The organism is Aequorivita aurantiaca (genome assembly GCF_030410135.1).
In the GTDB taxonomy this organism is placed as follows: domain Bacteria; phylum Bacteroidota; class Bacteroidia; order Flavobacteriales; family Flavobacteriaceae; genus Aequorivita; species Aequorivita aurantiaca.
The window spans coordinates 1-209,752 of sequence record NZ_JAUGQQ010000006.1 but is presented as its reverse complement, the minus strand read 5'-3'; the positions used below and the strand labels follow the sequence as shown (position 1 = coordinate 209,752).

The following is a 209,752-nucleotide window of genomic DNA, read 5'->3' as shown; positions in this document are numbered from 1 at the left end:
TGGAAGCGAAATAAAAAAGACAAGACCTTGTGTAATCATTTCGCCAAATGAAATGAACAAGTATCTGAACACAATAGTTCTTGCTCCAATGACAACTAATTTAAAAAAATATCCAACTAGAGTTTCGGTCAAACACAAGGGAAAAAAAGGAATGATTGCAATTGACCAAATTCGGACAATCGACAAAACTAGAATAATCCGAGTTTTTGAAAACCTAACCGAAACGGAAATTGGAAAATGCAAAGAAGTAATAAAAGAAACCTTTGTTGACTAGAAAAAAGTACTAATGCCAACAATGGCTATAAGTAATTGCTTGTTCTCGCCTACTTCTGAAAATCCTTGCGGATTTTCAGTTTGGTGTGTACTTTCATAGTTAATCGCTAACCCACGCAACTACTCATAGCCTAACCGTTAGCCACAATTTGACCAAACTAAAATAATGAAGACTGACTATAAACGTGAGAGAGTTTTTCCCTTAATGTTTATCATAATCGGAATTACATTAATTATTTTCGGACTGATACTGCTTGGGACTTTCGACTCAAGAATAAAACTCGGACTTACAATTTTATTAATTGGAATTGTAATAGTTTTTACTCGGAAAGGAACAATCGTTGACTTCAATGAACGAAAAATAAAGAATTATGTTGGGATTTTCTTTGTTAAAATAGGAAACTGGCAAACAATAGAAGATTATACTTTCATCTCATTACTGTCTATAAATCGGACAAGTTATGGATATAGTAGAACTGGGGTTCAATTCTCTGAAAGAAAAAAAATTCACAGAATAAGTCTGCTTAATAAAACCCAGCGAAGCCAATTATTAATTACAGATTTTAAAGACAAGAATAACGCAATCTTAGAAGCACAATTATTAGCGGAAAAGTTGAAAGTGGAATTTGTAAATTACAGTCCGATATAAAAACTGTGGCTAACAATGCGTAACCGCAATTACGGCGGATTCAACTGCGTCCTAATCCATGCGTAATTGCTAACTTCCGTGCTTAACCGAAAAACCTTGTATATTTATCCATAACTGCGGATATACCAGCCGTTACAAACAATTAAAAATAAAAACTACCAATGAAAAAAATAACTTTTATTATTGGATTAATATTATTAACAACAAATATCTTCGGACAAAATACTTCCACAGAATATGGTATAAAAGCGGGAATAAATTATTCAAAATACACTCCAAATATCGAGTTTAACGGAATGGAAGTCGTGGATTTTAATGGTAAGTTTGGCTTTTTTGTTGGTGGTTTTGTCAATTTTGGCTTCTCTGACATTTTAAAATTACAACCGGAATTACTTTTTGCTTTACAGGGCACCAACACATCACAAGAAATTGAATTAAGATTTTCTCCCGACCAAGAACCCGTAGTTGGAGAATTAAAATCAAGAGTTACGGAATATACTATTTCGCTTCCAATAATGTTACAAATATATCCAACAGAAAAATTTTATATTGAGATTGGACCACAATTTGGATATATAGTAAGCAGGAAAGAAAAAGTTACGGATGACCCATTTACGGAATATGGAAGCCCTTTCGGAATTAGCGAAGATTGTCCGAATTGTGATAAATTTGACTTGGGTGCATCTTTAGGCATTGGTTACAATTTTACAAGTCTAATTGGAATAAACGCAAGATATTATGCTGGACTAATTGAGAGAAATAATACTATAAAATCATCAGTTTTAAATTTAGGAATTAATTACAAACTGTAGAAGAACTGTTTGTAACAATATATAACTGTCGGCAACCATTCGAGAAAATTAAGCGTATTGCCCATTTAATTTTCAACCCAATTCAAGCAGGAAAAGAAAGTTATGTTCTGACTCTAAAAATAATTGAACTTAAAAAAACGGCATACAACAAATCTCTGAGTTGTAAAACAACAATTTTTAGTTAAACAAATGAACAATGAATTAATCAATCAAAAAACCCAGTGGCAACGAAATTGGAAATGGTTTGTTCCTGTTTGCGCAGTGTTATTGATTTCAATTACTGTGTTCTTCACTTCTGGAATGGGTGGTATCGCAACTGATCTTGCGCAAGCCTATGCCGATACTGAATTTTATGAAAAAGCAATTAAAAAAGCAGAAGCTGACCAAAGAGTTCAGGAACTGCTAGGAAATATTCAGCCGATTGATAAAATGGCAATTTTAGAAGGGGAAACTGAATACACCAATAATAACCGGAGTGTAAATTCAACTATACGAATCATTGGAACAAAGAGCAAAGCACGGATGGACATTACTGCTAACCGAGCCAATAATGTGTGGGTTTATTCTAAAATCAACATACGAATAACAAGTCCGCCCGAAAAAAAGCAAACTATTGTAATAAATACAGAAGAATAGACATGCTGGCAAATGCTTAAAAAGAAAAAGTAAGATTTTTGCTAATATAATCTTTCACAGCGCATTATTAATCGAGAGTTTTTCTCTAAAAATATTATTATTGCCCCGAATATTCCTATTATGGGCCCGTCTTGCCAATTAAAAAAAAATAAGATTAATTACTCGCCCTATTCAACAACTCCATATCCTCTTCATCTAGCCTCAACTGCGGCGCTTTAATTATAGATTCCATCTGTTTTAAAGTAGTGGCGCTTACAATGGGCGCAGTAATTGTTGGTCTCGCCATTAGCCAAGCCAAGGAAATTGTCGCTTGGGTTGTGCCGTGCTTTTCGGAAACTTTATCTAAGGCTTCCAAAACTTTAAAACCTTTTTTGTTTAAATATTTTTCAACCCCGCCACCGCGTTCGCTTTTATCGAGGTCGCTTTTACTGCGGTATTTTCCAGTGAGAAAGCCGGAAGCCAAGGAATAATAACTCAACACGCCCATATTGTTTTCTTCCACAATACCGCGCAGTTCATGTTCATATTTTTCGCGTTCCATCAAATTGTATAATGGCTGCAGGGTTTCATACTTTGGCAAGCCTTCCTTCTCCGCTGCCTTCAAGGATTTACGAATGCGCTCTGGGGACATATTGCTGGTACCGATAACACGCACCTTACCTTCATCTATTAACTGCTGATAGGCGGAAAGCGTTTCTTCCACGGGCGTTTTTTCATCATCAAAATGGGTTTGGTATAAATCGATGTAGTCGGTTTTTAAACGTTTCAGGGATTTTTCCACACTTTCCAAAATAAATTTCTTGCTTACGTTTACGGGGTGCTCATTGTTTTGCGAACCCACTTTGGTGGATAGGATTATGCGGTCGCGGTTTTTCCGCTCTGTGAACCAATGGCCAATTATTGCTTCACTTTCGCCACCTTTGTTGCCGGCAACCCACCACGAATAGGTATCTGCCGTATCAATAAAATTGAAGCCTGCCTCCACAAAGGCGTCCAAAAGTTTAAAAGATTGTTTTTTATCTACCGTCCACCCAAACACGTTGCCTCCAAAAGTTATTGGAGAAACTTTTAATCCTGAATTTCCCAATTCTCTTCTTTCCATTTTTATCTTTTCGCATAAAATTACAGGAATTGCCACAAAAACCCTGTGAAGGTTATAATAATACTTCCTAAAAAATATTTCAATTGGCTGTGTGAAATTTCTGTATTTTCGCCAACAAAAAAATACAATATGAAAAATTTGACACTGATTATCTTATTATTAACGGCAGCCTTCACCTATGGGCAGAATTACAAACTTGGTAATTTTTATGAGGGTTATATTATCAAAATTGATGGCACTAAGGAAATGGGTTATATTCTATATGACGACGAATCCGTAAGTTATGAAAAAGTAACTTTTAAGAAGGAACAAAAAGGCAAAAAGGAGCGGTTTAAGCCGAAGGATATTGCTGGCTATAAAGTGGCGGACAAGGTTTACCACACGGTTCAGTTTCAGGATATTCCCTTTAAAAATACCAAATTTCTGGTGCTGGAAAAAGAGGGTTGCCTAAACCAATACTCATACAGAACGCTGTCTGAAGGTGCGTGGTCCACAAGCATGATTTTAAAAAATGATGAAAAGGCAGTAAATACGCAGAACTTTATAATGGGCTATGCCGATAAAATGGCAGAACTTGTAAAAGATGATAAAGAATTGGCCAATAAAATAAAGAACAAAGAAAAAGGATATTCACTTTTGAATCTCGAGGCGATAGTGGATGAATACAATACCAATTGCACAAAATAAATTACTGATGAAAACAATTACTTATTTCACCCTACTTTTTATTTCCCTGAACGCTTCGGCGCAAACATTTTCTTGGGGCTTTCCCTTCGGAAGGGCTGATGAAACTGAGAAAAACATTACCCACGTAGTTGCCGATGATAAGCTTTACAGAATCTCCTCGAAATATGATTTGGGCACTTTTAACCAAAAGGTAACGGTAGACCAATTTTCATTGAATGATTTGGAAAAAACCGGCAGTCGCGATTTATCGGTGGAGCAGCCAATGATGGGCGTGGCGAGTTTAACCTTCAATAGCATGTTTCAAAAAGAAGGCTCGCAGTTTATATTTTTCTACACAGATTACGATCGAAAAACGAAAAAGAACAAACTGCTTTTTCGGAAAGTAAACATTAATTCCGGAAAGCTTGGCGAGTTGCAAACGGTTTTGGAAACGGACACCAATGACGGTAGATTTTTTGTTTCGCAAAGTGACAACAAGCAGTATTTTGCTGTTCTAAATGAGCTTCCCTTCGCCAAAAAATCAAATGAAAAAGTGGAGTTTTTTCTATTGGATGGCGAAGCGAAGATTTTAAAACAAAAAACGCATCAATTCGAAATTGAGGATAATCGCGACAAACAACATTCGCTATATGTTTCAAACAATGGATTGGTTATTTTGGTAAAGAAAGTTGATGAGAAAAAAGTAAAACCTTACCTCAATCTATACACGTGGAATACCTCCGAAGATACGATAGCTACTACTTCCCTACAGCAACAGGATGATTATCAAATTCCACAGTTTGAAGGAAAGTTTCACGAAGACAATTTTTACTTTTTAGCAGTTATAACCCACGAGAAATCCAGTAACTTCGGCTTAAAAATTGACATGAACGGTAGAAACTCCGGCGTGGGCGCCAACGGAATTCTTGCCGTAAAAGTAGATGCGCAGGGCAATGTTGCGTATACCCAAAGAAATGATTTTGAAAAGATTGTTTCAAACTTAAATTTGAAGGATTTTCTTTTCAGCGGCGACGGGATTTGGGCCGTTTATGACCGTATGTATGTTGAAAAGAAATCAAGCTCCAGCAATCTTACCGCTGGCGATTTCAGTTATGATTACAGTTATTTGAACAATGGTTTTGTAGTGACCAAACTCGATATAAATACAGGAAAAATGGAATGGTCCAGAATTATAGACACTTCAGAGCCCAACACAAAAAATGACAATGGCGATTTTCTTTCTACGCTATTTTATATGGACGGCGGCAATATGGTTTTATTGTATAATGAAACCCGCGATTTGAATACGGCAAAGATTCACGTAGTTTTTAACCGTCGTTTTCCCATTAAGGAAGTAATTTCAGCTACTGGCGAAACGCTTTCAAGGGAAGCATTGCTTGCTGCCGGAATTGGCGTGACGAAGGAAGAGGAATTTGAGCTGAACCCCGCTTATTTAATTCCAGTTTCCGAGAACACTTTTATCATTCGTGCAAGCAATAGAGTGGAATACAAATATGGAAAAATGAAAATTTAATTCTTTATTGCCGTAGACATATTTTTTCCGAAGTAGGTTTGAAATTTTTAATGTTGGATTTTCCCGGCTTTAAAATCAATCAATTCTAAAGCTAAATTTCTTCTGAAGCAAATAGCTATAGACCACTGTGATAATTACGGTTAAAAACCGTGAAGGTGTTGGGAAAAAGTTAAGTAAATCCACCAAGATTTTCATACAAATATAACTCAGCAGTAAGGAGCCCATCCCCACCACAAAATATCTAAATGCCTGTACTTTCCATGGGAGATTTGAGTCTTCAAAGGTTATAAATCTGTTCAGCAAAAAGCCTGTTGTGAAGGTAATTGGGAAAACAAAAAATAACGAGGCAATGTGCGGACTCAATACGAAAAAATACAAATCCACATTTAGCTTATCGAAAATATAATTGTAGCAAATGAAATAAAGGCAAAGGTCGAACACCAAATTGCTGCCGCCACAAACAGCATATCTATAGGTTTGCAAGGGCATAAAAGGCCGGAACAAGAAATAAAAGGTATCAATAAATCGGGTAATGGAATTTTTCATTATTTCGAAGTGCCCACAAAGTTAAGAATTACTTTGCGTGTTTCATTTTGAAAAATATCAACATATAGAATTCTTGAAATAGGATGCCGATTTGGGTTTAAACACCTAATTTTCAGATAAAAAGATGCATTAAAAAATTAAAACGTAAAAAATAATTTTCTAAATTTGGTTGACTAAAAAACCAATCAAATTATGAAAAAACAACTTTTATCGCAGGCCGTGCTCTGTATGCTACTCACGGCCTGCAACTTCGAAAAGAAGGAGGAAGCCACTCCCCAAATTTATGAACCACAAACGGAAGAGACCGCTGAATCTCCAGTAAAACGCGGAGAAATGCTTACGAATGCGGTAGGTTGCCACGACTGCCATTCGCCAAAAAAAATGACAGAAAGAGGGCCTATTTTTGATCCTGACCGTTTGCTTTCGGGCCATCCGGCAAATGAAATCTTACCTTCATACGATTTGGCCACAGCAAAAAATTATGTTCTTTTCAATCAAGGTTCTACGGCAAGTATAGGTCCTTGGGGTACTTCATTTTCCTCAAATCTTACTCCGGATGAAACCGGAATCGGCAGTTGGACTGAGGAACAATTTTTAACCGCCATAACCCATGGAAAATTCAAGGGAATGGAAAACGGCAGAAATTTATTGCCACCAATGCCTTGGCAAACAATTGCGCAATTGCCCGCAAAAGATCTCAAGGCAATTTTCGCGTATTTGAAAAGCATAAAACCTATAGAAAATATAGTTCCAGCGCCCATTCCGCCGAAAGTATAATTTTCAATAAATTTTAATAGCTTAATGGTTTTTGCATACCTTCCCATTTCGGAAGCAATGCATAACCATTATTTTTTTTGAATATCTTTGGAATAATTCAATCCTTAAATTCAATACGTAGCCAATGAATTCCTCCCAGCTGCCCGACCTTCCTTTCGAAAAATGGAACGATACCCGATTTACGGTTCATATTATTCTTCAAATAATTGGAAAAACCCGTCTTGCATCAACAGCAAGGAAAAACCATTGGTGGTCCATTACTTTATACGTTTCCCCACAAGGATTCAGCACCCGCGATATTCCTATTAATGATGGGTTGGAAAGTGTTGAAATTGAATTCAATATTGCTAGAAAAGCTGTTGTAATAACCCAAAGTTCTGCGCAGGAAATTGAAATTTCTTTAAAAGAAAAGCCAAGTATTGCTGCTTTTTATAAAGAATACACTTCGAAATTGAAAGGATCGGGATTAAGCTTTGATTTTGTGGAGAAACCGTTTGATGTTGAAATTGAAAAACCATTCAGCAACATTACCGAATACCATCATTATGATTGGAATGCCATTGAAAAATTCTGGAAAATTATGCAATGGAATAACAGTATTTTACAAGAATTCAGCGGAAGATTTTATGGAAAATCCTGCCCCGTGCATATTTATTGGCATCATTTGGATTTGGTGGTAACACGCTTCTCCGGAAAAAAACTGCCTCCAATGGCTGCATCAGCCAGAGTTTTGGAAAAAGACACTTATAGCCACGAACAGATCAGTTTCGGGTTTTGGGCGGGCGACAAAAATGTGCAGGAGCCTATGTATTATTCCTACACCTACCCCGCTCCAAAAGGAATTGACGAAGAAACCCTGCAGCCCGAAGGCGCAAAATGGCAAGACAGCAACGGCAGCCCGATGGCATTGTTACCTTATGAAAAAGTAAAAAATTCGAGCAATCCACGAAAAGCCGTTTTGGATTTTCTCGAAAGTGCCTACCAAGCCGGAGCAAAACGCGCTAATTGGAATATTGAGGAACTTACAGTACCGGATTTGGATAAACTATAAATTTTCAAATTATCTTCTTCCCCTGCCCCTACTGGATTTGTTAGTATTGCTTTTGGCATGCGTATTCACTTTTGTGCCAGCATTGCGTCCACGGCTGTGGCGTTGTGCCTTTTGTTGCTTCTTTTCCTCTTCGGCGGCTTTAACATCAGCCATCGTTTCGGTGGGTTTAAAATCGGGAAGGGTTTTGGCTTCCAATTTTTCGCCAATCAGTTTTTCGATATCCTTTAAATAGCCAACCTCATCAAGACTCACCAATGAAAGTGCCTCGCCACTGGCCCCTGCCCTTCCTGTACGGCCAATGCGGTGCACATAATCCTCAGAAATATTAGGCAATTCAAAATTAATAACGTGTGGCAACAACGGAATATCGAGTCCGCGGGCGGCAATATCTGTAGCCACCAAAACGCGCACTTTGCCGGCCTTAAACCCAGCCAATGCCTTGGTGCGCGCCCCTTGGCTTTTATTTCCGTGAATGGCTGCAGAAGTGATTTTTGCCTTTTCAAGCTTTTCACTTAAGCGGTTGGCGCCGTGCTTGGTTCTTGTAAAAACCAAAACCTGTTTCCAATTTCCCTCATCAATTAATTTTATGATTAAATCGGTTTTTTGGGCCTTATCAACGCGATAAACTGTTTGGTCAATTTTTTCCACAGTGGTGTTCTGTGGCGTGGCTTCCACCATAACGGGATGGTGCAGAAATTCGTTCGCAAGGGTTTTAATTTCCTTTGAAAAAGTGGCCGAGAAAAGCAAATTCTGCCTTTTAGAAGGAAGCAATGCAAGTATTTTTTTTATATCCCGCAGAAAACCCATATCGAGCATTCTATCGGCTTCGTCCAAAACCAGCACCTCAACTTTAGAAAGGGAAAGCGCACGTTGGTCGTGCAGATCGAGCAAACGCCCGGGCGTTGCCACCAATATGTCCACCCCATTCCGAAGCGCACGAATTTGCGGATTTGCACCAACGCCACCAAAAATAACGGTGGAACGAAGGTCCGTAAATTCGCTGTATTCCTTAAACTCATCCTGCACTTGAGCGGCCAGTTCACGGGTTGGAGTCAATATTAAAGCGCGAACAGGGCGTTGGCGCAATGCAGGCTGACTGTTCAAAATTTGTAAAATGGGCAAGGCGAATCCCGCTGTTTTTCCGCTACCGGTCTGGGCGGATGCAAGAACATCCTTTCTTTCTAAAATTACTGGAATTGCTTTTTGTTGAATTGCCGAAGGCGTTTCATATCCTTTTTTGCTGATAGCTTTCAGCAGGGCATCGGATAGCCCGAGGGATTTAAATGTCATATTTTATTTAGATTGTTCGAGCGCGTTGCTTTTGGATTCCTCGATTTTTAGAAACTCAAAACTTTACGCTTTATGTTTTGTTAGACCGCTGCGCTTGGAGATACTTTATCGCGGCGCTTTTAGAATTCGGTTTTAAAAACCATTAAAACTAAGAAGACGGTTTTAATAAGCGGCGAAGGTACGTTTAATTTTCTGCGTGGAGATTTTTCGCGTGCAGATAAAGAAAAACTCTTGCGAATTTCAGAAATCTGATAGACTTCAAGCCAGCAAAATAAGTAATAGCCGGCATTCCATATATATTTGTGGCCACAAACTTTAATTTTTAAAAACATGCATTTATTTACTCATTCTATCAAAAATTCAATTTTCACAATTATCGTATTTCTGGGATCTTTTCTGATCTCGCAAGCACAAAGTTTTGAATATAAAAATTCGGGAACGGATTTTATTCTTTATGATATTTCCATTCCCGCGGGACAAAATGATCTTGCTTTTGCGGCCGGCTCAAAATTCACTTTTGATACCGAAGGAATAATTATTAAAACCACAGATGGCGGCGAAACCTGGACCACCATTTATCCTACCAGCGGCACTTCTCCCAGTTTTGAAAAAATTGAATTTATAGATGAAAACACAGGCTTCGTGGCGGGTTATGATCTTTTTATGAAAACCGAAGACGGTGGCGCCACATGGACGGAAATGACGGGGGGCACGGATGTATATCTGTATAACAACCTATCGTTTTATGACGAAAATATTGGATTTGTTTCGGCCCAATTGGACGATGCCCCATATTTCGCAGTATATCTCACTACCGATGGCGGCGATACGTGGACTCCGGCTTCCGATGTCTTAAATGCAGGTGGGATTAACATTGATTATGCAGATCAATCCACTCTATTTTCTGTGGGTGCCGATGAGCGCATTGCAAAATCTACCGATGGCGGTGATACTTGGGCCCAAATTTACTCCGGACAGATTCAGAACTATTTTTTATCGGTGAACTTTAAGGATGGTGATAATGGTGTGATTGCAGGCGAGGATGGATTGTTGAAGACAACCCACGACGGAGGGGCCACTTGGAGCGATTTTGCCACGGGATACCATCATTTTTATGCCCTGGCCTATAAAGGAAATCAACTAATGGCGGGCGGTACCGATACTGATATCTATTTTTCTGAAGATAACGGAGCCAACTGGAGTCAGATTTTTGTTGGCAATGGCCAAAATCAATTATATGAAATCGGATTTTTTGACGATGGTTCTGGACTTATTTGTGGTTCAGGCGGGGTGATAATGAGGTTTGAGGATGTGTTTTTGGGTACTGAAGAGAATCAATTGCCGCAAAATGAGATTGTAAGCTTTTACAATTCCAAGACGCAAACCTTCCACGTTCAATCGGAAAATGACAATATTCAGTCGGTGGCTGTATTTAATATTATGGGACAATTGGTGAAGACATTCAAAAACAACTCAAATAGCTTTAGCGTTAATACGTCAAGTTTTTCAAATGGCGTTTATTTGGTGAAGGTTGCTACCAAGAACCAAACCCAAAGCTTAAAATTTTTAAAGCAGTAAATTAAAAAATATGATAATTCTAAAAAAGCCGAAATTATTTTCGGCTTTTTTCTTTTCGTATTTCCACTGAAATAGAATGACGTAAAACCTTTACAGCTGCTGAATTTGGGTCATAACCTCTTCCACCAAAGCGTCGCATTTACGATTGCCAAATTCAAAAAAACAGGCATCGTGCGTAGCTTTGAAAAGTTCTACTTTTAATAATGTTTTAGCGCGATGAAGGCGCACCTTTACATTACTGTCAGTCAAATTGAGGCAAGCGGCAATTTCAGGATTTGACAGGCCTTCAATTTGGTGGAGATTTTTCGGGCAAATGATGAACCCCGAAAAACAAGCAATTAAAACCGAAATCAGAATTCTAGTTGAAAGGGCGGTTGATAATTCTTAGAATTTTGATTTTAAATCTTCCATTGCCCATTTAATTGTGGAATGGAAGATTTTATTTTGAGGAAGCCAAAAAACATTACGCATCAGTTTCTTAAAAAAAATAAATGTAAATTTATAAGCATCTAACAACCAATCATTAATATTATGAAACCACTATTACTCATTGCAGTATTAGCTTGGGTTTCGCGGAGAAGTCTTCCCCAAACTGCTTCCAAAACGCAAGAAGACACTCTATTCAATTTTAAAAAAGGACGAAAACTCTGCGTCCTCCTCTTTCTTTCCTTTTTTATTGTTTTAGCACAAAATAAGGAACAGGACAGCTTAAATCTTTTGATTAAAAATGCTCGCACCGAAGTCCAAAAACTGGAAGTGCTCAATGAAATAACAGATTTCTATTCCCTAAGGGATTTGGAAAAAGCCATAGTTTATGCGAGGCAAGGCGTAATTATTGCCGATAAAACCAAGGATAAAAAATGGCAACCCAAATTTTACGAAATGAAAGGTCGAATTCATGCAAATATGTTGCAACTGGATTCGGCTTCGCTGTATTTTGCCAAAGCTGAAAAGGCTTATAAGATAATTAAAGACAAAAAAGGCCAGGCAACAACTTATTTCAAAATAGCGTGGGTCCATAAAAAAAGAGGTGAATTGCAGGAAGCAATGGAAGCCGATCTAAAGGCGCTGAAATTGATGGAAGCTCTGGGTGACAAAGCAGGCATTGCCAGTGCTAACAATAGGCTTTCGTACGACGTTTTGAGGCAAGGCAGAAAAGAGGAAGCCTTGGCCTATGCCGTAAAAAACATTGCCCTGTGCGAAGAAAACAATTTTGAACACGAATTAATATATTCCTACACCGCAGCGGGCGATGCCGCCATTTCAATGGGCGATAACCAGCAAGCTTTTGAGTATTATGACAAAGCCTTGAAATCTGCCCAAGCGCTGGGTTTTGACCCTATGTCCCTATCCGATTTTTACAACAATCACGGAAATGCGCATAAAAGATTGGGACGCTATCATGAAGCGCTAAAGGATTATAGCGAAGCACGGCGGCTTGCGCAAGTGTCCAATTATCAAAATGCAATTAATGCGACGGGAGCCAATTTGGGCGAAGTCAATCTTTTAATGGGAAACTATGAGGAAGCGTTGCCTTTTCAACTTGAAACCGTTAGGTTATTGGAAGAAACCGGTGACCTGCCCAACCTTCCCGAAAACTACATGCACGTTAGCACGATTTATGAAAAATTGGGCAACTATCCCCTTGCTTTGGAATTTCAAAAAAAATCAAGGATTATGGGCGATAGCATTGCCGCCGCGGAAAGCGACCGAAATATGAGCGAACTGCTCACCCAATACGAAACTGGAAAAAAAGAAGCAACTATAGCTTCCCAAATTCAAAAAATTGACCAACAGCGCCGGAATCAAATTCTGTATATTATTTTGGCGGGACTGCTTGCCATTATTCTTTTCGGAATGTTTTTCACCCTTCGCAATATCAGCAAAAAACGGAAGTCGCTTGCCATTTTAAATTCGGAATTGGACACCAAGAACAAACAAAACGAACTGCTTCTAAAAGAAATACACCACCGCGTGAAGAACAATCTGGAATTGGTGAAAAGCCTTATCGCCCTACAATCTGCGCAACTTTCAGAAGGGGCGAGCAAGGAAGCAATGCTCGCCAGCCAAAACCGGGTGCAGAGTATGGGCATTATCCATCAAAAGTTATATCAGGGTACAAATTTGGGTGCGATTGAGATGAAGGATTATTTTATCAACTTAAGCGAAGGCGTTTTGGATACATTCAACGCTGAGGACAAAGTAAAAATTGATTGCGCGATGGAAGAACTGGAACTGGATGTAGATACCGCTGTCCCAATTGGGTTAATTGTGAATGAATTATTGACGAATGCTTTGAAATATGCCTTCCCGGAAGGCAAAAGTGGAAAAATAAACATCAGCTTAAAAAGAGAAAACGATAGTTTACAGTTAAAAGTTTCCGATGACGGCATCGGCAAGACCCAAGGCGCAAAACCTAAAGGGACAGGCTTCGGCACCCAGTTAGTAAACCTGCTAACGCAACAACTGAACGGCACCGTTTCCGAAGATTATTCAAAGGGAACTACAATCAATTTCAACTTTAAAAATTATAAGGCTGCATAATGGGAAAACCTGCCAAAATACTGATCATTGAGGACGAAATGGTAATTGCGGCAAACATCTCATTACAATTTAGCGAATTAGGTTATGAAGTCACCGGCATACTTCCGCGTGGCGAGGAAGCGCTTTCGCATATAAAAATTGACAGACCGGATATTGTGTTATTGGACATTCGGCTAAAGGGCGAAATGGACGGTATTGAAACTGCGGAACGCATTCACCAACATTTCGATATCCCAATTATCTATTTAACAGCGAATGCAGACGAGGCGCACTTTAACCGCGCCAAGGAAACGCATCCCTATGCCTTCATTTCAAAACCCTTTAAAAAACTGGATTTGCAACGCGCTATTGAATTGACTGTAGAGCGACTTGCAGCGGAAATTACTTCTGAAAGAACTAAAAATTCACAGGAAACTTCTTCCGAAACACATTTCATTTTAAACGATCGCATCTTCGTTCGCCACAATGAAAAAATGCTGAAGATTGACATTAAGGACATCCGCTATATTGAAGCCGATAGAAACTATTGCCGCATTTTTTCAGCCGAGCGGGAATATCTTTTGGTGATGACTTTAAAAGACATGGACGAAAAACTTCCGCAAAACCATTTCCTTAGAATTCACCGTTCCTATATTATCAACCTTTCCCAAATAGATGAAGTGGCGGGAACGCACGTTGTGATTTCCAAAAAGGCAATCCCTATGAGCAAAGATATGCGGGCCGAACTTCTTAAACGGCTACAAACCATTTAGATAATATTAAATTCCGTATTGAAAATCGCTTCGGCAACTAAAATCCTTCCTTCGGACAGAATTTGACCCCATTCGTCCTAACTTCCTTGTTTTCATATTGTTTTGATGGTTTATTTGATATGAATTTCATTTCAACTTTTACTAACCACGTTTGCGACGCAAATGTTTAAAACCAACAATTATGAAAACAACACACAACAAAATTTCGGCTCTTTTAATCCTTTTCCTTTTATCAACTTCCATGATCCATGCGCAGGACGGGCCTTACTACACCGTTACCACTTGGAAAATCGAAATTCCAGAGAATGGCAGCAATGCAGAGTTCAACACTTTGTTGAAGGAATTCAGCCAAAAGGTAGTTGCGCCAAACCAACACATTGTGAGCGAAAGAACGATGCGCCACACATCCGGAAGCGATTCGCGGGACCTGGTTATCATTACCGAATACGCCAACTGGAACGCGATTGACGCTGCCGCAACACGGCAAGGCGAATTGATAAGCACAGCTTGGGGGAGCGATGCTGCGAGAAAGGAATTTTTCGGAAAATTCAACAAATACTTTTTGATGCATACCGATGAAATTTATTCGGGTATGCCGGAATTAAGCAAAAAGTAACAATGCAACCTTTAAATTCTCACAGGTTTTAAAGGCCTGTGAGAATTAATTGGTTTGCTTCCTATATGATTTCCTGATTTTTGAAAGAATCAGAATTCCTCTGCGAAAAATAAAACCAAAAATTATGATAACTACACAAGAATTAAAAACTGTATTTGGCGCGCCTAATGAGAGAGGCTCATATCTAACCACCATAAAACTACCATATCCTATGCGCCTGGCTTGGGATAAAAATGTGAAAGTAGAGAAAATGCGTTGCCATGCGAAGGTGGCGGACCAACTTACTGCCATTTTTAGTGAAATCCTTGATTTCTATGGAATTGAAAGAATTCAAGAGTTGGGCATCGATCTTTTCGGAGGGTGTTTCAATTACAGACAAATGAGGGGTGGGTCAGATTGGTCTCGCCATAGCTGGGGGCTTGCTGTAGATCTTGACCCCGAAAGAAATCAACTAAAATTTAATTCTCAAAAAGCTTTTTTTGCCCGGCCAGAGTATCAGCCTATGATCGATATTTTTTACAAACACGGGTTTGAATCGTTGGGGCGCGAAAAAAATTATGACTGGATGCATTTTCAGGTACGGTCTGGAGTGCTACATGCTTGACTATTTTATAGAAAAGAATAGATCGTTCGATAAACAATATAATTAATTGCGTAAAAAATTAATCCTTCCCGGGCATCGCAAGTGAGGATTCGGTTAAGCCGTTAGGTCTAACTTTTTAAAAAAATAGAAATATGAAAACAGTAGGCATCATAGGCGGTTCGGGCTTTATTGGAAGTTACATTACGAAGAAATTTTTGAAAGAAAATTACAACGTAAAAGTATCTGTTACCGATATTAAAAAAAGCGAAAAGTATCAGCATCTCTTCAGCCTGAAAAATTCTGACAACCTCAACATCAGCGCACTGAAAATGGAGGATTTGGAAATATTGAAGGATTTTATAAGCGATTGCGAAATTGTTGTGCATAGCGGAACGCCATTTCAATTGGATGTAATAGATGCGCAGAAAGAACTTTTTGACCCGACCATAGAGGGAACTGAAAATTTTTTGGAAGCTATTCAGGAAAGTCCTTCCATTGAAAAAGTGGTATTCATTGCTTCCGTCGCGGCGTATAACACCAATTTTCCGCTGCCCGCCAGAGGTAAAAATCCGCAGGACAAATTCAGTGAAAAAGACAAGCCTTTTTTCAACGAAGAAAGCCATCCTTACGCCCAGGCAAAATTCATCGCTAACCAAACTGTGGAAAATTTTATAAAGGAAAATCCGAAACTTTCATCTGAAATAGTATCCGTTTCCCCCGTTGGGGTTATGGGAAAATCATTGTCAAATAGGGAAGATTCCACTTCTACAGGCTTACAATTTTTATTTAAGAATAAAATAGCGCCCAATCCCTTTGTAAAAATGCTTTATGATACCGATGCGGAAATGGCTTCCGTAGCTGTTGCCGATGTTGCGGAGGCAATTTTTAAGGCCGCCACGATTTCCGGATTGCACGGGAAAAACTATTTGTTGAGCAGCGAAAGCTATTCGGTGAGTGATATGGGCTTAATGCTCAACAATGAATTGCCAAAAAACAAAGGCAAAGTAATTTATGAAAATACTTTGGCAACACAGGATTTGGGTATAAAATTTAGTCTGATGCAGAAAACATTGAATTCATATTCGGAATAAAATTTAGAAAGAAAAATCTAAAAGAATTTCAACTTACGCCAAGTTTTTTTAAAAAGACACATTATTAAAAACGAAAATTATGAAACCAACAATTTTTATATTGCTATTGTCATTTTGTATTGGAACAGTTTATTCCCAAACCACCGATCCGCATGGAAACCTAGAATCCGCCATTACCGGCATACCTTTGAAAAGTAATGTTTCTAAAGTTGCCGAGCCTTCAAAAATAAGCGCTACAAAGCATACCCCAGAGTACTTTCTGTTGCGCCCCGAAATTGAAAAAGCCTACGGCTATTCGCACGCCGTAAAAATTGGCAACAGCATCAAAATATCGGGCGCCGTAAGTATGGACGCCCAAGGCAATCCAACGGCAGTTGGCGATATGGCTCAACAGATGAAAAATTGTTATGCTGATTTGGAAAAAATTCTGAAACATTTCGGCTGCACTTTTGACGATGTTGTGGTTGAAAATGTTTTCACCACCAATATGCCAATGTTTTTGGAAATTGCGGGCTACAGAGCTGAAATCTTTAAAAAGCAATTTCCCACGAGCTCGTGGCTTGGGGTGAAGGAATTGGCGCTTCCCCAATTTATGATTGAAATTGAATGGGAGGTCCATGTTCCTTATTAGCGATTTGTGAAGCGTGAAGCGTAATTCGGTTTGTGGTTCATGTAAATTATCTATTAAAAACTGTATGCAATATTTTAGAACAAAAAGCAAAGAAATTATGAAAACACTTAAAATCAATCTTTTTTTATTCGCATTCGCCATATTCGGCAGTGCTTATTCCCAAGAAATAAATACCGATCAAAACATCTCAATCGTGGACGGCCTTTATAAATCCTTTGCCGCAGGTGATATTCCCTCGGTCCTCGGTGCCATGGATGCAAACATTGTTTGGAATGAATCCAGTTGCAGTTCATATGCCGATGGCAATCCATATAAAAATCCCGAAGCGGTGCTCAACGGTGTATTTAAAAGAATAGGGGAAGACAGCGAAAATTTCAAATTGGAGAATATTCAGCTTGTTGAAATGGGCGACAACAAAGTTTTGGCATCCCTGAATTACAATTTTATAGCAAAGAAAACTGGTGAAAAAATACTTACTTCCGTGATTCACGAGTGGACAATCGATAATGGAAAAATAACTGCATTTCAGCAATATTTAGGATTGGGGAAACAATAACCCGAGTTTTTTTCCTAATATTAAGCTAATCAAATAATTAAATATAAAATCAGTATTATGAAAGTCAAAGGATATGCCGCCACTGGGCCAAAAGAAAAATTAACTCCATTTTCCTACGAATTGGGTCCAATCGGCCCAGAGCAAGTAGATATTAAAGTTTCCTATTGTGGCATTTGCCATTCAGATTTAAGTATGATAAATAACGATTGGGGAATGACATCCTACCCAATGATTCCCGGCCATGAAATTATTGGTGAAGTTGTCGCTGCCGGCAGTGCGGTCAAAAAAGTGAAAGTGGGCGATAAAGTAGGATTGGGTTGGCAATCCGGCTCGTGCATGAGCTGTGATCAATGTATGAGCGGCCACCATCATCTTTGTTCCCAAGGGGAAGCAACCATTGTAGGCAGAAATGGAGGATTTGCCGATTACGTTCGTGCACATTGGTCTTGGGCAATCCCACTTCCCGATGCAATTGATATGAGCAAGGCTGGGCCCCTATTGTGTGGCGGAATTACAGTTTTCAATCCAATAATTTTGGCTGGAGTAAAACCCACAGATAAAGTGGGGGTTATAGGCATTGGAGGTTTGGGGCATTTGGCGCTTAAATTCCTAAAACACTGGGGATGCGAAGTGATTGCTTTTAGCTCAAATCCAGATAAAAAGAAAGAGATTTTGAATATGGGCGCTAGCAAGGTAATTGATTCAACTTCGCCGGATGAATTGGAAAGTATTGCCGGAAAATTGAATTTTATTTTGAATACTACTAATGTTTCCTTGGATTGGAATTCCTATTTAACCGCATTGGCGCCGAAAGGAAAATTTCATACCGTAGGGGCGGTTTTGGAGCCGATGGCAATTCCTGCCTTCAGTTTAATTATGGGCGAAAAGTCGGTTGGAGGAAGCCCCATTGGAAGTCCCGCTTTAACGAAAACAATGCTTGATTTTTGCGTGCGCCATGCTATTTATCCGGAAGTTGAGGAATTTCCGATGACGAAAGTAAATGAAGCTATTGATCATTTGGAAAATGGCAAAGCCCGATTTAGAATTGTTTTGAAAAACAATTAAAGGTCCATAAACAAATTGTTTACTAAAAACAAACTAACTGATTTCTTTGGTATTCGGAAGGGTCCTGTTGTTTTATTATTTTCTGCACGTTTTTGTCATCCATCTTTTAGCAATGCAGATAATTTTATGAATGCGGATTTCTCAACTTAAGGATATTCTCTTGGGATTGTTTATTTCATATGGATTGGCGTCGTGCTTCTACTCTACACATTTTGTAAAAAAATATTATAAAGCCAATAATAAAAATAATTGGTGGTTGAGCTATCTATAATTTTTCACTGAAAAAGGAGAAGTATTTTTAAAAGATTCCATCCAATTTCATTGATTCAAAAAACAAATCAACCTAAAATGGTATCTTTAGGAATTGCTAATATATTTTTCAATGAGATTGATTACAATCTTTTTCATATTATCGGTTTTGCTGTCGTGTAAACAGAAAGAACAAACCGTCAATTATCTAGGGGTTGTAAATCTTACCGTCACCGGAAAGAAAAGCGCTCTTCCCCATTTTGAAAAAGGATTGCTGTTGCTACATTCCTTTGAATATGAAGACGCTCGCGAAGCATTTAAAAATGCGCAAAAGGAAGATACATCGATGGCCATGGCCTATTGGGGCGAAGCAATGACCTATAACCACAGCCTATGGCAGGAACAGGATTTTGAGGCCGCAACGGCTGCCCTTTTCCAGCTCAATGAAATTGATCTTCAAAAAAGCACGCAGTTGGAGCAGGATTTAATAGCCTCGGTACAGCTATTGTACCGCCAAAAAACTGCAAAAAATGATCGGGACGTTGCCTATTCCGAATTTATGGAAAAACTGTATAATAAATATCCCGACAATCACGAGGTAGCTGCATTCTATGCCCTATCCTTACTGGGTGCCGTGCCTGAAGGTAGAGATGATTTTATGTATGGTAAAGGAGCAAAAATTGCGCAGGGAATTTTAATGGAAAATGCCAACCATCCGGGAGCGCTTCATTATCTAATCCATTCCTATGACGACCCAAACCATGCAACCCTTGCGCTGGACGCCGCCAATACCTATTCAAAAGTTGCCCCCGATGCGGGACACGCGCTACACATGCCGTCGCATATTTATGTTGCAATGGGAATGTGGGATGAGGTTATTTCCTCCAATATTGCTTCCTATGAAGCCAGCATCAATAGAATGGAACAAAAAAATTTGGACGGCAACGCCCGCGGCTATCACGCTTTCCATTGGTTGCAATATGGTTATCTTCAAAAGGAAAATTATGAAGAAGCCAAAAATATGGTGCTCAAAATGCAAGGATTTGTTTCCGAAAATCCTTCAAAACCGGCAAGGGCGCACTTGGTTTTTTTAAAGGGAACCTACTTAAACGAAACAGATGATGGACCGGAAAAATTTCCGATATTCCCGTGGATATAACCGATTTGAATATTTCCGTGCGCTCGCAATATCATTTTTTGGAAGGAATGAAGGCCCTTAAAACCGGCAATGCAAAAAAACTTGACAGCATTATTGATTTAATGGGCCAAGACCAGAAAAGGGAATCATTTATTGTGGCGGAAGGCAGTTCCAAACTATGCTCCAGTGTGACTCGCGACCAAGCAACCCAAATGGATTTAAAAGAAGCCGAAATAAGGCAGCAGCAATTGTTGGCGCTTCGTGAAAATATGGATAAAAATCACAAACTCGCAGAAGAGCATTTAATAAAATCCATTGAAATTGCAAACAGCATTAGCTACAGCTATGGCCCGCCATCCATACAAAAGCCAACCCGCGAACTGTATGCGGAATGGTTACTCGCGCAAAACCGAAAGGAAGAGGCTGCACAACAGTTTCAGCTTGCATTGAAAAAGGGTCCCGGAAGAGTGCGAGTTTTAAAAGGTATGGAAACCTTAAAACAAATCCTTTGAGTTCTTTTGGACATACCAAATCCCTAAAGTTTTAAAATTACAGATTCCATTTTGTGAGCAAAAATGCTTTTGCCTATCTTTAATTCTGAAAAAAATTCTTCAGAGCAAATATGGATATTGAGCAAATTTTCAAAAACAACGAGGTTTGGGTAAATAAGAAATTAGGGATAGATCCCAATTATTTTAAAAACTTGGCGAACGGACAAAACCCCGACATACTTTATATAGGCTGCAGTGACAGCCGAGTAACGGCAGAGGAGGTAATGGGCGTAAAACCTGGGGATGTTTTCGTTATGCGGAACATTTCAAATATGGTTTCCAATTTGGACCTCAGCGCAATGAGCGTTATTGATTATGCGGTAACCGTTTTGAACGTTAAAAATATTGTTATTTGCGGCCATTATGGCTGTGGCGGAGTAAAAGCAGCAATGCAATCCCAGGATCTGGGCATTCTTAATCCCTGGCTTCGAAACATCCGCGATGTTTATAGGCTTCACCGCGACGAACTGAATACAATTGACAACGAGGAAGAAAAGTATCGGCGGCTTGTGGAACTCAACGTTCAGGAACAATGTGTGAATGTCATTAAAACAGCCATTGTTCAAATTGCAGTGAGACAAAAAAAATTAGCCGTTCACGGCTGGGTAATGGATATGGCTACCGGCAAATTGATTGATCTCAAAATTGATTTTAAAAAAGTTCTTGAAGGAATCATGGAGATTTATCATTTGGACGAAAAGGAAAATTCCTTATAAATATAAGAGGTTGTCCAAAAAGACAGCCTTTATTTGGGGATTACTCCCAACTTTGCGATTTAGGTTATTTTTTAGTATCCATTTATTTCTTCTCAAAAAGATAAATTCGATTTTTATTTGAGAAAAATTTCAACGGCAAAAAATAAATTTGAAATTTGCGAACAACACCTATCTTTATAACGAAAATGAACTACTATCCAAATTATATATGAAACATTTCGTTATTTATTTTTCGCTTCTGTTGTACACAAATTTGGCAATTTCCCAAACCGATAAGGAAAAAACAGAAAGCACCATCACCAAAAACAAAATAGAAGGCCACATCTATTTTTTGGCGGACGATCTTTTAAAAGGACGTCAAACAGGTACGCCGGAAAACAAAATTGCAGCGTCCTATCTTGCCAATACCTTAAGAAGTTACGGTGTAAAACCGGTAACTCAAAGTGTTATGAAAGGTTCAAATACAGATAGCTATTTTCAAATGGTAAAGTTGAACCAAGTTAGCCCAATCCAAAGGCTTCTTTTGTCCGTTGATGGCAAGGAGTTAAAGAAAAAAGTTGCTATCAAACCATCAAAAATGGACTTTACGGGTGAGGCTGTGTATTTAGGATATGGCCTTGAAAATGATTATAAAAATAAAAACGTTACTGAAAAAATTATAGTAATAAAGTCCGGCGGCCCAAATGCAACAGATGCCGGCGCCGCATATAACTTAATTGCGCAAAAAGAGCAATTGGCAAAACAGCATGGAGCAGTTGCAATAATAGAACTTGTGGATATTGACGAAACCACGTGGGGCTATGTGGACCATAGTTTCAACAGTGAACGGCTTGAATTAGCTAATGATCAAAGTATTATAACAGTTAAAAAAGAACTAGCCTACCTCTGGGTTCACGACGAGAATCACATTCAAGCGAAGGCCTTTGAGGCGAAGGATAAATTGATTGCAAAATTAAAAATGGACGGTCAGGAAAAGAAAACGATCCTATCCCAAAATGTAATTGGAATGGTGGAAGGGACCGATCCAACGCTAAAAAATGAATTCATAATTTATTCCGCACATTACGATCACGTAGGAATCGGCAAACCCGATGAAACCGGCGATGTTATATATAACGGAGCGCGGGATAACGCGGTAGGAACCACCACTGTTTTAAGCATGGCAGAAAATCTGGCAAAATTCCCCACAAAGCGTTCGGCGTTATTTATACTTTTTACCGGCGAGGAAAAAGGATTGCTCGGAAGTCAATTTTACGTTGAAAATCCCGTATTGCCGCTTAAGAAAATGGTCTATTGTTTCAATAGTGACAATGCGGGATATAATGATATGTCCGTTATTTCAATAATTGGACTGGGGCGCACTACAGCTGCCGAAAACATAAAGAAAGCAGCGAATTCCTTCGGCTTAAAGGCAATTGATGATTCGGCGCCGGATCAAAATTTATTTGACAGAAGCGATAATGTAGTTTTCGCGCAAAAGGGAATTCCAGCTCCCACATTTTCATTGGGCTTCACTTCCTTTGATGGCGATGTTACCAAATATTACCACCAACCCGGCGATGAAGCCGATACTTTGGATTATGATTATCTGCTAAAATTTTTCCAAAGTTATGTTTTGGCTGGAAGGCTTATAGCGAATGACCCGGCAAATCCGCAATGGACGGCAGGAGATAAATATGAAGAAGCCGGAAAAATGCTTTACGGAAAATAATCACTAAAAACTACATCCGTTCCGGGACATCGATGCCCAAAAGTTTAAAGGCACTTTTAATAATTTCTGCAACTGCTTCAGAAAGCTTTACGCGAAACGCTTTTTCAGTTTCATTATCTGTAGCCAAAATGGGAACGTTTTGATAAAAACTGTTGAATTCCTTCACTAAATCATAGGTATAATTTGCAATGAGCGCGGGGCTGTAATTTTCTGCCGCCAATTGGATGGTGTCGGGATATTGCTGAATTATTTTTATGAGCTCCTTTTCTTTTGGGTGTATTTTGAAAGAAGCAAGGTCAAGCGCAGTCGAGATTTCACCAGCCTTTCGAAGAATAGATTGGATGCGCGCATAGGTATATTGAATAAAAGGCCCAGTATTTCCCTGAAAATCGACACTCTCCTCAGGGTTGAAAAGAATCCTTTTTTTAGGGTCAACTTTCAATATATAATATTTTAAAGCACCCAACCCGATCATTCTGTAAAGTGATTCTTTTTCATCTTGCGAAAAATCGTCAATCTTTCCAAGTTCTTCGGAAATTGTTCGGGCGGTATCGGTCATTTGCGCGATCAAATCATCGGCGTCAACAACGGTTCCTTCACGGCTTTTCATTTTCCCGGAAGGTAAATCCACCATTCCATAACTCAAATGAAAAAGGTTTTCGGCCCAAGTGTAGCCCAGTTTTTTTAGTATCAAAAACAGCACTTTAAAATGGTAATCCTGCTCGTTGCCCACGGTGTAAATCATGCCACCCACATCGGGATGATCCTTTACGCGCTGTACCGCAGTGCCAATATCCTGCGTCATATAAACGGCCGTGCCATCGCTTCGTAAAACAAGTTTTTCATCGAGGCCATCTTCCGTTAAATCGCACCAAACGGAGCCGTCGTCTTTCATAAAGAAAACATCTTTCTTAATCCCTTCTTCAATGATATCCTTCCCCAATAAATAAGTGTCACTTTCGTAATAATAAAAGTCGAAATCAACGCCGATGGATTTATACGTTTCTTCAAAACCTTTGTAAACCCAGCCGTTCATTTTGTTCCAAAGGGAAACGGTTTCTTCATCGCCGGCTTCCCATTTACGCAGCATTTCCTGCGCTTCATTAATCAGTGGCGCTTGCACTTTTGCTTCCTCCTCGGTTTTTCCTTCGGCCTTTAATTCTTCAATCTGCTTTTTGTATTCCTTATCGAATTTTACGTAATAATTGCCCACCAATTTATCACCTTTCAAATCGGCCGCATCCGGCGTTTCGCCATTTCCGAATTTTTCCCAGGCAAGCATACTTTTACAAATATGGATTCCGCGATCGTTGATTATTTGGGTTTTGTACACTTTTTTTCCGGCAGCTTTTTCAATTTCCGACACTGAATAGCCCAGCAAAACATTTCGAACGTGGCCCAAATGCAATGGCTTGTTTGTGTTTGGCGAAGAGTATTCAACCATTAGCGCCTTCGTTCCCTGCGGAACTTTTCCGAAGGAAGAAAAATCCTCGACCGAATTAAAGAAATCCAAATAATAGGAATCACTCAAAACGATATTCAAAAAACCTTGGACCACATTGAATTTTTCAATTTCCAAAACATTCTTCACCAAATAATTTCCAATCGCTTCGCCAATCTGCACCGGATTTCCTTTTACAACGCGAAGCATTGGGAAAACAACAGCGGTAACATCGCCCTCAAAATCCTTACGGGTTGGTTGCAATTCTACCGATTCGAGATTTGCGCCATACAGTTTTTGAACTGCGGTTTTAATTTGGGTCTCAATAGTGTTAGATAATGACATAATAACGGAATAAGGTGTGGTATCGCACAATTTTTGGACGACAAATATACACGTTTTTAAATTTGAAGTATTTGTGAATGGCTTATCTTTAAAGGAAAAAAATGCTACTTCACGTTTCCTATAACGATAAAGAAACAACCCGAAAAATAGACGCTGAACTAGGAAAACCTTTCACAATTAAAGAGCGCTTAAAAATGCGTGGCATAGGTTCTCCAAAATTAATTTTAACTGAAGCAAGCGCTCAAATCAGCAATTTGATGAATTTGGACAACAATCGAAATCTCTGCAATATCGAGATGCGGCCAAAAGGTATTATTTTGGGTTTTCGAAGTAATTTAAATTCATATGCACTAATAATTCCTTATTATAAATTAGTGATTTATAAAGGCCAGGCTGAGGAATATTCTATTTATAAAGACGATTATTTTGTAAAAATTGAAGCGAAGGTAAAAGACAAATCGGTCCACAATTTTATGAAAAAATTGATGGAGGCAAAAAATACCGTTACGCCCCAACGGCCGGAAGATTTTTGAATCAAACCGTGTGTGTATTTTGTAATGTTATGGTAACACTTTAGTAATCTTAAAATCCCAAAACCAAACGTCCTTTGCCACAAAAACAATGGACATTTTTTTATATGTATTTGCGGCACTTTTCTCGGTAATTAATCCGTTGGGAACGGTGCCAGTTTTCGTAGGATTGACGAGCGATGAAAGTATTTCAGAAAGAAATAAAACTTCACTTTTAACCACGATAAACGTGGTGGTTATTTTGATTATTTCCTTTTTCGCCGGTACCTATTTGCTGAAATTTTTCGGAATAAGCCTTAATGCACTTCGAATTGCCGGCGGAATGATTATCGTAACCTCAGGCTTCGCACTTTTAACCGGAACTTTTTCGAAACACAAAGGGATGAAAAACAAACGTGTTCAAAAAGATTTGGACAAACGCGAAAAATTTTCATTGACACCATTGGCAATCCCAATGTTGGCCGGTCCGGGTTCAATTTCATTATTGATAACCTTTAATCAGGAATACCAAAAATGGAACGATATATTTTTTGTTGTGCTCGCAGTTTTGGCGGTGGGTTTGGCAACATTTCTCATTTTGAGAAGCTCGCATTACATTAGTAAATTTTTGGGAGCATCGGGAATAAATGCAATTTCGAGGATTGTGGGATTTATAGTAATCTCAATTGGGGTGGAATATATCAGTACTGCAGTTATTTCAATTTTGAGCCTTTTAAATTAACGGCGGTTTTTAAGAAGGGCACCGGCTATTAACGCCAAAACCCCTATGCCAATCATTCCTAAAGTTTGGTTGCTTAAGCCTTCTTTGGCGTTCACTTCCAAGGGGCCAATATCCAATATTTGTTGTGGAACAAAGGCATTATAAAGTCCGAAGACAATCAAAACAACGCCAACTATCAGCAAAACGATTTTTAGGATTTTCATAAAACTTTGGTCTTTTGGTTGATGTTTTAAAGATACCGTTTTGATAAATAAGAGTGCGCATAACTTAACGACTTTTTAACTTCTGTTTAAATCCTTGTAGATTACCTTTAAACAAAATTTCAATATTGAAAATTCTTCTCACCGGTGCAAATGGATATATCGGGATGCGCTTGCTCCCGCAATTGCTTGAAAATGGGCACGACGTAATATGTGCAGTCCGCGATAAAAACCGACTTCCGCTCGATCCCGAAACCACGAAAAAAGTTAGCGTGGTTGAAGTAGATTTTGCGGAAGAAGTGAACCTTGAAAATTTTCCGACTAACATAGATGCCGCGTATTATTTGATCCATTCCATGAGCGGCTCTTCGAATAATTTCGATGAAATTGAAGCACAATCTGCTGAGAATTTTAATAAATATATGGCCGGAACGTCGGTGAAACAAGTTATTTATTTAAGCGGAATTGTGAATGAGGAACAGCTTTCCAAACACCTTTCTTCCCGAAAGAAAGTGGAGGAAATTTTATACAAAGGCAATTATCACTTAACTGTTTTGCGCGCCGGAATTGTTGTGGGAAGCGGGAGTTCTTCCTTCGAAATTATAAGGGATTTATGCGAAAAACTACCCATAATGATTGCCCCAAAATGGTTGAAAACAAAAATACAGCCTATTGCAATCCGCGATGTTATTGCCTTTCTATCGGGCGTTTTGGGCAATGAAAAATGCTTCAATCAATCCTTTGACATTGGTGGCCCAGATATTTTAACCTACAAAGGAATGCTTGAGAAATATTCCGAAATTAGAGGGCTCAAACTTTGGATTATTCCCGTGCCGGTTATGTCGCCCCGGCTATCTTCCTATTGGCTTTATTTTGTTACTTCAACTTCTTATAAATTGGCGGTAAACCTTGTAGATAGTATGAAAATGGAAGTAGTGGCGCGAGACAATAAACTGCAGGAAATTTTAAATATTCAACCCATTTCTTATGACGAATCGATAGAAAAAGCCTTTCAAAAGATTGAACAAAATCTTGTCATTTCAAGTTGGAAAGATTCCTTGGTGGCGGGCAGGTTGACCAATTTAAAAGAATACATTCAAGTGCCGAAATATGGATGTTTGAAAGATGAAAAAATTCTAAAAACCTCAGACCCGGAAAGAGTTTTGGACAATATTTGGACCATTGGCGGTGCGCGTGGTTGGTATTACGGAAACTCACTTTGGAAAATGCGCGGCTTTATGGATAGGCTAGTGGGAGGTGTTGGCCTTCGCCGTGGACGCACACATGCCAAAGAGATTTATACCGGCGATGTGCTGGATTTTTGGCGGGTACTGTATGCGGATAGGGAGAGCAAACGGTTGCTATTATTCGCGGAAATGAAGTTGCCCGGTGAGGCGTGGCTGGAATTCTGTATCAACGATAAAAATGAATTAGTACAAACGGCGACTTTTCGACCAAAAGGTATATGGGGTAGATTGTATTGGTATTTGATGCTACCCTTTCATTATTTCATTTTCGGCGGAATGATACGCAACATTAATAAGGCAGAAGCAGTTTCCTAATAATTATTCCTTCGGAAGAAAAACTTCCGCCATCATGCAACGTGCACTGCCGCCGCCGCAGGTTTCAATCGTCGCCAAATCGCTGCTTAAAATTTCGCAATACTTTTCAATTGCTTGAACCTGCTCCGCATTTAAACTTTTATGCGCCGCCTGACTCATAACCAAATATTTTTTATCCATACCCTGCACCTGAAGCATGTTTCCGGCAAAATGGTGCATTTGGGCTTCGGTAATCCGAATGATTTCCTTTCCGTCCTTTTTTAAATGCTGTACTACATTTTTCTTTTCGGCGGAATCATCAATAGTATCGAGGCAAATGACACAAAAATCCTCCGCAAGGCACATCATTACGTTGGTGTGGTAAATAGGCATTCGCTTGCCATCAACGGTTTGGTTTGCTGTGAAAATAATCGGGAGGTATTCAAAATCTTCACAAAATTCAATCAACAATTCTTCATCGGCCCTGGGCGAAAGTGCACAGTAAGCTTTTCTATTTACGCGATCAAGCAAAAGGCTGCCGGTGCCTTCCAAAAAAATACCCTCATCTTCAGCAGGCGTATAATCTATAACGTTGTTGATCAGGAAACCCTCCTTTTCTAAACGAATCAAAACCTCTTCACGCCTTTCACGGCGGCGGTTTTCGGCAAACATAGGATAGAGGGCAATGTCGCCATTTTCGTGAAAGCTGATCCAATTGTTCGGAAAAATGGAATCTGGGGTATCCATTCGCAGATCATCATGTTCGACAATTACGTTAACCCCTACGGCACGTAACTTTTCAACAAAAGCATCAAATTCAAATTGGGCCTTGACATTGATTTCTGCATTTTTCAATGCGATATCTTCCTGAAAAAAATTATTTACTGCCGTTTGCTCATTCATTCTGAACGCAACGGGACGAATCATTACAATGGTATCTGTGATTTGCTTTGCCAATGGGAGAAAATTTTTAGACTGCAAATTTACAGGATTTTCCTTGTGAAAAAATTTATTTGAATGGCTAAATCTATTTCGAAGTTATGCGTGTAGATTTTAGGATTTAAAAGCGTTAATGTTTGAGAAAAATTATTTAATAATGGGACAATTTAGGCACTCCAAGCTCCATCGCCGTCATCATCCTTTTCGGAATAATGCGCGTAATCCATAAGAATTTTTTCATAAAAACAATCTTGGAGAGGTCCCTCTTCGATAGCACCAAAAAGTGTTTCTTCCAAATTCGTATAATAAATTCTATCTGAAATCGCATCGTTTATATCAAAAAGTCTGACGGGATTTGTGGTCATGGGTCTCGAATTCCAAATGGAGATCACCTGGGTCTGATAATCAATATTTATATCCATGGCGCCAAAGAAAAACTGAAGATATAGTTTATGGAATTTTCGAAATGCCTTTGATGGTCGTTGCTCAAATTGGCAACTTGCCACGATCAATTTTCGTAGCTGGGCTCTAATATTTTCGTTTCTTCTTTCCATATTGCTCGAATTTCAATATTGAAGATACGACGCCGATATGGCTTAAAGACAGTGAGAATCGAAATTTAGCGAGAGTTTAACGAAGTAGAAATGAATTCGTTAAGAGAATTAAGGAAATCACTCCTTTTCAAACCCATTGGCATCCCAATTGGAAAATCCACCTTCCATATCATATATTTCCTTAAAGCCAATATCTTTTAAAATTATAGCGGCCCTGGCGCTTCTTTTTCCACTTTGGCAATATAGATAAATAGGTTTTTCCAAATCCAACTTTTCCGCCTCTGTGATAAAAGTAGTTTGTGAAATATCAATATTCAATGCATTTTTCAGATGTCCATTGGCAAATTCTTCTGGGGTTCGAACATCTAACAATTGAATATCCCGCTTTGTTTCCATTGCAGTCTGGAATTCTTGTGAATCTAAAAGTTGGATTTCCTGCGCCATGACGTCCAATGGAAAGAACGCAAGGAAAAGTGTGAACATAAATACGTGCTGTGCTGATAGTAATTTCATGTCAAAATTCATTCATTGATTATTTCCCCTTCCCAATCCGTAATGCCGCCATTCAGGTTGTAGGTGTTTTTTACACCCACGGAATTCAGCAGCAAGCAAGCCTGCGCGCTTCTACCGCCAGAGCGACAGTACACATAATAATTTTTTTGTGGATCCAGTTCTTTGGCGCGCTGCAGAAATTCAGCTCCGTTATAAATATCTATTTGTTGGGCACCGGGAATATAGCCTTCCTCAAATTCCTCATCTGTGCGAACATCGATAACTATTGCGTTGCTATCATTTTCCAACTGTTCGCTCCACTGTTTTTGGGTTAAATCTGCCATAATTCAAATTTTTTGTAAAAATAGTAAATGCAATGCGTATAAAAATAAAAAAGCCGAAAACAATAAAAACTGTTTTCGGCTTTTAATAGTTCAAAAAATAAACTATTCTTTTATAAACTTTGAATATGTGCTGCCGTGAGTTGTGTTCAGTTTCACAAAATAACCTCCAGCCTGCAAAGATGAAACATCGATGCTTTCGACCTTTGAAGGGAATGGATCTGGAAAATATATAATTTGGCCTCTGTCGATGAAAAGGAAAATAAGGCAAGAAGAAAAATGTAAAATTGTTTTGTTAAAATGAAAAAGCCCTGCTATAACAACAGGGCTCCCAATCATTTATGCTATAATTTATTACTGCTTCACAGAGCAACCGATTGCCTTAGTTTCTTTCACGGTAACTTCCTTTCCGTCTAAAATTTCATATATGGCATTTGCCAAAAATCGGTCCTTTACTTCCGCCGCGTTGCGAACGTTATCGTCTATGGCTCCAATATATTTCACAATGTTTTTATCGCCTTCCTTCTTTAAAAGATATACGTGAGGGGTTTTAGTCGCTCCGTATTTTGCATAAATTGTTTGGCTTTCGTCAAATAGATACGGAAAAGTAAAACCGGCCTCTTTTGCTTTTTGCTGCATCAATTCATACGTATCATCAGGCTGTACTTTCGGGTTATTTGGATTTATGGCGATAACCGGAAAACCTTTCGCCTTAAATTCCTTATCCAAGTCAACCATTCGCTGCTCGCTTGCAACGGCGAAAGGACAAGTATTGCAGGTAAAAATTACTATAAAACCCTTTGCGTCCGAGTAATCGGAAAGCGAAACCATTTTGCCGTTTACGTCTTTCAATTTAAAATCGGTCGTCTCATCGCCCACAGAATATCCAAACGATTCTGCTTCAATTTCTGTAAATTCCGGCTGGGTAATTTCATTTACGGCCAATTCCGCGCTTTTATCGGTCGTATCGTTTTTGCAGCTATTGAAAGCGATTAATGAAAAGGTCGCAAATGTTAGGGTTGAAAGTCGTTTTCTCATAATTTAATTTTTATAGAAATGTTTTTAGTTCAGTTTCAAGTTCGTTAAAAGTAAAGGATTGCTCGTAAAATTTTCGATTGTGTTTTTTATAAATAATCGTTGCGGGAATCGCCCCGCTCCAATCTGTTGAAACCTTCGGAATCCAAGTATTTGCATCGGGATCATCGAGCAAAACCACTTCAGATTGAATAGCATTCTTTTGGATAAAAGGAATAACCTGTGATTCAATTTTATCGAGAAAATCAAGGCTTACCAAAAGTACTTTCACTTTTTTATTTGTATAATCGGAAGCAATTTTCTCAAATGCCGGAAGCTCTTTCACACAAGGTTTGCACCAAGTTGCCCAAAAATTTATGATGTAAATGGAATCATTCTTATTTTGAAGATATTGTTGATCCAATTCCGCAAAATCAACGGCAACCACCTTTTTTGAATTGGGAATTTCTTCCTGGTTTTGATAAAACGATGTCATCGCAATTTCAGAAGTCACTTCCGGTTTTATATCGGAACAACTTTGAAGAATCAGTAAAGGAAGAATAATAAAAAACAACTTCATATGCATTGAAAATTAATAGGCAAAATTTTAAACTCCATCAACAACGTACGTTGTTAGACGATATTATTCCCAAAAAGTTTCAGTAAATAAAATTTGTGTTCAAAAAAATTCTATATTTGAACCCGATACAATGAACAGATTTACACAAAATACTTGGTGGTGGAAAAACTTACGGCAAACCTCGTGAGCGGAACACCTATGGTATAATAATATACGAAAAGGCTTGTCAATCACGACAAGCCTTTTTTTATTCGCATATTTTGACAAAATGAAATACATTTTAAAAACATACTCAAAAAAATTATTGGCAGACACGCTCACACCGGTTTCGGTATATTTGCGTTTACGCGATAAATTCTCGAATAGCCTGCTTTTGGAAAGTAGCGACTATCACGCCAACGACAATAGTTTCAGCTACATTTGCTTTAACCCAATTGCCTCTATAAAAGTTGAAAATGAAATGATTTTTCAGCAATTTCCGGATGGGAAAAATTCAATTATCAATTTAAAAAGTCCCCCTTCGAAGGGGGATATAGGGGGATGTTCACACAATGTTCCAAAAATTTTAGACGAATTTGCCGCATCTTTTACTTCGGAAGAAAACAATTTCAAATTCATAAACAATGGGCTTTTCGGCTTTATGGCTTTTGATGCCGTGCGTTATTTTGAAGACATTTCGCTTTCAAAAAAAGAAGAAAATCTTGAAATGCCCGATTTGTTTTATGCAGTTTATCAAAATATAATTGCCATAAATCATTTCAATAACGAAGCGTATATTTTTGCGCACTGCTTTGAAGAAGAAAACAATATTCCGCAGATTGAGCAGATTTTAAAGTCAAAAAGCTTTGCCGAATATCCTTTCAAAAGAAATGGCGACCGAACCACAAATTTAAAAGATGAGGATTTTAAAGCTTTGGTTCGAAAGTGCAAAGAGCATTGCCAGCGCGGCGATGTTTTTCAAATTGTGCCAAGCAAGCGGTTTTCACAGCAATTTACCGGCGATGAATTCAACGTTTACAGGGCTTTGCGTAGCATAAATCCTTCACCGTATCTTTTTTATTTTGATTACGGAAATTTTAAAATCTTCGGAAGTTCGCCCGAAGCGCAATTGGTCGTAAAAGGAAATACAGCAGAAATCCATCCAATCGCAGGGACCTTCAAACGCACCGGAAACGATGAGCAGGATGCCGAGCTCGCCAAAATACTTTTCGAAGACAAAAAAGAAAATAGCGAACACGTGATGCTTGTAGACTTGGCGCGAAACGATTTAAGTCGGCATGGCACAAATGTGAAAGTGGAAACGTATCGCGAAGTGCAGTTTTTTTCGCACGTAATTCATTTGGTCAGCAAAGTTACAGCTACAAAAAATCCAAAAATTTCAACAATGCAGATTGTTGCAGATACATTTCCCGCAGGAACTTTGAGCGGCGCACCAAAACATAAAGCCTTGCAACTGCTCGAAAAATATGAAAATAGAAGTCGGGAATTTTACGGAGGCGCAATTGGTTTTATGGATTTCAGTGGAAATTATAATCACGCAATAATCATCCGTTCCTTTTTGAGCAAAAACCATACGCTGCATTATCAAGCGGGCGCTGGCGTGGTTTCGGAAAGCAATGAGGAAAAAGAATTACAGGAAGTTTATAATAAACTTGGCGCACTTACAAAGGCGTTGGAATTAGCTGAAACAATGGCCCCCTAACCCCCGAAGGGGGAATTTAATCTCAATATATAATGAAAAAAGAAAAAATAAATAAAAACCCGAAACATACTCCCTCCCCTTCGGGGAGGGTTGGGGTGGGGCTGAAAATTTTAGTAATAGACAATTATGACAGTTTTGTGTACAATCTGGTTCACTATTTAGAGGAATTGGATTGTGAAGTTACAGTTAGAAGAAACGATAAATTTCACTTGGAAGAAGTAGAAAATTACGATAAAATTCTACTTTCCCCAGGTCCCGGAATTCCCGACGAAGCGGGTTTGCTGAAAGAAGTAATTCAAAAATACGCAACCTCAAAACCAATTCTCGGCGTGTGTTTGGGGCAACAAGCAATCGGGGAAGTTTTCGGGGGGAAATTGGAAAACCTAAGTAAAGTTTTTCACGGAGTTGCAACAAAGGCAACCATAATTTCAGAAAACGAACCGCTTTTTAAAGGAATTGAAAAAGAATTTGAAATAGGCCGCTACCACAGTTGGGTGGTTTCAAAAGAAGATTTTCCGGAGGTTTTGGAAATAACTTCGGTGGATGAAAATGGGCAGATTATGTCAGTCCGCCACAAGTTTCACGATGTTTGCGGAGTACAGTTTCATCCCGAAAGTGTGCTTACTCCAATGGGAAAACAGATTATTAAAAATTGGGTGGAGGCCCCATAACCCCCAAGGGGGAACAATATTCAATGTCCATTAACATTTAGCGTTTCTGCGCTTTTGCGATAAAAAAGTGTTCAGTGGCAGTTTGCAGTGATTTAAACTAAACCCATAAACTCCTAAACTTAGAAATGAAACATATTTTAAACAGATTAATAAACCATGAGCAACTCAGCAAAGATGAGGCAAGAACTGTTTTGGTAAACATTTCCGAAGGAAAATACAACCAAAGCCAGATTGCTGCTTTTTTGACTGTATATATGATGCGAAACGTAAGTTTGGAAGAGTTGGAAGGCTTCCGCGATGCGTTATTAGACCTGTGTTTGGCGGTAGATTTTAGTGAATACAACACTATAGATTTATGCGGCACGGGCGGCGATGGAAAGAATACTTTTAATATTTCAACTTTAGCATCTTTTGTTACTGCTGGTGCAGGAATAAAAGTCACAAAACACGGTAATTACGGAGTTTCTTCGGTGAGCGGAAGTAGCAATGTTATGGAAGCCTTGGGCATAAAATTCAGCAATGAAAAAGATTTTTTAAAACGTAGTTTGGACGAAGCTGGAATTTGTGTTTTGCACGCCCCCCTCTTCCACCCTGTAATGAAAAATGTAGCACCAATTAGAAAGGAATTGGGCGTAAAAACTTTTTTCAATATGCTTGGACCAATGGTTAATCCTGCATTTCCAAAGAATCAATTGGTTGGCGTTTTTAATTTGGAATTGGCGCGTATGCACGGTTATCTCTATCAAAAAAGTGAAAAAAATTACGCCGTTTTGCACGCGATGGATGGCTACGATGAAATTTCGTTGACCGGACCGGTGAAAGTGATTTCTAAAAATTTAGAGAATATTTTGAATGCAAATGATTTCGGGGTGAAGCAAATTGATGAATCAGCGATATTTGGAGGGGACACGGTGAAAGATTCTGCGGAAATATTTCTAAATATTTTAAACGGAAAAGGCACTGAGTCGCAAAACAATGTAGTTTGCGCAAATGCTGGAATGGCAATTTCAGTAGTTGAAAATTGCACCATTAAAGAAGGTTTTGAAAAAGCAAAGGAATCGTTGAAATCCGGAAAAGCATTTAACTCATTAAAGAAATTACAGGTACTATCGAAATGAATTAAGAATAAAGAGCCAAGAGCAACGACTTAATACTCAATACTCATTACTCAAAACTCAAAACTCAATACTCAATACTCAATACTCAATACTCAATACTCAAAACTCAATACTCAATACTCAATACTCAATACTCAATACTCAATACTCAATACTCAATTTTAAAAATGACAATTTTAGATAACATAACCGCTTATAAACTAAAGGAAGTTGCCGCAAAAAAAGAAGCAATTCCCACGCGATTGTTGGAAAAATTTCCACTTTTTGCAAAAGAAACCAAATCGTTGGCAGAAGCGTTGCGAATTTCAACAACCGGAATTATTGCGGAACACAAACGCCGCTCGCCCAGCAAATCGGTTATAAACGACAAAGTTCTGTTACCCGAAGTTGTTTCGGGCTATGAAAAGGCTGGCGCAAAAGGAATTTCAGTTTTAACGGATTCCAACTTTTTTGGAGGCTCATTGGAAGATCTTTTGGTTGCTGAAAACACGATTTCCATCCCAATACTTCGGAAGGAATTCATCATTGATCCCTATCAAATCTATGAGGCAAAAGCCTATGGCGCCGATGCAATTTTATTGATTGCGGCTTGCCTTTCGGCAGAAGAATTGAAACAATTTTCGCATTTGGCCAAAAGCTTGAAATTGGATGTTTTGCTGGAAGTCCACAATTTGGAAGAACTTCAAAAATCGCTTTTACCGAACGTCGATATGATCGGCGTAAACAACCGAAATCTGAAAAATTTCAAGGTAAATATTGAAATCAGCAAAAAACTTTCCAAAGAAATTCCATCTGATTTTGTGAAGATTTCCGAAAGCGGAATCAGCGATGTGGAAACTATAAAAGAGTTGAGAACTTATGGTTTCGAAGGATTTTTAATTGGTGAAAATTTTATGAAAACCGAAAATCCCGGCGAAACGGCAAAGCAATTTATTGAAAAATTGAGATGAAAACCATGCTGAAAATCTGCGGAATGAAACACAACATCGCCGAAGTCGCAAAACTTCAGCCAGATTATTTGGGTTTCATTTTTTATGGAAAAAGTCCGAGATATTTTGATAGCGAGATTCCTGCGCTACCCCTCGGAATAAAGAAAGTTGGCGTTTTCGTGGATGCCACAATAGCCGAAATTCTCGAGACTTTTAAAAAATACAATTTGGATGTTATTCAGCTTCACGGTAATGAAACCAAGGAATTTGTGCTAACCCTAAATATGTATTTACGCTTAAAATTTTGGGATGGCTATGAAGTTTGGAAAGTCTTTTCTGTTGACGACTCTTTCGATTTTTCCAAAACGCGTGATTTTGTAAAAAAAGTTGATGCTTTTCTGTTCGATACCAAAGGTGATCATCACGGCGGAAACGGAAAAACCTTTAATTGGGAGATTTTAAAAAATTACAAATACAAAACTCCCTTCATTTTAAGCGGTGGCATAGGCATAGACGAAATTGATAATTTAAAAGAAATATTAAAAACAAACCTTCCTATTTATGCGATTGATGTAAATAGCAAATTCGAAATTGAACCGGGAATGAAAGATTTTTCGAAATTGAAAAAATTTATAAACGCTTTGAACCACGAATAAAAAGAATCACGAGCCAAGAAATAGGAAACAAGACTCAATACTTATTACTCAATACTCAATACAGAAAAATGAATTATAATGTAAACGAAAAAGGCTATTACGGTGAGTTTGGCGGCGCATACATTCCAGAAATGCTTTACCCAAATGTGGAGGAATTACGACAGAATTATTTAATAATAATGGCTGAGGAATCCTTTCAAAAAGAATTCCGACAATTGCTGAAGGATTATGTGGGACGGCCAACGCCGCTTTATTTTGCAAAACGGCTTTCGGAAAAATACAATACTAAAATTTATTTAAAACGGGAAGATCTTTGCCACACCGGCGCTCACAAAGTGAATAATACAATCGGTCAAATTTTAATGGCGCAACGATTAGGTAAAACCCGAATTATCGCTGAAACAGGCGCCGGCCAACACGGTGTTGCAACCGCCACCGTTTGTGCCTTGATGGGTTTGGAATGTATCGTTTTTATGGGTGAAATTGACATAAAACGCCAAGCGCCGAACGTAGCCCGTATGAAAATGCTGGGTGCGAAAGTGGTTACCGCCACAAGCGGTAGCAAAACTTTGAAAGATGCAACGAATGAAGCCATTCGCGATTGGATAAACAATCCGGTGGATACACATTATATTATAGGTAGCGTGGTTGGTCCGCATCCGTATCCCGATATGGTTGCGCGGTTTCAAAGTGTGATTTCGGAAGAAATAAAAAAGCAATTAACCGAAAAAGAAGGTCGGGAAAATCCAAATTTTGTGGTGGCCTGTGTTGGCGGAGGAAGCAATGCCGCCGGTGCTTTTTATCATTATTTGGACAAACCTGAGGTTGGAATTATTGCCGTTGAAGCCGCCGGAAAAGGAATCAATAGCGGTGAAAGTGCAGCAACTTCAGCTTTGGGAAAAGTCGGGATTATTCATGGTAGCAAAACGCTGTTAATGCAAACTGCGGACGGCCAAATCACGGAACCTTACTCTATTTCCGCAGGTTTGGATTATCCGGGCGTTGGCCCAATGCACGCCAATCTTTTTGCGAGTGGTCGGGGCGAATTTATTTCAATAACCGATGATGAGGCGATGGAAGCTGGAATGCAACTTTGCAAATTGGAAGGTATTATTCCCGCAATTGAAAGCAGCCACGCGTTGGCGGTTTTTGAAAGTCGAAAATTTAAAAAAGACGAAGTGATCGTGGTGAATTTGAGCGGTCGTGGGGATAAGGATTTGGAAACTTACATTAAGCACTTTAATTTATAAGATGAATAAAATCAATAGAAAACTTTCGGAAAACAAAAAATTGCTTTCAATCTATTTTACCGCAGGTTATCCAAAACTTGACGATACTGTTGAAATTCTTCAGCAATTGGAAAAAAATGGGGTTGATATGGTTGAGATTGGTTTGCCTTTCAGCGATCCCTTGGCCGATGGACCAACTATTCAGGCTAGCGGAACCCAAGCTCTGAAAAATGGAATGACTACCGAAATACTTTTTCATCAACTGAAAGATATTCGGAAAACAGTTTCAATTCCTTTGGTTATTATGGGGTATTTTAATCCCGTGCTTCAATTTGGCGTTGAAAATTTCTGTAAAAAATGTGCAGAAGTTGGGATTGACGGCTTAATTCTTCCCGATCTGCCTTTGGCGGAATTTCAGGAACATTATGCCGAAATCTTCAAAAAATACGGTTTGCTGAATATCTTTTTAATCACGCCCCAAACTTCTGAAGCACGCATTCGAGAAATAGATTCGGCTTCCGAAGGTTTTATTTATATGGTTAGCAGCGCCAGTGTTACTGGCAATTCTTCGGATTTTGGCTCGGAGCAAACAAATTATTTTCAAAACATTGCTTCGCTTTCGCTGAAAAATAAATTAATTGTTGGTTTCGGAATAAACAATGCAGAAACTTTTCAGCAAGCAACAAAATATACCAGTGGAGCAATTATTGGTAGTGCTTTTATAAAAATGCTTTCAGAAAATGGCTTGAATGGAATTTCAACCTTTATAAAATCCATACGAAAGGTTTAACCTAGCTTTAATATTCTTTTGGCAGAATTTTTCTTGAAGAATGGGTACTTTCGAGTTTTAAATCTAGAAAATCTGAAACCATGGAAAAGAAATTTGAAAGAAAAACCGAGCAAAAAAATCCAACCAATCCTACCGGAAATGTCAATCAACAAACCAACAAGGTTGATATTGATAAAAAAACCATCAAAAAACAGCAGAATAAAAAGTAAAAAGTCCACCGAGATTTTATAGACACTTAAATCGTAATTTCGTTTTAAGTTAATTTTGAAAGGTATTTGGAACGTTTAATTTCTAAATACCTTTCTTTTTTATGGTATAACGACATAAAAAATTACTAAGCCGTATCTTTGCTACTTCAACGATAGCAAATTTAGATGAAACAACCCGTTTCCGGATTTTCAAAAAAATCTAAACTCGAAAAAATTGAATGGCTGGCAGAAAATTATCTGTCCAACAACCCTAGTTCCGCTCAAAATTTAAAAAAGTATTGGAATGAAGATGACCAATTGCAGCAGCTTCACGACGATTTTATTGAGAATACCTTATCAAACTATTATTTGCCATTTGCGATTGCACCCAATTTTTTAATTAACGGTAAATTTTATGCCTTGCCAATGGTCACCGAGGAAAGCTCAGTGGTAGCAGCCGCCAGCAATGCTGCAAAATTTTGGTTGGAACGCGGTGGGTTTAAAGCGGAAGTGATTTCCACAGAAAAAAATGGTCAGATTCATTTCAATTTCTATGGAAATGAAAAAAGTATTGAGGCGTTCTTTGAAATTGTAAAACCGAAACTAATCGAGAGCATACAATCGATTGAAAAAAACATGAAATCCCGAGGGGGCGGACTTTTGGAACTTTCATTGGTTGACAAATCGCATATTTTGGAGGGTTATTTTTATATCCATGCCACCTTTGAAACTTTGGATGCCATGGGCGCCAATTTCATAAACAGTTGTTTGGAACGAATGGCGCAAACCTTTGAGGAGGAAGCCAGGAGGTTTGAGGCGTTCCAAAAGGACGAAGTGTTTCCAGAAGTGGTGATGAGCATACTTTCAAACTACGTTCCCGAATGTTTGGTTCGAGCGGAAGTGAGCTGCAAGATTGATGAACTTACTTCCAAAAATTACGACGGAAAACAATTTGCCGAAAAATTTGTTCGTGCTATTGAAATTGCCAAAACCGAAACACGACGCGCTGTTACGCACAATAAAGGAATTATGAACGGAGTGGATGCCGTTGTCTTGGCAACGGGCAACGATTTTCGTGCCGTGGAAGCTTGTGTGCACGCTTATGCGGCCAGAAATAGTTATTACGGAAGCTTAACACATGCAAAAATCGAGAATGATATTTTCACATTTTGGATTGAATTGCCTTTGGCGGTGGGCACCGTTGGGGGTTTAACTTCGCTACATCCATTGACGAAACTAGCTTTTGAGATTCTTCAAAAGCCCGATGCAAAAGAATTAATGAAGATTTTAGCGGTTGCAGGGTTGGCACAAAACTTTGCCGCAGTACGCTCATTAATTACAACCGGCATTCAAAAAGGCCATATGAAAATGCACTTGATGAATATTTTGAACCAATTGCAAGCGACAAAACAGGAAAAGGAAAAAGCGTTGGACTACTATAAAGAAAATGCTGTTTCACATAATTCGGTTACTTCCTTCTTGAAAAATCTCAGAAAATAAAATGCGGAAGTTCCACAGCAACGGAAAATTATTGCTCACCGGAGAATATGTGGTGCTCGATGGAGCCAGTGCTTTAGCCTTTCCTACAAAATATGGGCAATCATTGGAGGTAGAGAATTCTGAAAAAGAGAGAATTCATTGGCAAAGTTTTGATGAAAAAGGTGAAGTATGGTTTGAAGAATTTTTCGATTTAAAGAATTTTGAAAACCAAACAGGCCAAGCTGAAATTTCAAATACACTCTCAAAAATACTTCGGGAAGCACGAAATTTGAATCCAGATTTTCTTATAAAAAGTGACGGAATTAATATTAAAACCAAATTGGATTTCCCGCGAATTTGGGGTCTGGGCACTTCTTCCACACTAATAAATAACATTGCGCAATGGGCTGCGGTTAATCCCTTTGATCTTTTAAAAAATAGTTTTGGCGGAAGTGGTTATGATATTGCCGCCGCGCAAAGTGATGCCCCTATTTTGTACGAATTGAAAAATAAAAGGCCCGAATTCAGAAAAGTCCATCTCCCGTGGGACTTTACAGATTCGTTATTTTTCGTGCATTTAAATAAAAAACAGGACAGTAAGGAAGGGATTGAACGTTATAGAAATGCATCCGTAAGGCCAAAGGATATTGAGAACATTTCAGATATATCGAAAAAGTTGTTACAGTGCCGTACCTTGAAGGATTTTGAGAATTTGATGGAAAGTCACGAGAAGGTTATTTCTGAAATCATTAAAATGGAATCGGTTAAACAACGCTTGTTTCCCAACTTTAATGGCATCGTGAAAAGTCTCGGTGCGTGGGGCGGCGATTTTGTTTTGGCTACTGGAGCTGAAAGTGAAATGGATTATTTTCGAAATAAAGGATTCGGCACTATTATTTCCTTTTCTGAAATGGTGAAGCAGAAAACGCCACTTTTATAGAAACAAAAAGCCCGAAACAGAAGTTCCGGGCTTTTGTGGTGCCTCCAAGAATCGAACTAGGGACACACGGATTTTCAGTCCGTTGCTCTACCAACTGAGCTAAGGCACCATTATTGAGTGGGCAAATATAAAGCTATTTTCGTTTTTGCAAAACAATAATTTAAAAAATAAAAAGATATCTTTTTTCAATTTAATAGTGCCTTAACAAATAGTTACTTAGTGGAATTGTATTTTTATGGCCTTATTTAAAAAAAATGAATCTTGCCATTGATGTTGGAAATACCCTCATAAAGCTTGGAGTATTTAACGATGGAAACTTAACGCAAAAAACCACCTGTTCCAAAAATGACTTTTCTTTAGCCATTCAGGAAATTTCTAAAGTTTTTCCTATTAAGAATTGTATTATTTCCGCTGTATCCAATCTTTTAGAGGGGCAGTTTGAGGAGGTACGAAATCAATTCGAGGTTCTTCTATTAAATCATCAGACGCCAGTTTCCTTCGTCAATAAATATGCAACCCCACTAACTTTGGGTATTGATAGGATAGCGTTAGTGAGTGCGGCCGCGGATCAATTTCCGCAGAAAAATGTTTTGATAATTGACGCCGGCACTTGCATTACCTATGATTTTATAAATTCAAAGAACGAATATTTCGGAGGAGCCATTTCCCCCGGAATTTCTTTGCGGTATAAAGCCCTCCATACGTTTACTGAAAAATTACCGTTGCTGAAAACAAAATCTCCAGATTCATATTTGGGCAATGATACGGCTAGCGCTATACATTCTGGCGTGGTAAACGGAATATTGTATGAAATTGAGGGTTATATAAATGAATATAAAAAAGATTACGACAATTTAACAGTTATTTTAACAGGTGGGGACGCACATTTTTTGCGAGATAGTTTAAAAAATGACATCTTTGCCAACTCAAATTTTTTATTGGAGGGATTGAACCATATTTTAGAATATAACAAACATTGATGTTTAAAAAAATAGCAATTGGGTTATTTTTACTTATAACCAGTATCGCCCTTGCACAAGAAGGAACCACTTCACCATATTCATTTTACGGTATTGGCTCATTAAAATTCCGCGGCACTGTGGAAAACAGGGCTATGGGAGGGCTGGGTGTCTTCTCGGACAGTATTCATTTGAATCTTCAAAATCCTGCGAGTTATGCAGGATTGCGCTTGATTAACTTTTCCGTTGGAGGAAGTCACCAAATCCTAAAACAAAAAAACGCAACCGAAAGCCAAAATACCTCTACTTCAACACTGGATTATGTGGCAATGGGTATTCCAATGGGCAAATTCGGAATGGGTTTTGGAGTTATTCCGTACACATCGGTGGGATATGATTTTTATTCCGAAGTACCCGACGGTATAACCCAATATTCTGGAAATGGTGGTCTAAACAAAGCATATATTTCACTTGGATATCAAGTTACGCCGGAATTAAGCCTCGGTGTGGACGCTGGGTATAATTTCGGAAAGATTGAAAACACCGCCGTAACCCAAAAATCAGAACTTCAATACGGCACTCGAGAGGTGAACAGATCCAATCTGTCAGGCTTCACTTTTAATCTTGGTGCAATGTACAAACGGATGATTGACGAAAACCTTGAACTTTCAGGAACCCTCACCTTCACGCCTGGCACAAATATCAATTCCGAAAATTTGCGGAGAGTGGGGAGTGTTTCCATTATTCCGGCGGGAATTTTTGATGTGGATGAAAGAGAAATTTCCGTTCCCGATACCGATTTTTCCTATCCCGCACAGGTTACTATTGGCATTGGCTTAAGTAAACCCAAATATTGGGGAATCGGATTAGAATATGTGAACGAAAAAACAAGTAATTTTACCAATCGTTCATACATCAGTGAAAATGTGACCTATAAAAATGCTTCCAAATTTTATTTGGGAGGTTTTTATATTCCCAATTATAATTCCTTCGGAGAATATTATAAAAGGGTTGTTTACAGGGCAGGTGGAAGATTTGAACAAACTGGCCTAAGCTTTGACGGACACCACGTCAATGAGTTTGGCATATCTTTTGGAGTTGGGTTACCAATCGGACGCTTATTCTCAAACATGAATTTAGGATTTGAAGTAGGAAGTCGAGGAACAACGGACTATGGATTGATCAAGGAAACCTTCTTCAACACATTTATTAGTTTTTCATTAAACGACCGCTGGTTCGAAAAAAGATTATATGATTAATATTACTAATAGCAAAACCATGAAAACAAAGTTCATTTTATTATTTACCATTGCCCTGCTTTCAGTTTCTGCAAAATCCATTGCACAAGCTCCAGACGACTGTACAATTTTAATGTCCTATTTTACTGAGCAGGCGAAGATAAAAAACTACGAAGCAGCTCTTCCCCATTATGAAAATTTAGTAAAGGACTGTCCCAATTATAACCTGGCCATTTATCAATATGGCATTAAAATGTATGAATATTTCGTAGACGAAAAAGGCGATAAAAGTAAAATTAACGATCTTATTCAGGCCTATCAGTTAAGGTTGCAACATTTTCCAGAACAAACCAAGGAAGGCGAGGTCCTTTCCAGTATCGCTCAATTAAAGTATGACAATAATGTTGGCACAAAGGCAGAACAGTTCAAAGCTTTTGACGAGGCATTTAAAAAAGATCCGGAAAACTTTACCAGCGGAAAAAGCCTTTACGCATACTTCTCCTTGGCAGTCGATCTTTTTAACGAAGGCCAAAAGGATATCCAGGAAATATTCGATCTATATGATGTTGTGATCAGCAAAATAGATACTGAAAAGAACAGTCTTGCATCAAAACTTACTCCAATGTTGGATAAGGAAGAAGCCGGCACAGCTCTAACCGATAAGGAACAAAGAGCTAAGGATGTTTATGAAAATAACTTAGGGGTATACGCAACGGTTGAAGGAAGCGTTAATGGAAAACTCGGTCAATTGGCAGACTGTCCAAACCTTATTCCACTTTATGAAAAAGACTACGAACAGAAAAAGAATGACATTGAATGGTTGAAAAATGCCAGCAATAGGTTGGACGCCAAGGACTGCGAAAGCTCACTATCCAATAAACTTGCAGTAAGATTGCATGAGTTGGAGCCAAGTTCTACTTCTGCTTACCTTTTAGGAAAACAAGCTGAAGCTGAAGGAAAGGCCTCTGCAGCGTTGGAATATTTTAACCAAGCTGCTGAATTGGAAAAGGACAACTCTAAAAAAGCCCGTATTTATTATAGCATTGCAGAAAACTACCGTAAAAAAGGAAGTTTCGGAACTGCACGGACCTATTACAACAAGATGCTTGAGGCAAAACCCTCAGCGGGAATCGCTTATTACAAAATAGGCGCAATGTATGCGGATAGCGCTAACAACTGTGGTACTACTGTTTTTGAAAAAAGAGCTATGTATTGGCTAGCTGCAGACATGATGGATAAAGCAGCACGCGTGGATGGCACCATTTCAGGAAATGCAAAAGCCGCCGCAAGCAGTTATCGTCAGCGTGCACCACAGGCCAGCGATATCTTCAGTGAAGGTATGGCAGGAAAAACAGTAACTTTTAGCTGTTGGGTTGGCGGAAGCGTAAGGGTTCCTAATCTATAAGAATGCACACCTCCATAAATATGTATAAAAGCGTGATGGTCTTGCTATTGGCCGCCACGCTTTTTGCATGTGAAGGCAATTACCAAAACGTTAAACGATTAAGCCTCTCCGATGGCGCTCCCATTGCCGAAGGAAACAATATCAATTTTAAATATACCGATTCAGGAAAATTGGTGACCAATCTTTTAGCGGAAAAATTATTGGATTTCTCAAATTTGGAATTTCCATATAAAGAATTTCCCGCCGGCATTGAAGTGCGTTTTTGGGACGAAAATGGAAAAAAAAATACCGTAACCGCAGATTATGCCATACAATTCGACAATACGGGTTTGGTTGACCTTCGCAATAATGTGGTGGTAATAACCGCAGACAGTGTGGTTCTCAAAGCCAATCAATTATTTTGGGACCAAAAAAATAAATGGGTGTTTACCGACCAACCCTATCAAATAAAATTTAAGGACGGCTCCTATAATGACGGCGCCGTGGGATTTGACAGTAGTGAAGATTTCACTACCTTTCTCTCCAGAAAAAACCAAGGAGTCCAACTAGTTGACAAAACCAAAATTGATGATGCTAAATAAAGTTTATCGTTTTTTTGAATATGCATATCTAATAATCGCTGCGTTCTTTGCATACGAAGCTTTTATAAATTGGAGCACCCAGCGCAACCGTGCTTACCTTTTCATATTTTTTGTGGTAGTTGCCATTTTTATGTTTTTCTTTAAAAGGAATTTCCGAAAAAAAATGGAATCGAGGAACAAACAATAGCTCCACAAGATTGTTCTAAATGAAGCGTGCGACCGCATTAATTTATTCTTGAAACTGTGGATTACAGTATCCTAATTATAGTAACAATGCTTATCCTCTCGGCCTTTTTCTCAGGTATGGAGATCGCATACGTATCCTCCAATAAAATCCATATTGAGATTGAAAAGAAGCAAAATAACTTCTTAGCTGGAATACTAAAAAAAATAACAAGGCGGCCCTCAAAATTTATTGCCACCATGCTGGTGGGCAATAACATTGCGCTGGTTATCTACGGATTTTTTATGGGCGATCTTTTGATGGAATATATACCCATTGCCGGGGTCGGCGGATTAGTGGTGCAGACCGTTATTTCAACGATAGTAATTTTGTTGACGGCGGAATTTCTTCCCAAGGTTTTCTTCCAAATCTATGCGAACAACCTTGTTAAAGTTTTTGCCGTCCCTGCCTATTTCTTCTATGTCCTTTTTTCCCTCATCTCTGAGTTTGTAATTTGGATTTCAGATTTGGTTCTAAAGTTCATCTTCAAAACTGAAGGAGACACTGTGCAACTAACATTCAGTAAATTGGAGCTCGGCAATTATATTTCTGAACAAATGGACATTGCAGAAACAAAGGAGGAAATGGATTCCGAGATACAAATTTTCCAAAATGCGCTCGATTTTTCCGAAGTAAAATCACGCGAAGCCATGATACCGCGAACGGAAATTGTGGCCGTGGATATTAACACCACCCCAAAGGAACTGGCCAAAATTTTTACCGATACCGGACTTTCAAAAATCTTGATATATAAAGAAAACATAGACGACATCTTGGGCTATGTGCATTCCTTCGAGCTCTTTAAAAAACCTGCAAATCTCAAAAAAGTTTTGATGCCCGTAGTTTTCGTGCCCGAAACAATGCTCATTAAGGATGTGCTGGGAATTCTTAGTAAAAAAAGAAAAAGCCTTGCGGTGGTTATTGACGAATACGGCGGGACCAGCGGAATAATTACCGTTGAGGATATTATTGAAGAACTTTTCGGAGAAATTCAAGATGAGCACGACAGTGTGGCCCTTATTGAGGAAGCCCTTGGCGAGGACCACTACAAATTTTCCGCACGGTTGGAAGTAGATTATCTGAATGAAAATTACAAACTGGATTTTGAGGAAAGTGAGAATTATGAAACCCTAGGCGGCCTTATTGTAAATTATACCGAAGAAATTCCGGAAAAGGGCGAAACCGTTGAAATTGATAAATTTATCTTCACCATTTTGGAAGTCTCCAATACTAAAATCGAGCTCGTGGAAGTCAAAATATTACCCGAAGATTAGATTTCGAACATTTCCGCAATTTTTTCAATTTACTTTTTTATTAATGCATGGAAAATGGTATTTTCGCCACCTAAATAATCTAAAAAACAAATCCTCTAAAACCTTGATTAACATTAAGGGATAAAAGGAATTCACAACCAAAAGCCCCCTAATCTGACAAATCAGAAATAAAGGGAAATAAATTTGAACATCAAATGGCAATTTTAAACAGTATCAGAAAACGCGGGATATTCCTTATCCTTATTATTGCATTGGCGCTTTTTGCCTTTATTTTAAGTGATGTATTGACCAAAGGCAGCAGCGGCCCAAAAGGCCAGGATACCATTGCTGTTATAAACGGTGAGGATATTTCCAGACAAGGTTTTATGGAGGAAGTGGAGGCTACGCAGCGCAGCATGGGGCCAAACGCAAATACAACCCAGGCTATGAACATGGTGTGGGACCGTGAACTGCGAAGGGTAATAATGAACGAACAAATAGAAAAAGTGGGCCTAAGCGTTGAAAAAGCGCAATTGGACAATGCTTTGAAAACCCAATTGGCCAACAACCCAACTTTCCTTAACGAAGCCGGACAGGTTGATGAAGGAAAAATCCAAGAATACATTGCCAGCATCAAAGCTTCTTCGCCAGAAATGTACAAACAATGGCTAAATTTTGAGGAAGACATTGCCGCGGGCGTTCTTCAAACCACTTATTACAATATGATTAAAGGTGGGCTTCGCGCAACAGTTGCCGAGGGGGAACAGGAATACCATTTTCAAAATGACAACTTGAACTTTCAATATGTCGTGGTGCCGTACACCAAAATTGCCGATGAGGAAGTAAAAGTTTCAAATGAGGAAATCAAAAAATATATCGCGGACCATCCCAATGATTTTCAGGTGGAGCCACAGGCCGATATTCAATACGTACTATTCGCAGAAGAACCTTCTGAGACCGATACTGAAGAAGCCAAAACTACCATTGCAAGTATGTTAAATGACAAAATGGAGTTTAACCAGGACACAAAATCAAACGACACTATCGCTGGTTTCAGAAATACAAAGAATTACGAGGAGTATGTAAACAACAATTCGGACGTGCCCTATTACGATCGTTGGATGTTTAAAAGTGATCTTCCCCCAACAGTTGCCGATACACTCATCAATTTAAATAAAGGCGATATCTATGGACCTTATAAGGTTGACAACGCCCTTTATCTTTCCAAGGTTTTGGATACCAAGAAAATGCCAGACTCCGCAGCGTCAAAACACATTTTAATACGCTACGTTGGTACCATGCGCGCGCCAGAAACAATTACAAGAACTAAAGAAGAAGCTCAAAAACTGGCAGACAGTATTTTGACGGTTGTGAAAAAGGACAAATCAAAATTTGCTGAACTTGCCTCACAATTCTCCGATGACAGTTCCAAGGATAATGGCGGCGACTTAGGAAATTCCACTCCAGGAAGAATGGTTCCTCCATTTGACAATTTTATCTTCAACAACCCAACCGGAACAGTTGGCCTAGTAGAAACCGATTTTGGATTTCACATTGTTGAAGTTGGTAAGCAATCCGGCGCCAAACCAGCCATTCAACTTGCAACAGTTGTAAAAAATATTGAGGCCTCAGACAAAACAACAAATGAAGTTTTTTCCGACGCTTCCAAATTTGAAGTAGCCGTGAATAAAGGTGATTTTACAGAATTGGCCAAAGCTCAAAATCTAGAGGTGAAACCCGTCAATAAATTAGGTAATATGGATTCCAATATTCCCGGCGTTGGCGAAAACCGAACCATTGTAAATTGGGCCTTTAATGAGGACACAGAAGTGGGAGACACGAAACGTTTCAGTGTACCCAATGGATATGTAATTGCCCAACTTACCCGCAAAAATCCAAAGGGTCTAATGACCGTTGAAGATGCCTCAGCAACCGTAACTCCTATCTTGCGAAACCAGAAAAAAGCCAAAAAAATAATGGAGTCAATAAAAGGCACATCTCTTGAAGAAGTCGCCGCAAGCCAGAATGTGGTAGTTCAAACTGCAACGGGCGTGACAATGGCAAACCCAATGGTTGCTGCAACTAACGAACCAAAGGTGGTAGGAACGGCTTTTGGAACTAAACCTGGTCAAACAACCTCATTGATTGAAGGTAAAAACGGAGTTTATAAAGTGAAGGTTACTGCCTTCAACCCTGCTCCAAAGATGGATTCATACGTTAACTATGCAAACCAAATGAACTCGAAAGCCGCTCCGGCTGCGCAGACCCAAGTTTATAATGCTCTTAAAAAGAAAGCTGAAATTGAGGACAATCGTGCTAATTTCTATTAATAAAAGCTAAAATATTTGAATAGAAAAAAGCCTTGCAGCAAAATATTGTCGCAAGGCTTTTTCTTTTAAACTCACCGCCGAATATTTCAAATAACAGAAAATAACCCTTATTTTTAGGTACAATTAAAATTATACAAGAATTCCTCTTTTTAATATAAAAAAGAATGATAAATAGCGAATTAATAAAAGCACTCGAAGAAAAATATACTGCATTGGGCGAAAACCCCGAAACCTATTTAAAGGGATTGCTGCAGGCAAAACCCATCACGTATTGGGATTATATACAAGTGGACACTCTGCTTTCCCTCCAAAAAACAAGGACCGATTTTAAGGACGAAGAAATATTTGTGATGTATCACCAAGTCACCGAACTCACCCTTAAAATGATGATTCACGAAATAAAGCAACTTTCCGAGGGCGAAAATCTTCCGGAGGAAGTATGGTTGACCAAGCTGGACCGTCTTAAAAGGTACACGCGAATGCTCATCACCTCCTTCGATATAATGAAAGACGGAATGAGCTATGATGATTACAGCACTTTCCGCTCCACCCTTACCCCTGCCAGTGGTTTTCAAAGCGCACAGTTCAGAATATTGGAGCTTTACAGTACACGATTGGAAAACCTAATTAATACGGAAGGGAGGGAGCGCTTACCACAAAACCCAACGGTGGATGATTATTTCAAGCACATTTACTGGAAAGATGCCGGGCTGAATCGGAACACCGGCAAGACAACCCTTACCTTACGATTATTCATTGAAAAATACGAAGCCGATTTTAAGGCACTTGCCCAAAATGTTATGGGAAAAACATTGGAAGAACGGGTTGCCCAAATGAAGAACCCTTCCGAGGAATTAAAGGAAAAACTACAACAATTCGACCATTTTTATAACGTGGCTTGGCCACTGGTGCATTTGGATACTGCCCAACATTTCCTGGACAGTAAAGGGGAAAACAAGACCGCCACGGGTGGCTCCGAGTGGAAAAAATACCTTCATCCAAAACACCAACAGCGTAAATTTTTCCCAAATCTCTGGACCGAGGAACAGATTGAAAACTGGGGCATATAGTTTTCTTTCTTAAGATTCATTTTTAAATTTTAGAGTTAATTATAAATATGCTATCCCATTGATATGAAGTATTTAGTAGCACTACTATTTATAGGCTTTACACTTACGGCAAAATCTCAAATTCTAAACGCGGAATCACTTCGAAAAGTGACGGATTCTTCGGGCTTTTCCGGAGCCGCAAGTCTGGATTTTTCTTTAAAGCGCGATTTGAACGATTATTTCGGTTTTAGCAGCACGGTGCACGTTCAATACAAAATGCTTAAGCACTTAGTATTACTTAAAAACGATATCGAGCTACAAAACATTGAAGGGAACAAATTTGAGAATGCGGGCATTACACACCTTCGCTATAATTATCGTTTTCACCCGCGGATTGCTTGGGAAGTTTTTACACAGGCGCAATACAATAAAGTTTCAAAAATTGAATTACGCTACCTTTTGGGAACCGGACCGCGATTTAAATTGACCACGTCAGAAAAATATAAATTTTACTTCGGAAGCCATATCATGTACGAATACGAAGAATTAAGTGACGGCATTACCCCAATTCAAAAAGATTTTAGAAGCTCTTCCTATCTGTCTTTCAGTCTTTACCCAACAAAAACGGTTGCCGTGGTAAGTACAACCTATTTCCAGCCAAGATTCGCAGATTTTGGCGATTACCGATTCACCAGCCAAACATCGTTGGTCATTGATTTATTCACCAATTTCGCCTTCAATACAACCTATACCTTCAGTTATGACGAGACTCCCGCGATAGGAATTCCCAACTCTCAATATAATTTGAAAAGCGGCTTTGTTTATTCTTTCAATTAATTCCTTAAACTTTTAAAGAATTTTTTCTTCTTTTGAAGTCCCGGTTGCCTATATTTACCTTCAACGAAAACCATAATTGTCAAAATTTCGTAGTTATTAATAAAGAAAATATGGCCGCAAACAACTATTACGATCCAGCCGATCTCAAAAAATTTGGAAATATTACCGAATGGAGCAAGGAATTGGGCGAAAAATTTTTTGAATACTACGGAAAAGTCTTCGAAGAAGGTGCACTTTCCGCCCGCGAAAAATCATTGATCGCCTTGGCTGTCGCCCATACAGAAATGTGCCCCTATTGCATTGATGCCTATTCTCAAGACGGTTTGCAACGTGGAATAACCAAGGAAGAAATGATGGAAGCCGTGCACGTTGGAGCAGCCATCAAGGGCGGTGCCACCTTGGTGCATGGGGTAATGATGATGAACAAAGTGAACAAATTGGAAATGTAATTTACTATCCAATATTGTTGTCTTTTCACTCAAAAAAAATGAATTTGGAAAAATTTCTATGCTAAAAGAAAAAAAGAAACAACAACAATCCCTTCATAAACGCCACAGCGAATATGCCTTTGCAAATAAACAGCTTGAAAAACTGTCCAACGGTGTTTTTGCCAATGGTGAACTTCCAACGTTTTCCGAAAAAATAAACGAGACAGGCCATTTTCCTTTACGCCCCACTAAATTGGAAATACTTCAAATTAATGTGGGCTATATGTGCAACCAGGTTTGCGAACACTGCCACGTAGATGCCGGCCCAGACCGAAAGGAAATAATGACGCGGGAAACAATGCTGCAGTGTTTGGAAGTAATCAAAAATACCGGTGCGCACACATTGGACTTAACGGGAGGTGCGCCCGAAATGAACCCAAATTTTCGTTGGTTTGTGGAAGAAGCCAGCAAGGCTGGCATCAAAGATTTTATTGTGCGTAGCAATCTCACGATTATACGCGCTAACAAAAAATATTACGACTTACCTGACTTTTTCAAAAAACATAATGTACATGTTGTGAGTAGTATGCCCCATTGGACACGCGGTAAAACGGACAAACAAAGAGGTGCAGGCGTTTTTGATTTATCCATAAAGGCATTGCAAGAGCTTAACGCTGTGGGTTATGGAATGCTTGGTTCTACTCTACGGCTGGATTTGGTCTATAACCCAAGTGGCGCATTTTTGCCGGGCGATCAAACCAGTATGGAAAAGGATTTTAAAAAAGCTTTATTGGAAGATTTCGGCATTCATTTCCACAATCTTTTCGCTATTACAAACCTTCCCATATCTAGGTTTTTGGATTATTTGATCGCTTCAGAAAATTATGAAGATTATATGTATTCATTGGTGGAAGCCTATAACCCCGCCGCAGTAAAAAGTGTAATGTGCCGCAATACCATCTCGGTTAGCTGGGACGGATATTTATACGATTGTGATTTCAACCAAATGTTGGAATTAAAGGTTGCGAGCAAAATTCAGCACATTTCAGAATACAACGAAGATATTCTGAACGACAGAAATATTATTATCAGCCAACATTGTTACGGCTGTACCGCAGGTGCCGGAAGTAGCTGCCAAGGCGCTGTGGCCAAATAACGACCCTTTGTCTTTAAATCATTCCATGAAAATAAATCGCACACTTTTTATATGCTTGTTTTTTTCGGCTTTTATATGGGCTCAAAAACCGATGGACAAATTATTGAAACAATACAATAATCAAAGCATCCCGTATATTTCTGTGGGTGAATTGCGAATGCTTCAAATGAATAGTGTCGTTATGATTCTCGATCCCCGGGAGCCGGATGAATATAGTGTAAGTCATCTAAAATCTGCCAAAAACGTGGGTTATAATCATTTTTCTACAAATGATAAAAATCTTCAATATTTGGATAAAGGAGCGACTGTGATTGTTTATTGCTCCGTTGGCATCCGTTCGGAAAAAATCGGTGAGGCATTAAAAAAAGCTGGATTTACAACCGTAAAAAATCTTTATGGCGGTATCTTTGAATGGATAAACAAGGGGTATCCGGTAATTGATTCCACAGGAATTGAAACTGAAAACGTGCACGCTTTCTCCCAACATTGGAGCAAATATCTGCAGGCCGGTAATCTCGTTTATTGAAAGATAAACGCTTTTAATTTTTGAGAAATGGGCATACTTTCCTCCAATAACACCAATGACGATGAAAATACCACAGCCAATGATTTTCACTTTCCAACCTCCAAAAAGGCACTAATTATTTTCACCCGAAACCCCGAGCTGGGCAAAGTGAAAACCCGGCTTGCAAAATCTGTTGGCGACGAAAGTGCGTTGGAAATCTATAAGTTTCTTTTAAATCACACGGTGAAAATTACCGAAAATTTAAGCGTTGACAAATTTGTTTATTATTCAGAAAATATTGCTGTGAATGACATTTGGAATCCCCAACATTTCAGAAAAAGGTTGCAAACTGGAAATGAGTTGGGGGAGAAAATGAAAAATGCCTTTTCTGAAATCTTCGCTCTGGGTTATACAAAAGCAATTATTATTGGCAGCGATATGTTCGATTTAAGCCAAAACGATTTGGAAAACGCCTATAATACTTTGCAAACCGAGCAAGTGGTAATCGGCCCCGCGACGGATGGAGGCTATTATTTATTGGGAATGAAAGATTTCATCCCCAATATTTTCGAAAATAAAAAATGGGGTACGAGCACCGTCTTGGAAGAAACGCTCAAGGATTTGGAAACAAAGAAATTTGTGTTATTGGAAGAACGAAATGATGTGGATTATTATGGGGATATTAAAGATAACGATGCGTTTCAACAATTTCTACCCCCATATTTGGACAAAAACTTTTTATAAAATATGAGCTCTATAAAATACATAGAAGAAGCCACGGATTATTTAAAACACCGAGGATTTGACAAACCCGACGTGGGAATTATTTTAGGAACTGGACTCGGAAAATTGATCGATAGCGTGGCTATTGAAGCCGAAGTAAGCTATAACCACATTCCCAATTTTCCCACAGCAACCGTTGAATTTCACAAAGGAAAGTTGATATATGGCACCTTGGCCGGAAAAAAAGTAGTGTTGATGCAAGGCCGCTTCCATATTTATGAAGGCTATTCCCTTCGCGATGTAACTTTTCCGGTTCGGGTTATGCATCAATTGGGAATCAAGCATTTATTGGTCAGCAACGCCGCCGGAGCCATTAATCTCAATTTTAAAAAGGGCGAGATTATGCTCATTGACGATCACATAAATCTACAAGGCGACTCTCCCCTGGCCTTTCGCGGCGTAGAAAAAATGGGCGAACGCTTTGTGGACATGAGCGCCCCCTATAACTTGGAAATGAACCGAAAGATGGAGCAACTTGCTTCCGACAATAACATAAAACTCCATAAAGGCGTATATGCCAGCGTTGTCGGGCCACAATTGGAAACCCGCGCCGAATATCGCTATCTAAAAATAATTGGTGCCGATGCTGTGGGAATGAGCACCGTACCAGAGGTTATTGTTGCGAACCATTTGGGATTGCCTGTGGCGGCTGTTTCCATTCTTACTGATGAATGCGATCCCGACAATCTGCAACCAGTTAATATTCAAGAAATAATTGCCATGGCCGCAAAGGCAGAGCCGTCAATGATAATTCTATTCACAGAGTTGATCAAACAGTTGTAAACATTCCGCCTTATTTACGACCAAAAAAACTTGGAAAAATATCTTGAAATACTTAAAAATTCCTATCACGGCTACTTCAACTATCTGTGGACTGAGATTACACACTTCCATTGGGAAAACTATTTTTACGGCTTAATATTGGTATCATTGATTGTTTGGGCTTTGGAAGTGATATTTCCATGGCGAAAGGATCAAAAGATTTTTCGGAAAGATTTTTGGCTGGACACTTTTTATATGTTCTTCAATTTTTTTCTGCTGAATTTAATCGTCCTCATTTTCCTCTCAAACGCAACAGCGGAAGTATTCAACGATATTCTGGGATTGATAGGATTAAAGCTTTTGGATTTTCAGCTTCTCAATTTAGATGCGTTGCCCTTTGGCTTCGGACTATTGATTTTCTTTCTGGTTACCGATTTTGTACAATGGAACACGCATAGATTGCTGCACTACTCCCCTTTTCTATGGAATTTTCATAAGCTACATCATTCCGTAAAGGAAATGGGTTACGCCGCTCACCTGCGTTACCACTGGATGGAACCAGTGGTTTATAAATCTTTACTGTATATACCTCTTGCGATTATTGGTGGGTTTAATGTGGAAGCTGTGGCAATTGTACATTTTACCGCTCTTGCCATTGGCCATTTAAACCACGCCAATTTGGGCTGGGATTACGGAATTTTGAAGTACATTTTCAACAATCCAAAAATGCATATTTGGCATCACGCCAAAGTTTTGCCGAATCACGCCCATTACGGAGTAAACTTCGGGATTAGTTTAAGCCTTTGGGATTATGTTTTTAAAACAAATCACATTCCGCATGATGGCCGCGATATTGAGCTGGGTTTTGATGGCGATGAACAATTTCCTTCCGGATTTCTCTCGCAGGAATTGTACCCCATCAAAACCAAACGCACCAATAATTCGTAATTATTGTACCTAAAATAACAAAAAATGAAAACCATCTTCAATCTTGCTTTTATCCTGTTTCTGTCAATTTCATTTCAAAGTTGCAACCTACTTTCCGCGGCGGGTATCACCAGCCAAGGGCAACCCACAAAAAAAGTCGAGAATGGATTAACCTCTACCACCGCAAATTCCAAAGTTAATATTGACCACTCGCAATGGGATGGCTTATTGAAAAAATATGTAAAGGATGAAGGGAATGTGAATTACAAAGGTTTTAAAAAAGACGAAGCCAAATTGGACGCCTATTTAAAAATGCTTTCTGAAAAAAATCCGTCGAATGATTGGAGCGTGCAGGAATTGCTGGCATATTATATCAACCTTTACAATGCCGCAACCGTAAAATTAATTGTTGAAAATTATCCCCTAAAAAGCATAAAGGATATTGACGGCGCTTGGACCAAGGGTCGCGTGGCGGTAGGCGATAAAATGCTTTCGCTTGGAGGAATTGAAAATGGAATTCTTCGAAAAATGAATGAGCCGCGCATTCACTTTGCCATAAACTGTGCTTCCATTTCTTGCCCAAAACTGTTGGATGAAGCCTATACCGCAGCAAAAATCAACGAACAATTAGATCACGTTACGAAAGAATTTATCAACAGCGATAAAAACGACATATCCTCCAACAATCCAAAGGTTTCATCCATATTTGATTGGTATGCGAAGGATTATAAAATTAACGGGAAACAGGATGTAATTGGCTTCATCAACAACTATTCAAAAGTGAAAATAAATCCCAACGCCACTTTAAGCTACAAAAATTATGATTGGAATCTTAACGACCAAAAATAACGCCCACAAATAAGAATTTACAAGCGTACAATTTTGGATTTTCATTTAAATTATTATCCCGAAAAACGAAAAAAACTCAATGCTATCAATCATCATCCCGGTTTTGAACGAGGCTGAAAATATTGGCAGGTTAATTCATTACCTTTCGGAAAACCTTTCGGGAACGCATAAAACCGAATTGATTGTTGTGGATGGCGGTAGTACGGATGGCTCCCAAAATAGTGTTGCCAGCTTCAAACCCCGCAATTTTTTAACTTCCATTTCTCTGATTCAAAGTGATAAAGGTCGTGCAAAACAGATGAACGCCGGCGCGCGCAAGGCTTCCGGCGAAATTCTTTACTTTCTGCATGCCGATTCATTTCCACCGAAAAATTTTGACTTTTTTATAATTTCCGAAGTAAACAAAGGAAATCCCGCAGGGTGTTTCAGAATGAAATTTGATAGCAACCATTGGTGGCTTCGGCTTGCGGGCTGGCTCACACAATTTACCTGGCGAGCCTGCCGGGGTGGAGATCAGAGCCAGTTTATAACAAAAAATCTGTTTGAAGAAATTGGCGGTTTTGATGAAGACTATGCGATTTATGAAGACAACATTTTAATCAATGAACTTTACAGTCGCAAAAAATTCGTGGTTATCCAACAATGCCTAATAACCTCAGCGCGACTTTATAGACAAAATGGAATTTGGAATTTACAGTACCATTTTTGGACAATCTATATAAAAAGGTGGTTGGGTGCCGACGCCGAAAGTTTGAAGAAATACTATTCAAAACATATAAAAACATCCCCGCAAAGTTAAACGGGTATTGCAGGCTCACGATTATTAATGGAATGCAGAATATACACTTGTGAGGCGCATTTCAGAATTTAGGGAAATATTATTACCCGTTTTTAACCTGTCACTTTGGTAATGCTTAAATTTATAAACCACTGAAAAAATTCAACTCGGAAAAGTATGGAGCACGTCGTAATTATAGGAAACGGAATTGCCGGAGTTACGGCCGCGCGCCACATTCGAAAACGTTCCGATAAAAAGATAACCATAATTTCAGCCGAAGCAGATCATTTTTTCTCCCGAACAGCATTAATGTACGTTTATATGGGGCATATGAGATGGCGCGATATTGAACCCTACGAAGCCAGTTTTTGGAAAAAGAACCGAATTGAACTCATAAAAGCCTATGTTGAAACCGTGGATACACGCAATAAAACCCTTCATTTTAAAGACGGTGGCAGCATCAATTATAACAAATTGATAATTGCAACTGGTTCTGTAACCAACACTTTTGGTTGGGAAGGACAGGAATTAAATGGCGTGCAAGGCTTGGTAACCAAACAGGATTTGGAAAAGCTGGAAAAAAATGCGCCAAACAACAAAGAATGTCCGCGTGCCGTAATTGTGGGCGGAGGTTTAATAGGTGTAGAAATGGCCGAAATGCTGCGCACCCGCGATATTGAAGTAACTATGCTGGTTCGCGAACCCGCTTTCTGGGCAGCCGTACTTCCAAAACCCGAAGCGGAAATGATTTCCCAACACATAATTTCCCACGGGGTGGATTTACGCCTTACTACAGAACTCGAAAAAATTGTGGGTGATGCCCACGGCAACGTGAAAGCGGTAATAACAAAAGCCGGTGAAGAAATTCCCTGTTGTGTCGTGGGTATTACCACCGGGGTTACACCTCAAATTTCCTTTTTGGAAAAGTCAAAAATTGAAACCGGAAAAGGCATTTTGGTTAATCGACACCTCGAAACAAATGTTGAAAATGTATATGCCATAGGCGACTGCGCGCAGCAACGGGAACCCATTGGCCAACGGCCGCCAGTGGAAGCGGTTTGGTACACCGGTAGAATGATGGGCGAAACGGTAGCGCAAACAATCTGCGGCAATCCTTTCGAATACAATCCGGGAAATTGGTTTAACAGCGCCAAGTTTTTTGATATTGAATACCAAACCTACGGCTGGGTTTTTTCGGATAAAAAAAGAAAAGAATATGAAGCGCAATTCCATTGGGAATGCACAAAAGACCTACGCTGCGTTACAATTTCATATCATAAAGAAAACAATCAATTTCTTGGCATTAACACCTTCGGAATACGGATGAGGCACGAGGTTTTTGACCGATGGTTAAATGAAAAAAGAAGCGCGGATTTCGTAATTCAGAATTTAAAACAAGCCAATTTTGACCCCGAGTTTTATAAAAAATATGAATCGGAAATTCAAAACCAATTTATCCATCAATTCGAAAACGCTTAGGCTATGAGTACAATTCAAAGAAACATGTCGCTTACGGGCGAGCCGCCAAAAACCATAAATACGCAACAAAAGCTCGCATCTGCCATCGGGCTATTTGGTTTGGCCCTGCTTTTATTGGCATTGTTAAATGTAAATTTTCCGAATAAATCCCTTTGGCTTACCGCCTCATTGGTGGCGATTGGCGCAGGAACGGTGTGGTTTTCCATCGCGGCCTACGCGCACAAACACGAAGGCATTAAAAATGATGGGGTTTATTTTAAATCGCTCACATCTAAAGGCTTTTGGGCGTGGATTCTCGGCATTTCGCTTACGTTATTCTATGTGTTGCTATATTGGTTTCCGCAGTATTTGGGCTTGGGGAACAATGGCGATAACACGGACCTTGTTGCACTCTTTGACCCACTGAGTAGATTTTTAAATGGCGGTCCCGCGAGCCAATGGTTTGTTTACGGAACACTTTATACGCTGGCCATTCTAGCCTTCGGCATAAAATTCATATTGAAATACTGCCATAATAAGTATGAAAAACTTCGAACTTATTCAGTAATGTTTTTTCAGCTGGGTTTTGCCTTTTTGATTCCTGAACTTATGTTCCGACTGAATAATGACAGCCTTTCACTACCCTATTACGATTTAAAAAATATTTGGCCACTCAATTATTATAATTTTGAACAGTACCGCGTAGATCAGTTCATTTCGGCAGGAGATATTGGGGTGGCACTATTGATTTTTGGAGTTGTATCCATTTTAATAATAACACCCATATTAACCTACAAATATGGAAAACGTTGGTACTGCTCTTGGGTGTGCGGCTGTGGTGGACTGGCAGAAACTGCTGGCGACCCTTTTCGACATTTATCCGATAAAAGATTGATAGCCTGGAAAGTTGAACGCTGGGTAGTGCACAGTGTCCTGGTGTTTGTGGTTTTAATGACCACCGCAGTAGTACATAGCTATTTGGGGGACGATAGTTCAAAATATTGGTTGACAAAAGATGTGTTTCTAATCTGCGTGGCGGTAATTCTGACCCTAGTTTTTTCCGGTACATTTATTTTTAAAAGAGAGGCATTACAGAAAGATGCCCAATTGGCGGCCATTGGTTATTTTGTAATTATAATGTCATTGATAGGCTTGCACTATTTTGCGGCAACGAAACTATTTCTTTTTAATGCGGAAACTCTTCGACAAAGCTATGGTTTTTTAATTGGCGCAGTTTTTAGTGGAGTAATCGGAGTTGGATTTTACCCAATTTTTGGAAGTCGTGTTTGGTGCCGTTTTGGCTGTCCAATGGCTGCCATACTTGGGTTTCAGCAACGGCTTTTTTCGCGTTTTAGAATTACCACCAATGGCGGCCAGTGCATTAGTTGCGGCAATTGTTCCACTTATTGCGAAATGGGAATTGATGTGCGCGCCTATGCGCAAAAGGGTGAGAATATTGTGCGAGCCAGCTGTGTGGGTTGTGGCATTTGTTCGGCAGTTTGTCCGCGCGGGGTTTTAAAACTTGAAAACGGTCCGCTACAAAAACGAATCGATTCCAACGAAATTCTCTTGGGAAATGATGTGGACTTGATGAATTATGTGAATGAATAACAAAATGCTGATTGCTTATTTTTCCCGGGTGCGGAATTATTGTTTTCTTTTAAAAAAATTCACCCAAACAGAAATAAGCAAAGCCAATAGTGTGAAAACCAAGGTCAATACTTCAACCAATTGTGCTTCCGGCCGCCACCCCGTAAACGTTTCCGATAAATAGGATATGTAGCTATTGGGCAGGTCGGTTTTTCCCAATTGGCGCAAGATTTCGTAATGCCAATCGGTGAGAAAGCAATACCCAAACCCTTTCCAAATCCCCAAAATTACCCACGAAAAAAGAGTAATTGACAGGGTGAAAAGATGTAATTTTTGGGTCTTCCTATAAACCCAGCCGAATAAATTAAAGAATATAAGTCCCGTATGAAAGACGATAAACAGCAAATTCCCCAAATGCAGCCAGAAGTTTTCCACGGTAACTTTTGTTTTTTTGATTCTTAAAGAGTTACAATTTAAAGTTTATTTTGTTGAAATTCGCAGTTCTTAATTCGCCCGATTTTAATGTCTGAAAATATTAAAGTAATCATCCCCGCCTATAATGAAGAAGCGTCCATTGGGAAAGTAATTGCCGATATTCCCGATGTAGTTTCGGAAATAATTGTCGTGAACAATAATTCTACAGACACCACTGCGACTGTCGCCAAACAAGCCGGTGCCACAGTTTTATTTCAGCCGAAGCCGGGCTATGGAAACGCCTGTTTAAAAGGAATGGAATATATTTCACATCTCGACTCGGCACAGCGACCGGCTATTGTAGTGTTTCTTGACGGCGATTATAGCGATTATCCTTCGGAATTGACAAAAATAATTGCGCCCATTCTTAACGAAAACATAGATTTTGTAGTGGGTTCGCGAGTGAAGGAATTGCGGGAAACCGGTGCTATGACCTTTCCCCAACGCTTCGGCAATTCTTTGGCAACCAAATTGATGAAGCTTTTTTTCAATTCAAAATTTACAGATTTGGGACCATTTCGCGCCATAAAATATGAGAAATTGCTCGATTTAAATATGGAAGATAAAACCTATGGATGGACGGTTGAAATGCAACTAAAGGTGTTGAAAAAAAAATATTCATATACAGAAGTGGCAGTAAATTATAGAAACCGCATAGGTATTTCAAAGGTATCGGGTACCGTAAAAGGTGCTATATTTGCGGGCGTAAAAATCCTGACGTGGATCTTTAAATACAGTTTCAAAAAATGATTCTTGAATCAATAATCATTGTAATTTACTCCATTGCCCTGCTCCTCATTTTTATGTACGCTTTGGCACAGTTGAACTTGCTTTTCAACTATCTGCGAGCTCGAAAAAACCATAAATCGGCACCCATTTTTGATTTTTCAAATTCTGAAGAAATTCCCTTCGTAACCATCCAGCTTCCCGTTTATAACGAACTGTATGTTATGAAGCGCCTGTTGGATAATATTGCCGAGATTGATTATCCAAAAGATAAATTGGAAATACAAGTGCTGGACGACAGCACTGACGAATCTTTCAGCGAAACGGCGAATCATATTTTTGAACTGCAAAAAACAGGTTTAGACATTCAGCATATTGCCCGAAAAAACCGTGATGGTTTTAAAGCTGGTGCGTTAAAGGAAGGCCTGAAAACGGCAAAGGGCGAATATATCGCAATTTTTGATGCAGATTTTCTTCCGAAGAAAAATTGGTTGAGAAGTACCATTCCTTATTTTAAGGATATAAATATTGGGGTTGTACAAACCCGCTGGGGGCATTTAAACCGAGACTATTCCATACTTACGCGAGTTCAGGCTTTTGCGCTCGATGCGCATTTTACTCTCGAACAAGTGGGCAGAAACAGTATGGGACATTTCATAAATTTCAATGGCACGGCAGGCGTTTGGCGAAAAGAGTGTATAATCGATGCCGGGAATTGGGAAGGTGATACCCTAACCGAAGATTTGGATCTGAGTTATCGGGCCCAATTAAAAAACTGGAAATTCAAATATTTGGAAGCGGTGGAAACTCCCGCGGAACTTCCTGTCGTTATCAGTGCGGCACGTTCTCAACAATTTCGATGGAATAAAGGCGGTGCGGAGAATTTTCAAAAAATGGCGTTGCGCGTTCTTAAAAGTCGCGATATTTCTTTCAAAACCAAAATACACAGCTTTTTGCATTTGCTGAACAGCACGATGTTTTTGAACATTTTGGTAGTGGCCATATTAAGCATTCCAATGCTTTACATCAAAAATGAATATGAGCATTTGAAGGTTTATTTTTATGTGATGAGCTTTTTCGTTTTAAGTACGCTCATATTTTTTATATGTTATTGGTTTACTTATAAAGCTGTTTATGGTGGCGGTTTTAAACATTTTTTGAAATATTCAGCGATGTTTTTTACCTTCTTTTCGGTAGCGATGGGTTTTTCATTGCACAATTCTATTGCCGTATTGGAAGGTCATTTCGGGAAAAAGAGTGAATTTATTCGTACCCCAAAATTCAATATCGGTAGTTTAAAGGAAGGCTGGAAAGGCAATAAATATCTCACCAAAAACATTTCTCCCAATGTTATTTTTGAAGGAATTTTGATGCTCTATTTTGCCTTCGGTATGTACAGCGCATTTATAGTGGGTGACCAAGGTGGCGATTTCGGACTGTTCCCGTTTCACTTGATGCTTTTTTTGGGATTTGGTTTTGTTTTTATAAAATCACTCACTTCCAAAGCTTAAAACTATTGGCTTCGATACAATCCCGATGAAATATCGGAATCACTCAGCCATCTTTGATATATTCTATAATATATTCGTAGATTAAGCAATCAAGAGTCGTATATCGACAATTTAAAATCAAAATGTATCCACCACCACACCATCAATCGCACGAAATTGTAAAAATGATTTCAGTAATCAAGCATTTTCCGTTGGGAATGCTATTGTCAGCAAAAGATGGAAAACCGTTTGTAACGCATATTCCAATTATTTACAACGAAACAAGCAAAAAATTGGTCGCGCATATTGACCGAAGCAATCCGCAAATGGAAACCCTGATTGATGGTGATGAAGTTACTTTAGTTTTTAAAGGGCCGGACACTTATATTTCCCCAAGTGTTTATACAACTCCCCACTTACCAACATGGAATTATATTATCGTTCACATCACCGGAAAAGTAAAACTCATAAATGATCCGGAAGCAGCAAAACAAACAATGGTTGATATGACCGAGTTTTTGGAAGGTGAAGCACAAAAATTTGAACTGAAAAAAGACGATACGCGAATGGAGCGATTGATAAATTACATTCAAGCTTTTGAGATTGAAATCACTAATTGGGAAGGGAAGTTTAAACTTTCACAGGATAAGATTCCTCAGGATTTTGAGAATGCGAAACAGGAATTAATAAAAAAATCCCGAAAGGATGTTTCGGGATTTATTAATATGATATATGAATAAAATTATTCGGCAATAGTATAGGAAACCAACCTTCTTTCAGCAAAGGGCAAAGAATCTGAGACAAATGAACAAGTTGATTTTATCTGTCCAATATCTTCTGAATATGAATAGAAATCTCTTCCTAGTGATACACTTCCATCTTCAAATTTGGCAAAATGTTCATTAACTGAACACACAAAATTTCCAGCCCCTACTTGCACATTTGTATCAATATTAGCCAATACTCCATATATTTTTGCTTCGGCAGGAGCGTCTCTAATTAAATATTCTTGATTTAAATTTGAATATGAAAAATATTTTAAGCCATTTTCATCAATTAAATATCCCGCAGAATCCCTTAGTTTGGTTACCACAGTTCCATTATCAGGAACAAAAACATTGGTATTATCATTTCCCGTTGTAGTAGTTTCAAAAAGGAAATAAATATTGCCATTTACTTCAGTTGTTCCAATAATAGAAACATCATCAAAAGCGTTCGAACTTTCAAATTGATCAGTTCGATTAATTCTTCGGAAATATTCATAACGCCAAGAATTACCAACTGTTAAAGCATAAAAATTTGGTTCGGAAAGTTCTTGCTCTTCTTGTGGAGCATCGTCATCATTGTTACAGGAAATAAATAAAACAGAGAATAAAAGTAGAATTGATAGGGTAAATTTCATAGTTATTGGTTTAGTGTTGTTTTTATGTAACGCACTAAACCATTAATTTATTTCAAATACCCCTTCACCTCCCCAAAATCCAAACCTCCATAATTTCCGCTGCTCATTAATAGCAAACAAGTATTATCATAATCCTGCGAAAAAAGATAGGTTTTAAAATCCGCGGGATTGGTGAAAACCACTAAATCATGTCGCTCAAACGCCTCTTCAATTTGTTCACCTTTTATTTCTTCAAGTTGTTTTATCATCACCGCATGTGGAGAGTAGAAAACTACTGCACTGTCTGCGGCTTCGAGCGTGCCTTTGTATTCTTTTAAAAATTCTGGATTCAGACTGCTATAAGTGTGCAGCTCCAAACAGGCAATAAGTTTTCTATCGGGATATTGGTTTTTTACGGCTTCAGTGGTTGCCTTTACCTTACTTGGCGAATGTGCATAATCCTTAAACGCTACCGCAGTTCTTGTTTCCGCTATTTTTTCAAGTCGCTTGCTGGCGCCTTTAAAGGTTGCAATAGCTTCGTAAAAATCATCAGCATCTACGCCCATTAATTGGCAAATCCAACGTGCGCCTTCAAGATTATTCAAATTATGTTTTCCGAAAATTTCAACAGGCATTGGCCCCTCGGGGGTTTCCAAAAGCGTAATGCCATTTTCAACAGAATATTCAGGAGTTTGGTAAGGATATTTTTTAATGGGTTTTGTTGCGGCTTCCACAACGCGTTTTACCTCAGTGTCTTCTTCGTTGTAAATAATAGCACCGCCATTGGTTATTTCATTCAGAAATATTTCAAACTGCTGCACATAATTTTCATAGGTTGGGAAAACGTTTATGTGGTCCCAAGCTATTCCACTCAATAAAGCAATATTAGGTTTGTAAAGATGGAATTTCGGTCTTCTATCAATTGGCGAAGAAAGATATTCGTCACCTTCAATAACCATAAAATCACTCGTCTCGGTAATTTTTACCATCGTATCAAATCCTTCCAATTGGGCGCCAACCATATAATCAACATTTTTTCCGTTATAGTTCATAACGTGAAGAATCATGGAGGTTATAGTCGTTTTTCCATGGGAACCGCCAATGACCACACGAGTTTTGGTTTTGGATTGCTCATAAAGAAATTCTGGATAGCTGTAGATTTTTAAGCCGAGTTCCTTCGCTTTTAAAAGTTCGGGATTATCGGCTTTTGCGTGCATTCCAAGGATTACGGCATCAATTTCTGAATTCAATTTTTCAGGAAACCAACCTTCTTTTTCGGGTAATAAACCTTTACTTTTCAACCTGCTTTTTGAGGGTTCAAAAACCTCATCGTCGCTTCCGGTTACGGTATCTCCTTTTTGGTGTAATGCCAATGCTAGATTGTGCATCGCGCTCCCGCCTATGGCTATAAAGTGAATTCTCATTTTTTTTTAAAGTTTATGAGTTTAAAAGTATATGGTTATAGCTAATCGCCTATTGCCTATTGCCTATTGCCTATTGCCTATAAGCAAAGATACTTTTTCTAACTCTGAATTATAATTTCATTGTTTAGAATTACAACGCTAGAATTAGCGATTTTTCTTGTAAGGCTTCATTAAAATTGGGCCGATCCAATAGGGCTTTGTTAATCCATGTGAGCGCGATTTCCTTTTTGCCTAGATTTTTATATATCTGTGCCAAACGGAAATAAGCCCAGTCCTTTGGCACGCCATCTTTTATCGTGTAATTGGCCAAATACACACTGAGACATTCAATGCCATATTGCGGCTCCAAATTATATTGTGCAGAAATTTTCCCTATTTGGTAATTGAGTTGGTTGCGCTTGTGGATTTTCAATGATTTTGAAGTAGTTTCCAAAGCTTCCTTCGGCTGATTGTTCTTTTCATAAAGACTCGAAAGTTTTTCATACGTGTGGGGCGAACCGCCTACCTCAATTGCCTTTATGTAATAACGTTCCGCATCCTTGGGTCTATCGGAATATTCAGCTATATAACCGTTTGCAAGATAACCGTCCACTTTTGAAATTGTTCCCAATTCCTTGGCGTAATCGAGTGCCTTGCTTTCGCTTCCCCCCAAAATGCCCGGCAACTGAATGTAAAATTCAATCAATGCCCAGCGCGCTTCGATGTGTTTGGAATCCAATTTTGCCGCTTGTTCCAGAGCGTCTTTTATATCGCCAATATAAGCAACGGCACGAATTCTACTGATTGACATTGCCTTCATCCCCATTGCGCCGCCGTATTTAAAATGGTAATTGGCATTGGTTTCTTCAAAATTTACAAGCCGCGAGTAATAAGAAATTGCAGTGTCCCAATTTGAGCTATAAGCCGCAATATCACCTAAATATTCAAGTGTTTTTTTATCCTTTGGATATTGCTTTAAATGGTTTTCAAAAATCGGTTTTGCCTTGCTGAATTTTTCTTCCTTAAAAAAAGTCTCGGCCTGTTGATAATTGTTTTGAGCAACCGCAACAAACGGAAGAAGACAAAAAAGAAAGAAAATAAACCGCTTACTGCTACTGCCCACTATTCCTTATTTTTCGGTGGATATTGGGACAGAATTTTTTCAATAACTGAAATATAATAAGCCTCCTTCTGTTGAGGTGTGGCGCGCTCTTTCATTTCACCCTCGGCCACGGCTTGCCATATCAGGGCATCTTTTTTGGCATCAATAAAATCGAAAGTCAATCGTTGGTTTAGGACATTGCCACCCACCGGAATGCCCCCGCTAACGCCTACCCCAACATTTCCGCCGCCGCTACCTACACCAAAACCGAGGGTACTTTGTGATGGAGTGATGTGCTCACGGGCATAAAAATTTATAAAAAGCTGCGGGCTTTCATTTTTAACGAATCCGCGCTGCTGCATTATACTATCGGTAATTTGTATAATTCGTGCGTTGTCCAATTGGTTTAGGCCGGAATCTATAGTTGGAAAAAAATTATAGGAATTATAGATTGTAAAGTCCGCATTCTTGTCATAATCTACAGTAACGGTAGCGCCACAGGATGCCAAAAACAGGGAAATTATAAGAAGGGTTATAATTTTCATCACGCTTTTCTTTTCCTTAAAAATACGTAAAATCACACAACATGGATTTTAGAAAAGGTTAAAGTTGAAGGACGAAACAAGGGAAAATGGATTGATTAAACTGTGGTTTTAAGGATTGTTTCAATTTTCGATAGGTATTTTTATCATCGTTTCTACACCCTTTCCATTGGCTTTATTTCTCACTTCGAAAAAATAATCGTTCCCGTATAGATTTCCCAAACGGTCATTAATATTTGACAATCCCATTCCGCGTTTTAAAAGCAGACCGTGTGAGACGGTAGCAGGAGCGCCGTTATTTTCGACTTTTATAATTAAGGTTTTTCCTTCGGCATAAATTTTAACGTGAATCTCCAAATCAGTATGGTTAAAGTCATAGCCATGTTTTATGGAGTTTTCGAGTATTGGCTGCAGCAGGAGTGCAGGGACCAATTTTGATTGCAGGGAATAATCTATTTCCTTAGCGATTCTAAGATGGTCCGAAAACCTGATTTTTATGATATTGAGATAGAATTCCAAAATGCGCAATTCCTTTTCCAACGGAATTCGGTTACTGTCATTATCGTATAGAATTTCCCGTAAAAAATCACTGAGATCGGCAATGGTGTCTTTTGCTTTTTTGGCATCGATATCTGTTAGTACCGCTATGGAATTTAAAGTGTTGAACAAAAAGTGTGGCTGCAATTGCGAAGACAGCATCTTCATTCGTGTATTTACCAGTTGGGCCTCCAGCTTGCCTTGTTTCTTTTCCGCCTTCTTTACTTCCTTTACATAATAGTAGGTATAAATAATAAATACCATTGCGAAATAAATAAGGAAGTTAAGATCTATAACATACATAAAACCATAGAGGCTCTTTTCAAAGTCATATTCGGTGAAGGTTGCCTTGCCAATCATAATGTCATAAAGGTCCACCACGAGCCGAATTACTATTCCAATCAACAACGAAAATAAAATGTGGATGGAGATGATTTTGGTCCAAGAATAGTTTTTCCGAAGAAACCTTTTGGTGCTAATGGCGATAAGGGTCATAAAACTTACCACGATTATATAATCAAAAAGCAAGTTGTCCACAAGAAATTGCGACCAGGAAAAACTAGACATTCGCTGCCTTCCAAAAGCTAGCATATAGGCTGTTTTTGCCATCAAGACCAAATCAAACAGCGCGTAAAACCCTGCTAAAAGCAATACTAACTTTAAGTCTATGTATTTCCTTTTTATGTTGAATTTATTTTTCATATCCCTATTTTTTCCAAGAAATCCTTTTTGTAGGATTTGCTGATGTGCAACAGTTTATTATCGCCCATGCGCGCATCTATTTCGGAAAATTCCGAATGTATAAGTTCCTTAACGTGCGGTAAATTCACGATGGTAGACCGGTGGATTCTGATAAATTTATTACTGTCCAATGCTTCACAGAGTTTGTTCAACGACTCGCGAAGTACATATTTTTTATCTGCAACAAATATCTCGGAATAACTGCCCGAGGCGGTTATATACATAATATCGGCCGGGTTTAACAGAATGGTTCTGTTTCCTTGCTTTACGGCAAGTTTTTCCAGTGACGCCGCCTTTTGCGATTTGCTTTTATACAAATTAAAAAGCTCGATAATTCGGTTCTCAAAATTTTCATCTGCTTCTTTGGAAGAAATCTTCCGCACTTTCTCCATTGTTTTGAAAAAGCGGTCGTCCTTAAATGGTTTCAAAAGAAAATCGAAAGCATCTACATCAAAAGCCTTAAGAGCATAATTATCATAAGCCGTGACGAAAATAACGATGGGTTTTGGCGATAATGTAATTCTTTGCAACACCTCAAATCCATTCATATCTTTCATATTGATATCCAAAAAAATGAGATCGGGACGTTTTTCGTCAATATCGGAAATGGCGTTTCTACCGTTGGAACATTCCCCCAATATTTCCACGTCGGGCATTTGGGCCAGGAGATAGCACACCCTTTTTCGGGCCAGCTCTTCATCATCTATCACGAGTGCTTTAATCATAATTGAATATTTAATTGGTGTGTGAAAATGAAGATTTTGATTCGTAAAGATATTTAAAAATGATTTCCACTGTCTTGATAAACTTTGAAATAAATGGCCGGCGGAACTATAAAAAAACCATCAGCTGTTTAAGTTTCTGACGGTTTTCTTGTAGTCGCGATATTTTTGGTTATTCATTCAAATGCTACCCCCACGTCAGTACTACGTGCTGCGATTTTCAGATTCTGCCGTTCCTTGTCCTTTTCCAGTTGAATCTTGTAGGTGCCATTTGCAACCGTATTTCCTTTGGTTCGGGCATTGTACTTGGTTTTAACCAGCGTCCAGCCTTGATAGGTGCTGTAAACATCATTGCGGATGTAAGCTGGCAATACTACATTTTTAAATTGTTGCCGGGTCTCCACCAAATCACCATCCCGATCAAAATCGGCTTCCAGGGTACCGTGCTCACTTACAAAGGTTACTAAGTAGCTGTGATACTTCTTATCGGTGGAATTTATAAAGTTTTTGATATCGAAGTTTGCATTCATAAATCCAATGGGATCTTTTGCAAACTGTCTGTTCTCGCTTTCCTTTATTTTATAAACATAACTGTCGCCCTCTTGCGAAACTGTGGAATTTAGGGGTGCGTAATACAATCTGGTTTCATCCAAAACTGTTACTTCTTGGGCACTGAGTACCGCTACCGTCAAACTTAATGTCAAGGAAATTACTACTGTTTTCATAACTCAAAATTTTAAAGATTAATGACTTCATTTTAAATTGGCGAAAATGCTGATCAGGCTTTTTTACAACCACTAAATTAAATGAGGCATCGAGTTATTTTTTTTGAAATGATGTGAACGACAAAATTTATGTATTGGAAAGCCTAAATATTGAGGTGAAGAAAATTTTCAAGCTATAAATAGAAGGGCTGATTTGCTAATTATCACTTAATTAGAAATTCAGGATTTGTTGAAAAAAGAATGCGAAATATTTTTTAAAGGAAATGGGACCACAACATTGCGAACTGCGACATGTTATTTTGTTGTTGCAGAAGAAACCGTTTATTGTTTTACAATTTTCTTCGTAACAGTGCCTTTATCAGTAACCACTTCCACAAAATAGATGCCTGCGGAAAGGGATTCAAGGTTGATTTGCTTTTCTGAAGTTTGAAGAATTAGTCTGCCTAGTGTTGAATAAACGGTTGCTCTTTCAAAGGAAATGGTGTTTGACGTTTCAATGTTTAGGATTGAGGAGACCGGGTTTGGAAATACGGAGAGGTTTTTGGTGAAATCTTCTTCCGTTATGGATAGTTGGCATTGGGATTCCACTTCGGCTTCCGAGTTGCAGCCATTAAGATTATTGTTAATAGTAATAGCTGTATTAGGACTAAAGATTGCATCACAAACGGGGTTTACAGCACAAAATGAAAGAGATGGATTATCCTCGATGATTACACCAATAAGATCTGATACATCTAAATTTGTCAAAGATGAAATTGAACTAAGAGATTCATTTTCGATAATTGATAGATATTCATCACAATATACCAAACTCTCTATACCTTCTAATGTTTCTAACACATCATTATCACGTATCCCTATCCAGCCATAAACGGAATCCAGATTTTGCAAACCATTTAAACTTTCCAAAGAATCGTTCCAATCTATACGAAAACTTCCATGTATCTGGGTAAGATTTTCAAGACCTACTAAAGAAACTAAATTATTATTGCTAGCTATATGCATTCCAAAAGCAGAAACGGTTCCAACCGAATTTAGTGAATCGAAACCTGTAAAATTAATTATTTGACTATTGAAAGCTACTGCAAACTGACCAGCAATAGTTTCTAGGTTTTGAAGACCGTCAAAACTTTCCAAAGCATAATTTGAAGTTATTATAAGGCTGCTACTCAAATTGTGAATATTTTCCAGGCCCTGCAAATTCTCAATATTAGTGAGATCTATTATTAAACCTCCCCCCACATCTTCTATTTGTGATAGACCTTGCAGGTTAACAATATCATTACCGCGTATATTCAAAGAGTATGTCAAATTGGTACAATTGGGGTAGTTTGAAGCAAACGCATCAATTTCACTTTGTGTAGCTATATAAAAATCATCCGTTGGACACTGCCCAGAGCCAACAAAGGAAACAAATAGCAATACTAGGAGTAATCCTTTTTTCATAACATCTTTATTAATAACTGTAAGAATAGAAAAAAAACGACATACAAAAATTAATTGAAAGTTTTTAAATGTATAACATACAACTGCCAAGCGGCAACCAATAACTAATTCAAAATCGCCCAAAGTTTATCCTTCAATTCCGTCAACCCTTGTTGCGCTACAGAAGAAATAAACAAATACGGAATCCCCTTAAATTGCTTGTCGAGAATCTTTTTCATTTCAGCCTTTAACTCGTCGTCTAGCATATCGCTTTTACTGATGGCCACCAAACGTTCCTTGTCCAAAAGCTGTGGATTGTACCGACGCAATTCATCCACCAAAATATCGTACTGTTCTTTAATATCCGGCGCATCGGCGGGTACTAAAAATAATAAAGTAGAGTTTCGTTCAATATGGCGAAGAAAACGGTGCCCAATTCCTTTCCCTTCTGCGGCACCTTCTATAATTCCGGGAATGTCCGCAACTACAAAAGTTTTATAATCGCGGTAATTCACAATGCCCAAGTTTGGTTTCAGAGTGGTGAATTCATAATTGGCAATCTTGGGTTTTGCTGCGGTAATTACGGAAAGCAGTGTAGATTTACCGGCATTCGGAAATCCTACCAAACCTACATCGGCAAGAATTTTCAGTTCGAGAATAATATCGGCCTCAATCCCTTCCTCTCCCGGTTGCGAATAACGAGGAGTTTGGTTTGTCGCAGTTTTGAAATGGGCATTTCCCAATCCGCCGCGGCCGCCTTTGGCTATAATTTGCTCCTCGCCATCTTCGGTAAGTTCAAATAGGATTTCCTCGGTTTCCTTATCGCGGACCACTGTGCCTAACGGCACTTCAATATACACATCGGCACCATCAGCGCCCGTACTTGTTTGCTTGCTGCCGTGCTCACCGTGTTCGGCCTTGAAATGTCTTTTGAATTTTAAATGATAAAGCGTCCAAAGGTTTTTGTTGGCCTTAATAATAACGTGCCCACCTCGGCCACCATCGCCGCCATCGGGACCGCCCTTGGGAATATATTTTTCCCGCCGCATATGTTTGCTGCCCTGCCCGCCTTTGCCGGAAGTGACGTGTACTTTTACGTAATCTACAAAATTGCCTTCAGTCATTATTTGTTTGTTGAATTGTGTAAATGTTGAATTGTTAAATTGGTTGGTTTACTTCTTTAATTGCGCATTTCTTAAGGCATTGATTTTATTTGAAATCATTGAAATATGTTCACGAATTTTTTGATACGCATCCTCATTGATCAAATTTAACCTTCGGGAAAGACTTTCAAGTAGTTCAACAATTAAACGATAAACAATTTACAAAGAATCAATCACTTCACTCAAACGCTCCGTAATCTCCTCAATACTCCCGACGCCGTTGACGCCGTAATATTTATTCTTTTTTTCGTAATAGCCTTTCAGGATTGCGGTTTCGTCATAATACACCTTTATGCGATTTCTGATTATGTTTTCATCGGCGTCGTCTGGTCTTCCACTGGTTTCACCTCTTTTTAAAAGTCGCTTCACCAATATTTCATCATCAACTTCCAGGGCAACCATTGCATCAATTTGCGTATCCTTGTCGTCCATTAAATGCCCGAGCGCTTCTGCCTGTGCCTCGGTACGCGGAAAACCATCAAAAATAAATCCGTTGGCGTTTGGATTTTTGTCCACCTCATTGCTCAGCATATCGATGGTTATTTCATCTGGAACCAATTTTCCCTTTGCCATGAATGATTTGGCGAGATTACCCAAATCTGTTTCATTTTTGATATTGTATCGAAAAACATCGCCGGTGGAAATGTGGACCAAATTATATTTTTCCTTTAAAAAATTAGCTTGCGTACCTTTTCCCGCTCCGGGAGGGCCAAAGAGAATTATATTAGTCATGTTTGAATTTTAATGAAAAAAATGAAGCGGTAAAATTACGAAATTATAATTGGGGAACCGAGGATTTGGGAGTTGTTAATTCAGGTTGGTAAATTGAAACCGGTGCCCTGACCTTGCATAACAAAATTTAGAGGATGTTTTTTTAAACCACTACCCCAACAGCTTTATACAGAAAATTGACCAAGGCATTCCACAGTTTTTCGAGAGTAACCATCATAATGCCTTTTAGGGTATTTACAAAATTCAGAGCCATGGCTTCTAGACCATCGAGAAAAAACTCTCGCAAATCCTCATCAATATCGCCATTGGCTATTCCCTTTTGAATGATGACCGTTTGTTTGGCAATGGCCTCCACCTGCCGTTCGCTAAAGCCACGGACAACGGCAATGTCCTTTTCCAAGATACCCGAAGCAATATCCTTTATGCCTTTCACTATTGATGTTACATCTTCAGCGATAATTCTATCGTTTTAAAAAACTTTCATATGTTATTGCTTGGTCCAGATAAATCTCGACTTGGCCTTTAAAAGCTTCTAGAGCCAGCGGTTTTATTCCTCTTTCCCTATCTGTTTCCTTCATTTTTTTGAAGGTGGCGGCTATTTGGTCAAAGGCGAAAGCGCTGGGATATTCCCCCGTTACGGCACTGTTTCCTTTTGCTTGCAGTAGTGCGTTTATTTTATCGATCGCCACATTATCCGGCACCGGACGGGCCTTTGCCTGTAGTTTTAATGATTCAAACGAGCCGATCAATATATTATAAATAGGTTCGCGATCCGCAAAATTTTCATTGGATGTCCCGCCGTCAACTTCAGCAAAAAACCGCATTGCCAGATCGCTGCTTGCGGTGACTTTTTCGACAATAGCTTGGTCGTAGGCTGGTGCGAGTGTAGCCTGACAACTACTAAAAAGCGTCAGGCTACTTAAAATTAATACTGAAAAATACAGTTGTAAGGATTTCATAATGCTCTGTCCAGTATGCACTAAGGTAGTGATTCGGAGTCAATTATAAAATAAATTCAAGAATTTCAAGGTTTGGATAATTTAAATTCTTTTCCCGACAATCTCTTGTCCCCCTTGAAAGAGGGTCAGACTTTCCACGACTCCGGATTTGTTTTTATTAAAAGTTATTTGTGCGGGCACCACTTTCACATAAAACTCTGTGTCCGATTTGGGAAATATCTCAAATGGAGGTTGGCCGGTAGCTTGCGCGGTTAACTGGTTACCGTTTAGGGAAACAGTAAGTACGAAGCCGGGTTTCAATTCATAATTGCCCGTATAGCTTGCCAAAATAGCTTCCGGAACAATTGCATCCTTTACCATTTCTGCCGGTGCCACGCCCAATTTTTTCAGCATATCGATGCCGTGTTGGTTGGCTGGATTCAATTCAATTGATTTTTTATAATTGGCAATCGCCATTTCCGTTTTTCCCTGTGCCATTAAGGCCTCCCCATAACTATCGTACACATTATACGATTTTGGAAATGCTTCAGTGTTTAGTTTGAAAATTGCTTCCGCCTCTGTTATTTTTCCCGCTTGCAGGAGATTATAACCGCTACGATTCATTTCGTTTTCACTGAGAAAAAATTGATTTGAGTCTTTATTCTTTTCATAAAAAGCTAGGCCCGACTTTAAGTCCTTTTCAATAATTTCGGAATAAACGGTGGTAGCCAATGATTGTTTTGGTTGTTCGTAAGTAGTGCCGCGCAAAATTCCGTTGATGGCGACCGCTATTTTATATAAAGGCCCCCTGCCGGTATTGTTCAGCAAAATAATTGTGGATTTGTCTTCGGGAAAACGGACAATAACGGTATTGAAACCATTTATGCCGCCGCCGTGAATGAAAACCGGAATACTATCTGTGGTGTTTCCCGCAGGAAGTTTGGCAATGTTCCAGCCATAGCCGTAAAATTCATCCCCATCCGGAATGTGTTTGGTAAATATCATTTCCATATATTTCTTGGGAAGCAATTTCTGTGTGTACAGGGCCTGATCCCAAATAAAAAGATCTTCCACAGTGGAATATAGCGAACCGGCGGAATAGGGAGTGGACATATCGAGATAGGGCGAATTTTCCAGCTTGCCTGCTTTCATTTCATAACCTGAAGCGCGTTTTTTAAGGATGCTGCCGTGGTGGTCGAAACCTGTGTTGGTCATGTTCAATGGATTAAAGATTCTCTCCTGCAAAACCTGTTCATAAGTCTTTCCCGAAATTTTTTCAACAATTGCGCCCAATAGCACATACCCGGAATTGCTATACTCAAACCGCTGACCGGGAATAAAGTTTAGGGTTGAATCTGCAAATATTTTCAGCATTTCGGTCGGGGTATAGGGATTGCGGCTCATTTCATCGAAATAGTTGGGAAAGGAAGTATAATTAGGCGTTCCCGAAGTATGTGTCAATAATTGATGGATGTTGATTTTGCCGCCATTAACTTTGGAATAATCCGGCAAATAGTTGGAAATCGGGGCCTGCAAATCCAGTTTTCCTTCAGCCACCAATTGCATAATAAGCATGGCGGTGAATTGTTTTGTTATACTTCCCAAGCGATGTTTGGTATCGGGCGCGTTGGGCATATCCCACTCCATATTTGCCATACCCAAACCGTTTTTATAGATTACCTTTTCCTGCTGGACGATGAGAGCGGAGCCATTAAACTGACCGTATTCGGCATATTTATTCAAAAGCGCGTCAATTTGCTTTGTTTTGTTTTGTGAAATGGCAGCAATTGTGCTCAACAAAAAGATAAAAGAGAATGCAATTACTCTAAGTTGGGTTGAGTGTTTTATTGTTTTCATAATTCGTGATAGCTTATTAATATTCATTTTTGGTGGTTCACCCTTGAAAATTAGGGGTTGGTTTTAAAAAGGTAAAGCGCATCATTTTTCAAGGATACGCTTACCAACATTAAGTAGCGATAGCAACGGATCTACCTAATCATTGTCTAAATTTTTGGTCATATTAAAGCCAACGAATAAGGCTATACCTGACATTAAGAAAATGGTTCCGGGATAAGCTACATCTTCTTCCACGCCCATATTGTAGTGTAATAATGATGCGATAAAAATGCCCACCCCTATTCCAATTAAAATAAGTGCCAAGTTTAAAATGAGTATTTTCCATATTGGGGCGGTGCGCATTTTTCCCTTTACAAAAATACTGGCATCGGCTCCTTTCTCAATAAGGGCCATTCGCTCTTTATTACGGGTGGAATAATGAAGGTAAAAGATTCCGAAGACGGCTGCGATTAATAGCGGCATAACAATAAATTCTGCTCCCATGATTGTTCGTTTTTAAAGTGATTGATTGATTTTTTTTAATGCGTTCATAGGGTATGACGACGGCTTTTCTTTTTAGGTTACACCATGCTCCAAATATTTATTTTTGAGGAAGATGTAACCTACCTGTACTATCCGTCGTCCAATCATCAAATGACCACTGACCAGGAAAAGCACCTCATCCAAGAAATAATTGGGGGAAACCACCAAGCATTTGCCTTGCTGATTGACCGGTATAAGGATTTGGTGTTTACGCTGGCCATACGAATGCTGAAAAACCGCGAAGAGGCAGAGGAAGTTTCGCAGGACACCTTTATAAAGATTTTCAAGGCCTTGCCGAAATTTAAGGGCGAATCCAAACTGTCCACTTGGATCTATAAAGTAGGTTATAACAGCTGTTTGGACAGATTGAAAAAGTGCAAAAACCGCTATGTTGAAGTTTCCATAGAAGATAGTTTTGGAGCAAACCAACTTAAAAGTGTTGAAAATGCTTTGGAAGCTTTGGAAACCGCAGAGCAGCAACAAACCATACAGAGCTGTTTGCACCAATTATCGGGCAAGGATAGTTTTTTGCTAACGCTATTCTATTTTGATGAATTATCTTTGGAAGAGATTTCAAAAATTGTGGATATTGCCCCCAATACTGTAAAGGTGAACATTCACCGAGCCAGAAAAAGACTTGCAACCATTCTAAAACAAAAGTTGGAACCCGAAATAATTCAAAGCTATGAAAGAGCACGAAACTAAGGAATTGGAACAGTTGATTGCAAAAGCGATGCAAAAGTCAACATTGGAAAAGCCTTCCCTCCAGTTTACAGATAATGTAATGGCAGCATTAATCGCATCGCATCGCACCTCAGCGATAGTTTACCGTCCATTAATTCCAAAATATATTTGGGTTGCTATTGGAGTAGGCATTTTTGGCATCACTGCATATCTTTGGTTTTTGCTTCAACCTGCACCCTTAAACTTGCCAGCCCTATCGTTAGATTTTATGGAAAACAACCCTATTTCTAAAGAAGTTTCCGCTTTCACGGTTTCAAAAATTACCGTGTATGCCTTTTTGTTGTTGGCGTTGATGCTTTGCGTGCAGATCCCGATGCTTAAAAGGTATTTTGATAAGCAACAAATGATTTAGATTTTAAAATAGCAGTTATGTTTTACTTGGTAGGTCTCAAACTTGGTTAGCCCTAACTCCCGCTTTTTTAAAAATATCTTGCAACTCTTTTTCTATCGGAAAGGATTTTAAAGGGGGAACATTGGCGCCGCCAGGATTGCCGACAGGAATTTTCCCAACAAAGGATTTAATACCACCAAAAATCAAGCGCGGAATTTGTCCGAGGATTTCCTTTCCACTTTTAATCTTAAACCCAAATTGCAACATTTTCCAATGCACAAAGGTGTGGGCGTATGGATAATTTTGACCGAGTATATGCGCTCTTTCCAAATGATTCCAAGCCTTTTTTAAATTTCCGCTAGAGAATTCCTTTCGGTAATTTTCGAGCTCTATATCGTAAAAAGGTTTTAGTCCTTTCGGAAGTGAAGTGTAAAGTTTCATTTTTTAGCTTTTTACTAAGTTTAAAATACTATTTATTTCTCTTTAACCCCAGGCTTTTCCATAAATGGCTTAATCCCAAACTCAGGATATATTTCACTCGGAAAATAAATAACCCCGCCGCGGGAAACTATTGAAATCTTTTTGATTGCCTTTAAATCTTTCGTTGGATCGCCTGGAACTAAAAAGAAATCGGCAAGCATTCCTACTTCAATAGTACCTCGGTCCTTTTGCCCAAGATATTGCGCCATATCATAGCTGCCCAATTTTAATAATTCCGCTGGGGTGTATCCCAATTGTTGGTAAAGTTCCAATTCCCTGTGTAGCGTAAGTGCGCCGCCCAAATCGGTGCCGGGCACAATTAAAATGCCGCGTTCCGTCATCATTTTTAAGGCTTCCACAATTTTATTATACGCGCCCCGGTAGGCTTTATCTTCGGTTTCATTTGCGATGCTCGCCATGGCCATTTTTGCATCGCGCTGTTCGCTGGGGGGCATATTTTCGATGTAATCCAAAACTCCTGCCTGCGTTTCCCCGTTCCGCGAAAGCAATAACAACTCGTGGATTGCCAAGGTTGGGTCCATTGCTACTTTATTTTTCACCATTAAATCCAAGGTTTTTTGAACTGGTGCGCTGTTTAAATCCAATTCAGGCAAACGCTGTAATGCCGTTAATCGCAATAAAGTTCGGGTGTCTTCCCCTGGCTCCAAAACCCATCCCAACATCGTTTGATTGATGTGGGTCATTTCGTCAAAACCAGCCATAAGCATATCGTCCGCATTGGAAAAAGCAGGAACGTGACCCATAACGGTCATATTCAATCCGTGAGCTTTTTTAACGATTGCGGGAGCCCAGGCCCCGGTCATACTATTGTACAGTTTTACTCCGTGAAATCCCATATCGGCATAAGTTTGAACTGCCGCAAGTGCTTCTTCCTCGCTCGTTACAAGTATTCCATTGTTACTGTTAAACGGACTTTTCCCTTCAATAAAACCCAATCGGGTAATGCGTGGCCCGGCAAGAACGCCCGATTCTATTTTGTGGATAAGACTGTCCAACACATCATTGTTATTGCCCATATCGCGCACCGAAGTAACTCCAGCGGCAACATTCAAAAGCGCAGAATTCGCGCCCATATGTCCGTGCATATCATAAAGTCCCGCCACCAAAGTTCCGCCAGCGCCATCTATTTTCATTTCATTTTCGCCAGCAGTCACGTCAGCCGCATCAATGCTTACTATCTTATCGTCGCTTATCAATACCGAAGCTAAATCGGTCAGCGCCAACGTTTTTGGATCGAATATTTTCACATTGCGAATGCGGATATTCTTGTTGTATTTATGCGCAAATTTCTTTTGCAAATCTTCATATCGCTCTGCCGAATATTTTTCCGCAAGCAGGCGCATTGCCTTTTCCTCGTTCTCAAAACCGGAGCGAATGATGACAACCCGCGGCGTGATTAGCGCAAAAAACTGCTTCTTTTCATCCAAAACAAAATAGGAAGGGTTTAGATCCAATCCAGATAAAGCATAGCTTTTCAAATTCACTGGGCCAGCGTCTGAAGTTGCTGTAAGGGCCTCCAATTCCGCAAGCTGTAACCGCCCCGCTGGCAACGCTTCAACACTCATATCTTTTGAATTCAGCAACACGCGAGCCTGCATAAGCAAGGAATACGGGCTGCCGGATTGATTTACATAAAAGGAAGGCCGCTCCATTTTTGCCGAACCTTCTCCCGTGGCATCCGTCCAAGTTGCTTGCTGCCCATCCAGTTTATAACTTTCTTTTATGTCGTTGCCAAAAGTAGTATTGCCGGCAATATCCCATTGCACGGGGAAACCTTTGTTATTGAGCACAATGGTTTCCTTAATCGTTGGGCCTCTGCCATTGTCTTTATAGTCGTAATCGGTAACAACCGTATCGCCAGAACGGCTAACGTTTAAATGCCCAACCTTTACCCCCGCGATAATTACGGTATATGTTTCTTCCGCAGGTAAATCTGCTTGTGAGGAAGTTTGCTCACTTGGCGATTTACAGCTTTGGGTTGCTAACAGCACTCCAATTAAAAGATAGCAATAGTTTGTTTTTTGAAGTTTTGATTTTCCTTTAGCGAAGAACATAGATTAATAGGTTTTGGTTAGTTTTTAAACCCGCACAGCATTGAAAGCTTTATGGATGAACTTTTTAATTGGCGGCAATATCAAATATAGTTTTTAATTGGGGAATGGCAATTTGGTTTGAGAATCATGAGTGGGACCCTCGAGTTAGCGGGATTTTTGTTTTGTGATTTTAGCTAACGGTCTCGGCTAGGAGTAGTTGCGTGGGTTAACACGAAACTTTGCAAGTACACACCAAACTGAAAATCCGCCAGGATTTTCAGAAATAGACGAGAACAAGCAATTACTTATAGCCATTGTTGGCAGTAGTTTTTTTCCTACATTTCTATTTTCGTTTTGTTCAGGTTTTCAGGTAAAATTTCTTGAACCCAATAAAGTTCGTTAAAGGTTTCGAGAAAGTCTATTGTATTCTTAAAATCTTGTCGGTCAATATAAATTTCAAGGTCAGTTGATTCAAGAAGAAATATTTTTAAATGTTCTTCTTTATTATTCTCATCATAGTCCAAGTAATCAATCAAAAAACAAACATATTTTTCAGAACCAAAATTTTCGTTTGCCGCAACCCAATTTTTTAAGTCAGATTGAGAATCTTTGATTTTATGATATTCGACCATTTGTAGGTCAAAATACTTTTCGTTTCTGTGCAATTCCGAAATTGTATCGAGAGCCTGATATAAATCAATAAATTTTTCTTCGTCGGTCGGTTTTCCAAATGGTGGAAGTCGGACAGTTGAACCATCGTCCATTTTGAAAAGATGTTGGCTATAAACAAAGCCATAGGTTTGTTTATAAAAATCCGAATATTTTAAAAGCCACCATTCAATTATTGAAGTTGAAAAAACATTTTGGGTCTCCAAATAGGAAAATATTTCTTTAAAATTTATATCCATAAATTATCATTCTGTATTCCAATATCCAATATATGCTTCTTCGCCACTTAAACCACCCCAAGTAAAATTTTCGTTTTCAATTTCAGTTCTTCTATTTGTTCTATCTGAAAACTCGCTTTTAAGACTTTTGGTGACGTGAAAAGCTTTTTTAATAATTGAATAATTTTCAAATAATTCGTCTAAATATGGTGTCATTTCAGGTTTATAACCTTTTGGAAGTCTTTTGTCCTTATGTATATCAATCATCTTCTCAAAAGCATCAATAACAACCTCTTTCGAGTTTTCAATCCATTCATCGTTAGACCTTGATTTAATTAGATGGAATTTCTGAAAGAAATAATTTAATTTAAATGTAGTAGTATTATATCCATTTCTGGCATTCTCAATGTCCTTAATTGTAGCTAATCTATTTGCTTCCAATAATAACTTTTTTTCTTCCCTTATTTTATCTGAAGCACTTTTTTTCAATTTATCTACCTGAAATTTTTCTGTAAGTAAATCGATTATTTCTTGAGTAATTTTTGAATTTGCATCGCCTAAATTTTCTCCCGTTGTGTCGTAAATAAATTCTTGGGCTCTTTCTAAACTTACATTCAAATCTTTTAGAACTTGACGAATTCTTTTCATAATTACATAATTTTAATGAGGACGCCTTAAATTACTGCCAACTTGCGGATATATACTATATAGTATTTATTCCAATTATACTAGCATTGTTATTTTTAATATTTTAAATGTAATAAAATTCAAAACCCAAAAAGCAAGGAACTAGATTCCCATACTTTCTATCCCCAGTTTTTATTTTCCAATAGCTTTCAAAACCCTATCCTCTTGTATCAAAACATCGCGCATCAACAAGTTATGTGGGAATTGTTTGTGTTTAGAATTCTTAAATCCTTCTAATATTTTAACCAATGAAGATGCAGTAATCAAAGAGAGATTCAATTCGTACTCCAATCCGCAATCTTTTATAAATTCATCAGAAAAATCTGGAGAAATGAGTAAGGATTTTATCACTTTATAATCTGTATTCTCCACACATTTACTGTAAGCCTTCAGCTGTCGTGAAACGGAACTGAATTTATTATAACCGCTTTCCTTTAAGGTTTTGCATTCAACAATAATCAATTCATTGTTTCCAATATTTAGGATTATATCAGCCTTATCCTTTGTGGTATTTAATTTCTTTCGCAAAGGTTCATCAACATTAAAGCCCAATTGTTCAAATATTGTTTTGGTAAGTTCTTCAAACTTAACTCCTAAATTAGCTTCCTTAATTGTTATTCCATTTTCTTTTAAAAGATTAAAATTTCTGAAACCGATATTTTCATAGTTTTCCAAATATAAATTCTCGGCATCTTTATAATTTTCGAGAATATTTTGAATAATATCGCCTCGTGTTTTGATGCCTTTTATTTTGCAAAATTCCTCAAGCTCTTTTCCCGTAACTATTTCCAAAACATCTCTGGGTTTTATATTGTAATCCAAAAGGTAATTGCTTTTTAGAACCTTCTCATCCTGCAATTCAAATTCAATACGCAGCCTTTCATTTAGTGTTTTTAGCACTTCCCCTAATTCAATTAAAAGTTTTTCATAGCCATCGATGGAAATACCTACTTTTTCATCTCTTTCTATTTCATCAAAGTATTTTATAAGGTTATTTACTTTTTCATCTATCAAGGTTCCCTTTATGGCGGGCGTTATATTTAATCCTTTATCACATAATTCATTAATAAATTTTTTCTTATCGGTGACATTCGTTCCATCTTTATGCACATCTTCCGTAAGGACATTTGAAAATTTAATGCCGTCACGAATAATGGCTTTAATTTTTTCATCTACCGGTAAACGCCAGTCAATTTGATGCTTTCTACAAATAGCATTAATTTGAGGTTCGCGTAATAAACGAAGTACGCGTCTAAAGAATTTATCAGCAACCTCCTTGCCTCTTATCTTTCTTAATATTCGAATTACTTCATCCGCAACATAAATAGTGCTGGTCTTTTTAGAGTAAAAAATAACACCCATTATTTTCAGGTCATTTATTACCATATCTATGTCTTGTTTTTGAATAGGAATAATCAAATAATTGATAAGCTTAATCTCCTCTTGTGACAGTTCCAGCTGTTGGGAAAGAGTTAATATTATTGATAATTCATCAGTTGTTATTTTACGTTCTTGATTATTATCCTTATCGTTGTTATAAGCTGTGGACAAACAAGATCGATAGATTTTATAATCACGAAATCTTTGTTCGGAAACATCTCCTTTTCCACTTTCAATTGTCTTTTTAAAATCTTTGAGTTTTTTATCTAGTTTGCTTAACTCCTTTTCATAAAGGCGTGCAAACCAATCTTGTTTCATTATAGAGTTACCATCCTTTGTAATTATATCAGATAAAATATCCAATTGTGATGTAGTGTTTACAAATTCTTCTACAATGCATTGCGAAAATTCATCTTGAACCAAATTAAAGACCCTGACAACATTGATGTTATCCATATTCTTTAAATCCTTGCTGGAGTCGCTTAAAATCTTTTCAATTTCTTTAATATTTTGTGGATCATTTGCTAGAATTCCATCGATGATTTTAAGGAATGAGTTTTTTTCGAAAGAATTTAAATTAGCAAGAATCTTTTCTAATTTCATGTTTAGGGATTTTATAAATATTTTATACCCATTAAAGAAACCTTTAATGTTATTAATTAGGGGAGAATACCAAATATAACTTTTAATTTTTAATGGGCAATAGGGCTGTAGGCTTTAGGCTGTAGGCTGTAAGCTGTAGGTCGTAGGCTTTAGGCTGAGCTTTTGTGAATAGGTGAGTAGGTGAATTTGTTATTTTTTGGAAAGTCGCTGTGGAGCAAATGATAGGTGCTGAAAATAAAAGTATTAAATAGAAAGGAGCATCAGTAATTCAATCTTTCAATTCCGTATTTTCTTAGCGTATCTGTTGCCTGTTCAAGAGTCATTTCCTCAATAATCTTTCCATCATCAGTTTTTGTTAAATATGTGCGATTCGCTTCATTTGGTTTTGGCGAAGTTTCTCTCAAAGTACAGTACCATTTATTTTTAATTTTTGAAAATTCAATTACTACCTGATAATAGTTTTCTCCAATTTTCTTTAAAATGTATTTATCAGTTTCACTTTCAAGTTCCGCAGTTTCATAAGTTGCGATGACAATTTTTTCGGAATGGGAAGGTAAAGTTAAAATAGGGTTTTCCCATGTTTGAATTTTACATTGCAAAGGACATAAGTTAGTCCAGTTCTCTGGAATTATGGGAAGATTCATTTTAATTCGTTCTGGGTTAAATGATTTAGTGAAATCGGTTCCAGCCCTTTTGAAGCTTAAACCACGAACGTTTGGATTACTCCAATTCAACGTAAAATAACTAAGCAATATAAGTATTGGAATTATTGTTATTATTTTAAAAGCTGGTTTCATTCTTGGCTTTACTATTTTGTTTCCGGTCTATGAGATGTTGAAGATAACATTCTGGTTTTCTACTGTCTAAGATACTGATTTTATATGAAAAAGAAATTTTAGTCGATCTAAAACCAATATGGAGCAGGTTCATAGAAATAAGCCATGGCTGGCAACCAAACTGATTTCTATTCAAGAATAACATTTCCTCAAATATCCTTATTAGGGTCCACCAAGGTGCTCCTTAAGGTCTCCTTAAGGTCTAAGGCAGGGTTGTCCCGAGTTTGGGTTTAATTTTCGTAATCCTCTGAATGTTCCGAGTTTCAGTTTTTTATGGATTCCCTCACAGTCCTCCCACAATCCTTAGGGCATTCTTAGCAAAAAACACGCATTTCCCGAACAACACTCGAACAACACCCAAAAAACTCCCGAAGAACAACGTAACAAATCAAACTGTAACCGGTTAGAAAGATAAGTGAACCTTTCATAGATTCATCTATTCACAACCTATGTGCTTTTAATACCTTTGAAAAACCATACCCATCACCGTGCCCAAAAACCAAAACAAACCCAAAAACGCAAAAACCCCCTGGCCCACCAAGGCTGCCATGGAGCAGGTTTATGAAAAGAAACTTTGGGGCGGCAACCAAACTGATTTCTATTCAGGGGAGGGATCGCACCGTGCAGCAATAGTAAATCCATACCTAACCGAAGTAACAGCATTTTTAACTTCGTTTAAAAATAAGATTACGGTATGCGATTTAGGCTGTGGCGATTTTAATGTTGGCAACGCATTGGTAACTTCTGCTGCAGAATATGTTGCAGTAGATATAGTGCCAAGCCTGATAGCCCATAACAAAGAAAAATTTAAAGCACCCAATTTAGAATTCCAGTGTTTGGACATCGCAATGGACGATTTGCCATCCGCGGATTGCGCCATACTTCGGCAGGTGCTCCAACATCTATCAAATGCAGAAATACAAAGCATCTTAAAAAAGTTGAGCAATTATAAATATATAATCATAACGGAACACATCCCCGAAGGAAGTTTTATTCCCAATAAAGATATTATTTCCGGACAGGGAAATAGAATGAAAAAACAAAGTGGGGTGAATATTTTTGAGCCACCATTTAATTTTAAGGTTGAGGAAGAAAAGCAATTATCTGCAGTGGTCTTGAATGATGGGAAAGGGGTTATTGTTACTTGGGTTTTTAGGATTTAGGCTGTAAGCTGTAAGCTGTTAGCTGTAAGCTGTAAGCTATAAGCTGTAAGCTGTTAGCTGTAAGTTGTAAGCCGTAAGCCGTAAGCTATATATTTCTAATCTTATAAGCCCCTAAACCTTTAAATTTCAAGCTAAAACTTTTCAGTTTTCATAGGTCTTACTGCTTCCAGTAAGTCTTTTTTATCTTATTTACTACTTATTTTTGCGACTGAGACAGCTTTGTTTTGACTTAAATCCTTTCTAAATTCTAAAAATAAATACCAATGAAAAATTTTACTAGTTACTTTTCCTTATTTCTATTTCTATTTTCCTTTTGTCTTACAGCGCAATCCTTTCAATGGGGTGGCACTTTTGGCGGGTTTGGGGAAGATGTAGTGCGCGATATGCATACCGATGCCTCCGGAAATACATATACCACCGGTTACTTTACCGATGTTGCCGATTTTGATATTTCCGCTGCGGAAGCCAATCTTATCTCCAATGGCCTTTATGATCTATTTGTTTTAAAAACCAACAGCGCTGGCAATTATGAATGGGCAATCAACATTGGCAGCGAATCCTTTGAATATGGCGTGGGAATCACTACAGATGCTGATGGAAATGTTTACGTTACTGGTTATTATGATGGCACCGCGGATTTTGACCCAGGTGTTGGGGAAACAATACTCACAAGTCTTGGCGGCGGTGATATCTTTATCTTGAAGCTCAATGCCGATGGCGAATTTTTATGGGCAAAAAGTGTGGGCGGAACGGATTATGAAGAGTCAACCGCAATTGCAGTGAGCCCAACAGGCATTGTAACAGTAATTGGATATTTCTATGAACCGGCCGATTTCAATCCTGGACCGGATGAATTTATTTTAACAAGCGAAGGTGCAAGCGATACTTTTTTGTTGAATCTGGACCAAGATGGTACGTTTATCTCGGCGCAACGTTATGGCGGACCCGATTTGGATTTGGCCTTGGATATGAAAGTAAACAGTGCAGGCCATCTTTACATAACAGGCTATTTTGAAGGAACTTCCGATTTTGACCCTCGAAATTCCGAGGAATTTAATTTAACGAGCAGCACGGAAGGTTTTTCAAGCTATTTATTACACATAAACAATACTGGGGAACTTGTATCTGCGGGCGCCACCCACGATGGACTTGCTGAAGTAAGAGCAATCGCCGTGGACGCAAATGATAATATTTATTTAACCGGGCATTTTGGAGGGACCGTAAATTTTAGCTTTGATGCGGCCAATACAGATTACATATTAACCTCGGAGCTTGCCTACAATGCGTTTGCAATGAAAATAAACCCTATGGGAATACTGGAATGGGCGAAATCCATTGAAAGTAATGAGGCGGTTTTTGGATATGACGTGACCGTTGATGCAGCGGGACACGTATTTACCACCGGGTACTTTGCCGCTACCGCCGATTTCGACCCAGATTCAAGTGCTACCTTCAATTTAAACAAACAAACGGCTAATGCCACTGACGCCTATATATGGGCCTTGGATACGGATGGAAATTTCATTAATGCTTTCACCTTTGGAGGCGCCAACTTCTTGGATGCCCACACAATAGGCATTGATGGGCAGGGCTTTGTTTATCTTTCAGGACATTTTGAAACCACCGTTGATATTAATCCATTGGAAGGTGAGACTTTGGAAGCAACCGCCCTTGATTTTAGGGACAACTACATCATTAAAATGGCCGCCACTACGCTGGGAGTGCCGTCAAACGATTATGAAAAAATTACTGTCTTTCCCAATCCCGTTGGATCTGTGGTATATGTTGGGAATACTCAAAATATGTTGGGAAAATCATATTTAGTTTATGATGCACTTGGAAGAATCGTGCTTTCCGGATCTTTTGACAATGCCGCGCAAGTCAATATGGAAACGCTTAGTTCCGGAATTTACTATTTGAACATCGCTGGACACCAAACAATAAAATTGATCAAAAATTAATTCCTCGTCTCCCGATTCTATTGGAAATCTACAAACATTGTCTTATTTTTCATCCGTGGAAAAATGGGCAATGTTCGTAGATTTTATTTTAATTGCGGGAATGGCATTGTTATTTCTGTTAATGGTTTTTTTGTTTAAGGCACGAACCCATTTTTCAAAGAATCTTCTCTTTGTTTTTTTTGCGAATAGCTTTTTCTTCCTTTTATATTATTACGCTTTTCTCCATCGATTGGGCGACTTGGGGGCATTGGCATTTTTCTTCGGAAATGGTACTGGCTATTTATTGGGCCCAGTAACTTATTTTTATTTGAAAGCTTTAATACTTCCAAAAAGTAAAATTCTACCTGCATTATGGCTTCACTTAATTCCATTTTTCTGTAATTGGCTTTTCGTATCCCTACCGATTGCCATAAGTATTGCCACTCCTGCCCTAACAGATTATGGGAAAAATTATGCAGCCATTGCAGACTATCTCAACTTGGTGGAAAACATTTATTTCCTAGTTTATATTATTATTACCTATAAACTTACACAGCGCATCCGTATCGCTTCACTCGATAATTATTCCTCCTTAAGCCGTACCGGATTGTCGTGGTTTCATAATTTACTGGTAGGTTTATTTATTATTGTAGTATTGGACAGTCTTTTTTCCGTTTATGAACTTAACTACGCAATGATTCCGTGGAATATTGGTACCATAATCGCCTTTTTATTTATAGTGCTTTATTGTTATTTGGGTTATAAGGGAATATTTCAAACAAATTTAATGCTGCCTGGTTTTGTTGTTCACGAACCACTTCAAAAAATTACCGATGATAAAAATGTTGTTACCAAACTCAATCCTTCAGGAATTACGGAAACCGAATCGGCAGAATTAAAAATGCGGCTAAATGAATTGTTGGAGGTTGAAAAACTATATTTGAACGAAAATCTTAGTCTGACAGATTTAGCCGAAGCCATGGACATTAGCAGTAGAAAACTCTCCGAGTTTTTAAACAAGAGCCTCCATATTAATTTTTACAATCTCATAAATGATTACCGGGTGAATGAGGTTCAGCAAAAATTAAAAGAGGATGAGAGTAAAAAATACTCGTTGCTAGGTTTAGCGCAGGATTCGGGATTTCAGTCGAAGGCCAGTTTTAACCGAATTTTTAAGAACAAAACCGGAATGTCTCCATCGCAATATAGGCAGATGTATTGTTCTTGAAATAAGTGGAAGAGAATTGGTTGGGCTGTAGGCTGTAGGCCGTAGGCAATTAGCAAAACTCCAACAATTAAACAGTTCAACAATTAAACAATTAAACTTTCAAACCCCCCCGAAACCCCCTTGCCGCGTAATATGATTGCGCTCCGTTGTGATACACAAAAACATTTCCGAAGCGGTAGTCTCCAAAAATAGCGCCGCCCAGTTTGCGAATGCTCTCGGGTGTTTTTAGCCAGCTGGAGGTTTTGGAGTCGAAGTTTCCGAGTGTTTGAAGTTCTCGGTATTCCTCTTCGGTTAAAAGGTCGATGCCCATTTCTTCCGCCATATCAATTGCGGTATTGTCAGGGCGGTGTTCCTTTCTGGATTCCCAACCTGCGCGGTCGTAGCAAATGCTTCTTCTGCCTTTCGGACTTTCTTCGGCGCAGTCGTAAAAAAGATATTCCCCCGTTTTTTTGTCCTGCCCAACCACATCAGGCTCGCCGCCGGTTTCTTCCATGGCATCCAACGATATAAGCTTATCGGGATTGGCTTTCAATTTTGTTTCCACATCTTCCCATTTAATGCCCTTGTGGCGGGAAGTGTTTTTTTCAAAACGGGTTTGTAATACTTGCAACAGCGAATCACGCTGTTCGGAAGATAAAGTCTTGTTTGCTGTTTTTGCCATTATATTTTTATTTGCGGGACCGTAAAAATATTAAAACAAATAAAAAATTCAAAAGTTAACGGTTTCAATCTTAGGCTGATTGGATATTAAATACTAATAATCATATTTTTCAATATGAAAAATATAGACTTAAACATACCTCAACTAAAAACTAAAAAATTATAACTCACCTGTAATTCTTGGCGGCGGCAATTTCCTTCTGAATACGTTCCCGTATGTCAAATTTCGCATCAATAAAAACATCGATGGATGTTCCAAATTCACGGGCATACTCATTCGTGACCGATGCCGCACGCATTGCTTTTTGGAAATAGGGAGCCGTTTTTTCAAGTTCGGAATCGTCTTCATCCTTTTCCTTTACACGGATTAGATTTTCATATTTTTTCGACAAATCAATCCAATTGACATAATCGGCATTAAAGGAAACGGCCTTTGTATTTTGGGTGGTGTAGAAATTTATGGCTCCTGCCTGCCCATAATTATCACATATTATAATGGTTTGGGTCTTGTTCGGCAGGCTTGCATAAACGCTGTCCACTTTCTGCGCCAATTCCTTCCACCCCAACATATCGGCAAAATCCTGGGGCAGCAAATGTTCCTTCCCATCTTCCCAACGCAGCATTCCCAGTTTTCTATATTTTTCAGGATGCTGCACTATATATTCCGGACTTTTATTGGGAAAGGCAACATTATAAATAGGAATAAAAAGCAGGATTGGAATGGCAATTGCCACGGGCCGCAAATATTTTTTCCAACCCTCGGCTAAAATATTTTCCAGAAATACGGCACCAAAGGCGATGTAAATGGGGTATAGCCCAATGGCATAATAATCCTTTGCCCGAAAATAGAGAAAGGTGATTATTGTAAAACCGAGGGCATAAAAGAAAAACCGATATGACCTATATGGTTTATAAAAAAGCAAGGCGTATAATCCCGCGAAGATTACAAAAAAGCCCCCCAGAAAAAAGAGCAATTGTGCCTTCAGAAAATCCCCTCTGTTTACGTTTACCAATTGGGTTTGTGCCAATTCCTCCATATGATGGATTACGGGAAAGTTGTTTTGGTATTGCCACAATATATTGGGTGCGATAAGAACAAAACCTAGTATTATGGCCCAATACAAATGAGGTTTTAGAAAAAGATTCCGATGCTTTGAAAGCAATAATGCGGGCACCAATCCCATCAAAAGAAAAGCGATGTTGTATTTGTTCAAAAAGCCCAAGGCGAAAACCACCGCGCCAATGAACAGCCATTTTGAATTTTCCGAATTGATATATTTTATCAAAACAAAATATAGGGTTGTCCAGCAAAGCACATCAAACGAATTGGGCTGATACAGCATATTGAGTCGCAAAAGCGCAGAAAACAAAACGCAAGATGCCCCTAAAATTAGGGCGAAGAGATTTCCCTTTAGCTCCGCTATCGCTTTCCAAACCACAAAAATTGTAAGGGCGCCGTATAGGGCGGGAAAAAACTTAATCCAAAAAATCGAATTGCCCAGAAGTTGGATTAAATAAGAAGTCCACGCAGTAAAAGGCGGAACGGAAAGATAGCCCCACGCCAGATGATCGTCCAGCTCGAGGTGCAAATATTCATCGCGTTGCAATTCATATTCGGCACCCAACAACCAAAATTGCAAAAAGAATTTTAAGGCAATGAACCCTAATAGAATGAGTGTCTTTTTTGTCATTTCGCCAAAAGGATAATTGAAATGGGAATTTTAGATGAAAGTCATTCCAATTTCCCAAATGTAGAAATAAACCAGCGGTTTTGGTTTACAACATCTTATAGCAATTTCAGATATATTAGAAAATTTAATGATACAAATTCACCATTATATCAATATGGAATGAGAGTTAGTTTCTGAAAGCTTTGTTCGAACCAAATTCGTACTTTGTTCGAAGGTTGTTCGAATAAACGCCCCATTCTTCGAACAATGTTCGAACAACCTTCGAACAACACTCGAACAAAATGGCAAAAAATGCCGCTAAAAAGGAAAGAAAAATAAGGAAGGAAAACCCGTCCAATTATAATTTCGAAATACCGATATTGAAAAATTTACCATTTATGGTTCCCGTGCCGTCAAGAATGTATTTTATTTCCACAATATCATTTGCCTCGAGCAAAACAGGAGAGTTGCCGCTGGTTCCCCACCAATCGCTGACACTGAGATTTACGTTTCCGCTGGTAAGATAGGACGCTAGTGCTCCATTTACATATAACAGAACTTTGTATTTTTTAGCACCGACGGGCAAATTGGTAGTGGACATTCCCGCTGTAACCAAATAGAGTCCGTCGCGCAAAATGCGTACAGTGCCATTTTGAACCCCTAGCCCAATCTCAACCATTTCAAAATAGCCCGGAGAATTTTGAAGCACATGGGTATTGTTGAGCGGAATGTGCAGCGGCGTGAATGTTTGCTGAAGCGTGCCGTTTTCCTTATTTAAAATTATGGATGGCGTATCATTATACGTGTAGGCCATCCATTCGCCATCAATGCGTATATACCAGTTTTCTTTGGAAGTATTATATACAATTGCTCCGTCCAAGACATCTGTAATAGCTTCCATTTGTTCGCTGGTTACGCGCGGCATCACTAAAGCCCCCCTTTCACTATCAATTTGTAGTGCACTGCCTTCAGCAAGTTGTGTGGTGTTTATTCCCACCCCTTGTTGGGCAATAAGCGGCAAAACAGTGATAAAGAGGAGAAAGGCTAAGATAATTTTTAAATAAGAAAACATACCGACCTAAATTTTAACGATTCCAATCTTGAAGAAACGTGCATCCAATGGAACACCATCATTGTTCATTACGTATTGCAGACTAATAATCTGATTCGCCGCAAATGGTAGCATCATTACGCCACTGGTTCCGAATTCATCATCATTTTGCATCACTACATTTCCGCGTACCAAATAACCAATTAGCGAACTTCCGTTATAAACCCCAATAATATATTTGTGGCCTCCAGTTGGCAACATATTTACAGAGAACCCAGCGGTAATCATATAATTTCCACTCCTTTTAATTTTAATGGTGCCCGGGCCAATAACCTCAAAAAAATTAGGCTCATTGGAACGAACCTCCTCTTGGGTAAGGGGAAATTTGTAATAGATATTGGTGTGGGTCTGGACTAAATTATTGTCATTATTTTCGCCCCAATCCTTGCTCATAACAATGGAAGGAAGATCGGGACGCGTAATGTTATTCCAGGTTCCGGAGGAATATAGAAATAAGGCAGAAAAATTCGTGTTATAAACTATAGAACCCTCCAATGGATTCGGGATTGCGTTCATTTGGGCATTCGTCATTCGTGGGGGAACAAGAGCACCCGTGGTGCTGTCTATCTGCAAGGCGCTTCCGGTAGCGGGACTGGTCGTTCCAATTCCCACCTGAGCCGTTGCGGACGATAGAAAAAACAGCAAAATAAAAAATAGGCCAACAAGGCCTTTTTCAGGCAGATAGTAGGTGATTTTTTTCATTTGGGGTGAAATAAAATTCACGGCAAAATTAAAATTTATTTTCAAAATATGGACGCCAGTCAGAAAAATCATCGCCTTTCATCGAAAATTTTATGATTTATTTGGAAATCGCTAAGAATATTATTACAAATATCGTTCATCGACTTTTTTCATCCATCAAATACCCAAATGGATTTTTCAGCTCTATTTCAAGTTGATTATCGGATTGTTAATTTTGCGCATAAATGTTCAACCCGTTAAGCCCCATTCACGAATTCAACCACCATCATTTTACTATATTTGCAGTTGAAGGAAGTTATGAGTTATGAGTGATGAGTGATGAGTGATGAGTGATGAGCGAAAAGGGATTAGCGAAAAGCGATTAGGGAGCTAACGTACGACAGCGGAAAAGAAAATAAACAACGGAGAATTAATAACTGATAACCAGCAACTGATAACAGAGAACTGATAACCGATAACTGATAACCGATAACCGACAACTGATAACCGATAACTGATAACCCATAACTGATAAAAATGAACTACTTCTCCACCAACTTCACCCTCGGAATTTTAGGCGGCGGGCAATTGGGCAAAATGATGCTGTACGAAACCCGTAAATGGGACATAAAAACCCACGTTCTGGACCCAAGCATTGAAGCGCCTTGCCGCATTGCCGCAGACTATTTTGAGCAGGGGGATTTAATGGATTTTGAGACTGTTTATAGCTTCGGAAAAAAGGTAGATATTCTTACTTTTGAAATTGAAGGCGTAAATATTGAGGCGTTGGAAAAGCTGGAAGAAGAAGGCATAAAAGTATATCCCAGCGCAGCTACACTAAGAAATATTCAAGACAAGGGCATTCAGAAACAGTTTTATAAAAAACACCAAATCCCCACTTCGGCTTTTAATGTTTTTGAAAATAAGGATAGTTTAAACCACGCCATTTTTCAAAAGGAAATAAGCTTTCCCTTCGTTTGGAAAAGTTGTACCGGAGGGTATGACGGCAAGGGCGTGAGCATAATTCGTGCTGCTGAGGATTTAATTCCATTGGCGGATGGAGCGTGTATTGCAGAGGATTTGGTTCCCTTTAAAAACGAATTGGCGGTGATTGTAGCCCGCAATCCTTTGGGAGAAGTGAAAACTTATCCCGTGGTTGAAATGGAATTCCATCCCGAGGCCAATCAAGTGGAATATGTTATCTGTCCCGCGAGAATTGATGAAAATGTAGCCCATAAAGCACGTGAAATTGCATCGAAAGTTTCCGAAGCCTTTAAACATGTAGGCCTTTTGGCGGTAGAAATGTTCCAAACCGATGACGATGAAATATTGGTAAACGAAGTAGCCCCCCGCCCGCACAACAGTGGCCATTACAGCATTGAGGCGAGTTATACGAACCAATTTGAACAGCAAATCCGTGCGATCTTAGATTTACCGTTGGGCAATACGGACAGCAAAGCGGGCGGAATTATGGTAAACTTGGTAGGTGCCCAAGGTCACACCGGACAAGTAGTTTATAAAAACATCGAAAAAATATTGGCGATGGAAGGCGTTACGCCCCACATCTACGGTAAAAAGGAAACTCGCCCCTTTAGAAAAATGGGTCATGTAACTATAGTAAATAAAGATCTCGATAAAGCGCGAAAGATAGCCGAGGAAGTTAAGAAAACTATTGAGGTTATCACTGAATAATCAAATCTCAAATTCAAAATTGGCATTTATGAGCAAAGTAGGAATAATAATGGGAAGCACCAGCGACCTGCCTGTGATGCAGGAAGCTGTGGATATTTTAAAGGAATTCAATATTGAGGTGGAAGTGGACATCGTTTCCGCCCATCGAACGCCCGACAAACTTTTTGATTACGGTAAGAACGCACATACCCGCGGCATTTCCGTAATAATTGCCGGAGCTGGCGGCGCAGCGCACCTGCCTGGGATGATTGCCTCGCTTTCGCCATTGCCTGTTATTGGTGTTCCCATAAAATCCAGCAATTCAATTGACGGGTGGGATAGTGTACTATCCATTCTGCAAATGCCCGGTGGGGTTCCCGTTGCAACGGTTGCGTTGAATGGCGCGAAAAATGCGGGTATTTTGGCTGCACAAATTATCGGTTCTTCTGATAAAAATGTTTTGGATAGAATGATTGCCTACAAAGAAAATCTTAAAACAAAAGTTAAAGAAGGCGCCGAAAAAGTTCGCAGCGGACGGCTCTAAGATTTCAAAATTAGAATAAAAATAACCTCTCGAGCGCAGCCGAGAGGTTCATAATTTCCAGAATTATTTTAGAGAAATAGGTTTCGACTGCGCTCGACCAGACATTGAATTTTAAAATACTATGAATAACAATCCCCTATTACAACCCTACGACACAGCCCCGTTTTCGCAAATAAAAACCGAACATTTTCTTCCTGCCATTACGCAGTTAATTGAAGAAACGAAAGCCCAGATAGATGCTATAAACGTAAATTCTGAAGTGCCTACTTTTGAAAACACGGTTGAAGCCTTGGAATTTTGCGGTTATAAATTGGATCGGGCAACCAGTATTTTCTTTAATTTAAATAGTGCCGAAACCAATAATGAAATCCAGAAATTGGCACAGGAAATCTCTCCGATGCTTACCGAATTTAGCAATGACATTTTGTTGAACCAAGAATTGTTTGAAAAAATTAAAGCGGTTTACAATCTAAAGGAAACCTTACAACTCTCAGAGGAACAGCGAATGCTGCTCGACAAAAAATACAAGGCATTTTCAAGAAATGGCGCCAACCTTACCGAAGAAAAGAAAACAGAATTACGAAAAATTGACGCCGAACTTTCCAAGCTAAGTCTCACTTTTGGCGAAAACGTTTTGGCGGAAACCAACAAGTTTGAACTTCATATTACCGATGAAAAAGACCTTTCCGGTCTGCCCGAAGGTGTGATTGAAGCCGCCGCCCAAACCGCGGAAGAAAAAGGTAAGGATGGTTGGGTTTTTACTTTGGATTATCCAAGCTACGTTCCGTTCTTAACTTACGCCGACAATCGCGAACTTCGCAAAAAAATGGCAATTGCCTTTGGTGCAAAAGGGTTTCACAATGACGAATTGGACAATCAGCAAAACGTGTTGCAGATTGCTACGCTTCGTCATAAACGTGCCAATTTGTTGGGCTATGACAGTCACGCGCATTTTGTGCTTGAGGAACGAATGGCTGAAACACCCGAAAAAGTAAAATCATTTTTAAATGAATTGCTTGAAAAGGCAAAGCCAGCCGCACAAAAGGAATTTGATGAATTGACAGCTTTCGCAAAGGAATTTGATGGCATTGACCGATTGGAAAAATGGGACGGCGCGTATTATTCCGAAAAATTGAAACAGAAACTTTTCAACCTCGATGATGAAAAGCTGAAGCCTTATTTTGAATTGAAAAACGTAATCAATGGTGTTTTTATCGTGGCGGAAAGATTATTTGGACTTCATTTTGAGGAGGTAGAAAACATCGATAAATACCACGTTGACGTAAAAACTTATGAAGTAAAAGATGACGATGGCCAATTGGTTGCAATCTTTTACGCCGATTTCCATCCGCGTGCCGGAAAGAGAAATGGCGCTTGGATGACCTCCTATAAACCGCAGCAAATAAAAGGAGAAACTAATTACAGGCCGCATATTTCCATCGTTTGCAATTTTACAAAGCCAACCGCTAGTAAGCCATCACTTTTAACCTTTAATGAAGTGACCACGCTTTTCCACGAATTCGGGCACGCTTTGCACGGCATGCTTGCCAACACCACCTACCCCAGCCTTTCCGGAACCAGTGTTTACTGGGATTTTGTGGAATTGCCCAGCCAGATATTGGAGAATTGGTGTTACGAAAAAGAAACCTTGGAGCTATTCGCCACCCACTACAAAACGGGCGAGATGATACCGATGGAATACATTGAAAAGATAAAGGATTCCGCTACGTTTTTGGAAGGAATGGCAACCCTGCGCCAGCTAAGTTTCGGGATGCTGGATATGGCTTGGCACGGAGGCGACCCGTCAAAAGTGGGTAATGTAAAAGCTTTTGAAGTTGCCGCTTTTGAGGATACACAACTGTATCCTGACGTAAAGGAAAATTGTATGAGCACTTCGTTTTCGCATATTTTCCAGGGCGGATATTCAGCCGGATATTACAGCTACAAGTGGGCCGAGGTTTTGGATGCGGATGCTTTCGCCTTGTTTAAACAGGAAGGGATTTTCAACAAAAAAGTAGCCGATAGGTTTAAAGGATTTGTGCTTTCACAAGGCGGCACGTTGGACCCAATGGAACTATATATAAAATTCCGGGGACAGGAACCGGACCCGGAAGCACTGTTGAAACGTGCGGGGCTTTTATGAAAAAAAGTCCTTTCGGAATTTGAAGATTCTTCGGGAGGTTTTATAACGCAGTGTTGACATACTTAAAACCGAAATTGGAATGTGAAGCATGAAAATGCGAATGCGGGAAGTGAAAACGGGAATGCGGGTAAAAAAATATGCGCGTGCTAAAAGTAGGCACGCGCATGTGGGAGAGAGTTAAAGAAAATAGATTAATTCAAAATAAATTTCTTCGTAAGCTTGTGGCCATTTTCCAAAGTGAATTGCGCAATGTAAAACCCTTGTGCAAACTGCTGCAATTGGATGGTTCCCGCTTCATTTTTTGCTTTTTCTGAAAGTATTCTTTGTCCGGCAATATTATAAACCGAAACTTCCTTTATATCAGAAACTGTATTGTTCAGTCGGTAATTCAAGGCCATATTTTTCACAAACACACTAATTGCATTTTCGGAAAAATCGTTCACGGAAAGAGTTTGAGGCTTTGCAGCTTCAATTAAAAATTCCAGCCCCAGCTTGGTGAATTTTACGGCATGTTCCGGCGTATTGAAAAAGGAATAAACATCGCCGGCACTGTGGATGTTGGGATTGTCCTGCCCCATTGCTGCCTCGAAAGGAAACGCGGCATTAAACCCATTAGCGGCCCAACTTGCGTGGTCTGAACAACCATAGCCACACTCAGTGTAATTGTAAGTAAAGTTATGATTTCCATTGGAGTTGTAATGGTCCATCAAATCGGTCAGGTAATTATTCAACTGTGAACTGTTGTACCAGTCCGTGGTAATATAGATATCGCTATTGGAGCCATTGAAACCTGTCATATCGAACTGAACATAGGCGGCTACGTTTACGTTATTGTTTGCATAGTTTTCAGCAATCTCCGCAGAACCTACCAATCCGATTTCCTCTGCAGCAAAAGCCATTACTTCAATACTTCTGTTTGGCACAAAATTCTTTGCCAATAGTACCCGCACCATTTCATTGAGTGAGGAAATTCCGGAGGCATTGTCATCTGCACCGGGAGCGTCATTTTTGTCCCCAAACGATGTTGAATCAATATGGCCGCCAATGATCACGAATTCGTCGGGATTATTTGCGCCATCTATTGTTAAAATAACGGAAGGCATAGGCGTGTTTACGTGGTTGTAGATACGGGTGTGCACATCGGTCCTTCCAGAAGCCAAAATCATTGCATCCCATTTGGCTTTTTGGTCCATCACGGCCTGTGCAGCTTGTGATTTAGTGTGGTAGCGGGTTCCATAATCCTCAAGCTCCAAAATGTTGTCCTCAATATTTTGTCCGTTTACCAAATCCAAACATTCGTTCACGAATGCATCTTCGGTTATTGTAAAATCGATAGTGGGATTTCTTCGGGGCACGATGTTCAAGGCGCCCAGCGCCTTTTCTTCGGAAGCTTTGAAAATATAGCCAGGACCGTGGGTACGCACATTATCGTGGATTTCGTGGGCTATCTCCTCCGTTAGAAGAACGGCAGCCTGCCTGTCTGTAGTGGCTAAGATTTGTATATCGTTTGGAAAGCGCGATTTAAAAGTAGCGGCATCAGTTGCATCCATAGTTGCATAAAAGGAAGTGTCGTTTTGCGCAGTGGCAACAATCGAGAATAAAAGGAACGAAAGAATTCCTAAGGTAATTTTTTTCATCGGGAAGTATATAAAATTAATATTGTAAAAGTAAAATTTCTTTAGAACTTCTGATGGCATTAAGAAAGTTTAACTATTTCTTCATAAAATAGGCTAAACTAAATAATTATCAAGTTCGTATATGTTCTTAAAACTTCCCTATTTTTGAGATAGGCTAAATTTTATTCTATTGGAATTACTAAATCCGGACCAATGGGTGGACAAATATGCAGATTATCTTTACAATTATACTATTGTAAAGGTGAACGACCCTATTGTGGCGCAGGACTTGATTTCGGATACATTTTTGGCAGCCTTAAAATCCATGAAAAATTTTAAGGGAGAGGCTTCGGAACGCACTTGGCTTATTTCGATTCTGAAACGGAAAATTATAGATTATTACCGGAAAATTAATTCAAAAAAAGGATCTGCCGAGGTTCACATTTCCTATAAAGATGATGCTTCCGAAGGAGATTGGCTTGAAGAAAACGCGGCCGATCCATTTGATAAAACTGCAGAGGATACGATGGAAAACAGAGAGTTGGGACTTGCAATATTGGATTGTTTGGAAAAACTACCAAAAAAGCAGGCTGAGATTTTCAAAATGAAAACAATTGAAAATTATGACACGGACGCAATATGTAAAGAATACAATATTACAGCGTCTAATCTTTGGGTTATAATCCATCGGGCGCGCAAAACTTTGGCGGAGTGCCTTGAGAAAAATTGGTTTAAGTAATGAATATAAAATTTTTTTTAAAGTGCAATAAAGCGGCTCACTTGTGTGACAAAAGTCAATATAAAGAGACCGGCTTCCTGGAAAAATTATTTCTAAAATTGCATATTCTTGTTTGCTCGCTCTGCCGAGGCCATGCGAAACAAAATGGCAAACTGACGGAAACCATCAAGGCTGCAAATTTAAAAACACTGCGACCGGAGGAAAAGGAAATTTTGAAGAAACGCCTTGAAAACGAAATAAGTCGCGGCCACTAGATTTCCAAAATCTGTTCAAAAAGTAAAAAAAGCAATACCCAAACAATCGGCAATCCCTCCACCCAAAAGGATGCAAAATATTTATTTTGATCGGTTCGGACTATAACCAACATCCATCCCAAAATCACACAAAAGCTAAGGAGGCTTGAAATAAACGCCACATCTGACCATAGCTTGTAAAATTCAAATATCAAACAAAGCAACAATGCCCCCAATCCAAATAGTTTGGTGTTTCGAACTCCAATTTGTTGCGGAATGGTTTTAAGATTAAGGGAATCATAAGGCACGTCACGAATTTCAAATGGAAGAATGAGCGCCACAACAATGAAAACACGTTGAAAAAATGTTAGCAACACATCGCCCGGAATGGGTGATTGTGCGGCAATTACCGGAACAATAACCGACACGCCTGCCCAAACAAAAGCTACCACAAAAATCTTTACTCCCGAAAAATTCCGCAGGTTTTTATGCCGCACCAAAGGCACTGCGTAAAAAAAAGTAGTCAACCCAAACCCAACCATCACCAACAAAACAGTAATGGGTAGTTGGAAGGCCAAATAAACAAAGAGTACAAAACTTACCGCTGAAAAAACCTGAATAGTCTTTAGGGAATCGGTCAAACTTCTATGGTGCAAGCCTGCTACCTTTGCGTATTTTACAAAATTATAGCCCGTTAAGGCACCCAAAAAAACAAAGGCCCAAAGCTCCTTTTGGAGCTTCAAATCATATTCCATAACAGTAATTGCAAATAGGGCCAATACAGCCAGCGCAACGTGTATACTACTGTTAATATAAAAAGCGAAAAAACCCTTTAAAACCTTCATCATGTCAAATTTAGTCAAAGCGCTGTTACGCTTTTCAAATAGTTGAAAATTTATGTTTTTCAACCCTTTAAAAAGAAATTATTTCGGCTTAAATATTGTAATTTTGCCACCTAAATTTCAAACGCGGATAATGAATACAGATTCTTTTGCTTTAAGACATATCGGTCCCCGGGAAAACGATCTTCCCGAAATGCTTAAAACCATCGGTGTTAGCTCTATTGACCAACTTATTTATGAAACCGTGCCAGACGATATTCTTTTGAAAAAAGCGCTCGATCTAGACACTGCGATGAGCGAGCAAGAATATTTAGAGCACATCACTGAACTTTCCACAAAAAACAAACTCTTCAAAACATATATTGGGCTGGGATATCACCAATCCATAACCCCACCCGTAATCCAAAGGAACATACTTGAAAATCCAGGTTGGTACACGGCCTATACGCCCTATCAGGCCGAGATTGCACAAGGTAGGCTTGAAGCGTTGCTGAATTTCCAGACGGTAATTACGGATTTAACCGGAATGGAACTTGCCAATGCATCACTTCTGGATGAATCTACGGCCGCAGCGGAAGCAATGGCGTTGCTATTTAACGTACGGGAAAAAGAAAAAAAACAAACCAATGCTTCCAAATTTTTTGTTTCCGAAGAAGTCTTGCCACAAACAATCTCAGTACTCGAAACCCGATCCATTCCTTTGGGTATAAAACTGGTGGTTGGCAATCACGAGGAATTTGACTTTTCCGATGAATTTTTTGGTGTAATTCTTCAATACCCAAGCCGCACTGGGAAAGTGTACAATTATAAAAGCTTCATTGAAAAGTCGAATAAAAATCAAATAAAAGTAGCCGTTGCTGCAGATATCCTAAGTTTGGTAATGTTGGAAGCTCCTGGACATTTTGGGGTTGATGTGGTTGTGGGCACAACCCAACGCTTTGGAATTCCATTAGGTTATGGAGGGCCGCACGCAGCCTTTTTCGCAACTAAAGATGAATACAAACGAAGTATTCCCGGAAGGATTATTGGAGTAACCAAAGACACCGACGGTAATCGTGCCCTGCGCATGGCACTTCAAACCAGGGAGCAGCACATAAAGCGCGACAAGGCCACTTCAAATATCTGTACTGCCCAGGTTTTATTGGCGGTAATGGCAGGAATGTATGCCGTTTATCACGGCCCCGAAGGATTAAAATATATTGCGCAAAAAGTTCACAACGGAGCCGCTACCTTAGCGAATGCGTTGGAAAAATTAGGCTTCGAACAAATGAATGAGACCTATTTTGACACGATAGCCATAAAAACTGATGCCACAAAAATTAAATTTTTGGCCGAAGCTAAGGAAGTTAATTTTTACTATCCGAATGACGAAACAGTTTCTATTTCAATCAATGAAACCACGACCGTTAAGGATTTAAACAAAATAGTAGCCATATTTTCCGAAGCCATTAAAAAAGACTTTCAAAAAATAGTGGAGCTGGAAACAGGCAACAAAATACAGCAAGAAGTTGCCCGAAAAACAGAATTCCTTCAACAGGAAGTTTTCAACAAATACCACAGTGAGACTGATTTAATGCGCTACATAAAAAAGCTGGAGCGCAAGGACCTTTCCTTGAACCATTCCATGATTTCATTGGGCTCTTGCACTATGAAATTGAATGCTGCCGCGGAAATGCTTCCCTTAAGCGACCCCATGTGGGGCAATGTACACCCTTTTGTACCGGTGGAACAGGCTGAAGGCTATCAAACCGTATTGAAAAAACTAGAAAAACAATTAACCGAAATAACCGGATTTGCCGCCACCTCTTTGCAACCGAATAGTGGTGCACAGGGTGAATATGCAGGGTTAATGGTGATTCGCGCATACCACGAGTCCCGCGGGGAAGGCCATAGAAATATTTGTTTAATTCCTTCTTCCGCACACGGTACGAATCCTGCCAGCGCAGTAATGGCCGGTATGCAGGTGGTAGTAACAAAATCAACCGACGAAGGAAATATTGACGTAGATGATTTACGCGAAAAGGCCCTTAAACACAAAGACAATCTTTCCTGTTTAATGGTTACCTATCCTTCAACCCACGGAGTTTATGAATCTGCCATTCGCGAAATTACGGGTATAATACACGAAAACGGCGGACAGGTTTATATGGATGGGGCAAATATGAATGCCCAGGTAGGGTTAACAAATCCCGGAGCCATTGGCGCAGATGTCTGTCACTTAAATCTTCACAAAACTTTCGCTATTCCTCACGGCGGAGGCGGACCGGGCGTGGGGCCCATTTGTGTAGCGAAACAATTGGTTCCGTTTTTACCTTCAAATCCGGTGATTAAAACTGGTGGTGAAAATGCAATTACGGCCATTTCCGCAGCGCCTTATGGCAGTTCGTTGGTATGTTTAATTAGTTACGCTTACATCTGTATGCTGGGTGTAAATGGATTGAAAAAAGCGACACAGTTTGCCATATTGAATGCTAACTATATTAAAGAAAGATTGAACGGCCACTACGAAGTACTTTATGCAGGTGAACGAGGGCGCGCAGCTCACGAAATGATTGTGGATTGCAGGCCATTCAAAGCAAAGGGGATTGAGGTAACTGATATCGCAAAACGACTGATGGATTATGGCTTCCACGCGCCAACAGTTTCCTTCCCTATTGCGGGCACGTTGATGATAGAGCCTACAGAGAGTGAGAGTAAAATGGCATTGGACCAATTCTGCGATGCGATGATTTCCATCCGGAAAGAAATAGAAGCTGCCGATAAAGAAAATGTAAATAACGTGCTGAAGAATTCACCCCACACCTTGCAAATGTTGACGACAGACGAGTGGAGTTTTCCATATAGCAGGCAGGAGGCGGCATTTCCATTGGAGTATGTTTCAGAAAATAAATTTTGGCCATCAATAAGAAGGGTTGATGATGCGTATGGGGACAGAAACCTTATATGCACCTGCAACCCTATTGAGGCTTATATGGAAGCTTAAGGAAGTTAGAAGCCACAGTATTCAGCAGACTGATTTTTGCAATAAAAGATTTCACTGAATACTGCCACTTAACACTGAACACTTTTTTTTCCGTATTTTTAATAAAAACTATTCAATATATGAATGTCAAAATAACCGGTATAGGAAGTTACATCCCGAGCGAGATAGCGAAGAATGAACATTTTGGCGCACACCATTTTTACAATGAGGACGGTACCCGCTTCGGCCAGGAAAATGAAACTATTATTGAAAAGTTCAAGGCCATTACTGGTATTGCTGAACGTAGATATCTCCCGGAAAACCTAAACACTTCAGACATTGCAACCTTTGCTGCCGAAAACGCAATAAAGCACGCAGGGATCGATAAAGAAGAATTGGATTATATTATTGTTGCCCACAATTATGGCGATGTTAAACACGGCTCGGTGCAAAGCGATACAGTGCCAAGCATAGCCACACGGGTAAAACACAATCTAAAAATCCAAAATCCTCACTGCGTGGGCTACGATATGCTGTTTGGCTGCCCCGGTTGGATTGAAAGTATGATCCAGGCCAATGCATTTATAAAAGCGGGAATTGCCAAAAAATGCTTGGTAATAGGCGCGGAAGCCCTTTCGCGGGTAGTGGATCCACACGACCGTGATTCCATGATTTATAGTGATGGTGCGGGGGCTGCAATTGTTGAAGCAACCGAGGAGCCCGGCGGAATATTGAGCCATTTTAGCGCTACTTATGCCTTTGATGAGGCACATTTTATTTACTTCGGCGAAAGCAATAATCTGCAGAAAAAAGACAATCGCCGTTACATAAAAATGTATGGTAGAAAGATTTATGAATTCGCATTGAACCATGTGCCAGATGCCATGAAAACCTGTTTGGACAAAACGGGGATTGGCATTGATGATGTGAAAAAAATCTTTATCCATCAAGCCAATGAAAAAATGGACGAGGCAATCGTAAACCGTTTTTACAAACTATATGGCCAAACTCCGCCCAATAAAATTATGCCTATGAGCATAGACAAATTGGGCAACAGTAGCGTTGCAACCGTACCGACACTCTATGATTTGGTATTAAACGGGGAATTGGAAGGCCATTCCATCGAAAAAGGCGACGTCGTGATCTTTGCCAGCGTTGGCGCCGGAATGAATATTAATGCGATAGTCTATAAAGTGTAATTAATTCTGAATTCAGAATTCAGAATTCAGAATTGAAAATATGTACGAAGGCAAGTTTCCGAAGAAAAGATACAGACACACCTTAAAATTTCTAAACGAGGTTATTTCCAAGGAAGAAAAAATACTCGATTTGGGCGTACCGAATCCTTTTTCTGAAATACTTACAAATGAAGGTTTTCAAGTTACAAATACAAAAGGCGAAGATCTTGACCTAGACACCAATGTTGTAAAAACCGATGATTTTGACGTTGTAACCGCCTTTGAAATCTTTGAGCATCTGGTTTCACCTTTCAATGTACTGCAAGATATACGAGCTAAAAAATTGGTTGCTTCCGTACCCTTAAAACTTTGGTTTGCCTCGGCCTATAGAAGCAAAACAGATGAATGGGACCGCCATTATCACGAATTTGAAGATTGGCAATTTGATTGGCTACTTGAAAAATCGGGCTGGCGCATTGTGAAAAAAGAACAGTTTACCAATCCAGTAAAGAATATTGGCATCCGCCCAATTCTTCGGAGAATTACTCCGCGATATTATTTGGTTTATGCGGAAAGAAAATGATTTTAAAATGCAATAATATATGTATATAAAATTTGTCTCCATTATAAAAAAATATACTCCAAAAGGATTGAGGCTTTTTTTAAGAAAATTAAGACGCGTAGTATTGTATTACATACAAGTTATAATAGGATTTAATTTCAGAAAAATATATTATTGCCCTGTAAACAAAAAAAAATATAGAACATTTATAAAAGATGGAAAATTATTACTTTCGCTTGACTTAGGGGCAAGGGAAAGACACAGATTTATTTGGCATTATCTCAATAATCAAACAACATTATTTACGGCTGACGGAATAAAACTATTGCATATTTCCCCAGAATTTTGTTTTTATCAAAAATTTTCAGAGAGAGAGAGAGAGAGAGAGATTTAAAGAGCTTTCAGTATTTTCCAGTAGACAAATTCGAGCCTGGATACGATTATTTTTCATTAACTAAGAATTTTGATTTATTGAATAAAGTCGAACCGACGGAGCAATTTAGTTTTATAATATGCAATCATGTTTTAGAACATATCATAGATGATATAACCGCAATAACAAATTTATTTAAGATTTTAAAGAAAGGAGGAACCGCCATTGTTAGCGTACCTATTTTAGAGCAGAATGCACCCACATACGAAGATTACTCAATTACATCACCAAATGACCGCAAGCTACATTTCGGACAATGGGACCATGTGAGGTATTATGGAACAGACATTGAAAATCGTTTTGTAAATGTGGGTTTTAAGGTTAAGACCATAAGCTCCCTCAATTATTTTACGGAAATAGAAAGAAAAACTTTTGGTGTTTCCAAAAATCAATATGTTTTCCATTTAATAAAAATATAGTTAGAGTTGATTTCTGAAAATTTAATTTGAAATCTTAATTCAAGTCCCTTTTTATTTTGAATATATACATCGTCATACCCGCCCATAACGAAGCGACTTTTATTGGCGGGATGCTACAATCTATTGTTAAGCAAACCTTGCTTCCCAAGAAAGTGGTAGTTGTTAATGATGCGTCAACCGATGGTACGCAGACCATAATCCAGCAGTTTTCCGAAAACTATTCCTTTATTGAAAGTGTTTTTCACAATTCCGAAGAACTTCACGAGCCCGGAAGTAAAGTCATTAATGCATTTTACAAAGGTTTTGAAACGCTTGATAATGACTTCGACATTATTTGCAAGTTTGATGCAGACTTAATTTTTCCGAAGAACTATTTGGAGAAAATTGCAGAAATATTTCAAAGTGACTTGAAGATAGGTATGGCGGGCGGCTTTTGTTATATTGAAAAAAACGAAAATTGGATTTTGGAAAACCTGACGAATAAAGACCATATTCGGGGCGCGTTAAAGGCCTATAGAAAAGAATGTTTTGCAGCCATTGGCGGCTTGCGTAACACGATGGGCTGGGACACGGTCGATGAACTTCTTGCCCAATACCACGGCTGGAAAATTAAAACCGATACTTCGCTGCACGTAAAACACCTAAAACCTACCGGAAAAGTTTATTCTAAAAATTCAAAATACAAACAGGGCGAAGCGTTTTACAAAATGCGTTATGGTTTTTGGCTTACATTGATCGCCTCCGCCAAATTGGCTTTCAAAAAAAATAGTTTTTCATTTTTTGTGGATACAATGAACGGTTTTTATAAAGCGAAAAGTTCAAAACTTGAATATATCGTTTCGGAAGCCGAAGGGAAATTCATCCGAAACCTACGTTGGAAAAATATTCGCCAGAAATTGGGCTTATAGTTTTTATTTTTTAGTTCTTAGTTTTTAGTTTTTAGCAAAAAAACATTGCGGTAACAATCACCCTTATAATAATGCTTATTTTTACGAATAAAATTTTTTCAATGAAAATCAAGCCTTCCCTCCTCACAATTCTCATTTCCTTTGCAATAATTTCAACCTCCTGTGTTTCAGTCCAAGTTAAGGACAACACGGTTGCAAACATTTCTTCGGAAGTAAAAAAACCAAAAAACATCATTCTTTTAATTGGCGATGGCATGGGTCTGAGCCAAGTTTCCGCAGCCATTTATTATAAGAATGGGAAGCCTAATTTTGAGCGTTTCGGCACAATTGGCCTGAGCAAAACTTCATCGGCCAATGATTTAATTACAGATTCCGCTGCGGGAGCCACCGTTTTTTCTACGGGAATAAAGACATATAACGGTGCAATTGGAGTGGACATAGATACCATAGCTGTACCAACCATTGTGGAACAGTTATCAAAACGCGGTTTGTCAACGGGCATTATTTCTACATCCTCCATTCAGCACGCAACGCCGGCCAGTTTTTATGCGCACGTAAAGAGCCGAAGATTGTATGAGCAGATAACCGAGTTTGCCCCCAATTCTGGGGTAAACTTTTTTGCTGGTGGCGGGCTTAAGTTTTTTAATAAAAGAAAAGACGGAAAGGATTTATTAGCTGAAATGAGAGCTAAAGGTTACGAAGTAATTTTGGATGAACTTCCCAAAACCTCAAGTGAGAAAAATGAACTTATATTGCTTGCTGAAGACGGCATGCCAAAAATGAGCGAAGGTCGGGGCGATTTTCTTTCAAACGTCACAAAACTTGCTTTGGAAAAGCTGTCAAAAAATGAAAAAGGATTTTTCCTTTTGGTTGAGGGAAGCCAGATTGATTGGGGCGGCCACAATAACGATGCTGATTATTTGATTGAGGAATTATTGGATTTTGATAAAACTTTAGGCGTTGCCCTAGATTTTGCTAAGCAAAATGGCGAAACGCTTGTAATAGTTACCGCAGACCACGAAACGGGAGGTTTTACGTTATCCTCAGATGGTACCAATTACAACAAAATAAAACCAACTTTTTCAACGACGGGCCATTCGGGCACCATGGTTCCTGTATTTGCAGAAGGCCCTGGGTCTGCCCTTTTCAATGGAATTTATGAAAGTATTGCGGTTTACCATAAAATGATGGAGCTTTTTAATAGGTGAATAGGTGAATAGTTGAATAGTTGAATGGGTGAATGGGTGAGATTATAAAATTGTGAAAAGCTTTGTTTGATGTTCATTTCGTAAACTGAATTCTTAACTTGCTTTTATAAACTACAGTAATGTAATTTTAGTACTTTAGCCGAAGTATCCGTTTTTATGAAGTATTTACAAGATATTGGTTCTTATTTTTTGATGATTAAAAAGGTGTTTGGCAGTTTTACCAAAACATCAGTTTTAAAACACCTTATTTTTAAGGACATAAATGACTTAATCATAAGCTCCTTAGCAATTGTTTCGTTTATATCATTCTTCGTGGGAGGAGTTGTTGCTATCCAAACGGCACTGAATATGGATAACCCCATTATCCCAGATAGCCTCATTGGCTTTGCTACAAGGCAGTCAGTTATTTTGGAATTTGCCCCTACTTTCATGTCTATTATTATGGCTGGAAAGGTTGGGTCATTCATCACTTCCAGTATTGGTTCCATGCGCGTAACAGAGCAAATAGATGCCTTGGAGGTAATGGGTATTAACTCATTGAATTATTTGGTTTTCCCCAAAATAGTGGCACTTATGTTTTATCCCTTTGTAATAATACTATCCATGTTTCTAGGAATTTTGGGTGGGTGGGTTGCCGGGGTTTATGGCGGTTTCACTAGTTCTGCAGATTTTATTGCGGGTGTCCAGGAAGATTTTATTCCATACCAATTGTTCTACGCTTTTTTTAAGACAACCATTTTTGCATTTATTCTTGCCACGGTGCCCTCCTGGCAAGGTTTTTATATGAAAGGAGGTGCTCTAGAAGTGGGCAAGGCCAGCACAAATTCCTTTGTTTGGACCAGCGTGCTTATTATTGCTGCAAATTATATTATCACCCAGTTAATGCTTAGCTAATGATAAAGGTTGAAAACGTACATAAAAGTTTTGGGGAAGAGGAAATTCTTAAAGGGATATCCACGGAATTTGATCGTGGCAAAACCAACCTCATCATAGGTCAAAGCGGCAGCGGAAAAACTGTATTGCTGAAATGCCTTCTTGGGTTATTCAAACCGGAAAAAGGCAGAATATACTATGAAGACAAAGCCATTCAGGATATGGATGATGAAGAACAGCGGCAACTTCGGGAAGAAAGCGGCATGCTTTTTCAGGGCGGTGCACTGTTCGATTCCATGAATATTGAAGAGAATGTGATGTTCCCTCTGCGAATGTTTACGAAACAGAAAAAATCCGATATGTTAGCAAGGGTAAATGAAGTATTGAAACGCGTTAATCTGGAAAACGTTAATAAAAAATTTCCCGCAGAAATTTCCGGGGGTATGCAAAAAAGGGTCTCTATTGCCCGCGCTATCGTGAATAAACCAAAATTTCTATTCTGTGACGAACCCAACTCCGGTCTGGACCCAAAAACGGCGACTTTAATCGATACCTTAATTCAAGAAATTACGCACGAATATAATATAACCACCCTTGTGGTAACGCACGATATGAACTCCGTAATGGAAATAGGTGAAAAAGTAGTCCTGTTAAAAGACGGCAAACTTGTTTGGGAAGGAAACAACCAACAAATTTTTAAAACAGATAATGAGGATGTGACAAATTTCGTCTATTCCTCAGATCTTTTCAAAAAAATACGTGACGTACAATTGAAGGAAGGCTAACCATTCTATGGGTATTCAGAAACGAAGAGAGTATCCAATTTCAATTTAAACTTCAGCCAGGATTCAATTTTTTTCAAGTTTGATTTTCTTTCTCTTGCCGAAACATTATTCTTCCAGCGAATGTTGATTACTGGAAGTGTATCCGTTTTCTTAAAGTTGGTGGTAATTTTGTTGGAGAAGCTAAAGGTTTCCACGCCCTCATAATTAATTTTTAGCTCCTCGCTCAACTGTTTAAAAGGAATGTTCTGTACTTTCATCAAGGCAATTTCATTTTCCAAAAAACGGATTTGATCATCCTTGTCCTGTATCAATTGCTCATTCTTTACATATAAATCCTCGAGGATTCCAGCTTTGATTTCTCCAGAAATTTTTGCGGAAATTTCCCCACTTTGATCTGCTCCTTGATAGATTCTCAATTTCGTTTGCTCCAATTTCTCGGTTTTCTCCAACTCAGCAAGCCATTCATTAATTTTTTTCTGCGGAACCGGACGGCCAATTAAATAAACATCCAGATTTTTAGATTTGTAATCCTGGGTAAACTTTACCACTTCGGCCCCTTCGTAATTGATAATATTCTTTACGAATTCCCTAGTTTTATTCTCAAACACTTGTTGATCCAATAATTTTATAAAGAGATAAACACTCGGAACCATAACCGCAATGGCAATCAATGAGGCTATTTGTGCGGTTCTTTTTCTTCTTTTGCTGTTGGCGAAACGCACCAATGGAAAACGAAGAATTTTCGAGACAATAAAGGTCGAAAGGGCTATAAACACAGCATTTATGCTGAATAGATATAACGCGCCACCGGCATAGGAAGCATTGCCCACTGCCAAGCCGTAGCCTACCGTGCACAGCGGCGGCATTAGCGCGGTGGCAATTGCAACCCCGAAAATTACGCTAGCAATGGTGCCACTTTTGGTTTTTGCCACAATTAGCCCTAATCCGCCAAATATGGCAATCAGCACGTCCAAAATGGTTGGATATGTTCGCGCGATAAGCTCTGGCGTTTCTTCCGTTAAGGGCGAAACTTTAAAATAAAGAAATGCCGTAAGCACGCTCAAAAAAACCATCACCCCCAAATTGATAAGCGAACGTTTCAACGTGTCCACATCATTAATGGCAACGGATAAACCAATGCCTACAATCGGGCCCATCAACGGCGAAATAAGCATTGCCCCAATTACAACGGCGGTACTGCTCACGTTTAAGCCAATGGATGCCACAAAAATTGAAAAGATAAGTATCCATGCCGTATGGCCCTTAAATGAAATATCTTTTTTTACCGCGTCAATAGTTGCGTCCCGGTCAGAATCTGAACGGATATCAAATAATTCAGTCAGAAATTTTTTGATGCTTTCCCAAGTGTTGAGTTTTATGGAATTGAACTCATCATCGTTGGGAGTTACCTTTACGTCGTTCTTATTTTCTGAATCAGCCATTTATTGATCTTTTTTATCGAATTTTTCTGAAACCTCCTTCAAAAGTTGTTTTACTTCCTGCTCCTTTTTCTTCGGAAATAACAGCAATACATCTTCTTTATCCACAATTATATAGTCTGTAATCCCGTCAAGCACAACCGTCTTATTTTTGGCTGTAAATATTATATTGTTGGACGAATTTTTTAACAATGTTTGCGCACCTACCACCGCATTACCATTTTCGTCCTTCTCCAGTTTTTCGTGTAACGCGCCCCAAGTGCCCAAATCGTTCCAATCAAAAGTGGCTTTTTTTACGAAAACATTGCTTGCCTTCTCTAAAATGCCATAATCGATGGAAATATTTTCGGCCGTGCTGAAATTATTTTGAATGAAATTTTTCTCATCGGGAGTGTTCAATTCCTTCATTCCCTTTGAGAATAAGGCATGCATTGCAGCTAAATGGTTACGGAATGCGGCAACTATGCTGTGAACGCTCCAAATAAAGATGCCCGCATTCCACAGAAAATTACCGGCGGCGAGAAATTGTTTGGCCATTTCATAATCTGGTTTTTCGCGGAACTGCTTCACCTTTATTATTTCTGAACCATTGTTGTTATCGCTTTCAATGTATCCGTAACCTGTGTTCGGAAATGTAGGTTCAATGCCTAGGGTGAGCAAAATATTTTCCTTTTCCGCGGCATCAAAACAACATTGCACATCATTGGCGAATGCTTTTTCATCCTCAATCCAATGGTCACTGGGCGCCACAAGCATCAATGCATTAGGATTCTCCTTCTTTATTTTTAAAGCCGAAAGTAATATGCACGGCGCGGTATTGCGCATTGCCGGTTCCAAGACCAATTGTTTTTCCGAAATTTCCGGCAATTGTTTCAGCGTTAATTCCTGATATTGTTCATTGGTAAGTATATAAATATTTTCCGATGGGATAATTTTATTGAGTCGAGAAAAGGTTTTTTGCAGTAAGGTTTGCCCTGTTCCGAGCAAATCGTGAAATTGCTTTGGAAAGGACTGGGTGCTCACCGGCCAAAACCGCGACCCGATGCCGCCGGCCATAATTACTGCATAATAATCTTTATTCATTCTCTTGAAAAGTTTAAGTATTTAAAAGTTTAGGAGTTATGTTAGTACCAGTTTTTTTATTAAAGGATAATTATCCATTCTATAATGAATCCAATAGGAGTAGGTTAAGGCTTATAAACTTTTATATTTCTAACCTACAAACTCATTTTAAAAATTCCACTTCCGCATTCGGATTGAAAAGATAGGTCCTTCCTGTGGCAATTTCTATACATTCAAAACGCTTGATGCGTTGATTGCCACGTTTAAATATTTTCCCATTGTACAACCTAAACATACCGCCAAACGGAATTTCAAATATATAGTTTTTATCGTTCTCGGGGTCAAACTGCTTTAACGCCAAAGCTAGACTGGCATCCGTATCACTAGACGCTTTTGGATTTTTAAAATGGCGCGCCAGCAAGGGCAACAGTTGGTTGGGAAAAACTTCCGGCCGCAAAAACGGAAGCATCAATAGTTGAAAGGTTCGTTTCCATTCCATCCCGTGTGGTTTTATATATCTTCCGAATTTTGTAAAAGCCTCCAAATGGGCTATCTCGTGAACAAGGGTGATTAAAAAACGATATTTATTCAATGATGCGTTCACGGTAATTTGATGCTGGCCATTGGGCATTTTTCTATAATCGCCGTGTCGCGTTACGCGTTCATTTACTATTTTAAGATGGACTTTATGGGTTTTGATTAAATCAAAAGCCGTTGTTACGGCGGCTTGGGGAATATATTTCTCTAAAATTTCCGTCATAGATCATGGCGTTGTACTTGAAACTTGCAAAATCTTTCCGTTGTAAAATTTGTTGCCCGAAAGTGAGAAATCCATAATATATTTCGCCATCTCTTTGGCTGAAAGTGGAGCTTCAAAACCCGGAAAAGCTTCTTGCAGCATTTCCGTTTGCACGGATCCTAAGGCCAAGACGTTAAAAGATGGGCCAGTTTCTTTGTATTCCTCTGCAAGCATTTCAGTAAGGGTGATGAGGGCGCCTTTACTGCTGCTGTATGCGCTGAGGCCCGGAAACTTTACACTTCCCTGAACCCCGCCCATGCTGCTTATGTTTACTACGTGCCCATTTTTTTTCATAAATGGCAATACCGCTTGCGTCAATGAAACAGCTCCAAAAACATTTACGTCGAAACATCTTTTAAATTCTTCGGAAGTGATTTCGAAAAAAGGTTTTTTCAATAAGTGACCGGCGCTGTTTATTAATATATCCACTGATTTTTTTTCACTTTGAAGAAATCCCGACAGTTTCCCTATTTCAGATTCCCTCGCAATGTCAAATTCCAAAGCAGTTACATTTTCCAGTTTTAAATCTACAATCGGATTTGAATTTCGAGAAAGTGCCAAAACGTTATGGCCCGCTTCCGAAAAAAGCTTTACCATTTCAAAACCGATGCCTCGGGAAGTTCCCGTTATAATTACGTTTTTCATTCTTTCAAAATATAAATCCCGTTATTTCCAAAGTAGAGAATAACGGGACAGTTGTTTTATAAGCAATTGCACCGCCGTGGAATTTGCTCCGGACAGGCTGCTTGGGCTTCTCTTCAATTAAATGAACATCGTTACGGGATTCTCAATGTATTGTCTCAAGGTTTGCAAAAATTTAGCGCCCGTTGCACCATCTACGGTGCGGTGGTCGCAAGCCAAGGTAATTGTCATAGTATTTCCCACGGCAATTTGTCCATTTTTTACAACCGGCTTTTGGACAATTGCTCCCACTGATAAAATTGCCGAGTTTGGCTGGTTGATGATGGAGGTAAATTCAGTAATTCCAAACATTCCCAGATTGGAAACTGTAAAGGTGCTGCCTTCCATTTCCTGTGGCGTGATTTTTTTAGATCGGGCTTTGCCGGCAAGTTCTTTTACTTGCGCTCCAATTTGTGAAAATGACATTTGATCAGCGAATTTTAGGACGGGCACTAACAGTCCCTCATCTACGGCAACTGCCACACCAATATGGATGTGTTTAGCAATTCTTGTGGTTTCCGGCGTCCATTGGCTATTCACCTGTGGATGTTTTCGTAGGGCCATTGCACAAGCTTTTATGACCATATCATTGAAGGAAATTTTAACGTCCGGATTTGAATTTATGGCTTCCCGCGCCGCAATGGCATGGTCCATATCCAATTCCACGGTTAAATAATATTCGGGAGCGGTAAATTTAGATTCGGCCAGACGTTTCGCAATAGTTTTTCGCATTTGAGAATTTTTCACTTCCTCGAAACTTTCGGTGCCCACTGGAATATAGGCTTGTGAATCGGCAGCGGCAGGTTGGTAATTTTCAATATCGCTTTTTACGATGCGGCCCTTTTCGCCACTTCCCCGCACCTGACGCAAATTAATTCCCTTTTCCTCAGCCATTTTTTTGGCCAATGGAGAAGCAAAAATCCGCCCTTCATTTGAAACTTGGGAGGATTCAGATTTCTTTTCTGTCGAAATTTCCTTTTTGGTTTCTTCCTGTTTGGACTCCTTTTCTGAAGTTTGCTTTTCTTCCTTTTTAGAATCAGTTGAAGATTTTGCTTCGGAAGAATCTACTTTTGCATCGGAGGCTTTTCCTCCTTTTTTATATTTGTCGGCTACTCCGGAAACATCGGTTCCCTCTGGACCAATAATTGCGAGAACGCTGTCAACAGGCGCGGATTCTCCTTCGGCCACACCAATTTTTAATAGCGTTCCCTCATAAAATGATTCGAATTCCATCGTGGCCTTATCGGTTTCAATTTCCGCCAAAATATCGCCTTGCGTTATTTTATCGCCTTCTTTTTTCAGCCAAGTTGCCACGGTGCCTTCAGTCATCGTATCGCTAAGGCGGGGCATGGTAATTACCTCAACTCCTTCTGGAATTCCGGCGCCACTTGAATCAATATTCTTTTCATTGTTAGAATTTTCCGAATCATCATTCCCGGATTCGGGTTGGGAGATTTCTTCGCTTTCTTCTGTTTCATTTTCAGAAGAATCACTTTTTTTGTCTGAAGAATTTTTCTCTTCAGCCTTTGACCCATTTTTGTTTGAATTTTCCTTTGAAGATTTCCCCCCAATCAATTCAGAAATATCCTCGTCCTTTTCCCCAATTATTGCCAAAAGCGAATCTACCTTGGCCGTCGCTCCTTCCTCAATACCGATATGAAGCAATGTGCCCTCATAAAAAGACTCGAATTCCATTGTGGCCTTGTCTGTTTCAATTTCGGCAAGAATGTCGCCTTCCTTCACCGTATCGCCAACTTTTTTAAGCCATGTTGCAACGGTGCCTTCTTCCATCGTGTCGCTTAATCGCGGCATGTTTATTACTTCTGCCATTTCTTATAATTTATCGGATAAAAATGGGTAATCTTCCTGTTCGTAAACGGAATCGAACATAACGTTTTTATCAGGATATGGCGATTCTTCAGCAAATTTCTCGCATTCTTCCACCAAATCCTTCACTCTTTGGTCTATCTTCTTTACATCGGCTTCTGTGGCCCATTTGTTTTGATAAATATGATGAAGCACATAGCTTATTGGATCTTCTTCCTGTTTCTTGGCAACTTCATCCTTGGTTCTGTAATGCTGGGCATCGCTCATGGAATGGCCTCTATAACGGTAGGTTCTCAGTTCCAAAAATGTTGGGCCATCGCCGCGACGGGCGCGTTGAATTGCTTCGTCCATTTCCTTTGCAACAATTTCAGGTTTCATGCCGTCCACAGGTTTGCAGGGCATTTCATAACCCAAACCTAGCTTCCAAATGTCGGTATGGTTTGCGGTGCGCGCTACGGAAGTTCCCATTGCGTAACCGTTGTTCTCTACACAAAAAACTACCGGCAGTTTCCATAGCATCGCCAAATTGAAAGTTTCATGGAGGGAGCCTTGCCTGGTTGCACCGTCACCCATATATGTTAAGGTTACGGAATCTCTGTCAAAATATTTATCGGCAAAAGCAAGGCCAGCCCCTAATGGGATTTGTCCGCCAACTATTCCATGACCTCCATAGAAACGATGTTCTTTGGAAAATATATGCATGGATCCGCCCAATCCTTGGGAGGTTCCGGTAGCCTTGCCGTACAATTCGGCCATAACTTTTTTGGGGTCCACGCCCATTGCAATTGGCTGAACGTGGTTTCGGTATGCGGTGATCATACGATCCTTATTAAGGTCCATGGCGTGAATGGCTCCAGCCAGAACGGCCTCTTGCCCATTGTAAAGGTGCAGGAACCCCCTTACTTTTTGATTGATATATACCTGCGCCAATTTATCTTCGAACTTGCGCCAAAAGAGCATATTTTCGTACCAATCGAGATACGTTTTTTTTGTGATTTTCTTCATCTAACTGTTATAAGTTTTTTCCTCGGAAAAATTTATTAAACGGATAACAAAAGTAGCACTTATTAAGGAGAATTTACAAATCACCAATTCCAAATTCCAATTAATTCCAATTAAATTCGGATTCTAAAGAAACAAAATTCTAAAAAAAACCATCCCATCAAAATTACATGGGACGGATGATAGTCAGAATTTGAAATTTGAAATTTGCTTTCTAAAGAAATTCCGCATCGAACCCCAATGGTAGCAAATCCATTACGGAAGCAACCTTTGTAATTTTTCCGGTTTCCCCCATAAAGTAGACCGCAATGGGTGATTTTTGCTTCTGTTCATACTCTGCCATGGATTGCCGGCATGCGCCACACGGGGCAATGGGCTGCGACAGTAATTGATTTGATGAACGCGCGGAAATGGCCATGGAGTTTATTTTTTCATTGGGAAATAGAGCTCCCGAATGGAAAATGGCAACGCGTTCGGCACACAGGCCTGAGGGATAGGCCGCGTTTTCCTGATTGTTACCGACTGCAATATTACCCGAGGCGAGCTGAATGGCGGCTCCTACCTTAAAACGTGAATAAGGCGCATAAGCATTTTCACGTGCTTGCTGCGCCTTGTTCATCAATTCTTGAATATCCGTTGGAAGTTCGGAAAGGGTTTCAAAAACTTCTAGTTGGATTTCAATTTTTTGTTTTTTCATCAAGAGTTTATAAGTTTAAATATTTAGAATTTATGCGTTTAAATGATTCCTTTAAAGATAAATTCCTAAACGTTTAAACTCTTCAACTTTTAAACTCCAATTTAATACTCGTCGTAAGTATCGCCAAAGTTGAATGTTAATCCGAAGCGCAGCGTTCCATCCAAGGGGCTATTTGCCAAGGCGGAAGTTGAGAACAGATAGGAAATATCAATATTGATGGCAGTGTAGCGGAAACCTGCTCCAAGTGTGGCGAATTGTCTACCACCCTTCATATCGCTTTCGTGAAAGTATCCACCTCTGAAGGCAAACACATCTTGGTACCAATATTCCGCACCTAATGCCCATGTGAATTCCTTTAGCTCTTCACTGAAGCCGCCCGGAGCATCACCGAAGGATTTGAACATTCCTGAAATGAAGTTGATATCATTATATTCTTCATTTGTCTGGGCTCTTTCTTCAGCGGTAATTTCACCATCACCATTAATATCCGGATCTTGGCGCGTAGGCACCAATAATTTATTAACCTGTGCCGAAACACCAATTTTATTATATTCATCAAGAATGAAATCAAAACCTCCACCAAGAGCGAGGTTTGTTGGCAAGAAACTTTCAGAACCTACCTCATCATACTTTAGTTTTGGGCCAATATTGGAAATATCGAAACCCATTCTCCAACGGCCATCAAAATCATCATAGGGTATTTCCTCACTTTGGTAATATCCAGCAATATCAACGGCAAAAGTATTTGCCGCAGTGGCATCTGCCACGGATGTTTGCAGTTTTAGATCTGAGCGGATGTATCTTCCCGCAACGGCCATGGAGAATCTTTCGCTTAGCCTAAGAGAATAAGATACATCAAACATAAGTTCATTCGGTTTTACGAGCAAAGGTTCTTGCTCAGCTGTTTCACGAAGTTCTATTTCGCCATTGCTGAAATAGCGGAAACTGGCCGCCACAGCACTTCTTTCGTTCAATCTGTTATAATAGGTGAGGTTACCCAAAAATATATCGTTAACCAATTTATTTAAATATGGAGTGTATGTTACTCCGATTCCTTGTTTTGACAATGAAAAAGCATATTTAGCGGGGTTCCATTGTTGTGAAAATGCATCAGCCGAGGTTACAACACCTATATCACCCAAACCACCCGAACGCGGATCGGCGCCAATTAGCAAAAATGGTACTCCAGTAGTAATAGGATTAAAATCTTCAATTTCGCTTTGCGCCATGGATTTAACAGCCACAAGGCCTACCAATATTGGAATTAGAATTTTCTTCATAAAAGTTAATTTTGAGCAAATATAAATTTAATTTTTAAAGGATGACGAGTTTCTCATATTTTTCAACCCGCTGATTGGTTAACGCAGATCTTACTGTTATCTTATATACATACACACCTTTTCCGATGCGATCACCGAAATCATCGCGGCCGTCCCACGTTATTTCCCGACATAAATAACTGCCTGAAGGTGGCAAGGTTTGGTTTTTGGTCCATACCACTTTTCCGGTGACGGTAAAGATCTGAACTTGCACGTCAAGAGACTCATCAGGCCTATTATGGTTGAACCAGAATTGGGTATAGTTTACAAACGGATTGGGATAATTCAACACTCTTGTAATTTCAAGATTTCCACTTCCCGCAACGATGAATTGGATTTCGGCGGTGGATGAATTGTTGTAAACATCCCACGCCTTTAATGTTAGCGTGTGGAGTCCATCTTCCAAATCGCGGAATTTATAATGTGTTTTTCCTTTTGTATAATCGTCCACTTCTGCTTGATAAAATTCGTTTAGAATAAATGGATTCGATTCATCGCCATCCAATATTGCGACAATGTCGTGCCCAATTCCGCTGGCCGTATTTATTCCATTGGGGTCTTCCAGTTTTACGAGAAGCATTGGGGAATCATCCGTAATGCCTCCGGAAACGAAGCTCTCATCATTCATATAAAGCTTTATCAACGGCCCTTCGTTATCTTCTGGAGCGTTTTCATTTAAACCGCCCACATTCAAATCAAGGTTCACCCCGGTTTGGTCCTCCAAAATATTATCTCTCTTTGCATAAAGGCTAACCCTTCCCTTGCCTACGGGAATTTGAATATCCCGTGGCACAACGAATTCAAATTCAAAAATACCGTTTGAGATGGTTGCCTGACCATTAAAAATACCTTCTCCAAGGTTGACAAAATCCATAAAAATATTGTTATTGTCATTGTCCAAAGTTCGGCGCATAACGTTTTTATCGAATATTTTAGCTTCCAGAACCCCGTTGTAATCGGACATTAAGGTACCGGAGGCATTGACGACTTCCCCTTCTAACTTTATTTTGCTCAACGCTTTCAAGGTGTCCGTGGCCTGGGCAATGGGGACTTCATTTAATTTCGTTAATCGAATATTCTTTTTCGGAAAAGCGAGAGGCATGGCAGGATCTCCAATATAGAAAACTACACGCCGTGTTTCGCTGAGCATTTGCGTTTTGGAAATTCGAAGTCCTTCTGCCGGGGGGGCGGGAACATCTGTATCAAAGCCAAAAAGTTGATTGGCCAAACGCTCGTTGAAGTCGACCCCAACGTTTATAAAAACCGCGCGGGTGGTGGTAACCAATGAAATTGCGCCTCCATCCCTATTTTGATAGGTGAGTTCTCCGGCGGTAATTCGTGATGGGTTATCAAATTTTGTGAACTCGCAAGTCACCGTTATGACACATGGCAGGTTGTCTTTGTTTTTAAGTTCCTGTGCTGCTTCTTTGGTATAAATGGCTTCGTGCGCCAACCCATCTTCACCGCCGTGTCCGAAATAATCTATAATAATGGCACCCGCCTCAATGGCAGTTTTTATGGCTTCATTCACCTCAGGATATCTGTTTCCACCCGCAGATGCCTGTTGTTGGTATGCATCGGCATGTATTTTCTTTACATTAATGAAAGGTTTTTTCTCTGAAATGGTATCACCTAGAGCATCCAATTGTTTTTCTAAAATATCTTCGGTGGGCTTATCCACATCGTCAGAAATTAGCACAAAGTTGTTCCTCCAATTACCATAGGACGTGTTTGAAGTATACCTAATAATTTTGTCCACCATTGCGTTTGCCAAGGACACGTTGTCGGCAACAATTCTTCCCATTGCTATATCAAGCCTGTCAATATCGAGAGTGCCACCTTCGCCGATAGTGCCTTCGTTATTATCCATATTCCCAAAGAAATCGTCAGACATAAATGACGTGGCGATATTTGTTCCCAATAGGGTTTGAAAAGTTGGAACATTATTGTTGTTGTTTGGGATTCTATTTTTGTAATCTATGGAAGTATCGCCCATAATGCCAACATACTTCACCCGTTTTGATTCTGAGGAAGCATTGTAATAAACATATCTAATAAAATTTCGGATGGCGCTAATTTCCTGGCGGCCGGAACTGAATTCTTCATAAATCTTGTCCGTTGTCACCACCTTTACATTGAGCCCCTGAAGTTCCTTATTGTGCTGTGCCAAGCGAAGGGCAGGTTGAATAAGGAAGGGGGGAGCGATGATTATATAATCTACATCCTTAAAATTTCCAGCTTCATCCTTAAATATGGTACCCTTCAAATTTTGATTTTGCACCGCGGATTGTGCAATTTTGGTTGGCGTATAATAATTGGATGGATTTATGGCTACATACTTGCGCACCTGGCCCATGGTTTGTTTAAATCCAAAAGCAGATGCATTGCCATCATTTTGTTTGGATGTAATAAATTGGAAATCGGTAACATCCCAAACCTGCGAAAATTCCGTGGCGTTACTAATTTGATATTCCCCGACACCCGATAGGTTGGCGGCGTTGTTATATTGAAATGCCAACTGACCTCCCGATCCTTTCAATTGCCGCACCGCCCACAGACCGATATAGTCCAAATAGCCAATACTTGAAGGATTGCCAGCGTTGTTATATGCCAAATCAATTTTCACCTCCGCATTGTTGGCCGGAACCTCTATATCCAGAAAATCCAAACTCAACAATCCACTTTCGCCAAGCCGCGAAAAGGTTAAAGGGTCCAAACTGGCACCGTTTATTGAGACTGCCAAGGAAGTGTCACTTTCGGAAGCGGCGGCAGCCTTTACAATCAACCGCATGGGTTTTCCGGTTACAATATTTGGAAATTCGAAACTATAGCTTTGTTCGCTTTCAATATCAAATCGGTTTCCAAACCATTTTCTCCCCAATTTGGTGGGGCATATTTCATCACTTTCGTGAAACTGGTATTCATCAAACTCATTAATGTTGAATTCCACACTACCTGTAGGCTCCACCATGGAAATAACCCGCTTTCCCGGATCCCCACCCGCCGTGACATAATAATAGGACTCATCGCTATAAGGATTTATATTGGAGTCATTCTCCTCTACATACCCTAAGGTGCTTGTACCGTAGAACAAAATGAAATCGCCACCATCAAAACTTCCATCTTGTTCGCCAACCACTTGTATGGCATTTTCGGGAAGGTCAAAAAATTGGGTTTGATCATTTCGCAAAGGTAATGATTGCCCGCCATGGCCATAAATTTTAAGGCTTCGCGGGTCAATGCCATCGGTATTCATCCCTAAACTACTCAGAAAATTTTTGTCCAATTTATAGACTCCGGTCTGTTCTACCTTAAATTTAAACCATTGACCAGTAGCCAAAACAGAATTGGTGAGGCCCGGTGGATCGTTCCGGTTTTGTGGCCCATAATTATAATTAACCTCAAAGGAAAGCACTTTTTGATAGCCGCCGTTATTCTTTATTATTGGTGTGATGCTCAAAATAGTATACAGAATATCCCTTGCCATGGTACTGGCAATAGAATACTCGAGTTTATTGGGCAACCTTTCAGGAGTAATTTTCTTTAATTCTTCTGAAGAAACAGGTCCAAAACGAACATTGGTAACGGTAAGCGAACTTCCATCCGCAAAACCATCATCCTGCCACTGGGTGGTGTAGAGCACCTTGTTTTTGTCCATTTGAAGCTTCAGTCTTTCTAATGCCAAATCATTTGATGAAATAGCCGAATTTTTGGTTCCGAAAGATTCAGTCGTGCCTGTGGCGCCGCCCCAATAAATATTTATATTTTTTGTTTGGGCCCTTCCAATCCAAGGCATTGCAAACAAAACACAAAGAAGTATCGCTTTTCTCATTAGTACCATTAACGCTTCAAATATACACTTAGTATAAGGCAAGATTCTAAACTTTTTCCGCAAAATGATATTAGGATAATAATTTTAAAACTAATACGTTTGCATTCGGGAAATGGAGTAAAACCGTTTAAACCCGGCGGCGCAATAATAATAAAATATTATTGTGTTTTTGTCGTTAATTACTATATTGCGAACCCAATTTTATCATATTTTGAATCTATGATGTTAAGAAAAAACCTTGCATTAAAGCTATTTATTACTGTAATAGCGGCCTCACTTCTTGTAGGTTGCAACAAAACAAGAAACTATAAGGACAGTTCCCGTGCCACTGGCTGGAAGTTGAACGCGAAGGAAGGTGGTTTCCAGTATGATCCAAAAACGAAAGAACAAGAAACAGGGCCAGGCCTTGTTTTTGTGGAAGGAGGAACCTTTACCATGGGCCGCGTTCAGGACGATCCGATGCACGATTGGAACAACTCGCCAAACCAGCAGCATGTTCAATCTTTCTATATGGACGAAACAGAGGTAACCAACTTAATGTATCTTGAATATTTGGATTGGTTAAAAAAGGTGTTTCCCCCCTCTGATGAAAATTACAGAAAAATTTATGAAGGCGCCGTGCCAGATACCCTCGTGTGGAGAAACCGTTTAGGTTTTAATGAAGTAATGACAAACAATTATCTTCGCCACCCGGCCTATGCGGAATATCCCGTTGTTGGAGTGAGCTGGATCCAAGCTGTAGAATTCAGCAATTGGAGAACAGACAGGGTTAACGAAATGGTTTTGGAAACAAACGGAATTACATCTCGAAATGCCCGTTATGACGTTGAACCCGGCGAAACCTTTAACACAGAAACTTATTTGAATGCACCTACGCTGACTTATGGCGGAAATGATTCCATTACTCGCGGCGGCAAAAAATCCGAATCCATTGCCAAAAGAAGCAAGGATAGCACAAACCTTTATGTTGGTCGTGAAGATGGGCTACTTATGCCTTCATACAGACTTCCTACCGAAACGGAATGGGAATATGCAGCCCTTGGTTTGGTAGGCCTGCGTAACTATAACGTTTACAGAGGTAAGAAAAAATATCCGTGGGAAGGCCAATATACACGTTCGGGAAAAAGAAGATCTCGTGGTGACCAAATGGCCAACTTCAAACAGGGCGATGGTGATTATGGTGGTATAGCAGGCTGGAGCGATGACGGTGCCGATATAACCGCACAGGTAAAATCCTATGAGCCGAACGACTTTGGACTGTATGATATGGCTGGTAACGTAGCCGAATGGGTGGCCGATGTTTACCGCCCTATAGTTGACGACGATTTTAACGACTTTAACTATTACAGAGGAAATGTTTACACCAAAAATGCTATTGGCGAAGATGGAAAAGTGAAGGTAGTAACGATGGATTCAATAGTTTATGACACCTTGAGCAATGGTAAAATTGTTGCCAGAAACCTGCCAGGCGAAATTCTGCAAGTTCCAGTTGATGAAAACGAAACATATTTGCGTACCAATTTCTCCGAAAGTGATAACCGAGATTATAGAGACGGCGACAAACGCTCCTCGCGTTATTATCAATCATTCTCAGATGATGAAAGTGAAAGCGGCGAAGGCAAAAAACGCATGTACAACTCCCCTATACAAAAAGTATATGCAGACAGTTTGGGAGAGCTTGACAGGCAATATGACAAATCCTCAAACCGAACAACATTGGTAAATAATGAAGTGCGCGTTTACAAAGGAGGTTCTTGGCGAGATCGAGATTATTGGTTAGACCCAGCACAAAGACGTTATTTTCCACAAGATATGGCCACCGATTATATTGGATTTAGATGTGCGATGAGCCGCGTAGGTTCAAAATCCAAAAAAGGAAAACGCCCAAGAAATTAATTATTTAAAAGAAAGAAAACAACCCTCCTTGGCATATAGCTTCGGAGGGTTTTTTAGTATATTTATTTTATGGATATAAAAGAAATTCACCAATATTATTTGGACAGTAGCGGAGTTTGTACCGACACTCGAAACATTACTGCGGAATGTATCTTTTTTGCACTAAAGGGAGAAAATTTTAACGGCAATCTGTTTGCGCAGGAAGCGCTGGATAAAGGAGCACGAAAAGTGATTGTTGACCAACAGCAATTTCATAAAAACACCGGCGAAACCATATTGGTTGAAAATGTACTAGTGACCCTTCAACAATTAGCAGTTTTTCATAGAAGATTTTTGGGTCTGCCCATAATTTCCTTGACGGGAAGTAATGGAAAAACCACTTCCAAAGAGCTTATAAATGCGGTGCTTTCACAAAAATATAAAACCGTTGCTACCATCGGAAATTTAAATAACCATATTGGTGTTCCCCTAACTTTACTTTCAATGACGATGGATACGGAATTGGGAATCGTAGAAATGGGCGCCAACCATTTGGGAGAAATCCAAATGTTGAGCGAAATAGCCCAACCAGATTATGGATATATCACAAATTTTGGAAAAGCACATTTGGAAGGCTTCGGAAGCATTGAAGGAGTTGTACAGGGCAAAACTGAGCTCTACCAATATTTGAGGAACAATGGCAAAAAGCTTTTTGTGAATGCCAACGACCCCAAGCAATTGGAAAATTCAATCAATATAGATCGAATAACCTTTGGAACCGCCACGAACGATTATAACATAAAAATGGTGGACAGCACTCATTATCTTGTTGTAGAATATAATGGCGTCAGAATTCAGACCAATTTAGTGGGCTCGTATAATTTTGCTAATGTTTCCGCAGCTGTTGCAATTGGGGCATATTTCAATGTTTCCACAGAAAATATAAAAGTTGGTATTGAGGGCTATATACCGGCCAACAATCGCTCACAATTGATTACCAAAGGAACAAACATCATTTTATTGGATGCCTATAATGCCAATCCCTCCAGCATGCTTGCGGCTTTGGAAAACTTTAAGCAAGCAAAGGGCGAATACAAACTGATGATTTTGGGCGATATGTTTGAACTGGGTCACGAAGCAGAAAAGGAACATCAAAATATTGTTCAGTTTCTGGAAGAAAATCCATTTGGCACCGTTTATTTAGTGGGAAGCAACTTTTTCAAAACTACCAGTTCAGCTTCCCATATCAAACATTTTCAAGATTTTGCTACGTTACAGACCACGCTGGAAAAAAATTCACCAAAAAAGAATACTATACTAATTAAAGCTTCACGTGGAATGGCTTTGGAAAGAGTTCTACAATTTATTGAATAGCGCCATATACCAATTCCAAACTTTCGATTGCTACAAAATCCTGATCTACGGAAATTGTCCAATTTACGGGATATGCATTTATGAATTGCCACTGTTTCAGAGGGGTTCCATCAATATCTATAAGTTGCAGCGTTAGATTTTTCACCTCCTTGGAATTTTTAAAATTGCTCCCCAATGAATTTTCGAACCAAATAACAGCTACAGAGTTTTTTCGCGCCAACCCTTTTTTAAGAAACAAGTTTGAATATTTAATTGAAGAAATATTGGGTTTCAAAGAATTGCTTCCGTTGCGATTCATCTTTTCGGAATCCAAAACCATGGTAATGCCAGAAATTGAACTGAAAATTATTTCTTCCTTAGAAGAAGTTTTATCAAAGCTTAAACGGAAATTAAATGACCCGGAAAGTATATTGTCCATCAGCGCAATATTAAAAGTGATGCTTCATATTCCATTTCGTTTATAAAGAAGCGTTGAACAACCTAAATTGCGAAACGCCGGAGTTCCCACAAGCAAAAAATAAAGGAATTTATAATAATACGATAAAGGGAAATGAATACTATAAGTAGTACTACTTATTTTGTGGCCACGAAGAGAAAGAATGAACCTCCTCGTGATGGGAAAAAATGAATTCAGAAAACTATAAAGCAGGGTGGCTAAGGCAATAATGGTGGGTCATACTGGATTCGAACCAGTGACTTCCACGTTGTCGACGTGACACTCTGAACCAACTGAGTTAATGACCCATTTTAACAAGGCACCAAATTACAAAATTAGTTCCACGAGACGAAACCCAATAGCTTATTCGGCAGTTATTTTATCAAATTTCTTTATAGGTTTTTTCTTTATCATTCCCCCCTTCGCATCTTTTACGGACGTCATAATTATAAAGGCCTGCCGGTCAATTTTGTCCACTTCGGTTTTTAATTTGCTCATTTCCAACCGCGTTATTACGGTATAGACAACATCTACCGGACGGCGTGACGCTCCCCCTTTAGAAAAGCCATTTTCGGCCTTAAATATGGTACATCCGCGGCCCATTTTTTCAATAATGGCCATACGGATTGCCTCACTGCGTTCCGAAATTATGGTAATACCCATAAATTCTTCGATACCATCAATCACAAAATCCACCGTTTTGGAGGCGGAGAAATAGGTTAATATGGCGTAAAGTGCAATTTCTGTAGAAAGGAAATACGCAGCCGTCATAAAAATGATAACATTGAAAATCAAGATTACATTTCCCACCGTAAGGATTGTTTTCCGGCTGACAAATATCGCTAAAACTTCAGTGCCATCAATGATTGCGCCACCACGAATTGCCAGTCCAATTCCGAGGCCCAAAAACAGACCTCCAAAGGCAGCAACCAATATTTTATCGTCAGTAATTTGTGGATACGGAACCAATGCCACGGCAATTGCCAGAAACACAATACCAAAAATACTTTTTATGGCGAACCTTCTTCCTATTGAAAAATATGCGAGCATTAAAAATGGAAGGTTGAAACATACCAACAGCAATGAAAATTCAACGCCCGTTAATTCATTGATCATCAATGAAATTCCGGTTACGCCACCATCAATAAAGGCACTGGGCATCAAAAAACCTTTGAGTCCGAAAGAGGCGGCCAACACGCCCAACAAGAGGTAGATAAAGTCGGAAAATTCGTGAGCCAGCTCCACTTCCAAATTTTTAACGCGCGTATCCAAAGACTCTGAGGCGCTTGAATCCTTTTTATGGCGGTTCTTTACAACCTTTCTTAAAATTTTGTTGAAAATGGGATTCAATGGATATTGCTTTAGAATTTAACTTTATCAAAGTTACGGCTATTCGTAAAAAACACCTTATTTGATGAAATAAAAAAAACCGAAGCTCGCACTTCGGTTTTTTTAAAATCTGGTGGGCGATGAGGGGTTCGAACCCCCGACCCCCTCGGTGTAAACGAGGTGCTCTGAACCAGCTGAGCTAATCGCCCTCATTGTTTTGAGGTTGCAAATATAAGTTAGTTTTTATTTCCCGCAAACTATTATTTGAAAAATATTACAAAACTTCGGCAACTACAAATGTGCTGCCTCCAATAAATATTAAATCATTATTCGTGGCAGCAATAAAGGCCGCTTTATATGCCTTTTTTACCGAAATATATTCTTCCCCAACCAATTCGAAAATCCTTGCTTTTGTCAATAATAATGACGCATCCAAACCTCGCGGAATATTGGGTTTGCAAAAATAATAGACCGCAGATTTTGGAAACAAAGGCAGCACCAAGTTTAAATCCTTATCATTCACCACTCCCAGAACAATATGCAGTTTTTCAAAGTTTTCATTTTTCAATTGCTTCATTACCATTTTCAACCCATCAGTATTATGGGCTGTATCGCATATTACTTTTGGATTTTCGTTTAAAACCTGCCATCGGCCCATCAATCCCGTATTTTTGATGGTATTCAAAAGTCCATTTTGTATATTTTCTTCTGAGATATTCCATCCTTTTTTACATAAAATTTTTAATGTGGCAAGTACGGTCTTTAGGTTTTTTTGCTGATAAATTCCTTTTAAATCAGCGGTGTAAATACAAGTGTCACCAGTTTCTGCATAGGTAATTGGGGCGTCATGTTTTGAAGCAATTCGTTCAAAAACAGGTTTGGTCTCGGGATGCGATTCTCCAATTACGATTGGAATTTTGTCTTTAATAATACCACCTTTTTCCGAAGCGATTTCAGCTAAAGTATTTCCCAAAAATTGCGTGTGGTCCAATCCAATATTCGTGATTACCGAAACTTCCGGAGTTATTATATTTGTGCTGTCCAACCTTCCGCCCATTCCCACTTCAATAATGGCAATATCAACATTTTCACTTCTGAAATAATCAAAAGCCAAACCCACGCTCATTTCAAAAAAAGATAACTGGTTTTTTTCGAAATAAGGTTTATGGTTTGCAATAAATTCAGAAACGTATTGCGTCGGAATCATTTCCCCATTAATTTTTATCCGTTCCCGAAAATCCTTTAAATGCGGCGATGTGTAAAGTCCCGTTTTATAACCGGCATCTTGAAAAACCGATGCAAGCATATGGCTGGTGCTGCCTTTTCCGTTTGTGCCGGCCACGTGGATACTTTTAAAACTTTTTTCGGGATTGCCTAAATAATTGGCAAGACTGATAGTGGCATTCAAATCTGCTTTGTACGCAGACTTCCCTACCCGCTGATACATTGGCAGTTGCTCAAAAAGCCATGCTATGGTTTCGGAATAATTGATGGTTGAAATGGATTAATGAACAATTAGTTTTTTGGTTGCCTGCTTTTTTCCTTCGGAAATTTTTAAATAATAAATACCGGGGAGAAGGTCTTCAACGGAAAAATGAATTTCCCTGTTATTTCCAAAATTGAAAAGTTTTATCGCCCTTCCCATATTATCAAAGAGTATTAACCTACTATTTCTCGAAGCATTTTGAAGCGAAACATTCACTATTTCGGAAGCGGGATTCGGAAAAATTGTGATTTCCGAATGAAAGGAATTTTCATTTTTGCTTAAAATATCGCTGGAAATATCGATTTTATATATGGATCTTCCATAGGTGGCGGCATATAAAAATTGGGATGTTTCGTGAATAAACAAATCTGAAACTACCACCGAAGGGAGATTTTCCCCAAGAACGCGCCAATTTGCGCCCTCATCACCCGATGCCAACACGCCAACATCGGTTCCAATAAAAAGATTTCCGAAACCGTCCTGTTCAATATCATTTACGGGAATATCAGGCAAACCGGCAGATATATCCACCCAATTATTTCCGAAGTCGACACTTTTATAAACGTGGCCGATACTTTCGCCAAAACGATAGCCAGAAAGCGTCAGATAAACTGTATTTGCGTTTGCTTTTGAAGCGTAAATTTTCGTAACCCACCGGGTAGGTATTCCCACTGAAATATCATTCCAATCATTTCCGCCATTTTGTGTTATCCAAGCTTTTCCATCATCCGTTCCTACATAAATAATTTCATTGTTGAACGGCGAAACGCTTATAGTTGTTATTGTTCCAAAGGTAAGATTTCCTGAGTGCGGACCATTGGTTAAATCAGGGCTAATGGCATTCCAACTATTGGCGGCATTTGTAGATTTGTAAAGTCTGTTTGCCCCATAATATAAAGTTTGTGAATTTGTGGGGTCAAAGGCAATGGGTGTATCCCAATTTTTTCTGTCACCGCCGGATATTCCGTTAGTGGCACTTGAGAATGAATTGCCGTTATTAGTAGATTTCCCCAATTCTCCATATTGATAGAGTGCATAAATAACATTCGTATTTGTGGGATCTACCAATGTTTGAAACCCATCACCGCCGTATATTATCGTCCAATCGCTAAGGCCGCCCGTTTGGGTGCGACTGGTGCTATTGTCCTGTGCCCCGCCGTATATTTTGTTTTCGTTCTGCGCATCAACATACATTCTATTGAACTGGGTTATTGGCAGTTTCAAATCCTTAATTGCGGAATCGCCTCCGTTGCTGCTATAATAAAGCCCACCGTCATTCCCCAATAAAATTTGATTGGATGCCGAAGGGTTAAATGCCATTGAATGCTGATCCACATGTGCATATGTAAATACGCTCCTCCAGTTATTACCGCCATCCGTGGATTTTTGGACTTCAAAATCTACATTGTATAATGTGTTTTCATCGGATGGATCGATAAAAATTCCACCAAACCACCAATGAAAACCAACATTTGTCAATTGGTTGGAATTAACGGCGATCCAAGAATCGCCCCCATTTATAGTTTTATAGACTCCTTGGATATTGCCAGTGGCATCGGCATAGCGTGCATACAATACACTTGGATTCGACTGGGAAATATCAATGCTGATTCTTCCCTTTTGAGAAGCAATACTCGGCAGACCATTGGTAAGTTCAGTCCAATTGGTACCACCATCAATTGTTTTATAAATTCTAGAAGTGATGCCTCCATATTGCCGTCTGTTTGGTCGCCGAATGCGTTCCCAACTTGCCGCATAAACTATATTTCCATTTGTGGGATGGATTGACATATCAACAACTCCGGTGGAATCACTTACAAACAAAACCTGTTGCCAACTTTCGCCGCCGTTGGTAGTCTTATAAACGCCGCGATTATTGTTGTTTTTGAATAGCGTGCCCATTGCACCAACAAAAGCAATGTTGTCATTATTGGGATCTAAAACAATTTTTCCGACGCTCCCTATATTCGGCAACCCTTTGGATTGCCACGTAGCTCCGCCATCAGTACTTTTGTAAATTCCATCGCCATCATAAACCAAAGAACCCCCACCGGCATTGACTTCTCCCGTACCGACATAAATTAAATTGTTATTGTTTTTTGAGATTTCAATATCTCCGATAGAAAGCATTTCCTGCTCGTCAAAAATGGGCGTCCAATCATTGCCACCGTTCACGGTCTTAAAAATTCCGCCAGAGGCAGCACCCACATAGTGAACATTCGGCTGGGTGGAAGGAATTTCAATATCGGTAATACGTCCACCAATATTTAACGGTCCAGTGAATTGCCAAACTTCATTTGCTATGTTTCTATTTGCACTTTGCTTTTTCCATAGAATTGCCTCGGAATAAGCCGCAGTATTTATTTCGCCACTTGGATATGCGCGTTGCATAAACATCAAATCGAACGGATATTTTCCATCGTTTTCCTTTTCGGAAACTTTTGAAATGGATTTTTCCGAAGCATTTTCACATCCCCACAAAGAAATTAGTATAAACAAGAAAGTAGAAATACGAAGCATAGCATCTTTTTTTGATGTTTAAAGATACTGAAAAAATAATGTGGAATTTTAGGAGAATGCTTATTGAGAAAGACTAAACCGGTATATAATTTTTCCAATTTGTTTTGCGGGCGCTTTATCGTCTGCATTGAATTTGGTTGCCAAAGCGGCGCGCCTAGCCGGTTCCGTTAAACATTTGGAATTGTTCGTTGTGCCACGAACGCCGGGGGTGGCGGAAATAACTTTTCCGCTACGGTCCACTTCAATGCTTACTACCACGGTTCCGGCTTCATTGCATTCTTGGACAAATTTCTCCTTATTTAGCGCTTTTCTTCCTCCTAAAAGATAATTACCGTCACCATCCAAACCTTTCCCGGTACCATAATAACTGTTGGCGTTGGGATCGCCGTCGGGGCTTCCTTTATCGCCCGGGCTTTTATCGTTTCCTTCCCCACCCTTGGCAGTACCATCACTCTTTGGACCGTTCATTATACTTGAAAGCGCATCTGTTGTGGATTTATCTGGTTTTGGGTCAGGCTTTTTTACCTCTTTTTTTGGCTGTTCCTTTACGGGAGTTTCAATTTGTTCCTTTTTCGGAATTTCCTTTTTTATGACGGGCGCTTCCTCATTTTCTTGTGTAACAACGTCTTCCTTTATTTCAGCTTTTGGCTGCGATACAGGTTGTGCTGCGGATTTTTGAGGTGCAGATTGAATTTTTTCTGTTGGCTGAATGTTTCCGCTACCAGTTTCAGTTGTTCCAAAATTTATTGCTATTCCCTGCTCCAGCGGCGGATCCAAATATTTCATACCCACATAGAATAATAGAATAAGTATAATAACATGCACTATTACGGTGATGGTCATACTCTTTCTTTTATGTTCTGTATTTAAAAAGTTCAAAGTCCTAAGGTTTTATGTTGCAAGTTTCAGGATGCAAGTTTCGAAATTTGGGGTTTGGGATTTATAAATTGAGATTTAATTATTACTGCCCAAATGCTACCGAATACTGAGAACTTTAGTTCGGTCTAACGGCGAGCACTACTTTAAAATTGTTTTTATTGGCTATATCCATTACAAAAACGGCATCTTCAATGGGAACACCCTCTTCCGCACGGAGAATAATTGTTGGTTCATTTTGTCCGGCAAGCACCTTTTTTAGTTCGCTTTCAATGCTATATTCACTCACGCGTTCCTTATCCACATAATAGGCGCCATCCTTTGTTATACTCACGGAGGCTTTTTGTACGTTCGACGTTTTCCCTTTTGCCTTAGGAAGGATTAAATCGAGCGCGTCAGGGGTTATTGCGGGTGATGTTAGCAGAAAAAATACCAATAGCAGAAATACTATATCTGTCATGGAACTCATGCTGAAATCGGCACTTATTTTATTTCTTCCTCTAAGGTTCATTACGCAGGTTCATTTAACATATCCAGAAAATCAACTGCCGTAGCTTCCATTTGGTGCACTACCTTATCGGTACGTACCACTAGGTGATTATATCCCATATAGGCTATAATTCCTACAATTAGTCCGGCCACCGTAGTTGTCATTGCTGTGTAAATTCCTTCGGCTAGACTTCCCATTTCAGCCTGACCGCTACTTGTTGCCAGTTCGTGAAATGCCAAAACCATTCCAATTACCGTTCCCAAGAAACCTATCATTGGCGCGGCTCCTGCTATTGTGGCCAGCACGCTCACGTTTTTCTCGAGTTTATAAACTTCCAACCGACCCGCATTTTCAATGGCGGTGTTTATATCCTCCAAGGGACTTCCGATACGGGAAATTCCCTTCTCCGTTAAATGTGAGACCGGTGTATTATTTTGGGCACAAAGCACTTTGGCTGCCTGAATGTTCCCTTTGGCCACGTGATCGCGAATTTGGTACATAAAATTGCTATCCATTTTAGTGGCCGCCTTAATGGCAAAAAGTCTTTCAAAATAGATATATACTGCCACAAAAAGTAATATAAATAGAACTGCAATAATTATTTGACCGGCCACTCCTCCGGTCAATAATAGATCCATAATTGATAGTGTTTTTTCTTGGGAAACAGGTTCAAGGTCCTGCGCAACTTCAGCGCCTTCTTGAATAAAGGAGTTTAACATAAAAATTGATTTGTTTAGTGAATAACGAAATAAGGTTTCAGAAATTGTTATGCATTATGGAATAGCACTCTTTCGACTAAAAGAAAAACTCCAGCTCCGGCAATAAACCCAATAAACGCTAGCCAGGTAATTTTCTTTAGATACCAGATAAAGTCAATACGCTCCATTCCCATAGCTGCAACTCCGGCCGCAGAACCTATAATAAGCATACTGCCACCGGTTCCCGCTGAAAAGGCGATAAAGTGCCAGAGTACGGAATCCATCGGCAAATCATACATTCCCATGGAAGCTGCCACCAACGGTACATTATCTATAATCGCGGATAAAATTCCGAGAAATATGATCACGACATCCTGATTTGGGATTGCTCTTTGCAATACCTCAGCAACGTAACGGAGCGTTCCTACTTCCTCACCATTTACCACCCCATACACAAGGCTTTCAAGACCTGCAACAGCCATTAGAATTCCCAGGAAAAATAGGATGCTGGAAATTTCGATACGCGAAAGTGCTTTATGGGCAGAATACAAATGCTTTCGTTCCTTGCTGAAGTCTTCCTCAGGATGTATATATTCTGAAACAAGCCATACTATACCCAACGCCAACATCATTCCCATATAGGGTGGCAAATGGGTTAATGATTTAAAAACTGGCACGGAAACAATCATTCCCAATCCAAGAAATAGCATAGTCTTACTACTCAAAAGTGCACCATCCTCATTTTCATCACGGGAATCCACATCAATGTTGCCACGAAAGGCCGGCAAATAACTGGCAACAAGGAAAGGCAACACAAAACAAACCACCGATGGAATAACCACATATTCCACTAAACCTGCAGCCGAAACTTTTTTGGCAATCCACAACATTGTGGTAGTAACATCACCAATTGGAGACCACGCCCCTCCTGCGTTTGCCGCTATTACAACCAAGGAGGCATACCAGATGCGATCTTCTCTTTTGTGTATCAGTTTTCGGAGCAATGTAATTAAAACTATCGTGGCAGTTAGGTTGTCAATAATTGCGGACAGGAAAAAACCCAGAATTCCTATAATCCATAATAATTTACGTTTGCTTTTGGTTTTTACCGCCGTTTTCAGCACTTCAAAACCTCTGTGAAGGTCAATTATTTCAACAATGGTCATGGCGCCAATAAGAAATATAAGTATTTCCGCAGTTTTTCCTAGGTGATGAAGTAAGGTGCCCTCAAAGCCTTCCATAGCAACATCTCCGCCTGAGAGAAAATTGAAAGCTTGCTCTTCCGTATTGATTATATCAAACCATCCACTGGTGAAACCAATTGCCAGCACCGCCCAGATTAGAGAAGCCATAATAAGTGCCGGAACGGTTTTGTCTAGTTTTAAGGGATGCTCCAACGTGATAGAAAGATACCCTATTACAAAAATTAAAATGATTATTGAAGTCATACCAAAAGGTGGTTACATTTATTATATTAATTGTTTCAACGCAATTTCAAAAGCGGTCTTGCTTATGTTTGTCTTGGTGCTGTTATTGTCAAACGTATTTTGGATTGCATTCTTAATGGTAATGGAAGTATCGTTGAAAATTGCCTCATCGGTCATTTGCACCCTGCGTTCCATAAAGTAAGCAAATACTCGGGCCATCCCGCAATTACTAACAAAATCTGGAATTAAACTAACACGTTCATCCGTATATTCCATAATGGGTCCAAAGAAAATTTCCTTATCGGCAAATGGTACGTTGGCGCCACAGCTAATTACCTCCAATCCAGTTTCTATCATTTGGGAAATCTGTTCCTTGGTAATCAAACGCGATGCCGCACAGGGAGCAAAAATCTCAGTTTCCAATTTCCAGATTTTCTCGTTAATTTCTCCGAAGGGAATCATATTTTCAGCGACCAAAGTATTGCCGTTTTTCTTAAGAAAAAATTGCTTTATTTCATCAAAAGAAAAACCGTCCTTATTAATAATACCGCCATCGCGGTCAATAATTCCAACTATTTTCGCACCCATTTGTGAAAGATAGTATGCCGCAGCTGCGCCCACATTTCCAAAACCTTGCACAACCGCACGTTTTCCTTCCACACTTCCACCATAAATATCGTAATAATGACGAACTGCTTCGGCAACGCCGTAGCCAGTAATCATATCTGCCACGGTATATTTTCGGGATACGTCTGGCGAAAAATGTACATTCTCCAAAACTTTTATAACCCCTTGGCGCAATTGGCCAATGCGATTGATTTTATCGGCTTCGGTTGGGGAAAAATGGCCGTTGAAAACCCCTTCCTGCGGATGCCAAACCGCGCTTTGTTCCGTCATCGGGATCACCTCATGAATTTCATCAACATTCAAATCGCCGCCGGTTCCATAATAAGCTTTTAACAAAGGTGAGACGGCTTTAAACCAACGTTCCAACACTCCCTTTTTACGAGGATCCGATGGGTCAAAATTTATTCCGCTCTTGGCTCCCCCAATGGGCGGACCGGCCACGGTAAATTTCACCTCCATGGTCTTAGCGAGCGAAAGCACCTCATTACTGTCAAGCCCTTTCCGCATTCGGGTCCCGCCACCGGCAGCACCCCCGCGCAGGGAATTGATGACTGTCCATCCCTCGGCCTCTGTTTCGGGGTCATTCCAATGAAAAACTATCTCTGGTTCTTTTTCTACGTACTTTTTTAGCAGTTCCTTCATTCAATATGGAGAGTTAAATTGCACCTTGGCGAAGCGCCGTGCGTGAAGACAAATATAAAAAACTTGTTAGGGGTTTAAATTTATTTTAGATAAATTTTATGGGAGGAAAATTCTTCCCGAAGAATGGTCTTTCGCCGCGCCGGTAACACTCGCCAAACTATTAACCTCATCGCGAAGTTTTAAAACCCCCAATAAGCCGAAAATGAGTGCTTCCTTATATTCCACAATTTCTGCGGAAGGGATAATAATGCTAACCGAACTAATACTTTTCAATCTTTCAATTAAAAATGAATTGTATGCCCCTCCGCCAGTTACTAAAACTGAAGATTCCTGTTGAAACTGATTAGCCAATTGTATGGCAACATGCTCCGTGAACGTTCGTAATATATCTTCGGTTGAAATTTTCGAGGTATCCATGTGTGGGAAAATTTGCTCCTTCACCCATTCCAGTCCGAGTGATTTTGGTGGTTTTTCGGAATAAAATTTTTGTGAATTCAATATTTGGAGCAAGTTCTCATCCACGATTCCCGCGGCAGCAAAACTTCCATTTTCATCAAAATTCTTTCCCAGTTTTTCGGCATATTTATTTAAAACAATGTTTACCGGGCAAACATCAAAAGCAATCCTTTCACCATTTTTTTCAAAGGAACAATTTGCGAAACCGCCCAGATTCAAACAATAATCGTATTCCGAAAATAGCAAACGATCCCCAATCGGCACCAGCGGTGCGCCCTGTCCGCCCAATTCAACATCCTGCACCCGAAAATCGCAAACAACGGTTTGCCCCACCATTTTTGATATTCGCGGCAGATTGCCTATTTGATATGTCAATCCAATTTCTGGACGATGCAGAATTGTATGGCCGTGGCTGCAGATTGCGTCAATTTCAAGAATGTTGTGCTTTTTTATAAATTTTGAAATTTCCTCGGAAAGCTTTTCGGTATATTTAAAATCGAGCCTTTCCAGCTTTTCTTTTGAATAATTCAAAGCGTCGCGAAGTTCCTCTTTCCAATAAGAAGAATACGGAACGGTTTCGGCAGCAAGGATTTCGAAACTCCATTTTGCTTCGGCATAATTAAACATTATTTCAGCCAAATCAATGCCATCGAGCGAAGTCCCGCTCATTACTCCTATAATATGGTATTTGCTTTTCTTCACGTTTTTCAAAATGATGACGTTTAAAGATAACAATCAAGATTTGAAAAATTCCAAATTACAAGCAACAAATTTCAAGGAAATCACATAAAAATTGATTCCAAATAAATTCCAATCGGAAAGTACCAAATTACCTTTTTTGGAATTCAATATTCCGGATCTGATGTTTACAATTTGGGTTTTGTGATTTGGTATTTGGTATTTGGTATTTGCTTTTTTTTATAAGTACCTTTGCCAATCCTTAAACCGAGATTTTATTCTAAAAAAAAGCATATGGATTTCACTCTATCCGAAGAACAAATAATGATCCGCGACGCCGCCCGCGATTTTGCCCGAACCGAACTTTTACCGGGCGTAATAGAACGTGACAACCACCAAAAATTTCCAACGGAACAAGTAAAAAAGATGGGCGAGCTGGGCTTTCTGGGCATGATGGTTGACCCAAAATACGGCGGTGGGGGAATGGATACCGTAAGCTATGTTTTGGTGATGGAGGAACTCAGCAAAATAGATGCTTCCTGCTCTGTTATTGTTTCGGTGAACAATTCATTGGTATGCTATGGCCTTGAAAAATACGGTTCGGAAGAACAAAAAGAAAAATATCTTACAAAACTTGCCACAGGCGAAAAGCTTGGCGCATTTTGCCTAAGTGAACCAGAAGCCGGCAGTGACGCCACTTCTCAAAGAACTACTGCGATAGATAAGGGCGACCACTACATTTTGAACGGAACAAAAAACTGGATTACCAATGGCGGCACTGCAGATTATTATTTGGTAATCGCACAAACCGATAAAGAGAAAAAACACAAGGGAATCAATGCTTTTATAGTTGAAAAAGGTTGGGAAGGTTTTGAAATCGGTCCAAAGGAAGACAAGCTCGGAATTCGTGGGAGCGACACGCACTCCCTTATTTTTAACGATGTAAAAATTCCAAAGGGAAACCGAATTGGGGAAGATGGGTTTGGTTTTAAATTCGCCATGAAAACGCTTTCTGGCGGAAGAATAGGCATAGCAGCACAGGCTTTGGGAATTGCAGCGGGGGCGTATGATTTGGCTCGTGAATATTCCAAGGTACGAAAGGCGTTTGGCACCGAAATCTGCAACCATCAGGCCATAGCATTCAAACTTGCCGATATGCACACCTCAATCACCGCCGCCCGTCATTTGGTGATGAAGGCCGCTTGGGATAAGGACCAAGGCAATGATTATGATATGAGCGGGGCAATGGCAAAACTATACGCCAGCCAAGTTGCAATGGACGTTAGCGTAGAAGCAGTTCAGGTTCATGGCGGAAATGGCTATGTAAAGGAATATCACGTGGAGCGTTTGATGCGCGATGCGAAAATTACCCAGATTTACGAAGGCACTTCGGAAATACAGAAAATCGTGATTTCAAGAGGACTTTTGAGAGACTAGGAAAAATTTTTGTCTTGACTTTAGTTTACCCTGAACGAAGTTGAAGGGTTTGAACAATCAAATAAGAAACCCGTCCAATGTGGCGGGTTTTTAAATTATTTTGATTCGCTCATAAGAAGAAATTCCAAACCAATCCAAAGCGCAAAACATTATCCCGATAGGGTTGGCCGGGCGCCGCAAAATATTCATTCTTTCCGCCAAAGAGCGCAGTGAAATTCTCATAAATGAAGTAAATACGCGTTTGCCGAATTTTCGCATTAAAGAAAATATCAACCAAAGGAAAACCGCCCAGTTCTTGGTCATTCTGTACATAAAATTCGGCAAGCACCGGATCATACGCATTCATATTGTATTGGGTGAAATATTTAAAAGTCACGCCTGTTTGCATAAACAAAGCCCGCTTAAACCAATGATTTTGATAGTAAAGTGAATTTCGGGTGATTAGCTGTGGGACGTTAAGAACCGTTTCGCCGCTCAAAACCTGTTGGAACATCACGGTATTTTCCAACGCAAAATCACCAAACCTAAACTCCTTTGCCGCTTTTATTTTTAAGTAATCCACACGTTCGGAAGTCTGCAATGGCGATGGTGTGCTGTCATTCTCCTTTATGCCGAAATAAGCGTAATCATCTATTCCGGTGTAGCTTACCGAGGCGTTTCCAAATCGTTTTGTGTTTATTTCAAACTTTAGTTCCTGGGTTTTTATATTGTTCAAATTCGTTTTCCAATTGTAGTTTTGGTAATCACTTTGGTACAATAAAAAATTGAAATTTGGGGCAACGGAATGCACCGTTATGGATGCTTCAGCGTTATATTCCTCATTCAAATCATAGGAAGCAGCCCCTTGAATATAGTTGCCATCAAAATCGCCGGCCACATTTATTGCGCCTTTTCCCGAAAGTTTAAAACCGCGGTATTGCTTTTCATATCCCGCCCCGGCTTCAATAATAGTTCCTTGTAATCTATTTGGGATGCGCTGTTCGTCCAAAATTAAAACCGAATTGTAACCATAATTGAAATCGGTATATCCGGCCCAAGCACTAATTCTTCCAATTAAGGAATTGTTGAAATCCGCAAAGGCTTTTACGTTAAAATCTTCCAATTTCGTTTTTGTAGCCAAATTTGTGGCTTCATAAGAAGGCCCAAAAGGTTTATATGCATTGCTCTGATTGTATCGAAAAAATTTATCCTCATAGCTTAAAACATTTCCAATTGTCAGTACCGAAAAACCTGTGCTGTCGCGCCGGCTGAGCAGTTCATAGCGATGATCGCCATAAAACCGCAGGCCCTCAAGTTTGTTTTCCGCGTCTTCAAATTTAACGTCCAGCCTACCCCGGTCCCTAAATTCAGGACTATCATTTATAAAAAGCTGCAGGGAATTCTCCGTCAAGCCTCCATTTTCCTGATTATAAATATCCTGGGCAGCCACGTGTGCCCGCACAAGATAGCGCTTGCTTTTGGTGTGATAATTTGAAGTGAAAAGGAAATTTCCCGTACTGGTTAGGATATGTTGATATTTCCCCAAGGAACGCACCCCTTTATAACCGATGGAAAAATTGAATTGTGGCGAAGTGTTCACCGTAAAAAAAGCATCAAGTTGCTGCCCTTGAGCATAGGCTGTCTTAAAATAAAGCTCTGTCAATGGGGTTGGGACGTTATAATAATTTACATCCTCAATTTCTTTATAATTGAAATGGTGCGATTGCGCCACAAAGAGTGGTTTCAAATTTAGCCGGTCAAACGAATAGGCGAGCGAATTATAGGTTTGGCCCACGTTCGAAAACTGAAGGAGCTCAAAATTGTCCCTTCTTAAATAATTGAATCTATATTTTTTTTGGATAGAGAGTGTAGTGTCAACAAAAGTAGTATCGCGGGCTGCCGAAATTATTTTATAATAATCAATTGGAGGTTTCTCTTTTTTTGCAGAAGGGGTTTGCGAAAACACCGATGCCGAAGCGATACAAATAAAAAATAGCAAGAGTGTTTTTTTCATCCTCTAAAAAACGTTTGGACAAAGGTAATTTTTTTTGGGTTAAAGAAAGAACAGCATTTTCGGTTATTGAAATACATTTGACGCAACCTTTTTCAAAACTATTTTACTTAGTAACTTTGTGCCATGCTAAATTTGAAAATTAGCCCACACCTTTTGGAATGTGGCACCGATGAAGCAGGCCGAGGCTGTTTGGCCGGGCCGGTAACCGCCGCTGCCGTAATACTTCCCGATGATTTTGCCCATCCTTTTTTGACGGACAGCAAGCAACTTTCAGAAAAAAAACGTTTGGAACTAAAGGCAATTATTGAGCGGGAAGCCATTTGTTTCAAAGTTATCCATGTTATGATGGAGGAAATTGACAAGATAAACATTCTCAACGCCTCAATTTTAGGAATGCACCGCGCTATTGAGGGCCTTTCATGCGCCCCACAATTCATCGCCATTGACGGAAATCGTTTTAAACCTTATGGAAAAACGCCTTATGAATGTGTGGTGAAAGGCGATGGTAAGTTTCTGCATATTGCCGCCGCCTCCATTTTGGCCAAAACCTATCGCGATGAATATATGACGACGCTGCACGATTCCTATCCGCAATATAACTGGAAACAGAACAAAGGCTATCCTACTTTTGAACACCGGGAAGCCATCTGCAATCACGGAACAACAATATTTCACCGAAAAAGTTTCAAACTGTTTCCCGAACAGTTTGAATTGGAAATCTGAATTGCCTGAAAATTTATTGGCAGGTTTATTCAATCTCACAACCGTCCAAAAAAGCTGTCGTTTTAAAATCAGATATTTTTAAACCACAAAATTCCGGCTGTTGAAAACCCGTCAATAAACAATTTCACGCACCCATGGAAACATTAGTATTCCTTGCTATTTTTGTGTTATGGGAAAAATTTTTCAGAAATCTTTTGCGCTTTTAGTTTTCAGTCCGATATTTTTTGGAATTTTAGGAGGATGTGACAAAACTCCACCAAAAACGGGAACTTTGATGGATTTTGTTCCTCAAAACGCTGCAGTAGTTTTCAAGATTTCCAATTTTGAGAATCTGCGTGATGACATTGACAACAATTCCCTGCTTTCCAAATTTGAAAAAACAGCACCGTATGATTTCTTTATTCAAAAGAAGGTATTGTTGCAAAATTTGCGCCCCAGCTCCCAAAGTTTATTATGCATTAACCAAATAAATGACTCCTTAACAGCATATACTTTTATTTCCGGACTTACAAAAAATCTTTTCCGAACAGATTCACTTCAAAACCGCACCATTGAAAGCCTGATCTTGGACGGCCACACCTTGCAACGCATTACCCTCGACAAGGAAGTTGCCTATTCCACAATAATTGACAGCGTTTTTGTAATATCCTCATCACAACAATTGGTGCAGGATATTATAAACAGAAAAACGGAGCGCGATGAAACCTTTAAGAAAGTTTTCAACCTGCCCTCCTCCAATGGCTTTACGGCGATCCTCCGCGGGAGAAAAGTTGCATTGAACGATTCCACAAAAATTGCATTCACCTCCTGGAGCGCTTTGGATGTAGCAATCGCACCTGAATCAATTAAGGCAACGGGAATTACTCTGGCCACGGACAGTATCCCCCAGCTTTTAAACGTTTTTGAAGGGCAAGTGCCACAACAGAACGATATTTCCGCATTGGTACCCACTGATGCTATTGGCGCGCTGAGTTTTACTTTTAACGATGCAGAGAAATTTCAAAAAAAACTTCGGAATTTCCGCGACGAAAAGGATGCCGCGCAAACAACTGGAATTTTTGGTTCCGTTAGTGAGGTTGGGTCCATTCATTTTAAAGAGGAAACAGCCATATTCATAAAAAGCATTGATGCTTCCTTGACGGGCGATGTTTTGGCGCGATATGTGTCCGAGAAAACTGAATTCCGCGACATTAAAATAAGATCTTTCAGCGAACCCGCACTTTTTGAAAAAACGTTTTCGCCTTTTATAAATTCCGAAGCGGCAAACTTTGTTCTTCAATTGGACAATTTCTTCGTTTTCACTGAAAGCGAAGTAACCGCACAAAAGATAATCAGCGACTTCCAAAACAACAATACGTTGCGGAACACTTCCTATTTTGAAAATACGGCAACGGATTTGAGTACGGCTTCTTCCCTTTTGATCCTTAAAATGAAAGGGGAATTTTCCGAAGCTATTTCAGGTTTTTTCAATGAGAAAAGCAATAAGGAAATAGACAATATTTCATTTGAAGCATTTCCGATTGCGGCGCTCCAATTCAGTTTTGACCGAAATTTTGCCCACGTGACTCTAAGTTGCAAAGAAGCGGGCGCGGGGGCAATTCGCAAAACGGGCTCGGTTTCAGAAAAGTTCGCCATAAAACTTGAAAGTGCAGTTTTGGGCGAGCCGCAACTTATGGATGGCCACAACGGGCACAGCAATATTGTGGCGCAGGATATGGGCAATAAACTCTATTTTATTTCGGAAAACGGAAAAATTCTTTGGACGAAAAATCTCGGTGCCGCCGTTCTCGGCAAAATTGAAGAAGTGGAAATATCCGGCGGCAAACACATTGCATTTGTCACTAAAGATGCTTTCCATATTTTAGATCGAAATGGAAAGGATGCCAAAGGATTCCCCATAAAATTTAAGGATAATGTTACACAGCCACTTTCAGTTTTTGATTATGACAACAACCGCAAATACCGTTTTGTGGTGGTTCAGGGGAAAGAACTGCTGATGTATGACCAAACCGGAAAACCGGTTAAAGGATTCAGTTTTGGCAGGGCTAAAAGTGAAATTATACATTCGCCCGTACATTTAAGGATGGGCAATAAGGATTATATTGTGGTAGCTGAGGAAAGTGGAAAAATAAATATTTTGAGCAGAGTTGGTAAAACACGCGTTTCGGTGTCAAAAACTTTCCAATTTTCCGAGATTCCTGTTGCCGAGGAAGATGATTCATTTGTGGTAATTACAAAAGAGAATACGAAGGAACGAATTTCTCAGGATGGAAAAATTTCTTCGCAAAAATTGGACGTTGGCAGCAATTATTGGTTTGCTATTTTAGGAAATACTAAAGTTACCCTGGACGACAATAAACTTCGAATAAATGGAAAACTTGCAGAACTTCCGCTCGGGCTGTACACAAAACCCCAATTGTTTACATTGAACCGCGAAACATTCGCGACTATCACGGAAACCCAGGAAAAAAAGGTGTACGTTTTTGATAAGGACGGCAAGATATTGAACGGTTTTCCGGTGTACGGAACTTCGGCCGCATTCCTCGGTCAAGGAAATGGAAAAAACAGTAAATATATAGTGGTCAAAGGGGATAGTGACGGAATCATTCTTTATTCAAGCAATTAATTCATAAATACTTAGGATTAGAAAAGGGTAGGCTCAAGTATTTTAATTAAATTTAATATACAAACCAACTTTCTAATAATTTATGAGAGCCCTTCTCTCAATAGTACTATTGCTTATAGCGACGACCGCTATTGGCCAAACCGCTTCACAGGACAAAAAACCCACGCCGGAGGATTCCATTACGCTTAGTTTCTATACAACCAAAGCCTCCCAAACCATAAATGCCTATCCTGACAGTGCTTTGTTTTATATAAAGCAATTGAAAAAATTCAGTGCGGAAAAAAGTTATTTGAGCAGTCTTACCAATGCGGATTATTTAAAGGCACATTATTTTCGTCGTATACAAAAACCAGATTCGGCAATTTATTACTTCCAAAAGCAGATAGCGGCGGCAAAAAAAATTGATTATTTCCGAGGGATGGCACAAGGCTATAACGGGCTTTGCCGAACGTATTCGCTACTTGGCGAAATAGATAAATCAATAGCTGCGGGAAATAAAGCTATTGAGTTTTCACAGAAATTTGAAGATACGGGAAATTTAATTTTGGCCGACACCCAAAATGCGCTTGCCATAGCCTATTCGCGTCAAAATAAAATGGAAGAGGCCATTAACCGCTTGCTTTTGGTGGATTCCATCCATAAAAAGGAACCAATTCGGGAAGATATTATTGCGGCAGCCTATCAAAGTTTGGGAAATATCTATCTTGAACTAAAAGAGTATGATGCCGCGGAAAAATATTACCTAAAAGCAAACAAGGAATTCGAAAAAATGCCTGGCCCCGGTAGCTTTTATTTTAATACCACAAACGTATTTTTGGGCCAAGTGTACTATCACAAAGGCGAAAACAAAAAGGCAGAAAATATATTGGCCACCGCCCTTGTTTTTTTCGAAAAAATAAATGATGAAAGAACTGTTAGCGAAATAGCAAACTATCTTGGGCTGATAAATTTGGAATACGGTAATCTTGACAAAGCCGAAACCTATTTCCAGAATTCTCTGGCATTTCAAAAGAAAAATGGATATTTTTTGGAAGCTGCCCAATCTGCGCTGCAAATGGGAGGACTGTATATTGATAAAGGACAGGCCACCGAGGCTATTAAATTTCTGGAAAACGCCCTAACCTATAATCGCGAAATTAAAAACGGGACCATCAACCAAAAAGCCCATTTATTGCTGGCAGATGCGTATGCGCTTCAGGGAAATTACAAAGCGGCTTTTTACAATTCAGAAATTGCAAAAAATATAAATGATTCCATCCAACAGGTGCAAAGTGCCGCAAAAATCAAGGAAATTGAAGGCATCTACCAAACCGAAAGTAGGGATCGGGAAATTGCCTTGCTGACTACCCAGAATCAACTGGCAGAGCAACAGAAAATCAACCAAAGGAATAGTTTATTGGCAATAGTTTTTTTGGTAACCTTTGGGGGAATTTTTCTATTCTTCCAATTGCGAAACCGAAAAAAAACAAACCTTAAATTACAGGAATTGGACACTGCAAAAAGCACCTTCTTTGCGAACATATCTCATGAATTTCGAACTCCGCTAACCCTGATTAATGGACCGATTGAAGACCAACTTGCTTCGAAAAACCTGTCTGTTGCCGAAACCAAAAATTTAAAATCTGCCCTCCGTAATACCCAACGATTGAAAGATTTGGTGGATCAACTTTTAGCGTTGGCGAAGCTGGAAAGTGGGGTTTTAAAATTGAATATACAACGCGCCAATGTGCCGAAATTTCTAGTTGCACAGACCGAAGCCTTTCATTTTAGCTGCAAAGAAAAACATATTGAATTTGCTGTGTCCGTAACTATTGATGAAAAGGAAGATTGGTTTGACCAGGACATTTTGGAAAAAATTATTTATAATTTAATGGGTAATGCCATAAAATATACACCCGAAAAAGGGTTTATAAAGCTCAACGGAAAAAGAGTGGGAAATAAATATGAAATTTCCGTAACCAATTCCGGCGAATTTATTCCCCGGGAACTGCAGCAAAAAATATTTCAACGTTTTTATCAATCCAATCACAAGAACCCCGGAGCCGGTATTGGATTGGCCCTCACAAAAGAGTTGGTTGAAATACATAAGGGAAATATTTTATTGCGGAGCGAGGAAAGTGGAATAAATGAATTTACAGTTACAATTCCCGTAAAAAGAGCGGAGTTCGACACCTCACAGATAGTCACCGAAAACACAACAATTGAACATTTCGATTCTGGTCCTGTTGCAGAAATGATAGTTGAAAAAGAATTTATCCTGCCTGAGGACGCACCGGTTATTTTGGTTATTGATGACAATAAGGATATTCGCGATTATGTGAGTTCTATTTTCGAAACGACTTTTGCCGTGCATACTGCCATAAACGGAAAAGAAGGGTTTACCGCCGCCATTGACCTTATTCCAGATATTGTGATTAGTGATGTGATGATGCCCGAGGAAGATGGCTTTACGCTCACAAAACATTTAAAGGATCATCAACTAACATCACACATCCCGGTTATTTTACTCACCGCCAAATCACAGATAACCTCCAAACTGGAAGCAATGGGGATTGGCGCAGATGCCTATGTTACCAAACCCTTTAACAGTCAGCTTCTAAAAGCAACGGTTGAAAATTTAATTGAAAACCGAAGAAAACTACAGCAGCGTTTTGCACAGGAAGCCATTTTAATAGCAAAGGATATTGCCATTTCCTCGGAAGACGAAAAGTTTTTGGAAAAACTTCAAAAAGTTTTGGATGAACATATGACCGAGCCAGATTTTTCTGCCGAATCCTTCAGCAGCGCAATGGGCGTAAGCAGAATGCAACTTTACCGAAAACTGAAAGCGCTAACAGGTCAATCCTCCTCGGAATTTTTGCGTTCACAACGGTTGAAGTTGGCAGCGGCATTATTAAAAACTAACAAGATTTCCATTTCTGAAGTTGGCTATTCTGTTGGCTTTAATGATCCCTCCTATTTCACAAAATGTTTCAAACAGGAATTTGGCTGTTCTCCCTCCGAATATATTTCGAACTAAATTTTCCATCCCAAAAGGCCGTAAACAAAGGCTTGTTACATCTGTTATAGTTTTGGTTACATTATTTACATGTACTCCATTCTCACCATTTTAACTTTGCTTCATCCTTCTTTCCCCATTAATGAATAAAAGAAAACAATATTCCGGTAGCCTGGGGATTGTACCGGGAAAGCAGATTTATTTGAACATCAATAATCTGGCAAAGGGAATATATACTCTAAAAATAATGCTCAATAATAAAGTGATAAAAGAAGTAACCTTTAAAAAATAAATAGATGAAAACAATTTTAACAGTTATAATGTTAGGAATGGCCGGTTTATGCCAAGCACAATTTCTAGAGAAGTTGGGAGAAAGAGCCACAAACGCAGTGGAACGCACTGTGGAAAGACGCGTAGAAAAAGAAACCACAAAAAGCACCGATCGAGTGTTGGACACTATTGTTGATGCGCCGAAGAAATCAAAAAAGGAACAGAAAAAAAATCGCAAAAAAGATAAAAACGACAACGGCTTTATAATAGGCGGCTCAGAAAATACGGAAACAGCCAATCCAGGAACCAATTCGCAGAATACCCCCAGCGTATATTCCAATTTTGATTTTGAACCGGGTAACGTAGCCATATTTGAGGATAATTTTTCAAGAGATAACGATGGTGATTTTCCCGCAAAATGGGATACAAACGGAAGTGGTGAAATTGTAACGGTAAATGGTGAAAAATGGTTCCGACTTGCCAATAATTCCATGTTTATTCCAATTACAGCACACAATCTTCCAGAAAATTATACTATAGAATTTGATCTTTTAACTACGGGAATTGATAACAAAACCAGCTCACAAGCAATGGTTACATTGTTTCTTTCTGATAATAACAAATATGAAAAAGGCAGAAATTGGAGTATGGTCGAGTTGACGCCCTGCCAATTTATAGGAAATATAGGTGCTTTAGAAAAAGTAGTGGACGGGAAACGGGAATTTAGAAATCAAATAGGAAAAGATTACAGAAATACCATCAATGGAAAATCAAGAGTTTCCATTGCCATTAATAAAACCCGGATGCGCGTTTGGCTCAATGACAATAAAATTGTGGATGTGCCAAGACTAGTGCCAGAAGGGATTACGAGTTTTAAAATAGGCACAAGAGGTTTAAGAGATGACCGAGCCCTTGATGAAATACATATCAGCAATTTCAGAATGGCAAAAAGCAGCCAAGACAATCGCAGCAAATTGGTTACAGAGGGCAAGCTTTCCACCAATGCTATTCTTTTCAACACAGGTTCGGCCACCATAAAAAGCGGTAGTGAAGCTATTCTAAAAGAAGTAGGCGAAGCAATGCAAAGCGTGCCGGATATGCGCATTATGATCATCGGCCACACCGATGCCGAGGGCAGTGCGGATAGCAACCAAAAACTTTCACAGGAACGCGCAAAATCTGTCCGGGCGGCGCTTGTAAATCAATATGGAATAGACATGGGAAGAATTCAAACCGACGGTAAGGGAGAAGCAAACCCAGTTGCGGACAATAATAGTACTTCGGGAAAAGAGCAAAACCGAAGAGTAGAATTTATTAAACTTTAAAAAAATAAAGATGAAAACAACAAAATTAATTCTATCCATTCTCATTATTCTTGGCACAATGGGTTGCAATAAAGACGATGACAGCAACCCGCCAGAGGAATTGGAAATAAGTCCGATACCCATAGCCATTAATTTCACCACGGGTGCTGGGGAATCGGGTTCATACGAATTTGAATATAACGATATAAACCAAATCACAAAGATCGTCAAGACCTTTACGGCAGGAATAACTACGGAAATGTATGAATATAACGTTGGAAATAAATTAAAAAAATTGACACGTATCACCCCTACCTATACTGAAGAAGCCGTCATAAATTATAATGCTGAAGGAAAGATAGTGAACCTTGACGTTGGTGCCTACATTATAACTGTTACCGAAACGCCCACGGGTTTTGAAACAAATATTGACGGCGAACTCAATCTGTATTTCAGTGAGGAAAATCAAATTAAGGAAATTTCCAATAGTTCATATGCCTGCATCTTTACCTCAAATACGACCATTGGAGGACCTTTCAGAAATGTGAACGTTGATAGGGTTTTTTATTTGCTGAACTTGTATGAACTCTATATTTATTCAGAGGATGCACTTGTACATATTTCAAATTATTTTTTGGTGCCAAGTATTATATGTATCCCAGTGGAAAACGAAAATGGATTGGTAGGTTCCAACCAAATAATTTTCGAACCCGCAGAACCGTCAGTAACAGTTAATTATTCCTATCAATAAATGATATTAAACATTAAAATATTGAATACCATGAAAAAATTAATCACCATTTTTCTCTTACACCTCGTTGCATCGGGTGTAGTAGCACAGAACGATTGCGGAAAATATTATCCTTTTTCTGAGGGTGCCAAATTCCAAATTACTACATATGATAAAAAAGATCGGGTTAGTGGTGTAATTGACTATACGGTTTTGGATATCAAAAATGTAGGTTCCGATAAAATTGGAACCGTAAATGCCATAATCAGTGATGACAGGGGAAAGGAAATCGTACAAACGTCATATAACGTTATTTGCGGTGGGAATAAAATTGCCATAGAAGGAAAATCCCTAATGAATCCTCAAATTTTTCAGCAGTTCGGCAATATGGAATATACCATAAACGGAACTGATGTTGAATGGCCAAACACACTTGCTATGGGCCAAACGCTTAAAGATGCAAATATGGATATGAAAATAGACATGGGTGGCATCAAGATGCATATGGAAATGGCAATGACAGAAAGAAAAGTAATGGGCACAGAAACCGTAACTACGCCCGCCGGAACTTTTGAATGTTTCGTAATTACCTACATCATGGATCTAAAAATGGGAATGAAGGAACAATCAACCGCAAAACAATGGATCGCGGAAAAAGTGGGAATGGTAAAATCTGAAAATTACGATAAAAAAGGCAATGTTATAAGCACCAGCCTGTTGACTAAATTCAGCAATTGATATTACCTTTCATTTTATAATTAGTCACATTGGTGTTCGATAATAAAACTAAACAAATAAACATGAAAGCATTTATTTCAGTAGTAATGGTAGCATTTATCTCGGTAGTCGCTGTTTCACAAACCTGCACAGCAATGTTCCCCATGGAACTGGGAGTAAAGTTTCAACACTCAAACTATAAAGGTGACGGAACCTTGGAAACAATTGTGGACGCAACCGTAACCAATGTAAGTACTGCCAGCGGAAGCGTAAATGCCCAAGTTGAATTAGTTGGGAACTTAGTAAGCACCGGCTCTATATATAATACCACAATGGAAGTAAAATGCAATGGGGATGTAACATATATGGATCCATCAGAAAATATGCCTCCTGGAATGATTGACCAATTTATAAATGAATATAATGGAAGAATAGAAAAAAGTGCGCTGGAGCTTCCATATAACTTACAGCTAGGCGATGAATTATCCGATTCTTATTTCGAGGTCTTCGCAACCGTTAGTGGAATGGAAATAAATCTATCGTCGCAAACCTATGGCAGAAAAGTAACAGCAAAAGAAAATGTGGAAACGCTCGCAGGAAATTTTGAATGCTTTCTTATTGAATCTACGACCCATCTCCGCATGGATCCAAATATGATTCCCCCTTCCACAACTACACAAAAACACTGGGTTGCCAGAGGAGTGGGCACCGTAAAAATTGAGAACTATAAAGATGGAAATTTAGAGAATTATGTAGAATTGACCGGTTTTCGAAGATAGTTTTCTGATTACGACTAATTTATGCTCCTTTTTTATTATATAAGTAATGTAAAAAATGACGAGTAACCTATTGCCGTTGGCATTTTTCTATTATCGAACATTGCTTCAGCAGTAACTTTTGAAGAATAAAAAAAGACCGCTGGAAAGCGGTCTTTCTAAGGTTAAGCTAGAATTGATTGTGGGGAATTATTGTTTGATTATCTGTTTAGTAACGGAACCAAAATCCGTGCTAATTTTCACGAAGTAAATGGCGCTTTGTAAAGTGCTTATATCCACCCTGAAATTTGAATTGTTTGATATATTGAGATGTTTTAATCGTCGTCCGCTAAGGTCATAAATTTCCACGCCGCTTAAATGGGCCTCCGGCGAAACTATATTTAGAAAATTATTTGCGGGATTAGGAAATATAGCCACTTTATCCAATGCCGTAGCAACGTCACCCAAAATTTCGTTACTTCTAAAAAGCACCGTAAATCGGTTGTTGTAAGTTCCTTTTCCTACTTTGAAGATATAATTTTGTTGTGATAGATTAGTTGTTATGTCGAGTTCATTATCAACTAAGAAAACGGTAACATCACTAAATGCTGGACCTTGCATATCTTTGATTGATATTGCGTATTCGAGATTTTCGTCCAATAAGCTGGAGAATCCCATGAGCACTTTTGCACCATCCTGAAAAGTCTCACGGCTTTGGATACCCAATTCCTTGCTTCCGTCTTCAAAATGTGTGTAAAGGGAAAGCACTGTTGCTAATCTACGGCTGTCATAACCTTGATCCATCCCTGAGGTAGCTAGTTGAGAAAATCCTATTAGGGTATTATTTTGCATTTGGTATTGTTCGTTTTTTACCTGGATCCAAATTCTGTTATTGCCATCTACCATCGGACGGGTTGCAGTATTATTATTTCCGGTTACTCTCATGCTGTTAGAAAATGCGGCAACTCCTGCTGCGGTTGCTTTTATTCCGAAACCTTGCCCCGTTGAAATATACCCGCTAGGTTCGGTTTGAGTGGGATCAGATGGCGCGGGAGTTCCGCCCAAAAGGTTGTACATTGAAATATCTTCCATACTAAAATTCATAGTATATGCACCTGGCAACAAGGGACTTGGGGGCGTGTTTGGATTCCAAAAATACACCTCATCAACCATGGAATTCGCATTGATAAAATCGACTGCACTAATAGCGGAAGCATAAGGATTTGCCAAAACATTCGGACTACTGTTTCTATTTCCGTTATAAATTACGTTGAAATCAATATTTCCCGTATTTAAAGTGCCTAGTTCAAATGTCATGTCGTAGGTTTTGTTGCCATCATTTCCATTTAATTGGGGACGAGCGATATAACCTTCGCCCGGATTTATACTTCCGGTATAGCTCGTCCAGTTGTCATAATTGTCATCGGCAAAGTTTTCAGCACTCGGAAACTGAGCGGCGACGTCGGGATTCGGAAGAAAATTTTCTGTTAAGTGGTTTAGGAACATATAGGAATTTCCGAAGGCACCATCACGAGTTTCAGTTGTCATCGGACTTCCTGCAACAATAAACACCCTTGGCACCATATAGGGGGTAGTGTAATTTACATTTATGACTCCGTTATTGGATACTTGCGCGGTATTATAGGTCTGTACCACGCTACCTTGATGTTCGACTATAAGATTGCCGTTTACTGCAATATTTTTTGTTACACTTAAATAGTCTTCGGCTGCAACGGTAAGAGTTCTGTTCGCATCTATCTCACAGGAACAGGCGTCAATATTTCCTTTGGTGGCCGTGTTGTAATTTTGGCTGATGCGGGCATTGGATCCTGGCCCCGGGGTGCCGTTGTTCCAAGCGCCGCTTATATAACGTGTTGTGGGCGCCACCACGGTAACTGTTGCAGTACAGGAAGCCTTATTGGCGTAATCATCTTCAACGGTAAGAGTAACATTAAATGTTTGCCCCACATCTTTACATGTAAAAGTGGTTTGTCCTGCGGTAATGGTTCTTTTTGTTATTCCAAAATTATCGTTTGAACCATTATCTATATTTGCTGCGGTGATGGTAACGCTCCCGGTATTTTTATCTAAGGTGGCTGTGTAGTTTTGGCAACTAGCGTTTGGCGGAGTGTTGTCATAATTTGGATCTTTTATAACGAACAGACCTCCATCTCCATCTATATTTCCATTGCCGAAACCTGTGGCTATAATATTACCACTTTCAAAAAATGGATAAACGTTCCACGTACCGTTGAAAGCAGCGCTATTGTTAGTTGGATAACAGTCAAAATAATTTATTTCTGCCATAGATGGATTTTGATTGTAAAGACCATCAACTTTCATAATCCGAAGGCCTGCGGCATAATTGGCAAGATAGTATCTGTTCCCTCTAACATAGCCGTTGTGGTCTATTGCCGCGGTGGCTCCATAGTGGGTGTAAGCTAAATACGGATTGTCTAAATCCTCTACATTGAAAACTAAAGTGCGTGTATTAAAACCAATATTTTCCTCGTCCACCTCATCCCCGGCAATGAAGAACTTTTTGTCTTCAGTGAACCAGCCTTGGTGTGTATAATATTTATTGGAATAGGTTATAGAAGAAATGACAACAGGATTTGTTTTATCGGTAAAATCAATAATATTCACTTTATTATTCCCACTGAAAGCTCCAACCATTATTTCACGACCTTGATAATTTGGATCCGGACCGTCATAAATTACCACTTCGGCATCGTGGCAATAACCTTGACTCGGATATAATTTTACAATTACCGGATCGTTTGGAATACCATTATTGTTATTGTCCAGTTTTACAACTATTGGCCCCCCACTATTAAAGCCCGGAGAACCAAGAATATATGCATAGCCCGAGGCTTCATTTATAACAATGTTATGAGCGCTACCTTTTCTATTACTTCCGGAGCCGTCCCAAAACAAATTCCCGTCTGTTTGGGTTTTGGTAAATGTTATTGCGGGGTTACCTGAAAGCGTTCTTAATCTTCTAAGGTCAAAAATCTGCATCCCGTGGTTTCCATTTGCATCGCTTACAATAAAGGCATGATTTTTATAAACTTTCACATCCCGCCAGAGACTACTGCCAACATGAGTATTCAATCTTGCAAGATATTTCGGGCTTGTGGGATTGCTAATATCAACGAAAGCAGTACCATTGTCCAATGCTATGATTGCATATTCTTTTCCGCTTTGAGGATCAGTCCAGCCCCAAGAATCTTGGGACTCCTTAGCGCCCATGGTGGAGGAGGAAATATAGCTTTGTAAAGTAAGCCCATTGCAGGGATAGCTTTTACCACCCACCGTTGCAAAACCGTTAATACAGGGGGTTTGTGCAATTGTGATAAAGTAGCACATTCCTAAAATTAGGAGTAGATTTTTTTTCATAGGTTTTTTAAAATAAATATTTCAATCTTATTTTTTTATTCTTTAATGTATGTAAATTCGACACTACACGGTATTCCTATACCGACTACCCCCGATATATTACTATTGTAATCATTTGTATTTGATACTTGGAGGTCCATCTGTAGTCTAAAATTATAGGTTTGCCCGGCTCTAAGATTAACATATAAAATTAATGATGAATCATGACGGAATTTATTGAAATTTTGGCTTGTAGTGTTATTCCTAATTGAATATGAATGAGTGTATATATCGTAATTACTACCATTGAATGAGAAACGGAAATAACCTTCTTGTGTAGCCATTCTTACGCTTTCACTTCCGCTAGGATTTCTTACTTGTCCTGCGCCAAAATTAAAATTGGCCTCAATCCTATATGTTCCTGTATATTTTGCAGTAAAAGATGTGCCATTTCCCAACCCCGGAATATCTACAAAACTACCATTTAAGGGAACCAAAAAGTCTAATTGGTTCTGTTCAAACAATGCCGAATGTTCTATAATAAACTGGGGAATCCATTTGGTTCCATTATAGGCATAAACACCTGGGTATACATCATGATCACCTGTGCTTGTTGTGCTAGTATTATAAACAACTGTTCCAGCCACAAGATTTCCTCCGTTGGGGTTTATTACTGGAGCCTGCTGGTTTGTTTTATTTAAAGCAACCCGAGGAAAAACTAAGCCCTGGTTAATACTTTCAAGATCTAACATTCCTTCCGGTGTTGCCGTACCAATACCAATTTGGGCATAACCTATAGTTGTGGAAATTAACCATAAGAAGACGCTACCTTGGATAAACATTCGAATGCTTTTCATCATTTTGTGCTTTAGTTTGCTGGTGTGTAATCTTCTATATAAGTAAATTCTATTGAACAAGGAATGTCTTTACCTACATAACCCCTACCTGCGCCTGAATTTCCACTATCAAAAAAGGCAGGAGCCGGGGATTGGGTAAATCGTAAATTAAAATAGTAATCGGTGGCCGCAATTAAATCTGTATAAATAACGAAATACGATTCTTTCCAAACTCCTTCATAGAATATTATTGTTCCAGTGGATTCATCATAGGTTGAAATTGATTTAACATTCAAGGCATGATTTTCTCCATTGAATGAAAAATTAAATGTTCCATCTTGATAGGCTGCATTGTCGTTGCCCGCTACGGGGGAATTTATTCTTCCTGCACCAAAATTCACCCTAACCTCTATCCTATAAAATCCATTGTATTTTGTTCTAAAAAATTTATTGGCGATCAGGCCTAAATTTGGAACGTCTTGATTATTTAAGTCGGACTCGGATCTTAATACAGTTGAAGATTGAAAGAATATCTCCGATTGGCGTTTACTGAATTGTGGAATCCACTTTGTTCCATTCCACATATAGGTGCCGGGATAAACACTCTGCGTTCCGGAATTATTCAAATTATTATTAAATACAACTGTTCCGGGTACCAAGGCTCCTGTATTGGGATTCAATACGGGGGCCTGTAAGTTTGTAGCTGTAAGGGCAACCACTGGATATACAACTCCCGAATTTGAACTATTTATATCGAGTGCACCTCTTGGGTTATTGGTTCCTATTCCAACCTGACCTAAGGCCGTACTGGAAATCAGTAATAAAAAATATTTATAGAGCCTCATTTTTTAGTTGATTTATTCCGTTGTTATGTATTTGTAATCTATTCATCTATATATATAAATTCCACCGAGCATGGAATATCATAACCAACATAACCCGCCCCTCCTGCCAATTCGCCAGTAGTATCCCCATTTCCATCAAAATTTGGCGCCGGTAATTGATCAAATTGAAGTCTAAAATTATAGTTTTGTCCGGCCACAAGATTTCTGTAAAGAATAAAAGAATGTTGCTCCCATATCAAAAAGTAATCTTGCCCACTATTACTACCGGAGCGGGTGGAATATGCCCTTGCGGGAATTACATGGTTATCTCCGGCAAATCGAAATCGGAAATTGCCTTCCTGGGTCAACGCTCTAAAATCGCCGCTCACCGTTCTTGGTGATCCTGCCCCATAGTTCATACTCACTTCAATTTTGTACCATCCCGAATAAACCGGTGTAAAATTCCGACTTCCCAAGTTTCCGAGATCTATATAATCATCGCTAGATTTAGACCTATAACCCAGAGGGTCTTGCTTGTATATTTGTATATCCTTCTTTGTGAATTGATTTATCCACCTATTGCCATCCCATACATAAATTCCGGGATATACATCATTAATTCCGTTAGCAGTAGAGTTTGTATTATAAATTGTAGTACCAGCCGGAATTGTCCCTCCTCGTGGATTGATTGCAGGCGCCATAACATTAGTAGCGGTTAGCGCTAACCGGGGTAGTACAACTCCGTGAACGCTACTATTGATTTCCAGGATCCCATTTGGGGTGGTGGTGTTTATTCCCACTTGCGCGTGAAAAATACCAGGGGTTAAGAAAATTGCGACCGTAAAATACGGCCACAGCGTAGGTAATTTTATTTTCATGATTTGGGGTTAGGTTGAAAATATGATACAATATTAAACGATAAATTCGATAAAAAGCAATTTTTATAGATAAAAAGTTAAGATATTTTATGTCTAAACAATTTATTATCAGTCAATTCTTACATATTTTAATATTTTTTTAAGAAAATTCTTATAGTTTATAAAATGGCCGATAATTTTCAGTTTTCCTTTCAAATTAATAAACCAACTCAATGCCTTTAATTATTTTTGCCGTATGAATTTAAATGTGCTATCCAACATTGAATCGGTAGACTTATCCCCCTTCGGCCTCAGGAATTTGTCACTTCATATAAAACGTGATGACCTGCTTCACCCTATTATCTCGGGCAATAAATTCAGAAAACTGAAATATAATCTTATAGCGGCCAAGAATCAAAATCAGCATACGCTGCTCACCTTTGGCGGTGCATATTCAAACCATATCGCCGCTGTCGCCGCTGCGGGTAAGGAATCAGGGTTTAAAACTATAGGCATTATTCGCGGCGAGGAAATTCAAGATAAACTTTCAACAAATCCTACGCTCCAGTTTGCCAAAAAATGCGGTATGGAGCTTCATTTTATATCCCGGGAAGAGTATAAACTGAAAAATGACGAAGCATATCTTCATAAATTAAAAATAAAATTCGGCGATTGCTATCTCCTTCCTGAAGGCGGCACCAATGCTCTGGCTGTAAAGGGCTGTGAGGAAATTTTAGGCGAATGTGAAAAATCAATGGATTATGTATGTGTACCCGTAGGCACCGGGGGCACCATGGCCGGACTGGTAAAAGCATCCAATGAAAACCAAAGCATTCTCGGTTTTTCAGCTTTGAAGGGGGATTTTCTAACTTCCGAAATTAAAAAATACACCGCTAAAACAAATTTTAAAATTACCGATGCGTACAGTTTTGGTGGCTATGGCAAAATAGATATCGAATTGATACGTTTCATTAATGAGTTTAAGAAAAAAACTGGTATTCCATTGGATCCAATCTATACCGGAAAAATGATGTTTGGCATTTTGGACTTACTTAAAAACGGATATTTCAAGGAAAATAGCCGTATTTTTGCAATCCATACAGGCGGTCTGCAAGGCATTGCCGGTATGAACCAGAAATTGAAAAAGAAAAACCTACCCATAATTGAATAAAATGATCGGCCGAATATTTACGTTACTTCTTCTTTGTACAATCTGTTTTTCAAGTTGCAAATCAAAAAAAACTGCAGTTAAATACAAAAGAAAACCATCTACCGAAAGAGTTGTTAAGGTAAAACAACCCATTGAAGAAAAGGATACCAAAGCAGAAGAGCCCGAAGTTGTTGTTGTTCCCGTAAACATTTCCTATAGTGAGCGAGTTGCCAATTATATAGCAGAATATGGCGAAATTGCAAAAGAAGAAATGCTTCAGTATGGAATCCCGGCCAGCATCACCCTTGCTCAAGGCATTTTGGAAAGCGGTGCGGGAGCAGGAGAACTTACGCTAAAAGCAAATAACCATTTCGGTATTAAATGCCACACCGGTTGGGAAGGAGACAGTGTTTACCACGACGACGATGAGCACGGGGAATGTTTTAGAAAATACAAAGACCCAAAATATTCGTACCGCGACCATTCCTTATTTTTAACACAACGCAGTCGCTATCAAGATTTGTTCAAACTTGCAAAAGATGATTACAAAGGTTGGGCAAAAGGCTTGCGGAAAGCGGGTTATGCGACGGATCCCAAATATCCGGAAAAACTAATTAGCATTATCGAAAGATATAATTTGGAGGCTTTTGACGATGCCGTACTTGGCAAAAAAGTTAATCCTATAAATCCCGACGATTCTAAAATAGGTACTTATTCCGTGAGGGCGGGGGACACGTTATACAGTATTTCAAGACGCTTCAACCTTACGGTTGAAACCCTTAAAGGTTATAATGGTTTGAAGAACAATGATATTTCGGTCGGTCAGCTTTTATATCTGCATCCCGTAAAAAATCAGTAGAAATAATTTCTTCGCTATCGTCCTTTTTTATTATAATCGTTTCCCTTGAATTATTACAAATTTTTCAAATATTACTATGAATTACCAAAGAAGTAGCGCCCTTTTTACGGAGGCGCAAAAAGTTATTCCTGGAGGTGTAAATTCCCCAGTCCGAGCGTTCAAAGCCGTTGGCGGCACACCCATTTTTGTTGAAAAAGCGAAAGGAGCATATCTAGTTGATGTAGATGGCAATAAATTGATTGATTACATAAATTCATGGGGTCCCATGATTTTAGGCCACGCTTTTGACCCGGTTGTGAATGCCGTTATTGAAAAAGCGCAAAAAGGTACTTCTTTCGGAATGCCTACCGAAATTGAGACGGAAATTGCCGCACTAGCGGTTTCAATGGTTCCGAATATTGATAAAATACGCTTTGTGAATAGTGGAACGGAGGCTTGTATGAGTGCAGTACGTTTAGCTCGTGGATTTACGGGGAAGGATAAAATTATAAAATTTGCGGGCTGTTATCACGGTCATAGCGATTCCTTCTTAATTCAAGCTGGAAGTGGCGCCGTTACTTTCGGAACCCCAAATAGCCCGGGCGTTACCGAAGGAACTGCGAAAGATACACTTTTAGCCACCTACAACGATTTAGAAAATGTGGCAGAAGTTATTCTCGCCAATAAAAATGAAATAGCCTGTATCATTCTTGAACCGGTTGCCGGAAATATGGGCTGCATCCCTCCTGCTGAAGGTTTTTTGCAGGGTTTGCGAAAACTTTGTGATGACAATGGTATTCTTTTAATTTTTGATGAAGTTATGACAGGGTTTCGGCTTGCCGCCGGCGGTGCGCAGGAATTGTTTGGCGTACGTGCCGATATTGTTACTTTCGGAAAAGTGATAGGCGGCGGTCTTCCGGTAGGTGCCTTTGCGGCGAGAGCTGAAATTATGGATTATTTGGCGCCCATTGGTCCGGTTTACCAGGCTGGGACCTTAAGCGGAAATCCATTGGCGATGGCCGCTGGTCTGGCCATGTTGAAAGAATTGAATGATAATAGAGAAATTTTCAATTCAATAAATAGAAAGACGGAATATCTTCATAAGGGTATGGATGAAGTGTTTTCTTCAGAAAATGTGAAATACACGATAAACCGGATTGGCTCCATGATTTCGGTGCATTTTTCTGATGAACCTGTTATTAATTTCGCTTCTGCTGCTGATGCCAACAACGAGAATTTCAAAATATTCTTTCACGGAATGCTTAATGAAGGAATTTATATCGCCCCTAGTGCCTTTGAAACTTGGTTTATTTGTGATGCTTTAAGTTATGAAGATCTGGATGCTACTATTGCGGCTTGTGGTAAGGTAGCGAAGACTCTTAAATAAAGCCTTTACCGGAAATGGCGAAAAGAAGTCAGATACGAACCAAAGAAAATTTTTTATAAACAAAAAAAGGCCCTTTCTAAATTTAGAAAGGGCCTCGATTTTCAAATATAATTAATCACTAATTATTCGTTTTTAGCCATTGGGCATATTGATCTGCACTCAAGGTTTTTTTCATTGATGCCTGAAGCTGGTCATCCAGTTTTTTCTTTTCTGCAGGGTTATCGGCATTTTTTTGGTAGCCAACTTGCTTTGCAACAAGCGCTCTAAATACGGCACGGCTTTGGTCTCCATTAAGGCCCAGGGCATCCGTTAATTGTGCCGTTTCAGCTTTTGCTATTACCTCTGGCCTTGTTTTATCCTGTGACAACTCTTGGGCAGAACTTGATTGAACGCCCATAAAAAGGGCGGCTACAAATGCAAATACTGTTAGTACGTTTTTCATCTTTGTTGAATTTTAGTTTTAAGGTTACTAATGTAACCAATTTGTATATAATTGAAACAATAACTGCACCAAAAGAATGAAATTTAAGAATATTTTATAGTCTTATTTTTTGCCTTGATGCTGCCTGGCCTTGTGCTTTCCGTGTTTTTTGCTTCTGGCCTGCTCCCATTTCGTTAACTGTTCCTCGGTTAAAATTTGTTTCATCTCTTTTTTCATTGCGATGCGCCGATCTAGCATTGCGCTTTTTGCTTCGTATTTTTGTGTGTCGGTCATTTCCTTCCAGTTGGTGGGCCGTTGGGGTTTTTCGTTTTCAGATTTTAGGATGATTTGTTTTACTTGTTGCTGCTGTGTTGGGGTGAGGTCTAAAACCAGGGTCATTTGCTTGGACTTTAGGTCGGCTTTTTGTTCGGGGGTGTAATTTGGTTTTGCTTCTGTCCGGTTTTCTTTTTTGCCGGCTGGCTTGTTCTGGGCGCTCATTGCAAATGTTGCGAGGGCCATAAGGATTATAACTACTTTTTTCATGTTTTTGTTTTTAAATGTTGAACATTGGTAGGACGCTGGAAATTGCAATAGGTTTAATTTTGGTTGTTGGTTGTTGGTTGTTGGTTCTGGAGATGGGAATGTGAATTTTGGGGAGTGGAGTGTGATTTGCGGGGTGGGGAATGTGATTTTCGGGGTGGGGAATGTGATTTGTGGGGAGGGTAATGTGATTTGCGGGGAGGGTAATGTGATTTGCGGGGAGGGTAATGTAATTTGTGGGAAGGGAAATGTGATTTGTGGGGAGGTGTTTGGGAGTTTGGTGACGGGTTCTGCAAAAATTAACTGGGGAGTTGTTTGTTGCTTGCCGTTTTATGGTCTTATTATAACGAACTTGAGCCTTACGAGTGCGTCATAATAGGGTTTGGCGGGAAGGCCGAGGGATTTTACATAGTTTTTTATGAAGCGCATCAATTCCAGCACGTTTGGATGGTTGTAATAGAGGGTGCTGTTTCTGGCGGCACGGGCTGTAATGAGCTGATGGCTGGAGCCGCGAAGGGTATCTCTTAGGGTCTCGAGCTGTGCGGTGTAGGTTTCCAGTGATGTGGTTTTAATTTCATCTTCATTGGGGGCGTATTCTGGGAAGGCCTCCAGCTGGGCGATGAGGGTGTTGAAGTTTGCGACCTTGCTATCATAACTTTGCTGACTGTTTGAGATTGTGTGGTCATTACCTTCTTCTGGGTTTTTAGGGGCTTTTCTTTTGTCTCCCCGGATTTTGCGCACTTGGGCGGCTATGTTGTCTATTTCATTCTGGGGTACGTTTAGGGACTTGAAGTAGTTGAGGATTTTTGTAGCTTTTTTGTCCATCTGTTCCATGGCGTTTTCATTGTCTGCCACATCTGCTCTGTAGGTTGCAATTTTGGTGTCTAGTGTGTTCATCTCTAGGGTTAGCGTGTCCTTAATTGGGGCTAGGTTTTCCAGGGTGATTAATGTGTTTGTGGGATTGTACATGGGTCCCATTTCTTCTAGGATTGTGTAGGCTGCGCTAAAGTTTGCGACATTTTTTTTGTGACCTACTTCTGACTTTGATGCCATAGTTTTAAGGGTTTAAAGATTAATATGTTTAAAATTAAACTATTATTGGTTGTAGGAAATACGTGTTTGCACGTATTTATATAATAAATGATTACTTACATTTAGTCCAAACATGAAATACGTGATGTACGTTTTACAGAATGAAATTATAATTAATATTTAAAAAAAAAGGAACTGTTGTAGAACAGTTCCTTTTTTTTTAAAACTAAATGATTTATTATAAAACCGCCACCATCAAAACCTCATCAGTCTTTTCAACCTTAGCAACTTTTGAAGCCGTCAAGCCTTTTATAGCCTTATCCCACTTTTTGTTGCTTAAGCCGCTTTGGGTTTTTAGTTCTTCCAAAGCAATAGGTGCGTTTGCTTTTAAAAGTGTGTAAACCGTTTTTTCATCTTCGGTCATTTCTACCTTTTTCTTTTCAGGGCGCATTTGCGGGAAGAAAAGTACTTCCTGTATGGAAGGATTATTTGTTAAAAACATAATTAAACGATCCATCCCTATACCCATACCGCTGGTTGGGGGCATTCCGTATTCCAGCGCTCGAAGGAAATCGTAATCTATAAATGCCGTTGCTTCGTCATCGCCTCTATCTGCAAGTTTTAATTGCGCTTCAAAACGTTCGCGTTGGTCTATGGGATCGTTCAACTCGCTGTATGCATTTGCTATTTCCTTGCCGCAGACCATTAATTCAAAACGTTCCGTTAGTTCTGGATTGTCGCGGTGTTCTTTACATAGCGGACTCATTTCTTTTGGGTAATCTGTGATAAAGGTTGGCTGAATGTAGTTGCCTTCACACTTTTCGCCAAAAATCTCATCGATCAATTTTCCTTTGCCCATGGTTTCATCTACCGGAATTTTCATGTCCATGGCCGCCTTTCGAATTTCATCCTCAGTCTTGCCGGTAATATCAAAACCGGTGAAATGCTTAATGGATTCGGCCATTGTTACTCTTGGATATGGCGCTTTAAAATCTATTTGGTGTTCACCAAAAGTTGCTTTTGAAGTTCCGTTTACTTGTATTGCGCAGAATTCCAGCAATTGTTCGCAGAAATCCATCATCCAGTTGTAATCTTTATAGGAAACGTAAATTTCCATGGCGGTAAATTCTGGATTATGGGTGCGGTCCATCCCTTCGTTTCGGAAGTTTTTGGAGAATTCATACACACCGTCAAAACCGCCTACTATAAGTCTTTTCAGATATAACTCATTTGCAATTCGCATATATAGGGGAATGTCCAAGGAGTTGTGGTGGGTTATAAATGGCCGCGCCGCTGCACCGCCGGGAATTGGCTGCAGTACTGGGGTTTCCACCTCGAAATAGCCATGTTCGTTAAAAAAGGTTCGCATGGCGTTGAAAAGTTTGGTTCGCTTTACGAAAATTTCCTTTACGTGAGGGTTTACCACCAAATCTGCGTAGCGTTGGCGGTAGCGCTGTTCAGGGTCGGTAAAGGCATCGTGTACTTTTCCTTCGGCATCAACGCGCGGTTGGGGCAAAGGTTTTAAAGCTTTGCTCAAGAGGGTGAAATTCTTCACCATTATGGTTTTTTCACCTACTTGGGTTTTGAAAAGTTCGCCTATAATGCCTATGAAATCGCCTATATCGAGTAGTTTTTTATAGACATCGTTGTAATGGCTTTTGTCTTCGCCTGTGCATATTTCGTCCCGATTAAAATATACCTGAATGCGACCGTCTGCATCCTGAAGTTCTGCGAATGATGCTGGCCCCTGGATTCTGCGGGACATTAATCGTCCGGCTACCACTACCTTTTTTCCTTCCTCAAAATTCTCCTTTATCTTTTTTGAAGTGTTGTTTACAGGGTATAAATCTGCGGGATAGGGGTTTATTCCACGCTCGCGCAGTTGGTTTAGTTTTTCTCTTCGGATGATTTCCAGTTCAGACAGTTGCATAAATTATGTATAAAAATAAGTTCGCAAAGATAGGGAAATGATTTGCGAAGTGCGATTTAGGTTTCGGATTTACGCAGTGCATTCAGCGAAAAAACTATGGTAAAAAATAAAAAATTTTAATCGTAGATTTGCTTTCTATGAGTATATGGAACGTTCTGCTTGCTATTCTTTTTCCACCGCTCGCCGTTATTGGCAAGGGTTGTGGTTCTGTGTTAATTGTTTTTATTCTTACCGTTTGTGGATGGGTTCCAGGCGTAATTGCCGCATTAATAATCTTAAATAACCCTAATCGTTGATTTTTATGAAAGTAAAATTATTTTTCCTCTGCACGCTTGCACTTAGCTTTGTTGGCTGCCACTTTACAGAAACTATGGTGTTGAACCCGGACGGTAGCGGCACAATATCTGTTGAAGCGAATATGAATGAAATGATGGCATTTGGTGGCGCCGGAATGGCAGATTCAATGTTCGTGAAAATGGATACTATTATTTATATGAAAAAGTTTCTGGAGGAAAAGAAAGATAGCATTGCGAAACTTCCAGCCAGCGAACAACAGAAACTAAAGAAAATGGAGAAGTTCAATTTACATATAAAAATGGACACGGAAAATTCTGAAATGATTTATGATATTTCTACTAATTTCAAAAATATAAGCGAAGCGAACGATATCGTAAACGGCATTGAACAAATTGATAAGATGATGCCAAATGACCCCAACTCTGAAACGAAAAAAGAAGACACCCCAGAAGTGTTTGGCGTTAATTATACCTTTGACAAAGGAATTTTTAAACGAGATGCCTATATAAAAAATGAAAAGCTGCACCAACAAGAGGTTGATAGCCTGCAGCAGGCCGAGGCTTTTATGGCTAGTTCTGATTATACTTTGAAATATACCTTTCCGCGAAAAATTAAAAAAGTTTCCACTCCAGATGCGGTTATTTCGGAAGATAAAAAAAGCCTCACCCTGCAAAGGCCCTTTTTGGATTATTATAAAAATCCGGATGTGCTGGATTTGGAAGTGGTATTGGAGAAGTAATTGGGAAAATTATAATTTCAACTTAATAATATACATACATGTTATGAAAGCACTTTATTTTTTAATTCCGATGTTTATGATTGGCTCGTGCAAAACGCAGCCGGTTACTGTAACTTCAACCGACAATGTGAGCATGGGCCCGATTGACACGGCTTCCTCCGACTGCCCGGAAGATGGCAAATGCACAGTTGAAGTGCAACCCAATATGAACCTGCAAATTAAGGAAGATGGCACGGGCGCACTATACCCAGAAATGGTGACCGGTGAAAATAGTGTGGTGGTTTACACTTTTTTAAGAGAAGGCCCTCCGGGAACGGCAGACGGCAACTATTCGGAAACCATTCATATTGAAATTCCGGCGGACACCCAAAAACTGAGCAAGGAAAATGCAGCATTAGGCGATGTGAAAGTGCTTTACGGAAAACACTGTTTTTGTAAAGGAGAAGCAGGTTATTACCCTGTAACCGATGGCAAACTTACCATCAATAGAAATAGATTGGGACTGGTTATTGACCTTAAGTTTAAGATAAACAAAACCAGCCAAGTAATAACACATATTTCCGAAGTGGTGAGGCTTTAATTTGATTAAAGTTTTACCGGCAGGTCAACAATTATTTATTCAAAAAAAGAGAAAAGATCAGGAATCAATCCTGTCTTTTCTCTTTATTCATTTTAAAGTACTTTTAAATTTCTACTTAATTCACAACTACCTTTTTGGTGGTTACTTTGTTGCCATTCTTCACAACAAGGAAGTACATTCCGCTTTCAACGTAATTGTAGTCCAATTGTTTGCTGAAGGTGCTTGAAGCATTTACCTCATCAAAAGTGGATTGACCGATAATTCTACCTCTTAAGTCGTAAAGAGAGATTTCCACATTATCATTAGAGGCTGGCTTAAAGGTAAGGTTGAAAGTTCCGTTTGATGGGTTTGGGTAAACCGCAAAATTATCAAAACTGAACTCCTCAACACCTACTGTTCCAGTAATTGTAACAACGCCATTATTTAAATCATAAAAGATGTTGTTTGACGAAATAACCATAAACCTACCAGTGGTAGTATTAAGGTTGGGCACGTCGATAACCGCACTTCCGTTATTCGGTACATTCAAAGCGATGGTTATAGGATAGGTTTGTCCACCGTCTGTTGAAAATAGAATATCAACCAATGGGCTATCTACGGGAGCTACATCGGTTCCAGCAACATCCCAAGTAATGGTTTCTGTTGTTTGGGTTACCCAAGTAGTAGCGGTGTTCTGCGAAGTAATCACAAAAGGACCTGCGGTTGCATCAGTAGTAACGAACATATCATCTCTTGCCGAAGAACCTCCTATTGCCGCATTATCACGAACTGTATATCTAAAACGCATGGATCTTGCAACTTGTGGCACAACTTCCCAAGTGGATTGCGTGTTTCCAGCTAATACTGTATTTAGTGCAGGCATATATCTTTCTGGTGTAGGTGATGGATCAATAGACCTAAAAGCCGGGCCAATAGTTGAGGTATTTTGCGGTGGCATTGGGGCTATTTGACTATCCAATTGCTCCCACATGTGAGAAAGCAAATCGCTTACATTTGGATCTGTAGCTATACCTCTTAGAATAAATGGTGTTCCCTTTGGAATTGTTCTATCAGGTCCCGCATCTGCAGTGGGAGGTAAATTATTTGTTGGGCTTTGAGCCGCACATTGACTTTGGCCATTTTTAATATTGGTCCACATTTCCTGAATGCTTATTCCATGAAAATAGTCATCACTATTGTTTTGAACGTTAGGAGCGCAAATTCCCGCATATGCCATAATTGTGGAACCACTTCCAGGCTCAAAAGCTGTAGAACCATTTCGGTTATTTCCACAGGAATTATTAAATGTATGGTTAGCGCCATATTGGTGGCCCATTTCGTGGGCTACGTAATCGATATCAAAAGAATCGCCAATTGGATTTGGAAGCCCGGTTACACCGCGCGCTTTATTACCGGGAACGCAGGGAACGCGAAGTCCGGCAATTCCACCACCACCAGTACTGAATACGTGGCCTATATCATAATTTGCAGTCCCTATAATATTGTCGCAAGTTGTTTGGTTTTGCCCAAGCATTGTTCCGCCATTATTGTTGGTATAAGGATCTGTGGCGGCGTTAAGAAAAATGATATCGGTGTTATTGGCAACAATAACCATCGTCAACGCAACATCTCTTTCGTAAACTCCATTCACACGAGTCATTGTAGTATTCATCGCACTAAGAACGGCAGCCTTTTTAACAGGGTCCGGAGCAGATGGGTCTACACCTTGCAAGGTTAAATGGCGCTGGGCATATTCTCCCGTACAGGCCAAAGCAAGACGAAAGGTTCTTAACGTACCATCGTTTGCATTTCTGTTTTCATCCGGCATGTCGATAATTTCATTATCCTCTGTATAACAAACAAAATCCTGCGTAGTTACCGGTAAGCTATTTCGGTTATAGGAAATATAGAAATCTTTATCGCTTGTGTAAGGATCAATATAGATTGTTGAATAATTTGGTGAAGAAATCATTACATGAACTCCCATACTTGAAACGCTGAAGCGTGCAATTGCAGAAGCATCATCAATACCTTGTGCTACGTATGAGCGTGTATTTGGGTGCTGCGCTTGAAGGGCAGGCTCCATCACTGAGGCCTCATACGTACGGAATCGTTGTATTGTTCCATTATTGGTTGGGAGCTCAACAATTACATTGGATGAACCAGAAAATCTTTCAGGCGCACGGCTCAAAAGACTTTTAAGGTTTACTGTATTAAGCTTAAAAAGATTAAATTCTTGCGGCATACTGTTTCTGTATGCTTTTTGTCGGGTTTGCGTTTCCGATGGCGAAGCCTTCGTCCATAACGCATTCTGCGCATGTAGCCCAAAGCTTAAAAGCATAAGGAATACCATCAGAAGGGGTTTAAAGGTACTTTTTTTCATTTTTGTTGTAATTTATTTGAATGTTTAGAATTGTAAAGATAATAGACTTAAGGAAATTAAGGAATTTTTAAGATGTTAACTTTTACGAAGCCTTGAAAAAATCTGTTTAAAATATAAATCATCATTCATTATATAGGAAGTTCTGAATGGCCTTATCTTTGACATCTTCAAAAAACAGGAAAACGTTGGGCAAATTCTTACAGGTAGTGGACTTGGGTCAAAAAGACTATAAAGAAACTTGGGATCTTCAAGAATCGCTATTTCAAAATATTCTGCAAATAAAAAGCACGAACCGTAAAAATGATTTGGCCGAAACTACTCCAAATTATTTTCTCTTTGTAGAGCATCCGCACGTTTATACCCTCGGAAAAAGCGGACATATTGAAAATTTGCTCATTTCCGAAGAAAGGCTGAAAACCATCAATGCCAAATTCTATAAAATAAACCGCGGAGGCGATATAACCTATCACGGCCCCGGCCAGATTGTTGGTTATCCTATTCTGGATTTGGAGAATTTTTTTACAGATATTCACAAATACCTCCGTTTTTTGGAAGAAATGATCATTCGCACTTTAGCCGAATATGGCTTAAAAGCGGAACGAAGCAACGGAGAAACTGGCGTTTGGCTGGATGTGGGCACACCCTTCGCCCGCAAAATTTGCGCTCTTGGGGTACGGGCGAGTCGTTGGGTGACCATGCACGGTTTCGCACTGAACGTAAATACGGATCTCGGTTATTTTGATAATATGATTCCATGTGGAATTAAAGGAAAAGCGGTTACTTCATTGAATGTGGAACTGGGAAAAACTGAAATTTCCGTCGACGATGTAAAAGAAAAATTATTGAAACATTTTCTTATTCTTTTTGAGGCCGAAGTACAATCCACAGAAGTAATCCATACGGAACAGATTCCTAATTTATTCCTTTAAAAAGAAAAAAAACGCCCTCACTATTTAACAGCTAAAAAAACCTTTTGGAAAAAGGGCAACTATAATTTAGCGGTTTAAAAGGAAAAACCAAAAACCCCGGTAACGCCGAAGCTTCTGGCGTCCGTAATGTCAAAATAATTTCCACGGAAGTTGAAATCCAATCTAAAAATTCGGAATATGTTACCAACGCCTACGCTATATTCCCAATAAATATCCTCGGGGGCTTTGTAAACAATATTGGATGCGTTCAAATCTATATTTTCTTGCGATATGGTTCCATACACAGCCCTAAATCCCACAACTTCCCGTAGATCCAGTTTTCTCAATAATGGAATGCGCGAAAAAATTCTGCCTCCAAAATTGTGTTCCAAATGCAGGGAGGCATAGGTATCACTCACAAATTCATAATAATCCAACTGTGTGAAACTGTTGTACATACTGAAATATGTCTGATTGCCGGGAATAGGATTTAATAAGCTTAGCGGCACCGCACCTATTGTTGTGCCCACTTCAACGGTGGAAAAAAGTCGACCAAATCCTCCAATATTCCAAGGCTGCGTATAGAGGGCTTGAATTTTCTTATATTCAAAATCACCTCCCAGCACATCCTTCAAACCATAACCATAACTTGCATAAAAGGAAGGAAAATCGCCCGCATTAATTACTGTTTGCTCCACCCCATAACCGGAAGTTTTGCGACCGGGGGCATACATAAAGCCAATTTGAATTTCGGCCTGTTCCAGTTCACTTTTTATTTCGCCGGTAAAAACGCCATCTTCCATTACTTTATAGTCGATACTAAAAGTTTCCGTGGCAGATTTTAAGGTTCTATAAGAAGTAGTAAGTCGAAGAATGAAATTTTTCCAGGGTTCAATATCGAATCCAGCAGTGGTTAGATTTATTCTCGAAAGCCTATCATTCGCGCCTACAGACAAAAGTGTGGAGGAAGCCAGACTTCTTCCCAAAACATCATTGCTATTGGTGAGGCTTGCCCCGGTTTGCTCCACATCGCGACGGTTGCCACCAAAAACCGTCAATCTTGATTTTCGGTCCAAAAGCCATTTTGCCGATAGGCCATATTTAAATCTTTCATCCTTAAAACCGTAAGCGCCGAAACCTTCAATACGCCACGGGTCGTTTTGACCAAAATAGGTTCGACCGCCCATACGGATTCGCACACCTTCCGCTTCGTTATAACCAAAAACAGAAAATACGGGACCAAGATCAAAATTGTTTATTTCGTAATAGCCGCTGGCTAGCGTTGTGCCTAGATTATATAGATTTTTAAAGCGTCTTACCGTTTTCAAGGTGTCCAACATTTGATAAACACCCTTTTCATCCTTGCTTAGCTTTTCCATTCTATTCATTTCCCAAAATTCGTCGGGTCTGTTATAGACCTCATAATTATAGGGATCTACCTGCTGGGCATAAAACTTTTTGTCCTTCGGAATATTAAAGGCATAATTATCATACAAGGTCGTCCGTTTTCCGTAAATACCTTTGGCTTCTTCCTTTTTTTGAAAGCTGAAATCGCTCATAAAATAATCACGCTTTATCAAAAAGATGGAGTCGTTTAGCACCTCAAATTCCTGTTCAATGTAAACATCGCGCACCCAGTTTAAGTTCGCGCTTTTAGAGGCTTGCAGATTTATTTCCTTTATGGCCCACGTGGTATCATTCACCCAAAAATCTCCTTTAAAGGTAAGTTCATTTTTGCGGCGTGGATAATAAATAATATTGTAGCACCATTTGTTGTCGCGGTAGGCACTGTCTCGCAATACGTAGTTATAGACGTCTATTCCGGTTCGGGAAAGTGGGCTGGTAAAGGCTTTATCGAAAAATTTCAGGTAATTGTCATACACATCATATTCGCTGTAAAGGTCCTTTACAAAGGCAATGAGAGTTTGGTTATTTTCAAAACCCGAGTTTTTGTTACCGCGCAAAATTTCCTTTTCTTCATTCAGAAGATTGTCCCCATAAACTATTGAAGCGGCTTCATTTATAAAAATTGGGAGGTACGTATTTCCTGTTACGCTTGAAGTATCGGTTTGATCAAAAACGAATTCCATTCCCTTAAAAAGCCTACTTTTTATAAGTGCGCTATCAATTGTGTTTAAATCGAATTCAAGTTTTTCGTATTTATCGTATTGATATTGATTGAATTTCTTGACTCCGTTCTGCCTTCTATTTTCCCATATTTTCCTAAGAATATCGATTGCGGGATTATCCTTTTTTGAAGTTTTTCCACTATAAACCACCACCTCGTCCAATGCAGCGGCGCTTTCTTCCAATATTACTTCCATATTGTAGTTGCTTCGTGACGGGAGATCTATTTCCTTAGAAGTATAACCAATGAAAGAAAAAATAACGGATTTATAGGTTTTGTCACTTTCCAAATAAAACCGGCCGTTTTCATCAGAAATTGTTCCTTCCTGTGAATCCTTAAAAATAACATTGGCAAAGGCAACCGGATTATTCGATTCATCCTTTATTACGCCACTGACCTTTGTTTGGGAAAATCCCGCAGCACCCAATAAAATTATGAAAATCAATAGAAAGTGCTTCATTTATGAGGGTTGAGGAATTTGGGATGAGGGATGAAGTAATTTAATAGTTATGGGTTTTGAAATCTTGTATAAAACTATCTATTGAATACTGAATACTTATTTATACATAACCTTCTTCACTGCCTTTATTACATCCTCACTATTTGGCAACCATTCCTCCAATAAATTTGGAGAAAAAGGTGCAGGGGTATCGGCAGTATTTATTTTTACAATAGGTGCGTCCAAATAATCGAAGATTTTGTTTTGCACTTGATAGGTTATTTCAGTAGCAACATTCCCGAAAGGCCAGGCCTCTTCCAAAATAACCAGTCTATTGGTCTTTTTTACCGATTCGAAAACGGCTTCGTAATCCAATGGTCGCACAGTGCGCAGATCAATTATTTCACATTCAATTCCTTCTTCAGCCAATTTATCAGCAGCCTTATATGCTTCCTTAATGATTTTTCCGAAAGATACGATGGTAACATCCTTTCCCTTCCGTTTAATATCGGCCACTCCCAACGGAATTAAATATTCGCCTTCGGGCACTTCGGCCTTGTCGCCGTACATCTGCTCGCTCTCCATAAAAATTACCGGATCGTTATCGCGGATTGAACTTTTCAACAAACCTTTGGCATCAGCCGGATTGCTTGGCACAACCACTTTTAAGCCCGGACAGTTTGCATACCAGCTTTCAAAAGCTTGGCTGTGCGTAGCGGCAAGTTGCCCCGCGGAAGCCGTCGGTCCTCGGAAGACGATAGGAATATTAAATTGCCCACCGCTCATTTGGCGCATTTTGGCTGCGTTGTTTATTATTTGGTCAATGGCTACAAGAGAAAAATTAAAGGTCATAAACTCAATGATCGGTCTGTTGCCATTCATAGCCGATCCCACTCCGATACCCGAAAAACCCATTTCGGAAATAGGCGTGTCAATAACCCGCTTTGGGCCGAACTCATCGAGCATTCCTTTACTGGCTTTGTAAGCGCCGTTGTATTCGGCAACCTCCTCGCCCATTAAATATATAGATTCATCGCGACGCATTTCTTCGCTCATCGCTTCCTGTATGGCTTCTCTGAATTGTAATGTCTTCATTGGTATAATTTGAAAATGTAAATAACTGAATTTTTCAGGGATAGCAAAAATACTATAATTACCATCCGTTTAAATAATATTTATCCACTTTTAAACAAATTTTATTATGCGCGCATAATAAAAAAAAGAAATATATCCGTAACTTCGCACACAAGCATTTCAAAACTGTTTTAGTTGAAATTCTTCAGAAATTTTCAATCCAAGTTTAATTAGAAAACGCTCCAAAAAATTACCTGAGCATGTTTTCAATTCAAGAACAAATTACATAGAAATATGAAAATATTAGTATGCATAAGTCACGTACCGGACACGACCTCCAAAATTAATTTCACCGAAGGCGACACCAAATTTGACACAAGTGGTGTTCAATTCGTGATTAATCCGAATGATGAATTTGGCCTAACCCGCGCTATGTGGTTTAAGGAAAAACAAGGCGCGACCGTACACGTCATAAACGTTGGCGGTGCCGAAACTGAACCCACCCTTCGCAAGGCTTTGGCCATTGGCGCCGATGAAGCCATAAGAATAAATACCGCTGCAACCGATGGATTTACAGTTGCAAAACAATTGGCAAATGTTGCCAAGGAAGGTGGTTATGATTTGGTAATCGGTGGTCGTGAATCTATAGATTTTAACGGCGGAATGGTTCCTGGAATGGTTGCAAAACTTACTGGTGCCAATTTCGTAAATACTTGTATCGGAATAGAAATAGAAGGCGATAAAGCCACCGCAATCCGCGAGATTGACGGCGGAAAGGAAACTTTGAAAACATCGCTTCCGTTGGTAATTGGCGGACAAAAAGGATTAGTGCAGGAAAGCGATCTTCGTATTCCTAATATGCGCGGCATTATGCAGGCACGAACAAAACCCCTAAATGTGAAAGAACCAATAGCTTCCAGTGAAGAAACTGCAACAGTGGCTTTCGAAAAACCAGCGCCAAAAGGTGCCGTTAAATTGGTTGATAGCGTTGATGAATTGGTAAATCTTTTGCACAACGAAGCAAAGGTGATCTAAGCCAAAAAATTAAAAGCGCTACATTCCAAATTTAGGATTTGGAATTTTTATAACTCATAACTCACAACTCATAACTCATAACTAAAATTATGATATTAGTATATACAGAATCAGAAGAAGGAAAAATAAAGAAAATCGCCTTAGAGGCCGTTGCATACGCTAAAGGAATTGCAGACCAAATGGGCACTTCAGTAACGGCGGTCGCCATCAACACCAACGATGTTTCGGAATTGGGAAAATATGGAGCTTCAAAAGTTTTGGAAGTTTCCAATGATAAATTGAACAAATTCAACGCAGAGGCCTATGCCGATGTTCTGGCACAAGCCGCAAAAAATGAAGATGCGAAAGTGGTGGTATTAACTTCCAGCGCCAACAGTAAATTTCTGGCCCCGGCCCTCGCAGTAAATCTTGAAGCGGGCTACGTGCCGAATGTGGTAACACTTCCCGAAAGCACTTCGCCATTTAAGGTTAAACATAATGTTTTTACTAACAAAGCCTTCGCCGTAACCGAGATAAAAACCGATAGAAAAATAGTCGGCATTGGAAAAAATTCCTATGGTTTAAAGGAAAGCGAAACCTCAGCTTCCACCGAAGCATTTACACCAAATTTAGACGCCCACGATTTCGATATGGAAATTGTTTCTGTAGATAAAGCAACGGATAAAGTAACCATTGCCGATGCTGAAATAGTAGTTTCCGGCGGTCGCGGACTTAAAGGCCCTGAAAACTGGGGAATGCTCGAGGATCTTGCGAAAACATTGGGCGCCGCAACCGCTTGCTCCAAACCGGTGAGCGATTTGGGCTGGAGACCACATAGCGAGCACGTGGGGCAAACTGGAAAACCGGTGGCCTCCAACCTATATATTGCCGTGGGAATTTCTGGCGCGATCCAGCATTTGGCAGGAATCAACGCCTCAAAAGTGAAAGTGGTAATAAATAATGATCCGGAGGCTCCTTTCTTTAAAGCCGCGGATTACGGAATGGTTGGCGATGCTTTTGAAATCGTTCCTAAGCTTACCGAAAAATTAAAGGAATTTAAGGCGCAGAACGCTTAATTTTTTATTAATTTGTACCCCGAAAAAGGGCTGTTTAGATATGGAAACATCCAAATTTAAACAGCTTTTTCTTATTTTTAAAGCTAAAAGACGGAAGACTGATAACCGATGACGGAAGTAGAAAATTGTCCATTATTCTATTCTGATTACTGACCCCTGCATAATGAAAACTGAATACTGAATACTGACCACTGAAAAATGAGTTTAGTAAAACTTACAATAAAAGGAATTTCATATAGCCAAACACAAAATGGCGCATACGCCCTTATTTTGAACGAAGTGGACGGCGAGCGCAAACTCCCGATAGTCATTGGTGCCTTTGAGGCACAATCGATTGCCATTGCGCTGGAAAAAGAAATTACTCCTCCTCGGCCTCTTACGCATGATCTTTTTAAAAACTTTGCGGATCGTTTCGACATTGTGGTAAAACAAGTTATAATCCACAAATTGGTTGACGGCGTATTTTATTCGAGCATTATATGCGAGCGTGACAAAATTGAAGAAATTATAGATGCACGCACTAGTGATGCCATTGCATTGGCACTTCGCTTCAACGCCCCTATTTTTACTTATAAAAATATTCTGGACAAGGCCGGTATTTATTTAAAAACCTCCTCTTCAAAAAAATTGCTTACAAAAAAGGAAGAGGCCGTTATAGATAATTTGATCTTGGGAGGAGATAAGGAATCTATAAAACCCATAAGCGAAGATTATAGCAAACTGAGCCTGAAGCAACTGAACAAAATGCTTGATGAAGCCGTTAAAAACGAAAATTACGAAAAGGCGGCAAGCGTAAGGGATGAAATCTCAAAACGTAAGTAAATGGGGTATGCAACAGCCGCGGCTATTTGTGAATTTGGAATTGGAAATTTAATTTTTTGGGAATTATAATTTATGCAGAAATTAATACTTGTAGCTACTGCGCTGCTTTTTTTCGGAACAATTGTAGGGCAGAGCATTGAAAAAACTTGGCAATTTTCAGAAGTAAAGGACGAAAATGGACTGTCTATAGTAAACATTGATGCGGAAAATAATTTCTTAACGCTTGAAAATGGCACTTTTGAATATCAACTTGCCCCCTCAGACAGTTTAATTTCCAGTGGGGATTATATTTTTCAAAACAATTTGTTGGTACTTTTTATCAACAAACCTAAGGACAGCATCCGTAGACTGCGGGTTTCAGAGGTTACCGACAGCACCCTCACGCTAGCTGAAAACAATTGGAAATATGAATTAAAACTTCCAGCCATAACAATGGCACCCGAAACCATTAAAAACTCAACATCCATTATACCCAGTCAAGGATTTTCCATGCAAAGCGTATGGCGTGGAGTTTTGGGAATGTTTTCATTGCTAGCCATAGCCTTTCTTTTCAGCGCCAATAGAAAAGCCATCAATTGGAAAACCGTAGGCATCGGCCTTGCGTTTCAATTGTTGATTGCTATCGGCGTTTTAAAAATTGGTTTTATAAAAAACGGTTTTGAAACGGTAGGCCAGCTTTTCGTGAACGTACTGGAATATACTAGAGCAGGAAGTGAATTCCTTTTTGGCGGCATGTTGGACATAAATTCCTTCGGCTTCATTTTTGCGTTTCAGGTGCTTCCCACTATCATATTTTTTTCCGCACTTACCTCGGTACTGTTTTATTTTGGAATAATTCAAGTTGTTGTAAAAGGAATGGGTTGGTTGCTCACCAAACTAATGAACATTTCCGGTGCAGAAAGTTTGAGCGTTGCCGGAAACATTTTTTTGGGACAAACCGAGGCGCCACTTTTAATAAAAGCTTATTTGGAAAAAATGAACAAAAGTGAAATGCTTTTGGTAATGATTGGTGGCATGGCCACCGTGGCTGGAGCGGTGCTCGCGGCTTACATAGGCTTTCTGGGCGGTGATGATCCGGCGTTAAGATTAATGTTCGCAAAACACCTTTTGGCCGCTTCGGTAATGGCAGCTCCAGGCGCAATTGTTATCTCGAAAATTCTTTACCCACAAACCGAACCCATTAATACCGACGTAAAGGTTTCTTCAGAAAAAATTGGTTCCAACTTTTTGGACGCCATTGCAAACGGAACTACAGAAGGATTAAGATTGGCCGTAAATGTGGGTGCAATGCTTTTGGTTTTTGTGGCCTTTATCGCAATGTTCAACGGAATACTTGGCTGGGTGGGCGATGTTACCAATATTAATGCCTGGGTCGCGGCCAATTCGGCATATAAGAGTCTTACATTGGAAGCAATTCTAGGAACAATCTTTGCGCCTTTAATGTGGTTGATAGGGGTTGCGAAAGAAGACATGACCATGATGGGCCAGCTTTTGGGAATAAAACTAGTAGCTAGCGAATTTGTGGGATACATTCAACTGGCGGAATTAAAAAACATTCAGAACGAATTGCACCTCAGCTATGAAAAAAGTATAATTATGGCGACCTATATGCTTTGCGGGTTTGCGAATTTTGCCTCCATCGGAATTCAAATAGGCGGAATTGGATCCTTGGCGCCCGGACAGCGAAAAACTCTTTCTAAATTTGGAATGAAAGCCTTAATTGGTGGCACTATTGCTTCTTTAATTTCTGCCGCAATTGCAGGAATGATAATTGGCTAAAAGGGCCGTCTTGGTTAATAACTTTTGAAATTATAGAGCAATCCCATTCGTTCCCCTGCGGTGATTTATCTATTTTAGAAAACTTAAAAATAAAGCGAAGGAAAATGAAGCAATACCACGACCTACTCAAACATGTACTGCAAAACGGCACCCAGAAACAGGACCGCACCGGCACTGGCACCAAAAGTGTTTTCGGCTACCAAATGCGGTTCGATTTAAGCGAAGGTTTTCCGATGGTCACGACGAAAAAACTACATTTAAAATCAATTGTATATGAGCTTTTATGGTTTTTGAAGGGCGACACCAATATCAAATATCTTCAAGAAAACGGGGTTCGAATCTGGAACGAATGGGCAGATGAACATGGAAATTTGGGACCCGTTTACGGCCACCAATGGCGCAACTGGAACAATGACGAAATTGACCAAATTTCTGAAATAATCCAAACACTCAAAACTAATCCGGACAGCCGCCGCATGCTCGTGAGCGCGTGGAACCCAAGCGTAATGCCGGATACTTCAAAACCGTTTGCTGAAAATGTGGCCCTCGGCAAAGCAGCGCTTCCTCCTTGTCATGCCTTTTTTCAATTTTACGTGGCCGAAGGAAAACTATCCTGCCAACTCTATCAGCGCAGTGCAGATATTTTTCTGGGCGTGCCGTTCAACATTGCATCCTATGCGCTGTTCACAATGATGGTGGCGCAGGTTTGTGGCTATCAACCGGGAGATTTCATCCACACCTTCGGCGATGCCCATATATACAGCAATCATTTTGAACAAGTTGAACTCCAGCTATCGCGCGAACCACGTCCGTTGCCAAAAATGTTGCTCAATCCAAATGTAAAGGATATTTTTGGCTTCAACTTTGATGACTTTACGCTTGTGGATTACAATCCTCACCCGCATATTAAGGGCACTGTTGCCATTTAACCTCTACTAAATTCCATAAAATGAAAAATCTGTTATTTGCATTTTTTATACTTTCAACAACTACCTTTTTTGCCCAGGAAGAATGGGGTAATGTGGTAGCCAATGAAGTTACCCTCAAGGAAATTGCGCCAATATGGCCTGGTTGTGAAAAAGGAAGTACCGCCGAACGTGAAAAATGTTTTGACGAGAAATTGACTTCACATATTATCAAAAACTTTAAATATCCGCCAACAGCCTACAAAAAAAACGAACAGGGCAAAGTGATTGTAGAATTCACCATAAATGAAAAAGGCCTGGTAGACATTAAAAAAGTTAGCGGTGGCACCAAAGAATTGCAGGAAGAGGCAAAACGAAATATTATGACAATTCCCAAAATGTCCAAACCCGGAATGTTAGGGGGAAAGCCGCGCGCCATAAATTATACAGTGCCCTTTAATTTCAAAACAGGTAAATAACAATGTTCAAAAATCTATACCTAGTTTGCCTTATCTTCTGCTCAACATTTGTTATCGCACAGGTGGAGGAAACCGTCACCGATGTTTCCGAATCAGAAATGGGTAAAACTGACGTCCCTTTTGCCACCATAGAAAATGTTCCCGTTTATCCTGGCTGCAAAGGCAATGGCAATGTTGAATTGAAAAGCTGCATGTCCTCTAAAATTTCGGAATTTATAAATATTCATTTCGACATGAAAAAAATTGCATCTTTGGATTTACCTCCCAAAATCTACCGGACCGCAGTCCAATTCAAGATTGATAAAAACGGTGATGTGGTAGATGTACGTGCACGCGCGGAAAATGAGGAAATTGAAAAGGAAGCTGTTCGGGTTGTAAGCAACCTTCCACAAATGAAACCGGGTATGCAAAAAGGTGAAGCGGTGGGAGTTCTCTATTCCCTGCCCATTATTTTTAAGGTAGAGCCGCCCACAGAAACCAACAAAAAGAAGAAAAAGCGAAAGACAAAGAATTGATTCACCTAGTTTAACAACTGTTTAACGCTGGCAAAATACTCTTCAACAATTTTAATATTTATATTTAAAGTGTCGTCAAAAAAAAATAACGGCACTTTTTTTATGATTGCCACTGATACTTTGGTTTCCTTCTTTCTCGAAACCCGCCAACATACCGAAAATATTTGCAAACCTCTGGAAATCGAAGATTATGTGGTCCAGCCAATCGTTGATGTTTCGCCTCCAAAATGGCATCTTGGGCATACTACCTGGTTTTTTGAGGAATTCATTTTAAAACCGCACAAGCCCAATTACCGGTTGTTTCATGAAGATTTTGCCTTTGTTTTCAATAGCTATTATGAAAATGTGGGAAAACGGGTAATTCGAAATGACCGCGGAAATCTTTCCCGCCCAGGAGTTGCCAATGTTTATGATTATCGTCATTACGTTACCAATGAAATGAGGGATTTCCTTTCGGAAGAAATTTCAGCTGAAGTTGAGGAAATCCTTTTAATAGGAATCCACCACGAAAAACAGCATCAAGAGCTTTTGGTTACGGATATAAAGTACATTCTCGGTAACAATCCATTGCTCCCAAAATACAACGATTCATTTTCAGAAAATCCTCCTCAGAATTTTTCACAAGAATGGATAGCAATGGAGGAAGGAATTTATGAAATAGGCCACAACAGCTCCGATGAATTCTGCTATGACAATGAGTTGGGGCGTCATAAAGTTTTTCTTCACGAATATAAAATTTCGAATAAATTGATTACCAATTCCGAATATTTGGAATTTATAAACACCGGTGGCTACACAGATTTCAACCTTTGGCACGCGGAAGGCTGGGATTGGGTGCAACAAAACAACATTTCCGCACCCATGTATTGGCACGAGATTGATGGCGAATGGCATCAATATTCAATGAGCGGACTTCAAAAAATTAATTTGGAAGCGCCCGTATCACACATTTCCTATTTTGAGGCCTTTGCTTTTGCGCAGTGGAAGGACTGCCGATTGCCAACGGAATTTGAATGGGAAGCTGCGCAAAAAAACTTTGAATGGGGCAGCCGTTGGGAATGGACCGAGAGCGCATACCTTCCCTACCCCGGCTACACCAAAGCTCCCGGCGCCATTGGGGAATACAACGGAAAATTTATGGTGAACCAAAAAGTGTTGCGCGGCGGTTCAGTAGCAACCCCAAAAAAACACACCCGCCACACCTATCGAAACTTTTTTCAAACCAATTTGCGCTGGCAATTTACGGGATTGAGATTGGCAAAATAAATATGATTTAATGGATACAAAAACGCAACCACAGCGCAATACCGCCTTTAAGAAGGAAGTTTTTGAGGGGCTTACGGCTTCTCCAAAATATCTTTCCTCCAAATATTTTTACGATAAAACAGGCGACAAACTTTTTCAGGATATTATGGCGATGCCCAGCTATTATCTTACGGGTTGCGAATTGGATATAATTTCAAACAATACATTTACGATTGGGGAACTTTTCCGTGACAGGGAAAATGGGCTCGATTTAATTGAATTGGGCGCTGGAGATGGAAAAAAAACAAAGGTGCTTCTGAAATATATGGCCGAAAACAATTTCAATTTTGTTTACAAACCAATCGATATTTCTGAAAATGCGGTGGAATTGCTCTCCAACAATCTTGCTTTGGAAATGCCATTGCTGAAAGTTGATGCCGAAGTGGGCGAATATTTTGAGGTTTTGGAACGGCTGAAAGGTTACAACAAAAGAAAAAAAGTAATTATGGTTTTGGGAAGTAATATCGGTAATCTACCGCATACTAAAGCTATTGACTTTCTTTCTCAATTGAAGGATACCATGCTTTCGGAAGATTTGCTCTTTATGGGTTTCGACCAGAAGAAAAATCCGCAGACCGTGCTTGACGCTTACAATGACGAAACAGGAATTACGGCGGCATTTAACAAAAATATTTTAACCCGAATAAACCGTGAACTCGGCGGAAATTTTGAGGTTGAAAAATTCAACCATTGGGAAACTTATAATCCGGAAACCGGCACCGCCAAAAGTTTTTTGGTCGCCAGCGAAGCAATGGAAGTAACTATTGAACAATTGCAATTACAGATAAATTTTGAACAATGGGAAACCATCCACACAGAAATTTCACAGAAATACGACGACAAAACTGTAAGTTGGCTGGCCGAAAAAGCTGGGTTGAAAATTGAAACTTCTTTTACGGATGCCAATGAATATTATAAAAATTATGTTTTTCGAAAAGCGTGATGCTGATTCCGGATGAAAATAAACTCCTAAACTTTAAACTCATAAACCATCAACTTATCGACCCGTCGACTTCACGACCTCTAAAAGTTTTTCCAATTCGTCTTCAGTATTATAATAATGAAAGCTGACACGAATTCCGCCGCCCCGAAGGGAACATATAATATTGTTCTCTTTTAATTTCCCAAACAAAACAGAATCTCCTTTTAAATTGTAAATTGAAGAATGTTTTTCTCGAAGTAACGTATCATTTCGCAACAAATCCATTTCAGCAAAACGTTTCTTTGCCTTTGCCGAAAGGGAAGCGATCTTTTCATAAAGCGCATCTTTTCCCAGATTTTCCTGAAAAAAAAATGCCTGCTGCAAACTGCCATAATTCAAAGTGTCCTGGTGGCCGGGTTCAAAGTGTTTCATAAAAGTGGTTTCGGATGCCTTGCTTTCAAACCGTTCCGCAGAATTGAATCCGATGGTCTTTGGGAAAATTCGCTCCCGTGCTGCTTCTTTTACAAAAATGAATCCGTTGCCATAACCGGCAGTTAACCATTTATAAGCACTCGCACCCAAAACATCAATCGGGCTTTCGGCAAAACTGAAATTTTCAGTACCCAAATATTGTGTGCCATCCGCCACCAACAACAGGTTTGGGTGATAGCTTTTTAACCTGTCAAGAAATTCAAAATCAATTTTAATCCCATTCAGCCACTGCACGATGCTGAACATAAATACATCCGGCCTCTGCGTTACTACCGCTTCTTCAATATTACGCTCCAAGTTTTCGTCTATTTCGGCATAGCAGATTTCAAAATCACGGGTTTCCACGGGCCAATTTATGGAGGGATAATCGTTTTTCAACAGCAGAATCTTTTGTTTTTTCGGCAAGCCTTCCAAAACGGTATTCATTCCAAAAGAAAAATTCGGAATCAACGCAGTTTCTTCCACAGAAGCATTAAAAAAGGTTGAAACCGTTTTTCGTATTTCCTCAATATGAATTTTATGTTTATCCCGAAAAACACTGGCGTGGTTCATCAAATCCAAGTCGTGCTGCCTTCGCCATTCCACCACAGGTTTTGGGATTACCCCATTTGATGCGGTGTTGAGGTAGGTGCAAGATTCCAAAGCGGGAAAGTGTTTGCGTATTTCTTCCATAAGCGGGAGGCGTAAACGATGAATTTTAGGTATTTTTACAATACTGAATTTTTCAGTGAAGCTGCAACGAAATTAACCAACTATGTTTTCAAAAGCTACAAAAACCGAAAGAATTGACGCCGAACAGCGCGAACAGTACGAATATGCCCGCCGCCGCATAAAGCAGAAAAAAAACTTGATGCGGCATTTTATTTTGTTTTTGGTGGGTTCTGTTTTGTTACTAATCATCAATCCCGTTTTGGGCTATGGCAATGAATTGTTGTTCCAAAATTGGTTTGTTTGGGCAATTTTAATTTGGACATTTATATTTCTGGTGCACCTTTTCAACGTTTTTGTAGTCAACAAATTTATGGGAAAGGAATGGGAAGACAGACAATTGGAAAAGCTGAAAATACGCCAAGCAGAGCGCATGGCAGAAATACAAAAACAGGTTGACACGGAATTGCAGTTGCCAACAATGCCAAAAAACAAAAATACCGAATTGAACAACCCCTTACCCCCAGACGTAGAATGATAACAATGATTGCCGCCGCGGGCGAAAACAACGAATTGGGAAAGGATAACGATTTGCTCTGGCATTTGCCGGACGATTTCAAACGCTTTAAGGAACTTACCAGCCACCACTATATTATTATGGGGCGCAAAACTTTTGAATCCTTCCCGAAGCCCCTTCCCAATCGTATCCATCTTGTAATCACTCGTAATGAAAATTATGAAAAAGATGGTGCAGTAGTGATTCACAGTATATATGAAGCGCTAAAAATTGCTGAAAATGACGAAAATCCCTATATAATCGGCGGCGGAGAAATTTACAACATCGCACTTCCATTTGCCAATAAAATTGAACTTACGCGCGTGCATGGAACTTTTGAAGATGCCGACACTTTTTTTCCGAATTTTTCCGAAGATGAATGGCGGTTAGTTTCAAAAATAGCGCATTCGAAAGATGAAAGGCACAAATATTCTTTTACCTATGAAACTTGGGTTCGAAATTAAAATGAAATTATAAAATCAACTAAAAAATTACTGCAATGAAAGCACATATATTCCCTGGACAGGGTGCTCAATTTTCCGGTATGGGCCACGATTTATACGAAAACTCATCCAAAGCGAAAGAACTTTTTAAGCTAGCCAATGAAGTTTTAGGTTTTGACATTACAAAAATAATGTTCGAAGGCACTGCGGAAGAATTAAAGGAAACAAAAGTTACCCAACCCGCAATTTTTCTACATTCCACAATTTTGGCAGAAGTTATGGGAACGAAATTTCAGCCAGATATGGTTGCTGGACATTCCTTGGGAGAAATTTCAGCATTGGTTGCAAATAAAACGCTGGAGTTTGCTGATGGTCTCAAATTGGTTTACAAGCGTGCCTTGGCTATGCAACACGCTTGTGAAATAACGCCATCAACAATGGCGGCAGTTTTGGGTTTGGAAGACCATTTGGTGGAAGCCATTTGCGCAGACACTCCCGGAATTGTGGTGGCGGCAAACTACAATTGCCCCGGTCAATTGGTAATATCCGGCGATGTGAATGCTGTAGAAAAAGCCTGTGAAAGTTTAAAGGAAGCGGGAGCCAGAAGAGCACTTATTTTGCCTGTGGGCGGCGCATTTCACAGTCCGTTGATGGAACCTGCGCGAGAAGAATTAGCGGCGGCAATTGAGGCTACAAATTTTAAAGAACCCGCTTGCCCAATCTACCAAAACGTTTCAACTTTTGCCGTTACGAATCCATCCAAAATTAAGGAAAATCTAATCTTTCAATTGACTGCTCCGGTAAAATGGACGCAGAGTGTTCAAAATATGATAAAGGACGGCGCTATTAAATTTATTGAAGTTGGTCCGGGAAATGTATTGCAGGGATTGGTAAAGAAAATTGACGCTTCCGTGGAAACAGAAAAGGCCGAAGTTTAATTCAATATCTAAAATTAATTTAAGGGAATAAAAACGCCGTAGAAAATCTCCTCGGCGTTTTTTAATTAAACTATTGTTAAAGATATATCTCAAGAATTTTTTGCAACCTTATCCACGCGTGTCGCAGAATCTGCTTTGTTTAAACTCAATCTTACAGTGCTTGTTTCAATTGCTCTCAAATCATGCGGAACGCCACCGTCTAGCGCAATCAAATCGCCTCTTTTTAAATTGTGGATGGTTCCATTTACGCCAAAATCAATCGCACCTTCAAAGATTTCAACCACTATGGGGAAAGGTGTTTTGTGTTCTTTCATTATTTGGTCCTTTTTAAATGCGATTCTAATTTCCTTTCCCGTTTCAGTTTCCATTAAAACTTGTATGGTTGGACGGCTTTCGTGGTATTGAATATCATCTGTCAGTGATGCTACTTTCATAATATTTGAATTTTGTTTTGAATTCAACAAAATTAATAAACACAAAAGCTAAAATGTATGAGATAAATCATATAGAAATAAAAACACCGAATGAAAGTACATCATCCGGTGTTTTTCTAAATTATTGGAATTGTTTATGCACTAATTCTGCAATCGGCACAATCCTTTACCTCGCCATAGTAGGTTTCGCGATATTTGTGAAGGGTTTTAAAAGGAATGTTTAAAAATGTTTTTTTGATGTAAATCACGCTCGTGGTGAACATTCCCATTTTTTCTGTAAATCGTTTTTCTGTTTTTGTTTTTCGTTTTACTGAAACTAACTTCATAACTTATTTTCTATCTTTTTTGGTTCCGGGCAAAGAAACAAATGTCAATTCCCAATTCCAAATCAATAGCGTTAAACCTGGGTTAAATCATTAATAATCAATTATAAATTAAATATTTCGGATTTTTCTTTCCCATTTCCAAGCCGATTCCAGAGCATCTTCCATTGTTTTCTCAGTTTTCCAGCCCAAAACCTCATTTGCTTTTTTGGTGTCGGCATAAACTGCAATTACATCCCCCGGGCGACGGTCTACAATTTTATAATTCAATTTTTGGCCGGTAGTTTTTTCGAAGGAATTCACAACTTCCAAAACAGAACTTCCGCGACCGGTGCCCAAATTGAAAACCTCAAACTGCGTTTCGTTTTGATCTTTTAGCAACCGTTCCATCGCGATTACATGGGCCTTCGCCAAATCCACGACATGAATATAATCACGAATGCAACTGCCGTCTTCCGTTGGATAATCACTTCCGAAGACAGATAATTCCTTTCTTAAACCGGCAGCGGTTTGGGTGATAAATGGCACCAAATTTTGCGGAACACCTACGGGAAGCTCTCCAATTTCAGCAGTTTGATGTGCGCCAATTGGGTTGAAATAACGCAAAGCAATAGATTTTAAGGAAGAAACCGCGCAGGTATCCTTCAAAATTTCCTCACTAATTTGCTTTGTATTTCCGTAGGGAGATGTGGCTTCTTTTACGGGCGCATTTTCCGTTATGGGCAACGTATCGGGCTCGCCATAAACGGTGCACGACGAACTGAAAATGAAATTTTTTATTCCGTAGGCGTTACATTCCTGAAGCAAATAAATAAGGGTGTTCAGGTTGTTTTCATAATAAAGCAACGGATTTTCTACACTTTCGCCTACCGCTTTACTAGCTGCAAAATGAATGATTCCTTCAATATCCTGATTTCTTTTGAACAAATCCGAAACATCTGCTTTTAAACGTAAATCCAAGCGTTCAAAACTAGGTGCCGTTTTGGAAATGTTCGTAATTCCCTGCAAAACATCCAAGGACGAGTTGGAGAGATTATCGATTATTAAAACCTGATAACCTGAATTTTGAAGTTCAACAACGGTGTGCGACCCAATATAGCCCAAACCGCCGGTAACGAGAATTTTTTTCATTATTTGGAAACGAAATTTATAACAGTGTCTGTAATATATTTAATTTGCTCATTGTCCAATTCGGTGTGCATTGGGAGGGAAACCACTTCTTTTACCAATTGGTTGGTAACGGTAAAATCTTCTTCTTTATACCGCTCATCCCTGTAAGCTTTTTGAAGATGCAACGGAATTGGGTAATAAACGCCGCACGGAATGCCTTTTTCATTCAGGTGATTCACCAACGCATCGCGGTCTGCGTTCAAAATTTTTATAGTGTATTGGTGAAAAACGTGGCTTCTTTCCGAAAGATTATTTTCGGCATCAAAACCCCCCGGAGTTACAATATTTTCAATGTTTTCAAAAGCCGCGGTATATTTATTGGCGGCCTCAATTCTTGCCGCGTTATATTCATCCAAATGCGGAAGTTTCGCGCGTAGCACGGCGGCTTGAATGGAATCCAATCGCGAATTTACGCCCACCACATCGTGATGGTAGCGCACGTACATGCCGTGATTGACGATACCGCGAATAATGTGGGCCAAATCATCATCATTTGTAAAAATCGCACCTCCATCGCCATAACATCCCAAATTCTTTGAAGGGAAAAAGGATGTGGAAGCAACATGACCGATGGTCCCGGCCTTATGTTTTGTGCCATCCTTTGAAACATAATTGGCGCCAATGGCTTGTGCGTTGTCTTCAATTACGTACAAATTGTGTTCTTCGGCAATGGCCATAATTTCGTCCATATTTGCGGCAAGGCCAAAAAGATGAACGGGAACTATCGCCCTTGTTTTTGGAGTAATCGCTTTTTTTATTGCCTCAATGTCAATATTGAAATTCACTGGATCCACATCTACTAAAACTGGGGTCAATTGCAATAGCGCAATCACTTCCACGGTTGCGGCAAAGGTGAAATCCGCAGTAATTACTTCATCGCCGGGTTGCAGGCCGAGGCCCATCATTGCTATTTGCAGCGCATCTGTGCCGTTCGCGCACGGAATTACATGTTTTACATTTAGATAGTTTTCAAGTTCTTTTTGGAATTCCTGAACCTCCGGACCATTGATGAAAGCGGTGGTTTCAATCACATTCATAATAGAACTATCCACACGTTCCTTAATATTTTCATATTGACCTTTTAGGTCCACCATTTGTATTTTCTTCATTCCTTGGAAATAATTTGAATTTGGTAAAATTACAAAAATGATATTTGTTATATGGGGATTTGGCAATAGGGATTTGGGATTTGATATTTCATAATTTGGTATTTTTACAAGCTATGCACACAATCTATAATTTGCTGATTCAGGTGGCCTCCTTTGTTTTAAGGGCCGTGGCTTTATTCAGCAAAAAAATGAAACTATTTGTAGACGGAAGAAAACACACTTTCGAAACGCTTCAACAAAAAGTTTCCTCCAGCGATAAAACTATTTGGTTCCACTGCGCTTCCCTTGGCGAATTTGAGCAGGGTGTGCCTATTATGGAAGAAATAAAAAAGCGGAAACCCGATCATAAAATAGTGGTCAGCTTTTTTTCCCCTTCGGGTTTTGAAAACAAAAAAAATACTCCGCTGGCCGATGCGGTTGTGTATTTGCCAATGGATACGTTGAAAAATGCCGAAAAATTTGTTGCCTCGGTGTCACCTTCGCTTGCATTTTTTGTGAAATATGAATTTTGGCCCAACTATTTATTCGAGCTTGAAAAAAAGAAAATCCCCACATTTTTAATTTCAGGCGTTTTTCGGGAAAATCAGATTTTCTTTAAAAGTTATGGCGGGTTTATGCGAAAGGCATTAGCCACTTTCGAACATTTATTTGTGCAGGATGAAAATTCCCAAATCCTTTTAAAAACTATTGGTTTCAAAAATGTTTCGATTAGTGGTGATACCCGTTTCGACCGTGTTTTGAAGCAAATTGAAATGGACAACACATTGAAGTTTGCGGAGGATTTTAAAGGAAATTCCCTGTGCATTGTCTGCGGAAGTACTTGGCCGGAAGATGAAACGGTGCTTTTGGAGTATATAAATTCAGCGCCCGAAAATGTAAAATTCATCATTGCACCCCATAAAATTGAAACCGAACGGATTGAAAATTTCAGAAACAAAATCATCAAAAAAACACTATTGCATTCGGAAAAGGATGAAGTTGCTATTTGGGAATATTCTGTTTTGATTGTTGATTGCATCGGTTTGTTGACAAGGCTTTATAGCTATGCCGACATTGCCTATGTGGGCGGAGCGATGGGAAAAACGGGGCTGCACAATATTTTGGAAGCCGCAACTTTTGGAGTTCCGATTATTATGGGAAAAAATTATAAGGAATTTCCCGAGGCAGTACATTTGCTTCATTTGTCCGGTGTTCTTTCAATAAAAAATGAAACTGAATGTACAGCTGTTTTACAAAAATTGGTCAGCAACGAGAGTTTCAGACTGGAAACGGGAGAGATTTGTAGACAATTTGTCAAAAATAATAGAGGAGCAACTCGTTCTATTCTAAATCATATTACTAAATATAATATTGCGGAAAGTTGAAAACATTCTTATTGATATAGCACGAATGAAAATGCAATTAATATAAATTTCACATTTTTTGGGATAAAATTGTTAATTGATGGGGCCTAAATAGTATAAATTTGACTAACCTAAAATTAAATCGATTATGAAAAAAACATTTTTAATCACGCTTTCCATCACTGTTCTTTCAATAAGCGGGTGCCGTGAAACGAAAACAGAAACTCGGGAAGTTATTCGAGAAGTTGAAGTAGAAGCGGAAACGCCGCCGACTACTGAAAATGAAGGAATTTTTGAGCGTGCCGCAAAAGAAGTGGATAAAGAAGTTAATGAAGAAATTGATAAAAAAATTGACGATATCGGAAACAATAAATAATTTACACTAACCCTAAATATGAAACAATGAAAAAGTTAATAATGATTGCCTTATTTGCAGGATTTTTGACAGTAACGTTAACCTCTTGTAGAGAACAAAAAACTCAAAAGGAAGCCGTAATTGAAGAAATGCAGGACAAAGGAGCCGATGTAAAAATAAAAGATGACGGCGACAAAATCAAAATGGAAACTGAAGACGAAAAAGCCAAGATCAAAACGGATGATGAAGGCAACGTCAAAATAAAAGTAAAGGACAAAGAATAACATCAATAAGTCCAAGTATAGAGAGAGGGATGAGTATTATTATCATCCCTCTCTTTATTGCTTTAAACTGCTGATCTGTCCTTTCAAATCATCCATGGATTTCTGCAATTGACGGAGAAGATTACTTTCCACCGGTTCATCCACCCCGAAACTTAACTTACTATTCACTTGCCACAATTCTTGAATGTCCTTTACGCGCACATCTATAGGCAAATACTCTGGATTCAGGGAAATCAATCGAATACTTTGCAGATTGTTCGGAATCTTTTGGAGTTTTTTTACCAAAACCGAATCTCTTAGAACAACAATATAAATTTTACTATCGGAAGCCTCATCAATATTGGGAACGGCACGGCCCAAAACCCATTCATTTGGCCGCAGGCTTGGCAACATACTATCGCCTTCTACTTGAAAGCCGCGGTAGGAGGCATTTCTATATTCGGGCAACGGAATATTGAATGCGGGCAAGGATTGATACCATTCCACATCCTGTATATTATTTGGATACCCGGCCGCTGCTTTTTGATTTACCAATAGAATGGTGTCATTGCCCGAATCATCAACGGAAATCACCTTTGGACTTACATCGCCCTGTGACAAATTGATATATTTTTCGAAACTCTTTCCATAAAGCCACAGCGGATTTATGTTGAATTGATTCATTAATTCCATCACGATTTTACCCGTAATTTTGGTTTTGCCCCTCTCCAAATCGGCGGTGGTGGTGCCAATACCTAATAATTCAGCAAAGGATTGCTGTGTATGACGAAACTCTTCCCTGATTTTTTTAAATCGTTGAGCCTCAATAGCTAATTGTTTTCCCATAAAACAAATATAGTTAAAATTGGAAAATATCCAAAAAATATAATGGATATAATCCAAATAAGTAGGAATTATTCCATATTTTTGGCAATATTCCCAGCAAAATGAATTTCGAAAGAATAAAAGAAAAGCTCAGTATACTTGCGGATGCCGCAAAATATGACGTTTCCTGCTCTTCAAGCGGAAGTAGTAGACAAAATAAAAATAAGGGTTTGGGCAACAGCACGGGTATGGGCATTTGCCATAGTTATACTGAAGATGGTCGGTGTGTTTCACTCTTAAAAATTCTACTGACCAATCATTGCATCTTTGATTGCGCATATTGCGTGACCCGAAAAAGCAATGATATAAAACGTGCAGCTTTCAAAGTTCAGGAGGTTGTGGATCTTACCATTAATTTTTACAGAAGAAATTATATTGAAGGACTCTTCTTAAGCAGCGGAATTTTCAAAAATGCGGATTACACCATGGAGCGATTGATCTCCGTGGCGAAAAAATTGCGGGAAGAGGAAAATTTCAATGGTTATATTCATTTAAAATCAATCCCCGGAGCAAGTGACGAATTAATGAGAGAAGCCGGATTATATGCTGATAGACTCTCAGTGAACATAGAAATTCCCACAGAAAAAGGCTTGAAATTATTAGCGCCAGATAAGGACAGAAAAGACTTTATTAAGCCGATGGAAAAGGTAAAAAATGAGATTATTCAATATAAAAACGAAAAAAAATTATTAAAAAAAGTTCCGCTCTACGCGCCGGCGGGCCAAAGCACCCAAATGATTGTTGGCGCCAGCGGCGAAACAGATGCTGAAATTATGTACACTTCGGCACATTTTTATAAAAATTATAATCTTAAAAGGGTATATTATTCGGGCTATATTCCCATAAGTTATGACCCACGCCTGCCTTCCATTGGATCGGAGGTTCCATTATTGCGTGAAAATAGATTATACCAAACTGATTGGTTAATGCGCTTTTATGGCTTTGAAATTCGGGAATTGTTGAACAGGGAATTTCCAAATTTGGAATCGGATATTGATCCAAAATTGAGCTGGGCGCTCCGGAATCTCGATCAATTTCCCATTAATGTGAATACTGCGGATATGAGAATGTTGCTACGGGTTCCCGGCTTTGGCGTAAAATCTGTCCATAAAATTATTCATGCACGGAAATTCAGAAAATTGAATTGGGACAACCTTAAAATAATCGGTGCTTCGTTAAATCGGGCAAAATATTTCATCACCTGCGATTCCAGAATTTTTGAAACGAAAGACAGAACCGCCGCGCAAATAAAGGGGCTCATATTTTCAAATTCCACCAGTAAATTCAAAGGAATGCTTAGCCCTCAACTAAACCTTTTTGAGACACAAAATACTTCGTCATTTTGATTGAAATTATAAAATATGACGGCACTTTTGAAGGGTTGCTAACTTCAATTTTTCATATTTATGAATATAAATTAGAAAAGGTTGAAATTATTAAAACTGAAATCGCTTCGTCAACTTTTTTTGATTCTGAGGAAGAAATTGTCACTGATGCAAAAAAAGCCACAAGAGTTTGGAAAGGTATTTCAAAAAAAATATCGCCTGAAGGAAAAATGAAGCTTTACAAAACTTTTTTAAGTGAAATACCTCAGATGGAAAATACAATTTTGGGCTATATCCGTCGGGGGCTAACCTCGGAAAAAAATATTGAAACAGATTTTACCGATCAAAATGTGCTATTGGTTGATAAAATTGCCAAAAAGGTAAGTCGGGAAAAGCATCGAATGGATGCTTTCGTGAGATTTCGATTAACGCAAGACGGAATTTATTTTGCCACGATTGAACCAGACTTTAATGTTTTACCATTAAATGCCGGTCACTTTAAAAAGAGATATGCAGATCAAAAGTGGTTAATATTCGATTTGAAAAGAAATTATGGCATCTATTATAATTTGGAAAAAATGGAAACAATCACCTTGGAATTTTCTTCTGAAATCAATCAAAAATCTCAGTTGCAACGTTATTTCACTATTGATGAAATGCAGTTTCAGGAATTATGGGGAAACTATTTTAAAAACAGCAACATAAAATCCCGCAAGAATATGAAATTGCACATAAAACACATTCCAAAAAGGTATTGGAAATATTTATCTGAAAAAAATTGCTGAACCAAATTTTTAATTACTTTTGCGCACTATTAATCACTAATCTATTTCAACATGAAAAAAGTATTTTTATCACTTGCCGCACTTGCATTAGTATTTTCAGTTTACTCTTGCAGAGAAACTACAGAAGTAAAAGTTGACGATACTGCTGAAACTACAACTAACGATGTAGAAGATGCTATGGACAACACAGGAGATGCTATCGAGGAAGCTGCTGAGGACACTGGCGACGCTATCGAGAATGCTGCTGACGAAACTCAGGATGCTGTAGAAGACGCTACTGACGGCCAATAAGCAAATTTTTTGCTAAAAAATCAGAAAGTCCTTTCAGTGGTGAAAGGACTTTTTTTGTTTTATAAAATCAATAAAAAAAAGCCTCTTCAATTACGAAGAGACTTTGTACTCGAGGCGGGACTTGAACCCGCACGACCAAATGGTCACAGGATTTTAAGTCCGGCGTGTCTACCAATTCCACCACTCGAGCAGTTGTTAATTACAACTCAGACTTAACAAAAAATGCCGAATTGCATCGGCATTTAAGGTTGAGCGAAAAACGGGATTCGAACCCGCGACCTCCACCTTGGCAAGGTGGCGCTCTACCAACTGAGCTATTTTCGCAGAAAATTTAATGAACGCTGCTTCCTATTGAAAGCGGGAGCAAATTTAAAAATTTTACTTCAAAAGCAAAGTCTTTTTCAATAAATTATTTGTGAATTTTATTTTTTGATTTTCACCGTTGCGTTGCGCTGGAGCATTCGGCGAATCTCGTTCAATTTCATCAATGCCTCAACCGGCGTAAGTGTGTCAATATCAATCTCTAAAATCTCTTCGCGAAGTTCTTCCAAAAGTGGATCGTCAAGTTTAAAAAAGCTGAGTTGCATTTCTTCTTTTGAAACCGCTTTCATTTCCTCGGTCAATTCTTCGGAGGCGTGGCTTTTTTCAAGTCTTTTCAATATTCTATTCGCCCGTTGAAGCACTGCTTGCGGCATTCCCGCCATTTTTGCAACATGGATTCCGAAACTGTGGTGGCTCCCGCCGGGAACCAATTTCCGAAGAAAAAGTACGTTGTCTTTCAATTCCTTTACCGAAACATTGTAATTTTTTATCCGCGAAAAAGTTTCGGTCATTTCGTTCAATTCGTGATAATGCGTGGCGAAAAGCGTTTTTCCTTTTGATGGATGTTCGTGCAAATATTCGCTGATGGCCCAAGCGATGGAAATTCCATCGTAGGTGCTGGTTCCTCGGCCAATTTCATCCAAAAGAATCAAACTTCTTTCTGAAAGGTTATTTAGAATACTCGCCGTTTCGTTCATCTCAACCATAAAAGTTGATTCGCCCATCGAAATATTATCGCTTGCACCAACGCGCGTAAAAATCTTATCCACACAACCCATTCGCACGGCTTTGGCAGGAACAAAACTGCCCATTTGCGCCAACAGAACAATCAAAGCCGTTTGCCGAAGTATAGCAGATTTACCGCTCATGTTGGGCCCAGTAATCATAATAATTTGCTGATTTTCACGATCGAGAAAAACATCGTTCGCAATGTACGGCGCGTCCGGCGGAAGTTGCTTTTCAATTACCGGGTGGCGACCTTCCTTTATATCCAAATCAAAGGTTTCATCTAAAAGTGGACGCGTGTAATTCGCCTCTTTGGCCTGGGTAGCGAAGGAGCAAAGGCAATCCAATTGCGCAATCAAAGCGGCATTTTGCTGCACCGAACCAATAAACTGAAGCATCCATTCCACCAATTTCGCAAAAATTTCCTGTTCCAGCGCAAGGATTTTTTCCTCGGCGCCCAGGATTTTCGTTTCGTATTCTTTTAATTCCTCGGTAATATATCTTTCGGCACTAACCAGAGTCTGCTTTCTGATCCATTCCTGTGGCACCTTGTCTTTATGGGTATTTCTGACTTCTATATAATATCCAAAAACATTGTTCGAATCAATTTTAAGCGAAGAAATTCCCGTGCGTTTGGTTTCGCGTTCCAGCATTTCATTTAAATACCCTTTTCCGTTTGCTGAAATATTCCGCAAGTCATCGAGCGTTTCCGAAAAACCTTCGGCTACGGAATTTCCCTTTAAAATGTTTACGGGTGCTTCCTCAAAAAGTGTTTCCTTTATTTTATTCCGAAGCAATTCGCAATCGTGCAATTGTTCGCCAATAATTTTCAGGGATTCATTTTTGGAATTTAATGCAAGCGCTTTTATTGGAACAACGGCTTCCAACGAATTTTTAAGTTGAATAACCTCGCGCGGATTCACTTTTCCAGTGGCTACTTTTGAAATCAATCGCTCTAAATCGCCAATGCGTTTTGTGTATTGTTGGGTTTTTTCCAACGTTATTGGATTGTCCAAAAGAAAACTCACAACCTCGTGACGGCGTACAATTTTGTCAGGATTTTTCAGCGGAAGCGCCATCCAACGCTTCAAAAGCCTTCCGCCCATTGGCGAAATGGTTTTGTCAATCACATCCAATAGCGTAACCGCGTTTTGCTGATTGGAATGATACAGCTCCAAATTGCGAATGGTAAATCGGTCCATCCACACGTATTCATCTTCGGCTATGCGCGACAAGCGCGAAATATGCTGCAATTTTGTGTGGCGCGTTTCGCTTAAGTAATGAAGCGCGGCGCCGGCAGCGATTATCCCCTCTTCCATATGATCGACCCCAAAACCTTTTAGATTTTTTACATCGAAATGTTTTGTGAGTGTTTCAAAAGCATAATCGCTTTGAAAAATCCAATCTTCCAAATGAAAAACATGATAGTTGCCTCCGAAGGTATCCGTAAAAAGCTTCCGTTTCTGTTTGGAAAAAAGTACTTCCGAAGGGTTGAAATTCTGCAGCAGCTTGTCCACATATTCCGTATTACCTTCCGAGACCAAAAACTCGCCCGTGGAAACATCCAAAAAGGAAACGCCCAGATTTTTAGCTCCAAAATGGACAGCCGCCAAAAAATTATTGGATTTCGATTTTAGAATATCATCATTAAATGCAACGCCCGGGGTTACCAATTCGGTAACGCCACGTTTCACAATGGTTTTGGTCATTTTTGGGTCTTCGAGCTGATCGCAGATTGCAACGCGGCAGCCCGCCATAACCAATTTCGGCAAATACGTATTTAGGGAATGGTGCGGAAAACCAGCGAGTTCAGTGCGGTCGCCCCCATTATTTCTATGGGTTAGCGTAATATTTAGAATTCCCGCTGCACGCACGGCATCCTCGCCAAACGTTTCGTAGAAATCGCCCACTCGAAACAGCAGCAAAGCGTCGGGATACTTCGCTTTAATCGTATTGTACTGTTTCATTAACGGGGTTTCCTTCTTCGACATTTGTTATGGGTTATTCGTTATTGGTTATTGGTTATTGGTTATTGGTTATTGGTTATTTAATTTATAAATGTAAGAAATATGCCATTTCCCCTAAAATGAAGTGATTGTGAATTATTGGGTTTTATCAACAATTTCTCAAAAGTTATTCCGTAAAGTTTCGCGGAGAAGCAGAGAATTGCGCAGAAAAATAACCAAATAACCAAATAACCCAATAACTTTTAACATATAACTTCTAACTTTGTACCCCTATGAAATACCGCAAATTAAAGAACAGCGAATTGGATCGCATAAACCCCGATGAATACAAGGCTTCGGAAAAAACGCCGCTTATTATTATTCTCGATAATATTCGCAGTTTGAACAACATCGGTTCGGTTTTTCGCACGGCCGATGCCTTTTTGGTGAAGAAAATCTACCTCTGCGGCATTACCGCGCAGCCACCGCACAAAGATATTCAAAAAACAGCCTTGGGGGCGACCGATAGTGTAGATTGGGAATATGCCGAAAACGTGATGGATGTAGTAATAAATCTGCAAAAGGAAGGCATATTTGTTGCCGCCATAGAGCAGGCCGAGCTCGCCGAAAACCTGAATGATTTTTCAGTTCAAAAAGAAATGACATACGCAGTAATTTTCGGAAATGAAGTGAAGGGTGTGCAACAAAAAGTGGTTACTGCCAGCGATTCGGTGATTGAAATCCCACAGTTTGGCACCAAACATTCACTTAATATTTCGGTGAGCGTTGGGGTTGTGGTTTGGGATCTTTTTGTGAAACTGGGAAAAGTTTAAGATGTGAAATTTGCGCAAAAATAAATGCAGCTATTTCTCTTTTCTAACATCTCTTCCTCTTTAGGAAAATCGATTCAACAACAATTCTACATCAATAAGCACTATACTGAAAACGCCGATAACTATGGCAAATTTCAAAATATTGTGAAGTATAACATAGTGCATTTTTCTTTTGGAATACCATAGAACCGCAAGAAACACTAACAATCCAGCAATGCTTGCGTAGAAATAAAAATCCATAAAGCCTATTTCTTCCTTAAATTTTGTAATCAGTAATATGATTGGCACCAAGGTCAATCCACTTAAAAGCGTAAGCATTCTTTTGGAAGTTTTTTCGCCATAAACTACAGGAATTGTGCGATAACCATGGACCAAATCGCCTTTTAGATTTTCGAGATCCTTTACCAATTCGCGCATTGAAATAAGCAAAAACAGGAAAGTGGCGTGCACAAAGATTACTACATCAAAATTGCCGTAATGCACAAAAATGGCAAAGAAGGGAACCACGGCTAAAACGGCAGCAGTACTGTTCCCAATAAATGGATATTTTTTTAGTTTATGCGAATAGAACCAAAGGAAAAAGATATAAATAGAAAAAAACAAAACCGCTCGAAACGAAACATAGCTCGCAAAGATGACCGACAAAAAATTGAGTACAAAATAAGTTGAAAGCTTCGTGCGCTGGCTCACAAGCCTGTCCAACATTGTTTTTTGCGGCCGGTTGATTAAATCCTTTTCACTGTCATAAAAACTGTTTATTATATATCCTGCCGCAATGGCGGACGAGGATGCGAGGACGAGCATCAACAAATTAGCATCAAACAAAATGTGCCGAACGGGCAAATGTGGCGCTAAAATGTAAATACTGGTAAGGTATTGGGCAATTACAATTATGAGAATATTATAACCGCGAACTACAGAAAACAGACTGAAAAACTTTAAAAGAACGAGTTTTTGTTTTCGGTTCAGCATAAATTTTTATTGAAGAAATCTGAAGAAAATTTCAGAATTGGATATTCCTAAAAACTATAAACCACTTCCAATTTATAATCTTTCAAAGCTTTACGGGCTTCATCAATATCTTCCGTGAAACCAAGCATATAACCACCTCCGCCGGAACCACAGAGTTTTAGATAATAAGCGTTGCTGTCGATTCCCTTTTTCCAAAGTTTATGGAATTGTGCAGGAATCATCGGCTTAAAATTGTCGAGAACCACTTTTGAAAGTTGCTTTATATTCCCAAAAAGCGATTTTACATTGCCCTGTAAAAAGTCTTCCACACAGGCGTCGGTATGTTTGGTAAATTGATCCTTTAACATATTCCGAAAGCCCTCCTGCTTCATATTTTCCATAAAAATCTGGACCATCGGTGCAGTTTCGCCAGTGCTTCCGCTGTCCAATAAAAACACGGCACCTTTGCCATTTTCGGTTTGCGAAGGAATACCGGCAGGTTCAATATTATCTTTAGAGTTAATTAAAATAGGAAGACTCAAATAGCTATTTAACGGATCTAAACCTGACGATTTTCCGTGGAAAAAAGATTCCATTTCGGCAAAAATTGCTTTTAAGGAAAGCAGTTTTTCACGGGTAAGATTTTCAAGAACGGTAATTTTATTTTTGGCATATTTATCATAAACAGCGGCTACCAATGCGCCACTGCTGCCAACTCCGTAACCTTGCGGAATGCTGCTGTCAAAATACAATCCGTTTTCTACATCCGATTTTAATTCTTCAAAATCAAATGAAACCAAATCTGGGTTTTTTGCCTGAAGTGTTTCCAAATATTCCGCAAAACGTTTGAGTGATGCATTGGATTTATGAGTGGAAATGGTGTGATGGCTATCGATTTTTAAAGCACCCTTATAAAAATTATAGGGAATGGAAAGTCCTTTGGAATCTTTAATAATTCCGTATTCGCCAAAGAGTAAAATTTTTGAGTAAAAAAGGGGGCCGTTCATATGATTTTAATTCCTTCGATAAAATGGATTTAAATTTAAAACTTAAATCCGTGACAAAGATAATAATTTTAACAATTATATATTCAGAAAGTTGTGTGAATAAGTCTCTTTCAACCTCATAAGGCTCACTATCCCAAAAGGAATATTAGCTTCCCATTATCCATAACGCCATAAAATAGCAGGTATTTTAGGGAAATTTCAATCAAAAATTTATTTGTACCTTTCTTAAAAATATCCCCCTATAAAATTGGATTAATTTCAGGTTATTACTTATGACAAACCAACGCGGGATTATTTTTTCAGCTCTTCAATGCGTCATTTTTCTTTCCTGTTGTTGCGCTTTTTCGCAGGAAAAACTTTCAACTGTGAAACAAATTCAAATGTTGGTTGAACAGGATTCCCTCGCAAAAGCCCAAAGCGAAATTGCGAGGAATATTTCCTATTACAGCTCAAATAAAATTAATGATAGTCTGTATAGTTACATTCAGTTTGTAGGCAGTTTCAAGCTGAATAAAGGCAACAAATCTCTGGCAATAAGCAAGGGCGAGGCGCTCGTTCAAGAAATAAAAAACAGCGCCACACCGCATTATATAGTAGAGGCAATTACAGAAATGGGTTGGATTTATGACGATGCGGGGCAGCATCAAAAAGCATATAATCTTTTAGCAACCGCAATTCCATTTGCGAAGAAAAACCTAGACCCAAATAATACTGATCTTGCGGGAATAGAGTACAGGCAGGGATATTACGCCTCCAAACTTGGTAATTTTCCTCTTTCAAAAAAGCATTACGGAAAAGCATTGCGACTTTTGAAAAAAACTGGAAAACCCGACTATGTTTTTTACAACCAAGTATACAATGCCCTGGGCGGAATGATGTGGCAGGAAGCAAACTTGGACAGCGCAAAATACTATTTTCAGGAGGCTGTCAAAGTTTTGGAAAAAACCGATGAATCTGATATTATGAACCGATATTATCGGCCCGCTCTTGTAAAAATGAATCTTGCGGTTTTGTGGAATGCCCTCGGTAAAAATCAAGAAGCCATAGCAGTTTCCGAAGAGGCGATTGCTGGTTTTCAGGAATACATAAACCGGTCCACAGATGAAGCGCGCACTTTAAAAGCAAAGAATCATCAGTGCGTAGTTATCGATAATATGGCAACATTTTATAATACCTTGGGAGAATATTCCCGTTCACAGGAACTAATAGAATATTCTTTCGGACAGAAAAAAAAGTTATTTGAAAAGAATGACATTAATTTAATTATTTCAAACATAATTCTTGCAGAGGCGAAAACCGCCAGCCGTGATTTTGAAGGTGCCGCCGAAAATGCCGATTACGCTTTGGAAATGTTAAAAACCAGTCCCGGTGCCAATTTGTATTGGGAAGCTGCAGCCCTCTCAACACGCGCAACTATTTTCGAATATTTGGAGGATATTGAGAGCGCAGCCGAGTTTTATGACAAAGCAGAAACTGTATACAGGAAAACAATGGGAAATACCTATACGAAAGATTTTCTCGATAATGTTTTGGAATATTCGCTATTCGCGGCTAAGAACAATAAAAGAGAGAAGGCAATTTCCTTGGCCCAAGAAACGTATAATTTTACCCGCACCGGCGATTTCAAAAACACGCTTCAGGAATTTTACCACATTATTAACCTGGCCCAAGTGCACTATTTACTGAAAGACTATTCCGAAGCTGAAAAATATAGCGAAGAGGCGCTCTGCTTCAATTTCACAGAAAAGGGCGAAAAAATTACCACGGCAGATTCCATACTCAGCCAATACCGAAAACCACAAGCGCTTCTCATTAACGCCCAATCGAAATATTATTCCATGGAAAACAAGAATCCCTTTTTCCTAAAGGAACTGTTGCAACAGGTGGAAGAGGGAATCTCCATTTTGGAACAACGCAAAAAAGTGGTGAGCAATAATAGCGATGTTACCTTGCTCATTACGGAGAATGAGGAACTATTGAATTTCGCCAAAAATCTTCGGCTCGAGCTTTTCAAGTTGACGAAAGATGAAATGTATCTGGACAAAATGATTGCCCTTCACGAATCTAGCATCTACAACCGCATACGGTCCCGATTGAACCTTCGGGACAACGTGGCATTTCAACATATTCCTCAAGAGGTAGTTTTACGGGAAAACGCTTTAAAAGCAAAAATGGTCTCTTCCCTGAACGATTCTGAAAATAGCAGCATTGCACCCTTCTTTGAAGCTTCTGACAAATGGGAGCTATTTTTAGATTCCCTACAGCATAAGTATCCGAAATATTACAAAATGCGCTATGCCACCCTGGAGGAACCCATACACGATCTGCAACAAAAAATTCCCAATAATACTACTGTTTTGCGGTATATTTTCAATGAAGATAACCTTTATGTTTTCGTGGTTTCCGCATCCATAAAAAAAATGATAAAACTGAATTATGGTTCAGTGAAAGATCATATTTCCAAACTTCAAAATGATGAATTTTCGGTTGAAAAAATGCGTCCGTTACTTTATGAACTTTACCGCGCACTTTGGTTTCCGCTAGAAAAATATGTACATACCCCAAAAGTGGTGATTATTCCCGACCGGGAACTTTTTAATTTGAGTTTTGAAACCCTTACCATTAAACCAATGCGAAATTTTCAGGAAATGACCACTATAAGCCTCTTGGCAAAATATGATATTTCCTATAATTTCAGTCTTTTGCTATACAAGGACAAAGGGAAGGTGGCCGATTATTCTTCTGAATTTATTGCATTTGCCCCAGGCTTCAACGCCGAAATGAAACAGAATTATAAACTTACCATCAAAGATTCAGTTGCATTGGACAAAACTTATCTAAGGCTGTTGCCCCAACCCTTTAGCGAAGATTTGGTTAAACATTACGCCAAGGTTTTTAATGGGAATTATTTTATAAATGAGAATGCCAGCAAGGAATTGTTCATCAATCGGGCCAAGGAACACAAAATAATCCACATTGGCACCCACGCTGAAAGCAATAATATAAGTCCCGAATTGAGCCGTCTTATTTTCGCAAAAAAAACCGACGGCGCAGAAAATTATAATGAGAATTCACTCTATTCCTATGAAATTTATAATATAGATCTTGCCTCCAATCTAGCCATTTTGACTGCCTGTGAAACCGGCAAACCAACCTATCAGGCCGGGGAAGGAATGATATCATTGGCACACGCATTTAATTATGCGGGCAGCGAGAGCATCCTTACCAGTTTATGGGAAATAGACGAAAAGTCCAGTGCCAAAATTGTGGAATTTTTTTATGAGAATATTTCCAACGGATTGTCCAAGGATGAGGCGCTGAGGCAAGCGAAACTTAGTTACATTGCTACCGCCGAAGGTCGCACGGTAGCACCACAATATTGGGCAGGCCTCGTGCTCATTGGCGATACCTCGCCAATTCATTTACAGACTGGAATCTCGTGGTGGTGGTATATTTTAGCTGCATTTGTGGCGGCACTGCTATTATATTCTATTTTTCGAAGTAAAACTTCATGGCCACACCGAACCTAGAATTTCTAAAGCTGAATTTTTTTAGCCCCAAAACCTACCTCATCCAAAATGAATTCGCCGTTTTTGCAGAATTGGGAAAGTTCATCTTTAATGAAATTTTGAACGAAATCTTTTTCAGATTGTGGATAAAGTACGTGCACATTTGCACCCGCATCAAGCGTGAAGCAAACATTGCTGGCGGTTTCTTCCCGAAATTTCCAAATGCGATTTATAATTTCCAAAGTGTTTGGTTTCATTAAAATGAAATACGGTATTGAGGTCATCATCATAGCGTGCAGCGAGAGGGCTTCACTTTCCACAATTTTTATGAATTCAGATAAATCACCACTTTTAAAAACAGGAATCAATTTTAAAAGATTATCTTTCGCCTGCCGAAAACGCTGCTCGGCAAACGGATGGTCCAGCATCAAATTGTGGCCCAAGGAGCTACTAACTTGCTTTTCACTTTTATCAACCAATAAAATAGTGTCTTGAAAATTCGTGAATATTGGATGTATTTCAAAAGGATATTTTGTGCCGAATAGATTACTGCTTCCATCAATTTCCGGATGCTCACCCCACACAATCAATGGTCCTTGAATGCTACGGCAAGCACTACCCGAACCAAGTCTTGCAAGGAACGAAGCTTTTTCAAAAAAATAATCATCCATATAATCAAGCGCCAATTGCTCTTCCATACTAACAAGGCATAATGCCAACGCGCTCATACCGCTGGCTGAAGAAGCAATGCCACTGCTGTGCGGGAAACTATTGAATGTTTCTATTTTAAATTTATAATCTGCCAAAAAGGGCAAATACACTTCCACCCTTTCAAAAAATTTCTGGATTTTGGGCTCAAAACCTTCCTCTCTTTTTCCATCCAGATACACTTCAAACTCAAAGCCTTCAGTATTTTTTCTTTCAAAGGAAAGAGATGTACGGGTGTGGCAGTTATTTAAAGTAAAACTCACAGAGGGGTTCATTGGCAACTGCTGGCCATATTTTCCCCAATATTTTATCAGGGCGATGTTGCTGGGCGATTGCCAAGAAACAGTTCCTGAGTGTAACGAATGGGAGTAGTGCGAAACAATAAAACGGTGTTCGGCCATAGTTGGTTGATAGTTATTACAAAAGTAAAAACTCTTTTTGGTTATTGGGTTGTTCTTTATAAAAGGTTTCTATAAAAAACACTCCTTAATATGAAAGCTTTATCGAGTAAATGCTATGCCAATTGGCATTTCGTCTGCTTCCTATGCCATTATAAATATTGATGACATTCTTCAACATTTTCCGATAAAACTCTACTAACCCTTAAAACCAAATTATGAAAATTTCAATTACAATTTTAGTATTAATGTTAAGCAACTGCATTGCCATTGCGCAGGACCCAGCCATCATTTGGCAAAAAACCATTGGTGGCAGTGCAGGTGATTTTTCCACCATTTTTGAACCAACTACCGACGGTGGCTTTGTTATAGGCGGCTATTCAACAAGTAATATCTCTGGCGAAAAAACTGAAAATAGCAATGGTGGTACGGATATATGGATTGTAAAAATTGATGGTTCCGGCAATATAATGTGGCAGAACACAATAGGTGGAAGTGGCGAAGATTTCTTGATTTCCCTAAAACAAACTGCAGATGGAGGCTTTATTGTGGGAGCAAGTTCAGACTCAAATATTTCTGGCGACAAAACCGAAAACTCTCGTGGTGGTTTGGACTATTGGATTCTAAAACTTAATTCTTCGGGAAATATTCTCTGGCAAAAAACCTATGGTGGTGCACAACCCGAATTTGATGTTTATGTAGTTGAAACTTTTGATGGCGGCTATTTTGCGGGCGGATATTCCGATAGCGATATCTCAGGTGACAAAACGGACCCCACAAACGGACAACGTGATTATTGGGCCCTGAAACTGGACAGTAGCGGCAACATCCTGTGGCAAAACAGTATTGGCGGTTCGTTGATTGACCGGCCACAAGCAGCTTTCCAAACTGCTGATGGAGGTTTTATAATTGGCGGATCTTCTACCTCTCCCATTTCCGGAGATAAAACCGAACAAAATCAAGGTGGATTTGATTATTGGGTGGCAAAACTGGATACCAACGGAAATATTCAATGGCAAAATACTATTGGTGGAAATGATAGTGACACATTTAGAAACATGATACAGACAGCCGACGGTGGTTACCTCTTGGGCGGATATTCAAAATCAAATATTTCGGGGGAAAAGACTGAAAATTCCCAAGGCGATTATGATTATTGGATACTAAAACTGGATACTAATGGAAATCTTGTATGGCAAAACACTATAGGCGGCAGTGGTATAGACTATTTGCGCGACCTAATACAATTAGCAGATAATACGTATATGCTTGCGGGCTACGGCAACAGTAACATTTCTGGTGATAAAACTGAGAATAGCAATGGTGGTTATGATTATTGGTTGGTAAAATTAAATGTTTCTGGCAGCATCATCTCGCAAAATTCCATTGGCGGATCTGCAGATGAAAGCGGGCCCTATATCCGGCCAACGGCAGGTGGCAACTTCGCTATGTTCTGTTCTTCAGATTCCAATATTTCTGGTGATAAAAGTGAAAACAATCGAGGCTTGGATGATTATTGGGTGTTTGAAACCACTGCAGCCATTCTTGGCATTCCAAATAAGGGTTTTGATACGGAAATCAGTGCATATCCAAACCCAACAAATGGGCGATTCATCATAAACCTAGGCACGAAATATCCAGAGATAAGCGTTGCCATTACCAATATGCTTGGCCAACTTGTTTCTTCCACCACCTATAAAAATGCACAGATGCTTGATGTAGAAATCAATGGGGCGGCAGGAATTTATTTTGCCACTCTAACAACTCCCAATGATAGACACGAGACACTTAAAATAACAAAACGATAATTTTATTTATTTTTTATATTTTAGTAAATACGCCGAAGGAAGCCTCTGAAATGAGGCTTCTTTATTTATAAAATAAAGAGGTGTATTATAAGCCTCCAAATAATTACAACAGGTTACTTTTCTTATTCTTAGAACCGGCGTGCTTCCAAAAGCTGAAGATTTGCTATCTTTCACAAAAGTTATGAAAAACGCACAAACAATTCCTAAAAAAATAAACCGATGAAAAATATACTCGCACTCTTCGCCTTTATTCTTATTGCCGCTACCGCACAAAGCCAATCCCTTACGCAGGCAGATGTTACGGGCACTTGGCTAGTGGTAAATGTTGAAAACAACAGCAGTAACCCAAAATTGGCCGCCGCAATGCAACATGCCGTAATTAATCTTTATGCAGATAACAGTTTTGAAATAAAGGAAAGACAACAATCTGGCGCAAACTATATCTATAGCACCACTTCGCATAAAAATGCTACATGGAACTTTAATCCAGGCACCCAAACTATTACTACAAACCGCGCCAATATGACCTTTAAAATTTCCAAAACCGGTGATAAAGTATTTTTTACCGACCAGCAAAGCGGATTAAAATTTGAGGTGAACAAACCTATTTAATAATTAAGTGCCAAATTCTTCTTTTATGCAGGAAGTAAACCTGCATACATACCACAACTGTGGCCTTAGCATTACAAACTACACAGCCGAACCCGAAAGTCGGGAATATGACGCTTGCCGATTTGAAATTGATGGGCATTGGGCCATAGGCCGCACGGCAAAACAAACCCCCAAGAAGGTGGGGCAGTTCGTAACCTGTTGGAAGCGGAACAATTTTGGCATTACCCAACCCTATTCCGAATTGGACGATTTTCATTTCTTCATTATAAATGCAAAGCATAACAACCGCCTAGGGCAATTCGTTTTTCCAAAATCCATTTTAATTGCCAAGGGCATTGTTTCCACAGCAAAAAAAGATGGCAAGAGAGGCTTTCGTGTTTACCCTATATGGGATTTCCCCACCAGCAACATAGCCTTAAAAACCCAACAATGGCAACTTGCTTATTTTTATGAAATGGACAAAAAAACCGATTTTGATACGGTGAAAAAGCTATTCAACGAGTACAAATAGCATTAAGTCACACTCTTTTTCCATAAAATTGGTTAGCAGGACGGCGTGACTATAAAAGAAAAAAAGACCTAAATTTGCCCTCTCAAAAAATAAGTAATCCCCTTTTTTAATGAAGTTTTTCGTTTTCGCGCTGTTGGCCATTCTCAGTGTTTCAGTGGCAATCGCACAAAACATCCAAATAGATGCCACCACCTACACCCCGCAACAGCTGGTGGAAGATATTCTTATAGACAGTGGCTGCATCAGCAACGTGCAGATAACTTCTTCCACAAGTGGTAACTTTCCCGATGGCGACAAAAGTTTTGGGTATTATACTGCAAATGGCAGTACCTTCCCATTTCAGCGCGGTGTAGTTATGAGTACTGGCAAGCTAAAAAACGTGCCCGGACCGAATACAAGCCTGAGCGATGACGATGCCCCTGGATGGAATGGCGACCAAGATCTGGAAACCGCCCTAAACATCAGCAATACAACCAACGCAACCATATTGGAATTTGATTTTGTTCCCAATGCAGATAATATACAGTTCCGCTATCTTTTCGCTTCGGAGGAATATCAGGAAGGCGACCCCAATACGTGTATTTATAGTGATGCCTTCGCCTTTTTAATAAAACCCATTGGAGGCACCTACACTAATATTGCCGTTGTTCCCGGCACTACTACCCCGGTACTGGTAACCACCGTACATTCGGGAATTCCCGGCAGTTGCCCGCCCATTAACGAAACGTATTTTGAGGGCTGGAATGGCCCTAACGCCCCCATTAACTTTAATGGTCAAACCAAAATACTTGTTGCGGAAACCCCGGTAACCGTAAACCAGCCCTACCATATAAAACTGGTAATTGCTGATGAAAAAAATTATAGGTATGACTCCGCCGTATTTTTGGAGGGTGGCAGTTTCAACATTGCCGCCAATCTTGGTCCAGACCGCAGTTTTAGAACCAATAATCCGCTTTGCGATGGTGAAACGTATATCCTTGACGCCACCCCACAAGGCACCACCCCTTTGGGTTACACCTGGTATAGGGATGGGACCATCCTTCCCGGGGAAACTGCCGCCCAACTAGCCGTTACCACCCCCGGCATGTATTCCGTGGCAATAGATTATGGCAACACCTGTATAGCTACAGATGAGGTTCTAATTGAATACAGCAATTCCGTTAACCCCCAAAATACGGAACTTTACCAGTGTGAGCCAACCGCCAGTGGCATAGCTGTTTTCAACCTTTTTGATGCGGAAGCAACCGTCATTAATGGCGACCCGCTGCTACGGGTATATTCCTTTCACAAGAGTTTTATACATGCCGAAAACAATACGGAACCCATACCAAACCCTGAAAATTATACAAACAGCCAGCCGGACGAAAGAGTTTACGCCCGCATTGTTTCGGAATACGGCTGCGTGGGCGTGGCTGAAATTACGCTGAAAACCACCACCAACACCGTATCCGATTTTTTTCTGGTGGAATGCGCTGCAGCAGGCACCCCGAGTTTTGCGAGCTTCAGTTTTTCTGAAACCACTGCAGCGTTGCAAATTCTCTTCGGAAATAATTCCGAAGTAACCTACCATCTTTCCTATGAGGATGCAATTGAACATACCAACCCGCTGCCCCAGCCCTTCACCAACACCCAGCCCACCACCCAGACTGTGTATGCGCGCATTGGTGGCGACCGTGGCTGCCTGGCCACTGCCAAAGTACACTTGAACGTAATAGATACCCCAGCGTTTGAAGGGGCTGAAATACTACTATACTGCCTAAACACTTACCCCGAAACGATTACAATTGATTCCGGATTGATAGGAACCACCACCAATACCGAATTTCTATGGTCCACGGGGGAAACCACGCCTTCCATAACCATAAACGAGCCCGGAAACTATACCGTAACCGTAACCCGAAGTGAAACCATTAATAATGAAACCTTTGCCTGTACTGGCGTGCGCACCTTCACCGTTGTCCCTTCCGAAACGGCACAGATTACCTACCAATTATCGGGCAACGTGGGCAACGCAACCCTAACCGTACAGGCTGAAGGGGCGGGTAGCTATCTATATGCCTTGGACTATGGCCCCTTTCAGCAAAGCCCCATTTTTGAAAACGTTTCGCCGGGCGAGCATACCATTGTTGTGAAGGACGCGAACGGCTGTGGCACCACTACCCTGTTGGCCTTTGTGGTGGGCTTCCCCAGCTTCTTCACCCCAAACAATGATGGGTACCACGATTACTGGCAGGTGGCGGGGCAGGACCGCAACAATGGGCTGGTGGAACGGGTGGAAATTTTCAACCGTTTTGGCAAAATTCTGTATGCCCTAAACCTAAACGGCAGTGGGTGGGATGGCACCTATAATGGCCGGCAGCTGCCCTCTTCAGACTATTGGTTTAAAGCCACCTTTAAAAACGGATTGGTGTACCGAGGCCATTTTACGCTGAAACGGTAATAGTTTGCCTAAATAAACAGAAAGAGGAATGCTCCCGTCCCCCGCCCTACCGTAGCTAGCGGTACTCTCCCCATACCAAAAATTACCAAAAGATATCCTTACTCCCTTGACGCCCCCAGTACTCGGGCCTACCCAAAAAAAAGGGGATTTCCCCCTAAAAAAAACAGGGTTTTTCCTGTTGACTGATGTTTATATTTTCACCATAATTGTCACACTATAAACCACTTAAATTTTACATTATGAGCAACACGAATCAAAATTTGCTGAACCAGGTTCTTGCG

Annotated in this window: 197 protein-coding genes and 5 tRNA genes; 116 read left to right on the top strand and 86 right to left on the bottom strand. The window is 39.5% G+C overall.

Going from position 1 to position 209,752, the window contains the following annotated elements; genetic code table 11:
* The 4 genes from QRD02_RS10885 to QRD02_RS10870 all read left to right on the top strand — a co-directional run.
* A partial coding sequence (locus QRD02_RS10885; protein ID WP_290254972.1) for a type II toxin-antitoxin system PemK/MazF family toxin occupies positions 1-274 on the top strand: 274 nt, incomplete at its 5' end.
* A 165-nt stretch (positions 275-439) separates the two neighbouring features.
* Positions 440-922 (top strand): hypothetical protein, encoded by a 483-nt coding sequence (locus tag QRD02_RS10880; protein WP_290254971.1) that lies wholly within the window; start codon positions 440-442, stop codon positions 920-922.
* Positions 923-1,083: 161 nt separating this feature from the next.
* Positions 1,084-1,734, top strand: a complete 651-nt coding sequence (locus QRD02_RS10875; protein WP_290254970.1) for a porin family protein — start codon at positions 1,084-1,086, stop codon at positions 1,732-1,734.
* A 189-nt stretch (positions 1,735-1,923) separates the two neighbouring features.
* Positions 1,924-2,370, top strand: a complete 447-nt coding sequence (locus QRD02_RS10870; RefSeq protein WP_290254969.1) for a cytochrome c oxidase assembly factor Coa1 family protein — start codon at positions 1,924-1,926, stop codon at positions 2,368-2,370.
* Positions 2,371-2,524: 154 nt separating this feature from the next.
* Here QRD02_RS10870 and QRD02_RS10865 read toward each other — a convergent pair whose 3' ends face one another.
* Positions 2,525-3,472, bottom strand: coding sequence for an aldo/keto reductase (locus QRD02_RS10865; protein ID WP_290254968.1), 948 nt, complete (start codon positions 3,470-3,472; stop codon positions 2,525-2,527).
* 129 nt (positions 3,473-3,601) lie between these two features.
* Here QRD02_RS10865 and QRD02_RS10860 point away from each other — a divergent pair, with 129 nt between their 5' ends.
* A complete protein-coding gene (locus QRD02_RS10860) occupies positions 3,602-4,159 on the top strand; it encodes a hypothetical protein (protein ID WP_290254967.1) in 558 nt (185 codons plus the stop codon).
* 7 nt (positions 4,160-4,166) lie between these two features.
* Positions 4,167-5,672 carry a hypothetical protein gene (locus QRD02_RS10855; protein ID WP_290254966.1) on the top strand — a complete coding sequence of 502 codons (1,506 nt, stop codon included), beginning with the start codon at positions 4,167-4,169 and terminating at the stop codon, positions 5,670-5,672.
* A gap of 75 nt (positions 5,673-5,747) precedes the next feature.
* Here the strand turns inward: QRD02_RS10855 and QRD02_RS10850 are convergent, their stop codons facing one another.
* A complete protein-coding gene (locus tag QRD02_RS10850) occupies positions 5,748-6,218 on the bottom strand; it encodes a GtrA family protein (RefSeq protein ID WP_290254965.1) in 471 nt (156 codons plus the stop codon).
* Between the two features lie 192 nt (positions 6,219-6,410).
* Between QRD02_RS10850 and QRD02_RS10845 the strand changes: the two genes are divergently transcribed.
* Positions 6,411-6,995, top strand: coding sequence for a diheme cytochrome c-553 (locus tag QRD02_RS10845; protein ID WP_290254964.1), 585 nt, complete (start codon positions 6,411-6,413; stop codon positions 6,993-6,995).
* A gap of 124 nt (positions 6,996-7,119) precedes the next feature.
* Positions 7,120-8,046: a DUF5996 family protein gene (locus QRD02_RS10840; protein WP_290254963.1), complete on the top strand. Its 927-nt coding sequence runs from the start codon at positions 7,120-7,122 to the stop codon at positions 8,044-8,046.
* A gap of 9 nt (positions 8,047-8,055) precedes the next feature.
* Here the strand turns inward: QRD02_RS10840 and QRD02_RS10835 are convergent, their stop codons facing one another.
* Positions 8,056-9,336 (bottom strand): DEAD/DEAH box helicase, encoded by a 1,281-nt coding sequence (locus QRD02_RS10835; RefSeq protein WP_290254962.1) that lies wholly within the window; start codon positions 9,334-9,336, stop codon positions 8,056-8,058.
* Positions 9,337-9,666: 330 nt separating this feature from the next.
* Between QRD02_RS10835 and QRD02_RS10830 the strand changes: the two genes are divergently transcribed.
* Positions 9,667-10,914: a YCF48-related protein gene (locus QRD02_RS10830; protein ID WP_290254961.1), complete on the top strand. Its 1,248-nt coding sequence runs from the start codon at positions 9,667-9,669 to the stop codon at positions 10,912-10,914.
* A gap of 90 nt (positions 10,915-11,004) precedes the next feature.
* Here QRD02_RS10830 and QRD02_RS10825 read toward each other — a convergent pair whose 3' ends face one another.
* Positions 11,005-11,205, bottom strand: coding sequence for a sigma factor-like helix-turn-helix DNA-binding protein (locus QRD02_RS10825; RefSeq protein ID WP_290254981.1), 201 nt, complete (start codon positions 11,203-11,205; stop codon positions 11,005-11,007).
* Positions 11,206-11,445: 240 nt separating this feature from the next.
* Here QRD02_RS10825 and QRD02_RS10820 point away from each other — a divergent pair, with 240 nt between their 5' ends.
* The 12 genes from QRD02_RS10820 (at position 11,446) to QRD02_RS10765 (ending at position 23,117) form a co-directional block, all read left to right on the top strand.
* On the top strand, positions 11,446-13,458 hold the full coding sequence (locus tag QRD02_RS10820; protein ID WP_290254960.1) for a sensor histidine kinase: 2,013 nt from the start codon (positions 11,446-11,448) through the stop codon (positions 13,456-13,458).
* Positions 13,458-14,210, top strand: a complete 753-nt coding sequence (locus QRD02_RS10815) for a LytR/AlgR family response regulator transcription factor (RefSeq protein ID WP_290254959.1) — start codon at positions 13,458-13,460, stop codon at positions 14,208-14,210. Before QRD02_RS10820 ends, QRD02_RS10815 begins: the two co-directional genes overlap by 1 nt.
* Positions 14,211-14,391: 181 nt before the next feature.
* Positions 14,392-14,826: a hypothetical protein gene (locus QRD02_RS10810; RefSeq protein WP_290254958.1), complete on the top strand. Its 435-nt coding sequence runs from the start codon at positions 14,392-14,394 to the stop codon at positions 14,824-14,826.
* Between the two features lie 124 nt (positions 14,827-14,950).
* Positions 14,951-15,430, top strand: a complete 480-nt coding sequence (locus QRD02_RS10805) for a M15 family metallopeptidase (RefSeq protein ID WP_290254957.1) — start codon at positions 14,951-14,953, stop codon at positions 15,428-15,430.
* A 131-nt stretch (positions 15,431-15,561) separates the two neighbouring features.
* On the top strand, positions 15,562-16,500 hold the full coding sequence (locus QRD02_RS10800; RefSeq protein WP_290254956.1) for an NAD-dependent epimerase/dehydratase family protein: 939 nt from the start codon (positions 15,562-15,564) through the stop codon (positions 16,498-16,500).
* 187 nt (positions 16,501-16,687) lie between these two features.
* Entirely contained in the window at positions 16,688-17,131 is a 444-nt protein-coding gene (locus QRD02_RS10795) for a RidA family protein (RefSeq protein WP_290254980.1), read from the top strand.
* A gap of 97 nt (positions 17,132-17,228) precedes the next feature.
* Positions 17,229-17,687: a nuclear transport factor 2 family protein gene (locus tag QRD02_RS10790; protein ID WP_290254955.1), complete on the top strand. Its 459-nt coding sequence runs from the start codon at positions 17,229-17,231 to the stop codon at positions 17,685-17,687.
* Between the two features lie 57 nt (positions 17,688-17,744).
* The gene (gene ahr / locus QRD02_RS10785) at positions 17,745-18,752 is read left to right on the top strand and encodes an NADPH-dependent aldehyde reductase Ahr (RefSeq protein ID WP_290254954.1); all 1,008 of its coding nucleotides are present in this window, start codon (positions 17,745-17,747) and stop codon (positions 18,750-18,752) included.
* 382 nt (positions 18,753-19,134) lie between these two features.
* Positions 19,135-20,160 carry a hypothetical protein gene (locus tag QRD02_RS10780; RefSeq protein ID WP_290254953.1) on the top strand — a complete coding sequence of 342 codons (1,026 nt, stop codon included), beginning with the start codon at positions 19,135-19,137 and terminating at the stop codon, positions 20,158-20,160.
* Positions 20,151-20,651 (top strand): hypothetical protein, encoded by a 501-nt coding sequence (locus QRD02_RS10775; RefSeq protein WP_290254952.1) that lies wholly within the window; start codon positions 20,151-20,153, stop codon positions 20,649-20,651. The genes QRD02_RS10780 and QRD02_RS10775 overlap by 10 nt, the downstream gene beginning before the upstream one ends.
* 110 nt (positions 20,652-20,761) lie before the next feature.
* Complete coding sequence (locus QRD02_RS10770) at positions 20,762-21,406, top strand: carbonic anhydrase (protein WP_290254951.1); 645 nt, start codon at positions 20,762-20,764, stop codon at positions 21,404-21,406.
* A 148-nt stretch (positions 21,407-21,554) separates the two neighbouring features.
* Positions 21,555-23,117, top strand: a complete 1,563-nt coding sequence (locus QRD02_RS10765) for a M28 family peptidase (RefSeq protein ID WP_290254950.1) — start codon at positions 21,555-21,557, stop codon at positions 23,115-23,117.
* A gap of 10 nt (positions 23,118-23,127) precedes the next feature.
* Here QRD02_RS10765 and argS read toward each other — a convergent pair whose 3' ends face one another.
* Positions 23,128-24,903: an arginine--tRNA ligase gene (gene argS, locus QRD02_RS10760; protein ID WP_290254979.1), complete on the bottom strand. Its 1,776-nt coding sequence runs from the start codon at positions 24,901-24,903 to the stop codon at positions 23,128-23,130.
* Positions 24,904-25,004: 101 nt separating this feature from the next.
* Between argS and QRD02_RS10755 the strand changes: the two genes are divergently transcribed.
* Together QRD02_RS10755 and QRD02_RS10750 are read left to right on the top strand one after the other, a co-directional pair.
* Positions 25,005-25,436, top strand: coding sequence for a hypothetical protein (locus QRD02_RS10755; RefSeq protein WP_290254949.1), 432 nt, complete (start codon positions 25,005-25,007; stop codon positions 25,434-25,436).
* 88 nt (positions 25,437-25,524) lie between these two features.
* Positions 25,525-26,154, top strand: coding sequence for a MarC family NAAT transporter (locus QRD02_RS10750; RefSeq protein WP_290254948.1), 630 nt, complete (start codon positions 25,525-25,527; stop codon positions 26,152-26,154).
* Here QRD02_RS10750 and QRD02_RS10745 read toward each other — a convergent pair.
* Positions 26,151-26,357, bottom strand: a complete 207-nt coding sequence (locus tag QRD02_RS10745) for a hypothetical protein (RefSeq protein ID WP_290254947.1) — start codon at positions 26,355-26,357, stop codon at positions 26,151-26,153. The genes QRD02_RS10750 and QRD02_RS10745 overlap by 4 nt on opposite strands.
* A 125-nt stretch (positions 26,358-26,482) precedes the next feature.
* Between QRD02_RS10745 and QRD02_RS10740 the strand changes: the two genes are divergently transcribed.
* Complete coding sequence (locus QRD02_RS10740) at positions 26,483-27,916, top strand: SDR family oxidoreductase (protein WP_290254946.1); 1,434 nt, start codon at positions 26,483-26,485, stop codon at positions 27,914-27,916.
* Positions 27,917-27,919: 3 nt separating this feature from the next.
* On the opposite strand, the gene ctlX is transcribed toward QRD02_RS10740, so the two are convergent.
* The 7 genes from ctlX to QRD02_RS10710 form a co-directional block, all read right to left on the bottom strand.
* Positions 27,920-28,822 (bottom strand): citrulline utilization hydrolase CtlX, encoded by a 903-nt coding sequence (gene ctlX / locus QRD02_RS10735; RefSeq protein WP_290254978.1) that lies wholly within the window; start codon positions 28,820-28,822, stop codon positions 27,920-27,922.
* Positions 28,823-29,001: 179 nt separating this feature from the next.
* Positions 29,002-29,388: a hypothetical protein gene (locus QRD02_RS10730; RefSeq protein ID WP_290254945.1), complete on the bottom strand. Its 387-nt coding sequence runs from the start codon at positions 29,386-29,388 to the stop codon at positions 29,002-29,004.
* A 117-nt stretch (positions 29,389-29,505) separates the two neighbouring features.
* Positions 29,506-29,913: a rhodanese-like domain-containing protein gene (locus QRD02_RS10725; protein WP_290254944.1), complete on the bottom strand. Its 408-nt coding sequence runs from the start codon at positions 29,911-29,913 to the stop codon at positions 29,506-29,508.
* A complete protein-coding gene (locus QRD02_RS10720) occupies positions 29,910-30,224 on the bottom strand; it encodes a rhodanese-like domain-containing protein (protein ID WP_290254943.1) in 315 nt (104 codons plus the stop codon). Before QRD02_RS10720 ends, QRD02_RS10725 begins: the two co-directional genes overlap by 4 nt.
* Positions 30,225-30,326: 102 nt before the next feature.
* On the bottom strand, positions 30,327-30,560 hold the full coding sequence (locus QRD02_RS14420) for a T9SS type A sorting domain-containing protein (protein ID WP_353959577.1): 234 nt from the start codon (positions 30,558-30,560) through the stop codon (positions 30,327-30,329).
* 15 nt (positions 30,561-30,575) lie between these two features.
* Complete coding sequence (locus QRD02_RS10715) at positions 30,576-31,259, bottom strand: thioredoxin family protein (RefSeq protein ID WP_290254942.1); 684 nt, start codon at positions 31,257-31,259, stop codon at positions 30,576-30,578.
* Positions 31,260-31,269: 10 nt separating this feature from the next.
* The gene (locus QRD02_RS10710) at positions 31,270-31,815 is read right to left on the bottom strand and encodes a TlpA disulfide reductase family protein (RefSeq protein WP_290254941.1); all 546 of its coding nucleotides are present in this window, start codon (positions 31,813-31,815) and stop codon (positions 31,270-31,272) included.
* A 268-nt stretch (positions 31,816-32,083) separates the two neighbouring features.
* On the opposite strand from QRD02_RS10710, the gene QRD02_RS10705 reads away from it, so the two are divergent.
* The 10 genes from QRD02_RS10705 to QRD02_RS10660 all read left to right on the top strand — a co-directional run bounded on the left by QRD02_RS10705 (position 32,084) and on the right by QRD02_RS10660 (position 41,517).
* Positions 32,084-33,517: an anthranilate synthase component I family protein gene (locus QRD02_RS10705; protein ID WP_290254940.1), complete on the top strand. Its 1,434-nt coding sequence runs from the start codon at positions 32,084-32,086 to the stop codon at positions 33,515-33,517.
* A gap of 101 nt (positions 33,518-33,618) precedes the next feature.
* Positions 33,619-34,188: an anthranilate synthase component II gene (locus tag QRD02_RS10700; RefSeq protein ID WP_290254977.1), complete on the top strand. Its 570-nt coding sequence runs from the start codon at positions 33,619-33,621 to the stop codon at positions 34,186-34,188.
* A 125-nt stretch (positions 34,189-34,313) separates the two neighbouring features.
* Entirely contained in the window at positions 34,314-35,306 is a 993-nt protein-coding gene (trpD, locus tag QRD02_RS10695; RefSeq protein WP_290254939.1) for an anthranilate phosphoribosyltransferase, read from the top strand.
* Between the two features lie 167 nt (positions 35,307-35,473).
* Entirely contained in the window at positions 35,474-36,256 is a 783-nt protein-coding gene (gene trpC / locus QRD02_RS10690) for an indole-3-glycerol phosphate synthase TrpC (protein ID WP_290254938.1), read from the top strand.
* A 23-nt stretch (positions 36,257-36,279) separates the two neighbouring features.
* Positions 36,280-36,891: a phosphoribosylanthranilate isomerase gene (locus tag QRD02_RS10685; RefSeq protein WP_290254937.1), complete on the top strand. Its 612-nt coding sequence runs from the start codon at positions 36,280-36,282 to the stop codon at positions 36,889-36,891.
* A 68-nt stretch (positions 36,892-36,959) separates the two neighbouring features.
* Positions 36,960-38,141, top strand: a complete 1,182-nt coding sequence (gene trpB / locus QRD02_RS10680; protein ID WP_290254936.1) for a tryptophan synthase subunit beta — start codon at positions 36,960-36,962, stop codon at positions 38,139-38,141.
* 1 nt (position 38,142) lies between these two features.
* Entirely contained in the window at positions 38,143-38,910 is a 768-nt protein-coding gene (gene trpA, locus QRD02_RS10675) for a tryptophan synthase subunit alpha (RefSeq protein ID WP_290254935.1), read from the top strand.
* Between the two features lie 80 nt (positions 38,911-38,990).
* Positions 38,991-39,119 (top strand): hypothetical protein, encoded by a 129-nt coding sequence (locus QRD02_RS10670; protein WP_290254934.1) that lies wholly within the window; start codon positions 38,991-38,993, stop codon positions 39,117-39,119.
* A 165-nt stretch (positions 39,120-39,284) separates the two neighbouring features.
* Complete coding sequence (locus QRD02_RS10665) at positions 39,285-40,598, top strand: hydroxymethylglutaryl-CoA reductase, degradative (protein ID WP_290254933.1); 1,314 nt, start codon at positions 39,285-39,287, stop codon at positions 40,596-40,598.
* Position 40,599: 1 nt separating this feature from the next.
* Positions 40,600-41,517 carry a GYDIA family GHMP kinase gene (locus tag QRD02_RS10660; protein WP_290254932.1) on the top strand — a complete coding sequence of 306 codons (918 nt, stop codon included), beginning with the start codon at positions 40,600-40,602 and terminating at the stop codon, positions 41,515-41,517.
* A gap of 36 nt (positions 41,518-41,553) precedes the next feature.
* Here QRD02_RS10660 and QRD02_RS10655 read toward each other — a convergent pair.
* Positions 41,554-41,626, bottom strand: a tRNA-Phe gene (locus tag QRD02_RS10655).
* A 145-nt stretch (positions 41,627-41,771) separates the two neighbouring features.
* Here QRD02_RS10655 and QRD02_RS10650 point away from each other — a divergent pair.
* From QRD02_RS10650 to QRD02_RS10560, 18 genes are all read left to right on the top strand, one after another.
* On the top strand, positions 41,772-42,497 hold the full coding sequence (locus QRD02_RS10650; RefSeq protein WP_290254931.1) for a type III pantothenate kinase: 726 nt from the start codon (positions 41,772-41,774) through the stop codon (positions 42,495-42,497).
* Positions 42,497-43,735 carry a BamG family beta-barrel-assembly machinery protein gene (gene bamG / locus QRD02_RS10645; protein ID WP_290254930.1) on the top strand — a complete coding sequence of 413 codons (1,239 nt, stop codon included), beginning with the start codon at positions 42,497-42,499 and terminating at the stop codon, positions 43,733-43,735. The genes QRD02_RS10650 and bamG overlap by 1 nt, the downstream gene beginning before the upstream one ends.
* Positions 43,728-45,119, top strand: coding sequence for a tetratricopeptide repeat protein (locus QRD02_RS10640; RefSeq protein WP_290254929.1), 1,392 nt, complete (start codon positions 43,728-43,730; stop codon positions 45,117-45,119). Before bamG ends, QRD02_RS10640 begins: the two co-directional genes overlap by 8 nt.
* Positions 45,120-45,121: 2 nt before the next feature.
* Positions 45,122-45,700, top strand: coding sequence for an LPS export ABC transporter periplasmic protein LptC (gene lptC, locus QRD02_RS10635; protein ID WP_290254928.1), 579 nt, complete (start codon positions 45,122-45,124; stop codon positions 45,698-45,700).
* Between the two features lie 243 nt (positions 45,701-45,943).
* Entirely contained in the window at positions 45,944-47,197 is a 1,254-nt protein-coding gene (locus QRD02_RS10625; protein ID WP_290254927.1) for a hemolysin family protein, read from the top strand.
* A gap of 194 nt (positions 47,198-47,391) precedes the next feature.
* Complete coding sequence (locus QRD02_RS10620) at positions 47,392-49,506, top strand: peptidylprolyl isomerase (protein ID WP_290254926.1); 2,115 nt, start codon at positions 47,392-47,394, stop codon at positions 49,504-49,506.
* 164 nt (positions 49,507-49,670) lie between these two features.
* Positions 49,671-50,576, top strand: a complete 906-nt coding sequence (locus tag QRD02_RS10615) for a tryptophan 2,3-dioxygenase family protein (protein WP_290254925.1) — start codon at positions 49,671-49,673, stop codon at positions 50,574-50,576.
* A gap of 63 nt (positions 50,577-50,639) precedes the next feature.
* Positions 50,640-51,392, top strand: coding sequence for a DUF481 domain-containing protein (locus QRD02_RS10610; protein ID WP_290254924.1), 753 nt, complete (start codon positions 50,640-50,642; stop codon positions 51,390-51,392).
* Positions 51,393-51,502: 110 nt separating this feature from the next.
* Positions 51,503-51,841, top strand: coding sequence for an arsenosugar biosynthesis-associated peroxidase-like protein (locus tag QRD02_RS10605; protein ID WP_290254923.1), 339 nt, complete (start codon positions 51,503-51,505; stop codon positions 51,839-51,841).
* 58 nt (positions 51,842-51,899) lie between these two features.
* On the top strand, positions 51,900-52,976 hold the full coding sequence (arsS, locus tag QRD02_RS10600; RefSeq protein ID WP_290254922.1) for an arsenosugar biosynthesis radical SAM (seleno)protein ArsS: 1,077 nt from the start codon (positions 51,900-51,902) through the stop codon (positions 52,974-52,976).
* 91 nt (positions 52,977-53,067) lie between these two features.
* Positions 53,068-53,502, top strand: coding sequence for a rhodanese-like domain-containing protein (locus tag QRD02_RS10595; protein WP_290254921.1), 435 nt, complete (start codon positions 53,068-53,070; stop codon positions 53,500-53,502).
* Between the two features lie 27 nt (positions 53,503-53,529).
* On the top strand, positions 53,530-54,225 hold the full coding sequence (locus QRD02_RS10590) for a TIGR04282 family arsenosugar biosynthesis glycosyltransferase (protein WP_290254920.1): 696 nt from the start codon (positions 53,530-53,532) through the stop codon (positions 54,223-54,225).
* Between the two features lie 3 nt (positions 54,226-54,228).
* Complete coding sequence (locus QRD02_RS10585) at positions 54,229-55,047, top strand: purine-nucleoside phosphorylase (protein WP_290254919.1); 819 nt, start codon at positions 54,229-54,231, stop codon at positions 55,045-55,047.
* Positions 55,048-55,077: 30 nt separating this feature from the next.
* Positions 55,078-55,974, top strand: coding sequence for a sterol desaturase family protein (locus tag QRD02_RS10580; protein WP_290254918.1), 897 nt, complete (start codon positions 55,078-55,080; stop codon positions 55,972-55,974).
* A 24-nt stretch (positions 55,975-55,998) separates the two neighbouring features.
* The gene (locus QRD02_RS10575; protein WP_290254917.1) at positions 55,999-56,802 is read left to right on the top strand and encodes a DUF547 domain-containing protein; all 804 of its coding nucleotides are present in this window, start codon (positions 55,999-56,001) and stop codon (positions 56,800-56,802) included.
* Between the two features lie 79 nt (positions 56,803-56,881).
* Positions 56,882-57,601 carry a TIGR04283 family arsenosugar biosynthesis glycosyltransferase gene (locus QRD02_RS10570; RefSeq protein WP_290254916.1) on the top strand — a complete coding sequence of 240 codons (720 nt, stop codon included), beginning with the start codon at positions 56,882-56,884 and terminating at the stop codon, positions 57,599-57,601.
* 156 nt (positions 57,602-57,757) lie between these two features.
* Positions 57,758-59,059 carry an NAD(P)/FAD-dependent oxidoreductase gene (locus QRD02_RS10565; protein ID WP_290254915.1) on the top strand — a complete coding sequence of 434 codons (1,302 nt, stop codon included), beginning with the start codon at positions 57,758-57,760 and terminating at the stop codon, positions 59,057-59,059.
* Positions 59,060-59,062: 3 nt separating this feature from the next.
* Positions 59,063-60,649 (top strand): 4Fe-4S binding protein, encoded by a 1,587-nt coding sequence (locus QRD02_RS10560; RefSeq protein ID WP_290254914.1) that lies wholly within the window; start codon positions 59,063-59,065, stop codon positions 60,647-60,649.
* Between the two features lie 36 nt (positions 60,650-60,685).
* Here the strand turns inward: QRD02_RS10560 and QRD02_RS10555 are convergent, their stop codons facing one another.
* Entirely contained in the window at positions 60,686-61,063 is a 378-nt protein-coding gene (locus tag QRD02_RS10555) for a DUF2784 family protein (protein WP_290254913.1), read from the bottom strand.
* A gap of 87 nt (positions 61,064-61,150) precedes the next feature.
* Here QRD02_RS10555 and QRD02_RS10550 point away from each other — a divergent pair, with 87 nt between their 5' ends.
* The 3 genes from QRD02_RS10550 (at position 61,151) to QRD02_RS10540 (ending at position 64,058) form a co-directional block, all read left to right on the top strand.
* Positions 61,151-61,852, top strand: a complete 702-nt coding sequence (locus QRD02_RS10550; RefSeq protein WP_290254912.1) for a glycosyltransferase family 2 protein — start codon at positions 61,151-61,153, stop codon at positions 61,850-61,852.
* Positions 61,849-63,339 (top strand): cellulose synthase family protein, encoded by a 1,491-nt coding sequence (locus QRD02_RS10545; RefSeq protein ID WP_290254911.1) that lies wholly within the window; start codon positions 61,849-61,851, stop codon positions 63,337-63,339. Before QRD02_RS10550 ends, QRD02_RS10545 begins: the two co-directional genes overlap by 4 nt.
* 122 nt (positions 63,340-63,461) lie before the next feature.
* Complete coding sequence (locus tag QRD02_RS10540) at positions 63,462-64,058, top strand: FMN-binding negative transcriptional regulator (protein ID WP_290254910.1); 597 nt, start codon at positions 63,462-63,464, stop codon at positions 64,056-64,058.
* 2 nt (positions 64,059-64,060) lie between these two features.
* Here QRD02_RS10540 and QRD02_RS10535 read toward each other — a convergent pair whose 3' ends face one another.
* The 14 genes from QRD02_RS10535 to QRD02_RS10470 all read right to left on the bottom strand — a co-directional run bounded on the left by QRD02_RS10535 (position 64,061) and on the right by QRD02_RS10470 (position 77,069).
* A complete protein-coding gene (locus tag QRD02_RS10535; RefSeq protein WP_290254909.1) occupies positions 64,061-64,720 on the bottom strand; it encodes a hypothetical protein in 660 nt (219 codons plus the stop codon).
* Between the two features lie 47 nt (positions 64,721-64,767).
* On the bottom strand, positions 64,768-66,123 hold the full coding sequence (locus tag QRD02_RS10530; protein ID WP_290254908.1) for a UDP-N-acetylmuramate--L-alanine ligase: 1,356 nt from the start codon (positions 66,121-66,123) through the stop codon (positions 64,768-64,770).
* A 130-nt stretch (positions 66,124-66,253) separates the two neighbouring features.
* Positions 66,254-67,225: a tetratricopeptide repeat protein gene (locus tag QRD02_RS10525; protein WP_290254907.1), complete on the bottom strand. Its 972-nt coding sequence runs from the start codon at positions 67,223-67,225 to the stop codon at positions 66,254-66,256.
* On the bottom strand, positions 67,225-67,785 hold the full coding sequence (locus QRD02_RS10520; protein WP_290254906.1) for a DUF4136 domain-containing protein: 561 nt from the start codon (positions 67,783-67,785) through the stop codon (positions 67,225-67,227). The genes QRD02_RS10525 and QRD02_RS10520 overlap by 1 nt, the downstream gene beginning before the upstream one ends.
* A gap of 84 nt (positions 67,786-67,869) precedes the next feature.
* On the bottom strand, positions 67,870-68,985 hold the full coding sequence (locus QRD02_RS10515; protein ID WP_290254905.1) for a sensor histidine kinase: 1,116 nt from the start codon (positions 68,983-68,985) through the stop codon (positions 67,870-67,872).
* Positions 68,982-69,749, bottom strand: coding sequence for a LytR/AlgR family response regulator transcription factor (locus QRD02_RS10510; protein ID WP_290254904.1), 768 nt, complete (start codon positions 69,747-69,749; stop codon positions 68,982-68,984). The genes QRD02_RS10515 and QRD02_RS10510 overlap by 4 nt, the downstream gene beginning before the upstream one ends.
* Positions 69,750-69,922: 173 nt before the next feature.
* Complete coding sequence (locus tag QRD02_RS10505) at positions 69,923-70,471, bottom strand: hypothetical protein (protein ID WP_290254903.1); 549 nt, start codon at positions 70,469-70,471, stop codon at positions 69,923-69,925.
* A 321-nt stretch (positions 70,472-70,792) separates the two neighbouring features.
* Positions 70,793-72,040: a T9SS type A sorting domain-containing protein gene (locus QRD02_RS10500; protein ID WP_290254902.1), complete on the bottom strand. Its 1,248-nt coding sequence runs from the start codon at positions 72,038-72,040 to the stop codon at positions 70,793-70,795.
* On the bottom strand, positions 72,022-73,020 hold the full coding sequence (gene obgE / locus QRD02_RS10495) for a GTPase ObgE (protein WP_290254901.1): 999 nt from the start codon (positions 73,018-73,020) through the stop codon (positions 72,022-72,024). The genes QRD02_RS10500 and obgE overlap by 19 nt, the downstream gene beginning before the upstream one ends.
* Positions 73,021-73,218: 198 nt before the next feature.
* On the bottom strand, positions 73,219-73,791 hold the full coding sequence (locus QRD02_RS10490; protein WP_290254900.1) for an adenylate kinase: 573 nt from the start codon (positions 73,789-73,791) through the stop codon (positions 73,219-73,221).
* 142 nt (positions 73,792-73,933) lie between these two features.
* Positions 73,934-74,224 (bottom strand): hypothetical protein, encoded by a 291-nt coding sequence (locus tag QRD02_RS10485; protein WP_290254899.1) that lies wholly within the window; start codon positions 74,222-74,224, stop codon positions 73,934-73,936.
* 28 nt (positions 74,225-74,252) lie between these two features.
* The gene (locus QRD02_RS10480) at positions 74,253-74,750 is read right to left on the bottom strand and encodes a hypothetical protein (protein WP_290254898.1); all 498 of its coding nucleotides are present in this window, start codon (positions 74,748-74,750) and stop codon (positions 74,253-74,255) included.
* 81 nt (positions 74,751-74,831) lie between these two features.
* Positions 74,832-76,586, bottom strand: a complete 1,755-nt coding sequence (locus QRD02_RS10475; RefSeq protein WP_290254897.1) for a serine hydrolase — start codon at positions 76,584-76,586, stop codon at positions 74,832-74,834.
* A 135-nt stretch (positions 76,587-76,721) separates the two neighbouring features.
* Entirely contained in the window at positions 76,722-77,069 is a 348-nt protein-coding gene (locus QRD02_RS10470) for a DUF6249 domain-containing protein (protein ID WP_290254896.1), read from the bottom strand.
* Between the two features lie 84 nt (positions 77,070-77,153).
* Here QRD02_RS10470 and QRD02_RS10465 point away from each other — a divergent pair, with 84 nt between their 5' ends.
* Together QRD02_RS10465 and QRD02_RS10460 are read left to right on the top strand one after the other, a co-directional pair.
* Entirely contained in the window at positions 77,154-77,813 is a 660-nt protein-coding gene (locus QRD02_RS10465; RefSeq protein ID WP_290254895.1) for an RNA polymerase sigma factor, read from the top strand.
* Positions 77,794-78,204 carry a hypothetical protein gene (locus QRD02_RS10460; protein WP_290254894.1) on the top strand — a complete coding sequence of 137 codons (411 nt, stop codon included), beginning with the start codon at positions 77,794-77,796 and terminating at the stop codon, positions 78,202-78,204. The genes QRD02_RS10465 and QRD02_RS10460 overlap by 20 nt, the downstream gene beginning before the upstream one ends.
* Positions 78,205-78,240: 36 nt before the next feature.
* Here the strand turns inward: QRD02_RS10460 and QRD02_RS10455 are convergent, their stop codons facing one another.
* The 6 genes from QRD02_RS10455 to QRD02_RS10430 all read right to left on the bottom strand — a co-directional run bounded on the left by QRD02_RS10455 (position 78,241) and on the right by QRD02_RS10430 (position 85,071).
* Positions 78,241-78,624, bottom strand: a complete 384-nt coding sequence (locus tag QRD02_RS10455; RefSeq protein ID WP_290254893.1) for a DUF3703 domain-containing protein — start codon at positions 78,622-78,624, stop codon at positions 78,241-78,243.
* A 32-nt stretch (positions 78,625-78,656) separates the two neighbouring features.
* Positions 78,657-80,738, bottom strand: coding sequence for an amidohydrolase family protein (locus QRD02_RS10450; RefSeq protein ID WP_290254892.1), 2,082 nt, complete (start codon positions 80,736-80,738; stop codon positions 78,657-78,659).
* A 314-nt stretch (positions 80,739-81,052) separates the two neighbouring features.
* A complete protein-coding gene (locus QRD02_RS10445; RefSeq protein ID WP_290254891.1) occupies positions 81,053-81,625 on the bottom strand; it encodes a hypothetical protein in 573 nt (190 codons plus the stop codon).
* Between the two features lie 6 nt (positions 81,626-81,631).
* The gene (locus QRD02_RS10440; RefSeq protein WP_290254890.1) at positions 81,632-82,252 is read right to left on the bottom strand and encodes a hypothetical protein; all 621 of its coding nucleotides are present in this window, start codon (positions 82,250-82,252) and stop codon (positions 81,632-81,634) included.
* Between the two features lie 171 nt (positions 82,253-82,423).
* A complete protein-coding gene (locus QRD02_RS10435) occupies positions 82,424-84,274 on the bottom strand; it encodes a hypothetical protein (RefSeq protein ID WP_290254889.1) in 1,851 nt (616 codons plus the stop codon).
* 260 nt (positions 84,275-84,534) lie between these two features.
* The gene (locus QRD02_RS10430) at positions 84,535-85,071 is read right to left on the bottom strand and encodes a hypothetical protein (protein WP_290254888.1); all 537 of its coding nucleotides are present in this window, start codon (positions 85,069-85,071) and stop codon (positions 84,535-84,537) included.
* Between the two features lie 527 nt (positions 85,072-85,598).
* Here QRD02_RS10430 and QRD02_RS10425 point away from each other — a divergent pair.
* The 3 genes from QRD02_RS10425 to QRD02_RS10415 all read left to right on the top strand — a co-directional run bounded on the left by QRD02_RS10425 (position 85,599) and on the right by QRD02_RS10415 (position 89,441).
* Complete coding sequence (locus tag QRD02_RS10425; RefSeq protein WP_290254887.1) at positions 85,599-86,273, top strand: class I SAM-dependent methyltransferase; 675 nt, start codon at positions 85,599-85,601, stop codon at positions 86,271-86,273.
* Between the two features lie 263 nt (positions 86,274-86,536).
* On the top strand, positions 86,537-88,234 hold the full coding sequence (locus QRD02_RS10420) for a T9SS type A sorting domain-containing protein (protein WP_290254886.1): 1,698 nt from the start codon (positions 86,537-86,539) through the stop codon (positions 88,232-88,234).
* 37 nt (positions 88,235-88,271) lie between these two features.
* Entirely contained in the window at positions 88,272-89,441 is a 1,170-nt protein-coding gene (locus tag QRD02_RS10415) for a helix-turn-helix domain-containing protein (RefSeq protein WP_290254885.1), read from the top strand.
* A gap of 91 nt (positions 89,442-89,532) precedes the next feature.
* Here the strand turns inward: QRD02_RS10415 and QRD02_RS10410 are convergent, their stop codons facing one another.
* The 4 genes from QRD02_RS10410 to QRD02_RS10395 form a co-directional block, all read right to left on the bottom strand.
* On the bottom strand, positions 89,533-90,102 hold the full coding sequence (locus QRD02_RS10410) for a DUF4256 domain-containing protein (RefSeq protein ID WP_290254884.1): 570 nt from the start codon (positions 90,100-90,102) through the stop codon (positions 89,533-89,535).
* A 166-nt stretch (positions 90,103-90,268) separates the two neighbouring features.
* The gene (locus QRD02_RS10405) at positions 90,269-91,792 is read right to left on the bottom strand and encodes an ArnT family glycosyltransferase (protein WP_290254883.1); all 1,524 of its coding nucleotides are present in this window, start codon (positions 91,790-91,792) and stop codon (positions 90,269-90,271) included.
* A 337-nt stretch (positions 91,793-92,129) separates the two neighbouring features.
* Positions 92,130-92,843 carry a phage tail-like protein gene (locus QRD02_RS10400; protein ID WP_290254882.1) on the bottom strand — a complete coding sequence of 238 codons (714 nt, stop codon included), beginning with the start codon at positions 92,841-92,843 and terminating at the stop codon, positions 92,130-92,132.
* Between the two features lie 6 nt (positions 92,844-92,849).
* Positions 92,850-93,584 carry a phage tail-like protein gene (locus QRD02_RS10395; protein WP_290254881.1) on the bottom strand — a complete coding sequence of 245 codons (735 nt, stop codon included), beginning with the start codon at positions 93,582-93,584 and terminating at the stop codon, positions 92,850-92,852.
* Positions 93,585-94,100: 516 nt separating this feature from the next.
* Here QRD02_RS10395 and QRD02_RS10390 point away from each other — a divergent pair.
* From QRD02_RS10390 to QRD02_RS10380, 3 genes are all read left to right on the top strand, one after another.
* Entirely contained in the window at positions 94,101-95,255 is a 1,155-nt protein-coding gene (locus QRD02_RS10390) for a 5-(carboxyamino)imidazole ribonucleotide synthase (RefSeq protein WP_290254880.1), read from the top strand.
* A gap of 28 nt (positions 95,256-95,283) precedes the next feature.
* A complete protein-coding gene (purE, locus tag QRD02_RS10385; RefSeq protein WP_290254879.1) occupies positions 95,284-95,778 on the top strand; it encodes a 5-(carboxyamino)imidazole ribonucleotide mutase in 495 nt (164 codons plus the stop codon).
* A 121-nt stretch (positions 95,779-95,899) separates the two neighbouring features.
* Complete coding sequence (locus QRD02_RS10380) at positions 95,900-97,921, top strand: M3 family metallopeptidase (RefSeq protein WP_290254878.1); 2,022 nt, start codon at positions 95,900-95,902, stop codon at positions 97,919-97,921.
* Between the two features lie 191 nt (positions 97,922-98,112).
* Here QRD02_RS10380 and QRD02_RS10375 read toward each other — a convergent pair whose 3' ends face one another.
* Entirely contained in the window at positions 98,113-99,558 is a 1,446-nt protein-coding gene (locus QRD02_RS10375) for a M20/M25/M40 family metallo-hydrolase (protein ID WP_290254877.1), read from the bottom strand.
* A 169-nt stretch (positions 99,559-99,727) separates the two neighbouring features.
* Between QRD02_RS10375 and QRD02_RS10370 the strand changes: the two genes are divergently transcribed.
* On the top strand, positions 99,728-100,276 hold the full coding sequence (locus tag QRD02_RS10370; RefSeq protein ID WP_290254876.1) for a sigma-70 family RNA polymerase sigma factor: 549 nt from the start codon (positions 99,728-99,730) through the stop codon (positions 100,274-100,276).
* A complete protein-coding gene (locus tag QRD02_RS10365; protein ID WP_290254875.1) occupies positions 100,276-100,530 on the top strand; it encodes a hypothetical protein in 255 nt (84 codons plus the stop codon). The genes QRD02_RS10370 and QRD02_RS10365 overlap by 1 nt, the downstream gene beginning before the upstream one ends.
* On the opposite strand, the gene QRD02_RS10360 is transcribed toward QRD02_RS10365, so the two are convergent.
* Positions 100,527-101,372 (bottom strand): UbiA prenyltransferase family protein, encoded by an 846-nt coding sequence (locus tag QRD02_RS10360; RefSeq protein WP_290254874.1) that lies wholly within the window; start codon positions 101,370-101,372, stop codon positions 100,527-100,529. The two genes, QRD02_RS10365 and QRD02_RS10360, sit on opposite strands and share 4 nt — an antisense overlap.
* A gap of 112 nt (positions 101,373-101,484) precedes the next feature.
* On the opposite strand from QRD02_RS10360, the gene gcvP reads away from it, so the two are divergent.
* The 9 genes from gcvP (at position 101,485) to QRD02_RS10315 (ending at position 110,679) form a co-directional block, all read left to right on the top strand.
* On the top strand, positions 101,485-104,334 hold the full coding sequence (gcvP, locus tag QRD02_RS10355; protein WP_290254873.1) for an aminomethyl-transferring glycine dehydrogenase: 2,850 nt from the start codon (positions 101,485-101,487) through the stop codon (positions 104,332-104,334).
* A gap of 119 nt (positions 104,335-104,453) precedes the next feature.
* Entirely contained in the window at positions 104,454-105,512 is a 1,059-nt protein-coding gene (locus QRD02_RS10350) for a 3-oxoacyl-ACP synthase III family protein (RefSeq protein WP_290254872.1), read from the top strand.
* A gap of 40 nt (positions 105,513-105,552) precedes the next feature.
* Positions 105,553-106,074: a class I SAM-dependent methyltransferase gene (locus QRD02_RS10345; protein WP_290254871.1), complete on the top strand. Its 522-nt coding sequence runs from the start codon at positions 105,553-105,555 to the stop codon at positions 106,072-106,074.
* A gap of 19 nt (positions 106,075-106,093) precedes the next feature.
* Complete coding sequence (locus tag QRD02_RS10340; protein ID WP_290254870.1) at positions 106,094-106,447, top strand: hypothetical protein; 354 nt, start codon at positions 106,094-106,096, stop codon at positions 106,445-106,447.
* A complete protein-coding gene (locus QRD02_RS10335) occupies positions 106,399-106,905 on the top strand; it encodes a class I SAM-dependent methyltransferase (protein ID WP_290254869.1) in 507 nt (168 codons plus the stop codon). The genes QRD02_RS10340 and QRD02_RS10335 overlap by 49 nt, the downstream gene beginning before the upstream one ends.
* Before the next feature lie 56 nt (positions 106,906-106,961).
* Entirely contained in the window at positions 106,962-107,813 is an 852-nt protein-coding gene (locus QRD02_RS10330) for a glycosyltransferase family 2 protein (RefSeq protein WP_290254868.1), read from the top strand.
* 101 nt (positions 107,814-107,914) lie between these two features.
* Entirely contained in the window at positions 107,915-109,021 is a 1,107-nt protein-coding gene (locus QRD02_RS10325) for an alkaline phosphatase (RefSeq protein WP_290254867.1), read from the top strand.
* Positions 109,022-109,177: 156 nt separating this feature from the next.
* Positions 109,178-109,915, top strand: coding sequence for an MlaE family ABC transporter permease (locus QRD02_RS10320; RefSeq protein WP_290254866.1), 738 nt, complete (start codon positions 109,178-109,180; stop codon positions 109,913-109,915).
* On the top strand, positions 109,915-110,679 hold the full coding sequence (locus QRD02_RS10315; RefSeq protein WP_290254865.1) for an ABC transporter ATP-binding protein: 765 nt from the start codon (positions 109,915-109,917) through the stop codon (positions 110,677-110,679). The genes QRD02_RS10320 and QRD02_RS10315 overlap by 1 nt, the downstream gene beginning before the upstream one ends.
* A gap of 5 nt (positions 110,680-110,684) precedes the next feature.
* On the opposite strand, the gene QRD02_RS10310 is transcribed toward QRD02_RS10315, so the two are convergent.
* The 9 genes from QRD02_RS10310 to porU form a co-directional block, all read right to left on the bottom strand.
* On the bottom strand, positions 110,685-112,121 hold the full coding sequence (locus QRD02_RS10310) for a DUF389 domain-containing protein (RefSeq protein WP_290254864.1): 1,437 nt from the start codon (positions 112,119-112,121) through the stop codon (positions 110,685-110,687).
* Positions 112,122-113,201, bottom strand: a complete 1,080-nt coding sequence (locus QRD02_RS10305) for a mannose-1-phosphate guanylyltransferase (protein ID WP_290254863.1) — start codon at positions 113,199-113,201, stop codon at positions 112,122-112,124.
* Positions 113,202-113,343: 142 nt separating this feature from the next.
* Complete coding sequence (locus QRD02_RS10300) at positions 113,344-113,940, bottom strand: SprT-like domain-containing protein (protein WP_290254862.1); 597 nt, start codon at positions 113,938-113,940, stop codon at positions 113,344-113,346.
* A gap of 3 nt (positions 113,941-113,943) precedes the next feature.
* Positions 113,944-114,624, bottom strand: coding sequence for an SDR family NAD(P)-dependent oxidoreductase (locus tag QRD02_RS10295; RefSeq protein WP_290254861.1), 681 nt, complete (start codon positions 114,622-114,624; stop codon positions 113,944-113,946).
* 117 nt (positions 114,625-114,741) lie between these two features.
* Positions 114,742-116,490 (bottom strand): pyruvate dehydrogenase complex dihydrolipoamide acetyltransferase, encoded by a 1,749-nt coding sequence (locus QRD02_RS10290; protein WP_290254860.1) that lies wholly within the window; start codon positions 116,488-116,490, stop codon positions 114,742-114,744.
* A 3-nt stretch (positions 116,491-116,493) separates the two neighbouring features.
* Positions 116,494-117,492, bottom strand: a complete 999-nt coding sequence (pdhA, locus tag QRD02_RS10285; protein WP_290254859.1) for a pyruvate dehydrogenase (acetyl-transferring) E1 component subunit alpha — start codon at positions 117,490-117,492, stop codon at positions 116,494-116,496.
* A gap of 211 nt (positions 117,493-117,703) precedes the next feature.
* A complete protein-coding gene (gene cdd, locus QRD02_RS10280; RefSeq protein WP_290254858.1) occupies positions 117,704-118,186 on the bottom strand; it encodes a cytidine deaminase in 483 nt (160 codons plus the stop codon).
* A gap of 101 nt (positions 118,187-118,287) precedes the next feature.
* Positions 118,288-119,466 carry a type IX secretion system outer membrane channel protein PorV gene (gene porV, locus QRD02_RS10275; RefSeq protein ID WP_290254857.1) on the bottom strand — a complete coding sequence of 393 codons (1,179 nt, stop codon included), beginning with the start codon at positions 119,464-119,466 and terminating at the stop codon, positions 118,288-118,290.
* A gap of 34 nt (positions 119,467-119,500) precedes the next feature.
* Positions 119,501-123,337, bottom strand: coding sequence for a type IX secretion system sortase PorU (gene porU / locus QRD02_RS10270; RefSeq protein ID WP_290254856.1), 3,837 nt, complete (start codon positions 123,335-123,337; stop codon positions 119,501-119,503).
* Between the two features lie 222 nt (positions 123,338-123,559).
* Between porU and gldJ the strand changes: the two genes are divergently transcribed.
* Entirely contained in the window at positions 123,560-125,233 is a 1,674-nt protein-coding gene (gene gldJ, locus QRD02_RS10265) for a gliding motility lipoprotein GldJ (RefSeq protein WP_435373035.1), read from the top strand.
* Between the two features lie 69 nt (positions 125,234-125,302).
* On the top strand, positions 125,303-126,586 hold the full coding sequence (locus QRD02_RS10260) for a UDP-N-acetylmuramoyl-tripeptide--D-alanyl-D-alanine ligase (RefSeq protein ID WP_290254854.1): 1,284 nt from the start codon (positions 125,303-125,305) through the stop codon (positions 126,584-126,586).
* Here the strand turns inward: QRD02_RS10260 and QRD02_RS10255 are convergent.
* From QRD02_RS10255 to QRD02_RS10200, 12 genes are all read right to left on the bottom strand, one after another.
* Positions 126,576-127,004, bottom strand: coding sequence for a phage tail protein (locus tag QRD02_RS10255; RefSeq protein ID WP_290254853.1), 429 nt, complete (start codon positions 127,002-127,004; stop codon positions 126,576-126,578). The two genes, QRD02_RS10260 and QRD02_RS10255, sit on opposite strands and share 11 nt — an antisense overlap.
* Positions 127,005-127,252: 248 nt before the next feature.
* A tRNA-Val gene (locus QRD02_RS10250) sits at positions 127,253-127,330 on the bottom strand.
* Positions 127,331-127,385: 55 nt separating this feature from the next.
* The gene (locus tag QRD02_RS10245) at positions 127,386-128,372 is read right to left on the bottom strand and encodes a YitT family protein (protein ID WP_290254852.1); all 987 of its coding nucleotides are present in this window, start codon (positions 128,370-128,372) and stop codon (positions 127,386-127,388) included.
* A 110-nt stretch (positions 128,373-128,482) separates the two neighbouring features.
* A tRNA-Val gene (locus QRD02_RS10240) sits at positions 128,483-128,560 on the bottom strand.
* A 65-nt stretch (positions 128,561-128,625) separates the two neighbouring features.
* Positions 128,626-129,843 carry a bifunctional folylpolyglutamate synthase/dihydrofolate synthase gene (locus tag QRD02_RS10235; protein WP_290254975.1) on the bottom strand — a complete coding sequence of 406 codons (1,218 nt, stop codon included), beginning with the start codon at positions 129,841-129,843 and terminating at the stop codon, positions 128,626-128,628.
* A gap of 12 nt (positions 129,844-129,855) precedes the next feature.
* Positions 129,856-132,357 (bottom strand): T9SS type A sorting domain-containing protein, encoded by a 2,502-nt coding sequence (locus QRD02_RS10230; protein ID WP_290254851.1) that lies wholly within the window; start codon positions 132,355-132,357, stop codon positions 129,856-129,858.
* Between the two features lie 60 nt (positions 132,358-132,417).
* Positions 132,418-133,200, bottom strand: a complete 783-nt coding sequence (locus tag QRD02_RS10225) for an energy transducer TonB (protein ID WP_290254850.1) — start codon at positions 133,198-133,200, stop codon at positions 132,418-132,420.
* Positions 133,201-133,351: 151 nt separating this feature from the next.
* Positions 133,352-133,744 (bottom strand): ExbD/TolR family protein, encoded by a 393-nt coding sequence (locus tag QRD02_RS10220; RefSeq protein ID WP_290254849.1) that lies wholly within the window; start codon positions 133,742-133,744, stop codon positions 133,352-133,354.
* Positions 133,744-134,442, bottom strand: a complete 699-nt coding sequence (locus tag QRD02_RS10215; RefSeq protein ID WP_290254848.1) for a MotA/TolQ/ExbB proton channel family protein — start codon at positions 134,440-134,442, stop codon at positions 133,744-133,746. The genes QRD02_RS10220 and QRD02_RS10215 overlap by 1 nt, the downstream gene beginning before the upstream one ends.
* Before the next feature lie 47 nt (positions 134,443-134,489).
* Positions 134,490-135,869: a sodium:proton antiporter NhaD gene (gene nhaD, locus QRD02_RS10210; protein ID WP_290254847.1), complete on the bottom strand. Its 1,380-nt coding sequence runs from the start codon at positions 135,867-135,869 to the stop codon at positions 134,490-134,492.
* Between the two features lie 21 nt (positions 135,870-135,890).
* Positions 135,891-137,117, bottom strand: a complete 1,227-nt coding sequence (locus tag QRD02_RS10205; protein ID WP_290254846.1) for a Glu/Leu/Phe/Val dehydrogenase dimerization domain-containing protein — start codon at positions 137,115-137,117, stop codon at positions 135,891-135,893.
* A gap of 96 nt (positions 137,118-137,213) precedes the next feature.
* Positions 137,214-138,275, bottom strand: a complete 1,062-nt coding sequence (locus QRD02_RS10200) for an anhydro-N-acetylmuramic acid kinase (protein ID WP_290254845.1) — start codon at positions 138,273-138,275, stop codon at positions 137,214-137,216.
* A gap of 270 nt (positions 138,276-138,545) precedes the next feature.
* Here QRD02_RS10200 and QRD02_RS10195 point away from each other — a divergent pair, with 270 nt between their 5' ends.
* Entirely contained in the window at positions 138,546-139,688 is a 1,143-nt protein-coding gene (locus tag QRD02_RS10195) for an acyl-CoA dehydrogenase (RefSeq protein WP_290254844.1), read from the top strand.
* Positions 139,689-139,797: 109 nt separating this feature from the next.
* Here the strand turns inward: QRD02_RS10195 and QRD02_RS10190 are convergent, their stop codons facing one another.
* Positions 139,798-141,681 (bottom strand): putative porin, encoded by a 1,884-nt coding sequence (locus QRD02_RS10190; protein WP_290254843.1) that lies wholly within the window; start codon positions 141,679-141,681, stop codon positions 139,798-139,800.
* Between the two features lie 123 nt (positions 141,682-141,804).
* Here QRD02_RS10190 and rnhB point away from each other — a divergent pair, with 123 nt between their 5' ends.
* The 8 genes from rnhB (at position 141,805) to QRD02_RS10150 (ending at position 151,828) form a co-directional block, all read left to right on the top strand.
* Entirely contained in the window at positions 141,805-142,404 is a 600-nt protein-coding gene (rnhB, locus tag QRD02_RS10185; protein ID WP_290254842.1) for a ribonuclease HII, read from the top strand.
* Positions 142,405-142,573: 169 nt separating this feature from the next.
* Positions 142,574-145,030, top strand: a complete 2,457-nt coding sequence (locus QRD02_RS10180; RefSeq protein ID WP_290254841.1) for a hypothetical protein — start codon at positions 142,574-142,576, stop codon at positions 145,028-145,030.
* Between the two features lie 82 nt (positions 145,031-145,112).
* Positions 145,113-148,049, top strand: coding sequence for a tetratricopeptide repeat protein (locus QRD02_RS10175; protein WP_290254840.1), 2,937 nt, complete (start codon positions 145,113-145,115; stop codon positions 148,047-148,049).
* A 121-nt stretch (positions 148,050-148,170) separates the two neighbouring features.
* Positions 148,171-148,320, top strand: a complete 150-nt coding sequence (locus tag QRD02_RS10170; RefSeq protein WP_290254839.1) for a hypothetical protein — start codon at positions 148,171-148,173, stop codon at positions 148,318-148,320.
* 4 nt (positions 148,321-148,324) lie between these two features.
* Positions 148,325-149,623: an OmpA family protein gene (locus tag QRD02_RS10165; RefSeq protein WP_290254838.1), complete on the top strand. Its 1,299-nt coding sequence runs from the start codon at positions 148,325-148,327 to the stop codon at positions 149,621-149,623.
* A 10-nt stretch (positions 149,624-149,633) separates the two neighbouring features.
* Positions 149,634-150,353, top strand: a complete 720-nt coding sequence (locus tag QRD02_RS10160) for a hypothetical protein (RefSeq protein ID WP_290254837.1) — start codon at positions 149,634-149,636, stop codon at positions 150,351-150,353.
* A gap of 30 nt (positions 150,354-150,383) precedes the next feature.
* Complete coding sequence (locus tag QRD02_RS10155) at positions 150,384-151,070, top strand: TapB family protein (RefSeq protein ID WP_290254836.1); 687 nt, start codon at positions 150,384-150,386, stop codon at positions 151,068-151,070.
* Positions 151,071-151,132: 62 nt separating this feature from the next.
* A complete protein-coding gene (locus tag QRD02_RS10150) occupies positions 151,133-151,828 on the top strand; it encodes a TapB family protein (protein ID WP_290254834.1) in 696 nt (231 codons plus the stop codon).
* A gap of 186 nt (positions 151,829-152,014) precedes the next feature.
* Here the strand turns inward: QRD02_RS10150 and QRD02_RS10145 are convergent, their stop codons facing one another.
* The 4 genes from QRD02_RS10145 to QRD02_RS10130 are packed head-to-tail and all read right to left on the bottom strand — an operon-like array spanning position 152,015 to position 157,720.
* Positions 152,015-155,203, bottom strand: coding sequence for a choice-of-anchor B family protein (locus QRD02_RS10145; RefSeq protein ID WP_290254833.1), 3,189 nt, complete (start codon positions 155,201-155,203; stop codon positions 152,015-152,017).
* Positions 155,204-155,238: 35 nt separating this feature from the next.
* Entirely contained in the window at positions 155,239-156,042 is an 804-nt protein-coding gene (locus tag QRD02_RS10140; protein WP_290254832.1) for a phage tail-like protein, read from the bottom strand.
* A gap of 8 nt (positions 156,043-156,050) precedes the next feature.
* On the bottom strand, positions 156,051-156,863 hold the full coding sequence (locus QRD02_RS10135; RefSeq protein WP_290254831.1) for a phage tail-like protein: 813 nt from the start codon (positions 156,861-156,863) through the stop codon (positions 156,051-156,053).
* A 38-nt stretch (positions 156,864-156,901) separates the two neighbouring features.
* Positions 156,902-157,720: a phage tail-like protein gene (locus QRD02_RS10130; RefSeq protein ID WP_290254830.1), complete on the bottom strand. Its 819-nt coding sequence runs from the start codon at positions 157,718-157,720 to the stop codon at positions 156,902-156,904.
* A 235-nt stretch (positions 157,721-157,955) separates the two neighbouring features.
* Between QRD02_RS10130 and QRD02_RS10125 the strand changes: the two genes are divergently transcribed.
* The 3 genes from QRD02_RS10125 (at position 157,956) to hemL (ending at position 161,074) form a co-directional block, all read left to right on the top strand.
* Positions 157,956-158,870: a 1-aminocyclopropane-1-carboxylate deaminase/D-cysteine desulfhydrase gene (locus QRD02_RS10125; protein WP_290254829.1), complete on the top strand. Its 915-nt coding sequence runs from the start codon at positions 157,956-157,958 to the stop codon at positions 158,868-158,870.
* 1 nt (position 158,871) lies between these two features.
* On the top strand, positions 158,872-159,708 hold the full coding sequence (locus QRD02_RS10120) for a glucosaminidase domain-containing protein (RefSeq protein WP_290254828.1): 837 nt from the start codon (positions 158,872-158,874) through the stop codon (positions 159,706-159,708).
* A 76-nt stretch (positions 159,709-159,784) separates the two neighbouring features.
* Positions 159,785-161,074, top strand: coding sequence for a glutamate-1-semialdehyde 2,1-aminomutase (hemL, locus tag QRD02_RS10115; RefSeq protein ID WP_290254827.1), 1,290 nt, complete (start codon positions 159,785-159,787; stop codon positions 161,072-161,074).
* A gap of 118 nt (positions 161,075-161,192) precedes the next feature.
* On the opposite strand, the gene QRD02_RS10110 is transcribed toward hemL, so the two are convergent.
* From QRD02_RS10110 to lysS, 4 genes are all read right to left on the bottom strand, one after another.
* Positions 161,193-161,516 (bottom strand): hypothetical protein, encoded by a 324-nt coding sequence (locus QRD02_RS10110; RefSeq protein WP_290254826.1) that lies wholly within the window; start codon positions 161,514-161,516, stop codon positions 161,193-161,195.
* 102 nt (positions 161,517-161,618) lie between these two features.
* On the bottom strand, positions 161,619-162,038 hold the full coding sequence (locus tag QRD02_RS10105; protein WP_290254825.1) for a DUF4890 domain-containing protein: 420 nt from the start codon (positions 162,036-162,038) through the stop codon (positions 161,619-161,621).
* Positions 162,039-162,365: 327 nt separating this feature from the next.
* A complete protein-coding gene (locus QRD02_RS10100; RefSeq protein ID WP_290254824.1) occupies positions 162,366-163,088 on the bottom strand; it encodes a hypothetical protein in 723 nt (240 codons plus the stop codon).
* 217 nt (positions 163,089-163,305) lie between these two features.
* Complete coding sequence (lysS, locus tag QRD02_RS10095; RefSeq protein WP_290254823.1) at positions 163,306-164,997, bottom strand: lysine--tRNA ligase; 1,692 nt, start codon at positions 164,995-164,997, stop codon at positions 163,306-163,308.
* Between the two features lie 137 nt (positions 164,998-165,134).
* Between lysS and QRD02_RS10090 the strand changes: the two genes are divergently transcribed.
* The 3 genes from QRD02_RS10090 to QRD02_RS10080 are packed head-to-tail and all read left to right on the top strand — an operon-like array spanning position 165,135 to position 166,613.
* On the top strand, positions 165,135-165,293 hold the full coding sequence (locus tag QRD02_RS10090) for a YqaE/Pmp3 family membrane protein (RefSeq protein ID WP_290254822.1): 159 nt from the start codon (positions 165,135-165,137) through the stop codon (positions 165,291-165,293).
* Between the two features lie 5 nt (positions 165,294-165,298).
* Entirely contained in the window at positions 165,299-166,033 is a 735-nt protein-coding gene (locus QRD02_RS10085) for a hypothetical protein (protein ID WP_290254821.1), read from the top strand.
* A 43-nt stretch (positions 166,034-166,076) separates the two neighbouring features.
* Complete coding sequence (locus tag QRD02_RS10080; RefSeq protein ID WP_290254820.1) at positions 166,077-166,613, top strand: hypothetical protein; 537 nt, start codon at positions 166,077-166,079, stop codon at positions 166,611-166,613.
* 115 nt (positions 166,614-166,728) lie between these two features.
* On the opposite strand, the gene QRD02_RS10075 is transcribed toward QRD02_RS10080, so the two are convergent.
* A complete protein-coding gene (locus QRD02_RS10075; protein WP_290254819.1) occupies positions 166,729-168,975 on the bottom strand; it encodes a zinc-dependent metalloprotease in 2,247 nt (748 codons plus the stop codon).
* Between the two features lie 185 nt (positions 168,976-169,160).
* On the opposite strand from QRD02_RS10075, the gene lipB reads away from it, so the two are divergent.
* Positions 169,161-169,904, top strand: coding sequence for a lipoyl(octanoyl) transferase LipB (gene lipB / locus QRD02_RS10070; protein WP_290254818.1), 744 nt, complete (start codon positions 169,161-169,163; stop codon positions 169,902-169,904).
* 74 nt (positions 169,905-169,978) lie between these two features.
* On the opposite strand, the gene QRD02_RS10065 is transcribed toward lipB, so the two are convergent.
* A complete protein-coding gene (locus tag QRD02_RS10065) occupies positions 169,979-172,471 on the bottom strand; it encodes a DUF5686 and carboxypeptidase-like regulatory domain-containing protein (protein WP_290254817.1) in 2,493 nt (830 codons plus the stop codon).
* 96 nt (positions 172,472-172,567) lie between these two features.
* Positions 172,568-173,545 (bottom strand): pyruvate dehydrogenase complex E1 component subunit beta, encoded by a 978-nt coding sequence (locus tag QRD02_RS10060; protein WP_290254816.1) that lies wholly within the window; start codon positions 173,543-173,545, stop codon positions 172,568-172,570.
* A 273-nt stretch (positions 173,546-173,818) separates the two neighbouring features.
* Between QRD02_RS10060 and QRD02_RS10055 the strand changes: the two genes are divergently transcribed.
* The 9 genes from QRD02_RS10055 to QRD02_RS10015 all read left to right on the top strand — a co-directional run bounded on the left by QRD02_RS10055 (position 173,819) and on the right by QRD02_RS10015 (position 182,362).
* On the top strand, positions 173,819-174,559 hold the full coding sequence (locus QRD02_RS10055) for an electron transfer flavoprotein subunit beta/FixA family protein (protein ID WP_290254815.1): 741 nt from the start codon (positions 173,819-173,821) through the stop codon (positions 174,557-174,559).
* 86 nt (positions 174,560-174,645) lie between these two features.
* Positions 174,646-175,614 carry an electron transfer flavoprotein subunit alpha/FixB family protein gene (locus tag QRD02_RS10050; protein WP_290254974.1) on the top strand — a complete coding sequence of 323 codons (969 nt, stop codon included), beginning with the start codon at positions 174,646-174,648 and terminating at the stop codon, positions 175,612-175,614.
* Positions 175,615-175,812: 198 nt separating this feature from the next.
* Positions 175,813-176,436 (top strand): bifunctional nuclease family protein, encoded by a 624-nt coding sequence (locus QRD02_RS10045; protein WP_290254814.1) that lies wholly within the window; start codon positions 175,813-175,815, stop codon positions 176,434-176,436.
* A gap of 72 nt (positions 176,437-176,508) precedes the next feature.
* Positions 176,509-178,215 (top strand): NupC/NupG family nucleoside CNT transporter, encoded by a 1,707-nt coding sequence (locus QRD02_RS10040; protein WP_290254813.1) that lies wholly within the window; start codon positions 176,509-176,511, stop codon positions 178,213-178,215.
* Between the two features lie 104 nt (positions 178,216-178,319).
* A complete protein-coding gene (locus tag QRD02_RS10035) occupies positions 178,320-179,144 on the top strand; it encodes a thymidylate synthase (RefSeq protein ID WP_290254812.1) in 825 nt (274 codons plus the stop codon).
* Positions 179,145-179,164: 20 nt separating this feature from the next.
* Positions 179,165-179,599, top strand: coding sequence for an energy transducer TonB (locus QRD02_RS10030; RefSeq protein ID WP_290254811.1), 435 nt, complete (start codon positions 179,165-179,167; stop codon positions 179,597-179,599).
* Between the two features lie 2 nt (positions 179,600-179,601).
* Entirely contained in the window at positions 179,602-180,114 is a 513-nt protein-coding gene (locus QRD02_RS10025; RefSeq protein ID WP_290254810.1) for an energy transducer TonB, read from the top strand.
* A gap of 102 nt (positions 180,115-180,216) precedes the next feature.
* Positions 180,217-181,380 (top strand): ergothioneine biosynthesis protein EgtB, encoded by a 1,164-nt coding sequence (gene egtB / locus QRD02_RS10020; RefSeq protein WP_290254973.1) that lies wholly within the window; start codon positions 180,217-180,219, stop codon positions 181,378-181,380.
* 10 nt (positions 181,381-181,390) lie between these two features.
* Complete coding sequence (locus tag QRD02_RS10015) at positions 181,391-182,362, top strand: L-histidine N(alpha)-methyltransferase (RefSeq protein ID WP_290254809.1); 972 nt, start codon at positions 181,391-181,393, stop codon at positions 182,360-182,362.
* Positions 182,363-182,416: 54 nt separating this feature from the next.
* Here the strand turns inward: QRD02_RS10015 and QRD02_RS10010 are convergent, their stop codons facing one another.
* Entirely contained in the window at positions 182,417-183,505 is a 1,089-nt protein-coding gene (locus QRD02_RS10010; RefSeq protein ID WP_290254808.1) for an aminotransferase class V-fold PLP-dependent enzyme, read from the bottom strand.
* Between the two features lie 82 nt (positions 183,506-183,587).
* Between QRD02_RS10010 and QRD02_RS10005 the strand changes: the two genes are divergently transcribed.
* Genes QRD02_RS10005 through fabD form a run of 3 tightly spaced genes read left to right on the top strand, consistent with a single transcriptional unit; the run spans position 183,588 to position 185,418 of the window.
* Positions 183,588-184,019, top strand: coding sequence for a 2TM domain-containing protein (locus tag QRD02_RS10005; protein ID WP_290254807.1), 432 nt, complete (start codon positions 183,588-183,590; stop codon positions 184,017-184,019).
* The gene (locus QRD02_RS10000; protein ID WP_290254806.1) at positions 184,016-184,501 is read left to right on the top strand and encodes a dihydrofolate reductase; all 486 of its coding nucleotides are present in this window, start codon (positions 184,016-184,018) and stop codon (positions 184,499-184,501) included. Before QRD02_RS10005 ends, QRD02_RS10000 begins: the two co-directional genes overlap by 4 nt.
* 35 nt (positions 184,502-184,536) lie before the next feature.
* Entirely contained in the window at positions 184,537-185,418 is an 882-nt protein-coding gene (fabD, locus tag QRD02_RS09995) for an ACP S-malonyltransferase (protein ID WP_290254805.1), read from the top strand.
* An 89-nt stretch (positions 185,419-185,507) separates the two neighbouring features.
* On the opposite strand, the gene QRD02_RS09990 is transcribed toward fabD, so the two are convergent.
* The 4 genes from QRD02_RS09990 to QRD02_RS09975 all read right to left on the bottom strand — a co-directional run bounded on the left by QRD02_RS09990 (position 185,508) and on the right by QRD02_RS09975 (position 188,454).
* Positions 185,508-185,852: a cupin domain-containing protein gene (locus tag QRD02_RS09990; protein ID WP_290254804.1), complete on the bottom strand. Its 345-nt coding sequence runs from the start codon at positions 185,850-185,852 to the stop codon at positions 185,508-185,510.
* A gap of 134 nt (positions 185,853-185,986) precedes the next feature.
* On the bottom strand, positions 185,987-186,178 hold the full coding sequence (locus QRD02_RS09985) for a hypothetical protein (RefSeq protein WP_290254803.1): 192 nt from the start codon (positions 186,176-186,178) through the stop codon (positions 185,987-185,989).
* A 108-nt stretch (positions 186,179-186,286) separates the two neighbouring features.
* Positions 186,287-187,306 (bottom strand): UDP-glucose 4-epimerase GalE, encoded by a 1,020-nt coding sequence (gene galE / locus QRD02_RS09980; RefSeq protein ID WP_290254802.1) that lies wholly within the window; start codon positions 187,304-187,306, stop codon positions 186,287-186,289.
* Positions 187,306-188,454, bottom strand: a complete 1,149-nt coding sequence (locus QRD02_RS09975) for a DegT/DnrJ/EryC1/StrS family aminotransferase (protein WP_290254801.1) — start codon at positions 188,452-188,454, stop codon at positions 187,306-187,308. The genes galE and QRD02_RS09975 overlap by 1 nt, the downstream gene beginning before the upstream one ends.
* 188 nt (positions 188,455-188,642) lie before the next feature.
* On the opposite strand from QRD02_RS09975, the gene QRD02_RS09970 reads away from it, so the two are divergent.
* The 3 genes from QRD02_RS09970 (at position 188,643) to QRD02_RS09960 (ending at position 190,436) form a co-directional block, all read left to right on the top strand.
* The gene (locus QRD02_RS09970; RefSeq protein ID WP_353959576.1) at positions 188,643-189,818 is read left to right on the top strand and encodes a 3-deoxy-D-manno-octulosonic acid transferase; all 1,176 of its coding nucleotides are present in this window, start codon (positions 188,643-188,645) and stop codon (positions 189,816-189,818) included.
* Positions 189,819-189,945: 127 nt separating this feature from the next.
* Positions 189,946-190,173 (top strand): hypothetical protein, encoded by a 228-nt coding sequence (locus QRD02_RS09965; protein ID WP_290254799.1) that lies wholly within the window; start codon positions 189,946-189,948, stop codon positions 190,171-190,173.
* A 26-nt stretch (positions 190,174-190,199) separates the two neighbouring features.
* Positions 190,200-190,436 (top strand): hypothetical protein, encoded by a 237-nt coding sequence (locus tag QRD02_RS09960; RefSeq protein ID WP_290254798.1) that lies wholly within the window; start codon positions 190,200-190,202, stop codon positions 190,434-190,436.
* Between the two features lie 54 nt (positions 190,437-190,490).
* Here QRD02_RS09960 and QRD02_RS09955 read toward each other — a convergent pair whose 3' ends face one another.
* Positions 190,491-191,261: a LexA family transcriptional regulator gene (locus QRD02_RS09955; RefSeq protein WP_290254797.1), complete on the bottom strand. Its 771-nt coding sequence runs from the start codon at positions 191,259-191,261 to the stop codon at positions 190,491-190,493.
* Between the two features lie 101 nt (positions 191,262-191,362).
* Here QRD02_RS09955 and QRD02_RS09950 point away from each other — a divergent pair, with 101 nt between their 5' ends.
* From QRD02_RS09950 to QRD02_RS09940, 3 genes are read left to right on the top strand one after another with little or no spacing between them, the layout of a single operon-like run.
* Positions 191,363-192,646: a putative DNA modification/repair radical SAM protein gene (locus QRD02_RS09950; RefSeq protein ID WP_290254796.1), complete on the top strand. Its 1,284-nt coding sequence runs from the start codon at positions 191,363-191,365 to the stop codon at positions 192,644-192,646.
* Entirely contained in the window at positions 192,643-193,410 is a 768-nt protein-coding gene (locus QRD02_RS09945; protein WP_290254795.1) for a TIGR03915 family putative DNA repair protein, read from the top strand. The genes QRD02_RS09950 and QRD02_RS09945 overlap by 4 nt, the downstream gene beginning before the upstream one ends.
* Positions 193,411-193,461: 51 nt before the next feature.
* Complete coding sequence (locus QRD02_RS09940) at positions 193,462-193,701, top strand: hypothetical protein (RefSeq protein WP_290254794.1); 240 nt, start codon at positions 193,462-193,464, stop codon at positions 193,699-193,701.
* Positions 193,702-193,807: 106 nt separating this feature from the next.
* On the opposite strand, the gene QRD02_RS09935 is transcribed toward QRD02_RS09940, so the two are convergent.
* The 3 genes from QRD02_RS09935 to mutS all read right to left on the bottom strand — a co-directional run bounded on the left by QRD02_RS09935 (position 193,808) and on the right by mutS (position 196,739).
* Positions 193,808-193,891: transfer RNA gene (locus QRD02_RS09935), tRNA-Leu, on the bottom strand.
* 61 nt (positions 193,892-193,952) lie between these two features.
* Positions 193,953-194,025 (bottom strand) — tRNA-Gly (locus QRD02_RS09930).
* Positions 194,026-194,123: 98 nt separating this feature from the next.
* Positions 194,124-196,739: a DNA mismatch repair protein MutS gene (gene mutS, locus QRD02_RS09925; RefSeq protein WP_290254793.1), complete on the bottom strand. Its 2,616-nt coding sequence runs from the start codon at positions 196,737-196,739 to the stop codon at positions 194,124-194,126.
* A 248-nt stretch (positions 196,740-196,987) separates the two neighbouring features.
* Here mutS and QRD02_RS09920 point away from each other — a divergent pair, with 248 nt between their 5' ends.
* Positions 196,988-197,527 (top strand): TrmH family RNA methyltransferase, encoded by a 540-nt coding sequence (locus tag QRD02_RS09920; RefSeq protein ID WP_290254792.1) that lies wholly within the window; start codon positions 196,988-196,990, stop codon positions 197,525-197,527.
* Between the two features lie 60 nt (positions 197,528-197,587).
* Here the strand turns inward: QRD02_RS09920 and QRD02_RS09915 are convergent, their stop codons facing one another.
* Together QRD02_RS09915 and QRD02_RS09910 are read right to left on the bottom strand one after the other, a co-directional pair.
* Positions 197,588-198,499 (bottom strand): geranylgeranylglycerol-phosphate geranylgeranyltransferase, encoded by a 912-nt coding sequence (locus QRD02_RS09915; RefSeq protein WP_290254791.1) that lies wholly within the window; start codon positions 198,497-198,499, stop codon positions 197,588-197,590.
* 47 nt (positions 198,500-198,546) lie between these two features.
* Positions 198,547-199,485 (bottom strand): mevalonate kinase family protein, encoded by a 939-nt coding sequence (locus QRD02_RS09910; protein WP_290254790.1) that lies wholly within the window; start codon positions 199,483-199,485, stop codon positions 198,547-198,549.
* A gap of 365 nt (positions 199,486-199,850) precedes the next feature.
* On the opposite strand from QRD02_RS09910, the gene QRD02_RS09905 reads away from it, so the two are divergent.
* Complete coding sequence (locus QRD02_RS09905) at positions 199,851-203,015, top strand: CHAT domain-containing protein (RefSeq protein WP_290254789.1); 3,165 nt, start codon at positions 199,851-199,853, stop codon at positions 203,013-203,015.
* Between the two features lie 5 nt (positions 203,016-203,020).
* On the opposite strand, the gene QRD02_RS09900 is transcribed toward QRD02_RS09905, so the two are convergent.
* A complete protein-coding gene (locus QRD02_RS09900) occupies positions 203,021-204,103 on the bottom strand; it encodes a diphosphomevalonate decarboxylase (RefSeq protein WP_290254788.1) in 1,083 nt (360 codons plus the stop codon).
* Between the two features lie 215 nt (positions 204,104-204,318).
* Here QRD02_RS09900 and QRD02_RS09895 point away from each other — a divergent pair, with 215 nt between their 5' ends.
* From QRD02_RS09895 to QRD02_RS09880, 4 genes are all read left to right on the top strand, one after another.
* A complete protein-coding gene (locus tag QRD02_RS09895; protein WP_290254787.1) occupies positions 204,319-205,908 on the top strand; it encodes a T9SS type A sorting domain-containing protein in 1,590 nt (529 codons plus the stop codon).
* Positions 205,909-206,127: 219 nt separating this feature from the next.
* Positions 206,128-206,520, top strand: coding sequence for a hypothetical protein (locus QRD02_RS09890; protein ID WP_290254786.1), 393 nt, complete (start codon positions 206,128-206,130; stop codon positions 206,518-206,520).
* Between the two features lie 25 nt (positions 206,521-206,545).
* Positions 206,546-207,031 carry a MepB family protein gene (locus QRD02_RS09885; RefSeq protein ID WP_290254785.1) on the top strand — a complete coding sequence of 162 codons (486 nt, stop codon included), beginning with the start codon at positions 206,546-206,548 and terminating at the stop codon, positions 207,029-207,031.
* 109 nt (positions 207,032-207,140) lie between these two features.
* Positions 207,141-209,471 carry a T9SS type B sorting domain-containing protein gene (locus QRD02_RS09880; protein WP_290254784.1) on the top strand — a complete coding sequence of 777 codons (2,331 nt, stop codon included), beginning with the start codon at positions 207,141-207,143 and terminating at the stop codon, positions 209,469-209,471.
* The last annotated feature ends 281 nt before the right edge of the window (positions 209,472-209,752 follow it).

Bases quoted from the DNA above. Each gene is read 5' to 3' on its own strand.
- QRD02_RS09880 (WP_290254784.1), top strand. From the start codon at position 207,141: ATGAAGTTTTTCGTTTTCGCGCTGTTGGCCATTCTCAGTGTTTCAGTG.
- QRD02_RS10295 (WP_290254861.1), bottom strand. From the start codon at position 114,624: ATGAAAAACGTAATTATAACGGGAACTTCCCGAGGCATCGGTTTTGAA.
- QRD02_RS10145 (WP_290254833.1), bottom strand. From the start codon at position 155,203: ATGAAAAAAAATCTACTCCTAATTTTAGGAATGTGCTACTTTATCACA.
- QRD02_RS10730 (WP_290254945.1), bottom strand. From the start codon at position 29,388: ATGGAAAGAAGAAACGAAAATATTAGAGCCCAGCTACGAAAATTGATC.
- bamG (WP_290254930.1), top strand. From the start codon at position 42,497: ATGTTTAAAAAAATAGCAATTGGGTTATTTTTACTTATAACCAGTATC.
- lysS (WP_290254823.1), bottom strand. From the start codon at position 164,997: ATGCAACTGTCTGAACTGGAAATCATCCGAAGAGAAAAACTAAACCAA.
- QRD02_RS10170 (WP_290254839.1), top strand. From the start codon at position 148,171: ATGAATAAAAGAAAACAATATTCCGGTAGCCTGGGGATTGTACCGGGA.
- QRD02_RS10120 (WP_290254828.1), top strand. From the start codon at position 158,872: ATGATCGGCCGAATATTTACGTTACTTCTTCTTTGTACAATCTGTTTT.
- QRD02_RS09920 (WP_290254792.1), top strand. From the start codon at position 196,988: ATGAAATACCGCAAATTAAAGAACAGCGAATTGGATCGCATAAACCCC.
- QRD02_RS10615 (WP_290254925.1), top strand. From the start codon at position 49,671: ATGATAAATAGCGAATTAATAAAAGCACTCGAAGAAAAATATACTGCA.
- QRD02_RS10190 (WP_290254843.1), bottom strand. From the start codon at position 141,681: ATGAAAAAAACACTCTTGCTATTTTTTATTTGTATCGCTTCGGCATCG.
- QRD02_RS10540 (WP_290254910.1), top strand. From the start codon at position 63,462: ATGTATCCACCACCACACCATCAATCGCACGAAATTGTAAAAATGATT.
- QRD02_RS10135 (WP_290254831.1), bottom strand. From the start codon at position 156,863: ATGAGGCTCTATAAATATTTTTTATTACTGATTTCCAGTACGGCCTTA.
- egtB (WP_290254973.1), top strand. From the start codon at position 180,217: ATGATTGCCACTGATACTTTGGTTTCCTTCTTTCTCGAAACCCGCCAA.
- QRD02_RS10665 (WP_290254933.1), top strand. From the start codon at position 39,285: ATGAAACAACCCGTTTCCGGATTTTCAAAAAAATCTAAACTCGAAAAA.
- ahr (WP_290254954.1), top strand. From the start codon at position 17,745: ATGAAAGTCAAAGGATATGCCGCCACTGGGCCAAAAGAAAAATTAACT.
- QRD02_RS10405 (WP_290254883.1), bottom strand. From the start codon at position 91,792: ATGACAAAAAAGACACTCATTCTATTAGGGTTCATTGCCTTAAAATTC.
- QRD02_RS10065 (WP_290254817.1), bottom strand. From the start codon at position 172,471: ATGAAGCACTTTCTATTGATTTTCATAATTTTATTGGGTGCTGCGGGA.
- QRD02_RS10570 (WP_290254916.1), top strand. From the start codon at position 56,882: ATGCTATCAATCATCATCCCGGTTTTGAACGAGGCTGAAAATATTGGC.
- QRD02_RS10215 (WP_290254848.1), bottom strand. From the start codon at position 134,442: ATGTTAAACTCCTTTATTCAAGAAGGCGCTGAAGTTGCGCAGGACCTT.
- QRD02_RS10750 (WP_290254948.1), top strand. From the start codon at position 25,525: ATGGACATTTTTTTATATGTATTTGCGGCACTTTTCTCGGTAATTAAT.
- QRD02_RS10710 (WP_290254941.1), bottom strand. From the start codon at position 31,815: ATGAAGTTGTTTTTTATTATTCTTCCTTTACTGATTCTTCAAAGTTGT.
- QRD02_RS09915 (WP_290254791.1), bottom strand. From the start codon at position 198,499: ATGCTGAACCGAAAACAAAAACTCGTTCTTTTAAAGTTTTTCAGTCTG.
- QRD02_RS10670 (WP_290254934.1), top strand. From the start codon at position 38,991: ATGGAAAAGAAATTTGAAAGAAAAACCGAGCAAAAAAATCCAACCAAT.
- QRD02_RS10125 (WP_290254829.1), top strand. From the start codon at position 157,956: ATGAATTTAAATGTGCTATCCAACATTGAATCGGTAGACTTATCCCCC.
- QRD02_RS10565 (WP_290254915.1), top strand. From the start codon at position 57,758: ATGGAGCACGTCGTAATTATAGGAAACGGAATTGCCGGAGTTACGGCC.
- QRD02_RS14420 (WP_353959577.1), bottom strand. From the start codon at position 30,560: ATGATTGGGAGCCCTGTTGTTATAGCAGGGCTTTTTCATTTTAACAAA.
- QRD02_RS10505 (WP_290254903.1), bottom strand. From the start codon at position 70,471: ATGAAAACAGTAGTAATTTCCTTGACATTAAGTTTGACGGTAGCGGTA.
- QRD02_RS09900 (WP_290254788.1), bottom strand. From the start codon at position 204,103: ATGGCCGAACACCGTTTTATTGTTTCGCACTACTCCCATTCGTTACAC.
- QRD02_RS10315 (WP_290254865.1), top strand. From the start codon at position 109,915: ATGATAAAGGTTGAAAACGTACATAAAAGTTTTGGGGAAGAGGAAATT.
- trpC (WP_290254938.1), top strand. From the start codon at position 35,474: ATGACAATTTTAGATAACATAACCGCTTATAAACTAAAGGAAGTTGCC.
- QRD02_RS10870 (WP_290254969.1), top strand. From the start codon at position 1,924: ATGAACAATGAATTAATCAATCAAAAAACCCAGTGGCAACGAAATTGG.
- QRD02_RS10100 (WP_290254824.1), bottom strand. From the start codon at position 163,088: ATGGCATCAAAGTCAGAAGTAGGTCACAAAAAAAATGTCGCAAACTTT.
- obgE (WP_290254901.1), bottom strand. From the start codon at position 73,020: ATGACTGAAGGCAATTTTGTAGATTACGTAAAAGTACACGTCACTTCC.
- QRD02_RS10085 (WP_290254821.1), top strand. From the start codon at position 165,299: ATGAAAGTAAAATTATTTTTCCTCTGCACGCTTGCACTTAGCTTTGTT.
- QRD02_RS09955 (WP_290254797.1), bottom strand. From the start codon at position 191,261: ATGGGAAAACAATTAGCTATTGAGGCTCAACGATTTAAAAAAATCAGG.
- porU (WP_290254856.1), bottom strand. From the start codon at position 123,337: ATGAGAAAAGCGATACTTCTTTGTGTTTTGTTTGCAATGCCTTGGATT.
- fabD (WP_290254805.1), top strand. From the start codon at position 184,537: ATGAAAGCACATATATTCCCTGGACAGGGTGCTCAATTTTCCGGTATG.
- gldJ (WP_435373035.1), top strand. From the start codon at position 123,560: ATGTTAAGAAAAAACCTTGCATTAAAGCTATTTATTACTGTAATAGCG.
- QRD02_RS10790 (WP_290254955.1), top strand. From the start codon at position 17,229: ATGAAAACACTTAAAATCAATCTTTTTTTATTCGCATTCGCCATATTC.
- QRD02_RS10060 (WP_290254816.1), bottom strand. From the start codon at position 173,545: ATGAAGACATTACAATTCAGAGAAGCCATACAGGAAGCGATGAGCGAA.
- QRD02_RS10305 (WP_290254863.1), bottom strand. From the start codon at position 113,201: ATGAATAAAGATTATTATGCAGTAATTATGGCCGGCGGCATCGGGTCG.
- QRD02_RS10155 (WP_290254836.1), top strand. From the start codon at position 150,384: ATGAAAAAATTAATCACCATTTTTCTCTTACACCTCGTTGCATCGGGT.
- QRD02_RS10395 (WP_290254881.1), bottom strand. From the start codon at position 93,584: ATGAAAAAAATCACCTACTATCTGCCTGAAAAAGGCCTTGTTGGCCTA.
- QRD02_RS10080 (WP_290254820.1), top strand. From the start codon at position 166,077: ATGAAAGCACTTTATTTTTTAATTCCGATGTTTATGATTGGCTCGTGC.
- QRD02_RS10685 (WP_290254937.1), top strand. From the start codon at position 36,280: ATGAAACACAACATCGCCGAAGTCGCAAAACTTCAGCCAGATTATTTG.
- QRD02_RS10000 (WP_290254806.1), top strand. From the start codon at position 184,016: ATGATAACAATGATTGCCGCCGCGGGCGAAAACAACGAATTGGGAAAG.
- QRD02_RS10490 (WP_290254900.1), bottom strand. From the start codon at position 73,791: ATGACTAATATAATTCTCTTTGGCCCTCCCGGAGCGGGAAAAGGTACG.
- rnhB (WP_290254842.1), top strand. From the start codon at position 141,805: ATGCTAAATTTGAAAATTAGCCCACACCTTTTGGAATGTGGCACCGAT.
- QRD02_RS10610 (WP_290254924.1), top strand. From the start codon at position 50,640: ATGAAGTATTTAGTAGCACTACTATTTATAGGCTTTACACTTACGGCA.
- QRD02_RS10460 (WP_290254894.1), top strand. From the start codon at position 77,794: ATGAAAGAGCACGAAACTAAGGAATTGGAACAGTTGATTGCAAAAGCG.
- lptC (WP_290254928.1), top strand. From the start codon at position 45,122: ATGCACACCTCCATAAATATGTATAAAAGCGTGATGGTCTTGCTATTG.
- QRD02_RS10390 (WP_290254880.1), top strand. From the start codon at position 94,101: ATGAACTACTTCTCCACCAACTTCACCCTCGGAATTTTAGGCGGCGGG.
- QRD02_RS10800 (WP_290254956.1), top strand. From the start codon at position 15,562: ATGAAAACAGTAGGCATCATAGGCGGTTCGGGCTTTATTGGAAGTTAC.
- QRD02_RS10290 (WP_290254860.1), bottom strand. From the start codon at position 116,490: ATGGCAGAAGTAATAAACATGCCGCGATTAAGCGACACGATGGAAGAA.
- QRD02_RS10660 (WP_290254932.1), top strand. From the start codon at position 40,600: ATGCGGAAGTTCCACAGCAACGGAAAATTATTGCTCACCGGAGAATAT.
- QRD02_RS10715 (WP_290254942.1), bottom strand. From the start codon at position 31,259: ATGAGAAAACGACTTTCAACCCTAACATTTGCGACCTTTTCATTAATC.
- QRD02_RS10255 (WP_290254853.1), bottom strand. From the start codon at position 127,004: ATGGACAATATACTTTCCGGGTCATTTAATTTCCGTTTAAGCTTTGAT.
- QRD02_RS10450 (WP_290254892.1), bottom strand. From the start codon at position 80,738: ATGTTCTTCGCTAAAGGAAAATCAAAACTTCAAAAAACAAACTATTGC.
- QRD02_RS10810 (WP_290254958.1), top strand. From the start codon at position 14,392: ATGAAAACAACACACAACAAAATTTCGGCTCTTTTAATCCTTTTCCTT.
- QRD02_RS10180 (WP_290254841.1), top strand. From the start codon at position 142,574: ATGGGAAAAATTTTTCAGAAATCTTTTGCGCTTTTAGTTTTCAGTCCG.
- QRD02_RS10015 (WP_290254809.1), top strand. From the start codon at position 181,391: ATGGATACAAAAACGCAACCACAGCGCAATACCGCCTTTAAGAAGGAA.
- arsS (WP_290254922.1), top strand. From the start codon at position 51,900: ATGCTAAAAGAAAAAAAGAAACAACAACAATCCCTTCATAAACGCCAC.
- QRD02_RS10650 (WP_290254931.1), top strand. From the start codon at position 41,772: ATGAATCTTGCCATTGATGTTGGAAATACCCTCATAAAGCTTGGAGTA.
- QRD02_RS09950 (WP_290254796.1), top strand. From the start codon at position 191,363: ATGAATTTCGAAAGAATAAAAGAAAAGCTCAGTATACTTGCGGATGCC.
- mutS (WP_290254793.1), bottom strand. From the start codon at position 196,739: ATGTCGAAGAAGGAAACCCCGTTAATGAAACAGTACAATACGATTAAA.
- QRD02_RS10045 (WP_290254814.1), top strand. From the start codon at position 175,813: ATGAGTTTAGTAAAACTTACAATAAAAGGAATTTCATATAGCCAAACA.
- QRD02_RS10480 (WP_290254898.1), bottom strand. From the start codon at position 74,750: ATGAAATCCTTACAACTGTATTTTTCAGTATTAATTTTAAGTAGCCTG.
- QRD02_RS10440 (WP_290254890.1), bottom strand. From the start codon at position 82,252: ATGAAAAGAATTCGTCAAGTTCTAAAAGATTTGAATGTAAGTTTAGAA.
- QRD02_RS10590 (WP_290254920.1), top strand. From the start codon at position 53,530: ATGGGCATACTTTCCTCCAATAACACCAATGACGATGAAAATACCACA.
- QRD02_RS10550 (WP_290254912.1), top strand. From the start codon at position 61,151: ATGTCTGAAAATATTAAAGTAATCATCCCCGCCTATAATGAAGAAGCG.
- QRD02_RS10195 (WP_290254844.1), top strand. From the start codon at position 138,546: ATGGATTTCACTCTATCCGAAGAACAAATAATGATCCGCGACGCCGCC.
- trpA (WP_290254935.1), top strand. From the start codon at position 38,143: ATGAATAAAATCAATAGAAAACTTTCGGAAAACAAAAAATTGCTTTCA.
- QRD02_RS09975 (WP_290254801.1), bottom strand. From the start codon at position 188,454: ATGAAGAAAATACAAATGGTGGACCTAAAAGGTCAATATGAAAATATT.
- QRD02_RS10780 (WP_290254953.1), top strand. From the start codon at position 19,135: ATGAGATTGATTACAATCTTTTTCATATTATCGGTTTTGCTGTCGTGT.
- QRD02_RS10755 (WP_290254949.1), top strand. From the start codon at position 25,005: ATGCTACTTCACGTTTCCTATAACGATAAAGAAACAACCCGAAAAATA.
- cdd (WP_290254858.1), bottom strand. From the start codon at position 118,186: ATGAAAAAACAAAAAATTGAAATCCAACTAGAAGTTTTTGAAACCCTT.
- QRD02_RS10140 (WP_290254832.1), bottom strand. From the start codon at position 156,042: ATGATGAAAAGCATTCGAATGTTTATCCAAGGTAGCGTCTTCTTATGG.
- QRD02_RS10875 (WP_290254970.1), top strand. From the start codon at position 1,084: ATGAAAAAAATAACTTTTATTATTGGATTAATATTATTAACAACAAAT.
- gcvP (WP_290254873.1), top strand. From the start codon at position 101,485: ATGAATACAGATTCTTTTGCTTTAAGACATATCGGTCCCCGGGAAAAC.
- QRD02_RS09885 (WP_290254785.1), top strand. From the start codon at position 206,546: ATGCAGGAAGTAAACCTGCATACATACCACAACTGTGGCCTTAGCATT.
- QRD02_RS10375 (WP_290254877.1), bottom strand. From the start codon at position 99,558: ATGAAAAAAATTACCTTAGGAATTCTTTCGTTCCTTTTATTCTCGATT.
- QRD02_RS10880 (WP_290254971.1), top strand. From the start codon at position 440: ATGAAGACTGACTATAAACGTGAGAGAGTTTTTCCCTTAATGTTTATC.
- QRD02_RS10130 (WP_290254830.1), bottom strand. From the start codon at position 157,720: ATGAAAATAAAATTACCTACGCTGTGGCCGTATTTTACGGTCGCAATT.
- QRD02_RS10545 (WP_290254911.1), top strand. From the start codon at position 61,849: ATGATTCTTGAATCAATAATCATTGTAATTTACTCCATTGCCCTGCTC.
- purE (WP_290254879.1), top strand. From the start codon at position 95,284: ATGAGCAAAGTAGGAATAATAATGGGAAGCACCAGCGACCTGCCTGTG.
- QRD02_RS10035 (WP_290254812.1), top strand. From the start codon at position 178,320: ATGAAGCAATACCACGACCTACTCAAACATGTACTGCAAAACGGCACC.
- pdhA (WP_290254859.1), bottom strand. From the start codon at position 117,492: ATGAAGAAAATCACAAAAAAAACGTATCTCGATTGGTACGAAAATATG.
- QRD02_RS10420 (WP_290254886.1), top strand. From the start codon at position 86,537: ATGAAAAATTTTACTAGTTACTTTTCCTTATTTCTATTTCTATTTTCC.
- QRD02_RS10430 (WP_290254888.1), bottom strand. From the start codon at position 85,071: ATGAAACCAGCTTTTAAAATAATAACAATAATTCCAATACTTATATTG.
- QRD02_RS10410 (WP_290254884.1), bottom strand. From the start codon at position 90,102: ATGGCAAAAACAGCAAACAAGACTTTATCTTCCGAACAGCGTGATTCG.
- QRD02_RS10150 (WP_290254834.1), top strand. From the start codon at position 151,133: ATGAAAGCATTTATTTCAGTAGTAATGGTAGCATTTATCTCGGTAGTC.
- QRD02_RS10535 (WP_290254909.1), bottom strand. From the start codon at position 64,720: ATGAAATTTACCCTATCAATTCTACTTTTATTCTCTGTTTTATTTATT.
- QRD02_RS10805 (WP_290254957.1), top strand. From the start codon at position 14,951: ATGATAACTACACAAGAATTAAAAACTGTATTTGGCGCGCCTAATGAG.
- QRD02_RS10815 (WP_290254959.1), top strand. From the start codon at position 13,458: ATGGGAAAACCTGCCAAAATACTGATCATTGAGGACGAAATGGTAATT.
- QRD02_RS09910 (WP_290254790.1), bottom strand. From the start codon at position 199,485: ATGAACGGCCCCCTTTTTTACTCAAAAATTTTACTCTTTGGCGAATAC.
- QRD02_RS10835 (WP_290254962.1), bottom strand. From the start codon at position 9,336: ATGACATTTAAATCCCTCGGGCTATCCGATGCCCTGCTGAAAGCTATC.
- QRD02_RS10560 (WP_290254914.1), top strand. From the start codon at position 59,063: ATGAGTACAATTCAAAGAAACATGTCGCTTACGGGCGAGCCGCCAAAA.
- QRD02_RS10230 (WP_290254851.1), bottom strand. From the start codon at position 132,357: ATGCTTCGTATTTCTACTTTCTTGTTTATACTAATTTCTTTGTGGGGA.
- QRD02_RS09960 (WP_290254798.1), top strand. From the start codon at position 190,200: ATGAAAAAGTTAATAATGATTGCCTTATTTGCAGGATTTTTGACAGTA.
- QRD02_RS10865 (WP_290254968.1), bottom strand. From the start codon at position 3,472: ATGGAAAGAAGAGAATTGGGAAATTCAGGATTAAAAGTTTCTCCAATA.
- QRD02_RS10090 (WP_290254822.1), top strand. From the start codon at position 165,135: ATGAGTATATGGAACGTTCTGCTTGCTATTCTTTTTCCACCGCTCGCC.
- QRD02_RS10855 (WP_290254966.1), top strand. From the start codon at position 4,167: ATGAAAACAATTACTTATTTCACCCTACTTTTTATTTCCCTGAACGCT.
- QRD02_RS10745 (WP_290254947.1), bottom strand. From the start codon at position 26,357: ATGAAAATCCTAAAAATCGTTTTGCTGATAGTTGGCGTTGTTTTGATT.
- QRD02_RS10530 (WP_290254908.1), bottom strand. From the start codon at position 66,123: ATGAGAATTCACTTTATAGCCATAGGCGGGAGCGCGATGCACAATCTA.
- QRD02_RS10110 (WP_290254826.1), bottom strand. From the start codon at position 161,516: ATGAAAAACGTACTAACAGTATTTGCATTTGTAGCCGCCCTTTTTATG.
- galE (WP_290254802.1), bottom strand. From the start codon at position 187,306: ATGAAAAAAATTCTCGTTACCGGCGGTTTGGGCTATATTGGGTCGCAC.
- QRD02_RS09970 (WP_353959576.1), top strand. From the start codon at position 188,643: ATGAAACTATTTGTAGACGGAAGAAAACACACTTTCGAAACGCTTCAA.
- porV (WP_290254857.1), bottom strand. From the start codon at position 119,466: ATGAAGAAAATTCTAATTCCAATATTGGTAGGCCTTGTGGCTGTTAAA.
- trpD (WP_290254939.1), top strand. From the start codon at position 34,314: ATGAAACATATTTTAAACAGATTAATAAACCATGAGCAACTCAGCAAA.
- QRD02_RS10025 (WP_290254810.1), top strand. From the start codon at position 179,602: ATGTTCAAAAATCTATACCTAGTTTGCCTTATCTTCTGCTCAACATTT.
- QRD02_RS10455 (WP_290254893.1), bottom strand. From the start codon at position 78,624: ATGAAACTTTACACTTCACTTCCGAAAGGACTAAAACCTTTTTACGAT.
- QRD02_RS10725 (WP_290254944.1), bottom strand. From the start codon at position 29,913: ATGAATTTTGACATGAAATTACTATCAGCACAGCACGTATTTATGTTC.
- QRD02_RS10595 (WP_290254921.1), top strand. From the start codon at position 53,068: ATGGACAAATTATTGAAACAATACAATAATCAAAGCATCCCGTATATT.
- QRD02_RS10310 (WP_290254864.1), bottom strand. From the start codon at position 112,121: ATGGCTGATTCAGAAAATAAGAACGACGTAAAGGTAACTCCCAACGAT.
- QRD02_RS09965 (WP_290254799.1), top strand. From the start codon at position 189,946: ATGAAAAAAACATTTTTAATCACGCTTTCCATCACTGTTCTTTCAATA.
- QRD02_RS10830 (WP_290254961.1), top strand. From the start codon at position 9,667: ATGCATTTATTTACTCATTCTATCAAAAATTCAATTTTCACAATTATC.
- QRD02_RS10365 (WP_290254875.1), top strand. From the start codon at position 100,276: ATGAATATAAAATTTTTTTTAAAGTGCAATAAAGCGGCTCACTTGTGT.
- QRD02_RS10845 (WP_290254964.1), top strand. From the start codon at position 6,411: ATGAAAAAACAACTTTTATCGCAGGCCGTGCTCTGTATGCTACTCACG.
- QRD02_RS10055 (WP_290254815.1), top strand. From the start codon at position 173,819: ATGAAAATATTAGTATGCATAAGTCACGTACCGGACACGACCTCCAAA.
- QRD02_RS10445 (WP_290254891.1), bottom strand. From the start codon at position 81,625: ATGGATATAAATTTTAAAGAAATATTTTCCTATTTGGAGACCCAAAAT.
- QRD02_RS10470 (WP_290254896.1), bottom strand. From the start codon at position 77,069: ATGGGAGCAGAATTTATTGTTATGCCGCTATTAATCGCAGCCGTCTTC.
- QRD02_RS09895 (WP_290254787.1), top strand. From the start codon at position 204,319: ATGAAAATTTCAATTACAATTTTAGTATTAATGTTAAGCAACTGCATT.
- QRD02_RS10040 (WP_290254813.1), top strand. From the start codon at position 176,509: ATGCAGAAATTAATACTTGTAGCTACTGCGCTGCTTTTTTTCGGAACA.
- QRD02_RS10640 (WP_290254929.1), top strand. From the start codon at position 43,728: ATGATTAATATTACTAATAGCAAAACCATGAAAACAAAGTTCATTTTA.
- QRD02_RS10720 (WP_290254943.1), bottom strand. From the start codon at position 30,224: ATGGCAGATTTAACCCAAAAACAGTGGAGCGAACAGTTGGAAAATGAT.
- QRD02_RS09940 (WP_290254794.1), top strand. From the start codon at position 193,462: ATGAAAAAAGTATTTTTATCACTTGCCGCACTTGCATTAGTATTTTCA.
- QRD02_RS10075 (WP_290254819.1), bottom strand. From the start codon at position 168,975: ATGAAAAAAAGTACCTTTAAACCCCTTCTGATGGTATTCCTTATGCTT.
- QRD02_RS10860 (WP_290254967.1), top strand. From the start codon at position 3,602: ATGAAAAATTTGACACTGATTATCTTATTATTAACGGCAGCCTTCACC.
- QRD02_RS10820 (WP_290254960.1), top strand. From the start codon at position 11,446: ATGAAACCACTATTACTCATTGCAGTATTAGCTTGGGTTTCGCGGAGA.
- QRD02_RS10205 (WP_290254846.1), bottom strand. From the start codon at position 137,117: ATGAAGGAACTGCTAAAAAAGTACGTAGAAAAAGAACCAGAGATAGTT.
- QRD02_RS10575 (WP_290254917.1), top strand. From the start codon at position 55,999: ATGAAAACCATCTTCAATCTTGCTTTTATCCTGTTTCTGTCAATTTCA.
- QRD02_RS10585 (WP_290254919.1), top strand. From the start codon at position 54,229: ATGAGCTCTATAAAATACATAGAAGAAGCCACGGATTATTTAAAACAC.
- QRD02_RS10850 (WP_290254965.1), bottom strand. From the start codon at position 6,218: ATGAAAAATTCCATTACCCGATTTATTGATACCTTTTATTTCTTGTTC.
- QRD02_RS10515 (WP_290254905.1), bottom strand. From the start codon at position 68,985: ATGAAAAATAAATTCAACATAAAAAGGAAATACATAGACTTAAAGTTA.
- QRD02_RS10320 (WP_290254866.1), top strand. From the start codon at position 109,178: ATGAAGTATTTACAAGATATTGGTTCTTATTTTTTGATGATTAAAAAG.
- QRD02_RS10840 (WP_290254963.1), top strand. From the start codon at position 7,120: ATGAATTCCTCCCAGCTGCCCGACCTTCCTTTCGAAAAATGGAACGAT.
- nhaD (WP_290254847.1), bottom strand. From the start codon at position 135,869: ATGACTTCAATAATCATTTTAATTTTTGTAATAGGGTATCTTTCTATC.
- QRD02_RS10010 (WP_290254808.1), bottom strand. From the start codon at position 183,505: ATGGAAGAAATACGCAAACACTTTCCCGCTTTGGAATCTTGCACCTAC.
- QRD02_RS10705 (WP_290254940.1), top strand. From the start codon at position 32,084: ATGAAATACATTTTAAAAACATACTCAAAAAAATTATTGGCAGACACG.
- QRD02_RS10260 (WP_290254854.1), top strand. From the start codon at position 125,303: ATGGATATAAAAGAAATTCACCAATATTATTTGGACAGTAGCGGAGTT.
- QRD02_RS10030 (WP_290254811.1), top strand. From the start codon at position 179,165: ATGAAAAATCTGTTATTTGCATTTTTTATACTTTCAACAACTACCTTT.
- QRD02_RS10105 (WP_290254825.1), bottom strand. From the start codon at position 162,038: ATGAAAAAAGTAGTTATAATCCTTATGGCCCTCGCAACATTTGCAATG.
- QRD02_RS10620 (WP_290254926.1), top strand. From the start codon at position 47,392: ATGGCAATTTTAAACAGTATCAGAAAACGCGGGATATTCCTTATCCTT.
- QRD02_RS10510 (WP_290254904.1), bottom strand. From the start codon at position 69,749: ATGATTAAAGCACTCGTGATAGATGATGAAGAGCTGGCCCGAAAAAGG.
- QRD02_RS10340 (WP_290254870.1), top strand. From the start codon at position 106,094: ATGTATATAAAATTTGTCTCCATTATAAAAAAATATACTCCAAAAGGA.
- QRD02_RS09890 (WP_290254786.1), top strand. From the start codon at position 206,128: ATGAAAAATATACTCGCACTCTTCGCCTTTATTCTTATTGCCGCTACC.
- QRD02_RS10165 (WP_290254838.1), top strand. From the start codon at position 148,325: ATGAAAACAATTTTAACAGTTATAATGTTAGGAATGGCCGGTTTATGC.
- QRD02_RS10465 (WP_290254895.1), top strand. From the start codon at position 77,154: ATGCTCCAAATATTTATTTTTGAGGAAGATGTAACCTACCTGTACTAT.
- ctlX (WP_290254978.1), bottom strand. From the start codon at position 28,822: ATGATTCGTCCCGTTGCGTTCAGAATGAATGAGCAAACGGCAGTAAAT.
- QRD02_RS10005 (WP_290254807.1), top strand. From the start codon at position 183,588: ATGTTTTCAAAAGCTACAAAAACCGAAAGAATTGACGCCGAACAGCGC.
- QRD02_RS10160 (WP_290254837.1), top strand. From the start codon at position 149,634: ATGAAAACAACAAAATTAATTCTATCCATTCTCATTATTCTTGGCACA.
- hemL (WP_290254827.1), top strand. From the start codon at position 159,785: ATGAATTACCAAAGAAGTAGCGCCCTTTTTACGGAGGCGCAAAAAGTT.
- QRD02_RS09990 (WP_290254804.1), bottom strand. From the start codon at position 185,852: ATGAAAGTAGCATCACTGACAGATGATATTCAATACCACGAAAGCCGT.
- QRD02_RS10475 (WP_290254897.1), bottom strand. From the start codon at position 76,586: ATGAAAACAATAAAACACTCAACCCAACTTAGAGTAATTGCATTCTCT.
- QRD02_RS10400 (WP_290254882.1), bottom strand. From the start codon at position 92,843: ATGTTTTCTTATTTAAAAATTATCTTAGCCTTTCTCCTCTTTATCACT.
- QRD02_RS10175 (WP_290254840.1), top strand. From the start codon at position 145,113: ATGAGAGCCCTTCTCTCAATAGTACTATTGCTTATAGCGACGACCGCT.
- QRD02_RS10325 (WP_290254867.1), top strand. From the start codon at position 107,915: ATGAAAATCAAGCCTTCCCTCCTCACAATTCTCATTTCCTTTGCAATA.
- QRD02_RS10300 (WP_290254862.1), bottom strand. From the start codon at position 113,940: ATGACGGAAATTTTAGAGAAATATATTCCCCAAGCCGCCGTAACAACG.
- QRD02_RS10350 (WP_290254872.1), top strand. From the start codon at position 104,454: ATGAATGTCAAAATAACCGGTATAGGAAGTTACATCCCGAGCGAGATA.
- QRD02_RS09985 (WP_290254803.1), bottom strand. From the start codon at position 186,178: ATGAAGTTAGTTTCAGTAAAACGAAAAACAAAAACAGAAAAACGATTT.
- QRD02_RS10345 (WP_290254871.1), top strand. From the start codon at position 105,553: ATGTACGAAGGCAAGTTTCCGAAGAAAAGATACAGACACACCTTAAAA.
- QRD02_RS10605 (WP_290254923.1), top strand. From the start codon at position 51,503: ATGGCCGCAAACAACTATTACGATCCAGCCGATCTCAAAAAATTTGGA.
- trpB (WP_290254936.1), top strand. From the start codon at position 36,960: ATGAATTATAATGTAAACGAAAAAGGCTATTACGGTGAGTTTGGCGGC.
- argS (WP_290254979.1), bottom strand. From the start codon at position 24,903: ATGTCATTATCTAACACTATTGAGACCCAAATTAAAACCGCAGTTCAA.
- QRD02_RS10225 (WP_290254850.1), bottom strand. From the start codon at position 133,200: ATGACCATCACCGTAATAGTGCATGTTATTATACTTATTCTATTATTC.
- QRD02_RS10770 (WP_290254951.1), top strand. From the start codon at position 20,762: ATGGATATTGAGCAAATTTTCAAAAACAACGAGGTTTGGGTAAATAAG.
- QRD02_RS10435 (WP_290254889.1), bottom strand. From the start codon at position 84,274: ATGAAATTAGAAAAGATTCTTGCTAATTTAAATTCTTTCGAAAAAAAC.
- QRD02_RS10380 (WP_290254878.1), top strand. From the start codon at position 95,900: ATGAATAACAATCCCCTATTACAACCCTACGACACAGCCCCGTTTTCG.
- QRD02_RS10220 (WP_290254849.1), bottom strand. From the start codon at position 133,744: ATGAACCTTAGAGGAAGAAATAAAATAAGTGCCGATTTCAGCATGAGT.